The 224,403-nt window shown below is 67.7% G+C and carries 203 protein-coding genes, 4 tRNA genes, 1 pseudogene and 1 riboswitch (2 of these 209 running past the window's edge); of the genes and pseudogenes, 90 read left to right on the forward strand and 118 right to left on the reverse strand.

The window, feature by feature from the left end:
* Positions 1-753: the 5' portion of an SDR family NAD(P)-dependent oxidoreductase gene (locus ABFG95_RS19350; protein ID WP_348994844.1), read on the reverse strand. Its footprint begins 162 nt before the window's first position; only the first 753 of its 915 coding nucleotides appear in the window; the start codon lies at positions 751-753; its stop codon lies off the left edge, out of view.
* Between the two features lie 148 nt (positions 754-901).
* Between ABFG95_RS19350 and ABFG95_RS19355 the strand changes: the two genes are divergently transcribed.
* From ABFG95_RS19355 to ABFG95_RS19365, 3 genes are all read left to right on the forward strand, one after another.
* Positions 902-1,801 (forward strand): LysR family transcriptional regulator, encoded by a 900-nt coding sequence (locus ABFG95_RS19355; RefSeq protein ID WP_049071511.1) that lies wholly within the window; start codon positions 902-904, stop codon positions 1,799-1,801.
* 321 nt (positions 1,802-2,122) lie between these two features.
* Positions 2,123-3,106, forward strand: coding sequence for a tripartite tricarboxylate transporter substrate binding protein (locus ABFG95_RS19360; RefSeq protein WP_047992609.1), 984 nt, complete (start codon positions 2,123-2,125; stop codon positions 3,104-3,106).
* A 273-nt stretch (positions 3,107-3,379) separates the two neighbouring features.
* Positions 3,380-6,751 (forward strand): autotransporter domain-containing protein, encoded by a 3,372-nt coding sequence (locus ABFG95_RS19365; protein ID WP_348994845.1) that lies wholly within the window; start codon positions 3,380-3,382, stop codon positions 6,749-6,751.
* Positions 6,752-6,754: 3 nt separating this feature from the next.
* Here ABFG95_RS19365 and ABFG95_RS19370 read toward each other — a convergent pair whose 3' ends face one another.
* Genes ABFG95_RS19370 through ABFG95_RS19390 form a run of 5 tightly spaced genes read right to left on the reverse strand, consistent with a single transcriptional unit; the run spans position 6,755 to position 11,866 of the window.
* The gene (locus ABFG95_RS19370) at positions 6,755-7,708 is read right to left on the reverse strand and encodes a nitronate monooxygenase family protein (RefSeq protein WP_278992712.1); all 954 of its coding nucleotides are present in this window, start codon (positions 7,706-7,708) and stop codon (positions 6,755-6,757) included.
* A gap of 19 nt (positions 7,709-7,727) precedes the next feature.
* The gene (locus ABFG95_RS19375) at positions 7,728-8,705 is read right to left on the reverse strand and encodes a tripartite tricarboxylate transporter substrate binding protein (RefSeq protein ID WP_278992711.1); all 978 of its coding nucleotides are present in this window, start codon (positions 8,703-8,705) and stop codon (positions 7,728-7,730) included.
* Positions 8,706-8,760: 55 nt separating this feature from the next.
* Entirely contained in the window at positions 8,761-10,281 is a 1,521-nt protein-coding gene (locus tag ABFG95_RS19380; protein ID WP_278992710.1) for a class I adenylate-forming enzyme family protein, read from the reverse strand.
* Between the two features lie 17 nt (positions 10,282-10,298).
* Positions 10,299-11,471, reverse strand: a complete 1,173-nt coding sequence (locus tag ABFG95_RS19385; protein ID WP_278992709.1) for a thiolase — start codon at positions 11,469-11,471, stop codon at positions 10,299-10,301.
* Entirely contained in the window at positions 11,468-11,866 is a 399-nt protein-coding gene (locus ABFG95_RS19390) for an OB-fold domain-containing protein (protein WP_049071522.1), read from the reverse strand. The genes ABFG95_RS19385 and ABFG95_RS19390 overlap by 4 nt, the downstream gene beginning before the upstream one ends.
* Positions 11,867-12,069: 203 nt before the next feature.
* Between ABFG95_RS19390 and ABFG95_RS19395 the strand changes: the two genes are divergently transcribed.
* The 3 genes from ABFG95_RS19395 to paaG all read left to right on the forward strand — a co-directional run bounded on the left by ABFG95_RS19395 (position 12,070) and on the right by paaG (position 15,232).
* Positions 12,070-13,260, forward strand: a complete 1,191-nt coding sequence (locus ABFG95_RS19395) for an acyl-CoA dehydrogenase family protein (RefSeq protein WP_063587838.1) — start codon at positions 12,070-12,072, stop codon at positions 13,258-13,260.
* A gap of 62 nt (positions 13,261-13,322) precedes the next feature.
* Positions 13,323-14,435 carry an acyl-CoA dehydrogenase gene (locus tag ABFG95_RS19400; RefSeq protein WP_278992708.1) on the forward strand — a complete coding sequence of 371 codons (1,113 nt, stop codon included), beginning with the start codon at positions 13,323-13,325 and terminating at the stop codon, positions 14,433-14,435.
* Positions 14,432-15,232, forward strand: a complete 801-nt coding sequence (gene paaG, locus ABFG95_RS19405; RefSeq protein ID WP_348994846.1) for a 2-(1,2-epoxy-1,2-dihydrophenyl)acetyl-CoA isomerase PaaG — start codon at positions 14,432-14,434, stop codon at positions 15,230-15,232. The genes ABFG95_RS19400 and paaG overlap by 4 nt, the downstream gene beginning before the upstream one ends.
* 95 nt (positions 15,233-15,327) lie before the next feature.
* Here paaG and ABFG95_RS19410 read toward each other — a convergent pair whose 3' ends face one another.
* Positions 15,328-16,221, reverse strand: coding sequence for a LysR substrate-binding domain-containing protein (locus ABFG95_RS19410; protein ID WP_278992706.1), 894 nt, complete (start codon positions 16,219-16,221; stop codon positions 15,328-15,330).
* Positions 16,222-16,357: 136 nt separating this feature from the next.
* On the opposite strand from ABFG95_RS19410, the gene ABFG95_RS19415 reads away from it, so the two are divergent.
* The 4 genes from ABFG95_RS19415 to ABFG95_RS19430 are packed head-to-tail and all read left to right on the forward strand — an operon-like array spanning position 16,358 to position 20,160.
* A complete protein-coding gene (locus ABFG95_RS19415) occupies positions 16,358-17,188 on the forward strand; it encodes a MaoC family dehydratase N-terminal domain-containing protein (protein WP_054416460.1) in 831 nt (276 codons plus the stop codon).
* Entirely contained in the window at positions 17,185-18,378 is a 1,194-nt protein-coding gene (locus ABFG95_RS19420) for a CaiB/BaiF CoA-transferase family protein (protein WP_336731414.1), read from the forward strand. The genes ABFG95_RS19415 and ABFG95_RS19420 overlap by 4 nt, the downstream gene beginning before the upstream one ends.
* Positions 18,375-19,208 (forward strand): CoA ester lyase, encoded by an 834-nt coding sequence (locus ABFG95_RS19425; protein WP_049071535.1) that lies wholly within the window; start codon positions 18,375-18,377, stop codon positions 19,206-19,208. The genes ABFG95_RS19420 and ABFG95_RS19425 overlap by 4 nt, the downstream gene beginning before the upstream one ends.
* 55 nt (positions 19,209-19,263) lie before the next feature.
* Positions 19,264-20,160, forward strand: a complete 897-nt coding sequence (locus ABFG95_RS19430) for a sugar kinase (protein ID WP_059269364.1) — start codon at positions 19,264-19,266, stop codon at positions 20,158-20,160.
* A gap of 65 nt (positions 20,161-20,225) precedes the next feature.
* Here the strand turns inward: ABFG95_RS19430 and ABFG95_RS19435 are convergent, their stop codons facing one another.
* From ABFG95_RS19435 to hda, 4 genes are read right to left on the reverse strand one after another with little or no spacing between them, the layout of a single operon-like run.
* A complete protein-coding gene (locus ABFG95_RS19435; RefSeq protein WP_348994847.1) occupies positions 20,226-20,708 on the reverse strand; it encodes a 2-amino-4-hydroxy-6-hydroxymethyldihydropteridine diphosphokinase in 483 nt (160 codons plus the stop codon).
* A 4-nt stretch (positions 20,709-20,712) separates the two neighbouring features.
* Positions 20,713-22,098 carry a polynucleotide adenylyltransferase PcnB gene (gene pcnB / locus ABFG95_RS19440; protein ID WP_278992704.1) on the reverse strand — a complete coding sequence of 462 codons (1,386 nt, stop codon included), beginning with the start codon at positions 22,096-22,098 and terminating at the stop codon, positions 20,713-20,715.
* Complete coding sequence (locus tag ABFG95_RS19445) at positions 22,099-22,797, reverse strand: HAD family hydrolase (protein ID WP_049071542.1); 699 nt, start codon at positions 22,795-22,797, stop codon at positions 22,099-22,101. It abuts the gene before it with no gap.
* Positions 22,794-23,495, reverse strand: coding sequence for a DnaA regulatory inactivator Hda (hda, locus tag ABFG95_RS19450; protein WP_049071543.1), 702 nt, complete (start codon positions 23,493-23,495; stop codon positions 22,794-22,796). The genes ABFG95_RS19445 and hda overlap by 4 nt, the downstream gene beginning before the upstream one ends.
* Positions 23,496-23,811: 316 nt before the next feature.
* Here hda and purM point away from each other — a divergent pair, with 316 nt between their 5' ends.
* Positions 23,812-24,861 carry a phosphoribosylformylglycinamidine cyclo-ligase gene (gene purM / locus ABFG95_RS19455; protein ID WP_049071544.1) on the forward strand — a complete coding sequence of 350 codons (1,050 nt, stop codon included), beginning with the start codon at positions 23,812-23,814 and terminating at the stop codon, positions 24,859-24,861.
* Positions 24,862-24,922: 61 nt separating this feature from the next.
* Here purM and ABFG95_RS19460 read toward each other — a convergent pair whose 3' ends face one another.
* The 3 genes from ABFG95_RS19460 to mutL form a co-directional block, all read right to left on the reverse strand.
* Positions 24,923-25,420: a hypothetical protein gene (locus ABFG95_RS19460; protein WP_348994848.1), complete on the reverse strand. Its 498-nt coding sequence runs from the start codon at positions 25,418-25,420 to the stop codon at positions 24,923-24,925.
* Positions 25,421-25,497: 77 nt separating this feature from the next.
* A complete protein-coding gene (miaA, locus tag ABFG95_RS19465; protein WP_238909592.1) occupies positions 25,498-26,454 on the reverse strand; it encodes a tRNA (adenosine(37)-N6)-dimethylallyltransferase MiaA in 957 nt (318 codons plus the stop codon).
* A gap of 3 nt (positions 26,455-26,457) precedes the next feature.
* Positions 26,458-28,404, reverse strand: a complete 1,947-nt coding sequence (mutL, locus tag ABFG95_RS19470) for a DNA mismatch repair endonuclease MutL (RefSeq protein WP_238923007.1) — start codon at positions 28,402-28,404, stop codon at positions 26,458-26,460.
* 97 nt (positions 28,405-28,501) lie between these two features.
* Between mutL and ABFG95_RS19475 the strand changes: the two genes are divergently transcribed.
* Positions 28,502-29,140, forward strand: a complete 639-nt coding sequence (locus ABFG95_RS19475) for a VTT domain-containing protein (protein WP_080977319.1) — start codon at positions 28,502-28,504, stop codon at positions 29,138-29,140.
* A gap of 48 nt (positions 29,141-29,188) precedes the next feature.
* Here ABFG95_RS19475 and ABFG95_RS19480 read toward each other — a convergent pair whose 3' ends face one another.
* From ABFG95_RS19480 to tsaE, 3 genes are all read right to left on the reverse strand, one after another.
* Positions 29,189-31,627: a TonB-dependent receptor gene (locus ABFG95_RS19480; protein ID WP_348994849.1), complete on the reverse strand. Its 2,439-nt coding sequence runs from the start codon at positions 31,625-31,627 to the stop codon at positions 29,189-29,191.
* 314 nt (positions 31,628-31,941) lie between these two features.
* Complete coding sequence (locus tag ABFG95_RS19485) at positions 31,942-33,321, reverse strand: N-acetylmuramoyl-L-alanine amidase (protein WP_049071551.1); 1,380 nt, start codon at positions 33,319-33,321, stop codon at positions 31,942-31,944.
* On the reverse strand, positions 33,249-33,788 hold the full coding sequence (tsaE, locus tag ABFG95_RS19490) for a tRNA (adenosine(37)-N6)-threonylcarbamoyltransferase complex ATPase subunit type 1 TsaE (RefSeq protein ID WP_068980980.1): 540 nt from the start codon (positions 33,786-33,788) through the stop codon (positions 33,249-33,251). The genes ABFG95_RS19485 and tsaE overlap by 73 nt, the downstream gene beginning before the upstream one ends.
* A 170-nt stretch (positions 33,789-33,958) precedes the next feature.
* Between tsaE and fumC the strand changes: the two genes are divergently transcribed.
* Positions 33,959-35,350, forward strand: a complete 1,392-nt coding sequence (gene fumC, locus ABFG95_RS19495; RefSeq protein ID WP_348994850.1) for a class II fumarate hydratase — start codon at positions 33,959-33,961, stop codon at positions 35,348-35,350.
* 593 nt (positions 35,351-35,943) lie between these two features.
* Here fumC and ABFG95_RS19500 read toward each other — a convergent pair.
* Entirely contained in the window at positions 35,944-36,843 is a 900-nt protein-coding gene (locus ABFG95_RS19500; RefSeq protein WP_139122203.1) for an AEC family transporter, read from the reverse strand.
* A gap of 245 nt (positions 36,844-37,088) precedes the next feature.
* Between ABFG95_RS19500 and ABFG95_RS19505 the strand changes: the two genes are divergently transcribed.
* Positions 37,089-38,072, forward strand: a complete 984-nt coding sequence (locus ABFG95_RS19505; RefSeq protein ID WP_049071555.1) for a tripartite tricarboxylate transporter substrate binding protein BugE — start codon at positions 37,089-37,091, stop codon at positions 38,070-38,072.
* A 102-nt stretch (positions 38,073-38,174) separates the two neighbouring features.
* Here ABFG95_RS19505 and ABFG95_RS19510 read toward each other — a convergent pair whose 3' ends face one another.
* Complete coding sequence (locus ABFG95_RS19510; RefSeq protein WP_059269372.1) at positions 38,175-39,065, reverse strand: LysR substrate-binding domain-containing protein; 891 nt, start codon at positions 39,063-39,065, stop codon at positions 38,175-38,177.
* Between the two features lie 128 nt (positions 39,066-39,193).
* Between ABFG95_RS19510 and ggt the strand changes: the two genes are divergently transcribed.
* On the forward strand, positions 39,194-40,951 hold the full coding sequence (ggt, locus tag ABFG95_RS19515) for a gamma-glutamyltransferase (protein WP_348994851.1): 1,758 nt from the start codon (positions 39,194-39,196) through the stop codon (positions 40,949-40,951).
* Positions 40,952-41,033: 82 nt separating this feature from the next.
* Here ggt and ABFG95_RS19520 read toward each other — a convergent pair whose 3' ends face one another.
* The 4 genes from ABFG95_RS19520 to ABFG95_RS19535 form a co-directional block, all read right to left on the reverse strand.
* A complete protein-coding gene (locus ABFG95_RS19520) occupies positions 41,034-42,437 on the reverse strand; it encodes an APC family permease (protein WP_348994852.1) in 1,404 nt (467 codons plus the stop codon).
* A gap of 321 nt (positions 42,438-42,758) precedes the next feature.
* Positions 42,759-43,880, reverse strand: a complete 1,122-nt coding sequence (locus ABFG95_RS19525; RefSeq protein ID WP_054501825.1) for a CoA transferase — start codon at positions 43,878-43,880, stop codon at positions 42,759-42,761.
* A 13-nt stretch (positions 43,881-43,893) separates the two neighbouring features.
* On the reverse strand, positions 43,894-44,871 hold the full coding sequence (locus ABFG95_RS19530) for a tripartite tricarboxylate transporter substrate binding protein (protein ID WP_278992890.1): 978 nt from the start codon (positions 44,869-44,871) through the stop codon (positions 43,894-43,896).
* A 54-nt stretch (positions 44,872-44,925) separates the two neighbouring features.
* Positions 44,926-46,635: an acyl-CoA dehydrogenase family protein gene (locus ABFG95_RS19535; RefSeq protein ID WP_348994853.1), complete on the reverse strand. Its 1,710-nt coding sequence runs from the start codon at positions 46,633-46,635 to the stop codon at positions 44,926-44,928.
* A 141-nt stretch (positions 46,636-46,776) separates the two neighbouring features.
* Between ABFG95_RS19535 and ABFG95_RS19540 the strand changes: the two genes are divergently transcribed.
* The gene (locus ABFG95_RS19540) at positions 46,777-47,709 is read left to right on the forward strand and encodes a LysR family transcriptional regulator (protein ID WP_054501822.1); all 933 of its coding nucleotides are present in this window, start codon (positions 46,777-46,779) and stop codon (positions 47,707-47,709) included.
* A 43-nt stretch (positions 47,710-47,752) separates the two neighbouring features.
* Here the strand turns inward: ABFG95_RS19540 and purU are convergent, their stop codons facing one another.
* The 6 genes from purU to ABFG95_RS19570 form a co-directional block, all read right to left on the reverse strand.
* Positions 47,753-48,607: a formyltetrahydrofolate deformylase gene (gene purU / locus ABFG95_RS19545; RefSeq protein WP_049071568.1), complete on the reverse strand. Its 855-nt coding sequence runs from the start codon at positions 48,605-48,607 to the stop codon at positions 47,753-47,755.
* A 3-nt stretch (positions 48,608-48,610) separates the two neighbouring features.
* Complete coding sequence (locus ABFG95_RS19550; protein WP_059269379.1) at positions 48,611-49,744, reverse strand: NAD(P)/FAD-dependent oxidoreductase; 1,134 nt, start codon at positions 49,742-49,744, stop codon at positions 48,611-48,613.
* The gene (locus tag ABFG95_RS19555; RefSeq protein ID WP_054501819.1) at positions 49,741-50,265 is read right to left on the reverse strand and encodes a flavin reductase family protein; all 525 of its coding nucleotides are present in this window, start codon (positions 50,263-50,265) and stop codon (positions 49,741-49,743) included. Before ABFG95_RS19555 ends, ABFG95_RS19550 begins: the two co-directional genes overlap by 4 nt.
* A 45-nt stretch (positions 50,266-50,310) precedes the next feature.
* Positions 50,311-50,940, reverse strand: coding sequence for a pyridoxamine 5'-phosphate oxidase (gene pdxH / locus ABFG95_RS19560; protein WP_049071573.1), 630 nt, complete (start codon positions 50,938-50,940; stop codon positions 50,311-50,313).
* Positions 50,941-51,092: 152 nt separating this feature from the next.
* Positions 51,093-51,740 (reverse strand): gamma-glutamylcyclotransferase, encoded by a 648-nt coding sequence (locus ABFG95_RS19565; protein ID WP_100507365.1) that lies wholly within the window; start codon positions 51,738-51,740, stop codon positions 51,093-51,095.
* Between the two features lie 8 nt (positions 51,741-51,748).
* The gene (locus ABFG95_RS19570) at positions 51,749-52,957 is read right to left on the reverse strand and encodes an MFS transporter (protein ID WP_100502938.1); all 1,209 of its coding nucleotides are present in this window, start codon (positions 52,955-52,957) and stop codon (positions 51,749-51,751) included.
* A 415-nt stretch (positions 52,958-53,372) separates the two neighbouring features.
* Between ABFG95_RS19570 and ABFG95_RS19575 the strand changes: the two genes are divergently transcribed.
* From ABFG95_RS19575 to ABFG95_RS19590, 4 genes are all read left to right on the forward strand, one after another.
* Positions 53,373-54,557: an efflux RND transporter periplasmic adaptor subunit gene (locus ABFG95_RS19575; RefSeq protein WP_049071576.1), complete on the forward strand. Its 1,185-nt coding sequence runs from the start codon at positions 53,373-53,375 to the stop codon at positions 54,555-54,557.
* A gap of 1 nt (position 54,558) precedes the next feature.
* A complete protein-coding gene (locus tag ABFG95_RS19580) occupies positions 54,559-56,517 on the forward strand; it encodes a MacB family efflux pump subunit (protein WP_278992887.1) in 1,959 nt (652 codons plus the stop codon).
* A gap of 5 nt (positions 56,518-56,522) precedes the next feature.
* Complete coding sequence (locus ABFG95_RS19585) at positions 56,523-57,953, forward strand: efflux transporter outer membrane subunit (protein ID WP_278992886.1); 1,431 nt, start codon at positions 56,523-56,525, stop codon at positions 57,951-57,953.
* Between the two features lie 380 nt (positions 57,954-58,333).
* Positions 58,334-59,170: a tRNA threonylcarbamoyladenosine dehydratase gene (locus ABFG95_RS19590; RefSeq protein ID WP_336731539.1), complete on the forward strand. Its 837-nt coding sequence runs from the start codon at positions 58,334-58,336 to the stop codon at positions 59,168-59,170.
* A 42-nt stretch (positions 59,171-59,212) separates the two neighbouring features.
* Here the strand turns inward: ABFG95_RS19590 and ABFG95_RS19595 are convergent, their stop codons facing one another.
* From ABFG95_RS19595 to ABFG95_RS19605, 3 genes are read right to left on the reverse strand one after another with little or no spacing between them, the layout of a single operon-like run.
* Positions 59,213-59,524 carry a non-heme iron oxygenase ferredoxin subunit gene (locus tag ABFG95_RS19595; RefSeq protein WP_024067829.1) on the reverse strand — a complete coding sequence of 104 codons (312 nt, stop codon included), beginning with the start codon at positions 59,522-59,524 and terminating at the stop codon, positions 59,213-59,215.
* 15 nt (positions 59,525-59,539) lie between these two features.
* Positions 59,540-60,013, reverse strand: coding sequence for a nuclear transport factor 2 family protein (locus ABFG95_RS19600; RefSeq protein ID WP_054416481.1), 474 nt, complete (start codon positions 60,011-60,013; stop codon positions 59,540-59,542).
* A 2-nt stretch (positions 60,014-60,015) separates the two neighbouring features.
* Positions 60,016-61,251 (reverse strand): aromatic ring-hydroxylating dioxygenase subunit alpha, encoded by a 1,236-nt coding sequence (locus ABFG95_RS19605; RefSeq protein ID WP_348996054.1) that lies wholly within the window; start codon positions 61,249-61,251, stop codon positions 60,016-60,018.
* Positions 61,252-61,543: 292 nt separating this feature from the next.
* Here ABFG95_RS19605 and ABFG95_RS19610 point away from each other — a divergent pair, with 292 nt between their 5' ends.
* On the forward strand, positions 61,544-62,446 hold the full coding sequence (locus tag ABFG95_RS19610) for a LysR family transcriptional regulator (protein ID WP_263900790.1): 903 nt from the start codon (positions 61,544-61,546) through the stop codon (positions 62,444-62,446).
* A 120-nt stretch (positions 62,447-62,566) separates the two neighbouring features.
* Here ABFG95_RS19610 and ABFG95_RS19615 read toward each other — a convergent pair whose 3' ends face one another.
* The 3 genes from ABFG95_RS19615 to uvrA all read right to left on the reverse strand — a co-directional run bounded on the left by ABFG95_RS19615 (position 62,567) and on the right by uvrA (position 70,180).
* Positions 62,567-63,199: an aminotransferase class IV family protein gene (locus ABFG95_RS19615; protein WP_049071583.1), complete on the reverse strand. Its 633-nt coding sequence runs from the start codon at positions 63,197-63,199 to the stop codon at positions 62,567-62,569.
* A gap of 76 nt (positions 63,200-63,275) precedes the next feature.
* On the reverse strand, positions 63,276-64,412 hold the full coding sequence (locus tag ABFG95_RS19620) for an aminodeoxychorismate synthase component I (protein ID WP_278992784.1): 1,137 nt from the start codon (positions 64,410-64,412) through the stop codon (positions 63,276-63,278).
* An 8-nt stretch (positions 64,413-64,420) separates the two neighbouring features.
* On the reverse strand, positions 64,421-70,180 hold the full coding sequence (gene uvrA, locus ABFG95_RS19625) for an excinuclease ABC subunit UvrA (RefSeq protein WP_100502934.1): 5,760 nt from the start codon (positions 70,178-70,180) through the stop codon (positions 64,421-64,423).
* Positions 70,181-70,423: 243 nt separating this feature from the next.
* Here uvrA and ABFG95_RS19630 point away from each other — a divergent pair, with 243 nt between their 5' ends.
* From ABFG95_RS19630 to ABFG95_RS19640, 3 genes are read left to right on the forward strand one after another with little or no spacing between them, the layout of a single operon-like run.
* Positions 70,424-71,203, forward strand: coding sequence for an IclR family transcriptional regulator (locus ABFG95_RS19630; protein ID WP_238908080.1), 780 nt, complete (start codon positions 70,424-70,426; stop codon positions 71,201-71,203).
* Between the two features lie 24 nt (positions 71,204-71,227).
* Positions 71,228-71,872, forward strand: a complete 645-nt coding sequence (locus tag ABFG95_RS19635; protein WP_278992785.1) for a bifunctional 4-hydroxy-2-oxoglutarate aldolase/2-dehydro-3-deoxy-phosphogluconate aldolase — start codon at positions 71,228-71,230, stop codon at positions 71,870-71,872.
* Positions 71,865-72,788, forward strand: coding sequence for a sugar kinase (locus ABFG95_RS19640; RefSeq protein WP_054416486.1), 924 nt, complete (start codon positions 71,865-71,867; stop codon positions 72,786-72,788). Before ABFG95_RS19635 ends, ABFG95_RS19640 begins: the two co-directional genes overlap by 8 nt.
* Positions 72,789-73,027: 239 nt before the next feature.
* Here ABFG95_RS19640 and ABFG95_RS19645 read toward each other — a convergent pair whose 3' ends face one another.
* Both ABFG95_RS19645 and ABFG95_RS19650 read right to left on the reverse strand, forming a co-directional pair.
* A complete protein-coding gene (locus ABFG95_RS19645; protein ID WP_006226408.1) occupies positions 73,028-73,156 on the reverse strand; it encodes a hypothetical protein in 129 nt (42 codons plus the stop codon).
* 652 nt (positions 73,157-73,808) lie between these two features.
* Complete coding sequence (locus ABFG95_RS19650) at positions 73,809-74,774, reverse strand: LysR family transcriptional regulator (RefSeq protein WP_054416487.1); 966 nt, start codon at positions 74,772-74,774, stop codon at positions 73,809-73,811.
* A gap of 227 nt (positions 74,775-75,001) precedes the next feature.
* On the opposite strand from ABFG95_RS19650, the gene ABFG95_RS19655 reads away from it, so the two are divergent.
* The gene (locus ABFG95_RS19655; RefSeq protein ID WP_049071590.1) at positions 75,002-75,937 is read left to right on the forward strand and encodes a glycosyltransferase family A protein; all 936 of its coding nucleotides are present in this window, start codon (positions 75,002-75,004) and stop codon (positions 75,935-75,937) included.
* A gap of 23 nt (positions 75,938-75,960) precedes the next feature.
* Here the strand turns inward: ABFG95_RS19655 and ABFG95_RS19660 are convergent, their stop codons facing one another.
* The 14 genes from ABFG95_RS19660 to ABFG95_RS19725 all read right to left on the reverse strand — a co-directional run bounded on the left by ABFG95_RS19660 (position 75,961) and on the right by ABFG95_RS19725 (position 93,243).
* Positions 75,961-76,704 carry an ABC transporter ATP-binding protein gene (locus ABFG95_RS19660; RefSeq protein ID WP_049071591.1) on the reverse strand — a complete coding sequence of 248 codons (744 nt, stop codon included), beginning with the start codon at positions 76,702-76,704 and terminating at the stop codon, positions 75,961-75,963.
* Complete coding sequence (locus ABFG95_RS19665) at positions 76,704-78,497, reverse strand: branched-chain amino acid ABC transporter ATP-binding protein/permease (protein ID WP_175203425.1); 1,794 nt, start codon at positions 78,495-78,497, stop codon at positions 76,704-76,706. The genes ABFG95_RS19660 and ABFG95_RS19665 overlap by 1 nt, the downstream gene beginning before the upstream one ends.
* Positions 78,494-79,534 carry a branched-chain amino acid ABC transporter permease gene (locus tag ABFG95_RS19670; protein WP_054416489.1) on the reverse strand — a complete coding sequence of 347 codons (1,041 nt, stop codon included), beginning with the start codon at positions 79,532-79,534 and terminating at the stop codon, positions 78,494-78,496. Before ABFG95_RS19670 ends, ABFG95_RS19665 begins: the two co-directional genes overlap by 4 nt.
* A 151-nt stretch (positions 79,535-79,685) precedes the next feature.
* Complete coding sequence (locus ABFG95_RS19675) at positions 79,686-80,834, reverse strand: ABC transporter substrate-binding protein (protein WP_006388950.1); 1,149 nt, start codon at positions 80,832-80,834, stop codon at positions 79,686-79,688.
* Between the two features lie 163 nt (positions 80,835-80,997).
* Positions 80,998-81,726: an SDR family oxidoreductase gene (locus ABFG95_RS19680; RefSeq protein ID WP_238908075.1), complete on the reverse strand. Its 729-nt coding sequence runs from the start codon at positions 81,724-81,726 to the stop codon at positions 80,998-81,000.
* Positions 81,727-81,764: 38 nt separating this feature from the next.
* Entirely contained in the window at positions 81,765-82,550 is a 786-nt protein-coding gene (locus ABFG95_RS19685) for a cyclase family protein (RefSeq protein WP_068951001.1), read from the reverse strand.
* 31 nt (positions 82,551-82,581) lie between these two features.
* Entirely contained in the window at positions 82,582-83,823 is a 1,242-nt protein-coding gene (locus ABFG95_RS19690; RefSeq protein ID WP_278992787.1) for an SDR family NAD(P)-dependent oxidoreductase, read from the reverse strand.
* On the reverse strand, positions 83,820-84,995 hold the full coding sequence (locus ABFG95_RS19695; RefSeq protein WP_238908074.1) for a thiolase family protein: 1,176 nt from the start codon (positions 84,993-84,995) through the stop codon (positions 83,820-83,822). The genes ABFG95_RS19690 and ABFG95_RS19695 overlap by 4 nt, the downstream gene beginning before the upstream one ends.
* Positions 84,992-86,623 carry an AMP-binding protein gene (locus tag ABFG95_RS19700; protein WP_278992788.1) on the reverse strand — a complete coding sequence of 544 codons (1,632 nt, stop codon included), beginning with the start codon at positions 86,621-86,623 and terminating at the stop codon, positions 84,992-84,994. The genes ABFG95_RS19695 and ABFG95_RS19700 overlap by 4 nt, the downstream gene beginning before the upstream one ends.
* A 9-nt stretch (positions 86,624-86,632) precedes the next feature.
* Positions 86,633-87,124, reverse strand: coding sequence for an aromatic-ring-hydroxylating dioxygenase subunit beta (locus ABFG95_RS19705; protein ID WP_049071602.1), 492 nt, complete (start codon positions 87,122-87,124; stop codon positions 86,633-86,635).
* Positions 87,121-88,434 (reverse strand): aromatic ring-hydroxylating dioxygenase subunit alpha, encoded by a 1,314-nt coding sequence (locus ABFG95_RS19710; RefSeq protein ID WP_348994854.1) that lies wholly within the window; start codon positions 88,432-88,434, stop codon positions 87,121-87,123. Before ABFG95_RS19710 ends, ABFG95_RS19705 begins: the two co-directional genes overlap by 4 nt.
* Before the next feature lie 27 nt (positions 88,435-88,461).
* Positions 88,462-89,439 carry a PDR/VanB family oxidoreductase gene (locus tag ABFG95_RS19715; RefSeq protein WP_049071606.1) on the reverse strand — a complete coding sequence of 326 codons (978 nt, stop codon included), beginning with the start codon at positions 89,437-89,439 and terminating at the stop codon, positions 88,462-88,464.
* Positions 89,440-89,461: 22 nt separating this feature from the next.
* On the reverse strand, positions 89,462-91,006 hold the full coding sequence (locus ABFG95_RS19720; RefSeq protein WP_049071607.1) for an indolepyruvate oxidoreductase subunit beta family protein: 1,545 nt from the start codon (positions 91,004-91,006) through the stop codon (positions 89,462-89,464).
* 11 nt (positions 91,007-91,017) lie between these two features.
* Positions 91,018-93,243: an indolepyruvate ferredoxin oxidoreductase subunit alpha gene (locus tag ABFG95_RS19725; protein WP_175144763.1), complete on the reverse strand. Its 2,226-nt coding sequence runs from the start codon at positions 93,241-93,243 to the stop codon at positions 91,018-91,020.
* 371 nt (positions 93,244-93,614) lie between these two features.
* Here ABFG95_RS19725 and ABFG95_RS19730 point away from each other — a divergent pair, with 371 nt between their 5' ends.
* From ABFG95_RS19730 to ABFG95_RS19755, 6 genes are all read left to right on the forward strand, one after another.
* The gene (locus ABFG95_RS19730; protein WP_175188540.1) at positions 93,615-94,109 is read left to right on the forward strand and encodes a MarR family winged helix-turn-helix transcriptional regulator; all 495 of its coding nucleotides are present in this window, start codon (positions 93,615-93,617) and stop codon (positions 94,107-94,109) included.
* 239 nt (positions 94,110-94,348) lie between these two features.
* Complete coding sequence (locus ABFG95_RS19735; protein WP_169537474.1) at positions 94,349-95,920, forward strand: ABC transporter substrate-binding protein; 1,572 nt, start codon at positions 94,349-94,351, stop codon at positions 95,918-95,920.
* Positions 95,921-95,986: 66 nt separating this feature from the next.
* Positions 95,987-96,976, forward strand: coding sequence for an ABC transporter permease (locus ABFG95_RS19740; RefSeq protein ID WP_006388963.1), 990 nt, complete (start codon positions 95,987-95,989; stop codon positions 96,974-96,976).
* On the forward strand, positions 96,976-97,890 hold the full coding sequence (locus tag ABFG95_RS19745) for an ABC transporter permease (RefSeq protein WP_026382652.1): 915 nt from the start codon (positions 96,976-96,978) through the stop codon (positions 97,888-97,890). Before ABFG95_RS19740 ends, ABFG95_RS19745 begins: the two co-directional genes overlap by 1 nt.
* Before the next feature lie 149 nt (positions 97,891-98,039).
* Positions 98,040-99,020 (forward strand): ABC transporter ATP-binding protein, encoded by a 981-nt coding sequence (locus ABFG95_RS19750; RefSeq protein WP_175144761.1) that lies wholly within the window; start codon positions 98,040-98,042, stop codon positions 99,018-99,020.
* Complete coding sequence (locus ABFG95_RS19755) at positions 99,017-100,012, forward strand: dipeptide ABC transporter ATP-binding protein (RefSeq protein ID WP_059269402.1); 996 nt, start codon at positions 99,017-99,019, stop codon at positions 100,010-100,012. The genes ABFG95_RS19750 and ABFG95_RS19755 overlap by 4 nt, the downstream gene beginning before the upstream one ends.
* A gap of 479 nt (positions 100,013-100,491) precedes the next feature.
* On the opposite strand, the gene ABFG95_RS19760 is transcribed toward ABFG95_RS19755, so the two are convergent.
* Both ABFG95_RS19760 and ABFG95_RS19765 read right to left on the reverse strand, forming a co-directional pair.
* A complete protein-coding gene (locus ABFG95_RS19760; RefSeq protein ID WP_263901222.1) occupies positions 100,492-101,022 on the reverse strand; it encodes a hypothetical protein in 531 nt (176 codons plus the stop codon).
* A 110-nt stretch (positions 101,023-101,132) separates the two neighbouring features.
* Complete coding sequence (locus ABFG95_RS19765; RefSeq protein ID WP_278992929.1) at positions 101,133-101,921, reverse strand: helix-turn-helix transcriptional regulator; 789 nt, start codon at positions 101,919-101,921, stop codon at positions 101,133-101,135.
* 99 nt (positions 101,922-102,020) lie between these two features.
* Here ABFG95_RS19765 and ABFG95_RS19770 point away from each other — a divergent pair, with 99 nt between their 5' ends.
* Positions 102,021-102,947 carry a DMT family transporter gene (locus ABFG95_RS19770; RefSeq protein ID WP_100507124.1) on the forward strand — a complete coding sequence of 309 codons (927 nt, stop codon included), beginning with the start codon at positions 102,021-102,023 and terminating at the stop codon, positions 102,945-102,947.
* A 13-nt stretch (positions 102,948-102,960) separates the two neighbouring features.
* Here the strand turns inward: ABFG95_RS19770 and ABFG95_RS19775 are convergent, their stop codons facing one another.
* Positions 102,961-103,779 (reverse strand): AAC(3) family N-acetyltransferase, encoded by an 819-nt coding sequence (locus ABFG95_RS19775; protein ID WP_278992931.1) that lies wholly within the window; start codon positions 103,777-103,779, stop codon positions 102,961-102,963.
* Positions 103,780-103,930: 151 nt separating this feature from the next.
* Here ABFG95_RS19775 and ettA point away from each other — a divergent pair, with 151 nt between their 5' ends.
* The 5 genes from ettA (at position 103,931) to ABFG95_RS19800 (ending at position 107,317) form a co-directional block, all read left to right on the forward strand.
* Positions 103,931-105,604, forward strand: a complete 1,674-nt coding sequence (gene ettA / locus ABFG95_RS19780) for an energy-dependent translational throttle protein EttA (RefSeq protein WP_006388972.1) — start codon at positions 103,931-103,933, stop codon at positions 105,602-105,604.
* Between the two features lie 135 nt (positions 105,605-105,739).
* Positions 105,740-105,937 (forward strand): type II toxin-antitoxin system VapB family antitoxin, encoded by a 198-nt coding sequence (locus ABFG95_RS19785; RefSeq protein ID WP_341461525.1) that lies wholly within the window; start codon positions 105,740-105,742, stop codon positions 105,935-105,937.
* Positions 105,924-106,301, forward strand: a complete 378-nt coding sequence (locus tag ABFG95_RS19790; RefSeq protein ID WP_049071622.1) for a type II toxin-antitoxin system VapC family toxin — start codon at positions 105,924-105,926, stop codon at positions 106,299-106,301. The genes ABFG95_RS19785 and ABFG95_RS19790 overlap by 14 nt, the downstream gene beginning before the upstream one ends.
* Positions 106,302-106,368: 67 nt before the next feature.
* Entirely contained in the window at positions 106,369-106,902 is a 534-nt protein-coding gene (locus ABFG95_RS19795) for an isochorismatase family protein (RefSeq protein ID WP_049071623.1), read from the forward strand.
* A 190-nt stretch (positions 106,903-107,092) separates the two neighbouring features.
* Complete coding sequence (locus ABFG95_RS19800) at positions 107,093-107,317, forward strand: glycine zipper 2TM domain-containing protein (RefSeq protein WP_049071625.1); 225 nt, start codon at positions 107,093-107,095, stop codon at positions 107,315-107,317.
* A 130-nt stretch (positions 107,318-107,447) separates the two neighbouring features.
* Here the strand turns inward: ABFG95_RS19800 and minE are convergent, their stop codons facing one another.
* The 4 genes from minE to ABFG95_RS19820 all read right to left on the reverse strand — a co-directional run bounded on the left by minE (position 107,448) and on the right by ABFG95_RS19820 (position 110,465).
* Positions 107,448-107,705: a cell division topological specificity factor MinE gene (gene minE / locus ABFG95_RS19805; RefSeq protein WP_006388977.1), complete on the reverse strand. Its 258-nt coding sequence runs from the start codon at positions 107,703-107,705 to the stop codon at positions 107,448-107,450.
* A gap of 3 nt (positions 107,706-107,708) precedes the next feature.
* A complete protein-coding gene (minD, locus tag ABFG95_RS19810; protein WP_049077490.1) occupies positions 107,709-108,524 on the reverse strand; it encodes a septum site-determining protein MinD in 816 nt (271 codons plus the stop codon).
* 189 nt (positions 108,525-108,713) lie between these two features.
* A complete protein-coding gene (minC, locus tag ABFG95_RS19815; protein WP_049071626.1) occupies positions 108,714-109,643 on the reverse strand; it encodes a septum site-determining protein MinC in 930 nt (309 codons plus the stop codon).
* Between the two features lie 90 nt (positions 109,644-109,733).
* Entirely contained in the window at positions 109,734-110,465 is a 732-nt protein-coding gene (locus tag ABFG95_RS19820) for an IclR family transcriptional regulator (RefSeq protein WP_059269407.1), read from the reverse strand.
* Between the two features lie 103 nt (positions 110,466-110,568).
* On the opposite strand from ABFG95_RS19820, the gene ABFG95_RS19825 reads away from it, so the two are divergent.
* Genes ABFG95_RS19825 through ABFG95_RS19835 form a run of 3 tightly spaced genes read left to right on the forward strand, consistent with a single transcriptional unit; the run spans position 110,569 to position 113,776 of the window.
* Positions 110,569-111,495, forward strand: coding sequence for a hydroxymethylglutaryl-CoA lyase (locus tag ABFG95_RS19825; protein WP_278990596.1), 927 nt, complete (start codon positions 110,569-110,571; stop codon positions 111,493-111,495).
* Entirely contained in the window at positions 111,492-112,733 is a 1,242-nt protein-coding gene (locus ABFG95_RS19830) for a CaiB/BaiF CoA-transferase family protein (RefSeq protein WP_063583759.1), read from the forward strand. Before ABFG95_RS19825 ends, ABFG95_RS19830 begins: the two co-directional genes overlap by 4 nt.
* 50 nt (positions 112,734-112,783) lie before the next feature.
* Positions 112,784-113,776 (forward strand): tripartite tricarboxylate transporter substrate binding protein, encoded by a 993-nt coding sequence (locus ABFG95_RS19835; RefSeq protein WP_080977322.1) that lies wholly within the window; start codon positions 112,784-112,786, stop codon positions 113,774-113,776.
* 270 nt (positions 113,777-114,046) lie between these two features.
* On the opposite strand, the gene ABFG95_RS19840 is transcribed toward ABFG95_RS19835, so the two are convergent.
* On the reverse strand, positions 114,047-115,813 hold the full coding sequence (locus ABFG95_RS19840; RefSeq protein WP_049071630.1) for a glutamine--tRNA ligase/YqeY domain fusion protein: 1,767 nt from the start codon (positions 115,811-115,813) through the stop codon (positions 114,047-114,049).
* Between the two features lie 136 nt (positions 115,814-115,949).
* Between ABFG95_RS19840 and ABFG95_RS19845 the strand changes: the two genes are divergently transcribed.
* A complete protein-coding gene (locus ABFG95_RS19845) occupies positions 115,950-117,293 on the forward strand; it encodes a cytochrome ubiquinol oxidase subunit I (protein ID WP_059269408.1) in 1,344 nt (447 codons plus the stop codon).
* Positions 117,290-118,345, forward strand: coding sequence for a cytochrome d ubiquinol oxidase subunit II (locus ABFG95_RS19850; protein WP_278990595.1), 1,056 nt, complete (start codon positions 117,290-117,292; stop codon positions 118,343-118,345). The genes ABFG95_RS19845 and ABFG95_RS19850 overlap by 4 nt, the downstream gene beginning before the upstream one ends.
* A gap of 102 nt (positions 118,346-118,447) precedes the next feature.
* Here ABFG95_RS19850 and recQ read toward each other — a convergent pair whose 3' ends face one another.
* Together recQ and ABFG95_RS19860 are read right to left on the reverse strand one after the other, a co-directional pair.
* Positions 118,448-120,277, reverse strand: a complete 1,830-nt coding sequence (recQ, locus tag ABFG95_RS19855; RefSeq protein ID WP_175144753.1) for a DNA helicase RecQ — start codon at positions 120,275-120,277, stop codon at positions 118,448-118,450.
* A 94-nt stretch (positions 120,278-120,371) separates the two neighbouring features.
* Positions 120,372-121,679, reverse strand: coding sequence for a fimbrial protein (locus ABFG95_RS19860; RefSeq protein WP_278990594.1), 1,308 nt, complete (start codon positions 121,677-121,679; stop codon positions 120,372-120,374).
* Between the two features lie 222 nt (positions 121,680-121,901).
* Here ABFG95_RS19860 and ABFG95_RS19865 point away from each other — a divergent pair, with 222 nt between their 5' ends.
* From ABFG95_RS19865 to ABFG95_RS19885, 5 genes are all read left to right on the forward strand, one after another.
* Positions 121,902-122,603 (forward strand): response regulator, encoded by a 702-nt coding sequence (locus tag ABFG95_RS19865; RefSeq protein ID WP_006388986.1) that lies wholly within the window; start codon positions 121,902-121,904, stop codon positions 122,601-122,603.
* On the forward strand, positions 122,603-124,156 hold the full coding sequence (locus ABFG95_RS19870) for an ATP-binding protein (RefSeq protein WP_348994855.1): 1,554 nt from the start codon (positions 122,603-122,605) through the stop codon (positions 124,154-124,156). The genes ABFG95_RS19865 and ABFG95_RS19870 overlap by 1 nt, the downstream gene beginning before the upstream one ends.
* Before the next feature lie 96 nt (positions 124,157-124,252).
* Positions 124,253-125,326 (forward strand): Holliday junction branch migration DNA helicase RuvB, encoded by a 1,074-nt coding sequence (gene ruvB / locus ABFG95_RS19875; protein WP_049071640.1) that lies wholly within the window; start codon positions 124,253-124,255, stop codon positions 125,324-125,326.
* A gap of 91 nt (positions 125,327-125,417) precedes the next feature.
* Positions 125,418-126,383 carry a threo-3-hydroxy-L-aspartate ammonia-lyase gene (locus ABFG95_RS19880; protein ID WP_049071641.1) on the forward strand — a complete coding sequence of 322 codons (966 nt, stop codon included), beginning with the start codon at positions 125,418-125,420 and terminating at the stop codon, positions 126,381-126,383.
* A gap of 115 nt (positions 126,384-126,498) precedes the next feature.
* Positions 126,499-127,419, forward strand: a complete 921-nt coding sequence (locus ABFG95_RS19885; RefSeq protein WP_278990593.1) for a complex I NDUFA9 subunit family protein — start codon at positions 126,499-126,501, stop codon at positions 127,417-127,419.
* Between the two features lie 103 nt (positions 127,420-127,522).
* Here ABFG95_RS19885 and ruvA read toward each other — a convergent pair whose 3' ends face one another.
* The 6 genes from ruvA to ABFG95_RS19915 all read right to left on the reverse strand — a co-directional run bounded on the left by ruvA (position 127,523) and on the right by ABFG95_RS19915 (position 132,978).
* Complete coding sequence (ruvA, locus tag ABFG95_RS19890; RefSeq protein ID WP_006393160.1) at positions 127,523-128,095, reverse strand: Holliday junction branch migration protein RuvA; 573 nt, start codon at positions 128,093-128,095, stop codon at positions 127,523-127,525.
* 90 nt (positions 128,096-128,185) lie between these two features.
* On the reverse strand, positions 128,186-128,734 hold the full coding sequence (gene ruvC / locus ABFG95_RS19895; protein ID WP_049071645.1) for a crossover junction endodeoxyribonuclease RuvC: 549 nt from the start codon (positions 128,732-128,734) through the stop codon (positions 128,186-128,188).
* Positions 128,734-130,323, reverse strand: a complete 1,590-nt coding sequence (gene purH / locus ABFG95_RS19900; RefSeq protein WP_049071647.1) for a bifunctional phosphoribosylaminoimidazolecarboxamide formyltransferase/IMP cyclohydrolase — start codon at positions 130,321-130,323, stop codon at positions 128,734-128,736. The genes ruvC and purH overlap by 1 nt, the downstream gene beginning before the upstream one ends.
* Positions 130,324-130,425: 102 nt before the next feature.
* Positions 130,426-130,665 carry a helix-turn-helix domain-containing protein gene (locus ABFG95_RS19905; protein ID WP_006217670.1) on the reverse strand — a complete coding sequence of 80 codons (240 nt, stop codon included), beginning with the start codon at positions 130,663-130,665 and terminating at the stop codon, positions 130,426-130,428.
* A gap of 36 nt (positions 130,666-130,701) precedes the next feature.
* The gene (gene dusB / locus ABFG95_RS19910) at positions 130,702-131,727 is read right to left on the reverse strand and encodes a tRNA dihydrouridine synthase DusB (protein ID WP_054416514.1); all 1,026 of its coding nucleotides are present in this window, start codon (positions 131,725-131,727) and stop codon (positions 130,702-130,704) included.
* Positions 131,728-131,808: 81 nt separating this feature from the next.
* Entirely contained in the window at positions 131,809-132,978 is a 1,170-nt protein-coding gene (locus ABFG95_RS19915) for a UbiH/UbiF/VisC/COQ6 family ubiquinone biosynthesis hydroxylase (protein WP_175144750.1), read from the reverse strand.
* A 79-nt stretch (positions 132,979-133,057) separates the two neighbouring features.
* Between ABFG95_RS19915 and ABFG95_RS19920 the strand changes: the two genes are divergently transcribed.
* Positions 133,058-133,522 (forward strand): TM2 domain-containing protein, encoded by a 465-nt coding sequence (locus tag ABFG95_RS19920; protein ID WP_049071651.1) that lies wholly within the window; start codon positions 133,058-133,060, stop codon positions 133,520-133,522.
* Between the two features lie 62 nt (positions 133,523-133,584).
* On the opposite strand, the gene ABFG95_RS19925 is transcribed toward ABFG95_RS19920, so the two are convergent.
* A complete protein-coding gene (locus ABFG95_RS19925; protein WP_059269411.1) occupies positions 133,585-134,928 on the reverse strand; it encodes an aminopeptidase P N-terminal domain-containing protein in 1,344 nt (447 codons plus the stop codon).
* A 133-nt stretch (positions 134,929-135,061) separates the two neighbouring features.
* A riboswitch (yybP-ykoY riboswitch) is annotated at positions 135,062-135,223 on the forward strand.
* An 80-nt stretch (positions 135,224-135,303) separates the two neighbouring features.
* On the opposite strand from ABFG95_RS19925, the gene ABFG95_RS19930 reads away from it, so the two are divergent.
* The 5 genes from ABFG95_RS19930 to ABFG95_RS19950 all read left to right on the forward strand — a co-directional run bounded on the left by ABFG95_RS19930 (position 135,304) and on the right by ABFG95_RS19950 (position 142,485).
* Positions 135,304-136,308 (forward strand): sodium:calcium antiporter, encoded by a 1,005-nt coding sequence (locus ABFG95_RS19930; RefSeq protein ID WP_059269412.1) that lies wholly within the window; start codon positions 135,304-135,306, stop codon positions 136,306-136,308.
* 443 nt (positions 136,309-136,751) lie between these two features.
* Complete coding sequence (locus tag ABFG95_RS19935; protein WP_049071655.1) at positions 136,752-137,084, forward strand: hypothetical protein; 333 nt, start codon at positions 136,752-136,754, stop codon at positions 137,082-137,084.
* A 420-nt stretch (positions 137,085-137,504) separates the two neighbouring features.
* Positions 137,505-140,312, forward strand: coding sequence for a magnesium-translocating P-type ATPase (gene mgtA / locus ABFG95_RS19940; protein ID WP_348994856.1), 2,808 nt, complete (start codon positions 137,505-137,507; stop codon positions 140,310-140,312).
* Positions 140,313-140,404: 92 nt separating this feature from the next.
* A complete protein-coding gene (locus tag ABFG95_RS19945; RefSeq protein ID WP_175144747.1) occupies positions 140,405-141,511 on the forward strand; it encodes a porin in 1,107 nt (368 codons plus the stop codon).
* Positions 141,512-141,609: 98 nt separating this feature from the next.
* A complete protein-coding gene (locus ABFG95_RS19950) occupies positions 141,610-142,485 on the forward strand; it encodes a cytochrome c oxidase assembly protein (RefSeq protein ID WP_175144746.1) in 876 nt (291 codons plus the stop codon).
* 114 nt (positions 142,486-142,599) lie between these two features.
* Here the strand turns inward: ABFG95_RS19950 and galU are convergent, their stop codons facing one another.
* Positions 142,600-143,445, reverse strand: a complete 846-nt coding sequence (gene galU / locus ABFG95_RS19955; RefSeq protein ID WP_049071659.1) for a UTP--glucose-1-phosphate uridylyltransferase GalU — start codon at positions 143,443-143,445, stop codon at positions 142,600-142,602.
* Between the two features lie 57 nt (positions 143,446-143,502).
* Between galU and ABFG95_RS19960 the strand changes: the two genes are divergently transcribed.
* Positions 143,503-145,026: a M48 family metalloprotease gene (locus tag ABFG95_RS19960; protein ID WP_278990591.1), complete on the forward strand. Its 1,524-nt coding sequence runs from the start codon at positions 143,503-143,505 to the stop codon at positions 145,024-145,026.
* A gap of 36 nt (positions 145,027-145,062) precedes the next feature.
* Here ABFG95_RS19960 and ABFG95_RS19965 read toward each other — a convergent pair whose 3' ends face one another.
* From ABFG95_RS19965 to ABFG95_RS19980, 4 genes are all read right to left on the reverse strand, one after another.
* Complete coding sequence (locus ABFG95_RS19965) at positions 145,063-146,163, reverse strand: alpha/beta fold hydrolase (protein ID WP_006389005.1); 1,101 nt, start codon at positions 146,161-146,163, stop codon at positions 145,063-145,065.
* 13 nt (positions 146,164-146,176) lie between these two features.
* Positions 146,177-146,599, reverse strand: coding sequence for a nuclear transport factor 2 family protein (locus ABFG95_RS19970; protein ID WP_049071663.1), 423 nt, complete (start codon positions 146,597-146,599; stop codon positions 146,177-146,179).
* A gap of 34 nt (positions 146,600-146,633) precedes the next feature.
* Positions 146,634-146,846 carry a zinc-finger domain-containing protein gene (locus ABFG95_RS19975; protein ID WP_049071665.1) on the reverse strand — a complete coding sequence of 71 codons (213 nt, stop codon included), beginning with the start codon at positions 146,844-146,846 and terminating at the stop codon, positions 146,634-146,636.
* A gap of 79 nt (positions 146,847-146,925) precedes the next feature.
* The gene (locus tag ABFG95_RS19980) at positions 146,926-147,846 is read right to left on the reverse strand and encodes a branched-chain amino acid transaminase (protein WP_006389008.1); all 921 of its coding nucleotides are present in this window, start codon (positions 147,844-147,846) and stop codon (positions 146,926-146,928) included.
* 186 nt (positions 147,847-148,032) lie between these two features.
* On the opposite strand from ABFG95_RS19980, the gene ABFG95_RS19985 reads away from it, so the two are divergent.
* A complete protein-coding gene (locus ABFG95_RS19985) occupies positions 148,033-148,782 on the forward strand; it encodes an AzlC family ABC transporter permease (RefSeq protein ID WP_054416522.1) in 750 nt (249 codons plus the stop codon).
* Positions 148,779-149,114, forward strand: coding sequence for an AzlD domain-containing protein (locus ABFG95_RS19990; RefSeq protein ID WP_348994857.1), 336 nt, complete (start codon positions 148,779-148,781; stop codon positions 149,112-149,114). Before ABFG95_RS19985 ends, ABFG95_RS19990 begins: the two co-directional genes overlap by 4 nt.
* Positions 149,115-149,120: 6 nt before the next feature.
* Here ABFG95_RS19990 and ABFG95_RS19995 read toward each other — a convergent pair whose 3' ends face one another.
* Genes ABFG95_RS19995 through ABFG95_RS20005 form a run of 3 tightly spaced genes read right to left on the reverse strand, consistent with a single transcriptional unit; the run spans position 149,121 to position 153,625 of the window.
* Positions 149,121-150,290, reverse strand: a complete 1,170-nt coding sequence (locus ABFG95_RS19995; RefSeq protein ID WP_348994858.1) for an FAD-dependent monooxygenase — start codon at positions 150,288-150,290, stop codon at positions 149,121-149,123.
* Positions 150,283-151,539, reverse strand: a complete 1,257-nt coding sequence (locus tag ABFG95_RS20000; RefSeq protein WP_175144744.1) for an MFS transporter — start codon at positions 151,537-151,539, stop codon at positions 150,283-150,285. Before ABFG95_RS20000 ends, ABFG95_RS19995 begins: the two co-directional genes overlap by 8 nt.
* A gap of 10 nt (positions 151,540-151,549) precedes the next feature.
* The gene (locus ABFG95_RS20005) at positions 151,550-153,625 is read right to left on the reverse strand and encodes a TonB-dependent siderophore receptor (RefSeq protein WP_278990587.1); all 2,076 of its coding nucleotides are present in this window, start codon (positions 153,623-153,625) and stop codon (positions 151,550-151,552) included.
* A 128-nt stretch (positions 153,626-153,753) separates the two neighbouring features.
* Here ABFG95_RS20005 and ABFG95_RS20010 point away from each other — a divergent pair, with 128 nt between their 5' ends.
* Together ABFG95_RS20010 and ABFG95_RS20015 are read left to right on the forward strand one after the other, a co-directional pair.
* Positions 153,754-154,707, forward strand: coding sequence for an AraC family transcriptional regulator (locus tag ABFG95_RS20010; RefSeq protein ID WP_059269417.1), 954 nt, complete (start codon positions 153,754-153,756; stop codon positions 154,705-154,707).
* Between the two features lie 242 nt (positions 154,708-154,949).
* Entirely contained in the window at positions 154,950-156,410 is a 1,461-nt protein-coding gene (locus ABFG95_RS20015) for a DEAD/DEAH box helicase (protein ID WP_175144741.1), read from the forward strand.
* Between the two features lie 100 nt (positions 156,411-156,510).
* Here the strand turns inward: ABFG95_RS20015 and ABFG95_RS20020 are convergent, their stop codons facing one another.
* From ABFG95_RS20020 to ABFG95_RS20030, 3 genes are read right to left on the reverse strand one after another with little or no spacing between them, the layout of a single operon-like run.
* The gene (locus ABFG95_RS20020) at positions 156,511-157,731 is read right to left on the reverse strand and encodes an MFS transporter (RefSeq protein WP_348994859.1); all 1,221 of its coding nucleotides are present in this window, start codon (positions 157,729-157,731) and stop codon (positions 156,511-156,513) included.
* Positions 157,732-157,759: 28 nt separating this feature from the next.
* Positions 157,760-158,758, reverse strand: coding sequence for an asparaginase (locus ABFG95_RS20025; RefSeq protein WP_348994860.1), 999 nt, complete (start codon positions 158,756-158,758; stop codon positions 157,760-157,762).
* A 13-nt stretch (positions 158,759-158,771) separates the two neighbouring features.
* Positions 158,772-159,677, reverse strand: coding sequence for a polysaccharide deacetylase family protein (locus ABFG95_RS20030; protein ID WP_175144739.1), 906 nt, complete (start codon positions 159,675-159,677; stop codon positions 158,772-158,774).
* A gap of 174 nt (positions 159,678-159,851) precedes the next feature.
* On the opposite strand from ABFG95_RS20030, the gene ABFG95_RS20035 reads away from it, so the two are divergent.
* On the forward strand, positions 159,852-160,628 hold the full coding sequence (locus tag ABFG95_RS20035; RefSeq protein ID WP_175144738.1) for an IclR family transcriptional regulator: 777 nt from the start codon (positions 159,852-159,854) through the stop codon (positions 160,626-160,628).
* Between the two features lie 55 nt (positions 160,629-160,683).
* Here the strand turns inward: ABFG95_RS20035 and ABFG95_RS20040 are convergent, their stop codons facing one another.
* The gene (locus ABFG95_RS20040) at positions 160,684-161,067 is read right to left on the reverse strand and encodes a thioredoxin family protein (protein WP_348994861.1); all 384 of its coding nucleotides are present in this window, start codon (positions 161,065-161,067) and stop codon (positions 160,684-160,686) included.
* A gap of 63 nt (positions 161,068-161,130) precedes the next feature.
* On the opposite strand from ABFG95_RS20040, the gene ABFG95_RS20045 reads away from it, so the two are divergent.
* The 3 genes from ABFG95_RS20045 to ABFG95_RS20055 all read left to right on the forward strand — a co-directional run bounded on the left by ABFG95_RS20045 (position 161,131) and on the right by ABFG95_RS20055 (position 163,819).
* On the forward strand, positions 161,131-161,934 hold the full coding sequence (locus tag ABFG95_RS20045) for an EI24 domain-containing protein (protein ID WP_049071675.1): 804 nt from the start codon (positions 161,131-161,133) through the stop codon (positions 161,932-161,934).
* A 49-nt stretch (positions 161,935-161,983) separates the two neighbouring features.
* Positions 161,984-162,796 (forward strand): molybdopterin-binding protein, encoded by an 813-nt coding sequence (locus ABFG95_RS20050; RefSeq protein WP_049071676.1) that lies wholly within the window; start codon positions 161,984-161,986, stop codon positions 162,794-162,796.
* A 159-nt stretch (positions 162,797-162,955) separates the two neighbouring features.
* A complete protein-coding gene (locus ABFG95_RS20055; RefSeq protein ID WP_049071678.1) occupies positions 162,956-163,819 on the forward strand; it encodes an IclR family transcriptional regulator in 864 nt (287 codons plus the stop codon).
* A 132-nt stretch (positions 163,820-163,951) separates the two neighbouring features.
* Here the strand turns inward: ABFG95_RS20055 and ABFG95_RS20060 are convergent, their stop codons facing one another.
* Entirely contained in the window at positions 163,952-164,929 is a 978-nt protein-coding gene (locus ABFG95_RS20060; RefSeq protein ID WP_049071679.1) for a tripartite tricarboxylate transporter substrate binding protein BugD, read from the reverse strand.
* Between the two features lie 383 nt (positions 164,930-165,312).
* On the opposite strand from ABFG95_RS20060, the gene phaP reads away from it, so the two are divergent.
* Complete coding sequence (phaP, locus tag ABFG95_RS20065) at positions 165,313-165,894, forward strand: TIGR01841 family phasin (protein WP_049071680.1); 582 nt, start codon at positions 165,313-165,315, stop codon at positions 165,892-165,894.
* A 211-nt stretch (positions 165,895-166,105) separates the two neighbouring features.
* Here phaP and ABFG95_RS20070 read toward each other — a convergent pair whose 3' ends face one another.
* From ABFG95_RS20070 to ABFG95_RS20090, 5 genes are all read right to left on the reverse strand, one after another.
* Positions 166,106-167,146, reverse strand: a complete 1,041-nt coding sequence (locus ABFG95_RS20070; protein ID WP_278990584.1) for a quinone-dependent dihydroorotate dehydrogenase — start codon at positions 167,144-167,146, stop codon at positions 166,106-166,108.
* 56 nt (positions 167,147-167,202) lie between these two features.
* Entirely contained in the window at positions 167,203-167,952 is a 750-nt protein-coding gene (locus ABFG95_RS20075) for an arginyltransferase (RefSeq protein ID WP_059269419.1), read from the reverse strand.
* 115 nt (positions 167,953-168,067) lie between these two features.
* Positions 168,068-168,826, reverse strand: coding sequence for a leucyl/phenylalanyl-tRNA--protein transferase (gene aat / locus ABFG95_RS20080; protein ID WP_278990583.1), 759 nt, complete (start codon positions 168,824-168,826; stop codon positions 168,068-168,070).
* Positions 168,823-169,404, reverse strand: a complete 582-nt coding sequence (locus ABFG95_RS20085) for an NUDIX hydrolase (protein ID WP_006393199.1) — start codon at positions 169,402-169,404, stop codon at positions 168,823-168,825. The genes aat and ABFG95_RS20085 overlap by 4 nt, the downstream gene beginning before the upstream one ends.
* 10 nt (positions 169,405-169,414) lie before the next feature.
* Positions 169,415-170,347, reverse strand: a complete 933-nt coding sequence (locus ABFG95_RS20090) for a LysR family transcriptional regulator (protein WP_049071687.1) — start codon at positions 170,345-170,347, stop codon at positions 169,415-169,417.
* Between the two features lie 123 nt (positions 170,348-170,470).
* Here ABFG95_RS20090 and ABFG95_RS20095 point away from each other — a divergent pair, with 123 nt between their 5' ends.
* Entirely contained in the window at positions 170,471-170,875 is a 405-nt protein-coding gene (locus ABFG95_RS20095) for a DoxX family protein (protein ID WP_054416549.1), read from the forward strand.
* Positions 170,876-170,972: 97 nt separating this feature from the next.
* Positions 170,973-171,425, forward strand: a complete 453-nt coding sequence (locus ABFG95_RS20100; RefSeq protein ID WP_063585094.1) for a nuclear transport factor 2 family protein — start codon at positions 170,973-170,975, stop codon at positions 171,423-171,425.
* Between the two features lie 57 nt (positions 171,426-171,482).
* Here the strand turns inward: ABFG95_RS20100 and ABFG95_RS20105 are convergent, their stop codons facing one another.
* From ABFG95_RS20105 to ABFG95_RS20125, 5 genes are all read right to left on the reverse strand, one after another.
* Positions 171,483-172,073: a DUF2946 family protein gene (locus ABFG95_RS20105; RefSeq protein ID WP_054416530.1), complete on the reverse strand. Its 591-nt coding sequence runs from the start codon at positions 172,071-172,073 to the stop codon at positions 171,483-171,485.
* A 2-nt stretch (positions 172,074-172,075) separates the two neighbouring features.
* Entirely contained in the window at positions 172,076-172,411 is a 336-nt protein-coding gene (locus ABFG95_RS20110; RefSeq protein WP_049077498.1) for a hypothetical protein, read from the reverse strand.
* 93 nt (positions 172,412-172,504) lie between these two features.
* Positions 172,505-172,578: transfer RNA gene (locus ABFG95_RS20115), tRNA-Cys, on the reverse strand.
* A 54-nt stretch (positions 172,579-172,632) separates the two neighbouring features.
* Positions 172,633-172,708: transfer RNA gene (locus ABFG95_RS20120), tRNA-Gly, on the reverse strand.
* A 425-nt stretch (positions 172,709-173,133) separates the two neighbouring features.
* Positions 173,134-173,209: transfer RNA gene (locus tag ABFG95_RS20125), tRNA-Gly, on the reverse strand.
* Positions 173,210-173,456: 247 nt separating this feature from the next.
* Here ABFG95_RS20125 and ABFG95_RS20130 point away from each other — a divergent pair.
* On the forward strand, positions 173,457-173,936 hold the full coding sequence (locus ABFG95_RS20130) for a carboxymuconolactone decarboxylase family protein (RefSeq protein ID WP_059269421.1): 480 nt from the start codon (positions 173,457-173,459) through the stop codon (positions 173,934-173,936).
* Between the two features lie 50 nt (positions 173,937-173,986).
* On the opposite strand, the gene ABFG95_RS20135 is transcribed toward ABFG95_RS20130, so the two are convergent.
* Positions 173,987-175,402, reverse strand: a complete 1,416-nt coding sequence (locus ABFG95_RS20135; RefSeq protein WP_054416532.1) for a PLP-dependent aminotransferase family protein — start codon at positions 175,400-175,402, stop codon at positions 173,987-173,989.
* 110 nt (positions 175,403-175,512) lie between these two features.
* Between ABFG95_RS20135 and ABFG95_RS20140 the strand changes: the two genes are divergently transcribed.
* Positions 175,513-175,959, forward strand: coding sequence for a GNAT family N-acetyltransferase (locus tag ABFG95_RS20140; RefSeq protein ID WP_049071704.1), 447 nt, complete (start codon positions 175,513-175,515; stop codon positions 175,957-175,959).
* Entirely contained in the window at positions 175,956-176,597 is a 642-nt protein-coding gene (locus ABFG95_RS20145; protein WP_100502887.1) for an NAD(P)H-dependent oxidoreductase, read from the forward strand. Before ABFG95_RS20140 ends, ABFG95_RS20145 begins: the two co-directional genes overlap by 4 nt.
* A gap of 36 nt (positions 176,598-176,633) precedes the next feature.
* Here ABFG95_RS20145 and ABFG95_RS20150 read toward each other — a convergent pair whose 3' ends face one another.
* Both ABFG95_RS20150 and ABFG95_RS20155 read right to left on the reverse strand, forming a co-directional pair.
* Complete coding sequence (locus ABFG95_RS20150) at positions 176,634-176,903, reverse strand: hypothetical protein (protein WP_278990582.1); 270 nt, start codon at positions 176,901-176,903, stop codon at positions 176,634-176,636.
* A 344-nt stretch (positions 176,904-177,247) separates the two neighbouring features.
* Positions 177,248-177,323, reverse strand: a tRNA-Gly gene (locus ABFG95_RS20155).
* Positions 177,324-177,607: 284 nt separating this feature from the next.
* On the opposite strand from ABFG95_RS20155, the gene murB reads away from it, so the two are divergent.
* Positions 177,608-178,642 (forward strand): UDP-N-acetylmuramate dehydrogenase, encoded by a 1,035-nt coding sequence (gene murB, locus ABFG95_RS20160; protein ID WP_059269423.1) that lies wholly within the window; start codon positions 177,608-177,610, stop codon positions 178,640-178,642.
* Between the two features lie 60 nt (positions 178,643-178,702).
* Here the strand turns inward: murB and dapB are convergent, their stop codons facing one another.
* Both dapB and ABFG95_RS20170 read right to left on the reverse strand, forming a co-directional pair.
* The gene (gene dapB, locus ABFG95_RS20165; RefSeq protein WP_049071712.1) at positions 178,703-179,494 is read right to left on the reverse strand and encodes a 4-hydroxy-tetrahydrodipicolinate reductase; all 792 of its coding nucleotides are present in this window, start codon (positions 179,492-179,494) and stop codon (positions 178,703-178,705) included.
* Between the two features lie 17 nt (positions 179,495-179,511).
* Positions 179,512-180,048: an outer membrane protein assembly factor BamE gene (locus ABFG95_RS20170; RefSeq protein ID WP_059269424.1), complete on the reverse strand. Its 537-nt coding sequence runs from the start codon at positions 180,046-180,048 to the stop codon at positions 179,512-179,514.
* Positions 180,049-180,204: 156 nt separating this feature from the next.
* On the opposite strand from ABFG95_RS20170, the gene fur reads away from it, so the two are divergent.
* Positions 180,205-180,624 (forward strand): ferric iron uptake transcriptional regulator, encoded by a 420-nt coding sequence (fur, locus tag ABFG95_RS20175; protein WP_006223539.1) that lies wholly within the window; start codon positions 180,205-180,207, stop codon positions 180,622-180,624.
* 238 nt (positions 180,625-180,862) lie between these two features.
* Here fur and recN read toward each other — a convergent pair whose 3' ends face one another.
* Together recN and ABFG95_RS20185 are read right to left on the reverse strand one after the other, a co-directional pair.
* Positions 180,863-182,524, reverse strand: a complete 1,662-nt coding sequence (recN, locus tag ABFG95_RS20180) for a DNA repair protein RecN (protein WP_278990581.1) — start codon at positions 182,522-182,524, stop codon at positions 180,863-180,865.
* A gap of 13 nt (positions 182,525-182,537) precedes the next feature.
* Complete coding sequence (locus ABFG95_RS20185; protein ID WP_049071720.1) at positions 182,538-183,437, reverse strand: NAD kinase; 900 nt, start codon at positions 183,435-183,437, stop codon at positions 182,538-182,540.
* Between the two features lie 129 nt (positions 183,438-183,566).
* On the opposite strand from ABFG95_RS20185, the gene hrcA reads away from it, so the two are divergent.
* From hrcA to dnaJ, 7 genes are all read left to right on the forward strand, one after another.
* Positions 183,567-184,571: a heat-inducible transcriptional repressor HrcA gene (gene hrcA / locus ABFG95_RS20190; RefSeq protein WP_049071722.1), complete on the forward strand. Its 1,005-nt coding sequence runs from the start codon at positions 183,567-183,569 to the stop codon at positions 184,569-184,571.
* A 45-nt stretch (positions 184,572-184,616) separates the two neighbouring features.
* Entirely contained in the window at positions 184,617-185,708 is a 1,092-nt protein-coding gene (gene hemH, locus ABFG95_RS20195) for a ferrochelatase (RefSeq protein ID WP_348994862.1), read from the forward strand.
* 12 nt (positions 185,709-185,720) lie between these two features.
* Positions 185,721-185,954, forward strand: a complete 234-nt coding sequence (locus ABFG95_RS20200; RefSeq protein WP_049071726.1) for a hypothetical protein — start codon at positions 185,721-185,723, stop codon at positions 185,952-185,954.
* Positions 185,955-186,172: 218 nt separating this feature from the next.
* Entirely contained in the window at positions 186,173-186,730 is a 558-nt protein-coding gene (grpE, locus tag ABFG95_RS20205) for a nucleotide exchange factor GrpE (protein WP_049071727.1), read from the forward strand.
* 14 nt (positions 186,731-186,744) lie between these two features.
* Positions 186,745-187,149: a thioredoxin family protein gene (locus ABFG95_RS20210; RefSeq protein WP_049071728.1), complete on the forward strand. Its 405-nt coding sequence runs from the start codon at positions 186,745-186,747 to the stop codon at positions 187,147-187,149.
* 81 nt (positions 187,150-187,230) lie between these two features.
* The gene (dnaK, locus tag ABFG95_RS20215) at positions 187,231-189,156 is read left to right on the forward strand and encodes a molecular chaperone DnaK (RefSeq protein WP_049071730.1); all 1,926 of its coding nucleotides are present in this window, start codon (positions 187,231-187,233) and stop codon (positions 189,154-189,156) included.
* A 109-nt stretch (positions 189,157-189,265) separates the two neighbouring features.
* On the forward strand, positions 189,266-190,396 hold the full coding sequence (dnaJ, locus tag ABFG95_RS20220) for a molecular chaperone DnaJ (RefSeq protein WP_059269426.1): 1,131 nt from the start codon (positions 189,266-189,268) through the stop codon (positions 190,394-190,396).
* A gap of 358 nt (positions 190,397-190,754) precedes the next feature.
* Here the strand turns inward: dnaJ and ABFG95_RS20225 are convergent, their stop codons facing one another.
* On the reverse strand, positions 190,755-191,144 hold the full coding sequence (locus ABFG95_RS20225) for a DUF4148 domain-containing protein (protein WP_006389048.1): 390 nt from the start codon (positions 191,142-191,144) through the stop codon (positions 190,755-190,757).
* A gap of 285 nt (positions 191,145-191,429) precedes the next feature.
* The gene (locus tag ABFG95_RS20230; protein WP_059269427.1) at positions 191,430-194,183 is read right to left on the reverse strand and encodes a pitrilysin family protein; all 2,754 of its coding nucleotides are present in this window, start codon (positions 194,181-194,183) and stop codon (positions 191,430-191,432) included.
* Positions 194,184-194,294: 111 nt separating this feature from the next.
* On the opposite strand from ABFG95_RS20230, the gene ABFG95_RS20235 reads away from it, so the two are divergent.
* From ABFG95_RS20235 to ABFG95_RS20245, 3 genes are all read left to right on the forward strand, one after another.
* A complete protein-coding gene (locus ABFG95_RS20235; RefSeq protein WP_054501734.1) occupies positions 194,295-194,894 on the forward strand; it encodes a GNAT family N-acetyltransferase in 600 nt (199 codons plus the stop codon).
* A gap of 293 nt (positions 194,895-195,187) precedes the next feature.
* Positions 195,188-195,568, forward strand: a complete 381-nt coding sequence (locus tag ABFG95_RS20240; protein WP_054419942.1) for a hypothetical protein — start codon at positions 195,188-195,190, stop codon at positions 195,566-195,568.
* 92 nt (positions 195,569-195,660) lie between these two features.
* Positions 195,661-196,218 (forward strand): GNAT family N-acetyltransferase, encoded by a 558-nt coding sequence (locus tag ABFG95_RS20245; RefSeq protein WP_278990580.1) that lies wholly within the window; start codon positions 195,661-195,663, stop codon positions 196,216-196,218.
* Between the two features lie 66 nt (positions 196,219-196,284).
* Here ABFG95_RS20245 and ABFG95_RS20250 read toward each other — a convergent pair whose 3' ends face one another.
* Positions 196,285-197,457: a VWA domain-containing protein gene (locus ABFG95_RS20250; RefSeq protein WP_175144729.1), complete on the reverse strand. Its 1,173-nt coding sequence runs from the start codon at positions 197,455-197,457 to the stop codon at positions 196,285-196,287.
* A gap of 19 nt (positions 197,458-197,476) precedes the next feature.
* Positions 197,477-198,358 (reverse strand): MoxR family ATPase, encoded by an 882-nt coding sequence (locus ABFG95_RS20255; protein ID WP_049071749.1) that lies wholly within the window; start codon positions 198,356-198,358, stop codon positions 197,477-197,479.
* Between the two features lie 178 nt (positions 198,359-198,536).
* Here ABFG95_RS20255 and ABFG95_RS20260 point away from each other — a divergent pair, with 178 nt between their 5' ends.
* Positions 198,537-198,887 carry a cytochrome c gene (locus tag ABFG95_RS20260; RefSeq protein ID WP_049071752.1) on the forward strand — a complete coding sequence of 117 codons (351 nt, stop codon included), beginning with the start codon at positions 198,537-198,539 and terminating at the stop codon, positions 198,885-198,887.
* A 14-nt stretch (positions 198,888-198,901) separates the two neighbouring features.
* On the forward strand, positions 198,902-199,264 hold the full coding sequence (locus ABFG95_RS20265) for a cytochrome c (protein WP_049071754.1): 363 nt from the start codon (positions 198,902-198,904) through the stop codon (positions 199,262-199,264).
* 75 nt (positions 199,265-199,339) lie between these two features.
* Here ABFG95_RS20265 and ABFG95_RS20270 read toward each other — a convergent pair whose 3' ends face one another.
* Positions 199,340-199,765 (reverse strand): DUF1841 family protein, encoded by a 426-nt coding sequence (locus ABFG95_RS20270; protein WP_049071755.1) that lies wholly within the window; start codon positions 199,763-199,765, stop codon positions 199,340-199,342.
* A 205-nt stretch (positions 199,766-199,970) separates the two neighbouring features.
* Here ABFG95_RS20270 and icd point away from each other — a divergent pair, with 205 nt between their 5' ends.
* The 3 genes and pseudogenes from icd to ABFG95_RS20285 all read left to right on the forward strand — a co-directional run.
* Positions 199,971-201,227 carry an NADP-dependent isocitrate dehydrogenase gene (gene icd, locus ABFG95_RS20275; RefSeq protein ID WP_049071757.1) on the forward strand — a complete coding sequence of 419 codons (1,257 nt, stop codon included), beginning with the start codon at positions 199,971-199,973 and terminating at the stop codon, positions 201,225-201,227.
* A 287-nt stretch (positions 201,228-201,514) separates the two neighbouring features.
* Positions 201,515-201,757: a hypothetical protein gene (locus tag ABFG95_RS20280; protein ID WP_278990083.1), complete on the forward strand. Its 243-nt coding sequence runs from the start codon at positions 201,515-201,517 to the stop codon at positions 201,755-201,757.
* Between the two features lie 188 nt (positions 201,758-201,945).
* A pseudogene (locus ABFG95_RS20285) lies at positions 201,946-202,626 on the forward strand (O-antigen ligase family protein); the annotation flags it as partial.
* Here ABFG95_RS20285 and ABFG95_RS20290 read toward each other — a convergent pair.
* Complete coding sequence (locus ABFG95_RS20290) at positions 202,623-202,745, reverse strand: hypothetical protein (protein ID WP_302478776.1); 123 nt, start codon at positions 202,743-202,745, stop codon at positions 202,623-202,625. The pseudogene ABFG95_RS20285 and the gene ABFG95_RS20290 overlap by 4 nt on opposite strands.
* A 126-nt stretch (positions 202,746-202,871) precedes the next feature.
* On the opposite strand from ABFG95_RS20290, the gene ABFG95_RS20295 reads away from it, so the two are divergent.
* The gene (locus tag ABFG95_RS20295) at positions 202,872-204,416 is read left to right on the forward strand and encodes a methyl-accepting chemotaxis protein (RefSeq protein ID WP_348994863.1); all 1,545 of its coding nucleotides are present in this window, start codon (positions 202,872-202,874) and stop codon (positions 204,414-204,416) included.
* Here the strand turns inward: ABFG95_RS20295 and dapA are convergent.
* The 9 genes from dapA to kdpF form a co-directional block, all read right to left on the reverse strand.
* Positions 204,394-205,293, reverse strand: a complete 900-nt coding sequence (dapA, locus tag ABFG95_RS20300) for a 4-hydroxy-tetrahydrodipicolinate synthase (RefSeq protein WP_049071763.1) — start codon at positions 205,291-205,293, stop codon at positions 204,394-204,396. The two genes, ABFG95_RS20295 and dapA, sit on opposite strands and share 23 nt — an antisense overlap.
* Before the next feature lie 3 nt (positions 205,294-205,296).
* Complete coding sequence (locus ABFG95_RS20305; protein ID WP_278990089.1) at positions 205,297-205,542, reverse strand: hypothetical protein; 246 nt, start codon at positions 205,540-205,542, stop codon at positions 205,297-205,299.
* A gap of 219 nt (positions 205,543-205,761) precedes the next feature.
* Positions 205,762-206,523 (reverse strand): TorF family putative porin, encoded by a 762-nt coding sequence (locus ABFG95_RS20310; protein ID WP_100502873.1) that lies wholly within the window; start codon positions 206,521-206,523, stop codon positions 205,762-205,764.
* Positions 206,524-206,816: 293 nt separating this feature from the next.
* Positions 206,817-207,509, reverse strand: a complete 693-nt coding sequence (gene kdpE, locus ABFG95_RS20315) for a two-component system response regulator KdpE (RefSeq protein WP_348994864.1) — start codon at positions 207,507-207,509, stop codon at positions 206,817-206,819.
* Between the two features lie 9 nt (positions 207,510-207,518).
* Positions 207,519-210,305, reverse strand: a complete 2,787-nt coding sequence (locus ABFG95_RS20320; RefSeq protein WP_348994865.1) for a sensor histidine kinase KdpD — start codon at positions 210,303-210,305, stop codon at positions 207,519-207,521.
* A gap of 51 nt (positions 210,306-210,356) precedes the next feature.
* Positions 210,357-210,965, reverse strand: coding sequence for a potassium-transporting ATPase subunit KdpC (kdpC, locus tag ABFG95_RS20325; protein WP_049071772.1), 609 nt, complete (start codon positions 210,963-210,965; stop codon positions 210,357-210,359).
* Positions 210,966-210,995: 30 nt separating this feature from the next.
* Positions 210,996-213,068 carry a potassium-transporting ATPase subunit KdpB gene (kdpB, locus tag ABFG95_RS20330; protein WP_232734779.1) on the reverse strand — a complete coding sequence of 691 codons (2,073 nt, stop codon included), beginning with the start codon at positions 213,066-213,068 and terminating at the stop codon, positions 210,996-210,998.
* Between the two features lie 109 nt (positions 213,069-213,177).
* Complete coding sequence (gene kdpA / locus ABFG95_RS20335; RefSeq protein WP_348994866.1) at positions 213,178-214,974, reverse strand: potassium-transporting ATPase subunit KdpA; 1,797 nt, start codon at positions 214,972-214,974, stop codon at positions 213,178-213,180.
* Complete coding sequence (kdpF, locus tag ABFG95_RS20340) at positions 214,974-215,063, reverse strand: K(+)-transporting ATPase subunit F (protein WP_035360036.1); 90 nt, start codon at positions 215,061-215,063, stop codon at positions 214,974-214,976. The genes kdpA and kdpF overlap by 1 nt, the downstream gene beginning before the upstream one ends.
* A 735-nt stretch (positions 215,064-215,798) precedes the next feature.
* Here kdpF and ABFG95_RS20345 point away from each other — a divergent pair.
* Complete coding sequence (locus ABFG95_RS20345; protein ID WP_049071777.1) at positions 215,799-216,074, forward strand: DUF4212 domain-containing protein; 276 nt, start codon at positions 215,799-215,801, stop codon at positions 216,072-216,074.
* Entirely contained in the window at positions 216,074-218,167 is a 2,094-nt protein-coding gene (locus ABFG95_RS20350) for a sodium:solute symporter family protein (RefSeq protein WP_348994867.1), read from the forward strand. The genes ABFG95_RS20345 and ABFG95_RS20350 overlap by 1 nt, the downstream gene beginning before the upstream one ends.
* Positions 218,168-218,234: 67 nt before the next feature.
* Here the strand turns inward: ABFG95_RS20350 and ABFG95_RS20355 are convergent, their stop codons facing one another.
* The 3 genes from ABFG95_RS20355 to trxB are packed head-to-tail and all read right to left on the reverse strand — an operon-like array spanning position 218,235 to position 220,193.
* Complete coding sequence (locus ABFG95_RS20355; protein ID WP_049071779.1) at positions 218,235-218,564, reverse strand: SMR family transporter; 330 nt, start codon at positions 218,562-218,564, stop codon at positions 218,235-218,237.
* Positions 218,561-219,247, reverse strand: coding sequence for a Smr/MutS family protein (locus ABFG95_RS20360; RefSeq protein ID WP_049071782.1), 687 nt, complete (start codon positions 219,245-219,247; stop codon positions 218,561-218,563). Before ABFG95_RS20360 ends, ABFG95_RS20355 begins: the two co-directional genes overlap by 4 nt.
* Positions 219,234-220,193 carry a thioredoxin-disulfide reductase gene (trxB, locus tag ABFG95_RS20365; protein WP_049071784.1) on the reverse strand — a complete coding sequence of 320 codons (960 nt, stop codon included), beginning with the start codon at positions 220,191-220,193 and terminating at the stop codon, positions 219,234-219,236. The genes ABFG95_RS20360 and trxB overlap by 14 nt, the downstream gene beginning before the upstream one ends.
* Positions 220,194-220,235: 42 nt before the next feature.
* Here trxB and ABFG95_RS20370 point away from each other — a divergent pair, with 42 nt between their 5' ends.
* Both ABFG95_RS20370 and lolA read left to right on the forward strand, forming a co-directional pair.
* Entirely contained in the window at positions 220,236-222,614 is a 2,379-nt protein-coding gene (locus tag ABFG95_RS20370) for a DNA translocase FtsK (RefSeq protein WP_104010435.1), read from the forward strand.
* A complete protein-coding gene (gene lolA, locus ABFG95_RS20375) occupies positions 222,614-223,249 on the forward strand; it encodes an outer membrane lipoprotein chaperone LolA (protein ID WP_116793614.1) in 636 nt (211 codons plus the stop codon). Before ABFG95_RS20370 ends, lolA begins: the two co-directional genes overlap by 1 nt.
* A 518-nt stretch (positions 223,250-223,767) precedes the next feature.
* On the opposite strand, the gene ABFG95_RS20380 is transcribed toward lolA, so the two are convergent.
* Together ABFG95_RS20380 and ABFG95_RS20385 are read right to left on the reverse strand one after the other, a co-directional pair.
* Entirely contained in the window at positions 223,768-224,202 is a 435-nt protein-coding gene (locus ABFG95_RS20380; RefSeq protein WP_006389083.1) for a RidA family protein, read from the reverse strand.
* A gap of 1 nt (position 224,203) precedes the next feature.
* Positions 224,204-224,403 carry the 3' portion of a D-aminoacylase gene (locus ABFG95_RS20385; RefSeq protein WP_348994868.1) on the reverse strand. The gene runs 1,282 nt beyond the window's last position, so only the last 200 of its 1,482 coding nucleotides appear in the window; its start codon lies beyond the right edge, outside the window; its stop codon occupies positions 224,204-224,206.

Genomic DNA, 224,403 nt, shown 5'->3' on the forward strand with positions numbered 1-224,403 from the left:
GGCGCGCACCGCGAACACCTGCGCGGTGATGGCGCTGGCCGCGTCGCTGGCCAGGTACACCGCCATGGGCGCGACCTTGCCGGCTTCCATCTTCTTCAGCTTCTCGACGCGCGCCTTCTCCTCGTCGGTCTCGGCGGGAATGGAGCTGGTCATGCGGCTCCAGGCGAACGGCGCGATGCAGTTCGAGCGCACGTTGTAGCGCGCCATGTCGAGCGCGATCGACTTGGACAGCGCGACGATGCCGAGCTTGGCGGCGGCATAGTTGGCCTGGCCGAAATTGCCGATCAGGCCGGACGTGGACGTCATGTGCACGAAGGCGCCGGATTCCTGCTCGCGGAAATAGGGCGCGGCGGCGCGGCTCATGAAGAACGAGCCATTCAGGTGCACGTCGATGACCTGGCGCCACTCCTCTTCGCTCATCTTGTGGAATACGCGGTCGCGCAGGTTGCCGGCGTTGTTGACCACCGCATCGATGCGCCCGAAGGCGTCGACGGCGTTCTGGATGACGCGGCTGGCGCTGTCGTACGCGGCCACGCTGTCGGTGTTGGCGACGGCCTGCCCGCCCGCCGCGACGATCTCGCGCGCCACGGCCTGCGCGGGGCCTTCGCCGCCGCCCTCGCCGGTGAGCGAGACGCCGATGTCGTTGACCACGACCTTGGCGCCCGCCTGCGCCATGGCCAGCGCGATGCCGCGGCCGATGCCGCCGCCCGCGCCTGTAACGACCACTACCTTGCCGGAAACAATACCGCTCATTGGGGCTTACTCCAGATGCCGCGGCGCGCGCCGCGTGGGAAACAGTTCCGCGTCAAACCGTATGGTTTACGGGGTTGCCCCATGGTATGGTCGTCACGGCATTCGAAGAATTCAAAATTAGAAATGCCCCCCTTCTGTGTGGTGGAACATGAGACATGATCTGACTGACCTGCGGCTCTTCGTGAACGTGGGAGAAACGCTCAATCTGACCCGTGCGGCGGAACGCACCTTCTTGTCGCTGCCCGCCGCCAGCGCGCGCGTCAAGCACATGGAAGAGGCCTTCAAGGCGCGACTGCTGGTGCGCATGGCGACGGGCGTGGCGCTGACGCCGGCCGGTGAGGTGCTGCTCAAGCACGCCAACGCGGTGTTTCGCCAGCTCGAATGCCTGAACGCCGACCTGCAGCCCTACGCCAGCGGCCTGAAAGGGCGGCTGCGGCTGCTGGCCAATACCACCGCCACCAATTCCTTTCTGGCGGACGCGCTGTCGACCTTCCTGGCCGAGAACCCCGACGTGGACGTCGAGCTGGAAGAGAAGATCTCCGGCGACATCGTCATCGCGATCCGCGCGGGCGCCGGCGACCTGGGGCTGGTGGCCGGCAACATCGACGTCGAGGGCCTGGATGTGACGCCGCTGTTCCGCGATGAACTCACCGTGGTCACGGCGCTGGACCATCCGCTGGCGGCGTCGAAGTCAGCCCATTTCGCCGACCTGATCGATGCCTACCCGTTCGTCGGCATCCATCCCGACAGCGCCATCCAGACCTTCCTGGAGGACATCGCCAGCGGCCTGGGCAAGCGCATCTGCCAGCGCGTGCACGTGGGCAGTTTCGAGGCCGTGTGCCGCATGGTCGAGGCCGGCGCCGGCATCGCCGTGGTGCCGCGCGCCTGCGCGGCGCGCTACAGCCGGCCCGATGCCTTGCACGTGTTGAAACTGGAAGATCCCTGGGCCCTGCGCGACCGCCTGCTGTGCCGCCAGCGCGGCCGCGACCTGCCCAGCTTCGCCGAATGCTTCATCGAACACGTGCAGCGCGCGGCGCGGGGACAGTAGCCGTGGCGGGGGCGGTGTCGTGCCGCGGCGAGCGTGGCGTTGCGCCCGCGCCGACGGCTTGACGGGCCGCATGGCCGTCGCCGTGGCGCCACATCGGATGCGCGATAGTGTGCGTTCAGCGAACACGGCATCGCGGCGAAAGAGGGGCTTTTGAAAATGTGTAGCGGCAAAAGCGGCCGCGCGGCAAATAATAAAAAAAGCCCCGGCCGCGCCTGACGCGCAGGCAGTAGAAAAATGGGGCCGGCAGGCGGCAAGGCACCGCGTTGTTCCGGTGTGGCTTGCGGCCGCGCCACCGACAAGAACGAGACTCAGGAGACTGCCTTGCTAGATCCCCAACGCCGCCGCGTCATCGCGGGGCTGGGCGCTGCGTGCGCCACGACGTTGCTGCCCACTTTCGCCCGCGCCGCCGCCTGGCCCGGCCACGCCGTCACCTTCATCGTACCGTTTCCGGCCGGCGGTCCGGTGGACACCACCGCGCGCTTCACGGCGCAGCCGCTGGGCCACCTGTGGTCGGTGCCGACGGTGGTGGACAACCGCTCTGGCGCCGGCGGCATCGTTGGCGCGCAGTTCGCCGCCAAGGCCGAGCCGGACGGCTACAACTTCTTTTTCGCTTCCATCCATCATGCGGTGCTGCCGAGCCTGCGCGGCGACCTGACCTACGACATCACGCGCGATTTCGTGCCGGTGGGCATGGCGGCGGTGTTCCCCATCGTGCTGGTGGTGAATCCGTCGCTGCCGGTGAATACGGTGAGCGAACTCATTGCCTATGCCAAGGCGAATCCGGGCAAGCTGTCGTTCAGCTCCTCCGGAACGGGCGGCGGCACGCATCTGGCGGGCGAGCTGTTCAATGCGATGGCGGGCGTGAAGATCCAGCACATTCCTTACCGCGGCAGCGCGCCGGCGATGCAGGACCTGCTGGGCGGCCAGGTGCAGGTGATGTTCGCGGACGGGCCGTCGGCGGTGCCGCATCTGAAGACGGGCAAGGTGCGCGCGTTGGGGGTGGGGAATCCGACGCGGTCGAGCATGTTGCCGGACGTGCCTACGATCGCCGAGTCCGGCGTGCCGGGGTACGAAGCGTATTCGTGGAGCGGGGTGTTGGCGCCGAAAGGGACGCCCGCCGACATCGTGGCGCGGGTCAATGCGGACATGGTGAAGGTGTTGTCGGATCCCGCGACGGCCAAGGCGATGGTGGCGGCGGGGGCGGAACCCAAGCCCGGCAGCCCGGAGGCGTTTGGCGCGTTCGTGCGCGGCGAAGTCCTGAAATGGCGGGAAGTGATCAACAAGGCGGGCATCAAGCTGGAATAGGCGCCGTATCACGCTGCGCAGGGGTTCCCGTCCTCGCGCCGTCCGGTGGCGCGTCCCCCCGCCGGGAACGCCAGCATGGCGAACCACGAAACTTTGCATTACATTTGCTGCCGATGCGCGCTCAGACGGCGCAACGCTCCAGCGTTCGGCAGTTGAACACGCTTGGTCTTCCCCGGGCGCTGGCTTCCATATGATTGCCGTGCCGCGGGATTCTGGCGGTTGTCCCCTCCGGGTCATCCTGGTACTGGGCAGGGCGGAAGCAAGGGGAAATTCGTGCTCCAAGGCAAATCCGGGCTTGTGGCCCACTGTGACGCGCCGGCGTCTTCGACCGTTCCGACGTCACACCGCTACGATTTCGCGCCTGCGGCGGCCAGCTTGCGGTCGGCCGCAAGCGTCATGCTCGCGGCCGGCAGCGCCGCCCTGGCGCTGGCCCTTTTGACCGCGGCGGCGCCCGCCTTGGCCGCCTGTTCCGCCAGCGACACGACGGGTTGCGGCGCGCCCGGCGGAGCGGGTTATCCCGGTCGCGGCGGCGCTGGCGGCAATGGCAATGGCCAGGGGGGCGGCGCCAGCGAGCTCGGCCCGGGCAACGTGACCGTGCAGGTGCCGGGAAGCTGGGGCGGCTCGGGAACGGGGGGCGCGGGGGCTGCCGGCGACGCAGGCAACGCGGCCGCCAACACACCGGCACAAATGTTCACGGGGTCTGGATTGGCCATCAACGCGCCGATTGCGGGCGACGCCGGCAATGCCGGCCGCGACGGCACCAATTTCGGTGGCGGTGGCAATGGCGGCAATACAGCGCTTCAGTACCTGGGCAACGATATCACCATCAACAATTCGGCGGCGGCCGTGGGCGGCGCGGGCGGCAATGGCGGCAATGTCTTCAACACGGGCAGCGGCAACGGCGGTGGCGGCGGCGGGGGCGGCAGCGGCTTGACGTCGGCCGGGGCGGTGGCGTCGATCAACAATCATGGCACGATCACCGGTGGCGCTGGCGGCAACGGCGGCAGCGGCGGCTTTGGCGGCGGGGGAGGCGCCGGCGGCGACGGCTTGCTCGCGGTTGGCGGCAACGCCACCATCACCAATACCGGCAGCATCACTGGAGGCGCGGGCGGCAGCGGGGGGGCGGGCAATTCCGGCGCGGGGGCGGATGGGGCGGGCGGAGCCGGCATCAATCTTGCCGGCTCGCGCAATATGATCCTCAATGTCGGCACCATCGCCGGCGGCGCCGGCAATGGCGGCGGGGTCGGTATCGTGACGCGAGGCCTGGACACGATCGTCAATGCGGGCACCATCACCGGCGCGCCGAGTGGCCCGGGCGGGGCCCGCGCGGCGGCCATCCAGTTCGGCGGCACGGGCAACACGTTGACGCTGCTGACGGGCTCCAACATCGTAGGCGGCCTGTTGTTCGATGCGGGGGCGACCGCCACCATTTCCGCGAGCCACCCCGGGCTGACGCTGGGCAACGATGTGATCCTGACCGACGCCGCGTCCGGCGTCGCGTTCTCTTCGATGACGAACGGCCTGACGTTTGCGGGCGTCATCTCCGGCGCGGGCTCGGTAAGCGTCCAGGGCAGCAGGGTCCTGACGATGACGGGCGTCAACACCTACACGGGAACCACCACCATCGACAGCGGCGCGACGCTCGCGCTTACTGGCGGCGGCAGCGTGGCGGCATCCAGCGGGGTGACGAGCAACGGAACGCTGGACATTTCGGCGACGACGAGCGGCGCGTCCGTGGCCAGCCTTGCGGGCGGCGGGAGAGTCGCGCTCGGCGGCCGCACCCTGACCCTGACGAACGCGTCGGGCGTGTTTTCCGGCGTCATCGACGGCGCCGGCGGACTGGTGCTTAGCAGTGGCACGCAGACGCTTTCGGGGGTAAACACCTACACCGGCGCGACCACGATCAACGGCGGCACGCTGGTGCTCAACGGCGCGGGACGGCTGTCCGCGGCCTCGGCCATCTCGCTCATGGGCAGCGGCGCGACGCTCGACCTGTCGGCGGCATCGGGCCAGACGCTGGCCGGCTTGTACGGGGTGGCCGGTTCGCGCGTGCTGGCCGGCGCCAGCACGCTGACGCTCGGCGGGGCCACCGACAGCGTCTATGAAGGCGAGTTCACGGGCAGCGGCGCGTTGCTCAAGCAAGGGACCGGCATGCTCGTGCTCAATGGTTCGAATGCCGGATTCACGGGAGCGACGACTGTCGCTCAGGGCAGGCTCCAGGTGGGCGATGCCGGCCATGGCGCCGCGGTGTTGGGCGGCGACGTGGCGGTCGGGGCGCAAGGCACGCTCGGCGGGCACGGCACGATTCTCGGCGATGTGACGAACGGCGGCATGGTGTCGCCCGGTGGATCCATCGGCACGCTGAGCGTGGGCGGCAATTACACCCAGGCGTCGAATGCGACCTTGGCCATCGAAGTCAGTCCGACCCAGGCATCGTTGCTGAAGGTCGGTGGCAGTGCCACACTGAACGGGACGCTGGCGATCACATACGCGCCGGGCACCTATTCGGCCACGCGCTACAACGTGGTGAGCGCGGCCAATGGCATCAGCGGGCGCTTCTCGTCGGTAACGGGTTCGCTGGCCTCCGGCGCGGACCTGAACGGCCTGCGCTCATCGGTGGCCTACGGCGCCAACGACGTCGCGTTGCTGCTGAGCAATCCGGCCTCGGGCATGCCGGGCGACACGCCGGTGATCATCGCGCCGACCCGCACCAGCATCTATACGGCGCTTGGCAGCGCCGCGTTGATGAGCGCGCAGTCGGCCACGGCGGCGGTGCTCGAACGCGCGACCCGGCGCGCCGTCGCGTCCGGGCCAGCCGACACGACGGATGCCGTTTCGGTCTGGGCGAACGCCACGGGACGGCATGGCCGGCTGTCCGGCTCGGGGGGGCTGCCGGGCTTCCAGGAAAACCAGTACGGCTTTCTCGCCGGCGCCGACAAGCGGGTGGATCGCAACACCTTCGGCCTGGCGATGGGCTATTCCCATGCCGAGCTGTCGGAAGAGAGCACGGAAAGCGCCGGCACGCGCGACACGGTGCGCCTGGCCACCTATGCCAGCCGCGACCTGGGGTCGGTCGATGTGACGGGCATGCTCGGCTACGGCCTGCATTTTCTGTCGCAGAAGCGGCCCTTCGAGAATGTCGGCACGGCCAAGGGCGATCATGTCGGGCAGGAATTCACGGCGGCGGCGCAAGTCAGCAAGCCCCTGGCGCTTGGCGGACTGGTCATGACGCCCCGGCTGGGATTGCGCTATGCCTATTTCCACGCCAACAGCTTTGACGAAGGCGGCGCGAGGGGCCAAAACCTGCATGTCGGCTCGGACACCGCCCGCAGCCTGCAGCCCTACGTCGGCATGACCTTCGACACGGCGTTCGATAGCGCGCAGCGGCCGTTGAATCTCCAGTTCCGTGTGGCCTACGCCCACGAACTGCTCGATACCGGCCGCGCGATGACGGTCGTGTCGCAGGACGGCACGCGCTTCGCCGCGCCGGGCGCCGATCTGTCGCGCGGCTTCCTGACGTTCGGCGCAAGCGTCGGCTTGCCGCTGACGCGGCAACTGGACGTGTCTCTTGCCTATGATGCGCTCGTCAACACGTCCCGCGCGTCGTCGCAGGCGGGCAGTGTCAGGATGAGCTATCGCTTCTGACTGTCAGCGCAGCAGCGCTTGCCTGGCTGCCTGGTATTCCGCTTCGAGCAGATTCACCAGCTCGTGTACCGCCAGCACTTCCTGCGCGGCGCCCACGCCCTGGCCGGCGCTCCAGACGTCTTTCCAGGCTTTGGGGCGAGTGTGCTTGTCCAGGTTCGGGGGCGGGGCGTCGTAGTCGGGAAGCTGGGCGGGATCCAGGCCCACGGCGCGGATGCTCTCGCTCAGGTAGTTGGCGGGCACGCCCGAGAAGTAGGGAGTGTAGGTGACGTCGGCGGCCTGGGCGCGCAGGATCATTTCGCGGTAGGCGTCGTTGGCCAGGGATTCGCGGGTGGCGATGAAGCGGGTGCCCATGTAGGCGAAGTCGCAGCCCAGGGCCTGGGCTGCCAGGATGTCCTTGCCGTGGCTGATGCAGCCGGACAGGGCCAGGGGGCCGTCGTGGAAGGCGCGGATCTCGTTGACCAGGGCGATGGGGTTGAGCCGGCCGGCGTGGCCGCCGGCGCCGGCCGCGACCAGGATCAGGCCGTCGACGCCGGCGTCCAGGGCGCGGCGGGCGTGGCGCACCGTGGTGACGTCGTGGTAGACCTGGCCGCCGTAGGCGTGGACGGCGCGCACCACCGCTTCGGGTGGATGCAGCGAGGTGATGACGAGCGGCACGCGGCGCTCGGCGCAGATGGCCAGGTCGCCCTGCCAGCGGGCGTTGCTGGGGTGGACGATGAGGTTGACGCCATAGGGCGCGATGACGGCGTGCGGCGCCGCCCGGCGCGCGCGCGCCAGCTTGTCTTCGATGCGCGTGATCCACGCGTGCAGCTGTTCCTGCGGCCTGGCGTTGAGCGACGGGAAGGTGCCGATGATGCCGGCGCCGCATTGCGCCGCCACCAGGTCCGGGCCGGAGACCAGGAACATGGGGGCGCCGATGATGGGCAATCGGGTCTGCGTGCGCAATGCGGGCGGCGTCATGGGCGGTGTTCCCTCGGGGTCAGTTGGCCTGAATGTTGGCGCTCTGGATCACATCGGCCCACAGGGCATATTCGCGGTCGATGCGCTGTTGCAGCGCGGTGGCGTCGCCGGTGTTGATGGCGTAGCCGCCCTCGGTCATGGCGCGGCGGAAGGCGGGGTCCTTCGACACCTCGGATAGCGCGCGTTTCAGGCGTGCCTGTACCGCGTCAGGCAGCTTGCGCGGGCCGACCAGCGCGTACCAGCCGACCACCTCGTAGTCCTTCAGGCCGGCCTCGATCATGGTGGGCACGTCGGGCAGCTCGGGGTTGCGGGTGCGCGAGGTGACGGCCAGCGCGCGCGCCTTGCCGCTCTTGATGAACGGAATCGCGGTGCTGGTGATGTCGAACATGAAGGTGATCTTGCCGCTGACCACGTCCATCATCGCCGGCGAGTTGCCGCGATAGGGCACGTGCAGCATCGGCACGCCGGCCTGCTTCTTCAGCAGTTCGGCCGACAGGTGGTTCGACGCCCCGATGCCGGCCGAGCCGAAGGACACGGCGTCGGGGTGGGCGCGGGCGTAGTCGACCAGTTCGCCCACATTCTTCGCGGGGGCCTGCGGGCCGATCAGCAGCACGTTGGCGTAGTCGACGACCAGGCCGATCAGCGAGAAGTCCTTGCGCGGATCGAACAGGGTGCTGCGCTGGACCAATGGCGACATGGTCAGCGTGGGGCTGGCGGCGAAGCCCAGCAGGTAGCCGTCGGGCGGCGCCTTGGCGGTGGCGTCGGAGGCGATCATGCCGCTGGCGCCGGCGCGGTTCTCGACCACGACCGCCTGGCCCAGCTTGTCGCCCAGGTATTTGGCGAAGACGCGCGCGGTGGTGTCCACCGGGCCGCCGGGGGCGTAGCCCACCAGCAGGCGGATGGGGCGGTCGGGGTAGGCGCTGTCGGCGGCCGCGCTGGCGCCGGCCGTCATGGCCGCCACGGCGGCGGCCGCGGCGAGCAGGGTCTTGATGTTCACGCTCATGTCTCCTTGTGGAATGAGCCGGTCGTGGAGCGGAACAGCGGGGCCGCGCCTACGCCAGCCTTTCTTTCAGCGGCTGCTTGAGGATCTTGCCGCTGACGGTGGTGGGAATCGTGTCGATGCAGTGGATCCGCGCCGGCCGCTTGTACGGCGCCAGCTGGGCGCGCAGGTGCAGCATCAGCAGATGAGTGTCCAGGCGCGCGCCGGGCAGCGGCTCGACGAAGGCGATGACTTCCTCGTTGTGGTCCTCCGTGGGGCGGCCCACCACCGCAGACAGGCGCACGCCGGGAAAGGCGTTGATGACCGCCTCCACCTCGATCGGGTAGACGTTGAAGCCGGACCGGATGATGAGGTCCTTGGAGCGGCCGGCGATGTACAGCGCGCCGCGGTCGTCCAGGTAGCCGATGTCGCCGGTGTTGAGCCAGCCGCCGGGCAGCAGGGCCTGCGCGGTCTGTTCCGGGTCGCGGTAGTAGCCCAGCATCACGCCGGGGCCGCGGATCAGGATGTCGCCGCGTTCGCCGGGGCGCGGCGCGTCGGCGTCGGGACGGCCGATGCGCAATTGCACGCCGTCCACCGCGTAGCCGGCGCTGCAATCGGTCGGCGGGGCGTCGATGTCGGTGATGAACATGGAGCCGGCGTATTCGGTGATGCCATAGCCGTGATGCATGGCGACGCCGAAGTAGCGTTCGGCGTCGCGCTTGAGCGTCGGGTCGAGCGCCGCGCCGCCGGTGTAGACGTAGCGCAACGCCGGCGCGCGCAGTTCGCCGCGCGGCGGCGCGGCCGCCAGCATGCGGTTGAACATGGTCGGCACGCCCTGCAGGATGCTGATGCCGGGGTGGGCCAGCGCCTTGAAGGCGTCCTCGGGATCGAAGCGGCTGCGCAGCACCAGGCTGGCGCCGGCGTGCAGCGTCGCCATCAGCACGGTGGCGATGCCGAAGATGTGCGACAGCGGCAGGGCGGCGTAGCCGATGTCGCGCGGCGTCAGGCGGCGCGACGCGGCCGAGACGCCGGCGAAATGCAGCAGGCCGCGATGCGGCACCATGACGCCCTTGGGCGCGCCCGTGGTGCCGGACGTGTAGATCACGGTGGCGACCTCGGCGGCCTGGGCATCGGTTTCGGGTTGGGTCGGAGAATCCGCGCGCCGTGCCCGTACGCCTGGCCCCCAGGCGGCGGCATCGGCGGGTTGCGCGCCGGCCGCATCGGCATGGGCGGCGGCGGCGCCGGAAACCCCGCTGGTGTAGAGCGTGATCTCGGGTTGGGCGTGGGCGCTGATGGCGGCGATTTCCCGCGCCGACAAGCGCGCGTTCACGCCAACCGGCCAGGCCCCGATGATGCCGCAGCCGAACAACGCGGCGATCATGGCGGCGCAGTTCTCGCCGACCATCAGCACCCGGTGGCCCGGCTTCACGTCCGCCGCCGCAAGCCAGCGCGCCGCGTCCTCGGCGCGTTGCCACAGTTGCGCATAGGTCAGGATGCCGCCGCCTTCCTCGTACAGGCAGATGGCGTCGGGCTGGCTGCCGGCCTGGCGGGCCAGCAACTGGTGGATGCGGGTGAGCGGTTCGGCGTGCGACATGGTTGCTGCGATCGGGGTCAGAGGGTGGCGGCGGTGCCGAGGATGGCAGTGGCCTGGCTGGACAGCGTGCCGCCGTTGCCGTGCACCAGCGCCAGTTCGGCGCCGGTCACCTGGCGCGCGCCGGCCTCGCCGCGCAGTTGCCGCACGGCCTCGATCATGATGAAGACGCCGTACATGCCGGGATGCACGCAGCACAGGCCGCCGCCGTTGGTGTTGACGGGCAGCCGCCCGCCGGGCGCGATGGCGCCGTCGGCGATGAAGTCCTTGCTTTCGCCCTTGGCGCAGAAGCCAAGGTCTTCCAGGAACAGCAGGGTGTTGATGGTGAAGGCGTCGTACAGCTCGACCACGTCGATGTCCTGGACCGAGACGCCCGCCATGGCATAGGCGCGGCGGCCCGATTCGCTGGCGGCGGTGACGGTCAGGTCTTCCATCGACGAGATCTGCCGGTTCCACACGGCGGTGGCGTTGCCCAGCACGTAGACCGGCGGGCGCGGCAGGTCGCGGGCGCGGTCGGCCCGCACCAGCACGTAGGCGCCGGCGCCGTCGGTGACCAGGCAGCAATCGCGCACGCTCAAAGGGTCGGACACCATGCGCGCGGCCAGGATCTGTTCCAGCGTGGCCGGCTCGCGCAGCTGCGCCTCGGGATTGAGCTGGGCCCACTGGTTGGCGGCCAGCGCGACCTGCGCCAGGTGTTCGCGGCGGGTGCCGTACTGGTGCATGTGGCGCGCCGCGGCCAGCGCATACGACGACAGCGGGCTCAACGGGTCGTACGGCGTCTCGTAAGGTTGCGGATCGAACTGCTTGCGCACGCGGCCGATCTCGGCGCGGCTCAGCGTCGAGGTGCGCTGCGTGCTGCCATAGCAGACCAGCACCGCGTTGCATTGGCCCGAGGCCAGCGCGTGCAGCGCCGGCAGCAGGTGCGCCACGAAGCTGGAACCGCCCAGCATGGTGCTGTCGATGAAGCTGGGGCGGATGCCCAGGTGCTCGATGACCGGCATCGCCCACATCGGCGCCGCCACGCTGGCGGTGCAGAGGCCGTCGATGTCGCGCATCGACAGGCCGGCGTCGGCCACCGCGCGCTGCGCCGCCTGCACCAGGATTTCCATTTCGGTGTAGCCGTGGGCCTGGCCCAGGCCGGCATGGCCGACGCCCGCCACCGCGACGGCGCCGCGCAGATCGTTCAGCGTCATTGCGCCTCCTTGTTGGGAACAAAGACCAGCAGGCCGCGGCCTTCCGTCACGGCCACCTGGGCCCGCACCGCCATGCCGATGCGCACGGCGTCGGGCGCCACGCCCTCGACCCGGCTCATCAGGCGCACGCCTTCGAGCAGGTCGACCAGCGCCACGTTGTAGTCGCCGCCCGCCTCGGGCTTGCGCCGCACGGTGGTGGTGGAATAGACCGTGCCGCGCCCGTCCGGCGTGCGCCAGGACAACTGCTGCGCGCCGCAATGCGGGCAGATCATGCGGGGATAGAACACGGCGCGGTCGCAGGCGTCGCAATGCTGGATCTGGAAGCGTCCCTGATCGAGCGCCTGGCGGTATTGCGCCTCGACGCCTTCGGTGGCGCGTGGGTCGGTTGCGGTCATGGCATACGGTTTCGGATGGATGAGCCGCCAGTGTCGGGGCTGGCGCCGGCAGGTGCCATTCTTCATTGCTGAAGCAGGCCTTTTGCCGGCCCGTAGTGCCCGTTCGCGATGGCCCTACACCGAGGCAAAAGCCCGCCTTCGGCAACCGCAGATTGTCCGGCGCCGGGTCGGCATGGCTAGATAGCCGCCAAAGGAGGTAGGCCATGAATCTGACCTGGACGCCGGAAGAGATCCGGTTCCGCGAAATGGTGCGCGCGTTCGCCGCCGACCGGCTGCCGCGGGACATCCGCGACAAGGTGCGCCGGCACCAGCGGCTGGAGCGCGACGATTACGTGCGCTGGCACAACATCCTGGCCGACCAGGGCTGGGGCGCGCCGAACTGGCCCGTCGAGCACGGCGGCACCGGCTGGAACGCGCTGGAACGGCTGATCTTCGAAGTGGAATGCTTCAAGGCCGGCGCGCCGCGCCTGTTGCCGTTCGGCCTGTCCATGATCGGCCCGGTGCTGATGAAGTACGCCAGCGCCGAGCAGCAAGCGCGCTTCCTGCCGCGTATTCCCCGGGTGCAAGACTGGTGGTGCCAGGGTTATTCCGAACCGGGTTCGGGGTCGGACCTGGCCTCGCTCAAGACCCGCGCGGTGCGCGATGGGAATGAATACGTGGTCAACGGCCAGAAGACCTGGACCACGCTGGCGCAGTACGCCGACTGGATGTTCTGCCTGGCGCGCACCGATCCCGACGCGCGCGCCCAGCGCGGCATCTCGATGCTGCTGCTGGACATGCGCGCGCCGGGCGTGACCGTGCGTCCGATCCGCACGCTGGACGGCGGCCACGACGTCAACGAAGTGTGGCTGGAGAACGTGCGGGTGCCGGTCGCCAACCTGGTGGGCGAGGAGAACCAGGGCTGGACGTACGCCAAGTACCTGCTGGGACACGAACGCACCGGCATCGCCGGCCTGGGCCATTGCCATCGCGAACTCGGCATCCTCAAGGACATGGCGGCCCGCGCCACGTCGCGCGGCCGGCCGCTGCTGGCCGACAGCCGCATGCGCGACCGTATCTCGCGCATCGAGGTCGACATCATGGCGCTGGAAATGCTGCTGCTGCGCGTGGCGGCGAGCAATGGCGGCACGCCCGGCCCGGAGGCCTCGGTGCTGAAGATCCGCGGCTCCGAGATCCAGCAGGACCTGGCCATGCTGCAGATGGAAGTGGCCGGCCCCGATGCCTGGCCGTACGACCCCGAATGGATGCTGGCCGAGGCCGCGTATCACGGCCCCGGGCCGGAGATGGCGGCGGCGTCAGGCGCGGGCTATGCCGACATGCGCAAGACCTCGATCTACGGCGGCACCACCGAAGTGCAGAAGGGCATCATCGCCCGCCTGGTGCTGGGCCTGTAATCCGCCAATCCGGACGCCCGCCTGGATTGCAAGACAGGCGCGCGCCGCAAGGAGCACGACACATGGATTTCCTCTATACCGAAGAACAGCGCATGCTGGCCGACAGCCTGCGCCGCCTGGTGGACCAGGCATGGACCCGGCCTCGGCGCCGCGCCCGCGAGGCCGCCGGCCGGCTCGATCCGGCGGCCTGGAACGCGCTGGCCGAGCTGGGCGTGCTGGGGCTGAACATTCCGCAGGAAGCGGGCGGTTTCGGCGAAGTGCCGGCCAGCCTGCTGCCGGTGCACCTGGAACTGGGGCGCGGGCTGGTGGCCGAGCCTGTGATCCCGAGCGCCGTGATGGGCGCGGCCCTGATCGGCGCCTGCGACGCCGCCGCGCGTGAGCGCTGGTTGCCCGCCATCGCCTCGGGCGGGCAGGTGGTCAGCGTGGCGTACCAGGAACCCGGACGCCGCTACCAGGCCGATCCGAATGACTGCCGCGCAACGCGCGACGGCGACGGCTGGCGTTTGGACGGCGCCAAGCACCTGGTATGGCATGGCGCCGCGGCCCATGCCTGGCTGGTGAGCGCGCGGGCCGACGACGGCGCCACGCTGCTGCTGGCGGTGCCGGCGGATGCCACTGGGGTACGCGTCACCGACACGCCAACGCTGGACGGCGCGCGTTGCGCCCGCCTGGATTTCGACGCGGCACCGCTTGGCGCGGACGCGCTGCTGGCGCGGGGCGAGGCGGCCGACGGGGCCCTGGCGCACGCGCTGCAATGGGGGACGGCCGCGCTATGCGCCCACGCGGCGGGCGCGATGGAGCGGTTGCTCGAAATCACCGTCGACTATCTGAAGACGCGCAAGCAGTTCGGCCAGCCGCTGGCCGCGTTCCAGGCCTTGCAGCACCGCCTGGCGGAAATGCTGGTGGCCAAGGAACTGGCGCTATCCATGGCCTACGTGGCGGTGGCCGCGCTGACCGAACCCGAGCCGGCGCAGCGCCGCCGCATGCTGGCCTCGGCCAAGCTCGAAATCGCGCGCGCGGGCCGGCTGGTGGCGCAGATGGCGGTGCAATTGCATGGCGGCATGGGCATGACTGACGAGCTGGAGGTGGGCGACTACTTCAAGCGTCTGACGGTGGCGGACCTGCTGCTGGGCGACAGCGCCGAGCAACTGGCGGTGCTGGAGGAACTGGCATGAGCCATGACCGCTACACCGAGATCACGTTCACGCTGGAGCAGGGCGTTGGCGTCATCACCCTGAACCGCCCCGAGCGCCTGAACAGCTTTACCGCCGTCATGCACGCCGAGCTGGCGCGGGCGCTGGACGCGCTGGAGGCGCACGCCGGCTTGCGCGGCGTGATCCTGACTGGCGCCGGCCGCGGCTTCTGCGCCGGCCAGGACCTGGGCGAGCGCAAGCCGGCCGAGGACGGTTCGCGCCGCGACCTGAGCGAGAACCTGGAAAAACTGTACAAGCCGCTCATCCTGCGGCTGCGCGCGCTGCCGGCGCCGGTGGTGTGCGTCATGAACGGCGTGGCGGCCGGCGCCGGCGCCAGCCTGGTGCTGGCGTGCGACGTGGTGTTCGCGGTGGAGTCGGCGCGCTTTATCCAGGCCTTCAGCAAGATCGGCCTGTTGCCGGACGCGGGCGGCACCTGGTTCCTGCCGCGCCTGGTGGGCTCGGCGCGCGCCATGGGCGCCGCCTTGTTCGGCGAGGCCGTCAGCGCGCGCCAGGCCGAGGCCTGGGGGTTGATCTGGCGCGTGGTGCCGGACGCGGACCTGGAGGCCACCCTGGCTGACGTGCGCGCCACGCTGGCCGCCGGGCCGACTCGCGCCTATGCCGCGACCAAGACCGCCCTGCATGCGTCCAGCGGCAACACGCTGGCGCAGCAGTTCGACCTGGAATGCGCCTTGCAGCGCGAGCTGGGCTATACCGACGACTACCTGGAGGGCATGCGCGCCTTCGCGCAGAAGCGCGCGCCGGCGTTCACGGGGCGCTAGGGCTTGCGGCGCGAGGCGGCGTGTCGTGTGAACAGCCTGCTGGACGTGGCATCGCGGCGCGCGGGACGGTTGGGGCGCCTCCCGCCGCCAGCGCGTCAGGCGGCCGCCGGCTGCCGGATCTGCTCGATCAGTTCACGCGCGCAGCCGGGCAGGGCGTCAACGTCGCGCACCAGCAGCTTGCGCTCGCGTACCACCCAGGGCTCATCCAGCTCCACCACCCGCAGCTTCATCTCCGCGCCGTAGCGGCGCGCGGCGGAATCCGGGATCACGCCGACGCCGACGCCCGCCTGCACCATGCGGCAGATGGAATCGAAGCTGTACAGCTGGATGCGTTGCGGCAGGCGCTGGCCGATGCGCTCGAGCTGGTCGCGCAGGAACGCCACCAGGGTCGAGCCCTCATGCATGGTGATGAACGGATAGCGCACCGCGTCGGCCAGCTTGACCTTGTCCTGGTCCTGCAGCGGATGGCCGTTGGGCACCACCAGCACCAGCCGATCGGTGCTGAAGTGGATGGTCTGCAGTTTGGGCGCGTCGACCGGCCCGGCGACGATGCCCAGGTCGGTGGTGCCGTCCAGCACGCCGCGCACGATGTCGCGCGTCAGGCGTTCCTGCAGGTCGACGGTGACGCCGGGATGGCCCGCCAGGAACCGCGCCAGGATGTCCGGCATGAATTCGGTGACCGCCGTGGTGTTGGCGAAGATGCGGATGTGGCCGGCATCGCCATCGGCCTGCTCCTGGAAGTCGTGCTTCAGGTGATCGACCTGGCGCATGATGACCCGCGCGTGCTGCAACAGCCGCTGGCCGGCCGGGGTGATTTCCACGCCGCGGCTGTCGCGGTACAACAGGCGGGTGTTGAGCTGGTTCTCCAGCGCCTTGATGCGCACGCTGACCGCGGCCAGCGACAGGTGGGCGCGCTTGGCGGCCTGCGTCAGGCTGGGGGATTCGGCGATGTGGATGAACAGGCGGAGGTCGGCGAGATCGAAGTGCATGGCGCCTATATTACGGCGGCGGCCGCCGGGCGCACGATTCAGGCGCCCCAAAGCCGGCCTTGAGGAAAAATGAATTCACAGTGTCCCCGCCATGCGGGATGCTAGCCACCAGATCAATCATCAGAGGAATATCGGCATGACATCGACAGACCCGGCCGGCTGGATCGGCAGCGGCGAGCGCCAGGCGGACGCGCTGGATCCCGGCCATGCGGCGCGCGTCGCCGCCACGCTGGGCGGCCCGGCGCCCGCCGTGGGCGACCCCTTGCCCCCCTTGTGGCAATGGGCGTTCTTCATCAGCACGGTGGCGGCCGATGGCTTGGGGACGGATGGGCACCCGGCCCGCGGCGGCTTCCTGCCGCCGGCGCAGGACCGCAACCGCATGTGGGCCGGCGGCCGCGTCGAATTCCGCCAGCCGCTTAGGGTGGGCGTGCCGGCCGAACGGGTCTCGGTGGTGGCCGACGTCAAGGAAAAGGCCGGCCGCACCGGCGCGCTGCTGTTCGTGACGGTGCGCCACGAGTACCGCCAGGACGGCGAGGTGGCCATCCTGGAAGAGCAGGACATCGTCTACCGCCAGCCCACGCCGCCCAAGCTCGCCGGCACCGAGCCGGCGCCGCAGGCGCAGTGGCGCGACACCATCGAACCCTCGTCGGTGCTGCTGTTCCGCTATTCGGCCGTGACCTTCAATGGCCACCGCATCCATTACGACCATCCCTACGTGACCGGCACCGAAGGCTATCCGGGCCTGGTGGTGCACGGCCCGCTGATCGCCACCGAGATGGTCGCCGCCTTCCTGCGCGCCCACCCTGGCGCCCGTCCCACGCACCTGTCGTATCGCGGCCTGCGGCCGCTGGTTTCACCCACGCCCTTCCAGGTCGCCGGCCGCCTCGAGGAACCGGGCCTGGCCCGGCTCTGGGCCGAGCAGGACGGCACGCTGGCCCACCAGGCCGAACTGAGGTTCACCGCATGAGCACGCCTGCCCCCCGCCCGCTGGACGGCATTACCGTCGTCAGCCTCGAACACGCCATCGCCGCCCCGTTCTGCACCCGCCAGCTGGCGGACATGGGCGCGCGCGTCATCAAGATCGAACGCCCCGGCGCGGGCGACTTCGCCCGCGGCTACGACGAGCGCGTGCGCGGCCTGTCGTCGCACTTCGTCTGGACCAACCGTTCCAAGGAAAGCCTGACGCTGGACCTCAAGCGCGACGAAGCCGGCGACATCATGGAACGCCTGCTGCAACAGGCCGACGTGCTGGTGCAGAACCTGGCGCCCGGCGCCGCCGCGCGCCTGGGGCTGTCGTTCGAGGCGCTGCACGCCAGGCACCCGCGCCTGATCGTCTGCGACATCTCCGGCTATGGCGAAGGCGGTCCCTACCAGGACAAGAAGGCCTACGACCTGCTGATCCAGAGCGAAAGCGGCTTCCTGTCTGTCACCGGCACCGCCGACGACCCGGTCAAGGCCGGTTGCTCCATCGCCGACATTTCGGCCGGCATGTACGCCTATTCCGCCATTCTCAACGCGCTGCTGCTGCGCCAGAAGACCGGCCTGGGCAGCCGCCTGGACGTCTCCATGCTCGAGAGCATGGTCGAGTGGATGGGCTTCCCGATGTACTACGCGTTCGAGGGCGCGGCGCCGCCGGTGCGCGCCGGCGCGGCCCACGCCTCGATCTATCCCTACGGTCCGTTCCCCACCGGCGACGGCAATACCATCATGCTGGGCCTGCAGAACGAACGCGAATGGCGCGTGTTCTGCGCCCAGGTGCTGCGCCAGGCCGAGCTGGCCGAGGACCCGCGTTTCGCCACCAACTCGCTGCGCACCGCCAACCGCGAGGCCCTGCGCGCGCTGATCGTCGCGGCCTTCGCCGACCTCAGCGTGCAGCAGGTCACCGACCGGCTGGAAGACGCGCAGATCGCCAACGCCCGGGTCAACGACATGGCCGGGGTCTGGGCCCACCCGCAATTGCGGGCGCGCGACCGCTGGAGCCAGGTCGACAGCCCGGCCGGCGCGCTGCCGGCGCTGCTGCCGCCGGCCAGCAGCAACGCCTTCGCGCCGCGCATGGCGGCGGTGCCCGCCGTGGGCGAGAACACGGATGCGGTGCTAGCATCACTGGGATACGCGCCCGAACAGGTGGCGCGCTTCCATGCTTCGGAGGTGGTGTGATGCATTCCGTCGTTCGTACCGCGCTGTTCGTGCCGGCCTCCCGTGCCGAACGCATCCCCAAGGCCCTGGCCAGCGGCGCCGATGCCGTCATCGTCGACCTGGAAGACGCGGTCGAGCACCTGGCCAAGGCCTCGGCCCGCGAAGCGCTTTGCGACTTCCTCGGCACCCAGCCGCAGGCGCGGGTGTGGGTGCGGATCAACGACGCCTCCACCTCGTGGCACGACGACGACCTGAAGGCCTGCCGCGGCAAGCCCGCCGTGGCCGGCATCCTGCTGCCCAAGGCCGAAAGCCTGGCGCAGGTGCGCCACGTGGCGCAGGCGGGGCTGCCGGTCATTCCGATCCTGGAAACCGCGCGCGGCATCCTCAACGCCGCCGAGGTCGCCGGCACGCCCGGCGTGGCGCGGCTGGCGTTCGGCAGCCTCGACTACGGCCTGGACCTGGGCCTGGCGCCGGACACCGCCGGCGCCGAAGCCGTGCTGGACCACGCCCGCGTGCAGGTGCTGCTGCAGACCCGCGCCGCCGGGCTGGCGCCGGCGCTGGACGGCGTGTTCCCGGGGGTCGAGGACCACGCCGGGCTGTCCGCCGCCGCCGCGCGCGCCCAGCAGATGGGGTTCGGCGGCATGCTGTGCATCCATCCCGCGCAGGTGCCGGTGATCCACGCCGCCTTCGCGCCCGATCCGGCCGAGCTGGCCTGGGCCCGCCGCGTGGTTGACGCGCACCGCGACAAGGCCGCCGGCACCTTCATGCTGGACGGCAAGATGGTGGACGCGCCCGTCATCACCCGCGCCCGCCGCGTGCTGGCGCAGGCAGGCGAAGCCAGCGCCGCTTGATCCCGTCCGGCGGTGTCCGGCCTACAATCCGGCAAATCTTTCCGCGGACGGTCTCATGAGTGCAGCGCTTTTCATCGGGCATACCTACATCGACGTCACCGTGCTGGCCGACGAATGGCCTACCGGCGACGAGAAAAGCGTGGCGCGCGACTACGCCGTGTCGTTCGGCGGCAATGCCGTCACCGCGGCGTTCGCCTGCGGCAAGCTGGGCACCCGGCCCGACCTGATCTGCTCGCTGGCGCCGGACTGGCTCGGCCACATGTATACCGACATGGCGGCCGCGCACGGCGTCACGCTGCACGGGCGCCAGGTGCGGCGCTCGTCGCTGTCGTTCATCATGCCCAACCATGGCAAGCGCGCCATTGTGCGGGCGCGCGATGCCGACTACCTGAACGATTTCCCGCGCCTGGACGTCGATGGCTATCGCGCGCTGCACCTGGACGGCCACCAGCCCGACGCCGCGCTGCACTACGCGCGCGCCTGCCGCCAGGCCGGCATCCTGACCTCGCTGGACGGCGGCGGCGTGCGCGAGAACACCGACGAACTGCTGCGCCACATCGACGTGGCGGTCTGCGCCGAACGCATGTGCGAACAGCTCGACCTGTCGCCGCACGGCTTGCTGGACCTGCTCAAGCAGCGCGGCTGCCGCATCGGCGCGGTGACGCTGGGCGAGCGCGGCATGCTCTGGTACGACGAAAGCGGCAAGGTCGACACGTTGCCGTCGCTGGACGTGCCGGCGGACCGCATCATCGACACCTCCGGCGCGGGCGACGTGTTCCACGGCGCCTATGTCTGGTCGTACCTCAACCGGCCCGAGCTGGCCTGGAAGGAACACTTCACCTTCGCCCGCGCCGCCTCGGCGCACAAGATCCAGCACCTGGGCAACGAGGCGGGGCTCCCCGGCGTGGACGACGTCGAACGCGCCATGCTGGCGTTCGCGCCCAAGGCGTGACGCGGCCGCAGGGCCGATCTTCAAGGTAATCAGGAAGGCGGGGCAACCGCGCCGCCCGGCGCGGTTCAGTCCAGCCGTTCGATCGGCTGGTCGGTGATGTCGCCGAGCCAGGCGTCGAGGCCGCGGCCGGTCAGCGTCAGCGTCGGCGCCAGGTCGCGCAGCGGGCGCAGCACGAAGGCGCGCAACTGCATGCGGGGGTGCGGCAGGATCAGGCGCTCATGCGCCATGGCGGCGTCGCCATGCAGCAGCAGGTCCAGGTCAAGGGTGCGCGGCGCGTTGCGGTAGGGCCGCTCACGGCCATGGCGCAATTCCAGCGCCTGCAGCAGATCCAGCAGGTCGAGAGGCGCCAGCGTGGTGTCCAGCGCCGCGACCGCGTTGACGAAATCCGGGCCGGTGGCCTCCACCGGCGCCGTGCGATAGAACGGCGAGGCCGTCACCGCGACGATGCCGTCGGTGGCGGCCAGCTCGGCCAGCACGCTGCGCAGCGTTGCCGCGCTGTCGCCCAGGTTGGCGCCCAGCCCGATGTAGGCGCGCACGGGGGCGGCCATGGCTTTACTCGGCGCCGCCGGCACCGCCCGCGGCGCTGCCCGCGCCACGCGAGGACGAGCGGCGGCGCGGCCGGCGCTTGCGCGCGGCCGGCGCCGGGCCGTCGCTGGCTTCGCGCGGCAGGCGCGAGACTTCCTCGATCATGTCGGCGCGGGTGGCATCGTCGGCGTTGGCCAGGTCCATCCACCACTGCGCCAGCACGCTGTCGAACTCGCCGGCGGCGGCGCGCAGCTGCAGGAAGTCGCAGGCGGCGCGAAAGCGCGGTTGTTCGATCATGCGGAAGATGGTCTTGCCCATGCGGCGCTCGAAGCGCGGCTGCATGAACCAGATTTCGCGCATGTCCGACGAGAAGCGGCGCTGGATCGCGAGCTTCTCGGTCTGCTCGTCGAGCACCGAGTCGGCGGCCTGCGACAGCGCCGGGATGGTGTGTTCGCCCTGGGCGCGCAGCTGCTTCCAGCGCACCTCCACCTGCTGCCACAGCAGCGCGGCGAACAGGAAGCTGGGGCTGATGGTCTTGCCGGCGCGCACGCGGGCGTCGGTGCGTTCCAGCGCCAGTTCCACGAAGTGCTCGCCGCCCGGTTGTTCCAGCACCACGTCCAGCAGCGGCAGCAGGCCGTTGTGCAGGCCGTCGGCGCGCAATTGGCGCAGGCAGTCCATGGCGTGGCCGCAGGTCAGCAGCTTGAGCATCTCGTCGAACAGGCGCGAGGCCGGCACGTTCTCGATCAGGTCGGCCATGGTGCGGATCGGCTGGCGCGTGGCGGGGTCGATCGTGCCGTTCAGCTTGGCGGCGAAACGCACCGCGCGCAGCATGCGCACCGGATCTTCGCGGTAGCGCTTGGCCGGGTCGCCGATCATGCGGATCTGGCGCTTCTTCAGGTCGGCCACGCCGTTGTGGAAGTCGATCACTTCCTCGTTGTGCGGGTCGTAGTACAGCGCGTTCATGGTGAAGTCGCGGCGCGCCGCGTCTTCCTCGTGCGTGCCGAACACGTTGTCGCGCAGGATGCGGCCGTGCGCGTCGGTTTCCTGGTCTTCCGAGGCGGGGGCGCGGAAGGTGGAGGTCTCGATGATTTCCTGGCCGAACACCACGTGCACCAGCTGGAAGCGGCGGCCGATGATGCGGGCGCGGCGGAACAGCGGGCGGATCTGTTCGGGCGTGGCGTTGGTGGCGACGTCGAAGTCCTTGGGTTCCAGGCCGACGATCAGGTCGCGCACCGCGCCGCCGACGATATAGGCTTCATAGCCATGCTGGCGCAACACCTCGCATACCTTGATGGCGTGGCGCGAGACATTGCGGCGGTCGATGCCGTGCTTGTCGCGTCCGATGCGCAAAGGCCCCCGGGCTGCCGGCGCGAACAGTCGGCCGACGAATTTTTTTATGGTTTCGGTGATCATTTAGGACTTGGCATCTATGACGTGGTCGAACAGATCGATCACTTGCCAGCCGCGTTCCTGGGCGATGGCGCGCAGGGTGGGGCTGGGGTTGGCGGCGATCGGGCGGGTCACCTTTTCGAGCAGCGGGACATCATTGACCGAATCGCTATAGAAAAACGATTCGGGGAAATCCGCAAGCCCCAGGCCCATGGCGGCCAGCCAGTCGTTCACGCGCACCACCTTGCCTTCCTTGAAGCTGGGGGTGCCGAGGATGCGGCCGGTGTAACGGCCGCGCTGGACTTCGGCGTCGGTGGCCACCAGGTGGGGGATGCCGAAGGCGCGGGCGATGGGGGCGGTGACGAAACTGTTGGTGGCGGTGACCACGGCGCACAGGTCGCCGGCTTCCAGGTGCGATTCGACCAGCGCGCGCGCGGCGGGGGTGATCGACGGGCGGATGACCTCGGCCATGAAGGCCTCGTGCCAGGCGGCCAGGTCGAACGGCGCGTGCGCCGCCAGCAGGCCCAGCATGAACTCGGCGGCCTGTTCGGCGGTGAGTTCGCCGCGGTTGTAGCGGTCCATCAGGTCGTCGTTCTGGCGACGGGCCTCGTCCGGATCGCCGGCGCGGCCGGTGCGCGCCAGGTAGTCGGCCCATTGGTAGTCGCTGTCCAGCGGCAGCAGGGTGTGATCCAGGTCGAACAGGGCGAGACGTCGGGAGGTCATGTGCGTTGTGAATCCGGGTCTGCGAGCATGGCGCGCAGCAGGGGCAGGGTGATGGGACGGCCGGTGGCCAGGGAGTATCGGTCCAGCGCGTCCAGCAAGGCCGCCAGCTTGCGGATGTCGCGCTCGTGGTGCGTCAACATCCAGTTGATGATTTCGGGCGCCAGGTGCAGGCCGCGTTGGGCCGCCTGGGCCGCCAGCGCCGCCAGCTTGTCGGCGTCGGAAAGGGGATCGAGGCGGAACACCAGGTCCCAGCCCAGCCGGGTGCGCAGGTCTTCGCGCAGCGGCATCGACAGCGTCGAGCGGTCGCCCGCCACGGCCAGCGCGAAGGCGCGGCCGGTGGCGGCCGATTCGCGCCAGCGGTTGTACAGGGCGAACAGGCCCGCCTGGCGGTGCTCGTCCATGAGGTGCACGTCGTCCACCGCCACGAACTTGGGCATGGGCGACTTGGAATCGGCCTCGGCCAGCACGCGCAGGATGTTGGCGCTGTTGGCCGCTTCGATGTAGACAGCGTCGGGGCGCGCGGTCAGCGCGCGCAGCAGGTGGCTGCGGCCGCAGCCGGCCGCGCCCCAGATGTACAGCGCGCGGCCGGGAGCAAGCGTGCGCACGGCCGCCAGCGCCTCTCCGTTGGGACCGGCGATGAAGTTGTTCAGCGAGGGCGCTGGCGCGGGAAGAACGTCGAGCAGCAGCTGGCGGTTCATGAGAGGTTATCGATCAGGCGGGTAGAGCCAGGCTCCAGGGTGAGCCCACGGCCGGCGGCGGCGTTGCCCGCCAGAAACTGGCAAAATCGCTATCGGCCAACCCTACACTTTAAACCACCCGGGGCGCCGGTGTCGCGTCCAAGCCCTTTGCCTGGCTTGGGTTTGCGCCAAAATGGCGCCGCGCCGGGCCGGGGCCGTCCCGCCCGCCGCCGGCGGCTTTCGCCGGGCGCTGGCCAGGACCGGGCCGCAACATCGTAAAATGCAGGGCGTTCCACCCCAATTCCCAGCAATTGTTACATATCCCACGGCATTTCTCATGACGAATCAACCCAAAGCTCCCCTGACCTACCGTGACGCCGGTGTCGACATCGACGCGGGCGACGCCCTGGTCGACCGTATCAAACCGCTTGCGGCGCGCACCATGCGCCCCGGGGTGCTGGCCGGTATCGGCGGCTTTGGCGGCCTGTTCGAAGTGCCCAAGCACTACAAGGAGCCGGTGCTGGTCTCCGGCACCGACGGCGTCGGCACCAAGCTGCGCCTGGCGTTCGACTGGAACCGCCACGACACCGTCGGCATCGACCTGGTGGCGATGAGCGTCAACGACATCCTGGTGCAGGGCGCCGAGCCGCTGTTCTTCCTGGATTATTTCGGTTGCGGCAAGCTTTCGGTGGACACGGCGGCGTCGGTGGTGGGCGGCATCGCCAAGGGCTGCGAACTGTCGGGCTGCGCCCTGATCGGCGGCGAAACCGCCGAAATGCCGGGCATGTACCCCGATGGCGAATACGACCTGGCCGGGTTCGCGGTGGGCGCGGTCGAAAAGTCGGCCATCATCGACGGCAAGTCGATCAAGGTCGGCGACGTGGTGCTTGGCCTGGCGTCCAGCGGCGCGCACTCGAACGGCTATTCGCTGCTGCGCAAGATCCTGGAACGCGCCGGCGCCAAGCCCGACGACGACTTCCACGGCCAGCCGCTGGTCGACGTGGTCATGGCCCCGACCCGCATCTACGTCAAGCAGGTGCTGGCCGCGCTGGCCAAGCACGGCAGCGCCATCAAGGGCCTGGCCCATATCACCGGCGGCGGCCTGCTCGACAACGTGCCGCGCATCCTGCAGGACGGCCTGTCGGCCCGCCTGCGGCGCGACAGCTGGGAAATGCCCAAGCTGTTCCAGTGGCTGCAGGAGCAGGGCGGCGTCGAGGACACCGAGATGTACCGCGTCTTCAACTGCGGCATCGGCATGGTGCTGGTGGTGGATCCGGCCCAGGCCGACGCCATCGCCGCCACGCTGCGCGAGCAGGGCGAAACCGTCAGCAAGCTGGGCGAGATCGTCGCCCAGACCGAAGGCATGCCGCAGACCGTGGTGGTCTGAGCCGGCTGGCCTCGCAATGAAGAACCCGCCCTGGTGGCGGGTTTTTTATTTCGCTGTCCGGCTAGAAGAACTTGACCCGGCCCGCGTCCTCGCGGAATGCTTCTCCCGTATCCAGGTCCGTGCGCCAGATGGTGTCGTGAACGGACAGAAAGCCGCGCACCTGCCGATTGGCGTCCCGCGCGTCGCGCCAGGCCGCCTGGAACCAGGCGAGGTAGGTCTCCGTCATTATTTCGCGCAGTTCATCGCCGAAATCGTCGTCCTCGTTGTCCATGGCTTCGGTCAACGCGGCGTCGACATCGGGCGGAATCAACGGGTACTGCAATGCCAGCCGCAGGCCCCGGCCACAGTAGCCGGAACGCGTGTTCAAGGGAATCGCGACGGGAGCGAACGACTCCCAGTCGTACTCGAAGTGGATGGCGTCCACGGTCTCCCTGGAAACGCCCTGGTCCAGCGTGAACGGGCGTTCGCGGAGCAACCGCTGGATTTCGCCGATCAAGGCCTCGTGCTGCTTGCGCAGCATGGCGGCGAAAGACGTGCTTGCTTCGTTGATGTCCATCATCTCGATATCCAGTGATTGGTCGCCGTCGCGGGCGGCCGGTTGCGGCGAAAGGGCCCGAAGGCCCGCAGCCGCTTGCGTCAGGATGCGTCGGCCAGCGCCGCGGCCACCGCGTCGATGGTCTGCGCCACCGCGTCGGCCGCCAGGCAGTCGACGATCACGCGCTCGGGCTGGGCCCGCAGCCAGGTGATCTGGCGCTTGGCCAGCTGGCGGGTGGCGGCGATGCCCTGCTCGCGGGCTTCCTCCAGGCTGATCTCGCCGTCGAGATGGGCCCACATCTGGCGGTAGCCGACGCAGCGCACCGACGGCAGGCCCGGGTGCAGGTCGGCGCGTGCATGCAGGCCGCGCACTTCTTCCAACAGGCCGCTGGCCAGCATCGCGTCGAAGCGCTGTTCGATGCGCGCGTGCAGCGCGGCGCGCGCCGAGGGTTCCAGGCTGATGGTCAGGTAGCGGTTGTCGTCGTCGCCGGCGGCGGCGCGCTGGCGGCCGAGCAGCGCCGACATGGGCTGGCCCGATAACTGGCAGATCTCCAGCGCGCGCTGGATCCGCTGGCTGTCGTTGGGCGCCAGGCGCGCGGCGGTGACGGGGTCGAGCCGCGCCAGCTCGGCGTGCAGCGCCGGCCAGCCGTCACGGGCGGCGCGGGCTTCCAGTTCGGCGCGCAAGGCCGGGTCGGCCTGCGGCAGGTCGTCCAGGCCGTCGCGCAGCGCCTTGTAGTACATCATGGTGCCGCCGGCCAGAAGCGGAATGCGGCCGCGCGCGCGGATCGCGTCGATCAGGCGCAGCGCGTCGGCGCGGAATTCGGCCGCCGAATACGACTGTGCCGGGTCCCGGATATCCAGCAGGTGCTGGGGCACCTGCGCTTGTTCGGCCGGTGACGGCTTGGCGGTGCCGATGTCCATGCCGCGGTAGATGGTGGCGGAATCGACGTTGATGATTTCCAGCGGCCAGCGTTCGGCCAGCGCCAGGGTGGAGGCGCTCTTGCCGGCCGCGGTGGGGCCGGCCAGGCAGATGACGAGGGGAGGGGCGGACACGGACAAGATCTATTGCCCGCGCAGGAACAGCTTGTCCAGGTCGGACACCGACCATTGCACCCAGGTGGGCCGGCCGTGGTTGCACTGGTCGGCGCGCTCGGTGGCTTCCATCTGCCGCAGCAGGCCGTTCATCTCTTCGATCGTGAGCTTGCGGTTGGCGCGCACCGAGCCATGGCAGGCCATGGTCGAGAGCAGTTCGTTGCGCTGTTCGGTCAGCAGGCGCGACACGCCCACGCCGGCCAGGTCGCGCAGCACGGCGCGCGCCAGCGTCTCGATGTCGCCGCGCGCCAGGATGGCGGGCACCGAGCGCACCGCGATCGACGTGGGGCCCGAGGGGCGCATCTGGAAGCCGAGGTCTTCCAGCTGTTCCTCGAATTCCTCGACCACCGCCACATCCTTTTCCTGGGCGTGGAACACCACCGGCACCAGCAGGTCCTGGCGCGGCAGGCTGCGCGCGTCCAGCGCCTGCTTGAGTTGTTCGTAGACCACGCGCTCATGGGCCGCGTGCATGTCCACCAGCACCATGCCGCGGCGGTTCTGCGCCAGGATGTAGATGCCGTGCAACTGGCCCAGCGCCATGCCGAGCGGGTGTTCCTCGTCGGCCGGCAGCGTCGGCGCGGGCGCGGCCTGCGGCGCCAGCGCCGCCACGTCGCGCAGCGGCTCGACGCGCGCGGCGGTGTCTTCGGTCAGGGGGCGATACAGCGATTGCCAGTCGGCGGCGGGAATCCCGGCCGGCTCGGCGTGCAGGCGGAACGGCACCTGCGTGTGCGGGCGCTGCGGCGCCGGCGAGGGCCGCAGGCCGTAGGCGGGCGCGGCGCCCGGGCTGGCGCCGGTATAGCCGGGGCGAGGCGTGTCGGCCGGCGCGGAGGCGGGCAAGCCGCCGGTTGTCGTGGGCGCTGATGGCGCCACGGTCTCGAATCCGTCATCGTCATCGCGCGTCGCCGCGGCCGGCGCCACCGCCGACGATCCGCCCGTCTGCGCCAGCGTCTGGCTGACCGCGTGGTTGACGAAGCGGTGCACGGCGCCGCTGTCGCGAAAGCGCACCTCGTGCTTGGCCGGATGCACGTTGACGTCGACCGCGGCCGGGTCGATGTCCAGGAACAGTACGTAGGCCGGCTGGCGGTCGCCATGCAGCACGTCGGCATAGGCGGCGCGCAGCGCGTGGCTGACGGTGCGGTCGCGCACGTAGCGGCCGTTGACGTACAGATACTGCCGGTCGGCGCGGGCGCGGGCCGCGGTGGGGCGGGTGATCATGCCGGCCAGGCTGACCGTGCCGACGCTGTGCGACAGCAGCAGGCCATGTTCGGCGAATTCCGCGCCGAGCACGTCGCGGATGCGCTGCGGCGGTTCGGCCGGCAGCCACTGGCGCTGCGCGCGGTCGTGGTGGAACAGGCGGAAGGCGATCTGCGGATGGGCCAGCGCGATGCGCTCCATGGCGTCGACGCAGTGGCCGAATTCGGTGGCTTCCGAGCGCAGGAACTTGCGGCGCGCCGGCACCGCGTCGAACAGCTGGCGCACGTCCACGGTGGTGCCAGGCGGGCCCGACGCGGGCGTGACCTGCATGCTGCCGGCCTGGATCTGCCAGGCATGCTCGCCATCGCGGGTGCGCGAGATGATGGATACCTGCGCCACCGAGGCGATCGAGGCCAGCGCCTCGCCGCGGAACCCCATGGACGCGACCGATTCCAGCTCGTGCAGGTTACGGATCTTGCTGGTGGCGTGGCGCGCCAGCGCCAGCGGCAGCTCTTCCGGTGGAATGCCGCCGCCGTCGTCGGTCACCGCAATGCGGCGGATGCCGCCGCCCTCCAGGCGCACCTCGATCGCGCGGGCGCCGGCGTCGATGGCGTTCTCGAGGATTTCCTTGAGCACCGAGGCGGGTCTCTCGATCACTTCGCCCGCGGCGATCTGGCTGATCAGCAGGTCGGGCAGCGCAAGAATGGAGCGGCGTTCTGTCATGGGGTGTTCCGGTGTAGCCATAGGGAGGATTTTAGCCTCTGGACACGGTGGGCTATAGTCGTGGCCTGATTCCCCTTCCGCTTCCAGGGACGTATTGATGCTCGATTTTTTCCAAATGGTGCTCCACATCGACCAGACCCTTGGCGTCTGGGTCCAGCAGTACGGCGTGTGGGTCTATCTGGTGCTGTTCCTGATCGTTTTCGCGGAAACCGGGCTGGTGGTGCTGCCCTTCCTGCCGGGAGACTCCCTGCTGTTCATCGCTGGCGCCTTCGGCGCCACGGGCAGCCTGGATCCGGTATTGCTGGGCGCGCTGCTGATCGTGGCCGCGATTACCGGCAACAGCGTGAACTACGCCATCGGCCGCTACCTCGGGCCGCGCGTGTTCTCGATGAACCTGCGCTTCCTGGATCGTGGGGCGCTGATGCGCACGCATGCGTTCTACGAGAAGCATGGCGGCAAGACCATCGTCATGTCGCGCTTCATTCCGGTGGTGCGCACGTTCGCGCCGTTCGTGGCCGGCGTGGCCGACATGCCGTTGTCGCGCTTCCAGATGTTCAACATCCTGGGCGCGCTGTTGTGGGTGGTGAGCCTGGTGGCGGCGGGCTATTTCTTCGGCAACATCCCGTTGGTGAGGGAACACCTGAACACCATCGTCCTGATCGGCCTGGCCGCGGCCATCGTTCCGGTGGTCGGCGCGGCCCTGTTCAAGCTGCTGCGCGCGCGCCGGGGCGGCTAGCTGCGCCGACGGACGCGCAGCCGCCACCGGAAACGGAAAAGGATGGGGTCAGAAGATCGCGGTGACGCTTAACTGGTAGGTCCTGCCAGGCGCGACACCCAGGGCGATATCACGCTGGTCCTGGTCCGAGCCCATCGTCATGCGCTTGTTGCTGGCGTACTCCCAATACTTGCGGTTGGTGAGGTTGTAGACGCCCATCGCCACCGTCAGGTGCTTCTTCACGTTGTAATAAGCCGCCAGATCGAGAATGCTGTATCCCGGAATGCGCATGTAATTCTTTTCGTATTTGCCGGAATACTCCTCGAACGTCAGGCTGCCATTGTTCGGGAAGTTCTGCCGGACGGGATCGACGGCTTGCTTGCCCTTGACGAAGGTGGCGGTAATGCTTGCGCCGTAGCGGTTTTCAGGGTCATCCCAGGCCAACGATGCAATGGCCTTGACGGGCAGCACGCTGTCCAGTTCCACCCAGCCATCACCCGAATACGATGATTTCGATTTGCCCTGGTTGTACCCCAGGGCGAAAGTGCTGCTCAGCCCATGGGCTGCGCCGAACAGCGCGCCATAATCGATCCGGGTGACCACCTCGGCGCCATAAATGTAGGCCTTGTCGCGGTTTTCGGCGATGGTGAGGCTGGAAATCGAGGCCGGCAATCTGGCGAGCAGGCTTTCCACGCCAGGTTTCGGCGCGCCTGTCTGGTAATCCCTCAAGGCGTACTTGCGGTTATAGATGAAGTTGTCGTAACGGTTGTAGAAGACACTGCCGCGCACCATGAGGCCACGGGCTGCCTTGCCAGCCACCCCGAGTTCAAACTGATTGCTGGTTTCGGACTTCAGATCGGAATTGCCGACCATGGCCGGCGAGGCGCGTCCAATCCTGGGATGCAGCCAGATTCCCGCTATCTGGCTGCTGGTGGGATACGAAACGCCGCGTTTGTATTGCAGGTAGGTGTGGAACTCCGGGTTGAAGGCATACATGACGGTCAGTGAAGGCAATAGCTTGCCGTCCGTAAACGTCTTGCCATGTATTTCGTTGATTTCCGCCAGCGTCAAAGCGCCCAGCGCGTTGTCGTCGGATGGCGCCTCGAAGCCCTGCGGATTGATCCTGTGCCACGAATATTTCAGTCCCGGCATCACCGAAAACGCGCCGATGGTGATGGTGTCGCTCAGCCACACATTCGTGTCATAGGTTCTGTTGTTGCCCTGTGGCTGCAAGGTGGGATAGTCCGCGCCGACTTGTTCAAACGGCCGGGAAAAATCCGTTATCGAGAAATTCACGCCGTAATTCAATGCCTGGGCGCCATAGTCCTTGGTGATTTCGCTTTGCAGGCCATACGTCTTGGTGTTCATGTTGGAGAAGGTCGAAACATTCTCCAAGGGGTTCTCCGTCTCCATTCCGGTCGACCACGACCTGGATGAAGTGACGATATCCTGCGCTGAAACGGTGTCATCGCCAACGCGCGTTTGCTGATAGAAGACCTTGCTTTCCATCGTATCGATCAGCGCGTTGTTTCGCGGCGTGAAAACGTGCGCCAGGCTGATCGAATCGCGTTGCGTGGAATTCCGCTGCCTGCTTGCGCCGACGACGCTTTCGTGGGGGGCGCGGCTGTTCAGCTTTTTATACATGGGCGCGCTTTCGCGGCTGGACTTGCGATAGAAATCCAGGGTGCCTATGATGCGGCCGCTGCCGCCGGTGTCGATCACGCCGTTGATCAGCGCGGCGTCGGAATGCCAGCGCATCGGATAAGTATCCAGATAGCCGCTGTTGTTCTGCGTTTGCCTGCCATCACGGCGGCTGTAGGCGAACAATGCCCGGGCGCTGTCATTGCCGAACGCGGTGGTTGCGCCGTTGTGCCAGGCATGATCGGAGGTGTCGAACTCGCCGGTGTATTCCAGGTAGCTGCGTTTACCGTCCGTGAGGTAGGCGTCCGGGGATTTGCTGATGAATGACACGGAGCCGCCGACCACGTTCTTGACCGTGTTCTGGCGCGCCGATCCGGAAGTGATGTTCACCTGGCCGTAAAGATAGGGGTCGATGTAGTCGCGGCCAATGCCAAAAGTATCTTCGCCGCTGGAGACCGCGTAACTGCGCCCGGTGGCGTCCGGCAAGGGAATGCCGTTGACATCCAGCGCCACCCGGTTGCCATCCAGGCCGCGAATGTTGTAGCTGCTGTAACCGCCGCGGTCAAAACCCGATTTGCCGTTGCGGGAACCATTATTCACGCCTGATGCGCTGATCAGCGGTTGGTAGCGCATGATGGTGCCAAAGTTGTTTCCGCCAGTCCTTTTCAGCTCATCGGCGGAAATGGATTGCGTGGCGACATCTTCCGGCCTGATGGTTGCGCTAACAGTGATCGGCGAAAAAACCTTCAGCCCGTCACGAGCGTCGTGCCTGGCCTCGCCGGGCGTGGCCTCGTTCGGGATGGTCTGGCCATAAGAGGTTGTGGACAACAGGAGGGCTGCTGCCAGCGATATGTTGGTGCGTTTCATGTTCCAGAATCCCTGCATGATGAATACAGGATTGCGCTGGAACGCAACGCGGAGCGGATAACAGGCGGACGGCCATGGATCTTTCCAAAAGATGGCCGCTAATCTACCGGGGTCGCCTTTCGGCCTCTGTATGGATCCGTCTGAAAATCCAGAGACAAGTCTCGCACTCGCCGGCATATAGGATGGGATAACCCGGCGCTTGCGATAGCCGCATCGCATTCAAATCGAAGCCGGATCGTCCGAATGCATTGACGGCGCGCCGCAAAAGAAAATGGCCATGCGCAGGCATGGCCATTCTCGTATCCGGCGACGCCTCAGCTGACGTCGCCCAACCGCGCCAGCGGCGGGTTGGCGGTGAAGTAGCGCTGGATGCCCGTCAGCATGGCCTGCGCCAGTTTTTCCTGGTGCGCGGTGGTCTTGAGCAGCGCCTCTTCCTGCGGGTTGCTGATGAAGGCGGTCTCGACCAGCACCGACGGGATGTCGGGCGCCTTCAGCACGGCGAAGCCGGCCTGCTCGACGCTGTTCTTGTGCAACCGGTTGATCTTCTTGATCTCGTCCAGGAAGGCGTTGCCGACCTTGAGCGAGTCGTTGATCTGCGCGGTGGTGGACAGGTCCAGCAGCACCTTGGCCACCTGGCGGTCGTGGCTGCCGAGGTTGACGCCGCCGATCAGGTCGGCCGCGTTTTCCTTGTCGGCCATCCAGCGCGCCTGGGCGCTGCTGGCGCCGCGCTGCGACAGCGCGAATACCGAGGAACCGTTGGCCGAGGGCTTGATCCAGGCGTCGGCGTGGATCGACACGAACAGGTCGGCGTGCACCCGGCGCGCCTTCTGCACACGCACATGCAGCGGCACGAAGAAGTCATCGTCGCGCGTCAGGTAGGCGCGCATGTAGGGCTGGGCGTCGATCAGCGCCTTCAGGCGCCGCGCGATGCGCAGCACCACGTCTTTTTCACGCAGGCCGCTGCCGCCGATGGCGCCGGGGTCTTCGCCGCCGTGGCCGGGATCCAGCGCGATGGTCAGCATGCGTTGCTTGCCACGGCCGGCGGAGGCGGGCGGCGACTTCGGCACCGGCAGCGGCGCGGCCGGCTGCTGGCCGCGCACGCGCGGCGGCTCAGGCGGGTCGGCGCGGGTGGCCGGGTTGCGCTGGATGTCTTCGAGGATGCGCGCCAGCGGATCGTCGGCGTCGGGGCCGGTCTTGTTGAGGATGGCGACCAGCGGATCCTGCGCGACCTTGGGATACAGGTCCAGCACCAAACGGTACTGGTAGTCGGCCACCGGCTTGAGCGTGAACACCTGCGGCGCCACGGCCTGCTTCAGGTCGAACACCAGCCGCACCACGTTGGGCCGGTTCTGCGCCACGCGCAGGCTCTGGATGTAGGGATCGTCGGGGCGGACCTTGGACACCAGGTCGTTGAGTGCGGCGCTGAGGGTCAGTCCCTCGATATCGACCACCAGGCGGTGGGGATTTTCCAGGGTGAACTGTTCAGCCTTGAGCTCGCTGTCCAGCTCCAGCGTGACGCGGGTGTATTCGTCCGCCGGCCAGGTGCGCACGGCCAGGATGGTGGCGGCCTGCGCCAGCCGCGGCACCACCGGCAGGACGAGCAGGGTGGCAGCGACGCTGATCAGGCGACGTCGGGTGGCGCCTGCCGCGGGGAGGGCGCCGTGTCGGGCGGGGGGACAATCGCGTTCAACCATGTTTGTCCTCGAGCGGTGTGCGCGGTCAGCGTGACATCGCGTCCTTGGCCGGCGTACGACAGGGAAATCTGCAGGTCGGGAGGGGGCAAAAGGCCCTCGGCCCGTTCCGGCCATTCAATCAAAACGACCGCATCCTCACGCAGCAAATCCCGGAATCCGGCGTCCAGCCATTCGCGCGAATCACTAAATCTATAAAAATCAAGGTGATAGAAGTATAAGTTAGAAACTTTATAGGATTCAAGCAGCGCGTAGCTGGGACTCTTGATTCGGCCTGTGATGCCGCATTCCCGCAACAATGCCCTGGAGAAGGCCGTTTTTCCTGCCCCCAGGTCTCCCTGAAGATGGATACATGCGCCTGCCAGGCCGGTTTCGCGGCCGGAGACAAGCGGGGCGAGCTGTCGCGCCAGCGCCTCGGTGGCGGCTTCGTCGGGCAGGTGCAGGGTCAGGCTGCGAAGGGGAGCGGACATGGCGCGGGTCGCGGGGCGAGTGGTAAAAGGTCAGGATGGGAACACGGTTCGAACGCAATTATAGGAATTCGGGTTTCTGCTAATCTTATAAGTGATTGCTATTCTCAAATACGTCCGGCCAGGCGGGTTCCGCCGGCCGAGACGGACGCCGCCACGGAGCAGTAAGCGCCATGAAGACCCGCATCGAAAAAGACACTTTTGGCCCCATCGAAGTCCCCGAGGATCACCTCTGGGGCGCGCAGACGCAGCGTTCGCTGCATTTTTTCGCGATCTCCACCGAAAAGATGCCCGAGCCGCTGGTGATCGCGATGGCGCGCCTGAAGCGCGCGGCCGCCAAGGTCAACGCCGACCTGGGCGAACTCGATCCCAAGATCGCCGACGGCATCATCCGCGCCGCCGATGAAGTCATCGCGGGCAAGTGGCCCAACGAATTCCCGCTGTCCGTGTGGCAGACCGGCTCGGGCACGCAAAGCAACATGAATATGAACGAGGTGCTGGCCAACCGCGCCTCGGAACTGCTGGGTGGCGTGCGCGGCGAAGAACGCAAGGTGCACCCCAACGACCACGTCAACCGCGGCCAGTCGTCCAACGATACCTTCCCCACCGCCATGCACGTGGCCGCCGCCGTCCAGGTCGAGCACCATCTGCTGCCGGCGCTGAAGACCCTGCGCGCCACCTTCGCCACCAAGAGCGCCGAGTTCTACGACATCGTCAAGATCGGCCGCACCCACCTGCAGGACGCCACCCCGCTGACGCTGGGCCAGGAATTGTCCGGCTACGTCGCCCAGCTCGACCTGGCCGAACAGCAGATCCGCGCCACGCTGCCGGGCCTGCATCAGTTGGCCATCGGCGGCACCGCCGTCGGCACCGGCCTGAACGCACACCCGCAGTTTTCCGCCAAGGTCTCGGCCGAACTGGCCCACGCCACCGAAACCGCCTTCGTCTCCGCGCCCAACAAGTTCCAGGCCCTGGCCTCGCACGAAGCCCTGCTGTTCGCCCACGGCGCCCTCAAGTCGCTCGCCGCCGGCCTCATGAAGATCGCCAACGACGTGCGCTGGCTGTCCAGCGGTCCGCGTTCCGGCCTGGGCGAAATCAGCATCCCCGAAAATGAACCGGGCAGCTCCATCATGCCGGGCAAGGTCAACCCGACCCAGTGCGAAGCCATCACCATGCTGGCCGCCCAGGTCCTGGGCAACGACGTCGCCATCAACATCGGCGGCGCCAGCGGCAACTTCGAGCTGAACGTCTACAAGCCCCTGGTGATCCACAACTTCCTGCAGTCCGTGCGCCTCCTGACCGACGGCATGGCCAGCTTCGACAAGCACTGCGCCGCCGGCATCCAACCCAACCGCGAACGCATCGCCGAACTGGTCGACCGCTCGCTGATGCTGGTCACCGCCCTGAACCCCCACATCGGCTACGACAAGGCCGCCCAGATCGCCAAGAAGGCGCACAAGGAAGGCCTGTCGCTGAAGGAATCGGCCCTGGCCCTGGGCTACGTCACCGAAGCCCAATTCGCAGAATGGGTCGTGCCCGGCAGCATGACCAACGCTGGCAAGTAGTCCCGCCGCAAAAAAACGCCGCCCCGAGTGAACTGCCCCCCGAGAGTTGGACATGGATTCAACCTTCGGGGGCAGTTCAGAGGGGCGGCTTTTATTTTCGCGCCGCGCTTGATGGCGCGGCCGCACCACGCGGCTGACCGCCCCCCTCTTCGCCCAGAGGATGTGGTCCCCCCCGTCGTTCCAATCTCTCATCACGCCGTACTGCGCGCGCCGCCATAGCGCGCCGTCCGCGCAAACGCGCAGCGCACACCGCCCCGACGCCCACAACCATGTATGCCAGGTCCAGCCGCACGCGCGGCCGGACCTGGCGGGCAACGCAAATCCCCTCCCTGTCCCTCGGCCCAGCAGCGCGACATTTCTCACCCCCCGTAGCCCCTCGCGGCGGCGTTGGGCCGAGTGAGCAACCTCGATGCGCCCGAGGGAATCCGAAGGAGTCGCCGAAGGCGAAGACGAGGATGACAACGGGGCAGTCCGGAGCGAACGCTCCGGACCGCAATCGTGGGCGCTCACTCGGCCCAACGCCGCCACGAGGGGCGACCTACGAAGAAAGCAACCGCCGCAAAAACCCCCAAGCCACGCAACCAAGGAAGCCCCTAAGCGCTCCCCGCCAACAACACCCAAGCAGGAATCGTCAAAGCAGAAAATAACGTCCCCAGGGAAATGAGCACAGCCACCATCCTCCCATCTCCCCCCATCCGCATCGCCAGCACATAAGCCGCCGAAGCCGTCGGCAACGCCGCAAACAGCAACAGCATGCGCGCCTCCAGCGGCGCCAGCCCCAGCAACCTGGCCACGCCCAGCGCCACCAGCGGCAACGCCACCAGCTTCACTGCCAGCATCCACGCGATCAGTCCGCCATAGCCCTTGCCGCCTTCCCACGCCAGGCTGGCGCCCACGCACAGGATCCCCAGCGCGATCGCCGCCGCGCCCAGGCGCGCCAGCACCGTGTCCACCGGCCCCGGCAGATGCAGCCCCGCGAGATTGCACGCCAGGCCCGCCAGGGTCGACACCACCAGCGGATTGCGCGCCAGCTCGCGCAGCAGGTTGCCGCCGTTGTGGCGCGCCAGCCCGTACACCGCCGCGATGTTCGCCATCGGCACCGCGAAGCCGATGATCAGCGCCATCACTGTCTGCCCCTGCGTGCCGCCCAGGCTGGCGGATAGGGCCAGTCCGATATACGTGTTGAATCGATAGCCACACTGCGCCGACGAGGCCAGCCCCAGCGACGTCGGCTTGAGCACCAGCCCCGCCAGCCACGACAGCGCCACGCCCGAGACGATCACCGCCGCCGTGGCCTGCAACAGTATTGCGGCGTTGCCGGCGCTGATCGGCGTGCGCAGGATGGATTGGAACAGCAGGGCGGGGAACAGTACGAAGTACACCAGGCGCTCGGTGCCCGCGAAGAATTCACGTGAGAAATTGAGTTTGTGGCGCAGCGCCCAACCCAGCGCGACCAGCATGAAATCAGGGAAAACCAGCAGTGCGACCGACATGGGGATTGTGTTTTTTCGAGAGCGCCCGCCGGGGATCGGCACGCTATGCGACTGTAAGCATTTGCTGCTATTCTCCGTCATTCTGGCGGGCGCGTGTGCCACAAGCAACTCAATAAACAGCACGGCTTCCGGCCCTGCATACAAGCGATGCCCCGCCAACGCTAACTGCTGTCCCGTCCACAGACGGGGGCGCCACAAGACGGTCCGTTCACACTCGGGCTCGCACATTTGGAGGAAACACACCAATGATGAAAATTCGCTCCCTGGCTGTCGCCATCGCACTGGCCACCGGCACGATCGGCGCTTCGGCTGCGCATGCCGCCGACAAGTACCCCGACAAGCCGATCCGCGTCATCGTTCCGTTCGCGCCCGGCGGCTCCACCGACATCATCGCGCGCCTCGTGACGCAGCGCATGAGCCAGGAACTCGGCCAGCCCATGGTGGTCGAGAACAAGGGCGGCGCCGGTGGCGCCATCGGCGCGGCCGAAGCCGCGCGCGCGGCGCCGGATGGCTATACGCTGTCGATCGCCACCGTCTCCACCATGGCCGTCAATCCGGCGTGCCGTCCCAACGACCTGCCGTACGATCCGATCAAGGACTTCCAGCCGGTCACCAACTTCGCCAACACCGCCAACGTGGTCGCGGTGAATCCGAAGTTCCCGGCCAAGGACTTCAAGGGCTTCGTCGAAGAACTGAAGAAGAACCCGGGCAAGTATTCGTACGGCAGTTCGGGCACTTGCGGCGTGCTGCACCTGATGGGCGAATCGTTCAAGATGGCCACCGGCACCGACATCGTGCACGTGCCCTACAAGGGTTCGGGCCCGGCCGTGGCCGACGCCGTTGGCGGCCAGATCGAAATCATCTTCGACAACCTGCCGTCCTCCATGCCGCAGATCCAGGCGGGCAAGCTGAACGCCATGGCGATCGCCTGGCCGGAAGACATCGCCTCGCTCAAGGGCGTGCCGAACTTCAAGCAGGCCGGCTTCCCGGTGCTGAACCAGCCGGTCTGGTACGGCCTGCTGGCGCCCAAGGGCACGCCGATGGAAGTCGTGAACAAGCTGCGCGACGCCGCCGTGGTGGCCCTGAAGGACCCCAAGGTCATCAAGGCGCTGGACGATCAGGGCTCGGCCCCGTCGGGCAACACGCCGGAAGAGTTCGCCAAGGAAATCAAGGAACAGTACGACTGGGCGAAGGACGTCGTGAAGAAGCAGAACATCAAGCTGGATTGATGGCCTGAGGGCGCAGGCGCTTCGGCCCGCCGCCCGCCACCAGCCTGAAAAGGAGGCGCCCCGCGGGGCGCCTCTTGCTTTGTGGCGCGCGGGACCCCGCGGTCAGCGTTCCAGCGCTGCCTGGCTTGCTTCGCAGGCCGCGCGCAATCGATCGATCAGGTCGCGATGCACCGCCGTCAGCGGATCCTGGCTGCGCGTCAGCACGCTGATTGGCACGCCCAGCGTGGGCGACAGGCGCCGCAGGCGCATGTCGGGTCGCAGCATGGCCTGGGCGGTGATGGCGTCGACGATGGCGTCACCCGCGCCGGCCTGCGCCAGCGCGCAGGCGACGTAGTGGGTCTGCACCCGGATCGCGGCGTGCGGGTCCACGCCCTGCGCGTCCAGCGCCATTTGGAGCAGGGCGCCGGCGGCGTCGCTGGCGTCCAGCAGGATCAGGCTGTCGCCGGCGATGTCGGCCAGCGCCAGCGGGCCGCCGTCGGGGCCGCGACCCAGGTGGACCAGTTCGGTCTGGCCCAGTTCGGTGCGCGTCAGGCCCGGCGTCTCGCCGGTGTCGAAGGTCACCGCCAGGTCCAGCTCGCGTGTCAGCATGCCGCGCACCAGCTCGCTGCTGTGATAGGTGTGGATGTCGAAGGTCAGGCCGGGTTGCGCATCGCGGCTGTCGCGCACCACGCCGGGCAGCAGGCCCAGGCCCAGCGCCGGGGCGCAGCCCAGCCGCAGGTGCGCATGGGGCCGGTCGCGCAGGCTGGCGGCCAGCCGGCGCACGCTGTCCAGGTCCTGGTTCAGGCGCGCCACTTCGGGCGTCAGGATGTCGGCCTCGCGCGTGGCCACCAGGCGGCCCTTGACCCGCTCGAACAGCTTGAAGCCCAGTTGCGACTCGGCGCTGGCCAGCAGTTTGCTGGCCGCGGGCTGAGTGATGTGCAGCGCCGCCGCGGCCTGGGTCAGGGAACCGGTGCGGCGGATCGCTTCGAAGATCTCGATGTGGCGCAGGCGCATGGAGCAAAGGAGGGTATCGGCGCAATCCCGCATTCTACGGCGCGGCGGCGCGCGTGCGACAGCGGCGCGGGTCTTGTCTATCATGGACATCCGAGCCGGGCGTCCGGCGTCATCCTGGAGCTTGTCCCATGCGCGTGCGCCGTTCCTCCGCCGCCCTCCTGCTCGCCGTCATGCTGGCCGCGACGCCGTCCGCCTGGGCGCGTTCGCCGGCGGCCACGGAGGACCGGAATCCCGAGGCCGCCACGGGCAGCCAGGCCCGCGAATTGGCGCGCGCCGCGCATTTCATGGTGGTCGCCGCCAACCCCCTGGCGACCGCCGCCGGCAACGAAATGCTCAAGCGCGGCGGCAGCGTGGTGGATGCCGCCATCGCCACGCAGTTGGTGCTGAACCTGGTCGAGCCGCAATCCTCCGGCATCGGCGGCGGCGCCTTCATGGTGGTGTATTCGGCCAAGGACCGCGCCATCGTCACCTACGACAGCCGCGAGACCGCGCCGGCTGCGGCGCGGCCCGATCGCTTCCTGGATTCCGAGGGCAAGCCGCTGCCGTTCGCGCAGGCGGTCAACAACGGCATGGCCGTGGGCGTGCCGGGCCTGCTGCGCGGCCTGGAGATGGCGCACAAGCGCCAGGGCAAGCTGCCGTGGGCCGACCTGTTCCAGCCCGCCATCCGGCTGGCCGAGCAGGGCTTCGCGGTGTCGCCGCGCCTGCACAAGCTGCTGGCGGGCAACAAGGAATTGCCGCGCCAGCCGGCCGCCGCGGCCTATTTCTATGCGCCGGACGGCAGCGCCTGGCCGGTCGGCCACGTGCTGAAGAATCCCGCCTTCGCGGCCACGCTGCGGGCCGTGGCGCAGGGCGGCGCGGACGCCTTCTACCAGGGCGATATCGCCCGCGACATCGTGGCCGCGGTGCATGCGCATCCCAAGCCGGGCGATCTGACGCTGGCCGACCTGGCGGGCTATCAGGCGCGGCAGCGCGAGCCGGTCTGCGGCGCCTATCGCGGCTACGAGCTGTGCGGCATGGGGCCGCCCAGCAGCGGCCCGATCGCGGTGCTGCAGATGCTGGGCGAACTGGAGCAATATCCGATCGGCGATTTCGCGCCCGGCAGCGTCGAGGCGGTGCACTACTTCGCCGAGGCCGGCCGGCTGGCCTTCGCCGACCGCGATTTCTACGTGGCCGACCCGGATTTCGTCCGCGTGCCGGTGCGTGCGATGCTGGATCCGACGTACCTGCGCGCCCGCGGGGCGCTGATCCGGCCCGACCGCAGCATGAAGGTGGCGCTGCCCGGCGACCCCGAAGGCAAGCTGCTGTCGCTGGGCCGGGACAACGCCCTGGAGCAACCCTCCACCAGTCATCTGGTGGCGGTGGACGCGGACGGCAATGCGTTGTCGATGACCACCACCATCGAGAACGAATTCGGCAGCAAGATCTTCGTGCGCGGCTTCCTGCTGAACAACGAGATGACGGATTTTTCGTCGTCGTTCAAGGATCCCGAAGGGCGGCTGGTGGCCAACCGCGTCGAACCCGGCAAGCGCCCGCGCAGCGCCATGGCGCCGATGATCGTGCTGCGCGACGGCAAGCCCTACCTGCTGGTGGGATCGCCGGGCGGCAGCGCCATCATCAACTACGTCGCCAAGACCATCGTGGCGGTGCTGGACTGGAAACTCGACATCCAGGCGGCGGCGGCCCTGCCGAACCTGGGCAGCCGCAACAAGGAGACCGAGCTGGAGAAGGGCACCGCGCTGGAAGCGCTGGCGCCGGCCCTCGAACGCATGGGGCATCCGGTGAAGATCACCGAGTTCCCCAGCGGTATCCACGGCATCGTGATCGATGCCGATGGCCTGCAGGGCGGGGTCGACCCGCGCCGCGAGGGCCTGGCCCAAGGCGGTTGAAGCTTTTCATTGCGGGCCTGCCGCCCGGCTTCCGAAACGCTGGCCGCCCGGCCCCGCGAGCGGCGGGGCCGGGCGCAACGGTTCATTCCAGCGCCGACGGATCCAGCCGCATCTTTTCCTCGCGGCTGCGCGCCAGGTAGGTCACGCCCCACATCGCCACGCCCAGCAACAGCAGCCAGCCCGCTACCTGGTACTGGATCAGGTCGCGCCCGGTCAGCGGCGTGACCAGGAACAGGCAGGCGGCCGCGCCCAGCCACGGCACGATGCGGTTGATGCGGAAATGCTCGTGCTTGACCTGGTCACGGCGCAGCACCAGCACCGCCACGTTGACGAAGGCGAACACGCCCAATAGCAGCAGCGCCGTGGTGCCGCCCAGGGCGCGGATGGCCTCGGAATCGGCCAGCGCCACCAGGATGATCAGGCCGAAGGCCAGCGCGGTGGTGAACAGGATGGCCGTCCATGGGGTCTGGTTGCGGCGATGCACGTGCGCCAGGAAGGCCGGCAGCACGCCCTGGCGCGACATGCCGTACAGCAGGCGGCTGGCCATCATCATGTTGATCAGGGCCGAGTTGGCCACGGCGAACATCGAGATCACCGGCATGATGTATTCCACCGGCAGGCCAGGCGCGGCGCGCTTGACCACCAGCACCAGCGGCGTGCTGCTGCTGGCCAGTTCGCCCACCGGCACCAGCGCCACCGCGCAGATCGACACCAGCACGTAGATCACCGCCGTCAGGCCCAATCCGGTCAGCATGACCTTGGGGAAGATGCGGCTGGGGTTGTGCGTTTCCTCGGCCATGTTGACGGAGTCCTCGAAGCCGACCATGGCGAAGAACGCCAGCGCCGTGGCCGAGGTGACGGCCAGGAACACGCTCTTGTCTTCCGGTGTGTCGAAAGCGATGACGCGCGAGAAATCGGCCTGGCCTTCCGACATGGCGTAGAAGCCCAGCAGAATGACCATCAGCAGGCCCGACAGTTCGATCAGCGTCAGGACCACATTGGCGCGCACGCTTTCGGACGCGCCGCGCAGGTTCACCAGCATCACCAGCGCCATGAAGCCCAGCGCGCCCATGGTGATCCAGGTCTTGCTGGCCTCGATGCCGAAGGCCGCGAACAGGTTGGCCGCGAAAGCCTGCGACGCCGTCGCGGCCGAGGTCAGGCCCGAGCACATCACGGTGAAGCAGACGATGAAGGTCAGGAAATGCACGCCGAACGCCTTGTGCACGTAAAGCGCGGCGCCCGCGGCTTTCGGGTACTTGGTGACCAGTTCCAGGTACGACAGCGCGGTCAGCAGCGCCACGCCGAAGGCCACCAGGAACGGCAGCCAGGCCGCGCCGCCGACTTCCTTGGCGACCTGTCCGGTCAGGGCGTAGACGCCCGTGCCCAGGATGTCGCCGACGATGAAAAGCAGCAGCAGCTTGGGGCCCATCACCCGCTTGAGCGGGGCGTTCTGTTGCGGCTCGCCGCTGGAGGCGTTCGTGGCCATAGTCTTTCTCCTTGTTCTCGTTCGATGGGGGAGTCGCGCCAGGGCAACGTCGAGGGAGCGGGCATGCTGCGCGGATGTCGCCGCGCGTCGCTCCCCCGGAGCCCGCCGGGAGGGGCGGGCCGGTGTAATGGGGAAAAGTCTAAATCGGCCGCGCGCGCGGCAGTGCAACAGTCATGCAACGAATTGTCTGTGCATGCAAGACATGCAAGCGCGTGTAGGGAAAGGCGGCAATCCCGGGTGCGATGGCCGCTTGGGCGGGCATGAAAATGCCCGCGCGAGGCGGGCGGGAAGGCGCTCGGAGCGGGGGCGCTGTCCTGGCCGCTATGGCTGGGACGGCGCCAGGTCGGGCGGCAGGCGGCGCAGCGTGGCGGGCGTGCGCGACAGCTTGATCGGCGAACCGACGCCGCGGTAGTCGCCCTGTTCCAGCACCATGCCGCGATGCTTCGTGTGCGGATGGGCCAGCGCCTGGTCCACGGTCTGCACCGCCGCGGCTGGCACGCCGGCGCGCAGCAGGCGGTCCGCCAGCGCCGCGGCATCGTGCTGCGCGAGCAGCGCGGACAGGTCGTCGCGCAGGGCCTGGCGGTGCGCCAGCCGGTCGGCGTTGGCGGCATAGCGCGGGTCCGTCGCCAGCGCCGGCGCCTCCAGCACCTGCGCCAGCTGCGCGAACTGACGGTTGTTGCCGACCGCCAGGAAGATCGGGCCGCTGGCCGTGGGCAGGGTTTCGTAGGGCGCGATGTTCGGATGCGCGTTGCCGCTGCGGCCCGGCGTCTTGCCGCTGTAGAAGTAATTGGGCGCGTGCGGATGCAGCAGCGACAGCGCGCAGTCGTACAGCGTGATGTCGAGGAACTGGCCCAGGCCGCTGCGCACGCGTTCGTTCAGCGCCAGCAGGATCGCCACTGCCGCGTTCAGGCCCGTCACCATGTCCACCACCGGCAGGCCGACGCGGGTGGCGTCGCCATCGGCCTCGCCGTTCACGCTCATCAGTCCGCACATGGCCTGCGCGCAGGCGTCGTAGCCCGGCAGGCCGCCCAGCGGGCCGTCGGCGCCGAAGCCGCTGACGCGGCAGTGGATCAGTTTCGGGAAGCGTTCTTTCAAGGTGTCGTAGCCCAGCCCCCACTTCTCCAGCGTGCCCGGCTTGAAGTTCTCGACCAGCACGTCGGCGTCGGCCAGCAGGTGGCGCAGCAGTTCCTGCCCGGCCGCCTGCGACAGGTCCAGCGTCATGCCGCGCTTGTTGCGGTTGACGCCGACGAAGTACGACGCCGTATCCCCCAGGAACGGCGGGCCCCAGCCGCGCGTCTCGTCGCCGCCGGGCGGCTCGATCTTGAGCACATCGGCGCCGTGGTCGGCCAGGATCTGGGTGCAATAAGGACCGCCCAGCACGCGCGACAGGTCGATCACTTTGCAGCCGGCGAGGGCGCCGGCATCGGGAAGCTTGGGAGCCATGGAGCCTCTGCGGTCAGTCGATGGAAACGTTGGCGCTCTTGATGAGCGTGCGCCACTTGGGTACTTCGGTCGTGATGAAGCGGGACAGTCCCTGCGGCGTCTGGTCCTGGGCGCGCACGATGCCCTGGCTGCGCAGGGTCTGTTCGATCGCGGGGTCCGACAGCGCGGCCTGGAATGCCTGGTTCAGTTTGGCCACGGTCTCGGGCGGGGTGGCCTTGGGCGCGACGATGCCGAAGAACACGCTGACGTCATAGCCCGACAGGCCCTGTTCGGACAGCGTCGGCAGGTCGGGAAGCGCGTCCGAGCGTTGCGCGCTGGCCAGGCCGATGGCGCGCAGCTTGCCGGCCTTGATGTATGGCAGCGCGGTCAGGATGTCGGTGAACGACATCGACACCTGGCCGCCCAGCAGGTCGTTGAGCGCCGGCCCCGTGCCCTTGTAGGGAATGTGCATGATGCGGGTGCCGGCCATCTGGTTGAACAGGATGCCGGCCAGGTGCGAGGACGCGCCGTTGCCGGACGAGGCATAGCTGAGCTTGTCCGGGTTCTTTTTGGCGTAGGCGATCAGTTCCTGCGCGTTGTTGGCGGGCACCGACGGGTTCACCACCAGGATGTTGGGCAGGTGGCCGATGCGGATGATGGGCGCGAAGCTGGTCTCGGGGTTGTATCCCTGGTTCTTGTACAGGCTGACGTTGATGGCCAGCGGTCCCGAGGTGCCGAACAGGATGGTGTAGCCGTCCGGCTTGGCGGCGGCCACGTATTCGGAACCGATGTTGCCGCCGGCGCCGGCGCGGTTCTCGACGATGACGGTCTGGCCCAGCGGCTGCTTGAGCTTTTCGGCCAGGCGGCGCGCCAGCGCGTCGGTCGGGCCGCCGGGCGGGAACGGCACCACCAGCGTGACGGGGCGCGACGGATAGGCGTCGGCCGCCAGCGCGGGAGGGACGGCGGCGATGGCGGCGGCCGCCAGCAGCAGGGGGGTGAACAGGCGTTTCATGGTTGTCTCCAGTGGGGGCGCGCCGGCTGTGCCGCCGGCGTCGGGGGCGCCAGGCTACAGCGCGTGTTGCAGGATGCCGCGGCAGGCGGCGCTTTCGTCGGCGGGAATGGCGTAGGGATCGCGCGGCGCCAGGCGGTGCTGCAGCACCTGGTCGGCCAGCAGCGCGCGGCTGGCCAGGCCGTCGCCGGCGGCCTCCCAGCGCAGCGCCGCCATCGACACCGCGTGGTACAGCAGCGAGGCGGCCTGGCGCGCCAGTTCGGCGTGGTCGCCCTGCGCGGCATGTTCGGCCAGCGCATAGGTCCGCTCCAGCGCATCGGCCTGGGTGGCGGCGAGCGGGGGCGGGCAGGGCAGGCCGTCGGCCAGCAACTGGTCGATATGGCGGCGCAGCGCGGGCAGCGAGCTTTCCTTCTTGATGGCTCGCAGCACGTCCAGCGCCACGATGTTGCTGGTGCCTTCCCAGATCGAGCCCAGGTGCGCGTCGCGCACCAGGCGCGGCTCGGTCCATTCCTCGATGTAGCCGCAGCCGCCGCGCACTTCCATGGCGTCGCCGGTGACCTTGCGCGCATCGCGGCAGGCGCGGAACTTGATCAGCGGCGTCAGGATGCGCGCCAGCGCCGGGTCGCCCTGGCCCTGGTCGGCGTCCGCCAGGGCGCGGGCGGTCTGGAACATGACGCTGCGGGCCTGTTCGGCCCATACCGTCATCTTCACCAGCTGGCGCTGCATCAGCGGCATGTCGATCAGGCGTTTGCCGAACGCGCGGCGGTGCTGCGAGACGTACGTGGCCTCGGTGACGGCGCGGCGCATCAGGCCGGCCGCGCGCATGCCGTTGGACAGGCGCGAGTTGTTGATCATGTCGGCCATGTGCTTGAAGCCCTTGCCGCGCTCGCCCACCAGCCACGCCACCGCGCCTTCCAGCCGGATTTCGCCGCTGGCCATGGAGCGGGTGCCGAGCTTGTCCTTCAGGCGCAGGATGCGGTAGTGGTTGTGCGTGCCGTCGGCCAGGTCGCGCGGCAGCAGGAACAGCGACACGCCCTTCAGGCCGGGCTCGCTTTCGCTGCGCGCCAGCACCATGGCGAAGCCGGCATCGGGATTGGAGCAGAACCACTTGTCGCCGTGGATGCGCCAGCTGCCGTCGTCCTGGCGCGTGGCCGTGACCTCGGTGGCGCTGACGTCCGAGCCGGCGCCCTGTTCGGTCATGAACATGGCGCCCTGGCGCAGGGCGTCGAAGTCCTGGCTGGTGACCTGCGGCAGCACCCGCTCGACCAGCGCCGGGTCGCCGAACTTGCGCAGCGTGCGCGCCAGCGAGTCGGTCATGCTGACCGGGCAGCACAGGCCGAACTCGGCCTGCACGAACAGATGGCTGAGCGCGTACTTGGCGGCGGCCGGCATCGGCTCGGGCCAACCCAGCACGCCGCCGCGATGCGACAGCGCCGCCAGGCCGAATTCGCTGTAGGCCAGGCGCTCCAGCTCGATATAGGCCGGATGCTTGTCGATGCGCGACTCGTCGGCGCCGGCGCGGCTGCGCACCGACAGGGTGGGGGGATGCTTGTCGGCGGTGGCCGCCAGCTCGTCCATCAGGCCGCCGGCCAGTCCGCCCAGGCGGTCCAGGTGCGGCAGCAGGTGCGCGTGCAGCGCGGCCGGCAGGTAGCGTCGGGCCAGCGGCGCGGCGTACGGATCGGCGCGGAACAGGTTCAGGCCGCGCGCGTCCGGGACGGGCGTGGCGGCGTGGGCGGGGGCGACGGGGGGCTGGGCGGGGGTATCCATGGCGGCATCCTGCGCAAAAGGGGAGTTTCCGGCATGGTGCGATGATGGATTAATCTATACAAATACCGTTTTGGTGTAGACCTATCCAATAAAAATATGGATCTCGGGCGCCGCCGGCAGGCGCGCCCCGGGAGGAGACCGATGGACCTGGATCCGCGCTTGCTGCGCTATTTCATCGCCGTGGCCGAAGAGCGCCATTTCAGCCGCGCCGCCGCGCGCCTGCACATTTCCCAGCCGCCCTTGAGCTACGCCATCCGCCAGCTCGAGGACAACGTCGGCGCGCGCCTGCTGGCGCGCACCAGCCGCCACGTCGAACTGACCGCCGCCGGCCAGGTGCTGTACCGCGAGGCCCTGACGCTGCTGCGCCAGGCCGAGGACGTGCGCATGCTGGTGCAGCGGGTCGACGCCGGCCTGCGCGGCCGGCTGCGCATCGGCTTCGTGGGCTCGATGCTGTACCGCGGCCTGCCGGCGCTGCTGGCGTCGATGCGGGCCGAACTGCCGGACGTGGAACACGTGCTGACCGAATTGAATTCGCACGACCAGATCGAGGCGGTGCGGCGCGGCGAGCAGGACCTGGGCTTCATCCACGCCAACCCGGTGCCGGCCGGCGTGGCGGCGCGCGACCTGCTGGCCGAACCCTTCGTGGTGTGCCTGCCGCAAAGCCATGCGCTGGCCGGGCGGCGTTCGCTGGCGTTGGCGGACCTGGCCGGCGACGATTTCGTGTTCTTCGCCCGCGCCGCTTCGCCCAGCTATTACGAGACCGTGCTGTCGCTGTGCGTGGCGGCGGGCTTCATGCCCGTGGTCCGGCACGAGGTGCGCCACTGGCTCAGCGTGGCCTCGCTGGTGTCGCAGGGGCTGGGCGTGTCGATCGTGCCGTCGTGCCTGTCGCGCAGCGGCCTGGCGGGCACCCGGTTCATCGCGTTCGAGCACGAGGCGCGCTCGGTCAGCCAGGTGATCTGGCCGGACGAGGATCGTTCGCCGCTGCAGGAAAAGGCGCTGGCGCTGGTCGAGCGCCAGTTTCCCGCGGCCGAGGCGGGTCAAGCAAAACGCCGGCACGGGGGCCGGCGTTCATGAGGCGGGCGGGGCCCCGCCAAGGAATGCGGGCGCCGGTGCCGTGCTAGCGGAACACCACGGTCTTGTTGCGGTTCAGCAGGATGCGGTGCTCGACGTGGCTGCGCACGGCGCGCGACAGCACCAGCGACTCGATGTCGCTGCCGACCTGGGTCAGGTCCTGCGCCGTCATGGTGTGGTCGACGCGCTCGATGTCCTGGTCGATGATCGGGCCTTCGTCCAGGTCCGAGGTGACGAAGTGGGCGGTGGCGCCGATGATCTTGACGCCGCGCGCATGCGCCTGGTGGTATGGGCGGGCGCCCTTGAAGCTGGGCAGGAAGCTGTGGTGGATGTTGATGGCGCGGCCATTGAGCGCGCGGCACATGTCGGCCGACAGAATCTGCATGTAGCGCGCCAGCACCACCAGGTCGATCTCGTAGCGGTCCACCAGCGCCAGCACCTGTTGCTCCTGTTCCGCCTTGGTGTCGGGCGTGACCGGCAGGTGGTGGAACGGGATGCCGTAGGACGCCGCCAGGCTGGCGTAGTCGTTGTGGTTCGAGACGATGGCCGCCACTTCGGCATGCAACTGGCCGCTGTGCACGCGGAACAGCAGGTCGTTCAGGCAGTGGCCCTGCTTGCTGACCATGATCAGCAGGCGTTCCTTGCGGCGCGCGTCATGCAGCTGCAAATCCATGTCGTACTCGGCCGCCATCTCGTCCAGCCGGGCGCGCAGCGCGTCCGGGGCCGCGCCGGCCGGCAGGTCGAAGTGCACCCGCAGGAAAAAGCGGCCGGTTTCCTCGTCACCGAACTGCTGCGAATCGAGGATGTTGCAACCCGATTCGAACAACAGGCCGCTGACGCGGAAGACGATGCCGGTGCGGTCGGGGCAGGACAGGGTCAGGATGTAGTCGTTGTGCTGCATGATTCAGTGGGAAGAATGAGAAGAAGCGTCGTCCGCCAGCCGCGCCAGGGTTTCCTCGGCCAGCGCCAGGCTGGAGGTCAGCCCGGGCGATTCTATGCCAAACAGGTTCACCAGGCCGGGCACGCCATGGGCGGCCGGGCCGGCGATGACGAAATCGGCGGCCGGCTCGTGCGGTCCGGAGATCTTGGGGCGGATGCCGGTATAGCCCGGCGCCAGGGCGTCGTCCGGCAGGGCCGGCCAGTAGCTGCGCACGGCGGCGTAGAAGACCTCGGCGCGGGCCGGGTCGATGGTGTAGTCCTCGGTGCCGACCCATTCGGTGTCGGGGCCGAACTTGGCCTGGCCGCCCATGTCGAGCGTCAGGTGCACGCCCAGGCCGGCGTGTTGCGGCACGGGGTAGATCAGGCGCGAGAACGGCGCGCGGCCGGACAGCGTGAAATAGCTGCCCTTGCACAGGTAATCGGTGGGGATGCTGGCGGCCGGCACGCCCTCGATGCGGCGCGCCAGCGCCGGCGCCTGCAGGCCGGCCGAATTGATCAGCACGTTGCAGCTCAGGCTCATGGCGTCATCGCCGCCGAACTGCAGATCGAAGCCGCCTTCGGGACGCACCCGGCCGGACACCAGCGGGGTGTGGAACACGCACTGGGCGCCGGCGTTCTCGGCATCGCCCTGGTAGGCCAGCATCAGCGCGTGGCTGTCGACGATGCCGGTGGACGGCGACACCAGCGCCGCCGTGCAGCGCAGCGCCGGTTCCAGCCGCATGGCGTCTTCGCCGGAAATGAACTGCAGATCGTCCACGCCGTTGGCGCGGGCGCGCTGCGCGATGCCTTCGAGCTGGGCGGCCTGCTCGGCGCTGGTGGCCACGATCAGCTTGCCCAGCCGCTTGTGCGGAATGCCGCGCTCGGCGCAATAGGCATACAGCAGATGCTTGCCGCGCACGCACAGGCGGGCCTTGAGGCTGCCCGCCGGGTAATAGATGCCGGCGTGGATGACTTCGGAATTGCGCGAGCTGGTGCCGGTGCCGATCGCCTCGGTGGCCTCGGCCACCAGCACCTCGCGGCCCGACTGGGCCAGGGCGCGGGCGATGGCCAGGCCGACCACGCCCGCGCCGATGACGACGCAATCGATGTCGGCGCTCATGGCTTTCCGCCTTCCGCGCGGGCGCCGGCGGGCGTCAGGTCGAAACCGCCCGCGTGGAAGACCAGCGGCGGTTCGCCGCTATGGCCGCAACGTTCGACTTCTCCCACCATGATGACGTGATCTCCCTCGACATAGCGGCTGCGGTTGTGGCATTCGAACCAGGCGGCGCAATGGCCGTCCAGCATCGGCGTGCCGCCCGGCGCGTGGTGCACGGTCAAGCCGGCATAACGGTCCGGCGTCTTGCCGGTGGCGAAGCGCCGCGCCAGCGCGATCTGGTCGGCGCTCAATACATTGACCACGTAGCGCTGGCACTGCTCGAAGGCGGCCAGCGACGAGGAGTTGCGCGACAGGCTCCACAGCACCAGCGGCGGGTTCAGGGACACCGAATTGAACGAGCTGACCGTCAGGCCGATGGGGGCGCCATCGAGGTCGGCGGTGGTCACGACCGTGACGCCGGTGGCGTAGCGGCCGAGCGCGGTGCGGAAGAAGGCAGCGTCGAAATCAGGGGAGGAGGCAGGCATGCAATTGAGAAATGGGGCGGGCGCCGGGGACGGCGCCCGGCGGCGTCAGGGCGACAGGCGCTCGATCTTCCAGCCCTGGCCGTCGGCGACGTAGCGCAGGCGGTCGTGCAGGCGCGAGGGCCGGCCTTGCCAGAATTCCATCGAGGTGGGCTTGAGGCGGTAGCCGCCCCAGTGCGGCGGGCGCGGCGGCTGGTCGCCGTAGCGGGCGCGGAATTCCTGCTCGCGGGCTTCGAGTTCGGCGCGGGTGATGGGCTGGCTCTGGCGCGAGGCCCAGGCGCCGATGCGCGAACCGGCCGGGCGGCTGTGGTAGTAGGCGTCCGATTCCTCGGCCGGCACTTTTTCCACCACGCCCTCGATGCGCACCTGGCGCTCGAGCGGCTGCCAGAAGAACAGCAGGCAGGCGCGCGGCTCGGCCAGCAGGTCGGCGCCCTTGCGCGACTCGTAGTTGGTGAAGAACGTGAAGCCGTGTTCGTCGAAACCCTTGATCAGGACGATGCGGGCGCTGGGCTGGCCGGCGGCGTCGACGGTGGCCAGGGTCATGGCGTTGGGCTCGGGCACCTTGGCGGCCAGGGCCTCGTCGAACCAGCGGGTGAACTGCTCGAACGGGGACGCGGCGGCCTCGCTTTCCAGCAGCACGTTCTTTTCGTAGCTTTGACGCAGATCGGAGACAGACATGGGACGTTTGATTCAGCGTTGATAACAAGCAGTTTATACCGCCGAAGAAACGCTCCCCTCATTGACCCCGCGCAGGGCCCGGGCAAGTTTTTGCGCCGCGAGGGCCTCCGGCGCCTTTCGGCCGGCCCTGGCGGCCCCGCGCCCGGCTCGCTTCAGGCGCCCTCGGGCAGGGTGTGGCTGTCCTGTTCCAGGCGCCGGGCGATGGCGTCCAGGCGGGCATCGTGGATGCCGGCGGCGCGCAGGGCCTGGGCGGTCTGCACCACGTAGTCGGTGCAGGGACCGTAGCGGCCGGCGGCCCGCCGCACGATGGCCAGCAGTTCGGCTTCGGGCAGCGCGCGGATGTAGGCCGGGTTGTCGCGGTTCATGATGAAGACCAGGGCGCGGACCGGGCCGGCCTCGGTGCTGCAATTGATCCAGCGGGGCAGGTAGGCGCCGGTGGACATTTCCCGGTCCCACAGGGCGGGGAAATAGGTCGGCACCTGCCGGCCGGCCAGGCGGTAGACCACGCCGCGGCAGGAGCCGCCGCGATCCAGGCCGAACACCAGCCCGGGGCATTCCGGCGTGCCGCGGTTGACCCGCGACCACAGGCACAGCGCGCGGTGGTGGCCGCGCAGGGTGGCCAGGCGGCGCTCTTCGAAATCGAAGTCGGGGCGCCAGATCAGTGATCCGTACCCATATACCCAGACGTCCTCGCCGTCGCGCCAATGGCGCAAGGCATCCTGCAACGATGCCTGCCGTTCTTCAGGGGTCCAGAGGCGGAAAGGCAGGCTGGCGCCGGCCACGGGAGGAGGGGACTGCATGTTCACGACTACGGTTTCCGGTCAGGCTCGAGCGGGGGGTTGCGATTGGCCCAGCCCCCAGCCATCAGGGCCACGGAATAGGCCCAGAACAGGGGAGCGACGCCAATGACCGCACCCAGCGCGCCGAAGGTCAGCGGCAGGGATACCTGGGAACCGTTGATCAGCGCCATCCGCAGCCCCACGGCCTCAGCGGCGCGGCCCGGCGGCGAATGCTGGTGCAGTAGTGAAAGCATACTCGGTTGGCAGCATCCCAGCGCAAGCCCCAGGATGAAGGACAGCACGATCAGGACGCCAACGTCGGTGAACAGCGGGTAAAGCATGAAGTCGATGGCGGCGGTGGCCATCGCCACCCGCACCAGCGTCCAGGAACGCACCCGGCGCTGGATCAGGGGCAGAACCAGGCGGATGATGAACGTTGCCGCCGCGAAGGACGCAAGAATGACGCCGATGGTGGTGGCGGACAGGCCGATGGCGACGCCGAAGATGGGCACCACGAACAGATGGGTGTCCCAGGCCCCGGACAGGATGGTGTTGACCATCAGGATGCGGCGCAGCGCGGGCACCGCCAGCAGCTCGGTCACGCGGCGGCGCTGCGCTTCCTTGGCGCCGGCCAGTTGCGAATCCACCGCCTTCAATTGGTGCCGCAGCGCGTACAGGCCGGCGGCCGACAGCAGCGGGCCCAGCGTCAGCAGGCCGAAGGCCAGCCGGGTGCCGAGATGGTCGATCGCCAGTCCGGCGATCAGCGGACCCGAGAAACCCGAACCGGCCAGCGCCAGCGACATCAGCGAGAAATTGCGCAGGCGCTGGGTTGGCTCGGCATGGCCCAGCAGGTCCTGCGTGGCCACTTGGTGCAGCATGAAGCCGATGCCGATGCAACAGGACGCCACCAGCAGCGCGAACTGGGTCTGCGACAGGAACGGCAACGCCGTGCCGACCGCCACCAGCGTGGTGCCGATGACCAGCGGCCGGACGATGCCGACCCGGTCCACCCAGCGGCCGGCGCGCACCGAGAACAGCATGGGCAGCACCGCGAACACGGCCACCAGTGTGCCGACCTTGAAGGTCGACAGGCCCATCTGCAGCGCCGTCAGGGACACGGTGATGCGTCCTCCGGTCAGCGCCACGTGGTTCAGCATGGCCAGCACGCACAACAGCGCCGCCCCGGAAAATTCCGGGGCGGCGCTGTTTGAAGAGGGGGAGGGGGGCGGATTGGACACGGATACGGCTTAACTGCATTCATTCTGTCCCTATCGTCGCCCTATGTCGAGGCGTGGTTTTTTTGCGCCGCCGCATTCCGCGATCGCCAGTGGCGACAAGATAGGCGCCATCTATGGCCCATCTGGGATAGGGATGCGGCAAGATGGCACCATGTTGGCGGCACGGTTCCGTAGAATGGAAACGCTAATGCGCCGCAACAGATGTATCGTTCGTGCAACGGAACAATTTTGCCCGCCCAGGACCCAATGCCGGGGCCTTTACCGTTTTTCACCCTTTCGCCACAGATTGGCCATGCTTTGACGCGGCCCCCCGTTTAGGATGAGCGGGCAGTATGGGTACGCACAGCCGGCCCGATCCGTATCGAGTTATTCGAGTGGTGGACGATGCCTCCGCCGCCTCCTCCGAACTGGTTCAATGAAAAAGCCTCGTAGCAAAGTCCAGCGTTACGTTCTGATCGCCGTCGTTCTCCTGATCATCGCCTTTGGCGTCCGCGCCGCCTTTTTCTCGTCGCCGCCGCCGCCCACTTTCGCCGTGGCCGAGGTCGTCCGCGGTAATCTCGAAGACAGTGTGCTGGCCAGCGGCACGATGGATGCCATCGAGCGTGTCAGCGTCGGCGCGCAAGCCACCGGCCAGTTGAAGTCGCTCAAGGTGGCGCTGGGCGATCGGGTGACCCGAGGCCAGTTGGTCGCCGAGATCGACGACCTGACCCAGCAGAATGAACTGCGCAATACACAGGCCGCGCTGCAGACGCGCCGCGCCGAGCGCGCCGCCAAGGTCGCCACCCTGAAGCAGGCCGAGCTGGCTTTCCGCCGCCAGCGCCAGATGCTGGCGGCCGACGCCAGTTCGCGCGAGGCGTATGAATCGGCCGAGGCCACGCTGAGCGTGACGCGGGCGGAGATCGCCGCGCTCGACGCCCAGATCGTCCAGGCCGAGATCGAGGTCGACAAGGCCAAGGTCAACCTGGGCTACACCCGCATCGTGTCGCCCATCGACGGCGTGGTGGTGGCGGTGGTCACCAAGGAAGGCCAGACCGTCAACGCGATCCAGAGCGCGCCCACCATCATCAAGGTGGCCCAGGTGGCCACCATGACCATCAAGGCGCAGATCTCGGAAGCCGACGTGACCCGCGTCAAGCCGGGCCTGCCGGTCTATTTCACCATCCTGGGCGAGCCGGACCAGCGTTACCACGCCACGCTGCGCGCGGTGGAGCCGGCGCCGGATTCGATCCAGAAGGACGATGCCACCGCATCGCTGACCTCTTCCAGCTCCACCTCCACCAGTGCGGCGGTCTACTACAACGGGCTGTTCGACGTGCCCAACCCCGACGAGAAGCTGCGCATTTCCATGACCGCGCAGGTTTCCATCGTGCTGGGCGAGGCCCGCGACGCCGTGGTGGTGCCGGCCTCGGCCCTGGGCAAGCGCGGCCAGGACGGCCGCTATGAGGTCCGCGTGGTCGGCAAGAACAACCAGACCGAGACCCGCCAGGTCAGGATCGGCATGAATAACAACGTGCAGGCGCAGGTGCTGGAAGGCCTGGAGGTGGGCGAGCGCGTGGTGTCGGCCGACGCCGCGCCGGTGGCCGCCGCGGCGGGACGCTGACATGGCCGAACCGTTGATTTCGCTGTCCGGCGTCCGGCGCGAATTCCCCGCGGGCGAGCAGACCATCGCCGTCCTCAAGGACATCAACCTGACCATCGAGGCCGGGGAGATGGTGGCCATCGTCGGCGCGTCGGGCTCGGGCAAGTCGACCCTGATGAATATCCTGGGCTGCCTGGACCGCGCCACCAGCGGCGACTACCGTGTCAGCGGCCGCAGCACGGGCGAACTGGATCCGGACGAACTGGCCGAATTGCGCCGCGAGCATTTCGGCTTCATCTTCCAGCGCTATCACCTGCTGTCCGACCTGACGGCGCAGGGCAACGTCGAGGTGCCGGCCGTCTACGCCGGCAAGCGCCGCGAGGCCCGGCTGGAACGCGCCGCCGACCTGCTGGAGCGCCTGGGGCTGGGCGAACGCACCGGCCACCGCCCGGGCCAGTTGTCCGGCGGTCAGCAGCAGCGCGTGAGCATCGCCCGCGCGCTGATGAATGGCGGCGACATCATCCTGGCCGACGAGCCCACCGGCGCGCTGGACACGCACACCGGCCAGGAAGTGCTGCGCATCCTGGAGGAACTGAACGCCGCCGGCCACACCATCATCCTGGTCACCCACGACATGAACGTGGCGCGGCACGCGCAGCGCATCATCGAGATCAGCGACGGCGAGATCGTCTCGGACCGGCGCAACCCCGACGCGCCGCGCATCGAGGTCAAGCGCGAGGAGGCGGCGCCGCTGCCACCGCGGCCGGCCTGGCAGGCCTACCTGGACCGCTGCGGCGAAGCGCTGCGCATGGCGCTGCTGGCCATGAACGCGCACCGCCTGCGCACCTCGCTGACCATGCTGGGCATCATCATCGGCATCGCCGCGGTGGTGTCGGTGGTGGCGCTGGGCGAGGGTTCGCGCCAGAAGATCCTGGACGACATCAGCGAGATCGGCACCAATACCGTCGAAGTGTTTCCCGGCAAGGACTTCGGCGACGAAAAGGCCCTGACCATCCGCACCCTGGTGCCGGCCGATGCCGAGGCCCTGTCACGCGAGTCCTACGTGGACAGCGTCACGCCCGAGGTCTCCACCAGCAACACGCTGCGCTATCGCAACGTGGCGGTGAATGGCTCGATCCAGGGCGTGGGCGAGCAGTATTTCCGGGTGCGCGCCGTCAAGCTGGCGCAGGGCAAGTTCTTCGACGCCACCAGCGTGGCCCGGCGCGCCCAGGAAGTGGTGATCGACGAGAGCACCCGCAAGACCCTGTTCGGCTCGCACACCGACCCGATCGGCCAGATCGTGTTCCTGGGGGCGATGCCGGCGCGGGTGATCGGCGTCACCAAGAAGAACGACACCGTGTTCGGCAACAACGAGACCCTGAACGTGTGGATTCCCTACACCACGGCGCTGTCGCGCGTGCTGGGGCAGCAGCATCTCAAAAGCATCACCGTGCGCGTCAACGACGCCGCGCCGCCGGCGGCGGCCGAGCAGGCCATCACCAAGGTGCTGCTGCGGCGCCACGTGGTGAAGGATTTCTTCGTGTTCAACACCGACGCGATCCGCAAGACTATCGAGCGCACCACGGCCACCATGACGCTGCTGGTGTCGCTGATCGCGCTGATCTCGCTGATGGTCGGCGGCATCGGCGTCATGAACATCATGCTGGTGTCGGTCACCGAGCGCACCCGCGAGATCGGCGTGCGCATGGCGGTGGGCGCGCGTCGCAGCGACATCATGCAGCAGTTCCTGATCGAAGCCGTGCTCGTCTGCCTGATTGGCGGCGCCGTGGGCATCGCGCTGTCGCTGGGCCTGGGCGTGCTGGTCTCGAAAGCGACCGGCGGGTCCTTCCGCATGATCTATTCCACCGCGTCGATGGTGGCGGCATTCACCTGCTCGACGCTGATTGGTGTGCTGTTTGGTTATCTCCCGGCGCGCAACGCGGCGCGCCTGGATCCCGTCGAGGCCCTGGCCCGGGAATGAGAACGATGAAAGCTGTTTCCCTGATCCGCAAACCCGCCGCCCTGGCTCTGGTGCTGGCCCTGGCCGGCTGCGGCGGCCTGCTCAAGAGCGAATACGAAACGCCGCGGACGCAGTCGCCGGCCGCCTGGCGCCACGGCGACGGCGCCGACGCGCCCGCCAACGCGCTGGCCGCTGGCGGCGCCTGGTGGCGCAATTTCAACGACCCGGTGCTGGACGGCCTGGTCGATGGCGCGCTGGCGCGCAACAACGACCTGGCCGCCGCCGCCATCCGCGTGCGCCGCGCGCAACTGCAGGCCGGGCTGGCGCAGGACCAACTGATCCCGCAACTGTCCGGCACCGGCAACGTGACGCGCGCGCGCAACCTGCGCGGCGAACGCGAAATCACGCGCACCAACAGCGCCGAATTGTCGATCGGCTACGAGGTCGACCTGTGGGGCAAGCTGTCGCGCCAGCTCGACGCCGCCGAGTGGGAGGCGCTGGCCAGCGAGCAGGACCGCCAGAGCTCGGCGTTGACCCTGGTGGGCACCACGGCCACGCTGTATTGGCAGACCGCCTTCATCAACCAGCGCATCGCCAGCAGCCTGGAGAGCATCGCTTACGCCCGCAAGACGCAGGAACTGGTGCGCGCGCAATATGCCGCCGGCGGCGCCTCGGCGCTGGAAGTGGCCGAGGCCGAACAGACCGTGGCCAGCCAGCAGGCGGCGCACGCGCTGCTGGTGCAGCAGCGCGTGGAATATGTGAACGCGCTGGCGATCCTGTTCGACGGCCCGCCCGACCGCACCATGGCCGACCCGCAACGCCTGCCGCAGTACCCGCTGCCGCAGGCGCGCGAAGGCGTGCCGGCCGAACTGCTGGGCCGCCGTCCGGACCTGCGCGCCGCCGAACTGCGCCTGCGGGAGTCGTTGTCGAACATCGACGCGGCCCGCGCCAGTTTCTATCCGACCCTGAACCTGACCGGCGCGCTGGGCAGCTCCAGCCCGACGCTGTCGAATGTGCTGCAGAACCCCGTGGGCACGCTGACAGGAGCGCTGACGCTGCCGTTCCTGCAATTCAACCGCCTGAACCTGAACCTGAAGGTCTCGCGCGCGGATTTCGACGAACGGGTGGTGAGCTTCCGCCAGGCGCTGTACCAGGCGATGGCGGATGTGGAAAACGCGTTGTCGAACCGGACGCAGTTGCGCCTGCAGGCGGAGCAGTTGGACGCGTCGCTGAAGGCGGCGCGCGAGGCGGAGCGCCTGTACGAGGTGCGCTACCGAGCGGGATCGGTGTCGCTGAGGTTCTGGTTGGACGCCCAGGAGAAGCGGCGGACGGCGGAGATTGCGCGGGATGAGAACGCGTTGAACCGCCTGATCAACCAGGTAAAGGTCTACCAGGCGCTAGGCGGTGACGATGCTGTCCTGGCAATGAACGGCTCCGTCGATACCAATGGGCGCTGATTATCCTGGAACGTCGGAGCCATTGAATGCGCCCGACGCAAGACACCACGTAAGCCTCCAAAGGCCGCCGGCGCGGCCGGCTTGAGGCGGGCCCCGCAAGATCCTCCATTTCCCCCCAATGTGCGCAACCACGCCAAGCACTCCGCCCTCCACGGCAACCGTGGTTCAACCTCATCATGAGCGCGCTGCGGGGCAGGGGGGGATGGCGGGGCGTGTAGATGCGCCCGCCGGAAACCGAAGGGAGCCGAAGGCGTACGAGGTTGAGGCCGGGGCAGTCCGGAGCGAACGCTCCGGACCGCAATCGTAGCCCCGCCATCCCCCCCTGCCCGGCAGCGCGCGGCTCAAGAACCCAACCCCGCGCCCATATAAAATACCCCCCCATGACCGCCCCAGAAGAAAAAGCCGACATCGCCCGCCGCTTCGGCAGCCTGTCCCGCCTCTACGGCCCCGAGGCTCCCGCCCGCCTCCAGAACGCCCACATCGCCGTCGCCGGCCTGGGTGGCGTAGGCTCGTGGACGGTCGAAGCGCTGGCCCGCTGCGGCGTCGGCGCGCTGACGCTGATCGACCTGGACCACATCGCCGAATCCAACGTCAACCGGCAGATCCACGCCCTGACGCAGACCCTGGGGCAATCCAAGGTGGATGCCATGGCCGAACGCATCCTGGCCATCAATCCCGAATGTCGCCTGACCCGTGTGGACGATTTCGTTTCTCCGGAAAACGTCGCGCAAGTGCTGCCCGGCCCCTATAGCGCCATCATCGACTGCACCGACCAGGCCGCCGCCAAGATCGCCATGATCCTGCGCGCGCGGGCGCTGGGGATTCCTATGCTGTTGTGCGGCGGCGCCGGCGGCAAGACCGATCCGCTGGCGTTGCGCGCCGGCGACCTGTCGGCCGCGGTCAATGACGCCTTGCTGTCCAAGCTGCGCAACAAGCTACGGCGCGAGCATGGGTTTCCGCGCGCATCGGACAAGAACGGCAAGGCGCTCAAGCGCGTGCCGAAGATGGGGATTCATGCCCTGTGGTTCGATCAGCCCGCCATCCTGCCCGATGAATGGACGCGGCAGGCCGAGGCCGAGGACGATATGGGCGCCTCGGCGCAGGCCGTGGCTCCGCAAGGATTGTCCTGCGCCGGCTATGGCTCGGTGGTCACCGTGACCGCCGCCATGGGCATGGCGGCCGCCAACGAGGCCTTGCGGCTGGCGTTGCAAGGCTAGCTGGGCGGCGACGGCCCGTCACGGAACGCCGCCGCGCCCGGGTCACAGCGCCACGAACACCACGCCGTCCTCGATCCTGACCGGGTAGGTCGCCAGGTTGTCGCGCAGCGGCGAACAGAGCGCGCGGCCGTCGCGCACGTCGAAGCGGCCCTGGTGCAGCGGGCACTCGATCTCGTGGCCCGTCAGGAAGCCGTCGCACAGGCGCGCATTGCCGTGCGTACAGAGGTTGTCGGTGGCGTAGACGTTGCCTTCCACGCCGTACAGCGCGATTTCACGGTCGCCCGCCTGCACGGCGATCACGTCTTCGTCCGGCACGTCGGCCAGCGCGATGGCCTTGATCCAGTTCGTACTCATGTCTTGGTGTCCTGGTCAGATGGGATAGATCAGCGAATTCGGGATCAGCTCGCTGTCGAAGATGCACAGCCGCGACTCGAACTTCAGCCCGTCGGGCGTCTGCCGGATCACGTCCAGGTAGCGGCCGACGTTGTAGACCGTGGTCAGCTGGTTCGGCTTGGTGCGGAACACCGCGTAGTTGGCTTCCGATTCGATGCGGTCGCCCCGCACCGACAGCACGCGCGGCGCGCCGACCACGTGGCGCTGGTAGTAGGGGTCGTGGAAGATGGTGTCGGTGGCGCCGTAGATGCGGTCCTTGAGCATGGCACGGCTCTCGAACGACATGGTCGCCAGCGGATAGCCGCGCTCGTGGTTCTCGCGCGGCAGCACCTTGTAGACGCAGTCCTCCAGGAAGAACTCCGGCCATTGCTCCCATTGCTCGGCGTCGAGCGCGGCGGCGTAGTCGGCGTACAGCCGGGTCAACTGGTAGTAGAGGGGAAAGTCCAGCATGTTCACGCCTCCGCTTCCATCACGCGGCGCCAGTAGGCGTACATGCCGCGGATCAGGGTTTCGGTCACCATGTGGTCGGTGTTCTCGGCGGTCTTGCCACCCAGTTCGGCCACGCTGCGGTGCCAGGGCTTCTGCGCGAAGCCGGATTGCGAGAACTCGATGACTTCGCCGTCATCCGCCGAGACGAAGCCGGCCGGGCCGAACAGGTTGGCCTGGCGCAGGCGGCGCTGTGTCATCTCGGGGGTGTCGTCGGCGAAGCCGAAGTGGGTCCAGACGAAGTCGAAGGCGTCGTGGCCGACCGGCTGGATGTGGCGCGTGGACAACGAGTTGACCTGCTGCTGGATGATGACGCTGGGGAACAGCGTCATCAGCACGGCGGTGGGGCCGTTCCACCAGGGTTCCGGCACGATGTCGAGAAAGCGGTCGTCGTTCAGCGTCATCTGTTCCTTGAAGCTGGACACGCCGCTGGTGACGCTGCCCTTGCCGCCCTGGCCGCGGGTCGAGATCATGGCCGCGTGGCGGAAGTGGCGGTCCATCTTCAGTTCCGAGCGGTTGTCGGCGCGCCACAGGCCGAAGGTGACGAACCAGGTGTGCAGCAGGCCGGGGTGGTACGGGTCCTTGATGTTCTCCTGCATCAGCTTCCAGTTGCCGGGGATGCGCTGGCGGCTGTAGCCGTGGATAACCAGTTGGCGGCCGTCGAAGACGCGGTCGAAGTAGTGCAGGATGTCCGGGCCCAGGTAGTCCTCCAGCGGCTCGATGTCGTGATCGAACGAGGCGAACACCACGCCGTTGCGGCAGGCCACGGCCAGCTTGGTCAGGCCGTGCTCTTCCGGCTTGAAATCGGGCGGCATGCCGCCGTTGACGCGGCCGTCCTGCTTGACGCCGCGGCGGAACGGCACGCCGATCAGGTTGCCCTGCAGGTCGTAGTTCCACTGGTGGTAGGGGCAGACGAACTCGCTGCGGTTGCCGGAGCGTTCGCGGCAGAACTGCACGCCGCGGTGGGCGCAGACGTTCTCCACCACGCGCACCTGGCCGTCGTTGTCGCGCAGCAGGATGACGGAGCGCTCGCCCACGGCGGTGCGCTTGAAGTCGCCGGGATTGGGGATTTCCGCTTCCAGGCCGACGTAGCTCCAGTGGCCGCGATAGAAGAAACGCTCCAGCTCGCGCTGGTGCAGGGCGGCGTCGGTGTAGACGCCGAAGGGAATGCGGTGGCTGCCGTCGCCCTGCCAGGGGGGCATGAACGACAGCGGCTGTTCGGGGGCGGCGCTGGCGGGGCAGGCGGAGTTGGCGCGGGTGCCGGGGATCGTGTCCGGCGCGGTATCCAGGGGAGTGTTCATCGGCGGCCTCCGGCGAGGCGGCCGCGCCTACAGGGCGTGACGGGGGGATGGCGCATGGTTGTCTCCTTCATCCATCGGAGCCGGCGCGACATGGGCGCAGGCGTTTGTTGCATCATCGGCCAGGGTGTGAAATAAATAAATAGAATCTGGATGATGACAACAATCACCAAAATAAATATTGGTGGAGACAAGCATGAACCTGCAAGACATGGACCTGAACCTGCTGGTCGTGTTCAACGAGCTGTGCAAGCACGGCCGGGTGTCGGCGGTGGCGCAGAACCTGGGCATTTCGCAGCCGGGGGTCAGCAACGCGCTGGGGCGGCTGCGCAAGCTGCTGGGCGACGAGCTGTTTCTGCGTACCTCGCGCGGCATGGTGCCCACGCCCTATGCCGAGGCGCTGGCGCAGCCGATCGCCGAGGCGCTGGCGGCGCTGCACGGCACGCTCAACGCGCGCGCCAGCTTCGATCCGGCGCGCAGCGAGCGCGCCTTCGTCATCGGCGTCAACGACGTCGGCGAGACCTACTTCCTGCCGCGCCTGATGCGGGCGCTGGACGACGCCGCGCCCGGCGTCACCATCCGCACCGTGCGCACCACCTCGATCGATGTGAAGGACGAGATGGAGCGCGGCCGCATCGACCTGGCGATGGGCTTTTTGCCGGGCCTGAAACACGGCTTCTTCCAGCGCCGGCTGTTCCGCCAGCCCTATGTGTGCATCTTTCGCGAGGATCATCCGCTGGCGCGCACCGGCGTGTCGGCGCGGCAGTTCCGCGCCGCCGAGCATGTCGCCATCGTGTCCGAGGGCACCGGCCACGGCGTGGTGGACCAGGTGATCGAGCAGGCCGGCATCCGCCGGCGCCTGCGCCTGACGGTGCCGCATTTCATGGCGGTGGGGCCGGTGTTGCAGGCCACCGACATGATCGCGGTGGTGCCGCGGCGCTTCGCCGATTGCGCCTGCAAGCCCTTCGGCCTGGCCACCGCGCCCTGTCCGGTGAAGATCCCCGAGTCCGTCATCAACGTGTTCTGGCACGCCCGCAATCACCGCGAGCCGGCCAACCAGTGGCTGCGGCAGGTGGTGGCGGAGCAGTTCGCGGATTAGGGCGGCGCGCGGCGACGGTCCGGCCGGCCAGGCTCCCGGGCACAGGTCTGGCGGCGTGGCGCGTCATCGCGTGGCATGGCCGCCGGTCCGGCCATCGGCGTCGTCCCGGGGCGGGCGGGTTCAGGTTTCGCGCAGGGTGACCGTGAACCAGCCGCGCAGGGCGTTGGACAGCCGGATTTCGTCGGCCGCGTGCAGGTCGGCCAGGGTCAGCACGCGTTCGCTGACGTTGCCGGTGTCCAGCAGTTCGGCGCGCTGCACGCCGGGCAGGCAGCCGCTGTCGACCGGCGGCGTGTACCAGTCGCCATCCAGGCGCAGGTAGACGTTGCTGCGGCTGCCTTCGCACAGCTCGCCGCGTTCGTTCAGGTAGACCAGGTCGAAGATGTGCGGATGGGCCGGCAGCCACTCGATGGTCTTGGTGTACCAGGGCCGATAGGTGGTCTTGTAGCGCAGCAGCGGCTCGGACGAGCGCAGCGCCTCGGGCGCCAGCATGATTTCCTGCACCGCCGGCAACGGTGGCAGCATGGCGGTCTGGATGTGGCGGCTGCCGTCGCGCGCCACCAACAGGCGCAAGCGGTGCGCGCCGGGGGTGTTCAGGCTGAGCGAAGCGATCATGATGTCGCTTTGCACCGCGTTGCCGCCCCAGGTGTAGCCCAGCGCCTTGCAGGAATGCTCCAGGCGATGCAGGTGGCGCGCCAGCAGGGGCACGCGGCGCTCGGCATCGACCAGGATGGTCTCGATCAGTTCGGGTTGCATGCGGGCTCCTGGTAAACGGCGGGCGAAGGAGGGCGGGGCCGGGATCTATCCTACCCCGCGGACGCGGATTGCGCACTCAGGCGCGCAGGATGCGGGCCTTCCAGTGGCATTCCTGCCATTCCTCGGCCGGATCGGAGTCGTGCACGATGCCGCCGCCGACGCTGTAGACGCCATGGCCGGCCGCGTCCAGCACCAGCGTGCGGATCGCCACGTTGAGCGAGAAGTCGCCGTCCGGCGCCAGCCAGCCGATGCTGCCGCAATACAGGCCGCGCGGCGCGGCCTCCATTTGCCGGATGCGGCGCATGGCGGCGACCTTGGGCGCGCCGGTGATGGAGCCGCACGGGAACAGCGCGCGCAGCACGTCCTCGAGCGTGGCGTGCGGCGCCTGCGCCGACACGGTCGAGGTCATGGTCCAGACCGTGGGATAGCGTTCCAGCGAGAACAGCGCCTCGACCTCGACCGAGCCGGGCTCGGCCAGCCGGCCCAGGTCGTTGCGCAGCAGGTCGACGATCATCAGGTTCTCGGCGCGGTTCTTGTCGCTGGCCAGCAGCGCCTGGCCCAGGCGCTGGTCCTCGGCCGGATCGGGGTGGCGCGGCGCGGTGCCCTTCATCGGCCGGGTGGTCAGTCGCGCGCCGCGGCGGGTCACGAACAGCTCTGGCGAGAACGACAGCACCGTGCGCGCGCCGTCCTCGATATAGGCGCCGTGCGCCACCGGATTGCGCGCGGCGATGCGGCGATACAGCGTGGCTGCGTCGCCCTGGTATTGCACGTCGAGCGGCTGGGTGTAGTTGACCTGGTACAGCTCGCCGGCGCCGATCAGCGCGCGGATGGCCTCGATCTGGCGCGTGTAGCCGGCCTCGGTCATGCGCGGCGCGGGAATGCTGAGGGCGGCCGGGGGGCTGTCGGCCGCTGGCACGTCCCACGGGGCTTCGTCGATCTTGCGTTCGAATACCAGGGCCGTCAGGCGCGCCCGGCCGTCGTCGCGCGGCGGCGTCCAGGGACCGGCGGGCGCGGGCCGGGTGGCTTCGGGCAGCAGCCATTCGCCCAGCTCGTAGTCCAGCAGCAGCGCGACCCAATGTCCGCGCCGGCGTGCCGCGTCGATGGCGGCCAGCGCGGGGCCGACCTCGGCCGCCGCGCGCGCCTCGATGCGGGCCAGGAAGCCGTCCAGCCGCAGCGCGCGGCCGGCCAGCCGGTCTTCAAAACGACAATGCATGACTCTCTTTACTGTTGCGCCAGGAACTCCGTCAGCACCCGGCCCGTGTGGGAGTGGTCGCGCAAGGTCATGACGTGTTCCGGCGACCCCTGCGCCACCAGCTTGCCGCCGCCGGTGCCGCCCTCGGGGCCCAGGTCCAGCAGCCAGTCGGCCTCGGCGATGACGTCGAGATTATGCTCGATCACCACCACCGTGTTGCCGGCTTCCACCAGGCGGTGCAGCACGTGGATCAGCTTTTCCACGTCGGCCATCGACAGGCCCACGGTCGGCTCGTCCAGCACGTACAGCGTGTGCGGGATGCGCGAGGCGCGGCCGGTCTTGATCAGGCCGTCGGTCAGGCGGGCCTTGGACAGCTCGGTCACCAGCTTGATGCGCTGCGCCTCGCCGCCAGATAGCGTCGGCGACGGCTGGCCCAGCGTCAGGTAGCCCAGGCCGACGTCCTGCATCAGCTGCAGCGGGCGATGGATCTTGGGATGCGCGGCGAAGTATTCGATCGCGTCATCGACTTCCATGGCCAGCAGTTCGCCGGCGTTCTTGCCGCGCATCTGCACGCTCAGCGTGTCGCTGTTGAAGCGCGCGCCGTTGCAGGCGTCGCACGGCACCTTGACGTCGGGCAGGAAGTTCATTTCGATGGTGCGCATGCCCTGGCCTTCGCAGATCGGGCAGCGGCCGTCGCCGGTATTGAACGAGAAGCGCGCCGAGGTCCAGCCGCGCATGCGCGCTTCGCGCGTGTCGGCGAACTGCTTGCGCACGTCGTCCCAGAAACCGACGTAGGTGGCCGGGCACGAGCGCGGCGTCTTGCCGATCGGGGTCTGGTCCACTTCCAGCACGCGGTCGATCGCTTCCCAGCCCTTGATGCTCTCGCAGCCGGCCCAGCCGGGCGCCTTGCCCTGCGAGACGGCCTGCATCAGGTTGTCCAGCAGCACTTCGCGCGCCAGGGTCGATTTGCCGGAACCGGACACGCCGGTGACCACGCTCAGGCGGCCGACCGGGATCTTGGCGTCGACGCTGCGCAGGTTGTGCAGGCGCGCGCCCTTGATCTCGATCATGGGCGTGTCGGCCTCGACCGGGCGGCGGCCCTGCAGCGGGTGCTGTAAGGGCTTGGCCAGGTAGCGGCCGGTGACGGATTCGGGCGCGTCGATCAGGTCCTGCGCGCTGCCCTGCGCCACCACGCGGCCGCCGCGGATGCCGGCGCCGGGGCCGATGTCGATGATGTGCGAGGCGCGGCGGATGGTGTCGTCGTCATGCTCGACCACCACCAGCGTGTTGCCGTTGCCTTCCAGGCGCGCCAGCGCGTCCAGCAGGATGCGGTTGTCGCGCGGGTGCAGGCCGATGGTGGGCTCGTCCAGCACGTAGCAGACGCCCTGCAGGTTCGAACCCAACTGCGCCGCCAGCCGGATGCGCTGCGCCTCGCCGCCCGACAGGGTGGGGGCGGCACGATCCAGCGCCAGGTAGTTCAGGCCGACTTCCTGCATGAAGTTCAGGCGCCCGCGGATCTCGGTGAGGATGTCGCGGGCGATCTCGCCTTCACGGCCGCGCGCCACCAGTCCGGTGAAGAAGGTGTGCGCGTCCGACACCGGCAGCGAGGCCAGCTCGGCGATCGACTTGTCACGCCAGCGCACGGCGCGCGCGACCCGGTTCAGGCGCTGGCCGTCGCACTGCGTGCAGACCTTGGCCTCGCCTTCGTACCAGGCGTTCCAGGCGGTCTCCTCGCCGGTCTGCTCTTCGTCGAAGCCCTGCAGTTGCAGGCCGGTGCCGAAGCAGCCGGTGCACCAGCCATGCTTGGAGTTGTACGAGAACAGGCGCGGGTCGGGTTCGGGGAAGCTGGTGCCGCACGAGGGGCAGGCGCGCTTGACCGAGAAGTGCTGCTGCTGCAGTTCGCTGTTCAGCGCCTCGTGCAGCTTGTCCACCGGCCACACCACCGACATCACGCCCTGGCCGTTTTCCAGCGCGCTCTTGACCGCGGCGCGCAGGTCAGCCTCGTTGGCCGGGTCGACCACCACGTCGGCCACCGGCAGTTCGATGGTGTGTTCCTTGTAGCGGTCCAGGCGCGGCCACGGCGCCACCGGGATGAATTCGCCGTCGACCCGCAGGTGCGTGTGGCCCTTGGAGCCGGCCCACTTGGCCAGGTCGGTGTAGTAGCCCTTGCGCGCGGTGACCAGCGGCGCCAGCAGGCCGATGTGCTCGCCCTTGCGCTCGCGCAGCAGGCGCGCCACGATCTGGTCGGTGTTCTGCGGCTCCACCGCGACGTTGCAGTCCGGGCAGTATTGCGTGCCCAGCTTCACGTACAGCAGCCGCAGGAAGTGGTGGATCTCGGTCATCGTGGCCACGGTCGACTTGCGGCCGCCGCGGCTGGTGCGCTGTTCGATGGCCACGGTCGGCGGGATGCCGAAGATGGCGTCCACATCCGGCTTGCCGGCCGGCTGCACGATGGCGCGGGCGTAGGCGTTGAGCGATTCGAGATAGCGGCGCTGGCCTTCGTTGAACAGGATGTCGAAGGCCAGGGTCGACTTGCCCGAGCCGGACACGCCGGTGATCACGGTGAACTTGTCGCGCGGGATCTCGACGCTGACGTTCTTCAGATTGTGCTCGCGCGCATTGCGGATCTCGATCGCCATGTTGTCCTGGCGGCGCTTGCGCATGACCGATTGCAGCGGCGTGCCTTCGCCGGCGCCATAGGCGGCGGTCGGCTCGGCGATGCGGGCCGTCAAGCCGGCCTGCTCGGCTTCCTGCGCGTCGATGTCGCTGCTGACCACCACGTCGGCCGGCAGGATGCTGACCTCGTAGTCGCGCAGCGCCGCGCCGGTGTGCGAGGCGGGGTTGGCCATCAGGTCCTGCGGCGTGCCGACGCCGATCACCAGGCCGCCGGCGTCGCCGCCTTCGGGGCCCAGGTCGATCAGCCAGTCGGCCGCGCGGATCACGTCCAGGTTGTGCTCGATGACCAGCAGCGTGTGGCCGGCGGCCAGCAGCTTGCGGAAGGCGCGCATCAGGCGCGCGACGTCATCGAAGTGCAGGCCGGTGGTGGGTTCGTCGAACAGGAACAGGCTGCCCTTCTTGGCGACCTTGGCGGTGGAGATGCCGCTGCGCGCGGCTTCGGCCAGGTGGCCGGCCAGCTTCAGGCGCTGCGCCTCGCCGCCCGACAGCGTCGGCACCGGCTGGCCCAGCCGCACGTATTCCAGGCCGACGTCGGCCAGCGGCGCCAGACCCGTCTGCACGTCGCGCAGGCCCTTGAAGAACTCCAGCGCCTCGCTCACGGTCATTTCCAGCACCTCGTCGATCGAGGCGCTCTTGCCCAGGTGCTCGACGCGCACTTCCAGCACTTCCGGGCGGAAGCGCTTGCCGTCGCAATCGGGGCAGCGCAGGTAGACGTCGGACAGGAACTGCATCTCGACGTGCTCGAAGCCGGTGCCGCCGCAGGTCGGGCAACGGCCGTCGCCGCCGTTGAAGCTGAAGGTGCCGGCGGTGTAGGCGCGTTCCCGCGCCAGCGGCGCCTGCGCGAACAGCTTGCGGATCGCGTCGAACGCACCCACATAGCTGGCCGGGTTGGAACGCGCGGTCTTGCCGATGGGGGTCTGGTCGACCATGACGACGTCGGCGATCTGCTCGGCGCCCAGCAGGCGCTCGAAGGCGCCCGGCGCTTCCGACGGCTTGCCCTTCTGCTTGAGCAGGGCGGGGAACAGCACATCCTGCACCAGCGTCGACTTGCCCGAGCCGGACACGCCGGTCACGCACACCAGGCGGCCCAGCGGCAGTTCGACCGAGACATTCTTGAGGTTGTGGGCGCTGACGCCTTCGAGCAGCAGGCGCGGCGTGTTGGCCGCCACCGGCATGGGGCGCGGCGCTTCGACGCGCTGGCGTCCGCCGAGATAGTCGCCGGTCAGCGTGCGGGCCGCGCGCAGCTGCGCCGGCGTGCCGTCGAACACGATCTGGCCGCCGCGTTCGCCGGGGCCGGGGCCGATGTCGATGATGCGGTCGGCGGCCACCATGACCTGCGGGTCGTGCTCCACCACCACCAGCGTGTTGCCGGCGTTGCGCAGCCGGTGCATGACTTCGACCACGCGGTGCATGTCGCGCGGGTGCAGGCCGATGGACGGCTCGTCCAGCACGAACAGCGTGTTCACCAGCGAGGTGCCGAGCGCCGTGGTCAGATTGATGCGCTGCACTTCGCCGCCGGACAGCGTGCGGCTCTGGCGGTCCAGCGTCAGGTAGCCCAGGCCGACGTCGCACAGGAACTTCAGGCGCGCGCGCACCTCGGTCATGAGCAGGTCGGTGGCGGCGTCCAGCGCGCCTTCGAACGACAGCTTGTCGAAGAACGTGCGAACCCGTTCGATGGGCAGCAGCATGACGTCATGGATCGACAGGCCGTCCAGGTTGTCGAGCTGCGCGCGGCTCCAGTTGGCGCCGACCGGCATGAAGCGCTTGTAGCGGCCGTCTTCCGGCGGCAGCACGCTGTCGGCCTCGGCCTTGGTGCCCAGGCGCCACAGCAGCGCATCGGGCTTGAGGCGCGCGCCGTTGCAGGTGGGGCAGGGCGTGTAGCTGCGGTACTTGGACAGCAGCACGCGCACGTGCATCTTGTACGACTTGGTCTCGAGCCAATCGAAGAAACGCTGCACGCCGTACCACTGGTGCTTCCAGGCGTCATTGCCGCCCTTCCAGTCGGGCGTGCCGTACAGCACCCAGCGCTTGTGCTCTTCGCTCATGCTCTTCCACGGCACGCCCAGCGGGATGCCGGCGCGCGGCGCGTACTTCTGCAGATCGTCCTGGCATTCCTTGTACGAGGGCGTGGTCCAGGGCTTGATGGCGCCTTCCAGCAGGGTCTTGTTCTCGTCCGGGATGACCAGGCCGAAGTCGATGCCGATCACGCGGCCGAAGCCGCGGCAGGCCTCGCAGGCGCCCAGCGGCGAGTTGAACGAGAAGCTGCTGGGCAGCGGGTCGGTGTATTCGATGTTGCAGTCGGCGCAGTGCAGGCGGTCGCTGTACTTCCAGGTGTGCGCGTCGGCGCCCTCGGCGTCCATGACGTACACGGCCAGGTGGCCGGCGCCCATGCGCAATGCCGTATCCAGTGCTTCCATTACGCGTTCGCGTTCGGTGCCGGCGAAGCGGAAGCGATCCTGGATCACGTGCAGGATGCGGCGTTCCTCGGTGGCGGCCTTGGCCTTGCCCTTTTCCTTCTTGGCGCCCTTGGCCGGCGCGGTGGCGTTCGGCACGGCGGTTTCCTCGGCGTGCACGCGGGTGTAGCCCTGCTGCTCGAGGAAGCCGCGCACTTCGTCTTCGGTGAAGTTGGCCGGCACGGCGATGGGGAAGGTCACCACCAGGCGCGGATCGCCGGCCGCGGCCGAGCGTTCGGCCAGCGAGCGGTAGATCGATTCGGGGGTGTCACGCTGCACCACCTTGCCACAGCCACGGCAGTGCAGGCGCGCGCCGCGCGCGAACAGCAGCTTGATGTGGTCATTGAGTTCGGTCATCGTGCCGACCGTGCTGCGCGAACTGCGCACCGGATTGGTCTGGTCGATGGCGATGGCCGGCAGGATGCCCTCGATGCGGTCCACCTGCGGCTTGTCCATGCGGTCCAGGAACTGGCGCGCGTAGGGCGAGAAGGTTTCCACGTAGCGGCGCTGGCCCTCGGCGTAGAGGGTGTCGAAGGCCAGCGAACTCTTGCCGGACCCCGACACGCCGGTCACGACCACCAGTTCGCCGGTGGCGATGGTCAGGTCCAGGTTCTTGAGATTGTTCTGGCGGGCGCCAACGATGCGGATTTGGGAGCTCATGGACGGTATCGTAGCCTGAGGAGGGGGGCGGCCCCGGACGACGGCCAATGGCTGGTTCCGGGCGCGGCGATATGGAATAATTGCCTATATCGTGAGGCATGTGTCCACAATGTGGTCAAGCATGCGCGACGAAGCTGTACAAATAAACAGTATCGCAGATTCGTCTGAAATTAGCGCGGTTTGCCGAGTGCTTTCCGCCGGCGCGTTGTTAACGCAGCGCATCTACCCGAGGTGGGGGCGGTTGTGTCGGAATCCAAGGTGGCGGGCGCGGCCGCGTTCGCCAAGTTCATGACGGTGTTGCAGGCGGTGGCCGACGCGCCCCGGCCGCCCACGGCGGCGGCGCTGGCGCGCAGCAGCGGCTATCCGCGGCCGACCGTCTACCGCATCGTGGCGGCGCTGGCCGAGCAGGGCATGGTGGCCGAAGCCGACGGCGCCTATCGCCTCGGACCGCGCCTCCTGGCCCTGGCCAGCCGCGCCTGGTCGCAGTTCGACCTGCGCGCCGCGCTGGCGGCCGACCTGCAGGCGCTGCGCGACGCCACCGGCGAGACCGTGCACCTGGCGGTGCCGGCCGGCGCCGAAATGATCTATATCGACAAGCTTGAAAGCCCCGGCCCGGTGCGCATGGCCTCGCGCGTGGGCGCGGCGGTGTCGCTGCATTCGAGCGCGGTCGGCAAGGCCTACCTGGCCGCGCTGGACGAGCCGGCGCGCGAACACCTGCTGCGCGACCTGCCGCTGGAATCGCGCATGCCCGGCACCGTGGCGAGCCTGCCCGCGCTGCGCGCGGCGCTGGCCGAGACGGCGGCGCGCGGCTACGCGCTGGACAACGAGGAAAACGAGCCCGGCATCGTCTGCTACGGCGTGGCGCTGCGCGATGCCGGCGGCCAGCCGGTCGCATGCGTCAGCGTCAGCACGCTGATGTTCCGGCGCAGCGACGATCCGCAATCGGCCTATATCGAACCCCTGCTGCGGCTGCGCGATGCGGCCGCCGCCAAACTCGCCGTGCTGCCATCCGGCGGCGCCTGAACGATCCATCCCGAAAGGAATGCCATGACCGCTGCTCCCCGTGCCTCGAAACTCGACGCCTTGCTCGCCGCCCGGGTCGTGCCCGTGCTGCGCTACCAGGATGCCGCCACCGCGGCCTACGCCGCCGAGGTGGCCGTGGCCGCCGGCTGCGCCACGCTGGAACTGACCTGGACCATTCCGGGCGTGACCGACCTGGTGCGCGCGCTGCGCGACAAGCACGGCCCCGCGCTGCTGCTGGGCGTGGGCACGGTGCTGGATGAAACCCAGGCGCGCGAGGCCCTGGTGGCCGGCGCCGACTTCCTGGTGTCGCCGGCACTGGCCACCGAGATTGTCGACCTGGCGCATGCCGCCGACGCCCTCTGCCTGCTGGGCGCCTTCACGCCCACCGAGGTGCTGGCCGCGCGCCGCGCTGGCGTCGATGTAGTCAAGGTGTTCCCGGCCGACACCGGCGGCCCCAAGCATCTGGCGGCGCTCAAATCGGTGTATCCGGACACGGTGTTCTGCCCCACCGGCGGCGTCACCGCCGAGAACATGGCCGCGTATTTCGCCGCCGGCGCGGGCTTGGTCGGCATCGGCAGCAACCTCTATGACAAGGCCGCCTTCGCCGCGCGCGACACGGCCGCCCTGGTGGCGCAGATCACCCGCACCCGCGAGGCCGCCCATGGCTGATTTCGATATCGTCGCGCTAGGCGAACCGCTGGTCGAACTGAACCAGACCAGCCAGGACCAGCGCCAATACCTGCAAGGCTTTGGCGGCGACACCTCCAACGCCGTCATCGCCGCCGCCCGCCAGGGCGCGCGCTGCGCCTACCTGACGCGCGTCGGCGATGACGCCTTTGGCGCGCAGTTCCTGGCCTTGTGGCGCGACGAGGGCGTGGACACCTCGGGCGTCGAGGTCGATGCCGCTGCGCACACCGGCCTGTACTTCGTGCAGCACGGCCCCGACGGCCACGCCTTCAGTTACCTGCGCCGCGGCTCGGCCGCCAGCCTGATGACGCCCGCCAGCCTCGACGGCGGCCTGATCGAACGCGCCCGCTTCCTGCACGTTTCCGGCATCAGCCTGGCGATCAGCACCAGCGCCTGCGACACGGTCTTCGCCGCCATCGCCCGCGCCCGCGCGGCCGGCGTGCAGGTCAGCCTGGACTCGAACCTGCGGCTGCGCCTGTGGCCGCTGGACCGCGCCCGCGCCGTGCTGCGCGAAGCGCTGTGCCACGCCGACCTGTTCCTGCCGAGCATGGACGACATGCAGCACCTGACCGGCAACGACGACCCCGAACGCACGCTCGACTGGATCCGCGACGCCGGCGCCACCGGCGTGGTGGTGCTGAAGCTGGGCAAGGATGGCTCCATCATCGACGACGGCAAGACCCGCACGCCGGTCGCGGCCCTGCGCGTGGACGCGGTCGACGCCACCGGCGCCGGCGACTGCTTCGCCGGCAGCCTGCTGGCGCGCCGCTGCCAGGGCGACGACTGGGCCGACGCGGTGCGCTATGCCAACGTGGCGGCGGCGCTGTCGACGCTGGGCTATGGCGCGGTCGACCCGTTGCCTCGCGCCGAGCAGGTGCTGGCGAAGCTGCGGGGTTGACGCCTGACGCTGAAGGGGGCGCCAGCGAGTGGGGCCGGCACCCACCGCCGGCGCCATGGGCGGCCCGTCGACAATGGCCTGCCGGCAACGCGCGGGTCGCCCTCCCGCCAGTCTCCCCGGGCCGTTTGTCTAGCGCTGGCGTGCCCGGCCGCCCAAACAAAAATCCCCGCCGGTTCGCACCAGCGGGGATTTTTTCGATCGGGCCGCATGCCAGGAACCTGGCGCGGCGGGCGGGTCATTTAGACGCGCTTGATCTTTTCCAGCATCTTGAACACACCCTTGGGCGACTTGACGAACAAGCGCTTGAAGGCCTTGCCCAGGCAACGGCGTTCCAGGGTGTTGCGACGCACGCGTTTGCGTTCAGCCATGTTGATTCTCCTGTTGAATTTGCGGAAATCGAATTAGCGGGGCGAAGCCGCCTTCAAGCTTGGCTTGCGGGTGTCTTCGACCCGGCCGCACAACCGGAAACTGGGCTGGCGGGGAAATTGGGTAACTCGGCATTCTAGCCTGAAAGTGGCGAGGGCGCCAATTTGGGGGGCTTGCCTGGAGACCCGGTAACGTCAAAAAATAGGGACGCATTTAACTTGGTAAGCCCCCTTTCGGTCCGCTCCGTGTGCAGGACATGCATCGACAGGCCAACTAATTGGCCCCTTCGCACACGCGAGAGCGCCATCATCCCGACGCCAGACACCGCGTAAGCCTCAAAAGACCGCCCGCGCGGCCGGTTTGAGGCGGACCCCGCAAGATCCTCCGCTCCACTCCTGATAGTCACCTGCATGCCAAGCAAACCGACCGTCCCGACGCCCGACGCCAAGTCTCATCATGAGCGCGTGGCGGGATCGGCGGGGGATGGCGGGGCGTGTAGATGCGCCCGACGGAAACCGAAGGGAGCCGAAGGCGTACGAGGTTGAGGCAGGGGTAGTCCGGAGCGAAGGCTCCGGACCGCAATCGTAGCCCCGCCATCCCCCGCCGATCCCGCCACGCGCGGCTCAAGAACCCCGCATCGCCCAAAAACAAAGACTACTCAGCCGGCCCCAACTTAGGCCGAATGAAATCCATGAACGCCCGCGTCTTGGCCGGCTGAATACTCGACGGATATACCACGTAGATCGAAATCGGATCCACCGACCAGCCCGGCAACACCCTTCGCAACGAATTGCGCTTGATGATCGGATCCAGCGCCTGGCAATGCGGCATCCGCGTGATCGCCAGGTCCAGCCCCGCCAGCGTCCCCGCGATACTCATGTTGTTCGCCGCCAGATGCCCGCTCACCGGCACCTGCTCGCTCACCCGCCCATTGTGCAGCGTCCAATGCGAATGCGCGTCATCGATCGTCGTGCGCAGGCATTGGTGCCGCGTCAGGTCTGACGGCGTCTTCGGTTCGCCGAAGCGTTCCAGATAGCGGTCCGAGGCATAAAGATAGTTGTCCAGCGACACCAGCTCCTGCACCACCGCGCCATCGCTGCGCGGCACCGGCGCGCCGCCATTGCCGTTGCCATTGTCGATGCTGGCAACCGGATAGTCGCTGTTGCGGCCGAATCGCAGCACGATGTCGAACGGCGTGCCCTGCGCGTCCGACGCCGTCATCATGCTCAGGTCGAACTCGCATTCCACCTCCGGATAGCGATCCGTGAAATCGTTGATCGTCTCCGGCAGCAGCCAGATCGCCAGGCTGTAGGGCATCGACACCCGCAGATTGCCCGACGGGCCGCCCGACAGCGCCTGCAGCTGTTCGTGCGCCAGGCGCGCCTCGTCGATCAGGCCCTGGCAGCGGCTCATGTAGGCCGCGCCGGCCTCGGTCAGGTCCAGGCGGCGGGTGTTGCGGTTGATCAGGCGCAGCCCGATCGCCCGTTCCAGCTCGTTGATACGGCGTGACAGCGTCGAGGTGGGCATGTTCAGGGCCCGGGCGGCCAGGCTGAAGCTCTTGCGCTTGGCAACCTCTACGAACAAGGCGATGTCATTGAGCTGGACGGTCGAAGCTTCCATAGGCATTCCGGTTTGGGCCGCCCGAGTTTACGCCACTCCGGCCAGTCACCCAATGACCAGGACCGCCGCCTAGGATAAGTCTGGAAATCCATGGATTGTCAGATTTGATTGCAAATTTGCATGCCATGGCATCAGTTGGCGCGGGCATATCCCCTACACTTCAGGCGAAAACAACACAGACCAAGACCGCAGCGGTTATCCGGAAATCGCAAAGGGGCCCAGTTCGCATGACCGACACGCCGACGTTCTTCACCGTTCTGACGCCCACCTACAACCGGGCGGGCACGCTGCATCGGGTGTATGAATCGCTTTCCCGCCAGACGTTCCGGGACTTCGAGTGGGTAATCGTGGACGATGGCTCCACCGACAACACGCACGAGGCCGTGCTCGACTGGCAGCAGCGCGCCGATTTTCCCATCCGCTATTTCTGGCAGAACAACCAGCACAAGAAAACCGCCTTCAACCGCGGCGTGCGCGAGGCGCGCGGCGAGCTGATCGTCGCCCTGGACAGCGATGACGAAATGCCGCCCGAATCGCTGGCCACCTTCAAGGCCGCCTGGGAGGCGATTCCGCCGGCCCGCCGCGATTCGTACGTGGCCGTGACCGGTCTTTGCGCGCGTCCCGACGGCAGCATCGTGGGCGACCGCTATCCCCAGGACGTGTTCGACAGCACCGCGGTCGACGTGTATTTCCGCTATCGCATCAAGGGCGAGAAGTTCGGCTGTATGCGCACCGACATCCTGCGCAAGTTTCCCTTTCCCGAGGACGTGGCCGGCTTCGTCCCCGAGAGCCTGGTGTGGTGGGCGATCGCCCGGGCCGGCTACCTCAGCCGCTTCATCAATCAGGTGGTGCGCACCTATCACGACACCCCGGGCGGCCTGAGCCAGGGCGCGGTATCGGTGGGCAACAACGCCCAGGGCCTGTACCTGCTGGCCTGGGACATGCTGCAGCATCACCTGGAATTCTTCCGCTTCCGGCCGCGTGAATTCGTCATGGCCGCCGCGCGCTACACCCGCTTTCGCCTGCACCTGAAGCACTCCGGCGTGCCGACGGCGGTGCAGGCCTACCGCCTGACCAACCCGTGGGCGCGCCTGATGGTCGGCGTGATGTGGCCGCTCGGGTACGCGCTGTACCGCCGCGACCGGCGCCGCGGCGTGGCCTGAGCCGCGGCGGTTCGCGGCGATCGCTACGCCGAGGCCGGCGCGGCGTGGCCCAATCCCAGATAGACCTCGACCACGCGCGGATCCTCCGCCACCTGCGCGGCCGGACCCTCCAGGGTGACGGCGCCGGTTTCCAGCACATAGGCGTAATCGGCCACCTGCAGCGCGGCGCGCGCGTTCTGTTCGATCAGCAGGATCGACACGCCCATGCCGCGCAACTGCTCGACGATGCGGAACACTTCGCGCACGATGCGCGGCGCCAGGCCCAAACTGGGTTCGTCCAGCATCAGCAGGCGCGGCTTGGCCATCAGCGCGCGGCCCACCGCCAGCATCTGGCGTTCGCCGCCGGACAGCGTGCCCGACAACTGCGCGCGGCGTTCGCGCAGGCGCGGGAACAGGTCGTAGACCTCGGCCAGCGTCTGGTCCTGGTCGCGCAGGCCGCGGCGGAAGCGGTCGAAGGCGCCCAGCATCAGGTTGTCCTCCACCGACATCTCGGCGAACAGCTCGCGTTTCTCCGGCACCAGGTTCATGCCGGCCGCCACCATTTCCTCGATCTCGGCGTGCTCCTGGCGCTTGCCGCCGAACACGATCTCGCCGCGCGAGGGCAGCACGCCCATGATGGCCGACAGCAGGGTGGTCTTGCCGGCGCCGTTGGGGCCGATGACGGTGACGATCTTGCCCTCGTCCACCGACAGGCTGACGCCCGAGACGGCCTCGACCTTGTCGTAGGCCACGCGCAGGTCGCGCACTTCCAGCAGTTTCGCGCTCATCATTCCACTCCGCCCAGATAGGCTTCCAGCACCGCGGGGTTGTGCTGGATCTCCGCCGGCAGGCCCTCGGCGATCTTCTCGCCGAAGTCCATCACCACCACGCGATCGACCAGGCCCATCACGAAATCCATGTCGTGCTCGACCAGCAGGATCGCCATGCCTTCGGCGCGCAGCTTCTTCAGCAGCTCGGCCAGTTCGCATTTTTCCTGGTAGCGCAGGCCGGCGGCTGGTTCGTCCAGCAGCAGGATGCAGGGATCCGACGCCAGCGCCCGCGCGATCTCCAGGATGCGCTGTTGCCCCAGCGCCAGCGAGCCGGCCTCGTCGTGCAGGTGTTTGCCCAGGCCGACGCGCTCGACCTGGCGCGCCGCCTCGGCCAGCAGGCGGGCCTCCTCGGCGCGGTCCAGGCGCCAGGCGGCCGGCAGCACGCCGCGATGGCCGCGCAGGTGGGCGCCGATGGCGACGTTCTCCAGCACGCTCATGCGGCCCAGCAGGCGCACGTGCTGGAAGGTGCGCGACAGGCCCAGGCGGGCGATGCGGCGCGCGCCGGCGCCGGCCACCTGCTGGCCCAGCAGCGTGACCTGGCCGGAGGTGGGCGTGTCCACGCCCGAGATCTGGTTGAACATGGTGCTCTTGCCGGCGCCGTTGGGGCCGATCAGCGCCAGGATCTCGCCGGCGCGGATCTCCAGGTTCATGGCGTTGTTGGCGACCAGGCCGCCGAACTTGCGGGTCACGTCGACCGCCTTCAGCACCACCTCGCCGCGCGGCGGCATCGGCTTGCGCGGCAGCGGCTCGGCCTGGGCGTCGATCTGCCGCTGGCGCCTGCGCACCGGCACGCAGCGCGCCAGCACCGGCCACAGGCCGCCGCGGAAGCGGTGCAGCAGCAGCACCATGCCGAAGCCGAACACGATCACCTCGAAGTTGCCGGTCTGGCCCAGCAGCTTGGGCAGCCAGTCCTGCAGCCATTGCTTGAGCACCGTGAACACGCCCGCCCCGACCAGCGCGCCCCACACCTGGCCGGCGCCGCCGATGACGGTCATGAACAGGTACTCGATGCCCATCTGCAGGCCGAACGGGTTCGGATTGACGAAGCGCTGCATGTGCGCGTACAGCCAGCCCGAGGCGCAGGCCTGCAGCGCGGCGATGATGAAGATCACCATGCGCGAGCGGGCCGTGTCCACGCCCATCGATTCGGCCATGACACGGCCGCCCTTGAGGGCGCGGATGGCGCGGCCCTCGCGCGAATCGAGCAGGTTGCTGGTCGACCACATGGCCACCAGCAGGAAGGCCCAGATCAGGTAGTAGATCTCATCGCCCTGCGTCAGTGCCCAGCCGAACAGGTGGATGGCCGGCACGTCGGGGATGCCGGTGTGGCCGCCCAGGCCCTCGACCGAGCCGAAGGCGAAGTACAGCGACAGGCCCCAGGCGATGGTGCCCAGCGGCAGGAAGTGGCCGGACAGCTTGAGCGTGATGGCGCCCAGCAGGTAGGCCACCACCAGCGTCAGCAACAGGCCGGCCAGCAGCGTCAGCCAGGGCGAGGCGCCGAGCCACGCCAGCCAGGCGGGCAGGGCGTCGGCGCGGGTGGTGAGCAGCGCGGTGGTGTAGGCGCCGACGCCGACGAAGGCGGCCTGGCCGAAGCTGGTCAGGCCGCCGACGCCGGTCAGCAGCACCAGCCCCAGCGCCACCATGGCGTACAGGCCGATGTAGTTCAGCAGCGTGACGTAGAACGGCGGCAACGCCAGCGGCGCGGCCGCCAGCAGCGCCAGGAACACGAGGACGAGGTGGCGCGGGGTCATTCTTCTTCTTCCTCGACGTGGTGGCTTTTCAGGGAACGCCAGAGCAGCACGGGGATGATCAGCGTGAAGACGATGATCTCCTTGTAGGCGCTGGCCCAGAACGAGGAGAAGGCCTCGATCAGGCCGACCAGCACGGCGCCGGCGGCGGCCAGCGGGTAGCTCACCAGGCCGCCGATGATGGCGCCGACGAAGCCCTTCAGGCTGACCATGAAGCCGGAATCGAAATACATGGTGGTGATGGGCGCGATCAGGATGCCCGAGACGGTGCCGATCAGCGCCGCCAGGAAGAACGTGGCCTTGCCGGCGAACACCGGCGAAATGCCCATCAGGCGCGCGCCCAGCCGGTTGAAGGCGGCGGCGCGCAAGGCCTTGCCGTACATCGAGCGCTCGAAGAACTGGTACAGCACCACGATCAGCAGCGCCGACACCGCCACCACCCACAGCGCCTGGCTGTTGACGTTGACCGGACCCAGCGCCAGGCTGGCGTCGCTGAACGGCGCGGTGCGCGCGCCTTCGGCGCCGAAGGCCAGCAGGCCCAGGCCGACCAGCGCCAGGTGCACCGCGATCGACACGATCAGCAGCACCAGCGTCGAGGCCGAGGCGATCGGCTGGTAGAACAGGCGGTACAGCTGCGGGCCCATCGGCACCACCAGCAGCAGCGTCAGCAGCGCCTGCACGGCCATCGGCAGCTGCGCCAGCGGCAGGCGGTAGAACAGCGCGGCCAGCAGCAGCGGATACACCACCTTGGCGATGATGCGCCACAGCGGCGCGCGGCGTCCTGGCCGCCTGGCGCGCGCCATCAGGTCGGCCACGGCTTCGGCCAGCGCGAACGCCAGCAGCAGCCACACCAGCAGCACCGGCTTGCCGGCCTGCAGCGCGGCCATGGTGAGCGCGCCGAAGGCGACGAACTCGCCCTGGGGGATGAACAGCACGCGGGTAACGGTAAAGACCAGCAGGATGGACAAGGCCAGCAGCGCGTAGATGGCGCCATTGGTGATGCCATCCTGCCCGAGTATCAGGGCGATCTGAGCATTCATCGGTACTTCCGGATAAAACGGAAAAACACTGCAGCGGTTTTATCTCCGCTTGAACCCTGCCCATCGGGATGCCGCGGAGCCGGCTCTGCCGGTCCGCAGGCATGCCCCCTGGGGGGGAGGCGCGCAGCGCTTCGGGGGGGGCTATTTCGGCTTACTTCACCAGCGTCCAGTTGCCGTCCTTCACCGTGATGAGTTCGCGGCCGCGGTCGTCGAAGCCGCTGTGGTCGGCGGCGCTCATGTTGTAGACGCCCTGGGTGCCGACCAGTTCGCGGGTCTGCTCCAGCGCGTCGCGCAGCGCGCTGCGGAACTCCTTGGTGCCCGGCTTGCCGGCTTTCTCGGCCAGCGGGATGGCCTTTTCCAGCAGCAGGCCGGCGTCGTAGACGTTGGCGCCGAAGGTGGCGGGCTTGGAGCCGTTGAGTTTTTCGTAGGCGGCGATGTAGTCGCTGGCGACCTTCTTGGACGGGTTGCTGTCGGGCATTTCCGGCAGCACCAGCATCAGGCTGGCGGCCAGCACGGTGCCTTCGACCTTCTTGCCGCCGAGCTTGAGAAAGTCGGGCAGCGCGGCGCCGTGGGTCTGGTAGAACTTGCCCTTGTAGCCCTGGTCGAACAGCGTCGTCTGCGGCAGCACGCTGGCGGCGCCGGGAGCGGCCACCAGCACGGCGTCGGGCTTGGCCGCCAGGATCTTCAGGGCCTGGCCGGTGACCGAGCTGTCAAAGCGCAGGTAGCGTTCGTTGGCGGTGATCTTGATGCCCTTCTCGGCCGCCAGGCCGGAGAACACCTTGTACCAGTTCTCGCCATAGGGATCGTTCAGGCCGATGAAGCCGACCGTCTTGATGCCGGTCTTGGCCATGTGGTCGACCAGCGCGCGGGCGATGATGTCGTCGTTCTGGGTGGTCTTGAAGACCCACTTCTTCTGCTCGTTCATCGGCAGCACCACGGCGGCGGTGCCCACCGGCGCCAGCATCGGCACGCCGGCCTCGGCGGCGAACTGGATCACGCCCATGGCGTTGGGCGAGCCCGACGGCCCGATCAGGGCGTCCACGTTCTGTTCGGTGATGAGCTTCTTGAAGGCCGTGACCGAGTTGGTGGAATCGCTGGCGTCGTCCAGCGAGATGTATTCCACGGTCAGGTCGCCGATCTTCTTGGGCAGCAGCGGCACGGTGTTCTTTTGCGGAATGCCGACCAGCGCGGTGGGGCCGGTGGACGAGGTGACCACGCCGACCTTGACCTGGGCCAGGACGGGCAGGGAGACCAGCGTGGCCAGCACGGCGGCGGCCAGGGGGAGTTTCTTCGACAGCATGGCAAAACCTCCGGATAGGGGGCAGAGTGGGTGCGGCTGGAAAACGGAGAAAACGGATACCGCGAAAATTGCTTTTGGCTTCAACTTTCTGGCACTGCACTGTAGACGCGGTCTGCGTGCTTACCTATCCGTCAAAACCCGAAGCGGATGCGTGGGACGCCGGTCAGATGGTGATGGAACTGACGCTGGCGCCGCCGCAGACGAACAGCGTCTGGCCGGTGACGAAGCTGTTGGCCGGGTCGGCGAAGAACATCACCGCCCGCGCCACGTCGTCCGAGCGTCCCAGGCGCTTGACCGGGATGCCGTTGGCCAGCTGCGTTTCGCGTTCGCTGCCGGGTTCGATCACTTCGTAGAACATGTCGGTCTGGATCGGGCCGGGCGCCACCACGTTGACGGTGATGCCAAAGGGGGCCAGTTCCAGCGACCAGGTGCGCGCCATGCCGACCATGCCGGCCTTGGTGGCGGAATAAGCGGTGCGGGTGGGCAGGCCCAGCGCGCCGCGCGAGGACATCATGACGATGCGGCCGAAATGGCGTTCCTGCATGCCGGGCAAGGCCGCCTGCACCAGGCTGATGGCCGCGCCCAGGTGGATCTGGGTCAGGCCGTGCAGTTCCTCCTGGGTCACCTGCGGCAGCAGGTTGGGCCAGATGACGCCGGCGTTGTGGATGACATGGCTGACCGGAAAGCGCGCCGCGATCTCGGCGCCCGCCTGGGCCGTGGCGTCGGCGTCCAGCAGGTCCACCTGCACGTTGTGCAGGCGCGGATGGCTGAAGTCGGCGGCGCGGCGCGCCATCGAGATCACCTCGTAGCCCGCGTCGAGCATGCTGCGGCAGACTTCGGCGCCGATGCCGGCGCTGCCGCCGGTGACGATGGCGACGTTGGTTTGCGTCATGATGAATCCCCCTGTGTTCTGTTGTTCTTGACGGCCGCTCAGGCGCGCGGCGCCAGCGCCAGCACCCGCAGCGGGCTGCCCGAGCCGCTGCGGATCTTGAGCGGCGCCGAGAAGATCACCGCGCCGGTGGGCGGCAGCTGGTCCAGGTTGGTCAGGCACTGCAGGCCGTAGCGGTTGTTGCCGTGCATGAAGTAGTGGCAGGGGTAGGGCGGATTCAGGTGATGGGCCTGACCGGCGTCGGTGCCCACCGATTCGGTGCCGAAGCCGTGCACGTCGCGTTCCTTGATCAGCCACGGCACCACCTCGGCGTCGGGGCCGGGCGAATGCGCGCCGTCTTCCTGCATGTTCAGGTATTCGGCCGGCTTGGCGCGCTTGGACCAGTCGGTGCGCATCAGCACCCAGGAACGGGCCGGGATGCGGCCATGCTGTTCCTCCCACTTCTTGACGAAGTCGATGGTCAGCAGGAAGTCGGGGTTGTCGCGCGCCTCGGCCGAACAGTCGATGACGCAGGCGCTGGCGATGAAGGCCTCCACCGGGATGGTGTCGACGGTGTTGTCGGGCTGGTCCTTGCCGGTGACCCAGTGCACCGGCGCATCGAAGTGGGTGCCGGTGTGCTCGGAGCACGAGAAATTGTTCCAGTACCAGGCCGGGCCGCGCTCGTCGTAGCGCGAGATTTCCTCGATGCGGAACGGCCAGGCCTGGCCGAACTCCGGCGGCAGCACGATGGTGGGGAATTCGGGCGTCAGCGTCTCGGTCAGGTCCACCAGGCGGATGCGGCCCGACACCAGTTCGGTCATGAATTGGGCAAGTATGGGTTGGCTCATCTGTTGCTCCTTTGGTTTTCGTGTCGGGGCGTCAGGCGCCCAGTTCCCGTTCCAGTCCCTTGGGGTTTTCCGCCAGCCGCGCGCGGAATTCCTGCGCCACGTCGCCGACGTACACGTCCTCGACGCCGTCCTTCAGCGCGCGCACGATGGCGCTCGCGATGGCCGTGGGCGCCACGCGCGGGGGCGGCGTGCGCTGCTCCCATTCGTGGTCGACCGGGCCGGGGAACACGTTCACCACGCGCACGCCGGCCGGCCGCATTTCGGCGCGCAGGCATTGCGCCAGCGACAGCGCGGCGGCCTTGGAGGCCGACCACATGCCGCGCGCCGGCAGGTTGACGTGGGCGTAGATCGACAGCACGTTGACCCAGGCCGTGGCGTTGTTGACGCCGTCGGCGGCGCGGCCGCATAGCGCTGGCCCGAAACCCTGCGCCAGCCGCATCAGGCCCAGCACATTGACGTCCAGGGCGTCGCGCGCGGTGTTGACGTCCTTGCGGCCGAGCAGGCCGCCTTCGCGTTCCAGGTCGGCGGTGTTGACCAGGATCTCGACCTTGCCGCCGATCGATGCGGCGGCGCGTTCGACCGAGTCGCTGTCGGTCACGTCCAGCGCCAGCGCCTGCACCCGTGGATCGGCCGCCAGCGCGTCGAAGCCGGCGTCGCGGCGCCAGGCCTGCGGATCGCCCAGGAGCACAGTCGGGCAGCCGGCGTCGAGCAGGGCGCGCGCCACCGCCTGGCCCACCGCCGACTTGCCGTCGGTGACCAGCGCCCGGCGGAATTTCGGATCGCACGAGGTCTCGCGCAGGGTCTTGTCGTCTTCCATATGGGGCGTATTCCTTTCGGGCAGGGCGATCATCACGGCCTGGCCGCTGCGGTCGAGCTTGAGCGCCAGCCGCACGCGCGCGCCGTCGGCGCAATCCTGGTGCACGTGCGCGACAACTGACGGGCCGGCGTCCATGCGCACGGTGCCCACGCGCCACGGCAGGCGTTCACGGAAATAGAGATCGTTGCTGTGGTGCAGGGTGGTGCTGACCAGCAGCACGCCGTTGGGATCCACCGGCCGCCACGGCAGGCGCTCCGACAGGCAATGGCCGCAGACTTCGCGCGGCGGGTACTGCACCGCGCCGCAATCGGCGCACGTCTGCAGCTCGAAGCGGCCTTCGGCGGCCGCGGCCGTCAGGCCCAGGGCGGCGCGGCTGCGGGCGCCCGGCGGCAGGGTCGGCTGGCGCGTGCGCGCCACGGGATTCTTGCGCGGCGGCTTGGCTAGCGGCTCGGTCATGCGTCGCTCCTGGCCAGGATGGCCGCGGCGGTGCACAGCCCGCGGTCGTAGTTGATCATGCCGAAGCCGCTGACCAGGCCCAGGCGCGCGTTGGCCACCTGCGTGCCGCCGGCCGTGCCGGTCAGCTGGCGCAGCGCCTCGACCATGCCGAGATAGCCGCCGGCGGCGCCGGCCTGGCCCACCGACAACTGCCCGCCGTTGGTGTTGAAGGGGAAGCTGCCGTCGACGGTGAAGGTGTTGGCGCGCACGAATTGCGGCGCCTCGCCCTTGGCGCAGAAGCCCAGGTCCTCCATCTGCATCAGGTTGATGACGGGGTAGTCGTCGTAGGCCTGCAGGAAGTCCATGTCGGCCGGGGCCGCGTCCGCCATGCCATAGAGTTCGTCGATGTCCATGGTCCAGCCGCCGCGGGTCTGGATCGGGTCCTCGATCCAGGCGTTGTGGCGCTCGATGGTGGACAGGATGCGGGCGTAGGGCAGGTTCAGCGCCCGCGCCCGGTCTTCGCTCATCACCAGGAAGCCGTCGGCGCCAGCGCAGGGCATGACGCAGTCGAACAGGTGGATCGGGTCGGTGATGACGCGCGCGTCCAGGTATTGCTTGAGCGTCAGCGGCTTCTTCATCAGCGCGTGCGGATAGCGCAGCGCGTTGTCGCGCTGCGCCACGCAAACCTTGCCGAAGTCCTCGCGGGTGGCGCCGGTGCTGCGCATGTAGTGCGCGGTCAGCAGCGCGAAGCTGGCGTTGGGGCCGCCCGCGCCATAGGGGTAGACCGCGTCCTGGGCGAAGCGCGAGAACTGGCTGACGGTGTTGCGGAACGAGTCGACCTGGTTGGTGTCGCCCGCGATGCAGGCGACGATGCCGGCGTCGCCCGCCTGCACCGCGCGCGCGGCGCGGCGCAGCGCGGCCACGCCGCTGGCGCCGCCCATGGGGATGTGATCGAGCCAGCGCGGGCTCATGCCCAGGTGCTGCGTCAGGCCCACGGCGGTGTCCGGCGCCAGCGTGAAGCTGGACACGCACAGGCCGTCGACGTCGGTCTTGGCGATGCCGGCCTGGCGGATCAGCGCGCCCAGCGCGCGGCCGAGCCACCAATGCGCGGCATGGGTGGAATAGCGCTCATACGGAATGCTGACGGGCAGGGCCGCCACCACGCCGTCGTAGCGGGCGCGCGGCGGGCTCATCGGGCGGGCTCCTGGCGCTTCTTCATGGCGGTGGTGTCGACGCAGCTGGCCGTGCCCGGCAGGGTCGGCGCCAGCGCCTTCATTTCGCCGCGCTGGATCTTGTTGGTGGTGGTGAGCGGCAGGCTGTCGACGAAGGCGACGTAGCCGGGCGCCTTGTAATAGGCCAGTTGTTGCAGGCTCCACTGCACGATGTCGCGGGCCGCGTCGGCGCGGGCGGCGGCGTCGGCGGGCGCGGTTTCCGCCACCACGCAGGCCAGCACCTCGTCGCCGCGCACCGGGTCGGGCACGGCGGCCACCGCCACGGCCTTGACCAGCGGATGCTGCAGCAGCACGCTTTCGACTTCCACGGCGGAGATGTTCTCGCCGCTGCGGCGGATCACGTTCTTCTTGCGGTCGACGAAGCGCAGCGCGCCGTCGGCCTCGCGGCGCACGATGTCGCCGGTGTGGAACCAGCCGTCCTCCCAGGCCTGCGAAGTGGCCTCGGCGTCCTTCAGGTAGCCGGCGAAGAAGCCGTAGCGCGGGTCATCGCCGGCATGGCGCACCAGCAGCTCGCCCGGCTCGCCGGCGGCGGCCTCGCCGCCGTGATCGGCGACGATGCGCACCAGCACGTCATCCTCTTCGCGGCCGAAGCAGCTGCTGCCGATGTGGCGCGGCTCCTGGTTGGCGATGATGACGGCCCCGGCGCCCGTTTCGGTCATGGCCCAGGCTTCCAGCAGCGGAAAACCGAAGCGTTCCTCGAAGGGCTGGTGCAGCTTGCGGTCGACGCCCGCGCCGAAACCGAATCGGATGGCTGGCTGCCTGTCCCGCGCCGACGGCTCGGCCTTCATCAGGATCGCCGGCATCACGCCCAGGTAGTGCAGCACGGTGGCGCCGGATTCGCGCACGCTCTCCCACCAGGTCTTGGGATGGAAGCGGTCCAGCGGAATCAGGCAGCCGCCGGTCAGCACCATGGCCATGGCGGAATAGGCCATGGCGTTCATGTGCACCAGCGGCAGCGGCGTCAGCATGCGCTCCTCGCCGGGGCGCAGCTCGGCCAGGCCGCCGATGCGGGCGTACCAGCCGCCCGCGTGCAGGAAATAGCGGTTCGGCAGGATGCAGCCCTTGGGACGGCCGGTCGTGCCGGACGTGTACAGCAGCGCGCATTCGGTCAGTTCGTCGGGCGCGCCCGCCAGCGGCGCGGGGAAGGGCGCGGCGGGCGGGGCGGCGTCCGGCCCCATCACGCGCAGCGGCCGGCCGGCGCGCTCGGCGGCGGCCAGCAGGTCGGCGTGGCGCTCGGGCAGTGCCACCGCCAGCGCGATCTCGGAATGGCCCGTCAGGTACTCCAGTTCGGCCGCGCGCAGGTCGGGGTTGATCGGCACCACCGACACGCCCAGCGCGTTCAGCGCGAACCAGTGCAGGAAGAAGGCAGGCCGGTTTTCCAGCAGCAGGCCGGCGCGGTGGCCGTGGCCGTAGCCGGCGCGGGCGTAGGCCGCGCGCAGCGTCTCGATGGCGGCGGCCGCCTGGGCGTAGGTCAGCTCGCCGGCGCCGATGCCGTAGATGTCGGCGGTTTCCGGCAGGATGCACAGGAAGGGCCGGGCGCCATGCCGGGCCGCGGTGTCCAGGAAAGCCTGGTGGACGGTGGGGCTCACAAGCCGCTCCTACATGAACAATTGGATGTTGCCGAACGCGGCGTCGCAGTTCACCAGGTCGACGCGCTTGAGGCGGATACGCAGCGCGCCGTCCTGCTCGACCAGGTGATGCGTGGCCCAGCCGGCGTACAGCGTCTGCGCGTCCTGCCGCGTCTCGACGTAATGGAAGGCGGTGCGCACCACGTGGCGGCCCTGGTCCGGCGCCGAGTCGGGATGGTCGTGTTCGACCGTGGGCGCCTGTAGCAGATGATGGCAGCGGCTCTTGGGCTGCTGCGAGAAGGTGCGCTGGCCGGCCAGGCGCTCCACGCGCACGCGCAGCAGCAGCTTGTCCTCGTACATGAGCGAGGCATGCAGGCGGGCGTCGGTCTGGCCGTGGGCCAGCGGCATCCAGTAGTGGCCGTCCTCGGTGTACAGATCCAGCCAGTCCTCGAAGCGCAACTCGTCGAGCAGGCGCGCCTCGGCGTAGACGAAATCGATCAGGTCGCGGTCGCTCAAGCTCATGCCTGCTCCGTCATGTAGCGGCCCCATGCGCGGTACTGGTTGCGCATCTGCCATTCGTTGGTGCCGTTGGTGGTGACGTTCTTCTGGCCGAGCTCGGCGGGGTCGTACAGGCGGCCGACGTTGACCCAGTCGCGGGCGCGCGATTGCAGGCCATCCTGCGCGCGCTCGTACATCTCCAGGTCGTCGTGGCCGACCACCGAGGTGGGCGCGTTGATCAGGCGGTTGTACATGAGGGTGCGTTCCAGCAGCAGGTCGGGCGCGCCGACCAGGCGGAAGGTCCACGACTCCACCAGGGTGCGGTCGGCGGCGATCGGCTTGAACACGCGCAGGGTCTGGATCGGGCCCTTGACCATGATGTTGGGGAAGTACACGGTGTTGTGGCGCACGTCGCCCAGGATCTGGCGGGCGCGCTCCTCGCCATAGGCGGCGACCATGGACTCCCAGTAACCCGGAATGCCCGAATAGGCGGCGTGGATCGAATCGGACACGCCGGTGTGGCCGTGGCCGTTTTCCCAGACGCGGATGCCCATGTTCTCGAAAAACTCGTAGGGCGAGATGAATGGCGCGAACAGTTCCACCGCCATCGGCTTGGGCGTGCCGGCCGGGGCCTGTTCCCAGACCTTGACCGCGGTGCCGGCCGACGACTCGTGCGCCACCATCGGGTGGCAGGTGTCGGTCTGGTTGTCGACCAGCATCTTCCAGTTGCAGCGGTGCATGTAGCGCAGCACGCCGCCGGCCACTTCCAGCCGGCCTTCGGGCGAGCGGTCGACCATGTTGTCCAGCGTCGACAGCGCGTCACCGAAGAAGTCCTCGAACGACTGGCCGGTCGGGTTCAGGCGGCAGAACACGAAGCCGCGATGGTTGCGCACGTCTTTCACCGCCGCCATGCCCTGGCTGGCCTCGCACTGCTCCAGGCCGGTGTTTTCATAGCCTTTTTTCAGCGGGATCGACAGCAGGCTGCCGTCGGTCTTGAAAGTCCAGGCGTGGTACGGGCAGCGGAAGAACTTGCCGGTGTTGCCACAGGCGTCGCCCGCCACCATGGTGCCCTTGTGCGGGCAGCGGTTGTGCAGCACGCGCACCGAACGGTCGCTGTGGCGCACCATCACCACCGGCTGGTTGCCGACGGTGGTGGTGATGTAGTCGCCGGGGTTGGGCACCTGGCTGTCGTGGCCGACGTAGACCCAGGTGTTGGCGTACAGCCGTTCCATCTCCAGGTCGAACAGTTCGTCGTCGATGAACAGGTCCTTGTGCACCTCGGTCTCGCGCAGCAGGGCGCGGATGGCGTCGGGGTTGTCGCGGTATTTGGCCATGGGAGTCTCCTCTTGTCGCGCCCGGCCCTACAGGTCCAGCACCAGGCGCGCCGACTTGGCGCGCGAGATGCAGATCTGGATGATCTTGCCGCTGGCTTTCTCGGTATCCGACAGGTAATAGTCGCGGTGGTCCGGCTCGCCCTCCAGCACGGTGGCCTGGCACACGCCGCATTCGCCGCGCTTGCAGTCGTACATCGGGTCGCAGCCTTCTTCTTCCATGACGTCGACGATGGTCTTGTCGGCGGGAATCGTCAGCACCCGGCCGGACTGGCGCAGCTCGACCTCGAAGGGCTGGTCGCCCGCCTGCGGCGCGGCGGTCGCGAACAGCTCGAAATGGATGTGGGCGTCGGGCCAGTGGCGGGCGCGCGCTTCCTGGATGACGGCGTCGATCAGGCCCTTGGGGCCGCAGACGTACAGGTGCTGGCGCGGGTTGGCGGCGTCCAGCAGCGCCTTCAGGTCGAAGCGGCAGGAAGCGTCGTCGTCGGCATGGGGCACCAGCGCGTCGCCAGCCAGCGCCTGGAGTTCCGGCAAAAACGCCAGCTGGTCGCGGCTGCGGCCGCTGTAGTGCAGTTCGAAGGCGCGGCCGGCGGACTTGAGCGCCGCCGCCATCGACGCCACCGGCGTGATGCCGATGCCGCCGGCGATCAGCACCACCGGTTCGTCGCCAGCCGGACCCTCGTGCAGCGGGAAATCGTTCTTCGGTCCTTCGACGCTGAGCGTGTCGCCCACCGCCAGACCGTGCATGTGGCGCGAGCCGCCCGCGCTGGCTTCTTCCAGCCGCACGCCCAGGCGGTATTCGACGGGTTCGGCGAAGCGGCCGGCTTCCGGCGTCAGTTGCACCAGCGAGTAGCAGCGCGGTTCGCGCAGGCCGGGCACGCTGACCTTCAGGTGGGCGCCGGGGCCGAAGGCGGGCAGGGCGCCGCCGTCTTCGCGCGCCAGGCGCAGCGAGCGGATCAGCGGCGATTCCTGGCGGACTTCACGGACGATGAGTTTCAGGGTTTGCACGGCGTTCGTCTCTATCTCGATGTCAGGCGGCCAGTTTCTCGGCCAGTTGGCGTTCCATGGGGCCGCATTTCTCGTCGGCCAGCGCGGCCTGGCGCAAGGCGCGCAGCGAAGCCGCGGCATCGGGCCGGCCCGCCAGTTGGGCGGCGGCCGCGATCAGTTGGCGGTACTTGCCGCCGCCGCGCGCGTGGGTGTCGCTGTAGCCCTTGACCAGGCGGCGGCAGTTGACGGTCTCGACCGCCAGGTCGTAGTCGCGCGGCGCCAGGCTGGCGATCAGGTCGAGCCATTGGGTCAGACCCTCGGATTCGATCTGGTGGCGCAGCGTGCGGCGGCGGAAGCGCCGCATGCCGGCCAGCGTGTACAGCATCAGGAAGCCGCCCAGCGTGCCGCTCTGCATGCGGCGGCCCTTGCCCAGGCGGCGTTCAACGAAACCGCCGAAGGCCTTCGACCGTTCGAGCCAGCGGCCCAGCCCGGCCGGCAGCGTGCCGCAGATTTCCTCCAGCCGCGGATGCATGAATTCGGTGGTGTAGACCAACTGGTCCGGCTTGGCGCCGACCTCGGCGCGCACCCGCTCGAAGCGGCTGCCGCGCGTCTTCAGGTCGGCCACGCGGATCACGTCGTCATAGGCCATGGCGGTGGCCAGGTAGCGCGCGGCGGCACAGGTCAGCGCCCATTGCTTCGATTCGCCGCCGTGGCGCGCGTCGAGTTCGCGGATCGCGGCCATGCGGGCCAGGTAGTCCTCGGCATAGGCCAGGTCCTGGAACTCGATCTGGCGGCGCGCGCCGGCCGTCAACATCGGCTGCGCACAGGCGGGGAAATCGCGCGTGATGCGGTCCAGCAGCGCTTGCGCCGCCGGGCTGGCGGCGCGTTCGGGCACGACCGGCTGTGGCCGGGTCAGGTCGATCGCGGCCGGCTGCGCGGGCGCCTGGTCGGCGGCCTCGAAGCCGAGCGCGAAGGCGCGCAGGCTGGCGTCCACGCCGACGCCAGCGCGGCGCACGGTGGCCTCGAAGTCGTCGCGCGAGAACGGCAGCGCGCCGCTGCCGGCGACGGCGCCGAACAGGCTGGCGCTGATGACGCTGCCGGCGCGGTCGGCCAGGTCCTGCAGGTCGAAGCAGAGGAAGCGGCGGGCCGCGGCGCGGCCGGCCTCCAGCACCTTGTTGGGATCGGCGATGCCGTTGCCCGGCGCCGATTTCTCGCTGACCGCGTAGCTGCGGTGCGACGAGGCAATCAGCACGCTGCGGTCGGGCGTCACCAGCCCGCGCTGGATGGCGCGGCCGCCTTCCATCAGTTCGGCCGCCACCACCAGATCGACGTCGCCCGGCGTGGGCATCAGCGCCAGCGCGGGCGGGCGGCCGGCGCGCGTCACGTCGGATTCGGGCAGCAGCTCCAGGTAATAGATGGTGGCGCCGGTGCGCTGCGCCACGCCCGGCACCGAAGTGGTCTGGGCCCACCAGCCGGCGTGCTCGGCCATGTCGACGATCCAGTCGGCCAGCACGCCGCCGCCCTGGCCGCCCATGGCCAGGATGGCGATCTTGATGGGAGTGCCTTGCTGCAATGCCACCGGGTTCATGGGGCGGGTCCTCACAGGGCGAATTTGGCCAGGCGCGCTTCGCGGCGGCGCTGCAGGTAGCCGATCACGCCCTGGCGCAGGCGCGCCAGGAAACGGTCGCGGCCGCTGGGGTTGTGGACGATGTCGGCGCGGTAGAAGGACGGGCATAGCACGGCGGCGTGCGCCACTTCGCCGCAGTTGCCGCAGCCGACGCAGCTGCTCTCGACGTGGGCGACCGGATCTTCCTTGAGGGGATCGCCGCTGTCCTTGACCGTCAGCGACGGGCAGCCGGACAGCCGGATACAGGCATGGTCGCCGGTACAGACGTCGGGGTCGACGCCGAAGCGTTCCTTGACCACGCGCTTGCCGGCCTTGACCGCCTGGTTGAACAGCGGCTTGATGCGGCGCTGCTTGTTCAGCATGCATTCCGACTGGGCGATGATGACCTTGGGGCCCTTGATGTCGGTGGTCAGCGCTTCCTCGATGGTGGCGCGCACCTTGGCCACGTCATAGGTGCGGTCCAGCGTGCGCACCCACTTCACGCCCACGCCGCGCACGGCCTGGTCGATGGGATTGTTGGTGGAGCGGTCCGGATTCTCGGCGCGCGAGGACAGGATGTCCTGCCCGCCGGTGGCCGAGGCATAGAAGTTGTCGACGATGACGATGACGCCGTCGTACTTGTTGAACACCGCGTTGCCGATGCCCGAGGCCAGGCCGTTGTGCCAGAAGCCGCCGTCGCCCATGATCGAGATGGGCCGCTTGGCCGCCGGCACGTTGAAGGCCGCGGCGCTGGACGCGCCCAGGCCGTAGCCCATGGTGGTCGCGCCCAGGTTGAACGGCGGCAGAATCGAGAACAGGTGGCAGCCGATGTCGCAGGAGATATGGTGCTGGCCCAGCTTTTCCTGCGCCAGCGTCAGGGCCGAGAAGATCGGCCGCTCCGGACAGCCGGTACAGAAGCCGGCCGGGCGCGGCGGCACCACCGCGGCCAGTTCCGCGACGTGCTTGTGGAAGGTGATGGGCTGTTCGGCCGGACGCGGCGCGGGCTTGGGCCGGGTGATTTCGGTGACCTGCAGCGCGGGCTCGGCGGCGCCGGCGTCGGCGGCCACGGCCGGATGGGTCTGCAGCGATTCGGGGCGTTCGCGCTTGAGGAATTCGCGCAGGCCGTCGCGCATCACCTGGGTGGTGTATTCGCCCGCCATCGGCAGCACGTCCTTGCCGGACAGCTTCGTATCGACGCCGGCCTTGCGCAGCACCGCGTGCAGGGCCTGTTCCAGGTAGTCGGGCTGGCCTTCCTCCAGCAGCAGCACGGCGCGCTTGCCGCGGCAGAAGTCGATGACCTCGTCCTCGATCACGGGGTAGGCCACGTTCATCACATACAGCGGGATGCGGCTGTTGCCGAAGTTGTCGGCCAGGCCCAGCAGTTGCAGGGCGCGGATCACGCCGTTGTACAGGCCGCCCTGCAAGATCAGGCCGATGTCGTCCTGGTCGCCATCGAAGTGCTCGTTGAGCCTGTGCTCCTTGATATAGCGGATGGCGGCGGGCCAGCGTTCCTTGATCTTTTCCTGCTCGTGCAGGAACGACGCGGGAGGCAACACGATGCGGCTGGTGTCGCGCGCCGGGCTTTCCAGCGCCTGGGCCAGCGAGAACGCCGGCCGCTGGTTGTCCTTGGCAATGAAGCGGCCGTGCACGTGGCAGCCGCGGATGCGCAGTTGCAGCATCACTGGCGTCTTGCTGGCCTCCGACAGCGCGAAGCCGTCTTCCACCGCCTTGACCATGCTTTCCAGGTTAGGGCGCGGATCGAGCAGCCAGATCTGCGATTTCATGGCGAACGCGTGCGAGCGTTCCTGCATGATGGACGAGCCTTCGCCGTAGTCTTCGCCGACGATGATGAGCGAGCCGCCGGTGACGCCGCCCGAGGCCAGGTTGGCCAGCGCGTCGGAGGCGACGTTGGTGCCGACGGTGGATTTCCAGGTGACCGCGCCGCGGATCGGGTACATGACCGAGGCGGCCAGCGTGGCGGCGGCGGTGGCTTCCGAGGCGCTGGCCTCGAAGTGCACGCCGAGTTCCTGCAGGATGTCGTTGGCGTCGGCCAGCACGTCCATCAGGTGCGAGATGGGCGAGCCCTGGTAGCCCGCGACATAGCCCACGCCGGACTGCAGCAGCGCCTTGGTGACCGCGAGAATCCCCTCGCCGCGGAACTCCTCGCCCGCGCCGATGCGCAACTGCTGGACTTCTTTCTTGAAAGACCTTTCAGCCATCTCGAACTCCTCCACGCGGACCGGCATCCGGGTCCCGAAGCCATGCTGCTGCGCAGCACGCCCATGTCACGAAATTTCGCTCTGAAAAATACTTTAGGAGTCAACGTTTTAGCTGTCAACAAAAAAGATGAAATTTCATGGAATCAAAAAAATATCACGCGAAAACAAGGGTGTATATACTGGTTGTTCTCTATCCGAGTGCTCGTGAAAACGCGCTTTGATGGTGCAAAAACGGGTTGCGATTCGGGGTATACCCTGTGCTGCGCAACAGCATTGCGCCGCGTCATGGCGCCAGCGCGCGCCATCGTGGTGCAATGCGCCTGCCGGCCTCGGGTCGCCTATTCAATATTGATGCGTGGGAGCGGAACAACATGCGGTCGGACAAGCACGGCGGCGGTACCCGGGACGGCGGTGCGCGGTTCGTCGATGACTACCTGGCCTATCTGCTGGCGCAGGCCAGCCAGCGCATCTCGGCGGAGTTTCATCAGCAGGTGAAAGCGGCTGGCCTGTCGGTCACCGAATGGCGGGTGCTGGCCAGCCTGGAAGGCAGCGCTGGCGAAACCATCGGCGACCTGGCGGTGCTGGCGATCACCAAGCAACCGACCTTGAGCAAGGTGGTGCAGCGCATGGAAACCGAAGGGCTGGTGACGCGCACCGAAGTGCGCGCCGACCGCCGCCAGACGCGCGTGGTCATCACCACCAAGGGCCGCCATCTGATCGCCGCGCTATGCGAGCAGGCCATGCAGCACCAGAAGGCGGTGCTGGCGCCGTTCGGCGATGATCAGGCGGCCCTGCTGATTGACATGCTGCGCCGCCTGATGGCCGAGCACGTGCCGCTCGACCTGCCGCTGGACGCCGACGAATAGGGCGGTGCGCGCGGGCGGGGCGGCAAACAAGCCCCCGATCCGGGGGGCCGGGATGGGATGGGGCGACCGAACGCTGTTTACATACCGGGCCAGCGATTTTTTTGTCATATTTTTATACGTCCCTAAATATGTTCTCCCTCTGAAAACCCCCTCCGGTACGCATAAACCCTTAATTGACGCGGGTCTTGGGCCTAGGCAATATCGCGCCGGTATTCAGACTACAGTCAGGAGTTGAACCTATGCGCCGCACTTTGATTGCCATCGCGATCGCCGCCGCCGTGGCCGTGCCCTCGATCGGGCAGGCCAAGACCTTCCGTTGGGCCGCCCAGGGCGACATCCTCACCTTTGATCCGCACTCGCAGAACGAAGGCATGACGATTGCCGCCAACAGCTACGTCTATGAACCGCTGGTGGACTACGACAAGGACTTCAAGGTGGTGCCGCGCCTGGCGACCGAGTGGCAGCAGGTTTCGCCCACGCTGTACCGCTTCAAGCTGCGCCCCGGCGTCAAGTTCCACGACGGCGCCGCCTTCACGGCCGACGACGTGGTGTTCTCGGTGCATCGCGCCATGGCGCCCACCTCGAACTACAAGGCGTACACCACCGGCATCAAGGAAGCGCGCAAGATCGACGACCTGACGGTCGAGATCGAGACCACCGCGCCCAACCCGGTGCTGCTGCGCCAGTTGCCCAACGTGTTCATCATGAACAAGGCCTGGTCGGAGAAGAACAACATCGCCAAGCCGCAGGACTTCGTCAACAAGGAAGAGACCTTCGGCGCGCGCAACACCAACGGCACCGGCCCGTACAAGCTGAAGTCGCGCGAAGTCGACGTGCGCACCGTGTTCGAAGAGAACAAGGACTGGTGGAACAAGGCCGGCAAGGTCGGCAACGTGACCGAAGTGGTGTTCACGCCGATCAAGCAGAACGCCACCCGCACCGCCGCGCTGCTGTCCGGCGAGATCGACTTCGTGCTCGATCCGGCCGCTCAGGATCTGGACCGCCTGCGCCAGTCGGCCAAGGTGGTCGAGGGCAACGAGTACCGCACCATCTACCTGGGCCTGGACCAGAAGCGTCCCGAGCTGCAGTATTCCAACATCAAGGGCAAGAACCCGTTCCAGGACATCCGCGTGCGCGAGGCGCTGTACCGCGCCATCGACGTCGACGCCATCAAGCGCGCGGTGATGCGCGGCCTGTCGGCGCCCACCGGCACCATGATCGCGCCGCAGGTCCATGGCTGGGCCGAGTCGCTGCACAAGCGCGTGCCCTACGATCCCGAGAAGGCCCGCGCGCTGCTCAAGGACGCCGGCTATGACGGCACGCTGAACTTCACGCTCGACTGTCCCAACAACCGCTACATCAACGACGAGGCCATCTGCCAGGCGGTGGTCGGCATGTGGGCCAAGGTGGGCGTGAAGGCGACCATGAACGCCATGCCGCGTTCGACCTACTTCCCCAAGGTGCAGAATTCCGACACCAGCGCCTACCTGTTCGGCTGGGGCGTGCCGACGTTCGACGCCATGTACACGCTGCAGAACCTGATCCGCACCAAGGGCGAGGGCGCGGACGGCATGTACAACCTGGGCAACTACAGCAACAAGGACCTGGATGCGATCATCGACCGCATCAAGACCGAAACCGACGCGGCCAAGCGCGACGCCGACATCCGCAAGGTGCTGGAAGTGCACGCGCAGGAATTCGGCCACATCCCGCTGCATGACCAGGTCATTCCCTGGGCCATGCGCAAGAACGTGTCGGTGATCCACCGCGCGGACAACCGCCTCGTTGCCGACTGGGTCAAGGTCGACTGACCCCGCCCTTCCGGCTAACCAGACAGCGAAGCCCCGCGGGGCTTCGCCGTTTTGCCTTTCCCGCCTATGTTTGCTTTCATACTGCGTCGCCTGTTGCAGGCCGTAGCGGTGATGCTCACCGTCGCGCTACTGGCCTTCGTGCTTTTTCAATACGTCGGCGACCCTGTCACCATCATGCTGGGGCAGGACGCCACCGATGCCGAGCGCATCGAGCTGCGTGAGCGCCTGGGGCTGAACGAGCCCGCCATCGTCCAGTTCGGCCACTTCGTGGCCAACGCCGCGCAAGGCAATTTCGGCATTTCCCTGCGCCAGAGCGAACCGGTCTCGAGCCTGCTCAAGTCGCGCCTGCCGGCCACGCTGGAGCTGTCCCTGGTGGCGGCCCTGCTGGCGCTGGTGGTGGGCGTGCCGCTGGGCGTGTACACCGCGCTCAAGCGCAACAGCCTGCTGTCGCAGCTGCTGCTGGCCGGCTCGCTGCTGGGCGTGTCGTTGCCGACCTTCCTGATCGGCATCCTGCTGATCCTGGTGTTCTCGGTGCAACTGGGCTGGCTGCCCAGCTACGGCCGCGGCGATACCGTGGCGCTGGGCTGGTGGACCTCCGGCCTGTTCACCGCCAATGGCTGGAAGCACCTGATCCTGCCGTCGATCACGCTGTCGCTATTCCAGATGACGCTGGTGCTGCGGCTGGTGCGTTCGGAAATGCTGGAGGTGCTGCGTTCGGACTACATCAAGTTCGCGCGCGCCCGCGGCCTGAAGCGGCGCGCCATCCATTTCGGCCACGCGCTCAAGAACACCATGGTGCCCGTCATCACCATCACCGGCCTGCAGCTGGGCGGCATCATTGCTTTTGCCATCGTGACCGAGACGGTGTTCCAGTGGCCCGGCATGGGGTTGCTGTTCATCCAGGCGGTGCAATTCGCCGACGTGCCGGTGATGGCCGCGTACCTGTGCCTGATCGCGCTGGTGTTCGTGGTGATCAACCTGATCGTCGATCTTCTGTATTTTGTCGTGGACCCGCGCCTGCGCTCCGGGCTGACCCGCGGCGGAGGTGGCCACTGATGCGTGCCGTTCTGAAACGCTGGTGGGACAGCGATATTGCCTGGGCCTGGCGCCGGGCGCCCGTGGCCATTGTCGCCACCGTCATGCTGGCGCTGTTGCTGATCGGCTCCTTCGGGGCCGGCTGGGTGGCGCCGCACAATCCGTTCGACCTGACCAAGGTCGAGCTGCTGGACGCGCTGCTGCCGCCGGCCTGGTCGCCCAATGGCCAGTCGACCTATCTGCTGGGCACCGACAGCCAGGGCCGCGACCTGTATTCGGCGATCCTGTACGGCACTCGCGTGTCGCTGCTGATCGGCCTGGCCTCGGTGCTGCTGTCGATGCTGATCGGCATCGTGCTGGGGCTGATCTCGGGCTACGCGGGCGGGCGCATCGATGCTTTCATCATGCGCATCGCCGACGTGCAGTTGTCGTTCCCGGCGATCCTGATCGCGCTGCTGATCGACGGCGTGGCGCGCGCCGCGGTGCCGCGCGAGCTGCACGAGATCATCGCGTTCCCGGTGCTGATCGGCGCCATCGCGCTGGCCGGCTGGCCGCAGTACGCGCGCACGGTGCGCGGCTCGACCCTGGTGGAGAAGAACCGCGAATACGTGCAGGCGGCGCGCGTGATCGGCGTGGCCTCGCCCGTGATCATGTTCCGCCACGTGCTGCCCAACGTGCTGGGGCCGGTGCTGGTGCTGGCCACCGTGCACCTGGCGACGGCCATCATCACCGAGGCGACGCTGTCGTTCCTGGGCGTGGGGGTGCCGCCGACGGCGCCGTCGCTGGGCACGCTGATCCGCATCGGCAACGATTTCCTGTTTTCCGGCGAATGGTGGATCACCATCTTCCCGGGCGCGGCGCTGGTGCTGCTGGTGCTGTCGGTCAACCTGCTGGGTGACTGGCTGCGCGACGCACTCAACCCGCGCTTAGGGTGATGGCCCACCCCCGAAGCGCTGCGCGCTTCCCCCTCAAGGGGGCATGCTGGCGGACCGGCGAAGCCGGCTCCGCGGCATCCCGATGGCCCCGTCGGCATTTCATCGGCCTCGGGGGCGCTGTACGTGGAACACGAATTTGAGAAATACCTATGAGCGCATTACTTGAAGTCCGCAACCTGCGCGTGGAGTTCCCCACGCGTCGCGGCACGCTGCTGGCCCTGGACGACGTGTCCTTTTCGATCCAGGCGGGCGAAGTCCTGGGCGTGGTGGGGGAATCGGGCGCCGGCAAGTCGCTGACCGGCGCGTCGATCATCGGCCTGCTGGAACCGCCCGGCCGCATCGCCGGCGGCGAGATCCTGCTGGCGGGCCGGCGCATCGACAACCTGCCCGACGAGCAGATGCGCCGCGTGCGCGGCCGCGAGATCGGCGCGGTGTTCCAGGACCCGCTGACCTCCCTGAACCCGCTGTACACGGTGGGCCGGCAACTGGCCGAGACCATCGTGACGCACCTGGACATGAGCTGGTCGCAGGCGCGCAACCGCGCGGTCGAGCTGCTGGCGGCCACCGGCATCCCGGCGGCGCGCGAGCGCATCGATCACTATCCGCACCAGTTCTCGGGCGGCATGCGCCAGCGCGTGGTGATCGCGCTGGCGCTGGCGGCCGAGCCCAAGCTGGTGGTGGCGGACGAGCCGACCACGGCGCTGGACGTGTCGATCCAGGCGCAGATCATCGAGCTGCTCAAGCGCCTGTGCCGCGAACAGGGCACGGCGGTGATGCTGATCACGCACGACATGGGCGTGATCGCGGAAACGGCGGACCGGGTGGCGGTGATGTACGCGGGACGCGTGGCCGAGATCGGCCCCGTGCGCGACGTCATCCATCAGCCGCGCCATCCGTACACGATGGGGCTGATGGGATCGATCCCGTCGCTGCAAGGGCATGCCGAGCGGCTGGTGCAGATCGACGGCAGCATGCCGCGGCTGAACGCGATTCCGCCGGGCTGTGCCTTCAATCCGCGTTGCGGGCGGCGCCTGCCGCGCTGCGGCCAGGACCGGCCTGAATTGATGCCGGCGGGAACCTCCCGCGCGGCCTGTTGGTTGCATGAGAACGAAGTCGAGGTGACGCCATGAGCACGCCGTTGGTGCAAGTGAAGGATGCGGCGCGCTGGTTCGATGTGTCGCCGCCCTGGCTGGAGCGCAAGCTGGCCGGCAAGCCGCGGGTGATGCTGCGCGCGGTGGACGGCGTGTCGTTCGAGATCAATCGCGGCGAGACCCTGGCGCTGGTGGGCGAGTCGGGCTGCGGCAAGTCGACGGTGGCGCGCATGCTGGTGGGGCTGTATGGGCTGACGCGCGGCGATATCCGTTTCGACGGCCAGCCGCTGTCGCGCATGGCGGAGCCGGGCGGACGCGAGCTGCGCAAGCGGCTGCAGATGATTTTCCAGGATCCGTACGCGAGCCTGAATCCGCGCTGGCGCGTCGGCCGCATCATCGCCGAGCCGATGCTGACGCACACGAAGATGACGCCGGCCGAGCGCACGGCGCGAGTCGGCGAGCTGCTCCGTCAGGTGGGGCTGGATCCGGCCGACCAGGGCCGCTATCCGCACCAGTTCTCGGGCGGGCAGCGCCAGCGGATTTCGATCGCGCGGGCGCTGGCGGTGAATCCGGAGTTCCTGGTGTGCGACGAGCCGACCTCGGCGCTGGATGTGTCGGTGCAGGCGCAGGTGCTGAACCTGATGAAGGACCTGCAGCGCGAGCTGGGGCTGACCTATCTGTTCATCTCGCACAACCTGGCGGTGGTGCATCACGTGGCCGATCGGGTCGGGGTGATGTACCTGGGGCGGATGGTGGAGGTGGCGCCGCGCGATGAGCTGTTCGCGCGGCCGCGGCATCCGTATACGCGGATGCTGCTGGCGGCGATTCCGGATATCGACGGGGCCGGCAAGCCGCGCACGGCGGTGGCGGGGGAGGTGCCGAATCCGTTGAATCCGCCGTCGGGGTGCACGTTTCATCCTCGGTGTCCGCATGCGAATGAGCGGTGCAGGGGGGAGGCGCCGGTGGCTCGGATGGCGGGAGTGGCGGTGGTGGCTTGCCATGCGGTGGAGGAGGGGCGGATTGCGGGGTGATTCCAGTGTGGGCAGTTTGTTGAGTTCTTGAGGCGTCTGTCGCGGCGGGCGGCGGCGGGCGCGGGGCTACGATTGCGGTCCGGAGCGTTCGCTCCGGACTGCCCCTTCCTCATCCTCGTTGCCGCCTGCGGCGGCTGCCTTCGGATTCCGTCGGGCGCATCTACACGCCCCGCGCCCGCCGCCGCCCGCCGCGACAGACTTGCGTCAGCGGCTCATGACGGGTGCTGGGGCGACTGGTGTGCTTGGCGTGTTTGCCGGCACTGTCGTGGGGGGAGAGGGTCTTGCGGGGCTGCTGCAACGGGGCCGCGCGGGCGGCCCGTTGCAGCGTCTGGGTGGTGGGGCGTCGAGGCGGTGCCGGGTGGCCGGTTTCGGCGCGGGGTGTCTCGGGGAGTGAGTTTGGCAAAGGGCTTCTTCTTGGAAGCCCTTTTTTTATCGGCGGGCGGATGTGGGGGTATCGTGCCCTGCGTCTGTCATAGTGTTCAGTGACGATGACCCGGATCGTTGTGGTCGTGGGGGTGGTCGTGGGCGTCGTCTTCGTCCTCGTCGTCCTCGTCGTCGCCTTCTTCGTCTTCCTCATCCGGATCGGGCAGGGGTTCCTCGGTCAGGGCGAAGGGAAGGACGTCTTCCAGGTTGTCGGACCAGGCGGACTCTTCGCCGTCGTGGTCGAGCTTGATGAAGCGTTCGCCTTCGTTCAGCGAGATCTGGATGGCCCAGAGATAGAGGCAGTCGTAGGTGTCGTCGCCGGTCGGGGGCAGGCCGCCACGGTTGCCCAGGAGGCGGGCGCCGGGGCCGCCGAGCTGGACGTGTGTCTGGGCTTCGTCGGGTTCGGCGTTTTCGTCGATGGGCACGCCATAGGTGACCCATTCGGTGCCTTCTTCGCCCAGCACGACTTCGGCCAGGACCGGCTTGCCCAGGTAGGCGCTGAGGGCGTCGGCGGTCTTGGCGAGCATGTCCAGCTCGGTCGCGCTGAAGTGGGTCAGGGAAGGCGGGGGCGTGGCGGAGGCGGACATGAGGGTTCCTGGCGCGATGATGCCGCGGGGACGGCGTTACGAAAAAAATGCAGACGCTATTGTCTCGCGATCGCGCGCGGCTTGCATCGGACGCTTGGATTACGCGGCTTTCAGGCGGCCGTCGGCGTGCGCTTGCGGGCGCTGTCGGGTGACTGGCCGGTCAGGCGCTGGAACATGGCGATGAAGGCGGACGGCGTGCTGTAGCCGAGTTCGCGCGATACCACCTGTACTGACTGGCCGGCGTCGAGCATTTCCAGCGCGCTGACCACGCGCAAGCGTTGGCGCCACTCGTTGAACGACATGCCCAGGTGTTGCTGGCAGTGGCGAAGGAGGGTGCGTTCGGTGATGCCGGCGGTGGCGGCCCAGTAGGCGGCGCCGCGTTTGTCGCCGGGCTGGCGCTGCAGGGCGGCGAGGATGGGAGCCAGAACGGGTTCGGTGGCGGACGGCAGGTAGCTGGCGTAGGCCGGCGCGATGCGGATCTGGTCGATGACCACTTGCGCCAGGCGCCGGTCTTCCGGCGTATCTGGATAGGCGATGCCGCGCCGTTCGAAGTCGCCCAGAATGGCGCGCATGACGGGACTGATCTCCAGCGTGCAGGGCCTGGCGGGCAGGGCGGCGCAGGCGGCGGCAGGGATGTCGATGCAGGCGTAGTGCACTTCCCCCTGGTTTTGGCAGCAGTGCGAGACGTGCGGCGGTATCCAGATGGCGTAGTGGGGCGGCGACAGGTAGGTGCTGTCCTCGATGCCGATTTCCATGATGCCGGACAGGGCGAAATTCAGTTCGCCCCAGGGCGAGCTGTGGCGCTGGATGCGCGAGTGCGGCAGGAAGTGCAGGATGCGGCAGGCCAGCGGATAGGGGCGGCCCGGGCCAAGGTTGGGCGGGGAGTCGGCGAGGTCCATGTCCGAAGTTCGCTGGGGATTGTCGGTTTTTCATTATATACAGCGAGTCAGACAGGTCCTACACTGGCCAGCCGTTATCCTGTTTTTGGCTGTATCCCCATGACGCGCGCCGATGTTTCGCCCACTCCCGCCCGCTATCTGCTGTTCCCGCTGCTGGCGGCGCTGATCTGGTCGGTCAACATGATCGTCACCAAGATGGCGGCCGGCGTGATCGCGCCCGCCGCCATCGGCTTTTACCGCTGGGCGCTGGCCGGGCTGCTGCTGACGCCGTTCGCGCTGCCGGCCGCCTGGCGCCAGCGGCGCGCGCTGTGGCCGTACCTGCCCAAGTTCGCGGTGCTGGGCGGCCTGGGCATGGCGCTGTACCAGGGCCTGGCCTATGTGGCGGCCAGCAGCACCACCGCCACCAACATGGGCATCATCACCGCGATGATTCCGTTGCTGACGATCGCGGTCGGCGCCGTGGTGCTGCGCGAGCGTCCCTCCCTGATGGCGCTGCTGGGCGGCCTGCTGTCGCTGGCCGGGCTGGCGTTGCTGATCGGCGAAGGCGATCCGGCGCGCCTGTTGTCGGTGGGCGCGAACCATGGCGATGTGCTGATGGGCGTGGCGGCGTTGGCCTACGCGCTGTACGGCGTGCTGCTGCGGCGCTGGGGTTTGCCGGCCGGGCCATGGGTGTCGCTGTACGTGCAGGTGGCGTTCGGCGTGCTGTTCCAGTTGCCCGCCTTCCTGATGGCGCCGGCCTCGCCGCTCAATGGCGATAATCTGCCGCTGGTGCTGTATGCGGGGCTGTTCCCGTCGCTGTTCGCGCCGTTCCTGTGGATGCAGGGCGTGCGCCACCTGGGACCGGCCCGCGCCAGCGTGTTCCTGAACCTGATGCCGGTGGCCACCGTGGCGATCGCGGCGCTGTTCCTGGACGAGAAACCGCACCTCTTCCACATTGTCGGTGGCGCGATGGCGCTGGCCGGCGTGATGCTGGCGCAGATGCGGGCGCCCTTCGCCGCGGGCCGCCGCGCGCGGGCAGCCTCGTAGGGCGCCACGCGCCTCAGTCGGGCACGGGCTTGCCCTGCCAGTACCGCAGGGCGTGTTCCACCGCGACCCTGGCCGGCACGCGCAGGCCGTGGCCCGCGCCCAGCGCGAAGCGCCGCGCCAGCCCGGCATCGATCAACGACTGGCCGACCGGCAGGAAATGGTCGGAGTCGAGCAGTGCGGGCTGGTCATAACGCTTCCAGACACGCCGGCCGTGCTCGATGATGGGCGAGGCTTCGGGCTGGCGCGGTCGCGTCGGCCACGCGCGTTGTTCGGCCAGGTGCAGCATGGTGCAGACGTCAAAGCCGACGCCTAGCAGCAGGATCTCGGCGTCGGCGCGCAGCAGCTTGGCCAGCGGCGAGGTTTCGCCCAGCGGGTCGTCCAGCCGGTGGTTGGCGGTCAGCGCGTCGGCGCCGGCGCCGACGGCCGCGAACGAACAGGTGGGATGCAGGCTGCGGCGGGCGTCGGGCCAGGTACGGAATAGCTCGGCCACCGCGCCCATGCCACGCGTGGGCGTGATGGCGGGATCGTAAGCTGGCATGTGTTCGCGCAGGGTATCCAGCCACGCGTCCGGCACGGGTGGCGCCTGCCATTGCGCGGGATCGGTCAGGTCGGAGGAATGGGCCGGCATCGCCACCAGGCCGTCGGAACCGACGCAATCTAGCAAGGCCTGGATCAGCGCCACGGGACCGCCCGCGATCCAGCCCAGGGCGCGCAGCGAGGTGTGCACGAGCACCGTGGCGCCGGGGCGCAGGCCGCCCTCGCGCAATTGCGCCGCGAGGCTGTCGCGGGTGGCGGGAAACGGGGTGCGGGCCAGCAGGTCGGCTTCGGTCATCGGGGTGGGCAGGGCGCCGCGAAGGGCGTCATGGAACGGACACAAGCCGTAAATATAGCCTTGCCACCCGCGCGCGGACCCCGCCCGCGCGCCTGTCCGGGTTCCGGCCTACAATCAGCGATTCATCAGCTTTCTTTCCCTATACGAGCCCATGGCCCAATACGTCTACACCATGAACCGCGTCGGCAAGATCGTGCCGCCCAAGCGGCAGATCCTGCGTGACATCTCGCTTTCGTTTTTTCCTGGCGCCAAGATCGGCGTGCTGGGCCTGAACGGCTCGGGCAAGTCGACGCTGCTGAAGATCATGGCGGGCGTGGATCGCGAGATCGAAGGCGAAGCCATCCCCATGCCGGGCCTGAACATCGGCTACCTGCCGCAGGAGCCGCAGCTCAACCCCGAGCACACGGTGCGCCAGGCGGTTGAGGAAGGCCTGGGCGCGGTGGTCACCGCCAAGAAGCGCCTGGACGAGGTCTACGCGGCCTACGCCGAGCCCGATGCCGACTTCGACGCGCTGGCCGCCGAGCAGGCCGAGCTGGAAGCCATCATCGCGGCCGCCGCCTCCAGCGGCGCCGACGACATCGAACACCAGATGGAAATCGCCGCCGACGCGCTGCGCCTGCCGCCCTGGGATGCCATCGTCGGCAACCTGTCGGGCGGTGAAAAGCGCCGCGTGGCGCTGTGCCGCCTGCTGCTGTCCAAGCCCGACATGCTGCTGCTGGACGAACCCACCAACCACCTGGATGCCGAAAGCGTCGAGTGGCTGGAACAGTTCCTGCACAAGTTCCCGGGCACCGTCGTGGGCGTGACCCACGATCGCTACTTCCTGGACAACGCCGCCGAATGGATCCTCGAACTGGACCGCGGCTACGGCATCCCCTGGAAGGGCAACTACAGCTCGTGGCTGGAGCAGAAGGAAGACCGCCTCAAGCAGGAAGAGGCTTCCGAATCGGCCCGCCAGAAGACCATCAAGAAGGAACTGGAGTGGGTGCGCCAGAACCCGAAGGGCCGCCAGGCCAAGGCCAAGGCGCGCCTGGCCCGCTTCGAGGAACTGTCGTCCTACGAATACCAGAAGCGCAACGAGACCCAGGAAATCTTCATTCCGGTGGGTGAGCGCCTGGGCAACGAGGTCATCGAGTTCAACAACGTCAGCAAGGCCTACGGCGACCGCCTGCTGATCGACAACCTCAGCTTCAAGATTCCGGCTGGCGCCATCGTCGGCATCATCGGCGCCAACGGCGCCGGTAAATCGACGCTGTTCCGCATGATCGCGGGCCGCGAGCAACCGGATTCGGGCGAAGTGAAGATCGGCCAGACCGTCAAGCTGGCCTACGTCGACCAGTCGCGCGACGCGCTCGAAGACAAGAAGACCGTGTTCGACGCGGTCGCCGACGGCGCCGACCTGATCACCGTGGGCAAGTTCGAGATGTCCTCGCGCGCCTACCTGGGCCGCTTCAACTTCAAGGGCGGCGACCAGAACAAGGTGGTCGGCCAGCTGTCGGGCGGTGAACGCGGCCGCCTGCACATGGCCAAGACGCTGATCGCCGGCGGCAACGTGCTGCTGCTGGACGAACCGTCCAACGACCTCGACGTCGAAACGCTGCGCGCGCTGGAAGACGCGCTGCTGGAGTTCCCCGGCAGCGTCATGGTCATCAGCCACGACCGCTGGTTCCTGGACCGTATCGCCACGCACATCCTGGCTTTCGAGGGCGATTCGCAAGTGGTGTTCTTCGACGGCAACTACCAGGAGTACGAAGCCGACAAGAAGCGCCGCCTGGGCGAAGAGGGCGCCAAGCCCAAGCGCCTGCGCTACAAGGCGCTGAAGTAAGCCGGCCTGTCAGGCGGTCCGAAAATCCCGGCCATTGCGCGCCGGGATTTTTTTCGGGTGATAGAATCAAAAAGTTCATCATTTGATGCGAATTTTTGCTCCAATCATTGCAAGGAGGCCAGTGTGCGTACGACTGTGACGCTCGATGACGACCTGCTCGAATTGGCCCGTACCTATACCGGCGTCCAGGAGACATCGGCGCTCGTAACGCGAGCGTTGACCCAGCTCGTGCAGAAAGAGGCCGCGAAGCGGTTGGCCAAGCTTGGTGGTAGTTCGCCCAAGTTGAAGCCTATCCCGCGGCGGCAGACGGAAACCTGCAATGATCCTGGTTGACACTTCCATCTGGATAGACCATTTATCCGACGGCGAGCCATATCTGGTGCGCTTGCTGGAGGAAGAAAGTGTATTGATGCACCCGTTCATCGCGGGTGAATTGGCGCTGGGTTCGTTGGGCCGACGTGATGTCGTATTGGGCGCGATGTCGCTATTGCCTCAAGTCGTGCGTGCGAGTCATGACGAAGTCATGCACTTTCTTCAAAGCGAGAAATTGTTTGGAAAGGGCATCGGCTATGTGGATTTACACTTGTTGGCGTCCACGCGACTGACACCTGGCGCTGCGCTATGGACCCGGGACAAACGGCTGCGGGCACTCGCCAACACCTTGAGCCTGGCGGTTGATCCGCCGAGATATCATTGAATGAAGCGGTTTGGCGTGATGGTCATACCGTATCGTCGATACCGCCTTCAACCCCAGGAGACCTCCCATGCTGCTGCAAGCCTCCGATTCCACGCTGCTCATCGTCGACATGCAGGGCCGCCTGATGCCCGTGATCCACGACGGCGACGCGGTGGTGGCGGCCAACGCCAAGTTGGCGCAGGCGGCGCGGCTGCTCGACGTACCCGTGGTCGCCACCGAGCACCACAGCAAGATGCTGGGCGTCACCGTGGCGCCGCTCGCCGAATGGGTGCAATCCACTTTCCAGAAGATGCACTTTTCGGCCGCGCGCGAACGCGGCTTCGACGCCTGGCTGCCGGCGGCGCGCAAGACTGTGCTGGTGACTGGCTGCGAGGCCCACATCTGCGTGTTGCAGACCGTTATCGGTTTGATTGAGCTGGGTTACAAGGCGGTGCTGGTGGCCGATGCGGCCGGTTCGCGCAAATCGTCCGACCACCATGCCGCGCTGCGCCGCGCGCGCGCCCACGGGGCCGAGATCGTCACCACGGAAATGGCCATTTTCGAGTGGATGGAAACTTGCGAGCACGCCCGTTTCCGCGACGTGTTACGTCTGGTCAAATAGCCGGACCTGGCTGCAACATTGTCCCGGGGAGTCGCAAAGATTCCCTCGCCGTTTGACACAATTCCTGGGCAAACCTCACACCACCGCGCGGGATATTTTGCGATCCTGAAGGTTCTAAACCCATAAGGGGTGTCGTGCGCTCGCGTCTGGACCCAGGAGCGGCCCCGGGTACAAGAATAGGAGCCTCATCATGAAAATCGCATCTCTTTCCAAAATCTGTGTCGCTGTCGCCATGGCCGCCACCATGGCGGGTTGCTCGTCGTGGGACAGCATGAGCCATCGTCAGAAAAGCACGGTGGGCGGTGCGGCGCTCGGCGGTGTGGCGGGCGCGGTCATCACCAACGGCGGCATTCTTGGCACGGTGGGGGGCGCGGCCATCGGCGGTGTCATCGGCGATCAGGTGGGCAAGCACTGAGCCCTGGACCGGGCGGGCGCCAGCGCACGCTGGCGTACCGCGCCGAACGCAAAAACGCCCGGCATTGCCGGGCGTTTTTTTGCGCGCATCGCATGCGGATCCGGCGCCGGCCAGCGGCGCGCGGAACGCATCAGGTCTCGCTTTGCGGCATCTCGATCTTGACCTCGAGCACTTCGAGGGTGTCCTGGCGTTCCAGGTGCACCTTGATGTCCTCGGGGTTGATCTTGACGTACTTGGAGATCACCGCGATCAATTCCTGCTGCAACTGCGGCAGGTAGTCGGGCGAATCGCCACGGCCCCGCTCGTGGGCCAGGATGATCTGCAACCGTTCCTTGGCGACGGATGCGGAGGTTTTCTTTTGACCAAGCAGAAACGACAGGAAGGACATTGCTTACTTGCCTCCGAACAGGCGTTTCAGGAAACCCGGCTTTTCGTAGTCGGTAAAGCGCAGGGCCTTGTCTTCGCCCAGGTAGCGGGCCACGACGTCCTTGTAGGCCTCGGAGACGTCGGTATCTTTCAGGTGGATGGCGGGCAGGCCCTGGTTCGAGGCCTGCAGCACGGCTTCGGACTCGGGGATGACCCCGATCAGCTTGATGCGCAGGATGTCCTCGATGTCGCCCAGCGACAGCATTTCGCCGTCGACCACGCGCTTGGGGTTGTAGCGCGTCAGCAGCAGGAATTCCTTGACCGGCTCGTCGCCCTCGACGGCGCGCTTGGACTTGGCCGCCAGGATGCCCAGGATGCGGTCGGAGTCGCGCACCGACGAGACTTCGGGGTTGGTCACGACCAGCGCGTCGTCGGCGAAGTAGGCCGCCATGAGCGCGCCCGTCTCGATGCCGGCGGGCGAGTCGCAGACGATGTAGTCGAAGCCCATTTCCTTCAGGTCGTTGATGACCTTTTCCACGCCTTCCTGCGTCAGCGCATCCTTGTCGCGCGTCTGCGAGGCGGGCAGGATGAACAGGTTTTCAAGCTGCTTGTCCTTGATCAGCGCCTGGTTGAGCGTGGCTTCGCCCTGGATCACATTGACGAAGTCATACACCACGCGGCGCTCGCAACCCATGATGAGGTCGAGGTTGCGCAGGCCGACGTCGAAGTCGATGACAGCGGTCTTGTGGCCCCGCATCGCGAGGCCCGCGGAAAAACTGGCGCTCGTCGTGGTTTTGCCCACGCCGCCTTTGCCGGAAGTCACCACAACAATGCGTGTCATGACGATCAAACCCTTATGTTCGAATAAATCGCGTTATCGTAAAGCAAAAAGCCCGTGTAAGGCTTCTTACAGAATGTGTTGAACGGGGCACGGCCCGTTCGGGACTGACAGAGTATTGCGTTGCAGGACCCTTCCGCGTTGGCGCGGTCTCGCGCCCGTCCGGCCGGCCTGGATCCGGGGCAGGGCATCTCAGGCTTTCAGGGCCTCGATGCGCAGGGTGTCGCCATCCAGCCGCACCAGCGCGGGCTGGTTGTGCAGCGAGCGGTCGAGCTTGTCTTCGACTACGCGGTACACGCCGGCCACGGCCAGCAGCTCCGCGTCCAGGTGGGTGGTGAAGATGCGCGCCGACGTGTCGCCGCGCGCGCCGGCCATGGCCTTGCCGCGCAACGGACCGTACACGTGCACGTTGCCGTCGGCGATGACCTCGGCGCCCTGGCTGACCATGCCGATCACGACCAGGTCGGTGTGGCGCGCGTAGACCCGCTGGCCGGATCGCAGCGGCTTGGTGATGACCAATGCCGAGGACGATTGCGGCGCGGCCGGCGTCGGGCTCGGCGCCGACGTGGTGCTGGCGGCGGCGCGCTCGGGCAGCGGCTCGGCGGCGGGTTTGCCGGCAGTCTTGTCCGCGGATTTATCGGCCGTCTTTTCGGTTGCCTTTTCCGATGCCCCTTCCGTTGCCTTGCCGGCCGGCGCTTCGGCGGCGGCTGTGGGGGCGGGCGCGATCTCGACGGCGGCGGCCGGCACCGACGGCACCGGCGTGGCAACGTCGTTGGGCGGCGCCGTGTCGATCACCTGCGCGGGACGGGCCGCGGGCGTCGACAGCTCCACCGGCGTCAGGCCGGCGGCGCGGGCCGCGGCCAGGTTGGCGCCTTCGGCGACCACGCCGATGGGGGGCAGGTTGTGCCCGCGCAGGGCAGCGACCAGCGCGGGCCAGTCAATGGCGTCCTCGACGCGGCTGGCGTCGATCACCACGGGTTCGTTCTCGAAGAAGCTGCCGGCGTCGGCCATGCGCTTGGCCAGCGCGGCGTTCAGGCGTGCGGGGTCGGCACTGTGCAGGACCACCCGGATCGCATACAGGGTGGCGCTCTTGAAGTCCAGGGCTAGGGATTCAGTGTTCATCTTGATTGGGGCTGGCGGTTCGGGGCGCCTGGAAGGGGCGCGCGCAACCGGCTGCGGATTGTCGGGCATGATAACCCGCCCAGGCCCCGTTCAATCGTTCGGCCAAGGGTAAAAACCCCCCAGGTTGCGGGTGGCTTCGGCGGCGGCGGCCACCACCAGCGCCGCATGCTCGCGTTGCAGCCGAGGCGTCGGCATGGTCAGCGTGACGGCGCCGGCCAGGGCGCCCGTTTCATTGAAGACCGGCGCCGAGATGCCGGACAGCTCGGGCATGCGATCGCCCTCCAGCACCACCACGCCGCTATGGCGGATGGTCTCGTACGGCTCGCCGGCCGCGCCGGCGAAGGCCATCAGCACGCGTCCGCCCGCGCCCCGTTCCAGCGGCAGCAGGTCGCCGGCCTTGATGTGGTCGCGCACCGGCTGCGGCGAATCCACCCGGTACAGGCACAGGCGATGGTCGCCCTGGCGCACGTGGAACGCGGCGCTTTCGCGGGTCACGCGGGTCAGTTCCCGCAGCACCGGCATCACCACCCCTTCCAGCGAGAACGACGCCGCATACACGGCGTGCAGCCGCGCGATCTCCGCGCCCAGTGCGTATTGGCCATCCGCCGTGCGCTGCACCAGGCGGCCATGTTCCAGCGAGGCCAGCAGGCGCAGCACGGTGCTCTTGTAGAGCTGGGTGCGCTCGGCCAGTTCCGCCAGCGACAGCGAGGCGTCGCCCGCGCGAAAGGCGGACAGCACCGACAGCGCGCGATCGACCGCGGCGGCGCCGCCGGGCGCGGCGTGCTGGTCGGCGAGGGAGGGCTGGCTGGCTTTTCTGGGCATGGCGAAGCGGCCTTTCGGGCAGGCAGGGTTGACACCCGGAATCCGGATGGGGAATAATTTATAGAACGACGTTCTATCTTATAGAACTACAAGGAGAAAGTCAATGCCCCAGATTCTAGTCAGCGAGGTCGGCCCCCGGGATGGGTTGCAGAGCATCGCCACCGTCATGCCCACGCCCGCCAAGCTGCGCTGGATCGGCGCGCTGGCGGCGGCCGGCCTGCGCGAAATCGAGGTCTGCTCGTTCGTGCCGCCCAAGCTGCTGCCGCAGATGGCCGATGCCGCCGACGTGGTGGCGGCCGCGCGCGAACTGCCCGGCCTGCACGTCGCGGCGCTGGCCCCCAACCTGCGCGGCGCGCAGGCCGCCTTCGAGGCCGGCGCGGCCAAGGTCACGCTGCCGGTGTCGGTGAGCGAGGCCCACTCCCTGGCCAACGTGCGCAAGACCCACGCGCAGATGCGTGACGAAGTCGCGGCGGTGGTGGCGCTGCGCAATGCCCGCTTTCCTGGCGTGACGCTGGAGGCGGGGCTGTCCACCGCCTTCGGCTGCACCCTGGCCGGCCAGGTGCCGGAAGCCGACACGCTGCGCATGGCGGTGGCCATGGCGCAGTTGGGCGTTGACGAGGTCGGGCTATCGGACACCACCGGCTACGCCAATCCGGCGCAGGTGCGCCGCTTGTTCAAGGCGCTGCGCGCCGAGCTGGGCGGGCGCGCCGGCGGCGCCCATTTCCACAACACCCGCGGCCAGGGGCTGGCCAACGTGGTGGCGGCGCTGGAGGTCGGCGTCGACACCTTCGATGCCAGCCAGGGCGGCCTGGGCGGCTGCCCCTACGCGCCCGGCGCCACCGGCAACATCGTCACCGAGGACCTGGTGTTCCTGCTGGAGTCGATGGGCCTGGATACCGGCATCGACGTCGACGCGCTGATGGCGGCCCGCGCCGCGCTGCGCGACGGGCTGCCGGACGAACCGTTGTACGGTCACGTGCCCGACGCGGGCCTGCCGAAAGGATTCACCTACGCCCGGGAGGCCGCATGAGCACGCATGACGCACATCCAGCCAGCGACGAACCGGCGCTGCCGCTGACAGGCGTGCGGGTGGTCGAATTCACCCACATGGTGATGGGTCCCACCTGCGGCATGATGCTGGCCGACCTGGGGGCCGAGGTCATCAAGATCGAGCCGGTGCAGGGCGACAACACGCGCCGCCTGAAAGGCTCGGGCGCGGGTTTCTTCACCATGTTCAACCGCAACAAGAAGAGCCTGCCGGTCAATCTGCAGGATCCGCGTGGCATCGAACTGGTGCTCAAGCTGATCGCCACCGCCGACATCGTCAGCGAGAACTTCAAGGCCGGCACCATGGCCCGGCTGGGGCTGGACTACGCCACGCTGTCCAGGCTGAACGAGCGCCTGATCTATGTCTCGCACAAGGGCTTCCTGCCCGGCCCCTACCAGCACCGCACCGCGCTCGACGAAGTGGTGCAGATGATGGGCGGCCTGGCCTACATGACCGGCCCGGAAGGGCGGCCCCTGCGGGCGGGCGCGGCCGTCAACGACATCATGGGCGGCATGTTCGGCGCCATGGGCGCCATGGCCGCGCTGCTCGAACGCCAGCGCACCGGCCGCGGCCAGGAAGTGCAGAGCGCGCTGTTCGAGAACAACGTGTTCCTGGTCGGCCACCACATGATGCAGTACGCCGTCACCGGCAAACCGGCCGCGCCCATGCCCAGCCGCATCTCGGCGTGGGCGGTGTACGACGTCTTCACCGTCAAGGACAGCGAACAGATCTTCCTGGCCGTGGTGTCCGACACCCAGTGGAAGCTGTTCTGCGACGCCTTCGGCTTCGCCGACCTGGCCGCCGACGCTCGCCTGGCGGGCAACAACGACCGTGTCGAGGCCCGCGCCTGGCTGATGCCGATCCTGCGCGAACGCCTGGCGTCCGAGCCGGCCGCCGCCATCGCCGCCCGCTTCGAGGCGCACGGCCTGCCTTACGCGCCCATCGCCAAGCCGCAGGACCTGTTCGACGATCCGCACCTGGCCGCCACCGGCGGCCTGGCCGACATCGCCCTGCCGCAAGACGGTGCGGGCAGCGGCGCGGCCAACGCGCATGCCAAGGTGCCGCTGCTGCCCATCACGCTGGGCGGCCGCCGCCCCGGCGTGCGTATCGATCCCCCGGCATTGGGCGCGCATGGCGCCCAATTGCTGGAAACCCTGGGGCTGAGCGCGACGCAGATCGCGGCCCTGACCGAAGCGGGCGTCGTCGGGCCCGTGAACTGACTCGGCCGGCCCCGGCCGTTCCGCTACGCATTCCATCTGGAGACAACCTCATGCAAGTTCTTTCGCGCCTCATGCCGCGCCGCCTGGCCGCGGCCGCGATCGCCGTCGCCACCCTGGCCGGCGCCGCGCCCGCCATCGCCGCCTATCCCGAACGTCCCATCAACCTGGTCGTGCCGATGCCGCCGGGCGGCGGCACCGACGTCGTCAGCCGCCTGCTGGCCGAGCGCCTGGGCGTGGCCACCGGCTGGAACCTGGTGGTGCAGAACAAGCCCGGCGCCACCGGCAACATCGGCATGGACTACGTGGCCCGCGCCCAGCCCGACGGCTACACCGTCGGCATGGGCCAGGCCGCCAACCTCGCGATCAACCCCGCGCTGTATCCGAAGATGCCCTTCGACCCGAAGAAGGACTTCACCCTGGTCGGCCTCGTCGCCGCCCAGCCGGTGGTCCTGGTGGTGCGCGCCGATTCGCCCTACAAGACCCTGGCCGACCTCGTCGACGACGCCAGGAAAAAACCCGCCGCCTCGCTGCGCCTGGCCTCCGCCGGCAACGGCACCATCGGCCACATGTCCGGCGTCATGCTCGCGCGCCGCGCCGGCGTCGAGTTCCTGCACGTCCCCTACAAGGGCGCCGGGCCCGCCGTCACCGACCTGGTCGGCGGCCAGACCGACCTCTACTTCATCACCCCGCAGACCGCCTTCCCCCTGCTCGCCGCCAACAAGCTGCGCGCCCTGGCCGTCACCTCCAACGCCCGCCTGGCCGCCTTGCCCGACGTCCCCACCGTGGCCGAATCCGGCTACCCCGGCTTCGAGGCCTCCGCCTGGACCGGCCTGGTCGGCCCCGCCGGCATGTCCGCCGACATGGTCAACCAACTCAACGCCCGCATGCAGGCCGTCCTCAAGGAACCCGCCGTCATCAAGCGCCTGGAAGACGAAGGCAGCCAACCCCTGGGTGGCACCCCCGCCGACTTCGAGGCCTACATGAAAAGCGAAACCGCCAAGTGGGCCGACGTAGTAAAGGCCGCCAACATCAAACTGGACTGAAAGAGGGCGGGGGGGCGTCCCCGCCCCCAAGCAACCACCACGCCTCCCTCCGCGCAGCGCCCATCACCCCGACGCCAGATCCCACGTATGCCAAAACCGGCCGCCCGCGCGGCCGATTTTGGCGGGCCCCGCAACCCTCTCCGGAACCCCTGTATCCAGCCCGGCCCACCGCGCGAGGCGCGGCCTACGAAGCCCACAACCTCGCGGGCCATAAAAAAAAGCGCCCGAAGGCGCTTTTTTCAATGCACAACGCAAAAAGGCAAATCCCGCTCACCCCTGCGCCCAAGAATCCCGCAACGTCACCACCCGATTCAGCACAGGCTTCTCCGCCGTCGACTCCTTCAAGTCAGCCGTGAAATACCCCAGCCGCTCGAACTGCCACGTCGCCCCCGGCGTCGCCACCGTGCCCGGCTCCAGCCACGCCGTCACCGTCTCCTTCGAATTCGGATTCAGGCAGGCCAGGAAATCCTTGTCGCCGCCATCCGGCCGCGGATCCGCGAACAGGCGGTCGTACAGGTGGATCTGCGCTGGCACCGCATGCGCCGCGCTCACCCAGGTGATATTGCCCTTGACCTTGACGCTGTCCGCGCCCGGCGTGCCGCTGCGCGTCTCCGGCAGGTACTCGGCCTGCACCTCGACCACTTCGCCGGCCTCGTTCTTGGTGAAGCCCGTGCAGCGCACCACATAGCCATACTTCAAACGCACCAGGTTGCCCGGGAACAGGCGGAAGTATTTCTTGGGCGCTTCCTCGCGGAAATCGTCACGCTCGATCCACAGCTCGCGCGACAGCGGGAATTCGCGCACGCCGGCTTCCGGATCGTGCGGATTGCGCGGCGCCGTGCAGATCTCGGTCTGGCCTTCCGGATAGTTGGTGATGACCAGCTTGAGCGGGTCCAGCACCGCCACCGAGCGCGGCGCGATCGGGTCCAGGTCGTCGCGCACGGCCTGCTCCAGCAGGCTGTAGTCGATGCGCGAATCCGACTTCGACACCGCCGTGCGGTCGCAGAACAGGCGGATCGAAGCCGGCGTGTAGCCGCGGCGGCGCAGGCCGAAAATGGTCGGCATGCGCGGATCGTCCCAGCCGTCCACGTGGCCTTCGCGCACCAGCTGCAGCAGCTTGCGCTTGCTGGTGACCACGTAGCTCAGGTTCAGGCGGGAGAACTCATATTGGTGCGGCAGCGGCCGGGCCAGCTTGCCCAGTTCGGCCAGGCGTTCCAGGATCCAGTCATAGAACGGGCGCTGGTCCTCGAACTCCAGCGTGCAGACGCTGTGGGTGATGCCTTCCAGCGCATCCTCCACCGGATGCGCCCAGCTGTACATCGGGTAGATGCACCACTGGTTGCCCGTGCGGTGGTGAGTGGCGTGACGCACGCGGTACATGACCGGGTCGCGCAGGTTGATGTTGGGCGACGCCATGTTGATCTTGGCGCGCAGCACCAGGCTGCCGTCCGGATGCTTGCCGTCGCGCATCTCGCGCAGCAGCGCGATCGACTCGGCGGCCGGGCGGTTGCGCCAGGGCGAGTCGACGCCGGGTTCTGTCAGGGTGCCGCGGTTGGCCCGGATCTCGTCGGGGCTCTGCTCGTCCACATAGGCGTGGCCGGCCTCGACCAGCGCCTCGGCGAACTCGTACATATAGCCAAAGTAGTCGCTGGCGAAATACAGGTTGTCGCGGCCGTCGGCCTTCCAGTCAAAGCCCAGCCAGTGCACCGCCTCGATGATGGCGTCGACGTATTCCTGGTCTTCCTTTTCGGGGTTGGTGTCGTCAAAGCGCAGGTGACAGACGCCGCCGAAGTCGCGGGCCAGGCCGAAGTTCACGCAGATGCTCTTGGCGTGGCCGATGTGCAGATAGCCGTTCGGCTCCGGCGGAAAACGGGTGCGGATCTTCGCCGGATCGGGTTCGCCCTGCTGCTGCACGGAGGCCGGCCCAGGCTTGCCCGCCCAACGCTTGCCCTGGAAGCGGTTGGCTTGCAGGTCGTCTTCGACGATGTTGAGCAGGAAATTGGATGCGGCGGGGGTCGGCGTCGTGGCGGAGGTCATTCTTGAAAGAATAGGAAAAAGCAGCGACAAAGCGTCAATTTTGCCACGTTCCCGGGACAAGCCATTTTTGGCCCGCTGCAAGCGGTTTCAAACTGGCCCCCATTGTCGTGTAACTGGCTCTACACTACGGGCCATCATGGATATCTCGACCCTTTCCCTGGCCCGCGCGCAATTCGTGGCCAGCCTGAGCTTCCTGGCGCTGTTCCTCGCCGTGGCCCTGGCGCTCGCCTGGGTCCTGCTGTTCTTCAAGATCCGCGCCCGCCTGTCGGGGCGGAGCGGCTGGACCGCCGCCTACCGTTTCTGGGTGCGCATCTTCGCCCTGTCTTTCGTGCTCACCCTGGCCGCCTGCGTGCCGGTGCTGATCCAGCTGGGCAGCCTGTGGGCCGGCCTGATGGACAAGATCGGCAACGTCGCCGGCCCGTTGCTGGGCTACGGCATCCTGTCGGTCTTCATCCTCAAGTCGTGTTTCCTGGGCGTCATGCTGTTCGGCCAGCGCCGCGTGTCCGACGGCGCCCACACCCTGGCGGTGCTGATGGTGGCCGTGGGGCAGCTGGTGGCGCTGTTCTGGGTGCTGGCGCTGCAATCGTGGATGCAGACGCCGGACGGCGCCGTGCTGGTCGATGGCCGCTACCAGGTCTACGACTGGACCGCGGTGGTGTTCAACCCGTCCGTCGGCTGGCGCATGGCCGTGGTGGTGGTAGGGGCGGCCCTGGCCGCGGCCTTCCTGATGATGGGCGTGACCGCGCTGCAATCCCTGCGCCGCCCGCTCGGCGACGGCGAACGCGCCACCTTCAAGACCGGCCTGGTGATCGCGGCGCTGGCCGCCGTGCTGCAGTTGCCGGTGGCCACCGGCGCCGGCCAGGTGGTCGCCAAGTACCAGCCCGCCAAGGCCGCCGCCGCAGCAGGCTACTGGGAAAGCGGCAGCGAGCCGCGCCTGGTGCTGTTCGGCTGGCCGGACGCTCGCAACCACGCCAATGTGGCCGACTGGACCTGGAACAACGCCGGCGGCAGGTGGCTGCACCGCAATGACGACGGCACCTACCAGGGCCTGGACAAGTATTCCGGCATGTTGCCGCCGGTGGCGCTGACCTTCTGGTCGCTGCGGGTCGCGGCCGGGCTGGGCCTGTTGATGCTGGCCGTGTCCTGGGTCACCTTTCTCTGGACCTGGCGCCGTGGCATGGATGTCTCGGTGCTGCCGCAATGGTGGCAGCGCGTGCTCTGCGGCATGATGTTCTCGGGCGGCATCGCCGTGGTGGCCGGCTGGTGGTTCTCGGTGATCGGCCTGCAGCCCTTCGTCGTCAATGGCACCGTCACCCAGACCGAGGTATTGGGCACCATGTCGGCCAGCACCGTGCTGTATGGCCTGATCGGCTATGGCCTGCTCTACGCGCTGCTGCTGGCGGCGTTTGCCGGCATGCTGTTCCACGCGGCCCGGTATGGCGTGGTGCCGGTGCGCAAACTTGGCGGAGGCGCATCATGATCGCCATGCTCGCCGCCTCGCAGGGCCTGAGCCCCGATGATCCATCCTTCTGGATGCCGCTGGCGTTCATGGGCCTGCTGTTCGTCGTCATCGCGGCGGGCGTGGTGCTGGACGGCTTCGACCTGGGCGTGGGCATCCTGTTGCAGCTGGCGCCCGAGCAGGAGCGTGGGCGCATGATGAGCCTGTTGAGCCCCTGGCGCGACGCCAATGAGTTCTGGCTGCTGCTGGGCATGGGCCTGTTTGCCTCGGCCTTCCCGTTCGCCTGGGGCGCGGTGCTGGGCAAATTGTATGGACCGCTCACCTTCATGGTGCTGGGCGTGGTGCTGCGCAGCGTGTCCTTCGAGTTCCGCATCCGCGCCCGCAACGAGTCCAAGCCGCGCTGGATCTTCGCCTTCTGGGCCGGCTCGCTGATGACCGCGTTCGGCCAGGGCATGCTGCTAGGCCGCATCGCCACCGGCTACCAATCCGACGCGGGCTATGGCTGGTTCGCGTTGTTCGTCGGCTTGTGCGCGGTGGCGGCCTATGTGCTGCTGGGCGCGTCCTGGCTGGTGATGCGGGTCGACGGCGACCTGCAGCGCCGCGCCGCCAACTGGGCGCGCCACGCCATTCGCTGGACCGCGGTGGGGATGGTCGCCATCGCCGTCACGCTGGGCCTGGCCAACGCCGGCATCTTCTACAAATGGAGCAACATCGCCCACTTGAGCCTGGCGGCCACGGTGTGGGTGATGATGCTGGCGGGCTTCGTCGCCGCCGAAATGCTGCTGGCGCGCCTGCCGGGCCGCGCCGACCGCTTCAGCTGGCTGCCGTTCGTGCTGTGCGTGGCGCTGTTCCTGCTGATGCTGAGCGGCCTGGCCTACAGCCTGTTCCCCTACCTGATCCTGGACGACATGACGCTGTGGGACGGCGCCGGCGCGCTGGGCTCGATGCGCCTGGTGATGGCCGGCGCGGTGGTGGGAATCCCGGTGGTGCTGGTTTTCAACATCCTGGCCTATCGCTCGGTGTTCGGCAAGGAGCGCGCGCCCGTGCCGCTGTTGCCGCCGCCGTCGCCTTGATGCCGCGGGGGTGAGGCGCCGGCGGATGGCCATGCCATCCGCCGTGCCGCGCCGCCGTCTTCGGCCGCCCCGGCTCCCGGGGATGCCGCGCCAAGCCCGGCCTTACAGCACCGGCCGCGCCACCCGCTGCAGGATTTCCTCGCCGTAGGCTTCCAGCTTGCGCGCGCCGACGCCGCTGATGTGGCTGAGCGCGTCCATCGAGTCGGGCTGGGCCAGCGCAATCTCGCGCAGCGTGGCGTCGTGGAAGATGACGTAGGCCGGCACGCCGTGGCTCTTGGCCACTTCGCCGCGCCAGGCGCGCAGCGCCTCGAACACCGGTTGCAGTTCGGCGGGCAGGTCGATCGCGGCGGCCTTGGCGCGGCTGCCGCTGGTCTTGCCGGAGCGGGCTTTCTTCTCGGATTCGCGCCGCAGCATCAGTTGGCGCTCGCCCTTGAGCACCGCGCGGCTGCCTTCGGTCAGGGCCAGCGTGCCGTAGCCTTCGTTGTCGACGGTCAGCAGGCCCTGCGCCAGCAACTGGCGCAGCACGCCGCGCCAGGCGGTATCACTGAGGTCTTCGCCCACGCCGAACACGCTGAGCGTTTCGTGGCCGTGCTGCTTGGTGCGGTCGGTGACCTTGCCGCGCAGGATGTCAATGATGTGGCCGGCGCCGTAGCGCTGGCCGCGTTCCTTCCACAGCCGGTACACGGCGGACAGCACCTTCTGCGCCGCCACCGTGCCGTCCCAGGCCTGCGGCGGGTCGAGGCAGACGTCGCAGTTGCCGCAGGCCGTGATGTGCTGGCCGAAGTACGCCAGCAGCCGCACGCGGCGGCATTCCACGGTTTCGCACAGGCCCAGCATGGCGTCCAGTTGCTGGCCAAGGCGGCGGCGGTAGGCGTCGTCGCCGGGGGACTCGTCGATCATGCGGCGCTGCTGCACCACGTCCTGCAGGCCGTAGGCCAGCCAGGCGGTGGCGGGCAGGCCGTCGCGGCCGGCGCGGCCGGTTTCCTGGTAGTAGCCCTCGACCGACTTGGGCAGGTCGATGTGCGCCACGAAGCGCACGTCGGGCTTGTCGATGCCCATGCCGAAGGCGATGGTGGCGACCATGACCACGCCGTCCTCGCGCAGGAAGCGCGCCTGGTTGGCGGCGCGCACCTGGGGGCTGAGCCCGGCGTGATAGGGCATGGCGTCGATGCCCTGGTTGCAGAGGAATTCGGCGGTCTCCTCGACCCGCGCCCGCGACAGGGCGTAGACCACGCCGGACTCGCCCTCGTGCTCGGTGCGGATCATGTCCAGCAACTGCTTGCGCACCTCGTTCTTCTCGACGATGCGGTAGCGGATGTTGGGACGGTCGAAGCTGGAGACGAAGTGGTGCGCGTCGGTCAGCGACAGGCGCTGGGCGATCTCGGTGCGGGTCTCGGCGGTGGCGGTGGCGGTGAGCGCGATGCGCGGCACGTCCGGCCAGCGCTCGTGCAGCATCGACAGGCCCAGGTACTCCGGCCGGAAATCGTGGCCCCATTGCGACACGCAGTGGGCCTCGTCGATGGCGAACAGGGCGATGTTGCCGCGTTCCAGCAGTTGCAGGCAGCGGTCGGTCAGCAGGCGTTCGGGCGCCACGTACAGCAGGTCCAGCTCGCCGGCCAGGAAAGCCTGTTCGACGTCGCGGGCCACGCGCCATTCCTGGGTCGAATTCAGGAACGCGGCGCGCACGCCCAGTTCGGTCAGCGCGTCGACCTGGTCCTGCATCAGCGCGATCAGGGGCGAGACGACGATGCCGGTGCCTTCGCGCACCAGGGACGGGATCTGGTAGCAGAGCGACTTGCCGCCGCCCGTGGGCATCAGGACCAGCGCGTCGCCGCCGTCGATGACTTGCTGGACGATGGCTTGCTGGTCGCCGCGGAAGGATTCGTAACCGAAAACGCGCTGCAGGACTCCGAGGGCGCGCGTGTCAGACATGGGGGTAGGCCGTGAGCATCATGGCGGGGATTTTAAGCCGCAAATTTGGCGGCCCGGGCGCGGGGGGGCATTTTCGTCCACCGGCCCGGCCGCGTCACCAGCTCAGCCAGGTGCCGCGCATGAAGGTGTCCACCGGCATGCTGAGGTTGGCGCGCCACTCGTAATTGCCCGAAATGATGTCGCGGTCGGCGCCCACCGCCAGCTTGACCTTGGGCGCCACGAACATGCTGTGGCTCAGGCCGACCCGCTGCTCGGCCAGCGCCGAGCCTTCGTGCAGGCCCGAATAGGTGCCGCTGAGCGTGCCCCAGCCGGTGATCGGCACCCCGGCGGTCAGGGTGTTGCGGGTCTGCGGCGCCGCGGCCACGCCGCCGGAATAGGTCGACAGGTCGCCAAAGCCGGCGCCGATCTGTTCGTTGGTGTAGCCCAGGTTGACCGCGTCGGCCACGTCCACGCTGTAGCCGAAGCGGTAGCGCCAGGCGCTGGCGGCATCGAACGAGCTCTGGGTGGCGCCGGCCTGGAAGGTGCCGTAGTCGCCGGCGGCATAGGTGGTGCCCATGCCGCGCGTGGTCAGCGACGGTGCGCTCTGCATCTGGCCTTCCAGCGTCAGCACCGGCGTCAGCCCGTAGCGCACGGTGCTGTTGCCGACCGAAGCGCCATAGTCGACCGCCCCGGAGGTGGCCGATGGATCCATGCGGTTGAGTCGCCCCAGCGACGAGGAATAGCCGAAGCTGCCCTCTGCCAGCGGCGCCGTGGTGCTCGGCAGATTGGAGATCTGCAGCCCGCCGACCGGCGCGCTGCTGCCCCAGGTGGGCGCATTGGCGTTGATGTTGCCCACCGAAAACGAGGGGCCGGTGGTGTTGCGGTAGACCCAGTTGCGGTCGCCGCCGTAGCGCAGGCCGTCCTGGCCGCTGACCGAGGCGAACCAGGGGCGGCTCGGCCGCGATACGCCGGAGATCACGACCACGGGCACCCGTGGTACGTCCCCGCTTTCCAGGTCGAACGAGTAGTCGGGGGTATCGGCCGGCGCCGCGGCCGTCTGTGGGGGCTCACAGCCCAGGGGGCTGGCGGCGGCGTCGCCGGACAGGGTTGAGCCCGTCCCCGGTATGACGTCGGCATCGGCGTTGCCCCCGGCCACGCTGGTGTCCATGGCCGGCTCGCTGGTCTGCAGGTCGCAGGGCGACGGGTCCAGCGGCACGGCCCGCGACGCCATCGACGGCGCTGGCCGCACCGGCACCGGCTGCACCGGCGACAGCACGCCGATGCCGCGCGCCACATAGGCCGGGGCCGGCGGGGGAGACGAGGGGGCGGCGGGCGCGCCGGACACGGGGATCAACGGGCTGGCCAGGCCAGCCGTCAACGCCGTGTGCAGCAGCCGCCTGCGCCAGGATGCAGGGGCGACCATAACCAACAGTGTAGAAAGGGGACGTTGCCCCAGCTGTAAACGATTTTTAGTAAACCGGACCAGCGTATGCGGGGCAATGTCCGGTATTTTAGGGCCAGTCCCGGCTGGCGGCGATGTCGGCGGCAACGGGCCAGCATCGCCGGCAAACATCGTGCAACAGGTATATTTCAGATGATTTCCCGGCTCTTGCCGCCAGCGGCGGACGGCTCCACTATGGCAACCATGGACAATCACCACACCAAGCTGCTGGTCGTCGACGACGACCCGGCCTTGCGCCAGTTGCTGGCCGACTACCTGAACCGCCACGGCTACGACACGCTGCTGGCGCCGGATGCCAGCGACCTGCCGTCACGCATCACCCGCTACGCCCCCGACCTGCTGGTGCTGGATCGCATGCTGCCCGGCGGCGACGGCGCCGATGCCTGTCGCCGCCTGCGCGAACAGGGCGAAGACATTCCCGTCATCCTGCTGACCGCCCGCGACGAGGCCGTCGACCGCATCATCGGCCTGGAGGCCGGCGCCGACGATTACGTCGGCAAGCCTTTCGATCCGCGCGAGCTGCTGGCCCGCATCGAGGCCGTGCTGCGGCGCAAGCGTGGCCCGTCGGCCTTGACCAAGGACGCCCCGGTCGCGTTCGGGCCGTTCCTGTTCGATCCCTCCACGCGTCAGCTGTCGCGCGACGGCACGGTGGTCAAGCTCACCGGCGGCGAAATCAACCTGCTCGAAGCCCTGGTGCGCAACGCCGGCAAGCCGCTGTCGCGCGAACGCCTGCTGGCGCTGGCGCGCGACGACGACGCCGGCGAACGCAACGACCGCGCCATCGACATCGCCATCCTGCGCCTGCGCCGCGTCATCGAGGACGATCCCAAGCAACCCCGCTGGATCCAGACCGTCTGGGGCATCGGCTACCGGTTCTCGCCCTGATGCGCCTTTCCGCCGGTTTCCTGGTTCCGCGTTCGCTGCGGGCGCGGCTCATCCTGCTGATTCTCGGGTCGGTGCTGCTGACGCAGGCGGCCACGCTCGTGACGGTCTCGTACTTCCGCCACAAGTTCATGGAAGACGTGGCCATCGGCTACATCACCACCACCATCCGCACCCTGCGCGCCGCTGTGTCGCAGGTGCCGGCCGAGGATCGCGCCGATTTCGTGCGGGCGGCTTCGCAGAACCAATGGCGCCTGTGGTCGCGGGTGCTGCCGGCCGAAGCCAAGCTGCAACGCTTCAATGGCCGCCGGCCGCCGCCGCGCAACATGCAGCATCCGCCGCCTCCGCCTCCACCGCCGCCCAGTTCGCAGATCCAGGGGCCGCCCCTGCCGCCCGAGATGCGCAGCGGCGAACGCGACATGGACGACGCGCAGGCCGAACGAGAGCGCCAGCGCGAGCACGAGGAGCGCGTGCGCCGCTACAAGCCCGAGCCCGACGACATCCGCCGCGACCTGCGTGGCCTGGTGCAGCAACTCAACGAACGCCTGAACGACGGTACCCGGGTGGCGCTGTCGCGCGGCCCCACGCCCGAGATATTCATCTCGCTGGCGCCCAATCCGGCCAGCGAGGATGCGCCGCGCCTGCGCGAATGGCTGGTGATCCCGCTGGACCGCCTCGATCCCCCGGTGGCCACGCCGCTGATCGCCGCCTGGCTAGGCGGACTGGGCCTGTTGCTGTTGCTGGCGGTGGGCTTCTCCTGGCACATCACCCGGCCCATCACGCGGCTCGCCGACGCCGCCGACCGCCTGGCCGCCGGCCAGCCGCAGCGGGTCGAGCCCTCCGGTCCGCACGAAACCCGCGTGCTGGGCGAACGCTTCAACGCCATGCTGGACGCGTTGGCCGAATCCGATTCGGTCCGGCGCACGCTGCTGTCGGGCCTGCCGCACGACCTGAAGGGGCCGCTGTCGCGCATGTGGCTGCGCATTGAACTGGCCGACGATTCGGCCCTGAAGGAAGGGCTGCGCACCGACCTGCAGGACATGCAGCACATGGTCGACCAGTTCATCGGTTTCGTGCGCGGCACCGATCCAGCGGCCTACCGATACGCGTCGATGGTGCTGCCCGACTGGCTGACCGAGCGCGTCAATGCCTGGCGCGGCGCGGGCACCGACATTCACCTCAAGACCGCGGACGGCGACGACACGCTGGTGGTGCAGGGCGACGCGGTCGCCCTGGGCCGCCTGCTCGACAACCTGATCGGCAATGCCCTGAACCACGGCGCGCCGCCCGTCGACGTCAGCCTGCGGCGCGAAGGCCGCCACGCGGTGCTGGATGTGGCCGACCACGGCCCCGGTATCGTGCCGGAACGCCGCCTGGAGGCGCTGCGGCCGTTCAGCCGCCTGGATGACGCCCGCACCCGCACCGGCAGCGTCGGCCTGGGCCTGGCGCTGGCCGAGGCCATCGCCCGCGCCCACGGCGGCTCGCTGGAATTGCTGCAGGCCGAATCGGGCGGGCTGTGCGTGCGGGTCAAGCTGCCGGTCGCGGACGGCGCCTGATCCGGCCCGGGCCCGTTTTGCGCCCGGCGCCGGCCCCGCGCCCGGCGGTTACGGTACGATGCAGCATCCCGCTCAGTATCCTGTCGTTCCCGCACCATGGCCATCCAGTCCGATTCGCTTTCCTCCCGTCCCGACGCGCCCCGTATCGTGGCGCCCCAGCCGGCGTCGCCCAACGAGGAGTCGATCGAACGCGCCCTGCGGCCCAAGGCGCTGGAAGAATACGTCGGCCAGCAGCGCGCGCGTGAACAGCTCGAAATCTTCATCGCCGCCGCCCGCAAGCGCGGCGAGGCGCTGGACCACGTGCTGCTGTTCGGCCCGCCCGGGTTGGGCAAGACCACGCTGGCCCACATCATCGCGCACGAAATGGGCGTGCAGCTGCGCCAGACCTCCGGCCCCGTGCTCGAGCGCCCGGGCGACCTGGCCGCGCTGCTGACCAACCTGGAAAAGAACGACGTCCTGTTCATCGACGAGATCCACCGCCTGTCGCCCGTGGTCGAGGAAATTCTCTACCCCGCGCTGGAGGATTTCCAGATCGACATCCTGATTGGCGAAGGGCCGGCGGCCCGCAGCGTCAAACTCGACCTGCAGCCGTTCACGCTGGTTGGCGCCACCACCCGCGCCGGCATGCTGACGAACCCGCTGCGCGACCGCTTCGGCATCGTTTCGCGGCTGGAGTTCTACAACGCCGACGATCTCGGCCGCATCGTCACCCGCAGCGCGGGCCTGCTCAACGCCACCATTACTTCCGATGGCGCCGCCGAGGTGGCGCGCCGCGCCCGCGGCACGCCGCGTATCGCCAACCGCCTGCTACGGCGCGTGCGCGATTACGCCGAGGTCAAGGCCGGCGGCACCATCGACGCCGACGTCGCCGGCCGCGCGCTGGCCATGCTCGAGGTCGACCCGCAGGGCCTGGACCTGATGGACCGCAAGCTGCTCGAAGCCATCATCCACAAGTTCGATGGCGGCCCGGTGGGCGTGGACAGCCTGGCCGCGGCCATCGGCGAAGAACGCGACACCATCGAGGACGTGATCGAACCCTACCTGATCCAGCATGGCTACCTGCAGCGCACGCCGCGCGGACGCACGGCCACGCTGACCACCTGGCGCCATCTGGGCCTGACGCCGCCCGCCGGCGCCGCCAGCGGCAGCGGCGAGCTGTTCGGCAAGTAAATCGGTCGGGCATCCCGGGGAGGGGGCGTCCCGGGGTTTATGATCCGTAGGTTCTGCTTTCGATTCTCTTCGCAATCAAAGGACCGTTTACATGCTGCCCGAACTGCCCACCTTCGACGACGTCGCGCGCGCCAGCGAGCGCCTGGCTGGCCAGGCGCACCGCACGCCGGTGCTGACCTCGACCACGGCCGACGCCATCGCCGGCGCCTCGTTGTTCTTCAAGTGCGAGAACTACCAGCGCATGGGCGCGTTCAAGTTCCGGGGCGGCTTCAACGCCATCGCCCGGCTGACGCCCGAGCAGCGCGCCGCCGGCGTGGTCACGTTCTCGTCGGGCAACCATGCGCAGGCGATCGCGCTGGCCTCCAGGCTGCAGGGCGTCAAGGCCACCATCATCATGCCGCTGGACGCGCCCGCGGCCAAGCGCGCCGCCACCGAAGGCTACGGCGGCCATATCGTCACCTACGACCGTTACACCGAGGATCGCGAAGAGATCGCCCGTCGCATCCAGGCCGAGACCGGCGCCACGCTGATTCCGCCGTACGACCACGAGGACGTGATCGCCGGCCAGGGCACCGCGGCCAAGGAATTGTTCGAGGACGTCGGCGAGCTGGACTACCTGTTCGTGTGCCTGGGGGGCGGCGGCCTGCTGTCGGGGTCGGCGCTGTCGGCGTTCGCGCTCAGTCCGCGCTGCCTGGTCTACGGGGTCGAGCCGGAAGCCGGCAACGACGGCCAACAGTCGCTGCGCAAGGGCGAGATCGTCCGCATCCAGGCGCCCAAGACGCTGGCCGACGGCGCCGCCACCACGCATCTGGGCCATCTGACCTTCCCGCTCATCCAGAAGCACGTGCGCGACATCGTCACGGTGACGGATGAGCAACTGGTCTCGACCATGAAGTTCTTCGCCGAGCGCATGAAGATGGTGGTCGAACCCACCGGCTGTCTCGCGGCCGCGGCCGTGCTGCAGGGCGTGGTGCCGGTGCGGGGCGCGCGGGTCGGCGTCATCATCAGCGGCGGCAACGTCGATCTTCCGGCCTACGGCAAGTTGCTGGCCGGCTGACCCGTTCAGGCTGAGGCGCCGGCGGGATATCGTCCGGTGCTTTGGTGGCACGCTTGCGGAGGCGGCCCGTGCAGGGCAGAATCGGGCCTGAATCCTGAAGAACAGGGGCTGCTTCATGCGTATCCTTGTCATTGGCGGCACCGGCTTCATCGGCCGTCATCTCATCGCCCGGCTGGCGGGCGGACAGCACCAGATCCTGGTGCCCACCCGCCGTTACGGCCAGGGGCGTGAACTCCAGCTTCTGCCCACCGTCACGCTGCTTGCCAGCGACGTGCACGACGATGACGCGCTCGATCGCCTGGTGCGCGACTGCGATGTGGTGGTCAACCTGGTCGGCATCCTGCATGGCAAGGCCGGCCGTCCCTACGGTTCCGACTTCGCGCAGGCGCACGTGCACCTGCCGCAGCGTATCGCGCGGGCCTGCCGCCGCCAGGGCGTGCGCCGGTTGCTGCACATCAGCGCGCTGGGGGCGGATTCCAATGGCGCCAGCATGTACCAGCGTTCCAAGGGCGACGGCGAGGCGGCCATCAAGCAGGAACTGGCCGATTGGCGCGAAGGGGGCTGGACCATATTCCGTCCTTCGGTGGTGTTCGGACCGGACGACAATTTCACCAACCTGTTCGCGCGTCTGGCGTGCTGGCTGCCGGTGCTGCCGCTGGCCGGCGCGAACGCGCGCATGCAGCCCGTGTACGTGGGCGACGTGGTGTCGGCGATGCTGGCGGCGCTGGGCGATACGCACACCTGCGGCAAGACCTACGAGCTGGGCGGCCCGCAGGTCTACACCCTGGGCGAGATCGCGCGCCTGTGCGCCGGCTGGGCCGGCCATCCGCGTCCGGTGGTGAGCGTGCCGATGGGCGTGGGACGCATGCAGGCGTTGCTGTTCGAATGCCTGCCGGGCCCGCCGCTGATGTCGCGCGACAACCTCGATTCCCTGCGCAGCGACAACATCTGCGGCGCGCCCATCGCGCCCGAGCTGAACGTGGTGCCGACCGGGCTGGAGGCGGTGGCGCCCGGTTACCTGGGGGCGGCGCGCTAGGGCGGGCCGCCTGCGTCGGCGGGGGGGCCGCAGGCGCATGACGTTTGCCCCGCGCCTGCCACGACCGCAATGATCCGCCAGCGGCGGCCCGGAGGGCGCGTCTTCAGCGCACCAGCGCTTTCAAGGCCTGCTTGATGCCGTCGGACACGCCCACGCCTTCGGGCAGCGTCTTGAGGGCCGACAACGATTCCTTCTCGGAGTACCCCAGCGCCAGCAAGGCGTTCAGGATGTCGGACTGGTTATCCTGCACCGGATGCGCGGTGGCGCCGATGTCCGCGCCCAGCTTGCCGCGCATTTCCAGCAGCAGGCGTTCGGCGGTCTTCTTGCCGATGCCGGGCACGCGCGTCAGGCGGCCCGATTCCTGCAGCGTGATGGCCTGGGCCAGGTCGGCCACCGATAGCCCGGACAGCACCGACAGCGCGGTGCGCGCGCCGATGCCGCTGACCTTGATCAGTTCACGGAAGGCGCTGCGTTCGCCCGCGGTGGCGAAGCCGTAGAGGATGTGGGCGTCTTCGCGCACGGTCAGGTGCGTGTACAGCGTGACGCGCGCGCCGGTTTCCGGCAGCGAGTACAGCGTGCTCATGGGCACGTCGATGTCATAGCCCAGACCGTTGACGTCCACGCAGACGGTGGGCGGCAGTTTCTCGATCAGGGTTCCGGTGATGCGTCCGATCATGGTGGCAATGGCCTGGCAAAAGAGGGGGCCGCGTCAGTCGCGGCGGATGCGGGGATTCTATACGGGTCCGCGCGAAGCGGGGGGCGGGGCTCAGCCGAGCAGGCGGCCGTTGCGCAGGCGGGTCTTGCCGCTCAGGCTCAGGCGCGTGCCCAATTCCGTCAGCCGGTCCTGCAAGGGGCCGACGTGGGCGTGGCAGATGGCGCAGGCCAGCGCGTCGGCCGAGTCGGGGGCCGGGGTGCCGTCCAGCGCCAGCAGGTGCTGCACCATCATCTGCACCTGTTCCTTGGCCGCGCGGCCGGTGCCGACCACGGCCTTCTTGATCTGCAGCGCGGTGTACTCATGCACCGCCAGCGAACTGTCGGCCAGCGCGCACAGCGCCGCGCCGCGGGCCTGGCCCAGCAGCAGGGTCGAGGCCGGATTGGTGTTCAGGAAGACGATTTCCAGCGCGGCCACGTCGGGCTGCGTGTCGCGCGCCACCTGGCGCAGGTTGTCCAGGATGACCTTGAGGCGTTCGGACAGCGTCAGCGCCGGCGGCACCACGATGGTGCCGCTGGCGACATAACGCAGGCGCGGGCCGTCGGCATCGATCACACCGAAGCCGGTGCGGCGCAGGCCGGGATCGATGCCGAGGACGCGCATCAGTGGCGGAAGTGGCGGGTGCCGGTCAGCACCATGGCGATGCCATGCTCGTCGGCCGCGGCGATGACTTCGTCATCGCGCACGCTGCCGCCGGGCTGGATCACGCAGGTCGCGCCCGCGGCCACCACCACGTCCAGGCCGTCGCGGAACGGGAAGAAGGCATCCGACGCCACCGCCGAGCCCTTCAGCGTCAGGCCGGCGTTCTCGGCCTTGATCGAGGCGATGCGGGCCGAGTCGATGCGGCTCATCTGGCCGGCGCCGACGCCCAGGGTCATGCCGCCGCCGACGAACACGATGGCGTTGGACTTGACGTACTTGGCGACCTTCCAGGCGAACGCCAGATCGTTCATTTCCTGTTCGGTGGGCTGGCGCTTGGTCACCACCTTCAGGGCGTCGCGCGGCACGTTGTAGGCGTCCGGGCTCTGCACCAGCCAGCCGCCGCCGACGCGCTTGACGTCGAAGGCGTTCTGGCCCGTGCCCATGGGCACTTCCAGCACGCGCACGTTCTTCTTGGCGGCCAGGATGGCCAGCGCGGCGCCGTCATAGGCCGGGGCCAGCAGCACTTCCAGGAACTGGGCGCTGACGGCCTCGGCGGTGGCGGCGTCGACCGGGCGGTTGAAGGCGATGATGCCGCCGAAGGCCGAGGTCGGGTCGGTCTTGAAGGCCTGCTGGTACGCGCCCAGCGTGTCGGCCGCGACCGCCACGCCGCAGGGGTTGGCGTGCTTGACGATGACGCAGGCGGGCGCCTCGAAGCTGCGCGCGCATTCCCAGGCGGCATCGGCGTCGGCGATGTTGTTGTACGACAGTTCCTTGCCCTGCAGTTGGCGGTAGTTGCCCAGCAGGCCGGCCGGACGCTGCGCGTCGACGTAGAACGCGGCGGTCTGGTGCGGGTTCTCGCCGTAGCGCAGGGCCTGTTCCTGCTTGACCTGCAGGGTCAGGGTGCCGGGCCATTCCTGGCGCGCCGGCACGGCGTCCTGCGCCGGTTCGGCGTCGGTCAGGCTGGTCAGGTAGGCGGCGATGGCGCCGTCGTAGGCCGCGGTGTGGGCGTAGACCTTGGCGGCCAGCGCCAGGCGCAGGCCGTACGAGGTGCCGCCGCCCTGGTCCATTTCGGACAGCACGCGCGAGTAGTCGACCGGGTCGATCACCACCGTCACGCCACCGGCCTCGGTGCCATGGTTCTTGGCGGCGGCGCGCAGCATGGCCGGGCCGCCGATGTCGATGTTCTCGACCGCGTCGGCGAAGGTGCAGTCGGGCTTGGCCACCGTTTCGCGGAACGGATACAGGTTGACCACCAGCATGTCGATGCGATCGATGCCGGCCGCCTTGATGGTGTCCATGTGCTCGGCGCTGTCGCGGCGGGCCAGCAGGCCGCCGTGGATCTTCGGATGCAGCGTCTTGACGCGGCCGTCCAGGATCTCGGGCGAGCCGGTGTGGGCAGCCACTTCGGTGACGGTCAGGCCGGACTCGGCCAGCAGCTTGGCGGTGCCGCCGGTCGACAGCAGGCGCACGCCGCGCGCGGCCAGGGCGCGGGCAAATTCAACGATGCCGGTCTTGTCGGACACCGAAAGCAGGGCGGTTTCGATTTTCATGGTGAGGGACGGGAGTGGGGCGCGGGGCGCCTGTCTCGCTTCAGGTCGGGATGGGAAATCTGTCATGCGGGGCGCGCCAGCGGCCGCCCACGCGGCGATGCGCTATACCTGGATGTTATGGGCCAGCAGTTTCTTGCGCAGGGTGTTGCGCGTGATGCCCAGCATTTCGGATGCCCGCGACTGGTTGCCGCCGGACCGTTCCAACGCCACTTCGAGGACCGGGCGCTCCACGCAGCGCATCACCATGTCCCACATGTCGTGGGGCTCGGATTCGCCCAAGTCTTCGAAATAGCGCTCCAGGCTGGCGCGCACGCATTCTTCCAGGACATCTTTCTTGCTCATCGGAGTACAGATATTTTTATGTTGGTGTTGAGGCGGTTATGCCGCCAGCAGGGCTTTCGCGACAGGCGCCGGGTTGGGGTTGCCGTCACGGGAAAGATTGAGGAACCATTCCGACACCGCCCGCCACTGGTCGCGGGTGTTGTCGATGAGGTTCATGCGGTCGCGGAACGAGTCCGCGCCCGGCAGGCCGTCCAGATACCATCCTATGTGCTTGCGCGCCGTGCGTACGCCGGTGTGTTCGCCATAGAAGCGGTAGTGGTCGTCGAGATGTTCGAGCAGCAGTTCGCGCATTTCCCCATAGCTGGGAGGGGCCAGTGTTTCGCCCGTGCGCAGGTAATGGTCGACCTCGCGGAAGATCCAGGGACGCCCTTGGGCCGCCCGGCCGATCATGACCGCGTCGGCGCCAGTGTAATCCAGGACGCGCCTGGCCTTTTCGGGCGAGTCGATGTCGCCATTGGCGATCAGCGGAATTTTCAGCTCGGCGCGGACGGCGCGGATAGTGTCATATTCCGCCTCGCCCGTATAGAGGTCGGCGCGGGTGCGTCCATGCAGCGTCAGGGCGGCGATGCCGGCATCCTGGGCCAGTCTGGCCACGCGCAGGGCGTTGCGGCTGTCGCGGTCCCAGCCGGTGCGGGTCTTGAGGGTGACCGGCACCCCCAGCGGCGCGCAGGCCTCGACCACGGCGTCCAGGATGCGGGCGATCAGGTCTTCGTGGCGCAGCAGGGCAGAGCCCGAGGCCACGTTGCAGACCTTTTTCACCGGGCAGCCCATGTTGATGTCGATGATGCGCGCGCCCTTGTGGGCGTTGAACACGGCGGCCTCGGCCATCATGGCCGGGTCGGCGCCGGCGATCTGCACCGAAATGGGGGCGATCTCGCCGTCGTGGTTCAGGCGCCGCGAGGTCTTGACGCTGTCCCACAGCTTCGGGTTGCTGGCGGCCATCTCCGAGACGGCGTAACCGGCCCCCAATTTCTTGCAGAGCTGTCGGAAAGGACGATCCGTCACGCCCGCCATGGGCGCGACCAGAACGTTGTTGGGGAGAGTCCACGGGCCGATGCGCATGGTCACATTTTAACCGGCTCGATCGAACCCTCTTTTTTCGTCCGCAACAGCTTGGTAACAGGCCGACAAAAAAAGGGAGGATCAGGCCCGGAAACCCTGCAGCAGATGGCGCGCCAGCGGCGCCCGCAGCGGCGCGGCCAGGTCCAGGCCCAGCAAGGCCAGGCCACAGGCGTGTTCGACCGGCGCCAGGCCGGTGGCGAAGATGCGCGGCATCAGGTCGGTGACGCTGGCGGTGATGAGCCGGTCGACCTGGCGCGCGCGGGCGAAGTCTTGCAGCGCGTGGGAGGGACTGGCATTCGGCTGGGTCAGCCAGCCGCCCAGGGACTGGGCCAGCCGGGCGGCGTCGCGCAGTCCCAGGTTGAGCCCCTGGCCGGCCACCGGGTGCAGCGTCTGCGCCGCATTGCCGATCACGGCCACGCGGCCTTGCACCAACCCGCGGCGCGCGCTCAGCGCCAGCGGGAAGACATGGCGCGGCGCCTGGCACGTCAGGCGGCCCAGGCGGTCGCCAAAGGCCGTCGTCAGCGCCTGCGAGAAGGCGGTGTTGTCCAGCGCCGCCAGTTCGGCCGCGCGCTCGGGCGCGCTGCACCAGACCACCGAATAGGCGTCCGCCATCTGCGGATGCGGCAGCAGCGCCAGCGGCCCTTCGGCGGTGAAGCGCTCCCAGGCCCAGCCACGGCGCGGCAGGCTGGCTTGGGTGGTGGTCAGCAGGGCGTGCTGACCGTAGTCGCGGCGCACATCGCTGCCTCCGGCCCCGTCGGACTGCACGGCGATGCGGCAGGCAAGGGCGGTGTCGCCCTGGCTGATGCGCACGCCGTCGGCGTCCTGGCCGTCGACCACGGCGGGCGGGCCGGACAGCAGCGTGACGCCACTGGCGGCCACGCATTCCTCCAGCCTGGCGTGCAGCGCCGAGTAGGCGACCACGCAGCCGAGCTGCGGCACGTCGAAGTCGGTGTTGCGGATCACGCTGCGGCCAAGCCGGCCGCGCTGGGAGACGTGGATATTGAGGATGTCCGCCGCCTTGGCGGGCCAGGCGTGCAGCGATTCGAGCAGCACGCGGCTGCCATGGTTCATGGCCAGCACGCGCGGATCGGCCGCGGGAATGGCGGCGGCTGGCGTCACGGGGGCCGGGCTGGCGCCTTGCAGCAGGGCGATGCGGGAGGGGTCCGGCGCCACGCGCGCCAGCATCAACGCCAGGACACGCCCCACGGGGCCGGCGCCGAGAATCGCAATGTCGAAGGCGGAGATAGTCATGCCGGGATTTTACCCGTCCACTACAATCCAGGTCTGCCGGCGCGGCTTGGCGCCCGGGACCCTTCACCGGTTGATTGATATGACGCAGCTCGAGGCTTCTTCTTCGCTGTCCGCCGCAATCCCGCGCCGCCCCCGCGGCAAGGTCGCCGTCGGTCTGCTGGCCTGTCTGTTCGGGTGGCTCGGCGCACATTGGTGGTACCTGGGCCGGCGTTACGCCTGGCTGGTGACGGCGCTGTCCCTGCTCAGCCTGTTCTGCGCGTTCCGCTACTACCCGGTCTGGTACGACAACCCGGCCTTTTTCCTGGTGTTCATTCCCATGATCGACGGCTTCATCGAGAGCGCGGTGTTCTCGCTGATGCCCGACGAGAAGTTCGACCGCCGCTACAACCCCGGATTGCCGCCGTCCCCCAGGACCGGCTGGGGGCCGGTGCTGGTGGCCATCCTGGCCTGCCTGGTGGGCGCCACCGTGTCGATGTTCGCGATCGCGATGGTGGTGGTCTACGTGTGGGTGGCGATGGGCTGGCTGGACGGCCTGACACTGTAGCCCCTCGGGACGCCCTCACGAGCGTGGCCGAGGCCACGCCGGCCGGCCTGCGCGCTGCCCGCTCATTCGCGCATCAGCGCCTCGATCTCGCCGGCCTGCACCGGCACGCCGCGGGTGATCAGCTCGCAGCCCTCGTCCGTCACCAGCGCGTCGTCCTCGGTACGGATGCCGATGTTCCAGTAGGCCTCGGGCACGTCGTCGGCGGGGCGCACATAGATGCCCGGCTCGATCGTCAGCATCATGCCTGTTTCCAGCTTGCGCCACGGGCGTTCCGCACCGGCAGCGCCGCCCGGCTGGCGATAGTCGCCCACATCGTGCACGTCCAGGCCCAGCCAGTGGCCGGTGCGGTGCATGTAGAAACGGCTGTAGTCGCCCGACTCGATCACGCCATCCAGCGATCCCTTCAGCAGTTTCAGGTCCAGCATGCCCTGGGCCAGCACCCGCACCGCGGCGTCATGGCCATCGTTCCAGCCGCGGCCCGGCGCGGTGGCCTGGGCCGCGGCCTCCTGCGCCGCCACCGTCAGGTCGTACAGCGCGCGCTGCGGGCCGCTGTAGCGGCCGTTGACCGGAAAGGTGCGGGTGATGTCGCTGGCGTAGCTGTCGACCTCGCAGCCGGCGTCGATCAGCACCAGGTCGCCATCGCGCAGCACCGCCTCGCCGGCAGGGTAGTGCAGCACGCAGGCATTGGCCCCGGCCGCGACGATGCTGTTGTAGGCCACCGCCTGCGCGCCATGGCGGCGGAACTCATACAACAGCTCCGCTTCCAGTTCGTATTCGCGCATGCCAGCGCGGGCGGCCCGCATGGCGCGGGCGTGGGCGCCGGCGGAGATCTTGGCGGCGCGCCGCATCGCGGCGATTTCGCTGGCGTCCTTCACCAGCCGCATCTCGGCCAGGATCGGCCGGATGTCCTGCTGCCGCATGGGAGGCTGATGGCCGCCGCGGCTGGCCTCGCGCGCCGCCGCCAGCCAGCGGTGCAGCCGGCCGTCGGTGCGCTTGTCACCGGCCAGTGGCGCATACAGGGTCGGTTGGTCCAGCAGCAGCTTGGGCACCAGTTCGTCGAGCGCGTCCAGCGCATGCGCGTCGTCGAAGCCGAAATGCTCGGCCGCGGCCTCCGGGCCGAAGCGCCGTCCCTCCCAGATCTCGTGCTCGATATGGCGCGGGCGGCAGAACAGCAGGGCGCGGTCGGTGGCGCCGGCGATCAGCACCAGCCACGCGCCGGGCTCGGTGAAGCCGGTCAGGTAGAAGAAGTCGCTGTCGTGCCGGTAGGGGTATTCGGCGTCGCGGTTGCGGATGGCTTCGGGCGCGGTGGCCAGGATGGCGATGCCGCCGCCATCGGCGCGCATCCGCGCCATCAGGCGCTGGCGGCGGGCGGCGAAGGGGGCGATATCGGTGGGAGGCAGGCTCATGGGCAGGGGGCGCGGGGCCCGGCGGGAAACGGTGGTGCCACTTACTTTACTCGCCGTGCCGCCAATACGACAGTCCGGCGGCATTCACGCGCGCGCCGCGGAGATTCTCTGGACGGTCATGGCCGGGCTGCTACAATCGCGGCTCTGTCATTGGGGAGTAGCCATCCTTTGTCCCCAAAGGAGTTAGCGTCAACAGACTTGGTGGTCCGGTATCGCGTAGCGGTTTCCAGGACTCCATGGCGCTAACGGTCTCCGTGCCGCGGTACGCCCGCGCATGGATCAGCCAGGCGAGACCTTTGGCCGCGCAGCGTTCACCCTTGGCCGGGCGAGCCGTTGCGTCGCGCCAATTGGTTTCTGCTCGTCCGGCTCGCCTATATGTTGCTCACCCTGTTCCTGTTTTTCCTGTCCGCGGCAGTGATCTATCTTGCCTGCGAATTCTTCGTCAATGGCGTCGAATGGGTCGGACACCGCTTCCAGCTCGGCGCCACCGCCACCGGCACCGTGCTGGCGGCATTCGGCACCGCGCTGCCTGAAAGCGCGGTCACGTTCATGGCCGTGGTGTTCGGCGACACGCCTGAGCAAAAGGACATCGGCGTCGGCGCGGCCATGGGCGGCCCGCTGGTGCTGGCGACGCTGGCCTACGCGGTGGTCGGCCTTGCCTTGTGGCGCGCCCGTCGCGGGCAGCCCACGCAAGCCAACTGTATCAACGCGGACCAGCGCCGGCTGGCCCGCGACCAGGCGTGGTTCATGGGCATCTTCGTCTTCAAGGTCGGGCTGGGCCTGCTGGCGTTCGCCTGGAAGCCCTGGCTGGGCATCCTGTTCCTGGCCACCTACGGTCTGTATGTCAAGCGCGAGCTGAGCAACGACGAGGATTGCATCGACTGCGAAGATCTCGAGCCGCTCAAGCTGCGGCCGCGCGACGACAACCCTTCGATGTTCTGGGCGGCGACGCAGACGCTGCTGGCGCTGGTCGTGATCGCCGGCGCCTCGCACGTATTCGTCAACCAGATCGAACTGCTGGGCATCGCCATGGGCGCGTCGCCGCACGTGGCCGCGCTGCTGCTGGCGCCCGTCGCCACCGAACTGCCGGAAATCATGAACGCGCTGATCTGGGTGCGCCAGGGCAAGGAACGCCTGGCGCTGGCCAACATTTCCGGCGCCATGATGATCCAGGCCACCATTCCCAGCGCGCTCGGCATCTTCCTCACGCCGTGGCTGCTCGACGGCCCGCTGCTGGCCGCCGGCCTGTTCACCATGCTGTCCATCGGGCTGCTGTGGCTGCGCTTCCGCCGCGCTGGCATGAGCGTGCCGGCGCTGTCGGCGGCGGGCGGCTTCTATGCCCTGTTCGCGGCCTATCTGGGCTGGCATTTCTACGCCTGAGGGCGCAACGGCGCGCGGCCCCGCCGGGCCCGCGCCGGGTTGCACAAAAAGCAATTTTTGTGCCGGAAAACCTTGTCCATCAGTGGAAACCCGCGTAAAATTCTGCCCGTTATCCATCCCAGGAGCAGTCTTCGTGAATACCGATTCCGGCGAAAGTAGTCGATCTTGCATCGACGCCGCTGTTTGACAGGTCCACGCAGAACTCCGTCTGCCGCAACCTGTTGAGCAGGTTGCGGTTGTATCCCAAGCCCCGGGCTTCTTTCCGGGCAGCAGTGCAGGCCCACGGCTTGCCGGGATTCTCCCCAACGTAAACCGCCAGAACCGCCGCTAGTCGCAGCGCCCGCGTTCGTGCACGCCTTTTTCGTGCCCGCCCGCCATGCGCCGTGTGCCTGCGTGCGCGCGTATGCGCGAAAGCCGCTCCCCATTACGCAATGGAGGTCGCTATGCGTTTCTTCGACTTGTTCCTGCGCCGCGCCGGCGTCGACCGCGCCACCGCCCTGGGCCGCCGCCGCGGCACATCGCGCCTGACGGTCATCTGCCCGCGCGATGAACTGGGCGCGCTGCGCAAGCAGATCTGCCTGGACTTCAGCGCCGCCGGGCTCGATGTATCGCAAGTACAGATCGACCAGGGGCGCGACCCCGGCATGGCCTCGGCCTGCATCACCGTGAATTGCCCGCCCGAGCTGCGTGGCGAACTGATGTCGCAAGCGCGTCGGCTGAGCGCCAACCCCGCCGTGCGCCACGTCCATTTCGGCGCGCAACCGCTGGCGGCCTGAATCCGCCCGTCATTTCCCAGGAGAGACCATGCCCAGTGCCTTAGACCCCGAGCCTCGATTGCGCCACGTGCGCGGCGCCGGCCTGCCTGTCTGACCTGTCTTCTCCCTTGCGAGCCGACTGGCCGGAGAGTCACCCGGTCTAGTACGGAATCCGCAGCCCTGAACCCCCGGCCAGGCCCGCTCGACGCGCGCCGGTTCCGCCGGCCCCGGTTCTTCCGCTAGTTTCCCGTTCCGCTTCCCGCACCCGGCGCGCCTCGACGCGATCCGGACACCGGCAACATCGCCCCGGTGCCTGCGCACGCCCGTACGCGGCGGCAACGGCCTGCTCTGCGCAGGCCGCGGCCCCGTGCTGCCCGCGCAAAGGCATGGCGGCGGACTGCCTGTGTCTTCCAGAACAACATCAATAACGGGAACACTCCGATGTTCAAATTCCTGAAGACCTTCTTTTCCTCCGCGGCCGGCCTGCGGCGATCGGGGCGCCACTTCCGGCGTTCCCCCATGCTGGAGCAGGGCGGCGGACCGGCCGTCGCTTCGGCGGACTCCTCGGACGCCGCGCGCCGCGCCAACCGCCGCATGCTCGATGTCTCGCGCATGGATTTCGATGCCTTGTTCTCGATGTTCCGCAGCGGCCGTGGCGGCCTGTCCGAAGCCCAGGCCGATGAGGCCCGCGCCCGCTACGGCGCCAATGAAGTCGATCACGAAAAACCGCTAACCTGGCATGCCCACCTGTGGCAATCGTTCCGCAACCCCTTCAACCTGCTGCTGACCGGCCTGGCCTCGCTGTCGTGGGTCACGGATGTGTACATGGCCGAGCCCGACGACCAGTCGTGGAAGGGCGTCATCATCATCGGTTCGATGGTGGTGATCTCGACGCTGCTGCGCTTCGTGCAGGAGCGCCGTTCCAACCGCGCCGCCGAGGCCCTGAAGGCGATGGTGCAGAACACCGCCACGGTGCTGCGCAGCGACGCCGCCGGCGTGGCCGAGGGCGACGCGCGGCGCTTTTTCGGCGCCACGCTGCACGCCTCGGGCTCGCGCCAGATCGAGGTGCCGCTGGCCGACCTGGTGCCGGGCGACGTGGTGCTGCTGTCCGCGGGCGACATGATCCCGGCCGACTGCCGCATCCTCGGCGCCAAGGATCTGTTCGTGGCCCAGGCGGCCCTGACCGGCGAATCGCTGCCGGTCGAGAAATACGCTGTGCAGCGCGACGGAACCGCCAATGCGCTGGAACTGGAGAACATGGCCTTCATGGGCACCAACGTGGTCAGCGGCTCCGGCAGCGCCCTGGTGGTGGCCACCGGCGCCGGCACCTACTTCGGTCAGTTGGCCGGGCGGGTGACCCAGACTTCGCGCGTGCCGACCCAGTTCCAGCAGGGCATCAATCGCGTCAGCTGGGTGCTGATCCGCTTCATGCTGGTGATGGCGCCCATCGTGCTGCTGATCAACGGCTTCACCAAGGGCGACTGGCTCGAGGCGCTGCTCTTCGCGCTGGCCATCGCCGTCGGCCTGACACCGGAAATGCTGCCCATGATCGTCACCGCCACGCTGGCCAAGGGCGCGGTGCGGATGTCGCGGCGCAAGGTGGTGGTCAAGCGGCTCGACGCGATCCAGAACCTGGGCGCCATGAACGTGCTGTGCACCGATAAGACCGGCACCCTGACCCAGGACCGCATCGTGCTCGAACGCCACACCGACGTGTATGGCGCCACCAGCGACGATGTGCTGGCCTACGCCTACCTCAACAGCTATTACCAGACAGGCCTGAAGAACCTGCTCGACGTGGCCGTGCTGCGCCACGCCGAAGTGGAACGCAAGCTGGACCTGGCCGCCCGCTACCGCAAGATCGACGAGATCCCCTTCGACTTCTCGCGGCGGCGCATGTCGGTGGTGGTGAGCGAAACCGAAAATGGCCGCGAACACCATGAGCTGATCTGCAAGGGCGCGCTGGAGGAAATGCTGTCGGTATGCACCCGCCTTCGGGTGGGCAGCGATGTGCACCTGCTGACCGACGCACGGCGCGCCGATATCCGCCGCGTGACAGCCGATCTGAACCGCGACGGATTGCGCGTGATCGCGGTAGGCGTGCGTGAACTGCCGCCCACGCAGCAGGCCTACGGCGTGGCCGACGAGGCCGACCTGGTGCTGGTTGGCTATATCGCCTTCCTCGATCCTCCCAAGGAATCGACCGGCCCGGCCCTGGCCGCTTTGCGCGACTCCGGCATCGAGGTCAAGGTCCTGACCGGCGACGTCGAGCTGGTGACCCAGAAGGTGTGCCGCGAAGTCGGCTTCGAGGTCCGCAAGGTCTACCTGGGGGCCGATATCGAGGCCATGGACGACAGCCGGCTGGCCGTGGCGGTGCGCGAGGCCAACGTATTTGCCCGGCTTACGCCGGCGCACAAGGAGCGCATCGTGCGCGTGCTGCGCGCCCAGGGCAATACCGTTGGCTTCATGGGGGACGGCATCAATGATGCGCCGGCCCTGCGCGCCGCCGACGTCGGCATTTCGGTGGACTCGGCGGTGGATATCTCGAAGGAAGCCGCCGACATCATCCTGCTGGAAAAGAGCCTGATGGTGCTGGAGGACGGCGTGATCGAAGGCCGCAAGACCTTCTGCAACATGCTCAAGTACCTGAAGATGACCGCCAGCTCCAATTTCGGTAACGTCTTCTCGGTGCTGGTGGCCAGCGCATTCCTGCCGTTCCTGCCGATGCTGCCGATCCACCTGCTGCTGCAGAACTTGATGTACGACATCTCGCAGACCGCCATTCCCTTCGACAATGTCGACGAGGAACTGCTTAAAAGGCCGCAACAATGGGACCCGGCAGGACTAGGCCGATTCATGGTGTTCTTCGGTCCGATTAGCTCGATATTCGACATCACGACCTATGCCCTCATGTGGTACGTTTTCCAGGCCAATGCGCCAGAACACCAGACGCTGTTCCAGTCGGGCTGGTTCGTCGAAGGCCTGTTGTCGCAGACGCTGATCGTGCATATGATCCGCACACGCAAGATTCCCTTCCTGCAAAGCCGCGCCGCGTGGCCGTTGATGTGGATGACGGTCATGGTGGTCGGACTGGGGGTGTTCCTGCCGTTCTCGCCGCTGGCCGAGTACTTCCAGCTGCAAGCGCTGCCGTGGAGCTATTTCCCGTGGCTGGTCGGCATCCTTCTGAGCTACTGCGTGCTGACACAAATGCTCAAGGGCATCTGGGTGCGTCGCTATGGCTGGCAATAGTCACTATTGATACACCTGGCGGCGGGCAGGCGCCCGCCGCGGATTCAATACCTCCCGCGGTGGCGGCGCCACCCCGGATTCTGGAGAGAAGCATGAAAATCTCGACTGTCGCCACGACGCTCATGGCGGGCGCCGCCTGGCTTCCGCTGGCGGCCAATGCGGCCGGTGATGGCCCGGGCATCCAACTCTACGGCGTGGTCGATGCGGGCATCGCCACCACCCATACCTCCGGGCAGGGCACCCACAATGGTGTTCTCGATGGCGGCCTGACCGACTCCCTGTGGGGCCTGCGTGGTTCCGAGGACCTGGGCGACGGCTGGAGCACCCGCTTCCAGCTCGAAAGCGGCTTCGACCCGTCCACCGGCAAGCGCGCCGACGACGACCGCATGTTCAACTACGGCGCCTGGGTCGGACTGGCCCATGACAGCTACGGCGACCTGCGCCTGGGGCGCCAATACACCGTCGGCAAGACCTACGGCAACGCGCTGGAGCTGGCGTCCTGGAAGGAAATGGGCATGGGCGCCACCTTCAAGGCCTCGGACAACTATCAATTCAGCAACCTGGTGAACTACTACACCCCCACCTGGCAGGGTTTCCAGGCCGGCATCGGCTATTCCTTCGACGCTGACGGCCGCGACCGTTTCAAGACGGCGGCCAATAACCGCGCACTGAGCCTGGGCCTGAAGTACGAGGACGGCCCCCTGCTGGCGGTGGCCACCTGGGACCAGCTGCGCCTGGCCGAGCCGCCGGCGGGCCAGGCGGGACGGCCCCAGGCGGTGCAACTGGGGGCGTCCTACGACTTCGAGGTCGTCAAGGTATCGGTGGCCTGGTCCCGCCAGCGCAACGGTTATGTCGGGCTGGACGGCGGCGATCCCGACAGCCTGGGCCAGAACCTGGGGCCGGCGGCCTTCGCGCGCGGCGGCGCCGTCAACGCCTGGCTGCTGGGCGCCAGCGTGCCGCTGGGCCATGGCGCCGTGGTGGCGCAGTGGTCGCTGGCGCGCCCCGACTGGAAATGGGAGGATGGGTCGACGGCGCGCAATGCGCAATTGGTGACATTGGGGTATACGTATAACGTGTCGCCGCGCACCACGCTCTATGCGTTCGCCGGCTATGCGTCCAATTACACCCTGGACAACCAGTTCGACCCTGGCCATTCCCACACCTCGCGCTTCGGTACGGGCATTTCGCACCGGTTCTGAGCCGCATGGGGGGCTGCCGGGTCCACTACAATCGACCCGGCAGCGAGTTCCGGCCCGTCCAGGCGGGGGCCCGCCACGCCCCCGTCGGCATTTTCCGGATGACCCGCATGGACAGTCTCGAATGGCTCATACCCTGGGAGTTCTCTCCCACGCTGGTGGCCTCCTTCCTGGTGGCCATCGTGCTGTTCGTGCGCGGCCAGCGCGTGCACCACGTCACGGGCGCGCGCCGCATGCTGTTCTGGGCGGGCATGGTGCTGCTGTACCTGTCCATGCACACGCGCCTGGATTATTACGCCGAACGCATGTTCTTCATCCACCGCATCCAGCACCTGGTGTTGCACCATCTGGGGCCGCTGCTGGTGATGGCGGCGTTTCCCGGGCAGGTCATGCGGGCCGGGCTGCCGATGCGCTGGCGCGTGCGCCTGCGTGACTTCCTGCGCACCGGCGCCGGCCGCGCCACGGTGGCAGTCCTGACCCACAGGATCTTCGTTCCCGCGCTGTTCGTGTTCCTGGTGCTGGTCTGGCTGATCCCGTCGGTGCAGTTCTATTCCATGCTCGACTGGCGCCTGTATCGCCTGATGAACTGGTCGGTGGTGATCAGCGGCTTCATGTACTGGAATCTGATCCTGGACCGCCGTCCCGCGCCGCCGGCCGCGATGACGCCGGGCGGCCGCGTGATCTCGCCGATCCTGACAATGCTGCCGCAGATGGTGGCGGGGGCCGTCATCGCCTTCACCGAAAGCGACATCTATCCCTTGTTCGAACTGTGCGGCCGCGCCATCGCCATGTCGGCGCAGACCGACCAGACCATCGGCGGGCTGACCATGTGGATTCCCGCCGCCCTGGTCGAGGTGATCGGGCTGATGGTGGCGCTGGGCACGCTGATGCGCCTGTCGGCCAAGGGCCGCTTGCGCAAGGCCGATCGCGATGCCCTGGCGCGGGCCAGGGCGCGCCGCCGCGCGGCGTCTGCGTAGAACACGCGATATCGGAGGCGCCCCGCGCGAGGTGGCGACCGCTCCGGGGGAGGGTTGCCGCCGCCGGTCGATGCGCGGCGGCGGGTAGTCAAGCCGGCGCGCGTGGCCGCCGTGTCATTCCGGCAGCAGGCCGTGGTATTTCCTGCCGAGCGCCACCGTGGCCTGGAACATGCCAGCCTTGTTGCCGCAGTCATAGCGCGTGCCGTCGTAGCGGTGCGCATACACCGCGCGTTCGCGCATCATCGAGGCGATGCCGTCGGTCAGCTGGATCTCGTTGCCGGCGCCCATCTTGGTCGAACGCAGGTGGTCGAAGATGGCGGCTTCCAGCACGTAGCGTCCCACCACCGCCAGGGTCGAGGGAGCGGCTTCGGGGTCGGGCTTTTCAACGATGTGGGTGACGCGCTCGGTGCGGCCATCGCCCTGGCCCTCACGGGTGGCGACGATGCCGTATTTGCGCGTGTCCGCGCGCGGCACGTCCTGCACCCCCAGCACGCTGGCGTTTTGCGCAATGGCGATATCCACCAGCTGCTTCATGGCCGGCGTGTCGGCGTCGATCAGGTCATCGGCCAGCAGCACGGCGAACGGTTCGTCGCCCACCGCCGGCGCGGCCGACAGCACGGCGTGGCCCAGGCCCAGCGGCGCCGATTGGCGGATATAGAGGCAATTGACGTGGGCGGGTAGAATGCCCCGCACCATGGCAAGAAGCTCGTGCTTGCCCTTGCTTTCGAGGTCGGATTCCAGTTCGGGCGCGGAGTCGAAATGGTCTTCGATGGCCCGCTTGTTGCGACCGGTAACGAAAATCAGGTCGGTGATGCCGGCGGCCACGGCTTCTTCGACAGCGTACTGGATCAACGGCTTGTCGACGACGGGCAGCATTTCCTTGGGCATCGCCTTGGTGGCGGGCAGGAAGCGCGTGCCCATGCCGGCGACGGGAAAAACGGCTTTACGGACGGGACGCATTGAAACCTCGTTGGGGGTATCGATGAAACATTTTAAGCGCATCGCTATCATAGGCTCATGAACCGCAGGAAAATGCCATCCATTTGCTCGATTGCGCAGCGGGGCGCGATCATCGGAATCTGTGTCGCGCTGGCGTTGCCGGCCTTGCCGGCAACCGCCTGGGCCCAGCCGGTGGGGCTGCCCTCGATGGGCGCGGCTTCCGCCGCGGACCTGTCGCCCGCGCTGGAGCGCAGCCTTGGCGAGGCCATCATGTCTCAGGGGCGGCGCGACCCGACCTACGTCGACGATCCCGAACTCAGCCAGTACCTCACCACCATGGGGCGCAAGCTGGCGGCGTTCTCGCCCGGCGCGGTGCCGGACGTCGAGATGTTCGGCGTGCGCGATCCCGAAATCAACGCCTTCGCCATGCCGGGCGGCTTCATTGGCGTCAACACCGGCCTGATCGTCTCCTCCGGCAGCGAATCCGAACTGGCGGCGGTGCTGGCGCACGAAATCGGCCACGTGGTGCAGCGCCATATCGCGCGCGGCATGACGCAGCAGAACCAGAACAGCATGGTCATGCTGGCGAGCCTGGCGGGCGCGCTGCTGGCGGCGCTGGCCGGTGGCGGCGGCAACCTGGCGATGGGCGTGGCCGCGTTCGGCCAGGCCGCCGCCATCAACCGCCAATTGGGCTTCTCGCGCGACGCCGAACGCGAGGCCGACCGCGCCGGCTTCACCATGCTGACCAAGGCCGGCTACGACGCCCAGGGCATGGCGCAGATGTTCTCGCGCCTGATGAACGCCTCGCGCCTGAACGAAGGGGCGGGCGGGGGTTCCTGGGCCAGTACCCACCCGCTGTCCATCGAACGCATGTCCGACGTGCAGAACCGGGTGCGCTCGCTGCCGGTCTCGCGCCATGTCGACAGCGACGACTTCTGGTACATCCGCGCCAAGATGCGCGTGGTGCAGGGGCGCGACGCGGTCAGCCTGCGCACCGCCGGCCAGCAGCTGCAGGACGAGGCCCAGGCGTTGTCCGGCGTGCGCCGCTCGGCCGCCTATTACGGGCTGGCCCTGCAGGCTTTCCAGCGCAACAGCCTGGACGAGGCCGACCGCCAGCTCGCCCAGGCCCAGGCCGACGGCCGCGATTCGCCGCAGATGGCCAAGCTCGCCGTCGATATCGCGCTGGCGCGCAAGGACAACCGGCGCGCGCAGGACCTGGCGCAAGCCGCCACCCGTCGCTGGCCTGAGCAGCGGGCCTTGGGCATCGCCTACGCCACGGCGCTGCAGGCCAACGGCCGTCACGCCGAAGCGCAAGACTACCTGCGCGCCAAGATCAAGCAGTGGGGGGCGGACGAACCCAGTCTCTACCAGATGCTGGCGCAGAGCGAGGAACGCACCGGCAAGCCGGTGCAGGCGCGCCGCGACCTGGCGCGCTACTACGTCATGACTGGCGCTTTCGCCGCGGCGGAATCGCAACTGCAGCAGGCGCGCGGCATGTCCACCGACTTCTACGAGCAATCGCAGATCGACGTGCAGATCAAGGAAGTCAAGGACAAGCTGGCCGAAGAGCGCCAGCTGCTGGAACGCTTCAAGTCGGGCTGACGCCTGGCCGACCCGAGCCAGGAGGCGCCGCGGCGCCTACAGCCCGGTCTCGAAGAAGCGGCCCAGCCGCTGCGGCAGCCAGCCCAGGTGGGCCGGAAAGGCGCCCGTCGGGAAGCCCGCATGGCCGCCGTCGGTGGGCTGGTGCAGCAGGATGCTGGACGAACACTCGTCCGGCTTGGGCAAGGCGCTGGCCGGAATGAACGGATCGTTCAGCGCATTCAGCACCAGCGTCGGCACCGAGATGCGCGGCAGCCAGGGCTTGCTGGAGGCGCGCGTCCAGTAGTCGAGCGCATTACGAAAGCCATGCATGGGCGCGGTGTAGGCGTCATCGAAGTCGCGCAGGTCGCGCGCGTGGGCGATGCGCATCACGTCGATGGCGCCGGGGTAGCGGTGGGCCTTCTCCAGCACCTTGTGCTTGAGGGTCTTGAGAAAGTGGTTGGTGTAGACCTTGCGGTTGAAGAATCCGGTCGACAGGGTCTTGCCGCAGGCCACCAGGTCCAGCGGCACCGAGACGCCCGCGCAGGCGGTCAGCCAGCCGGTGTCTTCCTGGTGTTCGCCCAGGTATTTCAGCAGCGCATTGCCACCCAGCGACACGCCCACGGCGTGCCAGCGCGCATGCGGGATGCGGTTGCGCACGGTGTTCAGCAGGAAGCCGACCTCGGCCGAATCGCCCGAGTAATAGGCCCGCGCCAGGCGGTTGGGCACGCCGGAGCAACCGCGGAAATGCGCGATGACGACGATCCAGCCGCGCGCCCGGAAGTGGTGCGCAATGGATTGGGCATAGCGGCTGTTGCTGCCGCCCTCCAGGCCGTGGAACAGCAACAGCGCGGGCGTGTCGGCCGTTTGGGGCAAGGACTTCCAGTCGGCCTCGGTCATCCAGCGCGCGGCCGCGGTCTTGCCGTTGGCCACGGGCTGCTGGCCGCTCACGGGCGCGCCGTCGGCGGCCTTGTGCGGAAACAGCCCCGGCCCGGTCCAGTCGAAATCGACGAAATCCGTGTCGGGCGTCTCGACCCGGTCGCGCACGAAGGCGATGCGGTGGTACTGCGCGAACAGCGCGGCGTACACCGTCTGGGCATCGCCTCCGGGCAGCCAGGAGGGAACAGGACAGGGGGTGGTATCGAAACGTGCAGCAGCCAAAGTCGACCCGAGATCAGTGCAGCATATCGGGCACGTCGTGCAAGTCGAGCACCCCGGCTTCGGTGGGCGCCGACGAGGCGTGGTGCATGACCATGCGCCAGCCCGTGGGGCCCTTGTGATAGATGTTGGTGGCGTAGCAGTTGGCGAACTGCGTGCCTTCCCGCGTGCGCACCGCCACCTGCTCGACCAGCACGTGCACCGCGCACATCATGCTCAGCATGACCAGCGGGCGCAGCGGCCGGATGTGCAGCGGGCCATTCGCCAGCACGTGCTGCCAGGACTCGTGCACGGCCGAGTGGCCGACGAGGCGCAGGCCTCCCGGGTGGATGCAGACGACTTCCTCGTCGTCCGCCCACACTTGCATCAGGCGGACGGTGTCCCCCTGCTCAAGGGCTTCATAGAACGCGTGTTCTGCTTCTTCGGGCGTGGCGAACATGATGGCGGGACGGATGGCTGTTGAGCGGCGATTCTCAGTGGTGGCCGTGCAGCACGGTGCCGGGCTTGAGCTTGTATTCGGCGCCGCAGTAGGCGCAGCGCGCCGAACCGGTGCGGGCGACGTCCAGGAAGACGCGCGGGTGCATGCTCCACAGCGGGGCCTTCGGACCCGGACAGAACACAGGCAGGTCTTCGGCGCCGACTTCGATGACTTCGTGGGGGGCGGCGGCCGGGGCAGCGGCGGTCATGGAATTTCCTGAATAAAAAATACCGGTGATACGGTGGGTTGGGGCAGTAGTGCCGCCCTGCCGGGCAGGGCGGCGCGAATCAGACTTTGCTCAGCCAGTGATGGTACTTCGGGTTGCGGCCATTCACCATGTCAAAAAACGCCTTCTGCAGCTTCTCGGTGATGGGGCCGCGCCGGCCCGAGCCGATCTGGCGGTTGTCGACCTCGCGGATCGGCGTGACTTCGGCGGCGGTGCCGGTGAAGAAGGCCTCGTCGGCGATGTAGACGTCGTCGCGGGTCAGCCGCTTGGTCACCACGCGCAGGCCGAAATCGGCCGCCAGGGCGTGGATGGTGGAACGGGTGATGCCGGTCAGGGCGGAGGCGATCTCGGGTTCGCACAGCACGCCGTCCTTGACCAGGAAGAGGTTTTCGCCAGAGCCTTCGGCCACGAAGCCTTCGGTGTCCAGCAGCAGGGCCTCGTCGTAGCCGTCCTGCAGGGCCTCGGTGTTGGCCAGGATCGAGTTGGCGTAGGTGGTGGCAACCTTGGCGCGCGGCATGGTTACGTTGACGTGCTGGCGGGCGAACGACGACACCTTGACCCGGATGCCCTGCGACAGGGCTTCCTCGCCCAGGTAGGCACCCCAGGGCCAGGCGGCGATCGCCACGTGCACCTTGGCGCCCTTGGGCGATACGCCCATCTTTTCGGGGCCGTAGAACACCAGCGGGCGCAGGTAGCAGGATTCGAGCTGGTTCTCGCGCACCACCGTCCGCTGGGCCTCGTTGATCGTGTCGCGATCGAACGGCATGGGAATCTGGTAGATGTGCGCCGAATTGAACAGGCGATTGGTGTGGTCTTCGAGGCGGAAGATGGCGGTGCCGATCTCGGAGCGGTAGGCGCGCACGCCTTCGAATACCGACAGGCCATAGTGCAGGGAGTGCGTCAGGACGTGCGTGGTCGCGTCGCGCCAGGGCACGAGCTTGCCGTCATACCAGATGAAGCCATCGCGGTCAGCCATCGACATGGTCTGCTCCCTCAATAAACCCGAGGGCCGTATTGTATCAAGCGACGAGGTTACAATAATGGTCCATTCGTGCACCGGCACGGTGCCTGCGGGAGTTCGCAGGCCCGGCGGGCGAGCAGCTTGTCGTGCGGTTCCTTCCCCACAGAGTGTCCATGTCGTTCCGTTCGAATCCCCAGGGGCTCGCCGTTGTCCTCTGAGTCCGCGTTCCCCGAAACCGAAGACCCCCGGGAGGTCCGTCAGGAGCGCGTGGCCGCCTTCCGCGCCGGCGTGCATGCCATCGTGCCCGCCCTCATCGCCACGGCGACGTGGGGCCTGGTGACCGGCGTGGCCATGGTCAAATCGGGCCTGACCGAATCCATGGCGCTGGCGATGACCCTGTTGCTGTACGCCGGCTCGGCCCAGCTCACGTCCCTGCCGCTGATCGCCACCGGTGCGCCGCTGTGGCTGATCTTCGCCGCCGGCTGCGTGGTCAACCTGCGCTTCCTGATCTTCGGCGCGGCGTTGCAACCCTATTTCCGCCACCTGTCCTGGCCCAAGCGCCTGGGGCTGGGCTACTTCACCACCGACATGGGCTTTGTGCTGTTCATGCCGCGCTTTGGCGACGCGGCCGAGCGCGGCACCCGCGAACAGCTCTGGTACTTCATCGGCACCATTGCCCCGGGTTGGTTCGTCTGGCAGACCTCGTCGATCGTCGGCATCTACCTGGGCACCATGGTGCCCACGGGCTGGTCGCTGGACTTCGCGGCGGTGCTGGCGCTGCTGGCCATCACGGTGCCGCTGGCCAATTCCAAGCCCATGCTGATCTCGATGCTGGCCGCGGGCGTGGTCGCCTGGACCGGCCAGGTGCTGCCGCTGCGGCTGGGCCTGGCGGCGGCGGTCATCGCCGGCGTGGTGGCCGGCATGTGGGCCGAACGCTTCTTCAAGGCGCGCGCATGACCCTCTGGCCCTCCGAAATCTACGTCTATTCGGCGATCCTGCTGCTGGCGTTGTGCAGCGTGCTGACGCGCGCCGGCTTCATGCTGTTTGGCGACTATATTCCGCTGCCCGATGGCGTGCGGCGCGCCCTGCGCTATGCGCCCGCCGCCGCGCTCACCGCCATCGTGGTGCCCGATCTGCTGCCCTGGAAGGCGGGGCTGGGGCCGATCTTCGACTACAAGCTGGTCGCCGGCATTGCCGCCATCCTGGTGTTCCTGCGCACCCGCAGCGCCGTGCTGGTCATCGTGGTCGGCATGCTGGTGCTGTGGGGGTTGCGCTGGCTGGCGGGGTGACGGCGGTCATCCGCCCAGCGCGGCGGCGGCTTCCATTTCGGATTTCAGGCCGCTGAGGAAATAGCGCTTGAGGATCAGCCTGGGCAGCAGCCGCAAGGCCGTATTGCGCAGGCCGAAAGCGAGTGCCGAGTCCGGGACATAGACCGGGGCCAGCTTGCGGCTGCGCTGCTGCAGGCTTTCGATCACTGGCCGCAGCCGCCGCTCGTGGGCCGCCAGGGCCTGTTCAATCGGCAGCCTGCCCAATTCCTGCGCGAGCACGTAGGCGCCAGCCAATGCCATCCCCGCGCCCTGTCCAGAAATAAGGGACAGGCTATGCGCGGCGTCACCCGCCAGCAGGATGCGGCCCCGGTGCCAACAGGGCAGTTCGACCAGCGCCAGGTCGTCCATGACGATGGGCGTGTCGTGCGCCAGCATGGCCAGCTGACGCCCGACTTCCGCGTGTGTGCCGCGGGACAGTTCGCGCAGCAGGCCAAGCCGTTGCGGCGCCGCGACCCAACCGTGTTCATGGCTGCGCCATACGTGCAAGGCCGCTTTGCGGCCGCCGCCGAGCCCGTGGTATTCCACCTGGTGGCCGGGGGCTGCGTAGGACACGAAGTCCCGCGCCATGCCAGTGTCGTCCACGGAGTCGTAGGCGGCGTAGCGATAACCCAGCGTGGACAGCGGGGGATCGTCGGCGCCGAACACCTGGGCGCGCAATGCCGAGCGCACGCCGTCCGCCCCGATCAGGAGGTCGGCGCGCAATTGGCTGCCGTCCGACAGCGTGATGTCGACGCCGCCGGGGTCCTGGGTACAGTGGGCGACAGTGGTCGCCAACCGGATCTCGGCGTGGTCGCGCACCGCGCCATGCAGGACCTGCACCAGGTCCGTGCGGCGCAAGGTGATCCAGTCCAGTTCCTTCAGCAATTCGCGATAGCGGATCCGCATGACTTCGCGGCCCCGGCGGTCTCGGTAGATGTTTTCGCCGATCTCGCGTTCCACCGCGCGCAGCGCCGGTACCAGCTCCATGCGGCGCGCGGTCAGCAGGCCCGGGCCGGACAGGCCCATCATGTAGCCGCCATCGCGCAGGTGCGCGGCGCGTTCCGCGATGACGGCGCGCCAGCCGTGCCGCGTCAGCCACCAGGCGCAGGCCAGCCCGGCAACGCCGGCGCCGGCGATGACCACGGTGCGTTCAGACATGTTCGTTCTCCGGGGAAAAGGGCGGCGCCAGGCGCCGCATCAGGGTAGGGAGGGCCAGCAACCCGGCAGCGCCGAAGGCCGCCGCGGCGCCGAAGCTGATGCCATAGCCCCAGTGCTGCGCCAGCCAGCCGGCGGCCACGCCGCCGATCGTGGCGATCATGGCGTCGGCGCACTGGAACAGGGTGAAGTCGACGCCGGCCTGCGCTGGCGAGGCCCGGCCCATGAGGAAGGCGTACAAGGCCACGAAGCCGGTGGCCGCCGTCGCCGCTTTCAGCAACGCCAGCGCCACCAGCCAATGCGGGCCGGCGTGCGGCAGCCAGGATGACGCCAACACGGCGGCCAGGAAAAGGACCAACGCCACGGTCTGCAGGGCCAAGGCCACGACCACCGCCCGCGCCGCCGCGAGGCGCTGCAGGATCAAGGCGCCGAGCAGGGTGCCGGCCAGGCCCGCCACGACCGCGCCGGCTCCATTGATCCAGCCCACCGACGCCAGCGGCACACCGCGATCGAGCAGCAGCAGGGGCGTCATGCCATAGGCCAGCCGGGAGCCGGCCTGGAACACGATCGTGATGACCAGGCCCAGGCGCACGTCGGGGCGGCCCAGCGCATGCGCCAGGCTGGGGCGGTGCGCGGACGGTTGGGCCGTGCGCGCCGGCTCGCGCACCAGGGCGAATGGCAGCGTCAACAGCAGGACCAGTCCTCCCATGGTGGCCGCCGCCACGCGCCAGCCGTAGCTGCCTGCCAGGATGACGAACAGCCCGGCGCCCAGGAACATGCCCAGATAGCTGGAGCCGACCTGAGTGGCGTTGCCCCAGCCGCGTCGGTTCTCCGCCAACTGTTCGACGGCGAACGCGTCGCCGGCGATGTCCACCGTGGCCGCGGTCAACGAAATCAGGCCCAGAATGGCCAGCAGCACGGGCATGGAGGGCTGGCCCAGGCCCGCCAGCAGGAACAGCAGCGCGGCCAGCAACCATTGCCCGGGCAGCACGATGCGGCGGGTGCGCCGCTCGGCATGGCCCGCCGGCAGCCGGTAGCGTTCGATCCAGGGCGCCCACAGGAACTTGAGCGCCCAGGGCAGGAACGCCAGGTAGGCCAGGCCGATCTGGTCCAGCGGCGCGCCGCTGTCGCGCAGCAAGGCGGGCACGCCCTGGAAGGCGATGCCGCTCACCAGGCTCTGGGCCATGCAGATGCCGCCGATGGCGGCGATCACCTGCGCCGTGGGCAGGCGCGCGGGCACATCTGGGCGCATGAAGCCGATCCTAGTATTCGAAGGCGACGTTCAGGCCGACCGTCCGGCCCGGATCGACCTGGGCGAAGTTGCCCATCGGTCCGCCAGCGAAGGCGAAGGTGCGGTAGCGCTTGTCGGTGAGGTTGTTGGCATACAGCGTGGCCTCGACCTGCGGCCGGATGCGCCAGGCCAGGCTGAGGTCTACCAGCGTGTAGGCGTCCTGGCGCAGGGTGTTGGCGATGTCGAAGAACTGCGCGCCGATGCGCCGCACGGCCAAGGTCGGCGACAGCCGCCCGATGCCGGTGTCGAAGTGGCCGCGGGCGCTGGCGGTCAGGCCGTAGCCCGGCGAGAACGGCACCCGGTTGCCGTCGCAGCCCTGGCAGGCGGAGGCGTCGCCGAAGCTGCGGAACGTGGTGTGGTTGACGAAGCCGTCCAGGCCCAGCGTCCACTGCGCCGAGACGTCCCAGCCCAGGTCGAACTCGACGCCCGTGGCGCGGGTGTTGCCGACGTTCTGCAGGTGTTGCTGCCCCATTCCGCCGACATAGAGCTGCGCGTCGCGGATGTCGGTGCGGTAGACGGCGGCGCCCAGGCGCAGCGTGTCGCCGTCATAGCGCGTGCCGACCTCGTAGCTCAGGCCTTTTTCCTTGCCGTAGGGGCGGGCGTCGCTGGGATTGGAGGGCGCCAGGTTGTAGCCGCCCGGTTTGTAGCCCTGCGCGGCGTTGGCGTATGCGCGCCATTCGTGCGACAGCCGGTAGCCGGCCGACAGTTTGCCCAGCACACTGTTGCCCGCGCTGGCGCCTGAACCGCCGAATGGCGTCTGGCCGAAGGTGGAGAAATCCAGCGTCTGGCCGTCATAGCGCGCGGCGGCCTTGTCGTGGGAATAGCGCAGGCCGGCCGACAGGTCGAGCGCATCGGTGGCGTGCCAGGTGGCGTCGGCATAGGCGGCGAGCGATTCGCTGGTGTTGCGCGAGTCGGACTGGTGCGTGTCCAGCGGCATCGGCCCCTGCATCTGGTTGAACACCGCCCGCGATTGGGTGACGCGCTGGCGATACAGGCCCAACACGCCGTCGACGGCGCGCTTGCCGGTGGTGGACACGCGCAGCTCCTGCACCTGCTGGCGCCAGCGCTCGGGCTGGCTGGTGTAGCTGGGGCCGATGGGGTAGTGGCGGTCGTAGTGCAGGGCCTGCCAGGCCGCCACCGCGTTCAAGCGCCAGCCGTCGAAGTCGTAGCGGCCGGTCAGCGACTGGCTATTGCCGCAGCGCTTCTGGTAGAAATCGGCCAGCGACGCCGGCATGCCCGGCGCGGTGTACGCGTGGCTGGCATGGAGATCGTCGAACGGGACGTAGGCGTCCTGGCTGGCGCGGGTGCATTCGCCGCTGACGGCCAGGCCCAGTTCCCACGGACTGCCGGCGGGCGCCAGCCGCAGCCGCGCGGCGCCCGCATTGGCCGAGGCGCCGCCGACATGGCTGGCGCCGGTTGCGGCGTTGTCCAGCCGGCCGGGCGCGTCGTTCGCCACGGCGGTGACCGACCCGTACAGCAGGTTGTCGACCAGCGGCCCGCCGCCGCTGGCCTTGAACAGGTACCCGTCCCGGCTGGCAACGCCGGCGCTGGCGCGGAAATAGGGTTCGTCGCCCGGTTGCCGCGACACGATGTCGAGGACGCCGCCCATGGCGCTCTTGCCGTAGAGCGTGCCCTGGGGGCCCTTCAGCAGCTCGACGCGGTCGACGTCGGTCAGCAGTTGCGAGGTGAACGTCGGCAGTTGCGGCACGCCGTCCACATAGACCGTCAGGGCGGGGTTGTAGAAGTCCTGCGCGGACGTGATGCCGCGAACCGAGATCACTGGGTACAGGAACGAGCCGCTGCTGGACATCTGCACGCCGGGCAGCACGCGCGACAACTGCATGGTGTTGTCGACCTGCGCGGCCTGCAGGGCCTCGGCCGGCACGACGACCACGGCGCCGTTGACGTCGCGCAGCGACTGTTCCTGCTTGCTGGCGGTAACGGTGATGGGGGCCAGCTCGCTGACGGATTGCGCCGCGGCGGGGAGCGCGAGGGCGCATAGCGCGGCCGCCAATGCGGTGTGTCGGAAAGGGAACGCAGTCGTCATGTTGTCGGTCCGGGCTTTCGGTAGAATCATTAATGAGAATTATTGTTGTTTGATAGGCGCCGCGCTGACGTTTTCGGTGCCGCCGTTGTTCAAATCGGGGTCTAAATTTGGATTTCGCCATCGGCGCTATGACGCCCCCCGCCGCCGCGTCTATCGCGCGCGCCGACCATCCGTTGCTGTCGGCGGTGGCCATGCCGCCCGAGTGGATGACGATGCTGCGTTCGGAGTCGCGTGACGACGACCTGGCCCTGACCGTCTGGAGCGGTACGCCTGCGATCGGGCTCAACGTCAACGCCGAAGGCCCGCCGATGTTCTGCATCGCGGTCTTCCTGGATGGCCGTGCGCGCATGTCGATCCAGGGGGGAGAGCCCTTGGCCGTGGGGCCCGGCATGGCCGTGGTGCAAACCGGTGAGCGCGGGACTCGCGGCTGGTTTCACATGCCGGGCAGGCAGAATGTCCGTCTGGTGGACATCCGTTATTCACCTGCCGGGCTGCTGCGCGCCGGCGGCAGGCCGCTGGCCGCGCTGCGCGGCGCTTTCGTGCTCGATCACAGCGTGCCGGCCACGGGATCGCTGATGGCGGGCTTTCCCGCGCCGCCAGGCTTGTTGCGGCTGGCGGCGGATGTGCTTGACTGCCGCCACGAAGACGCCACCGCGCGCCGCCTGTACATGCGCGCCAAGGCGCTTGAAGCCCTGGCCATCGTGCTCGAAACCATGAGCGATGCGGCGGGCGAGCCGCCGGCGGCGCCGCGCGAACGGCGCCAGCTGGCGCAGGCGCGGCGCCTGATAGAAGCCCGCTACGGCGAGGAATGGACAGTATCGCGGCTGGCGCGCGAGGTCGGCCTGAGCGAAAAGAAGCTCAAGGCCGGCTTTCGCCAGGTCGCCGGCCGTTCGGTCCATGCCTATCTGAAATCGGTCCGGCTGGACGCCGCGGCGTCCATGCTGGAGGCCGGTTACAGCGTCACCGACGCCGCGCTGGCCACCGGATTCGGCAACCTGAGCCATTTCAGCAAGAGCTTCCGCCAGGCCAAAGGAGTCGCCCCCAGGCACTGGCTTGACCGCCCCGGCGTCCGGCTGCGCTAAAATTAAGTTATCCACAGCAATCCGGGCCTGGTACTGCCCTCATAAGTATCGAAACCAGAATGCGCCACCTGGCCTGCAAGGCAGGGTGCCGATTGCCCGCGACGCGCTTGCGCTTAGGGTGGTTCGCACGTGGCCGCGCGAGCGTGGCGCGCGTTCCGGTTGTCCCGATGCATATGCATTGCAGTGCTCGCAGCACTCTCGTTTTGTTCTTTTTCACTGGTCCCGGTACTTGCCTAACCCTGATGACTGAATCCACTCAATCCGCAGCACCCACCGCCGAAGCGCCCGCGCCGACGCCCACGTTCTCCGACTTCGGGCTGCATCCCCTGCTGTTGCAGTCGATCGCCGAAACCGGCTACACCACGCCCACCCCGATCCAGGCGCAAGCCATTCCCGTCGTGGTCGAAGGGCGCGATGTCATGGGCGCGGCCCAGACCGGCACCGGCAAGACGGCGGCCTTCACGCTGCCGATCCTGCATCGCCTGATGCCGCTGGCCAACACCAGCGCCTCCCCCGCCCGCCATCCGGTGCGCGCGCTGATCCTCACGCCCACGCGCGAGCTGGCCGACCAGGTCTACGAAAGCGTCAAGCGCTACAGCAAGCAGACGCCGCTGCGTTCCGCGGTGGTGTTCGGCGGCGTCGATATCGGTCCGCAGAAGGAAGCGCTGCGCCGTGGCTGCGAAGTGCTGGTGGCCACGCCCGGCCGCCTGCTCGACCACGTCGAGCAGAAGAACGTGAACCTGAGCCAGGTCGGCATCCTGGTGCTGGACGAAGCCGACCGCATGCTCGACATGGGCTTCCTGCCCGACCTGGAACGCATCATCCGGCTGCTGCCCGCGCAGCGCCAGGGCCTGTTGTTCTCGGCCACCTTCAGCAACGAAATCCGCAAGCTCGGCCGTTCGTACCTGAACCACCCGGTCGAAATCGAAGTCGCGGCCCGCAACGCCACGGCCAACACCATCACGCAGATCGCCTACAAGATGAGCGGCGACCAGAAGCGCGCGGCGGTGGTGCACCTGGTGAAGTCGCGCGGCCTGAAGCAGGTCATCGTGTTCTCGAACACCAAGATCGGCACGGCGCGCCTGGCGCGCGAGCTCGAGCGCGACGGCGTCAAGGCCGAATCGATCCACGGCGACAAGACCCAGGCCGATCGCATGAAGGCGCTCGAAGCCTTCAAGGCCGGTGATCTCGAAGTACTGGTGGCTACCGACGTGGCCGCGCGCGGGCTGGACGTGGCCGGCGTGCCTTGCGTGATCAACTATGACCTGCCGTACAACGCCGAGGATTACGTGCACCGCATCGGCCGTACCGGCCGCGCCGGCGCCTCGGGCGAAGCCATCGCCCTGTTCACCGCCGACGAAGAACGTTTCCTGCTCGACATCGAAAAGCTGATCAAGCGCGAAGTGCCGCGCGGCACGCTGGAGTTGCCCGCCGACCTGGTCGCGCGCAGCCATCATGGCCATGGCCGCCGCGAAGAGCGCGCCGCGTCGCCGCGCGAAGGCGGCCGCGAGCGTGGCCGTTCGTCGGAACGCCGTTCGGGTGGCGGCTCGTCGCGCCAACCGGTGGACGACTTCTTCCTCAAGCCCTACGAACCGTCGGCGCCATCGGCCCCGGCCGAAGAGCCCGACGCCCCGCGCCAGGGTGGCAATTCGTCCGCGCCCAAGCGCCAGATCGCCGTCCTGCTGGGCGGCAGCCGCAAGTAGCGGCAGCGCCGCGCGCCCGCATCGCCGATGCGGCCCGCGCCAATGGAAAAGCGTCCTCGATGGACGCTTTTTTTATTTCAAGACAACGGTGGTGCGGCGTTCATGGGGCGCTTGTCGTCGCTGTATTGATCGGATCCGGGCGTCGCACGCCGGCCGCGATCGAGAACAATGCCGCAAGGATCGCGCAGCCCGTTACCTGGAGAATGCCGGCCTGAGTCCAACCCAGCGTCAATTTCAATTGACCCAGCAAATACCCGGCGAAGGCCGCGGGCACATACAGGCTGGCCACGAACAGGCCGGATGCCTGCGCCGCCTTGGCCCGGCTGACGGATTTGATGATGCCGGCCGACAGGTTGGCATACACCATGCCGCTGATGGCGGCGCCGAAGATGAACGACATGGCGGCGTGCGCGCTCAGCGATTTCTCCAGGTCGGTGAACAGCAGTCCTCCGGTCAACGCGGACAGCAGCAGCGACCCGAACAACAGTTTGCGATAGTCGTAGCGGTCTCCGAGCCAGCCTCCCAGCAGCGATAGCAGGGCGCCCAGGCCGTAGAAGCTGACTGCGCCCGCCGCCTGTTTGGGGCTGAAACCGAGGGCTTCGCGCAGGTAGGTGGGATACAAGCCCAGATAGCCATAGATCGACAGACCGGCGAACGCGGTCGCGATGGCCAGCATGGCCGGCGTGCGCGCCCACAGGCTTGTCCCGGCCGCCGGGCTGGCGGTGTCTTCGGCCTGCGTCGGCAGCGCCTGCGCTTCGCTGAACCAGGGTTTGACCAGCGGCACGATCAGGATGATGGCGATGATGCCCGACAGCCCGAAAACGATGAAGGGCATCTGCCAGTGGCTTGCGGCCAGGATCGCCGCGCCGAGATTGGGACCGATGATGGCGCCGATGCCGAATGTGAAATTCAGCGAGCTCGCGGCGACCGCCCGGTGCTGCAGAAAGTAGCTCGTGCCAATGGCGAGCAGCGCCGTCAGCTGCATGGCTTCGCCCAGGCCGGAAATGAACCGATAGGCCAGCAGGTCCGGCAGTCCTTTCGCATAGGCGGTGAGGAAGGTGGCCACGGAAAAGATGACCAGCCCGATCAGCGTGACGGACTTGCGCGACACCTTGCCCAGCAGATAGCCGGTGGGTATGCCGGCCAGGCCCATGCCCAGCGTGAAGACCGTCGACGCCAGGCCGACCTGCGGCAAGGTCAGGCCCAGGGCGTTGCGGACATCCGTGGCAAGGACTGAAAACAGCTGCCGGTCGATGGCGTTGATGACATATGAGAAAAGCAGTGCGGCGAACATCCCGAGCGCGTAGCGGCGCGTTTGCATGGCAGTCTCCTTTGAATGTCGATGGGCCCTAGGCGAGCGCGCCGCAGCGTCGGGCGAATTCGGCGGGCAGCGCCTCCGGGGAAGTGCCTGTGGCGAGCAGCAGGCGCAGCAGCAGGCGTGCCTTCAGGCCCCCCAGCGCGCCGCCATGGATCAGCCCGCGGGACAGCAGATCCTTCTCCGATCCGGGGAAGGCATAGGCGGCGCGCAGCACCGGACCGGCGGCCACCCGGGTGCTGAGCACGACGGGCATCCGCGCCGCCAGGTCGCCCAGCAGCGGAGCCAGGTGGCCTGGCACATGGCCGGCCCCCATCGCCTCGATGACCGCGCCGCGAAAGCCCAGGTCAGGTAGCGCGGGTAGCAACCTGCCGTCGTCGTCCAGGCCGATACGCAGCAACGCGATGGGCGCTTCCTGCAATGGGCGCGGAAACCGCAGCGCGGGTAGCGGCGTCAGTCGGCCGTGCAGATGCAGGCGCCCCTCGCACAGCGTGCCCAGCGGTCCCCGGCCGGGCGAATGGAAGGCCGACGGCAGCGTGGTATGCGCTTTCTGCGCATGGCGGGCGGCGTGCACCTGGTCGCCAAGCACCACCAGCGCGCCCATGCCGGCCGCCGCGGGGGCGGCGGCCACGGTGACTGCCGCCAGCAGATTGGCGGGCCCGTCGGCGCCCGGCGCCGCCGCGCCGCGCATCGCTCCGGTGACGACGATGGGCAGCGGGCGGCGCGCCAGCAATTCCAGGGCGAAGGCGGTTTCGTCGATGGTGTCGGTGCCCTGGACCACCACCGCGCCCTGGCAGCCGCGGGCGAATCCTTCCTCGATCAAGGCCGCCAGCCGTGCGAGATCTTGCTGCGTCAGGGACGCCCCGGGTTTGTTGGAGAAAGCGATGACCTCCAGGCTGGCCACCGCGGCCAGGTCCGGAACGGCGGCGACCAGGGCATGGGCGTCCAATGCGGGCGCGATGCCGCCATCGGCGCCGGGCGTCATGGCGATGGTGCCGCCAGTGGCCAGCAGGAGAACGCGGGGAAGGTCCATGTTCGGCTCCGGGCTAGGCCTGCTCGGGTTGGTCGGCTTGATTCCGATAGATATCGAGAATGTCGCCGCCGGTGCACAGACATACATCCGGGTGCGACAGGATGTGGTCGTACAGCTCGGCCAGGTAGCGGATGCGATGCGGCGCGCCCGTCAGATAGGGGTGGATCGAGATCGCCATGACCCGCGGGATGCTCGCCCCTTCCCGGTAGAGCTGGTCGAACTGGTCGCGGCCGCGGATCAGCAATTCCTCGGACCGGTGCTGCTGCACGGCGGAGATGACGACATCGTTGAGTTCGACGGTGTAGGGCACCGACAGCATGCTTCCCGTGCGTGTCCTGATGGGCACCGGCTGGTCGTCCAGCACCCAGTCGGCCACGTATTCGATGCCGGCGGCGGCCAGCAGGTCGATCGTGTCATCCGTCTCGGTCAGGCCGGGGCTTTCCCAGCCTCGCGGCGCCTGGCCGGTGACATCACGGATGGCCGCGATCGTGTCGCGGATCGCCGTGGCCTGGTCCGCCACCCGGTGCATCGGTTGCTGCACATGGCCGTGGCCCATGAATTCCCAGCCGGCCGCCAGCGCCGCCTGGCAAGCCTGGGCGTATTCGCGGCAGGCGGTGCCATTGACCGCCAGCGTGGCCTTCAGACCGCGCGCGCCCAAGGTCTCGAGGAAGCGCCAGAAGCCGACACGCATGCCGTACTCGTGCCAGCACCAATTGGGAATGTCCGGCAGCAACGGCTGTCCCATCGGCGGAGGCAGGACGGCGCGCGGCATCGCATGTTGCGGCAGCCAGTTTTCCACGTTGACGATGGTCCAGACGGCAACGCGCGCGCCGTCGGGCAGGACGAATGGGCGACGTTGGGTAATCGGCTCGTAGGCGACGCGATCGCGAGCGGACCAGACGGGCGAGGGGGGATTCATCGGCAGGCTCCATGTGAGGAAACACGCGGGAGCAGTTCACATCTGATTCCATTATTTGGAATTAAATGGAAATCAATGATTCGGTGAAATACTCCAGCAACTGGCGATAAATGCTAGCGTTGCGATAAATTCGCTCGCAACACAACCGAAAATAATTCCACTAATTGGAATAGCATGAACGATTCTCTCGCGCGGGTCGATGGCGCCCAAGGCATTACCCGGGCGGTGCTGGTGCTCAAACTGTTGGCGCGCCAAGCCGATGCCGGCCTGCGGCTGGTCGATCTGGCGCAGGCCGCACAATTGACGCGGCCCACCATGCATCGGCTGCTGAAGGCGCTCGTCGCGCAAGGCATGGCGGTGCAGGATGCCGCGACCCGTCGTTACCGGCTGGGTCCCCTGGTGTTCGAGCTGGGCCTGGCGGCGGCGCATCGTTTCAATCTGCGCGACCTGAGCACGGCCACCCTGGCGGACCTTGCGCGCGTGACGGGCGATACGACGTTCCTGTTTGTGCGCAGCGGCGACGACGCCGTCTGCATCAATCGCATCCAGGGGACCTATCCCGTGCAGACGCCGGCGCTGCCGCTGGGCAGCCGCCAACCGCTGGGGGTCAGCGCGGGCGGCCTGGCGCTGCTGGCGGCGTTACCGGCCGCGGAACAGAAACGCATCATCGAGGCCGTTGCGCCGCGGCTTGGGGCATATGGGGAATTGGACGCCGACGATGTCCGCGCGCATTGCGCGCTGGTGGCAAAGGCTGGCTACGCGCACATCGCCAATCGCGCGGTGCCCGGCATCAGCGCGCTAGGTGTCCCCGTGTATGGCGAGAGCGGTCTGTTGCTGGCCGCTGTCACGGTCGCCGCGACCCACAACCGCATGACGGACGCCCGGGTGCGTGAGATCGTGCCGCTGCTGCGCGGGGCGGCGCAAGCCATCGGCGCCTTGTTGCAGCAATAACGGCGAATTGGGCCGAGCCTCCCCGGGGGCGTGGATCTCCGGTCCGGCGTGGCCGTCAGGCGGCGAGCAGGCGGGGCAAATCGGGTAGCGCCGAGGTGACCGCCGCGCTGCGTTCGTCCAGGCTTTCCAGCAGACGTTCCAGATGGCCGATGTGCGGCAGCATCGGGCCGTAGAACACCACGCGGCCGCCGATCTGGATCAGCAGCGTGGGGAAGTTCTCGACGTCGACCTCGCCCAGCAATTCGGCGTGATCCTCGATGTCGATCCAGGCGAAAACATGCTGCGGCAAGGAGCTGGACAGCGCCCGCAGCTTGGGTTTGTATTCTTCGCAGGTGTCGCACCAGGCGGCGCAGAAACACGCCACCAGCCAGGCCTTGGGCGAGGCCGCCAGTTGGGCGCGCAGGGCAGTGAGATCGGAGCCGGGAACCAGTAATGTCATACGAGCGCGGGAAAGCGTGTTTGACTATCATACCCGGGATGATCACCTTCCATTTCTCCCGCCATGCCTGTCCTGCGCCCTGATACCGAGATGCCCGGCACCGGCCGCTTTGCCCGCAGCATGGGCGGCGTGGCACAGGCCTTCAAGCGCGCGCTGGTGTCGCAGTGCCATCCGACGATGCTGTTCGCGCTGCTGTTGCCCTTCCTGATCGCGCTGGTCGGCGCGCTGCTCCTGTTCTGGCTGTTCTGGACGCCCCTGACCGACTGGCTCGCCGCGCAGGCCTCGCACTGGGACTTCATCAACCGCACCGACGAATGGCTGCTGGCGATGGGGCTGTTCTCGCTCAAGCTCTACCTGGTGCCGCTGGTCGCGGTGTCTATCCTGCTGCCGCTGTCGGGCGTGCTGGGCCTGGCGATCGCGGCGGTTTTCGTCATGCCGCTGGTGCTGCGCCACGTGAGCCAGCGCGAATATGCCGGCCTCAGCCGGCAGGGCAAGCTGGCCACCACCGTCAGCGTCTGGAACGCCGTCTGGGTGTCGGGGGCGTTCGTGCTCGGTTGGCTATTCACCCTGCCGTTATGGCTGGTGCCGCCGATGGCCCTGGTGCTGCCGATCTTCTGGTGGACCTTCGCCTTCTCGCGCATGATGCGGGTCGACGCCATCGTCGAGCACGCCAGCCCGGCCGAGCGCAAACTCATCCTGGAACGCAACAACGGCGGCTTCTGGATCATCGGGCTGATCTGTGCGCTGCTGAACCTGTTGCCGCCAGCCTGGATCATCCTGCCAGTGTTCTCCGCCCTGGTCTATGCGCACTACGGACTGGACGCGGTACAGCGCCTGCGCCAGGAACGCACCATCGACGTCGCCTGACGCGGCGCCGTCGCCCGATCCCTCAACCGCCACTTTCTGGAACCGGACCATGGCAGCAGAATCCGCCTCCCGCCGCATCGGCCTCATCATCGTCGGTGACGAAATCCTGTCGGGCCGCCGGCAGGACAAGCATTTCTCCAAGGTCGTCGAACTGCTCGGCGCGCGCGGCATGCAGTTGGGCTGGGCGGAGTTCCTGCCGGACGACCGCGACACCCTGGTGGCCGCCTACCGGCGCAGCTTTGCCACGGGCGACGTGGTGTTTTCCTGCGGGGGCATCGGCGGCACGCCCGATGACCACACCCGCCAGGCCGCCGCCGCCGCGCTGGATCTGCCGCTGGCCCTGCATCCCGAGGCAGCCGAGGCGATTGCGTTGCGTACCGCCGAAATGGCGGCCAAGGGCCAGGGCACGGCCGACATGAGCGCCCCCGAAAACCAGCAGCGCCTGCAGATGGGCGTGTTTCCGCAGGGCTGCGAGATCGTGCCGAATCCGTACAACCGCATTCCGGGCTTTTTCATCCGCGATCACACCTTTGTGCCCGGCTTTCCGGTGATGGCGTGGCCGATGCTCGAATGGACGCTCGACACGCGCTATCGTGCATTGCAGCATACGCGGCGCCACGCGGAGCACTCGTTCCTCGTATTCAGCATGCCGGAATCGCGCATTACGCCGGCCATGCAGACCGTGGAAACCCGGTGGCCGGGCGTGCGGGCCTTCAGCCTGCCCAGCGTCGGCGAAGCCGGCGGCACGCCCCACATCGACCTGGGGGTGAAGGGGGAACCCGAGGCGGCGGCCGAGGCATTGGCCTTCCTGCGGGCCGAGGTGCTGCGCCTGGGCGGCAAGCTGGCGCCGCCCGGGGCCTGACGCGACGTCGCGGACGAATCGGGGAGCGTCCCCGATTCCGGGACCAAAAAACGGTTGCCAAATGTCCCGGTAAATTTCACAATACGGGAAAGAACTGTTTGCTGCGTTGCCGCAAGTAAGGTTTCTTTCGGTGGCGCCGCGCTAGCCCCTTTCCGTCCCATGTCCCGTCCTTCCTCCACACGCAATGCCCTGGATGCCGAAACCGACGGCGCCTCGGCTCATCCCATCGCCATCCAGGTCATCGAGCGCGCCATGCGCCTGCTTGACGCGCTGGCCGCGCAGCCCGATCCGGTCACGCTCAAGGAGTTGTCCGCGACCACCGGTCTGCATGCCTCCACCGCGCATCGCATCCTGAACGACCTGGTGGTGGGTCGCTATGTCGAGCGGGTGGACAATGGCCTGTACCAGCTGGGCATGCGGCTGCTGGAGCTGGGGTCGCTGGTCAAGGGACGGCTCAACGTGCGCGAGGCGGCCATCGCCGCCATGCGCTCGCTGCACAAGCTCACCGGGCAGACCATCAACCTGTCGGTGCAGCAGGGCGACGAAATCGTCTACATCGACCGCGCCTGGAGCGAGCGTTCTGGCATGCAGGTGGTGCGCGCCATTGGCGGCCGCGCGCCGCTGCACCTGACCTCCACCGGCAAGCTGTTCCTGTCCACGGGAGACGCCCGCCAGGTGCGCGCCTATGCCTTGCGCACCGGCCTGGCCGGCCACACCCGCAACAGCCTGACCGATCTCGACCGCCTCGAGCGCGAGCTGGCGCTGGTGCGCCGCCACGGCTACGCGCGCGACAACGAGGAACTGGAACTGGGCGTGCGCTGCATCGCCGCGGGCATTTTCGATGACACCGGCAAGCTGGTGGCTGGTCTGTCGATCTCGGCGCCCGCCGAACGCCTGCAGGACGAGTGGATCAAGGCCCTGGTGGACACGGCCGCCAGCATTTCCGAGGCGCTGGGCTACGAGCCCTCGGTGTCCAGCGGCTTCAACGGCCTGGGCATGGCGGCGGAAGCGATGCGCACCTGATCGCCTGCGTTGTCGCGGCCATGAAAAAGCCCCCCGGTTTCAGCAACCGAGGGGCTTTTTCATGGCCGTGGCGAAACTATCCGCCAGGCGCGATGCACAGCGCAGGCCCCGCCCGGCGGGGCCCGCCCTGAATTACTGCTGTTCGACGCCTGCCTTCTTGAACAGCTCGGCCCACTGCGGGACCTGTTGCTTGACCTTGGCGTCCAGGGCCTGCGGGTTGGCGTCGGCGGTCAACACCGTGGCGCCCAGCTGCTTCATGCGTTCCTGGAACTTCGGATCCGCCAGGCCGGCCTGCAGGCTCTTGACCAGCTTGTCGACCACCGGCTTGGGCGTGCCCTTCGGCACCCACATGCCATGCCAGATACCCACTTCGAAGCCCTTGAAGCCGGACTCGTCCATGGTCGGCAGCTTGGGCAGGGTGGGCACGCGCTGCAGGCTGGTGACGGCGTAGGCCTTGACCTTGCCGCTGTCGATCTGCTGCGTGGTGTTGGTGGTCTGGTCGCACAGCAGGTCGACCTGCTTGCCCAGCAGGTCGTTCATGGCCGGCGCCGTGCCCTTGTAGGGGATGGTCAGCAGTTGCACGCCCAGGGCCTCGACCAGCATGGTGCCGCACAGGTGGCTGGCGGCGCCGATGCCGGCGTTGGCCAGCGAGACCTTGTCCTTGTTCTTTTTGACGTAGTCGGCCAGTTCCTGGATGTTGTTGGGCGGGAAGTCCGAGCGCGCGATGATGGTCATGGGCACATCGACGACCAGGCCGATGGGCTCGAAACTCTTGTAGGGGTCATACCCCGGATTCTTATACAGCGAGGGCGCCGTCGAGAAGCCGGCGTGCATCAGCAGTACGGAATAGCCGTCCGGCTGCGAGCGGGCCACTTGCGTGGTGCCGATCGTGCCGCCCGCGCCACCCTTGTTTTCGACCACGACGGTCTGGCCCAGCGAGTGCCGCATGGCTTCAGCCAGCGAACGCGCGACGTTGTCCGTCGGACCGCCTGCGGCGAAAGGCACCACCATGTTGATGGGGCGTTCCGGGAATTCCGCGTGGGCGGCGCCGGCCGCGAGCATGGCGCTGGCCGCGAGCAGGGCCGAAAGCGTGCGGGGGATGAGGGTCATGAAGTCTCCAATTGCAGGGTTTTGCTTGCTGCGATGTGTTTTTGACCGCTGACTTATCGTTTGTGTTTATCTGTCATCAGCGTGCAAGCAGTGTAGAAAAGAATTGATACGCCGTCATGTCGGGTATTTCCCGAATCATGGGAAATGCTTGCGTTGGATCAACCCGGCACCGGCGCCTGCACTGTTAATGTGCAAATAGTTGTTGCGTTGCACCAATATTGCTTGACAAGGTTTTTTAGGCCCGTAGAATGTCAATTGTGCAGTGCATCAAACGGGCCGGCGGTAGCTTGTAGTACCAGTTTCCGCGCACGTTCCTTATTTCGTCGCAGACACCATCCTTACTCGCCGGACAGCCTCCGGCTACCCCTAAAAGGAGCAATTCTATGAGCGCTATCCCGCAACAAGTCCTGGACCGTCAAAAAGCCAGCATCAACACTTTCGTGGCCGCCCAGTCGGCCGTGTTCGCCGGCTTCGAAAAGCTGGTCGAACTGAACCTGAAGGTCGTGCGCGCCACGCTGGACGAAGTCGCCCAGAAGTCGCAACAAGCCGCCGAAGTGAAGGACCCGCAGGAAGCCGCGGCGTTCGCCTCCGGCCTGCTGCAGCCGGGCGCCGAAAAGGCCCTGGCCTACACCAAGCACGTGTATGACATCGTCGCCGGCGTGCAGGGCAACCTGGTCAAGCTGACCGAAGAACAGATCGCCGAAGGCCAGCAGCAGCTGACCGAGGCCGTCGAACAGTTCTCCAAGAACGCCCCCACGGGTTCGGAAAGCGCCGTCGCCCTGATCAAGTCCTCGCTGGCCACCGCCAACAGCGCCTACGATTCGCTGACCAAGGCCGCCAAGCAGGCCGCCGAAGTCGCCGAGTCGAACCTGAACGCCGCCGCCAACGCGACCTTCAAGGCCGCGACGGATGCCGCCGACGCCGCCACCAAGGTTGCCAGCCGCAGCCGCCGCAGCGCCGCCTGAGTATTTGGCGCGGCCTTGCTGCGCAAATTGCAGTTATGTAGTACTGTTGAGTGACAGAGCAGAGCTGGAATTAGGGCCACCCTTCGGGTGGCCTCTTTTTTTGCCCTTTTCCCGTGTCGGGGCGGCGGGGCGTGTCTCCACCACGTTGCGGCGCGTCGCGGGGCGGGCGCCTCGGCGGGCTTCCGATGGGGCAGAGGGGCGTCCCCGGCGTTCAGCGGGCGACAGCCCGCACGCACTCGCCCACCAAGGCCGGGCCACGGTAGATCAGGCCGGTATAGAGCTGCACCGCGTCGGCGCCAGCCTGCATCTTTTCCTTGGCCTGCCGGCCCGACAGCACGCCGCCCACCCCGATGATCGCCAGGCTGTCGCCCAGGCGCTCCTTGAGCCGGCGGATTACCGCCAGCGACAGCTCATGCACCGGCGCGCCGGAAAGGCCGCCCGCTTCCTCGGCGTGCGCCATGCCGGCGACGGCATCGCGCGACAGGGTCGTGTTGGTGGCGATGACGCCGTCGATGCCATGGCGCGGCAGCGCGTCGGCAATGGCGTCGATCTGTTCCGTGGTCAGGTCGGGGGCGATCTTCACCGCCATCGGCACGCGGCGCTGGTGCTGGTCTTCCAGCGCGCGGCGCTTGTCCGCCAGTTGCGCCAGCAGGGCCGACAGTTCGTCGCCGCCTTGCAGCGCGCGCAGGTTCTTGGTGTTGGGCGACGAGATGTTCACCGTGACGTAGTCGGCATGCGGGTACACGCCGGCCAGGCCGATCAGGTAATCGTCGGCGGCCCGTTCGATCGGGGTGTCGGCGTTCTTGCCGATGTTCAGGCCCAGGATGCCGCCCTGCTTGCGCCACTGGCTGCGCTGCACGTTGGCCAGGAATGCGTCCAGCCCCTGGTTGTTGAAACCCAGGCGGTTGATCAGCGCGTTGGCGCGCGGCAGCCGGAACATGCGTGGCTTGGGATTGCCCGGCTGCGCCCGCGGCGTCACCGTGCCGACCTCGACGAAACCGAATCCCAGGTTGCCGAGCGCATCGATATAGGCGCCGTTCTTGTCCAGTCCCGCCGCCAGCCCGATGGGGTTGGCCAACTGCATGCCCATCAGGGTGCAGGGCGCCTTGGGCTGCGCCTGCAGCAGCTTGCGCGTGGCGCCGCATTCGTAGGCCCGCTGCAGTCCCGACAGGGTGACTTCGTGGGCGGTTTCCGCGTCCATGGCGAACAGCGCCGGGCGGGCCAGGGGATAGGCGTGGAAGAGGATCGACATGGAGCGGGATTGTAAAGCGTCTTTGGCCGGCCCTGCGGGCCAGGCGCGGCGGCGGATCAGGCCTTGGGGCCGGACGCGGCGGGCGCGGGCCGGTCGCCCCAGGCGCCGTCGACCAGGTACTGGGCGGGATGGAAGCTGGCCTTGTACGACATTTTCTGGCTGTCGGCGATCCAGTAGCCCAGGTAGAGCCAGGGCAGGTTGAGCGTGCGGCATTGCTCGATCTGCCAGAGGATGCTGTAGGTGCCCAGGCTGCCCGCGACGTCCGGGTCGTAGAAGGTGTAGACGGACGACAGGCCGTCGTCGAGCACGTCGATGATCGAGACCATCATCAGTACGCCGGCGGGGTCGCGGAACTCCACCAGGCGGGTGTTGACGCGGCTGGTCAGCAGGAACTGCGCGTACTGGGTGCGGCTGTCCTCATCCATGCCGCCGCCTGGATGGCGGCCCTGCTGGTAGCGGGTATAGAGCCGGTAGTGCTCCGGCGACCAGGCCAATTCGGCCACGAACGATTGCAGGTCGCGATGGTCGCGCCAGGCGCGGCGCTGGCTGCGGTTGGGCGCGAAGCTGGCGGTGTCGACCCGCACCGGCACACAGGCGTGGCAGTTGTCACAATGCGGGCGGTAAGTGAACAGGCCGCTGCGGCGAAAGCCCTGCTCGACCAGTTGCGAATAGGTGCCCGCGTTGATCAGGTGGCCGGGCGCGGCAACCTGCGACCGCGCCTGGCGTCCCGGCAGATAGCTGCAAGGGTAGGGAGCGGTCGCGTAGAACTGCAGCGTGGAGAAAGGTAATTCTTTGAGCTGGCTCATGTGGAATCCCGGCGTCCGGCGCCAAGTCCGTGACGGGGACCACTACATATTAACGCCTAACCCGGCTGGTGATGTGGAGGAGGGCGGCGCGCGGCGCCGCCCGGCGGGAAGGCCGTCAGGCCTGGGCGCCCGGCGCCAGGGGCAGCAGCCGCCCCCCGCTGTCCAGCCGTCCCGGACCCCAGGTGAGCGGCGGTTGCGCGGTGGCGGCGCGTATGTGCTCCAGGAAGCGCGAGCGCGGCACCGGCCGCGCGCCCAGGCTGGCAAGGTGACGGGTCTGCTGCTGGCAATCGATCCACTGCACGCCCTGCGCGCTGACGTAGCGCACCAGGTAGGCCAGCGCGATCTTGGAGGCATTGGGCACGCGCGTGAACATCGATTCGCCGAAGAACATGCGGCCCAGGTTGATGCCATACAGGCCGCCGGCCAGTTCGCCGTCGATCCAGGTCTCGATGCTGTGGACGTAGCCAGCCTCGTGCCACGCTTGATAGGCCTGCCGCATCGCGGCGGTGATCCAGGTGCCCGGCTGGCCGTCGCGCGGCGCGGCGCATTGCGCCATCACCGCCGTGAAGGCTGTGTCGACTCGCACCTCGATGCGCGGCGCGGCCTCATGTTCGTGGTTGGCGATCTGCCGCAGCAGTTTGCGCAGCGAGTGCGACGGCGCGAAGTCCTGGCAGGCCAGCACCATGCGCGGGTCCGGGCTCCACCACAGGATCGGCTCGCCCTCGGAATACCAGGGGAAGATGCCGTTGGAATAGGCCTGGATCAGGCGCGGCGTGGACAGGTCGGCGCCGGCCGCCAGCAGGCCGTCCGGATCCGTCAGGGCGAACTCCGCCGGCGGGAATGGCGTATCGGCGGCAAGCCAGGGCAGCTTCAACGGTGCGATTCTAGGGTGTAGTGGTGAGGGCCGAACGTGCCGCGCTTGCGGTCCTCGAAATAGCGTTGCAACGTGGTCGCCACGGTGCGGAACGCCAGGTCGTCCCAGGGAATGTCGGCCTCGTCGTAGAAGCGGGCTTCCAGGCTTTCCGGGCCGGGATCCAGCTCGGGGCCCAGCACCTCGGCCAGATAGAAGACGTGCACCTGCTCGATCTGCGGCACGTCGATGATGGTGTAGATCTCGCCCAGGCGGATGCGCGCGCCGGATTCCTCCAGCGTTTCACGACCCGCGCCTTGCGCGGTGCTCTCGCCCAGTTCCATGAAGCCGGCCGGCAGCGTCCAGGTGTTGTAGCGCGGCTCGATCGCGCGCCGGCACAGCAGCACGCGATTGTCCAGCACCGGCACCGTGCCCACCACCAGGCGCGGGTTCTGGTAGTGGATCGCGCCGCAGTGGTCGCAGATGTCGCGTTCGCGGTTGTCGCCCTCCGGCACCCGGCGGTTCACGGGCGAGCCACACTGGCTGCAGAAGTTCGCGCGGCGCGGCGCGGGGAAGTATTCGAGGGGCGATTTGGCGGTCATGGCTACGATTCTAACGGCTGCGGCGCCGGCTGGCGCGCCGGGCGGGCGCCATGGGGGCGGGGCTGCCGAAGCGCTCTTCCAGGTGCTCGACGAACGAGCGCACCTTGGGCGACAGGAAGCGCCGGTGCGGATAGGCGGCGTACATGGAAATCGGGGTGTGGGCATAGTCCTGCAACAGGGCCGTCAGGCGGCCGCTGCGCACGTCCTCGCCCACCAGGAACTCCGGCTGCAGGATTACGCCGTGCCCGGCCAGCGCGGCGGTGCGCAGCACATCGCCGTTGTTGGCGCGCAGGGCGGCATTGACCCGCACCAGATGGATGATGCCGTCCTTCTCGAAATGCCATTCGTTGCCGGTGCTGGCATAGGCGTAGTGCAGGCAGCGGTGCTGCTTCAGGTCTTCGGGCGTGCGCGGCACGCCGTGGCGTTCCAGATAGGCCGGCGCCGCGCACACGAGCAGTTGCTGCGGCGCCAGCGGCCGGGCCACCAGCGAGGAATCCTGCAGCGGTCCGATACGCACCGCCACGTCATAGCCGTCTTCCACCAGGTCGACCACGCGGTCGTTCAGGTCCAGGTCAATGGTTACGTCCGGATAACGCAGCAGGTATTCGGCGATGGCCGGGCCCAGGTGCAGGATGCCGAACGACACCGGCGCGCTGACGCGCAGGCGGCCGCTGGGCGCCTGGCCCTCGGCCTGCAGCGACAGTTCCAGGTCGGCCACTTCGGCCAGGATCGGCCGCACCCGCTCGTAGAAGGCGCGGCCGGCGTCGGTCATGCTGAGCTTGCGGGTGGTGCGGTTGAGCAGCCGCACGCCGTACTTTTCTTCCAGAAAGGCGATCTGCCGCGTGACCACGGAGCGGGCCTGGCCCATCTTGTCCGCGGCGGCGGCGAACGAGCCCAATTCCACGACCCGGGCGTAGGTCTGCATGGCGGTGTGGGTATCCATGATTATTTCCCAAAGGGGAACAATAAGTTGCGATTTTGCATGTTTATCTTTGTTTTTGGAATCGCAAGAATAGCGGCCATGAAGAATCTTCCCGTCCTGGGCGATTCGCTCACGGAGAATGCAATGATCGATACCCGTACCGCGCCGTATGCCGCGCTCCTGCTCCGCATCGCGCTTGGCGTGATGTTCCTGGCCCATGGCCTGACCAAACTGCTGGTGTTCACGCTGCCCGGCACCGCACAGTTCTTCGCCAAGATTGGCTTTGCCGGCTGGCTGGCGTATCCGGTGACCTTCTTTGAGATCGGTGCCGGCGTGTTGCTGATCCTGGGCGTGTGGCCGCGCTGGATCGCCGTGATCGCCGCCGTGCAGTTGTTCGTGGCATCCACGGTCCACTTCGGCAATGGCTGGGGGTTCAGCAATCCGGGCGGCGGCTGGGAATACCCGATTTTCCTGGCGGTGGCGGCCGCGGCGCTGGCGTTGCTGGGCGATGGCAAGTACGCGCTGCTCAAGAGCGGCCGCGGCGGCTGACCGTCCCGCGCATCAAACTGTCTACTGGATTGGACGTCGTCCTCGAGGCGGCCGGCACCTAGAATGGGCCGGCCGCCTCGGCTTTTCTGGAGCTTCCATGTCATTCATCACGCGTATTCTTGGTGCCGCGCTGTTCGCCGCCGCCCTGTCGCCGGCCGTGCAGGCCTCGCCCGAGCAGGAGGCCGCCAACAAGGCGGCCGTGCTCGCCTTCTATGAAAAGGGCCTGAACCAGAAAGACGCGGATGCGGCCTTGAAATACCTGGGCGACCGCTACATCCAGCACAATCCCAACGCCGCTGACGGACCCGAGGGGTTCCGCAAATTCGTCGCGTTCCTGCGCGACAAATATCCGCAGTCGAAAAGCGAGATCAAGCGCGTCTTCACCGATGGCGACTATGTGATCCTGCATGTGCACGCCGTGCGCGAGCCGGGCTCGCGCGGCAATGCCATCATCGACATCTTCCGGTTGGAGCGGGGCAAGATCGTCGAGCATTGGGACGCGGTGCAACCGATTCCCGAGCAATCGGCCAACGGCAACGGCATGTTCTGACCTGGGGTGGCCTGCGTGGCCTGTCGCCGGGGCGTGACGCGCCGGGGTGGAGTGGAATCAGGCGGTGGGGTTGGCCTGGAAGCCCAAGGCGCCGGGCACCTGGGCGCGAACGATCAGGCGCAGCGGCGCCGCATCGTAGACGTGCGGCAGCGCGATGCGTAGCGACTGCGCAGGCGCCAGGCGATCGACGACGTCCAGCAGGGCGGCGCCTTCGTCCGTGACAAGCCGTTCCATCAGCGCCGCGAGATCGCGGTCCAGCACGATGCCCGGGCCCCGGTCCGTCATGGCGTACAACTGTCCGGCGTCGTCCAGCCACCAGCCGGTGACGGTGGCCACCGGCATGTCGGTGTGGGTGCGCAGCGAGCGGCCGTCGTCGTCCAGCCGCAGCACATAGGGCGCCGCGTCCAGCCGCAGGAAAACGCGTTGCGGGCCGTTCTGGAAAAACCAGCGACCCGTGTCGTCATGTTCGTAGTTGCGGTTGATGAAGCCCAGGATCTGGGGATTGGTGATGGATTCGCCGGCACCGCCTCGCGCGGCCTGTCCTTGCGGATGCAGGCGCCAGCGGCCGCGCGGATCCAGCGACAGCCAGCCAAACACCGCCGGCACGTCGGGCCAGCGGGCGATGGCATCTTTCACCGAGGGATCCATGGTCAGGGGCGGATGATGATGGGCGGCGGGTTGATGACAATGGCGGGAGCGGGCATCGCCGGCACCAGCACGGGCTGCGGGGCATAGCCGTAGCGGTAGTCATCGCGGCATTTGCGCTTTTCGCGATAGTCGCCGTTGCGCTTCCATTTGCGCTCGACTTCACAGGCGCCGTCCCAGTACTTTTCCTTGTACTCGCCGCGGCCATGACCGTGGCCATGGCGATGATGATGGCGGTCGGAGTCGGCCTCTGCGGCCAGCGGCGCCAACGTCATCAACGTGGCGGCGGACAGGGCGAGCAGGGTGGGGCGGACGCGGCGCGGTGCGTGATGGTTGTGCATGGGATCGTCGTCAAATGAAAACGGCGTCACCTTAACAATCAATCGATTGACCGGGCGTAGGGATGGGTAACGAGATGCAGGGGGAAGAAATACTGGAGGCGCAAGCCGGAATCGAACCGACGTACACGGATTTGCAATCCGCTGCATAACCACTCTGCCATTGCGCCAGTACTGCAAGAAAAAAGGAAGCTCGGTATAGGCCGGTGCTTCCTTTTTGTATTTGGAGCGGGAGACGAGTCTCGAACTCGCGACCTCAACCTTGGCAAGGTTGCGCTCTACCAACTGAGCTACTCCCGCGGGGCACTGCGTTTGGTGAGCCGAATGTTGATTGCCTTGGGTTTTTAATCCGAAGCTTTCAACCTGCCGGCGCTTTTAGCCGGCTAAGCCACTTTTTGAAAGAGGCCGTGTCCACCAAAGACAGCGATTATACACAGTTTTTAGGACTTGTGCGGGTCTGTCCGTGCGGCCCGCAAAAAAAGTCGCCGCAACGATGCGCGGCGGAGTTCGTCGCGAAGGTGCGCGACAGGTCCGCGTGCAGGGCGCATGGCATGAGGCGATGACGACATCGAGGCTCGGGACCGCAACGTAACACTGAAGGGGAAATCGACAAGAACCTGTCGCGAGGCAAACGGCGCCGATGATGCCTGGCGGTCCGTCTGGATAAGCACATCCGGCTGGTGATTCCAACGATGCGGCGACGTTCATGAAAACGGCGCATCAACTGGAGCGGGAGACGAGTCTCGAACTCGCGACCTCAACCTTGGCAAGGTTGCGCTCTACCAACTGAGCTACTCCCGCGCGGATACTGCTGTACTGCGAAGAGGCGAGAGTATACCGTAATTTGACGCCGGGGCAAGCGGGCGCCGCGTCAGGCCTGGCCTGGCGCCGCGTGGACGGACGTGGCGGGCAGGCATGGCCCGCGCGGCCCGTCACATGGCCCAGTCCAAATGGCGGTTCTTGGCGCTTTGCCGCCGCGGCTGCTGGCGGCACCATGTGGACATGCGGCGATGTCGTCCGCAATCCATTCCACATAGGTGTTCGCAACATGACCCAGCGCTTGAATTACTTCCAGGTTTCCGCCGAGCTGTCCAAGCATTATCTCGATTTCAGCGCGGCATTGAAAAAGAAGGCCGTCATCCGGGAGTTCAATGACCTCGTGACGATCCGCGCCTCGCAGATCAATGGCTGCGGCTTCTGCCTGGACATGCACGTCAAGCAGGCCAAGATCGGCGGTGAGCGTGAGTTGCGCCTGCATCATATCGCCATCTGGCGTGAATCCACGCTGTTCAGCCCGCGCGAGCGCGCCGCGCTCGAATGGACCGAGGCGCTGACCGTACTGCACCCGCACGGCGTGTCCGATGCGGTGTATCAACATGTCCGCGGCCAACTGTCCGAAGAGGAAATCTCGGATCTCACCTTTCTGGTGGTGGGCATCAATGGCTGGAACCGCCTGAATGTCGCCTTCCGCACCGAGCCTGGCTCCTCCGACGAGGAGTTCGGTCTGGGCAAGGCCGGGTTGAAGTAGGCGGGGTTGCGGCAAGCGGCGGCGGGTCGCCGATGGCGGATACGCCGCCGCTACATCAATTCCAGGATGCGTCGGCCTAGCTGCTCGGCGCGTTCCTGCGACTCGATGTTGGTGAAGCTCATCAACAGACCGGCGCCGCACGGCGCGTGGGTCGTCCAGCGCGACAGGGCGTGCGCGTAGATGCCGTGCTCGACCATGCGCTGCGCCAGCGGGCGGTCGGTCTGGTGGCCCTGCATCCGCACCAGCAAATGCATGCCGCCCGGTTGTGGATGAATCGGCATGGTGGGGCCGAACACTTTGGCCAGCCCCGCGGCGGTGGCGTTGCGGCGTTCCGAGTAGAGCCGCCGCATGCGCTGGATATGGCGCGCGAAATGGCCCTCCAGCATGAAGGCGCCGACCATGGCCTGGGTCAGGCCCGGGATGCCGTTGCCGAGCACGCGGTTCACGTCCTCGAAGCGCCGCACCTGGGCCTCGGGCACCACCAGGTACGCCAGGCGGATGCCGGGGAACATGACCTTGCTGAAGGTGCCCGCGTAGAGCACGCGGCCATGGCGGTCCAGGCTCTTGAGCGCCGGCAGCGGCCGGCTGACGTAGCGGTATTCGCCATCGTAGTCGTCTTCCACGATCCAGCGCTGATTGCGCTCGGCCCATTCCAGCAGCGCCTGGCGGCGCGTCAGCGACAGCGTCACGCTCAGTGGGCTTTGGTGGGCGGGCGTCACGACCGCCGCGCTCGCCCCCGGCGCCTGCGCGATACCCCGCGACACCATGATGCCCTCGGCGTCGACTTCCACCGGCGCGAACGTCAGGCCGGAATGCTTGAGCAGCTCGCGCGTCGGCGGGTAGCCGGGATCTTCCACCCAGACCTGGTCGCCGGGGTGCAGCAGGGCCTGGATCACCAGGTTCAGGCTCTCGCGATAGCCGGACGTGATGAACACTTGCGCCGGCGAGCAGTGGATGCCGCGCGCCACCTGCAGGTGCGCGGCGATCGCGTTGCGCAGCGCGGGCAGCCCATCGGCGGGCGGGTAGGACAGGTCAGCCGCCTGCGTGGCGCGCAGGTGGCGGGCGCCCAGCCGCGCCCAGATCTTGCGTGGAAAGGCGTCCAGCGCTGGCAGGCCCATCTGGAATGGCAGCAGCGTAGGCGGCTGGCGCCAGGTATCGGGGTCCGCCTTGGCGGGCGCTGGAAGCGGCCGCGGCGTGGCCTGCGCCTGCAAGCCCGGCGTGACTACGGTGCCGGCCTGGCCGCGCGGCTGTACATAGCCTTCGGCATGCAGCAGCGAGTAGGCCATCTCGATCGTGCCGCGCGCCACGCCCAGGTCCTTGGCCAATGCGCGCGCGGACGGGATGCGGTCGCCCGGCTTGAGCGTGCCCTGGGCGATGGCGCCGCGGAAGCGCTCGTAGACCTGCCGGTACAGCGGTTCGTCGCCGGAAACGGCGGGCGGCAGGTTGGCAAGGGAGGTCGGCATCATGGCCTAGTCGAAAGGTCAATTTATGGTTCTTCAAATTATGTCATGGCTTCCTTAGCATGATGTTCATGCCCGCTATGGCGGCGGGTGATTTCTTTCCAGACAGGATCTTCATGAGTCAACCTGACATTCGCCCTATCGAAACCGACGAGGCGCTGCGCGCCTGCTTTCCGGTCATGCGGGAATTGCGCCCGCACCTGGCCGGCGAGCGCGATTTCGCCGAGCGCGTCGCGCGCATGCGCGCCGAGCGTTACGCCCTGTTGGCGGTGTGGGAGGGCGACGCGCCGGTCGCGCTGGCTGGCTATCGCTTCCAGGAAAACCTGATCTATGGCCGTTTCCTCTACGTCGATGACCTTGTCGTCACCGAATGCAGTCGCGGCTCGCGCCATGGCGCCAGTCTGCTGCAGGCGCTCGAGCGCATGGCGCGCGAGGCTGGTTGCGCCAAGCTGGTGCTGGACACCGGCCTGGCCAACGCGCTGGCGCAGCGCTTCTACTTCCGGCAAGGCTTGCTGACGGGCGCGATGCGCTTCAGCAAGGTGTTGGAGGGGGCGGTCGCATGAGCGTCCTGCGTTTGACCTGCAGTCCGCGCGGCGCGGCATCGGAGAGCCTTCGGCTGTCGCGGTTCATCCTCGATGGACTGGCGCGGGCCGATGCCAGGCGGGGCCGCGACCTTGTCGAGATCGACGCCAATCCGCTGCCGCATGTGGATGCCGAATACGCCTGGGCGCTGGGCTCGCCGGCCGACCCCGACGGCGACTCCGCCGGATCGTTGCGCCAGTCCGACCACCTGATCCAATCCCTGGTCGATGCCGACTACGTCGTCATCGCCACACCGATGCACAACTACACCGTGCCGTCGGCGTTGAAGGCGTGGATCGATCATGTGGTGCGGGTGCGCAGCACGTTCACCGTGACGCGCGCAGGCAAGGTCGGGGTGCTGGCCGACAAGCCGGTTTTCGTGGCGGTGTCGTCGGGCGGCCTGTTCTCCGGGGCCGAGGCGCGCCAGCCGGATTTCCTGACGCCCTACCTGAAGGCGGCGCTGGCCACCATCGGCCTGAAGCGCCTGACGTTCTTTTCGGTGGAGGGCACCGCGATGGGCGGGCAGGCGCTGGAGGCGGCCCGGCTGCGGGCCCGCGCGGAGATCGAGGCGTACTTCACGAAAGCGGCGGATACCTTGGTCGATGCGTTCGTCGCCTAGCGGCCGCGCGGCGTTGCCCGCCGGACTGAGGGGCGTCTAGGCTTCCATCCACACGTCTTCGTAACCCTGGTCGTCGATGATGAACTTCGCGCCCGGGGGCAGGCGCAGGTAGTCGACGACTCGCGGCAACAGCGTCGCCAGGTGCGCGGTGTGGATGGGTTGGTAGAAGTCGTCGGCGTCCGAGTGTTCGCCACAGTGGATGAACCAGCCGATGGTGCCGTCCCGGGGCAATGTGATGCGCGTGCCATGGATCGGCATCGCGCCCAGCGTGCGCAGGGCGACCGCGACCATTTCTTCAGGCGCCATGCCTTGCATGCCGTATCTGTCGCAGATCGCGTCCTGCGCAGCCGTTTGCGGAGATGTCGCCATGCTTGCCGTTTCGGTTGTGGGTTCCGGGTGCGTCGCCATTGCTGTCAGTGTCGCCGCTTTCGGCGGATCTGCCACGAGCATTCTTGGCGGCCCTGTCACGAACATTCCTGGTTTACTGCCCGTGCTCACTTACCTGCGGCGCAGGTGTTGCTCGCACGCAGGTGTTGCTCGCATTGACAGGGCTTCGGGACAAAACTGTGGTGATCGGCGCGGAAATGAAAAAAGGGCCCGCAGGCCCTTTCTTGCAACATGCGCAGTGTGAAGACACTGCCCATAAAATCTGGAGCGGGAGACGAGTCTCGAACTCGCGACCTCAACCTTGGCAAGGTTGCGCTCTACCAACTGAGCTACTCCCGCATGGGTCCGCAATTTCTGGCCTGGTGAAAATTCCACGCACTGCCAGTGCAAACCATTTCTTATTGCCAACCACTTTCGTGGTTGCCTGATCAACTTGGTTATCGATCAGAAGGCGCGCATTCTACATGATTTTTTTCGATCGTGCTTGCCGCTGGCAGATTGCTGGGGCAGGCGGATCGCGCTTAACTTTGCGTGGCCAAGGCTGCACTGAGTGCCGTCTGGCTGCCAAGCTCAATCAAGTAATATGAGCGAAGACAGAAAATATAGCACACCCGGTAGTATCCATGTCAAATTCCTCTGCCACCGCACCTGTCCTCATCCCCGAGGCGCGGGACCTTTCCGCCTTGAACACCCTGGGCCTGGCGTCGACGGCCCAGGCCTGCGTCACGCTCGACGATGTGGCGCAACTGCCGGCCCTGTCGGCCTTGGCCGCGCGGCACGACCGGCTGCTGGTGCTGGGCGGTGGCAGCAATGTGGTGTTGCCCGAGACCGTGCCGGGCCTGGTGGCGCGCGTGGCGCTGCGGGGCGTGCGCCTGCTGCGGGCCGAGCCCGATGCATGGCTGGTGGAGGCGGCAGGCGGCGAGACCTGGCACGACTTCGTCGCCGAGTGCGTGAGGCAGGGCTGGGACGGCCTGGAAAACCTGGCATTGATCCCGGGCACGGTCGGCGCGGCGCCGGTGCAGAACATCGGCGCCTACGGGGTCGAGCTGGCCGATCGCTTTGACAGCCTGACGGCCTGGGACGTGCAGGCGGGCCGGTATGTCGACCTGAGCGCGGCCGAGTGCCGCTTTGCCTATCGCGACAGCATTTTCAAGCACCAGCGGCCCGGACGTTGGGTGATCGTGGCGGTGCGCTTGCGTCTGCCGCGGCCCTGGCGGCCGGTGTTGTCGTACCCGGACCTGCAGCGTCATCCCGGCCTTATGGGCGAGCCGTCGGCGCGCGCCGTCTTCGAGGCGGTCTGCGAGATCCGGCGCGCCAAGCTGCCGGACCCGGCGGTCACCGGTAACGCCGGCAGTTTTTTCAAGAATCCCATCGTGTCCGCGGCGCAGCGCGAAGCGCTCGTCTCCCGTTATCCCGGCCTGGTGTCGTATGCGCAGCCGGACGGCAGCTACAAGCTGGCGGCCGGCTGGCTGATCGACCAGTGCGGCTGGAAGGGGCGCAGCCTGGGCGCGGCCGGGGTGCATGACCGGCAGGCGTTGGTGCTGGTGAATCGCGGGGGCGCCACCGCCGCCGACATCCTGGCGCTGGCGCGCGCGATCCAGGATGCGGTCGCCGAGCGCTACGGCGTGGCGCTGGAGCCGGAGCCCGTGGTGGCGTGACCGGGTGCTGCATGAAAAAAAGGACCCTCGCGGGTCCTTTTTTTCATGGGCGCGAAGGGATCAGAGTCCCAGCACCGCCTGCATGTCGTACAGGCCGTTGTGCTTGCCTTCCAGGAAGCGGGCGGCGCGCAACGCGCCTTCGGCGTAGGTGGCGCGGCTGGCCGAGCGGTGGGTGATCTCGATGCGTTCGCCGATGCCGCAGAACGACACGGTGTGGTCGCCGACGATGTCGCCGCCGCGCAGCACCGAGAAGCCGATGGTGCCCGGCTTGCGCACGCCGGTGTCGCCGTGGCGGCTCCAGGTGGCCACGTCGGGCAGGGCCACGTCCCAGGCCGAGGCGATGGTCTCGCCCATCTTGAGCGCGGTGCCCGAGGGGGCGTCGACCTTGTTGCGGTGGTGGGCCTCGAAGACCTCCACGTCGTAGCCCGAATTCAGGATGCGGGCGGCCATGTCCAGCAGCTTGAGCGTGGCGTTCACGCCCACGCTCATGTTGGGCGCGAACACGATGGCGGTTTTCTGCGCGGCCACTTCGATGGCGGCGCGGCCGTTGTCGTCGAAGCCGGTGGTGCCGATGACGGCCTTCACGCCCAGCTTGGCGCAGGCCTGCAGGTGCTCCAGCGTGCCTTCGGGGCGGGTGAAGTCGATCAGGCAGTCGGCGTTGGCCAGCGCGCCCAGGTCGTCGGTGATGGCGACGCCGGTCTGCTGGCCCAGCGGGGCGCCCGCGTCCTGGCCCAGCGAGGGCGAACCCTTGCGGTCGAGCGCGACCGCCAGTTGCAGGCCGTCGGCCTTCAGGACGGCGTCGATCAGCATCTGGCCCATACGGCCGCTGGCGCCGGCGATAGCAATACGCATGAAGAAAATCCTTGGGTTTAGCGCAGCGGCTCGGGCGCGTTGCCGGGCTGGCCGGGGTATTGGTTCATCGGGCTGGTCGGGGCGGCGGCGTCGCGTTTCTTCTGCTCTTCTTCCTGCTTGAGCCGGGCCTCGTCTTCGCTCAGGCGCTTGTCGGCCTTTTCATCGGCGGTGGCGCTGGGCGTGTTGATCTGGTAGGGCTGCAGGTCGGGCTGCTTGTCGCCTTCCCAGCGGGTCAGCCGGTCGTTCTCGAACCAGACCGTGAACTTGCGTTCCTGGGCGTCACCGTAGCCGGGCTTGTAGTAGTAAGGGTAGTCCCAGCGGTTGGCGTGCAGCACGCTGGTCAGGGTGGGGCTGCCCAGCGCGAAGCGGACCTGTTCGCGCGTCATGCCCGGCTGCAGCAGCGCCACCTGCTCCTGGGTGATCCAGTTGCCTTGCTGGACACCGGCCTTGTAGGGGAAGCCCCACTTGTCCCCCGTGCAGCCGGCGAGGGCGACGGCCAGGGCGGCGATGGCCAAACCGGTCTTGAGCGAGCGGGAAGGAATTCGTGCAATCATGGACACTACGCGCCCCTATTATTTGGAAGCAGACAAAACCGTTATCATAAAGGTTTCATAAGGATAGTTCTGCGGGGCGGCAGGAATTCTGGGGAGCCGGCTCGCGGTTACCGAGTATCCTTGCCCATGCCAACGCGGACGGAGAGCGATTACACCATGAGCGACCAAAGCGAACTGAAAAACATGGGTTTGAAGGCGACTTTCCCGCGCCTGAAAATTCTTGATATCTTCCGTAAGTCGGACCAGCGCCACCTCAGCGCCGAAGACGTCTACCGTGCCCTGATCGGCGAAAACGTCGAAATCGGCCTGGCCACCGTCTATCGCGTCCTGACCCAGTTCGAACAGGCCGGCATCCTTGCCCGCAGCCAGTTCGACAGCGGCAAGGCCGTGTTCGAACTGAACGACGGCGATCACCACGACCACCTGATCTGCACCAACTGCGGCAAGGTGGTTGAGTTCTCCGATCCGGACATCGAGAAACGCCAGCAAAAGATCGCCAAGGACAACGGTTTCGCGCTGGAAAGCCACGCCATGGTGCTGTACGGCATCTGCGGCAGCTGCCTGAAAGGCCGCTGAGCTTTCTTCGCCTCGGACCTGCCCACGGCCGCGCTCGCCGTGGGTAGTTGAAAGCAAAAGCCCCTTCTATATGAAGGGGCTTTTTTTATTCTCGGACTGAATCAGGCTGCGGACCATTGCGATACGGGCTGTCGGCACAAAGGCAGCCGGCGCCCGGCTTTTCTGGGGGGGGGGGCGCACGCGCCCCGGATGCGTCGCATCAGGCCCGCGAGGAGCGGGTTGCCTGGCCCCTGCAGATTCAGGCCGGCGCGCGGCCGAAGCCTGCCAGCATTTCGCGGGCGTGCTCGCGGGTGGTGGCGGTGAGCTTGATGCCGCCCAGCATGCGGGCGATCTCCTCGACCCGGGCGCCTTCATCCAGTTCTTCGATGCGCGAGCGCGTGGTGCCGCGAGATTCGGTCTTGCTGACCAGGAACTGGTTGTTGCCGCAGGCGGCGACCTGCGGCAGGTGGGTGACGCACAGCACCTGGTGGCGCTCGCCCAGTTCGCGCAGCAGCTTGCCGACGGCTTCGGCCACCGCGCCGCCGACGCCGCTGTCGACCTCGTCGAAGATCAGGGTGGGCACGCGCGCCGCGCGGCTGGCAATGACGGACAGCGCCAACGAGATGCGCGACAGTTCGCCGCCGGATGCGACCTTCGCTAGCGGCCGTGGCGTGGTGCCGGCATGGCCGGCCACCAGGAACTCGACGTGTTCATTGCCATGGGCCGACGGCGCGGCGGCGGCCAGCGTGGGCTCGAACTTGCCGCCTTGCATGGCCAGCGTCTGCATCGCTTGCGTGACCTGCTTGCCGAGATCCTTGGCGATCTTGCGGCGCGCCGCCGTGAGCTTGGCCGCGGCGGCGTCGTACTGCGCCTGCGCCGCCTGCGCCTGGGCGCGCAGCGCGTCGATATCGGCGGCAGCCTGCAGGGCCGAGAGTTCGGCGTGCAAGCTGTCGCGCAAGGTGCAGAGTTCGTCGGGTTCGGTGCGGAATTTGCGCGCCGTCTCGAACACCGCGCTCAGGCGCGCCTCGACGTCGGCCAGCCGGCGCGGATCGAGATCGACACGGCTGACGTAGTTGTTCAGGTCGGACACCGCTTCGCTGATGGCGATGCGGGCCGATTCGAGTTCGTCGTAGATGCCCTGCAGGCCGCTGTCGTGCCGCAGCATCTGCTGGATGCGGTGGTTGGCCGCGGTCAGCCGGTGGTGGGCCGAATCGCCTTCGCCATCAAGGGCGTCGAGGATCTGTGTGGCGCCGTCCAGCAGCGACTGCGAATGCGACAGGCGGGTGTGCTCGGATTGCAGCGATTCCCATTCGTCCGGCGCGAGCCCGAGGCGATCGAGTTCGTCGACCTGCCATTGCAGCCGCTCGCGTTCGGCGGCCAGGCCCTCGGCGTCTTTTTCGGCCAGTTCCAGCTGGCGCGCCAGCGCGCGCCATTGCTTCCAGGCCAGGCCCACCGCCTGGCGCAGGTCGCCGTGGCCGCCGTGCGCGTCCAGCAGGTCGCGCTGGGCCTCCGGACGCATCAGGCTCTGGTGCGCATGCTGGCCATGGATGTCGACCAGGCTGTCGCCCAGTTCGCGCAATTGCGCGACCGTGGCCGGGGTGCCGTTGATGTAGGCGCGGCTGCGGCCCTGGGCGTCGATCACGCGGCGCAGGGCCAGTTCGTCGTCGGCGTCAATCTCGCGTTCGGCCAGCCAGGCGCGCAGCGCCGGCGGCGTGTCGAAGACGGCGGTGATATCGGCGCGAGCGGCGCCTTCGCGCAGCACGCTGACGTCGCCGCGCTCGCCCAGCGCCAGCGCCAGCGCGTCGATGAGGATGGATTTGCCCGCCCCGGTCTCGCCGGAGAAGACGGTGAAGCCGGGACCGAAATGGATCTCGGTCTGCTCGACGATGACGAAGTCGCGGATGTGCAGGGTGCGCAGCATGTTGGGGCGCTTACTACTCTACGTTGTCGGTGGCCTGCGGCATCAGGTTCCAGTGCAGCTTGCGGCGCAGGGTGGAAAAGAAGCTGTAGCCTTCCGGATGCACGAAGCGGATGGTGTAGGGCGCGCGCTGCACGACGATGCGGTCGCCGGGCTGCAGGTCGGACCAGGTCTGCATGTCGAAATGCACGCTGGCGCCGACCTCGACGCGGCCCATGGCGGTGAGCGTCATGTTCAGCACGCCGGTGTCCGGAATGACGATGGGACGGTTGGACAGGGTCTGGGGCGCCACCGGCACCAGCACCATGGCGTTCATGCCGGGGTGCAGGATCGGGCCATTGGCAGACAGCGCGTAGGCGGTCGAGCCGGTGGGGGTGGCGATGATCAGGCCGTCGGCGCGCTGGGTGTACATGAAGGCGCCGTCCAGTTCGACGCGCACTTCGATCATGCCGCCGCGTCCGGCGCGGTTCAGCACCACGTCGTTCAGCGCCGAGGCCGCGTACATCTGCTGGTCGCCGCGCCAGGCGCTGCCTTCGAGCAGCATGCGTTCCTCGATCTGGAAGTTGCCTTCCAGCACGCGCGTCAGGGCGCCATGCGCGTCCTGCACCGGGATGTCGGTGATGAAGCCCAGATGGCCATGGTTGATGCCGACCACCGGTACGCCGTACGGGGCGAGATGGCGCGCGGCGCCCAGCACCGTGCCGTCGCCGCCCATGACCACCGCCAGCGAGGCGTCCTGGCCGATCTGTTCGTAGGTGGCGACGGGGTATTCCGTCAGGCCGGTGTTGCGGGCCGTGTCGGCATCGACGAGCACCTGCCGCCCGGCCTGCGTGAGCGCGTGCGCGAGCGCCCTTAGCGGAGTGGCCAGGCCGGTGTCCTGGTATCTGCCGATCAGCGCGACGGTAGGAAAGTGCATGGTGGCAAGGCGAGTCAGAAAAACGAAATTGGTCCGGAATCGGGCCAGTTAGCCGATTATATGGGGCCGCATATCGGCTTGCGGGACAAAAATCGCCTCAACTGGAAAAGATTCCCTAAAATACCCGCTATGGATGACCGCGCACGCGCACTACTGAAAGCGTTGATCGAACGCTACATCGCCGATGGGCAACCAGTCGGCTCGCGGACGCTATCGAAGGTTTTCGATCTGTCGCCCGCCACCATCCGCAACGTCATGGCGGATCTGGAGGAATTGGGGCTGATCCATAGTCCGCACACCTCGGCGGGGCGCATTCCGACGCCGCGCGGCTACCGCATGTTCGTCGATTCGCTGCTGGCGGTGCAGTCCTACCAGCTCGAGCCGCACAACATGGGCGAGATGCTGGCCGCGGCCGAGCCCACCCGCGCGGTCAATGCCGCCGCGGCGCTGCTTTCCAACCTGACCCAGTTCGCCGGGGTGGTGCTGACTCCCAAGCGCGCCCAGGTGTTCCGCCAGATCGAATTCATCCGCCTGTCGGACAAGCGGGTGCTGCTGATCATTGTCACCCCCGACGGCGACGTGCAGAACCGCATCCTGTTCGTGCAGCGCGACTACGCCGAGGCCGAATTGCTGGAGGCCGGCAACTTCTTCAACGTCCACTTCGCCGGCAAGTCCTTCGACGCGGTGCGGCGCACCCTGTCCACCGAACTGGCGCAGTTGCGCGAAGACATCTCGCGGCTGATGCAGGCGGCGGTCGAGGCCAGTGCCGAGGCCGCCGAGGACGGCGATGCCGTGGTCATTTCTGGCGAGCGCAAGCTGCTGGACGTCACCGACATCGCTTCCGACATGGACCGTCTGCGCAAGATGTTCTCGCTGTTCGAGAAGAAGACCGACCTGCTGCAACTGCTCGACGTGTCCAGCCGCGCGCAGGGCGTGCAGATCTACATCGGCGGCGATTCCCAGTTGGTGCCGATGGAAGAAGTCTCGGTCATCACGGCGCCCTACGGCGTGGACGGCAAGGTGGTCGGAACGCTCGGCGTCATTGGCCCGACCCGCATGGCCTACGAACGCGTGATTCCCATCGTGGACATCACGGCGCGTCTGCTGTCCAACGCCCTCAGCCACAACCAGTAGTTCCATTCGAACCGACATCCTCCTCGCGGAGGAAGGGGAGTTTTTGTGTTTCTTCGCCTGTTCAAGTATCTCTGGCCTGAACGCTACCTGCCCGAAGCCGAGCAGGACGACCCATTCAATGAAGACCCGCCGCCGCGCGCGCCGGGCAAGGTCGGCGTGCTGCTGGTGAACCTGGGCACGCCCGACACCCCGGGCAGGAAGGATATCCGCAAGTACCTGGGCGAATTCCTGTCGGACCCGCGCGTGATCGAGATTCCGCGCTATCTGTGGAAGCCGATCCTGCACGGCCTGGTGCTGACGCTGCGTCCCAAGAAACTGGAGCCGCGTTACGCCGGCATCTGGCTCAAGGACGGCTCGCCGCTGATGGTCTACAGCCGCCGCCAGGCCGAAGGCGTGCAGGCCGCGTTGACCGCGGCCGGGGTCGAGGCGATGGTGGAGCTGGGCATGCGCTACGGCAACCCGTCGATTCCCGACGCCATCTCGCGCCTGCGCGCGCAGGGCTGCGAACGCATCCTGACCGTGCCGCTTTATCCCCAATACGCCGCCAGCACCACCGCCACGGTGGTCGATGCCGTCACGCGACATGCCGGCCGGCTGCGCGACCAGCCGGAAATGCGCTTCATCAAGCGGTTCCACGAGGACCCCATCTATCTCGATCCGCTGGCCGCCAGCATCGAAGCGTACTGGCGCGAGCATGGCAAACCGCAGAAGCTGGTCATGAGCTTCCATGGCCTGCCGCGCTATTCCATCGAGCTGGGCGACCCGTACTACCGCGACTGCATGGAAACCGCACGGCTGCTGGCGCAGCGCCTGTCGCTGCCGCGCGAGCAGATCGAGGTGACCTTCCAGAGCCGTTTCGGCACCGCCCGCTGGCTCGAGCCCTACACCGAACCGACCCTCAAGGCGCTGGCCGCCTCGGGCGTCACCGAGGTGGATGTGGTGTGTCCGGGATTTGTGGCAGACTGTCTGGAAACCCTGGAAGAGATCAGCCTGGAGTGCCGCGACGCCTTTCTCGGCGCGGGCGGCAAGCAGTTCCGTTACATCCCGGCGCTGAATGATGATCCGGCCTGGATCGCGGGGTTGGCCACCCTGGCGGAACGCCACTTGCGGGGATGGCCCACACATTCACGGACTTGAAGGAGAGGGCGCATGCACCATGATCCCAAGACGGGCAAAGTTGTGAAAAAGGGGAACGTCAGCACCCCGGTGGACGAGGATCAGGTCGAGCACGAGCTGGACGAGGCGCTGGCCGAGACCTTTCCCGCGAGCGATCCCATCGCGATCAACCCGGAACCCGATGACGATCCGCGCGTCGACCGCGCCCTGAAAGAGAGCTTTCCCGCCAGTGACGCCGTCGCCCCGGCGCAGCCGCACAAGAAATGATCGGTGCCTGATGGCGCCGGCTATGCCGAAAATCCGGATCTTGGCTGGTTTTTACGGCTAATGCTGCATTTTTAGAGATTTTTGTCGGATTTTTCAGCGTCGTCGCCCATTGCCGCGGCAGCGGTGCGCGGCGGGGAATATTTGCTTTCCCGGGCTTGAAATAGGGGTATTGGCCCCCATTCATGTCTGCGAAAGCCATTCTTTTTGGAGGATTCCCCATGACGGCACCCAACGAGCCTGTAGATCAGACGCCCGGATTCGGCGACGACGCCGATGCGGCCCCCGCCGCCCAGGACGCCGCGCAGGCCGAGCTGAACGAGTTGCGCGCCCAGCTGGACGCGGCCCAGGCTACCGTCAATGAGCAGCAGGACCAGCTTCTGCGCATCCGCGCCGAGGCCGAGAACGTGCGCCGCCGTGCCCAGGAAGAAGTGTCCAAGGCACGCAAGTTCGGCATCGAGTCGTTCGCGGAAAGCCTTGTGCCGGTCAAGGACAGCCTGGAGGCCGCGCTGGCCCAGGCCGACCAGACCGTGGACACGCTGCGCGAAGGCGTCGAGGTCACGCTCAAGCAGCTCGCGGCCGCCTTCGAGCGCAACATGCTCAAGGAAATCGCGCCGGTCCAGGGCGACAAGTTCGATCCGCACCTGCACCAGGCCATTTCTTCGATTCCGGCCGAGCAGCCCGCCAACACCGTGGTGCAGCTGCTGCAGAAGGGCTACGCCATCGCCGACCGCACCCTGCGTCCGGCCCTGGTGGTGGTGTCCGCCGGCCAAGGCTGACCGGACCGCGCACCATGACCGATCCCAGGTTCGACCCGGCCCAGGTTTTCGCGGTGTTCGGCATGCGTCATGTCGATACCGCGGGATTCGACGCCGCCGTGGTCCAGGCCCCGGGATCGGACCTGCGCTGCGTGTTCCTGTGGGGCCAGGATTGCTATAACTGCAATCTTTTCAAGCAGGCGGCATTGCTGCACCAGGACACCCTGCTGGGCCTGGACCTGAGCTGGTTCGAGGCCGATGTCTACGCCGATGAACCCCTGGGCCGCCGCTTTTCCCTGCATGGCGTCCCCACTTTTGTGCTTTACCGGGCCGGAAAGCGGCTCGGCCGCATCACCGGTTGGCCCGGATTGCCCCAGTTCACGGCGGCCATCCGGCGCCTGCAGGAAACGCCGGCGGAAAATTCCAGCCAGGCGTCTTGAAAAACCCTGCGGGCAGCCCCAGTTATGTGGGGACAGGAAATTTCTCTCCAATTTCATAGATCTATCCAAGGTAACCCCACCATGAGCAAAATTATTGGCATCGACCTGGGCACGACCAACAGCTGCGTGGCTGTCATGGACGGCGGTCAGGTCAAGATCATCGAAAACGCCGAAGGCGCCCGCACCACCCCCTCGATCGTCGCCTACATGGACGACGGCGAGACCCTGGTGGGCGCGCCCGCCAAGCGCCAGGCAGTGACCAACCCCAAGAACACCCTGTACGCGGTGAAGCGCCTGATCGGCCGCAAGTTCGAGGAAAAGGCGGTGCAGAAGGACATCAACCTGATGCCCTACGCCATCGTCAAGGCCGACAACGGCGACGCCTGGGTGGAAGTGCGCGGCAAGAAGATGGCGCCTCCCCAAGTGTCGGCCGACGTGCTGCGCAAGATGAAAAAGACCGCCGAGGACTACCTGGGCGAAGAAGTCACCGAAGCCGTCATCACGGTGCCGGCGTACTTCAACGACAGCCAGCGCCAGGCCACCAAGGACGCCGGCCGCATCGCCGGCCTGGAAGTCAAGCGCATCATCAACGAGCCGACCGCGGCCGCGCTGGCCTTCGGCCTGGACAAGACCGAAAAGGGCGACCGCAAGATCGCCGTCTATGACCTGGGCGGCGGCACGTTCGACGTGTCCATCATCGAAATCGCCGACGTCGATGGCGAAAAGCAGTTCGAAGTGCTGTCGACCAACGGCGACACCTTCCTGGGCGGCGAGGACTTCGACCAGCGCATCATCGACTACATCATCGGCGAGTTCAAGAAGGAACAGGGCGTCGATCTGTCCAAGGACGTGCTGGCCCTGCAGCGCCTGAAGGAAGCCGCCGAAAAGGCCAAGATCGAACTGTCGTCGGCTCAGCAGACCGAGATCAACCTGCCGTACATCACGGCCGACGCCTCGGGTCCGAAGCACCTGAACCTGAAGATCACGCGCGCCAAGCTGGAAGCGCTGGTCGAGGAACTGATCGAACGCACCATCGAACCCTGCCGCGTGGCCATCAAGGACGCCGGCGTGAAGGTTTCCGACATCGACGACGTGATCCTGGTCGGCGGCATGACCCGCATGCCCAAGGTCCAGGAAAAGGTGAAGGAATTCTTCGGCAAGGATCCGCGCAAGGACGTGAACCCCGACGAAGCCGTCGCCGCTGGCGCCGCCATCCAGGGTTCCGTGCTGTCGGGCGACCGCAAGGATGTGCTGCTGCTGGACGTCACCCCCCTGTCCCTGGGTATTGAAACCCTGGGCGGCGTGATGACCAAGATGATCCAGAAGAACACGACCATCCCGACCCGGTTCTCGCAGACCTTCTCGACCGCTGATGACAACCAGCCGGCCGTGACGATCAAGGTGTTCCAGGGCGAGCGCGAAATCGCCGCGGGCAACAAGGCCCTGGGCGAGTTCAACCTCGAAGGGATCCCGCCGTCGCCGCGCGGCATGCCGCAGATCGAAGTCACGTTCGACATCGATGCCAACGGCATCCTGCACGTGTCGGCCAAGGACAAGGGCACTGGCAAGGAAAACAAGATCACCATCAAGGCCAACTCGGGTCTGTCGGAAGACGAGATCCAGCGCATGGTCAAGGATGCCGAGGCCAACGCCGAGGAAGATCACCGCGTCGCCGAGCTGGCCCAGGCCCGCAACCAGGCCGATGCGCTGGTGCACGCCACCCGCAAGTCGCTGACCGAATACGGCGACAAGCTCGAGGCGTCCGAGAAGGAAAGCATCGAGGCGGCCATCAAGGCGCTGGAAGACACGCTGAAGGACGGCGACAAGGCCGCCATCGACGCCAAGGTCGAAGCCCTGTCGACCGCCTCGCAGAAGCTCGGCGAAAAGATGTACGCCGACATGCAGGCGCAGCAAGCGGCCGGCCAGCAGCAGGCCGCCGACAACGCGAAGCCGGTGGACGACAACGTCGTCGACGCCGACTTCAAGGAAGTCAAGCGCGACCAATAATGGCCGGGCGCTGACCTGCCTCTGCCGCCCGGTAGCCGGAGAAATCCGCCTACCGGGCGAACTCATTCTGTAGCACTGAAAAGAAGGCTCTCCCCCGAGCCCACCGATCATGGCAAAACGCGACTATTACGACGTCCTGGGCGTGGCGAAAAACGCTTCGGACGACGAACTCAAGAAGGCCTATCGAAAGCTGGCCATGAAATACCATCCGGACCGCAATCCGGACAGCAAGGAAGCCGAAGAGAAGTTCAAGGAAGCCAAGGAAGCCTACGAGGTCCTGGGCGATGAACAGAAGCGCGCCGCGTACGACCGCTATGGTCACGCGGGCGTCGATCCCAACGCCGCGGGCATGGGCGGTGGCGGCATGGGCGGCGGGTTCGCCGACGCCTTTGGCGATATCTTCGGCGAGATCTTTGGCGGTGGCGGCGGTGGCCGTCGCGGCGGCGGTCCGCAGGTGTATCGCGGCGCCGACTTGAAGTACGCGCTGGAGATCACGCTGGAGCAGGCCGCGGCCGGCTTCGACACCGAGATCCGCGTGCCCAGTTGGGAAAACTGCGACACCTGCCACGGTTCCGGCGCCAAGCCCGGCACCTCGCCCAAGACCTGCCGCACTTGCGGCGGCTCCGGCGCGGTGCGCATGCAGCAGGGTTTCTTCAGCGTGCAGCAGACCTGCCCGACCTGCCATGGCAACGGCAAGGAAATCACCGATCCGTGCACAGCCTGCGATGGCGTCGGCCGCATCCGCCGCAACAAGACCCTGCAGGTCAAGATTCCGGCCGGCATCGACGACGGCATGCGCATCCGCTCCAGCGGCAATGGCGAGCCGGGCATCAACGGCGGCCCTCCGGGCGATCTGTATGTGGAAATCCACATCAAGCAGCACAAGATCTTCCAGCGCGACGGCGACGACCTGCACTGCGAGCTGACCATCCCGTTCACCACGGCGGCGCTGGGCGGCGAACTGCAGGTGCCGACCCTGGGCGGCAAGGCCGAGATCTCGATTCCCGAAGGCACGCAGTCCGGCAAGACCTTCCGCCTGCGCGGCAAGGGCATCCGCGGCGTGCGCGGCAGCTATCCGGGCGACCTGTACTGCCACGTGGTGGTCGAGACGCCGGTGCGCCTGAGCGATGACCAGAAGAACATCCTGCGCCAGTTCGAGGCCTCGCTGAACGACGGGGGCGACCGCCACTCGCCGCAAAGCAAGTCCTGGACCGACCGCGTCAAGGAATTCTTCAGCTGAATCGGCTGAACTGACTCCCGCCATTGCGGCGGACCACGGCCCAGGGTCTGGAGGTATCCGGACCCTGGGCCGCTTTCATTGTGGCAGGCGGCACGACGTCGGGGCGAAAAAAACCGCGGCTTGCGCCGCGGTTTCACTACGGGTACTGCTACTTCTTGCTTCAGACTTCGTACTGCTGACTACGGGTGCTGCTAACTACGGGTCTTGCTAACTACAGTTGCTGCCTCTTCCAAAACAGACTTCGTACTGCTACTACAGGTCCTGCTACTTCCACTGCTACAGTTCTGCCGCCGTTGCCGGAAAATACCGACCCCGAACCATGATGCCGTCCGAGGCCGGTCGGGCTACAGCAAGCAGCTCACCGGGTGATCGGCGGGTATTCGAGCTCGCCGAACGTGTATTGGCCGCTGGCCTTGGCCTGGGCAAGTTCCTGCTGGACTTCGGCGCGGCTCTTGCCGGCGGCGGGTGCTGCCACGACCGGCGGGTACTGCAGTTCGCCGAAGGTGTATTCGCCGCTGGTCTTGGCTTGTTGCAGCTGGGCCTGCACTTCCTGCGAGCTCAGGCTGGTGGCCTGGGGCAGGGCGGGCGGGTAATCCAGTTCGCCAAAGGTGTATTGGCCGCTGACCTTGGCCTGTTGCAGTTCGGTCGCCACCTGGGCGCTCGACTTGGCTTGCTCGACACCGGCGGCTTGTGCGCCGGCGCCAGCCAGGGCTAGGGAAATCAGTAGGGTAGTCGTCAGGGTTTTCATAATGACCTCCAATGTTGTAGACGGGGCCGAATCCGGCGGCCCTCCGTCGTGGTTCGTTGTTTGTTCCCGATGACTGAATTGTGCGCGTCATCCCACCTGGGATAAACCCGTATATCCTGAAAACATCTTTCCATATGGATGGGTAATAAATATTTGGATAAGAAATTTCCCCGTCTATGGCATGGTTATGCGGTTGCTCCGTCCCCATGATGGGTGCGAGATGCGCTTGGCGGCAAAAAAAAGCCCCTGCCTGGGCAGGGGCTGGGGTGCCAGGAAGACGTAGCGTCAGGGCGTCTTTTTCTTGAAGTCGCCGGCGACCGCGGTGCTGAAGCCGTCGGGGCGCAGGTACTTGCGCAAGGCGGCGTTGACCGTGTCGGGCGTGAGCGCGCTGATCTTCTTGTCCATCTCGGCTGACCATTCGAAGGTGCGGCCGCGCTGCAGGTAGTCGAGCCAGGTGCCGGCCAGCACGTCATCCTGGGCGCGGGCCAGGTTGCGGTAGTTCAGCAGCGCGGTGATACCGTCGGAAATTTCCTTGTCGCTGAAGCCGTCCTTGAGCACGCGGGCCAGTTCCTCGCCGATGGCCTTTTCCAGGCGCTCGCGGTTCTGCGGCGCGTAGATGGCGTACATGGTCCAGCTGGCGCTGGGCTCGAACGACGAGACCGACAGCGAGCTGCGCACGTTGTAGGACAGGCCTTCAGTCTCACGCACGCGGTTCCACAGGCGCGAGGTTTCCGAGGCGCCGAACAGGTAGTTGGCCAGGTACAGCGCCGGATAGTCGGCGTCGCTGTCCTGCAACTTCAGGGGCATGCGCGAGATGTAGAACGCGTTGGCCTTGTCCGGGGTCTCGATATCGAACTGCTTGGCGGGGATGTCGCGGTACGGATTGCCGACACGGGTGTAGGCGGGGGCGCGCTTCCAGCCGGCCAAGCCGTCCTTGACGGCCTTTTCGACGGCTTCGGGCTCGAAATCGCCCACGGCCGAATATTCGATCTTGCCGGCGCCATAGAACTTGGCGTGGAACTTGACCAGCGCATCGCGGTTCAGCGCGCGGATGCCGGCCAGCGATTCCTCGAACGTCGGCACGTAACGCAGGTCATCGGCGGGCCACGGATTGTCCTGGCGGGCCAGGGCGCGTCCGGCCAGGGCCTGCGGTTCGGTCATGGCGTTCTGGATAGAGGTTTCGAGCTGGCGCTGGTATTCCTCGAGCTGTTCCTTGGGGAAGTTGGCGTTGCGCACGATGTCCAGCGCCAGGCGGGTCAGTTCGGGCAGGTTCTCGCGCTTGGTCGACATGGCGATCTTGAGCGTGGTGCCGCCACCGCTGAAGCCGAGTTCGGCCTGCAGCTTGTCGAGGCGGTCCTGGATGTCCTGGCGCGACAGCTTGGCGGTGCCGCGCGTCAGCAGGTCGGCCACGGCGCTGGAATTCACGCGCTGGCCGAGCAGGTCTTTCTCGTTGCCGAACTGGATCAGCATCTGCGCCTGCACGCGGTTGCCGCGCGTGGCCTTGGGCAGCAGCGCCAGTTGCACCGGTCCGTTGGGCAGGTCGAGCGTCTTGCGCTGGGTCAGGCGGTCGATGTTCTGCGGGGTGGGATCGAAGGCGGACGCGGCCTTGAAGTCGGGATCGCCCTTGTAGTCCTTGAACACCGCCGTCAGATCGACGCGCTGGGTCTGCGGCGCGCGCACCGGTTTGTCGGTCGGGATGTAGCGGCCTTCGATGCGGTTGCTTTGCACCAGGTAGGTGGTGGCGGCCTGCTGCACCTCGGCCAGCGTGGCCTTGCGGGCGCGGTCGCGCTGCAGGAAGAACAGGCGCCAGTCGCCGGCGGCGATGGCCTCGGAGAGCGCCACGCCGACCTGTTCGGGATCGCTGTAGGTTTGCTCCCAGGAGGTCAGCCATTTGCTGCGCGCGCGGTCCAGTTCCTGCTGGGTGAAGGGCTTCTTGCCGAGATCTTCCAGCGTGCCGGTCAGCGCCTTCATGGCGGCATCCTGGTTCTTGCCCGGGGTCAGTTGGGCGGCGAACATGGCCAGGCCCGGATCCAGGTTTTCCATGGTGAAGCCGAACACGCCCGAGGCCAGCTTGGTCGGCACCAGCGCGTGGTAGAGGCGGCCCGACGGCGTATCGGCCAGGATGGTGGTGGCCAGGTCGAACGGCACGAAGTCGGGGCTGCCGGCGGCCGGGATGTGGTACATCGCGGCGACCAGCGGCGTGCCGCCGGTGCGGCGCAACGTGACGGCGCGTTCGCCGTCCTGGGCCGGCTCGACGGTGTATTCCGGCGGCAGCTTGCGCTCGGGCTTGGGCAGCTTGCCCAGCGTGGCCTCGATGTCGGCCAGCGTGGCCTGCGGATCGAACTTGCCGGCCACGATCAGCACCGCGTTATCGGGCTGGTAGTACTCATGATAGAAGGCGCGCAACTGGCCGATGTCGACGTTTTCGACGTCGGAGCGGGCGCCGATGGTGTTCTTGCCGTAGCTGTGCCACTGGAACGCGGCCGCCTGCATCTTCTGCATGAGGATGCGGAAAGGGCTGTTCTCGCCGCTTTCCATCTCGTTGCGCACCACCGTCATTTCGGAATCGAGGTCTTCCTTGGCGATCAGGGAATTGACCATGGCGTCGGCTTGCCAGCCCAGATACCACTTGAGGGTGTCGGGATTGGCGGCGAAGCTGGCGAAATAGTTGGTGCGGTCGCTGGAGGTCGAGCCGTTGGCCTGCAGGCCGCGGCGCGAGAATTCGCCCATGGCGTTGCGGGTGGTGGAGGTGCCCTTGAACAGCATGTGTTCGAGCAGGTGGGCCATGCCGGTCTGGCCGTAGTTCTCGTTGCGCGAGCCGACCAGATAGGTCATGTTGACCGTGGTCGAGGGCTTGGATTCGTCGGGAACCAGCAGGACGCGCAGGCCGTTGCTGAGTCGGTATTCGGTGATGCCTTCAATCGAGGCGGCCTCCGTGACGCCGGCCGGCAGGCTGGCGGCTCCGGCCTGGAAGGCCAGGAAGGATGAGAACAGCAGCGCGCCCAGCGGGCGCGGCAGCTTCGATATGGACAGGCGCATGGCGGACTATTCCTTTGGCATGGCAGAATCCGTTGGAGTGTATACGGTGTGAATGGTTCAGGGGCCCGCCCCTGGCGCGCCGGCCTGTCGTTCCGTCTGGAAAAAACGCGCATGTCGCTATCCCTTGAAATTGAGACTCCCCGCCTGGTGCTGCGGCAGTGGCTGGCGGCCGACCGCAAGCCGTTCGCGGCCATGAATACCGATGCGCGCGTGACGCGTTACCTGTTGCCGCTGACCGCGCCGGAAAGCGACGCGCTGGCCGACCGGCTGGCCGCCGGCATCGATGAATACGGCTGGGGCTTCTGGGCCGTCGAGGCGCCGGGCGTCGCGCCGTTCATCGGGTTCGTCGGCATCAAGGCGCTGGCGCCGACGCTGCCGTTCGCGCCCGGCGTGGAAATCGGCTGGCGCCTGGCGGCGCCCTACTGGGGCAGGGGCTATGCCAGCGAAGCCGCACAGGCGGCGTTGCGGGTGGGGTTCGAGCAGGTTGGGGTGCCCGAGATCGTGGCGTTCACGGTGCCGGAAAACGAGCCATCGCGCGCGGTGATGCGGCGCCTGGGCATGCGCGAAGATGCACAGCGCTTCGAGCATCCGGCGGTGCCGGACGGCCATCCCTTGAAGACGCATGTGCTGTACCGGCTGGCGCGAGAAGCCTGGAATGCGCAAAAAAATGGTGACGCAGGCGCAGGCAGGGAGCCGTTTGCCGCTGCATAAGCGTCGGCAGGCCTCGTCATGCCAGGATGTTGCGATGCAATATCCTGGCGTGGCGCGGCCGATTTGAGATCGAAGCGGGCGCGGGTGTAAGCTTTGCAGCACGTAGTTGCTGTTGTCGACGGGATGCGCGACAGCCGTCTACAGGTTTCCCGTCCAACGCCAGCCGCCGCCCCGCCGGGCCGCATCGGCAGCATGCCGGAACGCGCGCCCCCGCCCCGCGGGCGACGACGGTGCTTGTTGTTCGCGCCTTCGCCGCCGGCATCCTGCCGGCGCATCTTTCGGAGGAACGACCCATGCTGACCGAGATCGTCACGCGTGCCTTGTCCCAATTGACCGGCAGCCCCATGAGCGGCGACCGCATCAAAGGGCAGTTTCAGTACGCTTATGCCAGTGATGACGGCCAATTCGTGGCCATACTGACCCATGACATGACCACCTACGTGGTGGACCTGAGCACGCAGCGCTATTTCGCCGAGTGCGGAGGGTCGCCGCGAGGCTTCGCCGGGCACGTGCTCGAGATGGAGGGCGCCGAGGCGCGCCAGCATCCGTGGCCCGCGGCCAATGACCTGTTCGACCTGGACATGGATGCGGACGAATTGTCCTGGCGCCAGTGTCCCGGGATGCGCAGCATGGCCGACACTGCCAACCGATCTGTGGAGAGCCGCGCCGCCTGAGAGTGGCCAGAAGCGGCAGTCCCCTCACTGAACCGGCGAGATCGCCGGTTTTTTTTATCTTGTGATCGGGGCGGCTCGCTACAATCCGACGCATGACTTCCCACGCTGATAACCGCGCCCCGGACGGCGCCATCCTGGTCGACTGCACGCACGAACGCCATGCCGACCAGATCCTGGCCATCTTCAACGAGGCCATTGCCACCTCGACCGCGCTGTATGACTACAAGCCGCGTCCGCGCGAGGCGATGCTGGGCTGGTTCCAGGCCAAGGCCGGCGGAGGCTTTCCCGTGGTGGGGTTCGAGAACGCGGCGGGCGAGCTGATGGCGTTCGCCAGCTACGGCACGTTCCGCGCCTGGCCGGCCTACAAGTATTCGGTCGAGCATTCCGTGTATGTCGACGGCCGCTTCCGCGGGCGGGGCTTGGGCGAGGCGCTGATGCGCGTGTTGATCGAACGCGCCCGCGCCAACCAGGTGCACCTGATGATCGGCGGCATCGACGCGGCCAACCAGGGCAGCATCAAGCTGCATGAGAAGCTGGGATTCGTGCATGCCGGCACCATCCGCGAGGCTGGCTTCAAGTTCGGCCGCTGGCTCGACCTGGCGTTCTACCAGTTGACCCTGGATACCCCGGCGCAGCCGGTGGACGGCTGAGGCCGGCGCAGCCGGTGAACGGCTGAGCGCGTCGCCGGGACCGCGTCTTGCTGCGTAGCCGTCGCACTACTTCGACAGCACCCGCATCGCCTGTTCCAGTCCGGCGACCGTCACGGGGTACATGCGGTCCTGCATGATGTCGCGCATCAGCGCGATCGACTGGCGGTACTGCCACGACGCGGTGGGCTCGGGATTAAGCCACACGGACTTGGGCCAGGCATCCAGCAGCCGGCGCATCCACTGTGCGCCGGGTTCCTTGTTGTAGTGCTCGACCGAGCCGCCCGGTTGCAGGATCTCGTAGGGGCTCATGGTGGCGTCGCCGACGATGATCAGGCGCCAGTCGGGGTTGTACTTGCGCAGCACGTCCCAGGTGTCGAAACGTTCGTTCTGGCGCCGGCGGTTGCTTTGCCACAGGCTTTCGTACGGGCAGTTGTGGAAGTAGTAGACCTCGAGATTGCGGAACTCGCTGCGGGCCGCGGAGAACAGCTCCTCGACGCGGCCGATGTGGTCGTCCATGCTGCCGCCGACGTCCAGCAGCATCAGCACCTTGACAGTGTTGTGGCGCTCAGGGACCATGCGCAGGTCCAGGTGGCCGGCATTGCGCGCGGTGCTGGCGATGGTGTCGTCCAGGTCCAGTTCGAGTTCGGCGCCTTCGCGCGCGAAACGCCGCAGGCGGCGCAGCGCGACCTTGAAATTGCGCGTGCCCAGCTCGACCTGATCGTCGTAGTCCTTGAACTGGCGCATGTCCCAGACCTTGACCGCGCTGCGGTTGCCGGCCGACTGGCCGCCGACGCGGATGCCTTCTGGGTGGTAGCCGCCGTTGCCGAAGGGCGAGGTGCCGCCGGTGCCGATCCACTTGCTGCCGCCGGCGTGGCGTTCCTTCTGCTCTTCCAGGCGTTCCTTGAAGAGCGCCATCAGCTTGTCCCAGCCGTGCTTCTCGATGGCGGCCTTTTCTTCCGGCGACAGGCTCTTCTCGAACTGCTTGATGAGCCAGTCCAGCGGGATGTCCTTGCCGGCCGGCAGCGCGGCCTCGATGCCCTTGTAGTAGGCGCCAAAGGCCTTGTCGTAGCGGTCGTAGAGCGATTCGTCCTTGACCAGCGCGGTGCGCGCCAGGAAGTAGAAGTCGTCCAGCGTTGGCGTCATGACGTCCTGGCGCAGCGCGTCCACCAGCGTCAGGTATTCCTGCACCGAGACTGGCAGCTTGTGTGCCCGCAGGTGGTAGAAGAAGTCGATCAGCATGATGGCCGCGAGGAGGGCGTCAGCGGCGCTGGGCGCCGCGGGTCATGGCGGCGAGCCGTTCCAGCAGGTGCACGTCCTGCTCGTTCTTGAGCAGGGCGCCAGCCATCAGCGGCACCGCCGTGGCGGTGTGCGCGTCGATCTGCGCCGCGCTGACGTCCTCGGCCAGCAGCAGGCGCAGCCAGTCCAGCAGTTCGGAGGTCGACGGCTTTTTCTTCAGGCCGGGCGCGTCGCGCAGGCTGAAGAAGGTGTCGAGCGCCGCGCGCAGCACGTCCTGCTTGAGTTCGGGGAAATGCACCGCGACGATGTCGCGCATGGTCTCGCGGTCGGGGAAACGGATGTAGTGGAAGAAGCAGCGGCGCAGGAAGGCGTCGGGCAGGTCCTTCTCGTTGTTGGAGGTGATGATGACCAGCGGCCGGTGGCGCGCGGCGATGGTCTGGCGCGTTTCGTACACATGGAATTCCATGCGGTCGAGTTCGCGCAGCAGGTCGTTGGGGAATTCGATGTCGGCCTTGTCGATTTCGTCGATCAGCAGCACCACCGGCTGCTCGGCGTCGAAGGCCTGCCACAGCGTGCCCTGCACGATGTAGTTGCGGATGTCGCGGACCTTTTCGTCGCCGAGCTGCGAGTCGCGCAGGCGCGACACCGCGTCGTATTCGTAAAGACCCTGATGCGCCTTGGTGGTGGACTTGATGTGCCATTGCAGCAAGGGACGGCCCAGCGCGCGCGCCACTTCCTCGGCCAGCATAGTCTTGCCGGTGCCGGGTTCGCCCTTGATCAGCAGCGGGCGCTGCAGTGTCAGCGCGGCGTTGACGGCGAGCTTGAGGTCATCGGTGGCGACGTATCGGTCGGTGCCATCGAAGCGTGTTTGCGGTGCGGAAGGAGCGGTCTGGGCAGCGGACATGGATCGGCGGACTTCTCGGGGTTGATGGGGATCAAGGCCATTTTCGGGTATTAATCCTAGACAATTATCGTACAATCAGGCGGTTTTGCAGCTGGGTTCGACCCGCAACGTGTTTGCCGGGGGCCTTTCCGTGTGAGCAGGCCCTAGTCCTCAAGCCATACCAAGAAGAGCCATCCCAATGAAGTTGCGATTCTCTCTGAAGTACACGGTTTCCCTGCTGACCCTGGCCTCCTGTGCGATCGCCGGCCAGGCGGCCGCCGCGGACGCGGCGCCGGTCGGCAACGTCCAGAATGCCCGCGACAAGGTCTCCATGTGCATCGGTTGCCACGGCATCGAAGGCTACAAGGCGACCTTTCCCGAGCTTTACCACGTCCCGATGATTGCCGGCCAGAACGCCAAATACATCGAAACCGCCCTCAACGAGTACAAGAAAGGCGCGCGCAGCCATCCCACGATGGACGCCATCGCCGGCAGCCTGTCCGATCAGGACATTGCCGATCTGGCCGCGTACTACTCGAATCTGAAATGACAGGGGGCAATCACATGAACCGCATCATGCTTGCCCTCGCGGGCGCGACGTTGGCCATTTCGGGCGCGGCTGCCCAGGCCCAGGACCTGATGGCCGGCAAGGCTGTCTTCGAGAAATTCAACTGCGCGTCGTGCCATGGCGCCGACGCCAAGACGGCGGTCGATCCGGCCTACCCGACGCTGGCCGGCCAGCACGCCGACTATCTGGTACATGCGCTCAAGGCTTACCGCCGCGGCGCCTCGGGCAGCGCGGCCACGGCCAACGTGCGCAAGAACCCCATCATGGGCGCTTTCGCCACCCAATTGTCGGACCAGGACATCAGCAACGTCGCGGCCTGGCTGGCATCGTTGCCCAGCGACCTGGGCGTGCGCAAATAGCGCTGTTTGCCCCGCATGCAAAAAACCCTCGGTTCGCCGAGGGTTTTTCCTTGGGCGCTCGCGTCGCGCGGCCGGCTATCGTTCGGCGCGCTGGCGGATCAGGTCGATGTAGGTGTCGCTGTCCAGCGGCGTGCCCAGGCGCTGGGCTTCCCATACCACCCGTCCCAGGCATTCCATGATCTCGTGCGCGGCCTGGTGCGCGTCGCTGCGCGCCACCAGGCGCTGGTACGCGTTGCGGATGCCCGGCGGGTGATCGATGGACAACTGCTCGGCGATGGCCAGGTGCATCGACAGGTGCAGGAACGGATTGGTGCGACCCTTTTCCACCGCGTATTCGGTGGTCATGGCCTCGGGGTTTTCGAGGTCGCCATGGTATTCCGGATGCTCGATGACCCAGTCCAGGGCCATGGCCTCCAGTGGGGTCAGGACCTCGTTGGCGCGGTGCTTGCGCCAGGTTTCGATGAAGAATTCGCGAACCTGGTCGCGGGATGGGTTGAACATTGTCAGACGGGGGCCATGCGGGCTGGAGAGGGCTTTATTTTACCGCCCGCCGGCGCCGCGCCCGCCCGGCGGCCCCAATGCGATATAGAATTGGTTGCTATCCGCTATCCAGTGCGCGTTTCGCCGGGGCCACGCGGCCCGCGGCGCTCACGCCGGCCGATGCGGCGCGCGTGCAGAAAAACCACCCGGAGCAAATGGAGCATTCATGTCCTATCAACATATCAAGGTGCCCGCTGGGGGCCAGAAGATCACGGTCAACGCTGATTTCTCGCTGAACGTGCCCGATCAGCCCATCGTGCCCTATATCGAGGGCGACGGCACGGGCGCGGACATCACCCCCGTGATGATCAAGGTCGTCGATGCCGCGGTGCAAAAGGCCTACGGCGGCAAGCGCAAGATCCACTGGATGGAAGTCTATGCCGGCGAGAAGGCCACCAAGGTCTACGGTCCGGACGTGTGGCTGCCCGACGAGACCCTGGAGGTCGTCAAGGATTACGTGGTGTCGATCAAGGGCCCGCTGACCACCCCGGTCGGCGGCGGCATCCGGTCGCTGAACGTGGCGCTGCGTCAACAGCTGGATCTGTACGTCTGCCTGCGCCCGGTGGCCTATTTCAAGGGCGTGCCCTCGCCGGTGCGCGAGCCCGAAAAGACCAACATGGTGATCTTCCGCGAGAACTCGGAAGACATCTACGCGGGTATCGAATACATGGCCGAGAGCGAGCAGGCCAAGGAACTGATCCAGTTCCTGCAGACCAAGCTCGGGGTCAAGAAGATCCGTTTCCCCAACACCTCGTCCATCGGCATCAAGCCGGTGTCGCGCGAAGGCACCGAGCGCCTGGTGCGCAAGGCGGCGCAATACGTCATCGACAACGACCGTACCTCGCTGACGCTGGTGCACAAGGGCAACATCATGAAGTTCACGGAAGGCGGCTTCCGCGATTGGGGCTATGCGCTGTTGCAGAAGGAGTTCGGCGCGCAACTGATCGACGGCGGGCCGTGGTGCAAATTCAAGAATCCCAAGACCGGCCGCGAGATCATCGTCAAGGACGTCATCGCCGACGCCTTCCTGCAGCAGATCCTGCTGCGTCCGGCGGAATACGACGTGATCGCCACATTGAACCTGAATGGCGACTACATCTCCGATGCGCTGGCCGCGCAAGTTGGCGGCATTGGCATCGCCCCGGGCGCCAACCTGTCGGACTCGGTGGCCATGTTCGAGGCCACCCATGGCACGGCGCCGAAGTACGCGGGCAAGGACTACGTGAATCCGGGTTCGGAAATCCTGTCGGCCGAGATGATGCTGCGCCACATGGGCTGGACCGAGGCCGCCGACCTGATCATCTCCAGCATGGAGAAGTCGATCCTGTCCAAGAAGGTGACGTATGACTTTGCCCGCCTGCTCGAAGGCGCGACGCAGGTGTCATGCTCGGGCTTCGGCCAGGTCATGATTGAAAATATGTAATCGGAATCAGATTGGTCCGTTTTTTTCAAAGAACCGCATTCCGTAAGGTTTGCGGTTTTTTTTGGTGAAATTCTCTGCCGATCTCGGTAATCTGGAACGCCAAGCGGATCGCAATGTTGATGGCGCCCCCGCTGGTGACGCATTGCTGATGATGGCAACGGTGCACAACCTAGTGGCGCATGGGCGCTAGGTAACCGTTTTCGGCGATTTTGCCTACAACCTGCGTGCGCTCCTGGTTGCCTGGTCTTGACATTCGACCATCGCTGCCGCGGGGGCAGGTTTCGGCCGTGCTGGCGGATTACGATTGCTCCGCGCAGATGCACGTGGGGTGGCCCTATGCTTTGCATGACCATGCGCGATCCTATTTTTATTACGACGCGCACGTGGTCATTACCGGGCAAGGTTTCGTCAAGCTGAACCAGATCAGTGATTATTGCTGCGATGCTTTGGGTTTGGCGCTTCCGGGCACCGACATCGGCTTGCGTCCCCCCGTCGCTGGGCGCCGCGGCATTTCGTCGAGCTGGGTCTGAGGCTGCAACGCCAGGGATACGAGCCGGTCTTCATCCTGGCGCCACACGAACGTCCCGATTGGACCTGCCTGACCGACGCGGGCCTGGCCATCCAGCAGTCACCCTCGCTGGCGGATGTTGCCGCGTTCATTCATGAATGTGGTTGGTTCATAGGGAATGAGTCTGGTATTGGGCATCTTGCGTTGTGGGTATCGCAGACACGCAGCAGTTGGGCGTTGCTGGTCGTCTTCGGGTTGGTGTATTTGCTAACCAAGCGTCAGTGGACGCGGCGTACCAAGCTGGTTTTCCTGGGCGGGTTGATGGTGGCGATGGCGATCGTGGCCGCCGTGTCCTGGTACGCGAAGGACAGCCGCTGGCAGAAGGTGGTGTCGGACCTGAACCGTTATGAGCAGCACGACCGGGATACCTCCGTGGGAATTCGCATTCAGCTGTGGAAAGCATCCTGGCTGATGTTCAAGGAAAGTCCCCTGGTTGGCGTGGGGGTGCCCAATTTCCGCGCTGAATTGGTGAAATTGCAGCAGCAAGGCGTGGTTACCGAGGAAGTCGCGGTCGGCTATGGCGAGCCCCATAACGACATGTTGGGCGCGCTGTCGGGTTATGGCCTGCTGGGTCTGCTCAGCATCCTCGCGCTGTACCTGATCCCCGCCGCCATCTTCTGGCGCCGTTCCGCCAGCGACGATCCGGTGGTGCATGTCGGATCGCAGATCGGCCTGCTGTTCTGCCTGGGCTATTTCGTCTTCAGCATGTCGGAAATGATGTTTCGCAACATGCGCAGCGTGCCGATATACGCGTTGACGGTGGTGGTGCTGTATGCGTTGACGTCGGCTCGCACCGGGCTGGCGCAACAGCGCCTGGCAGCGCGAAGCTAGTGGCCCGCGGCCGCTTTTGCAAGCGGCATGGCGTTATGAAAAGCAAGGCCTGCATGGCCTTGCTTTTTTTTTGCGCGCACGTTGCGCGGCAAAAGCTTGAAGGGTTTGACGTAGATCAAGTCGGCTTGGCCTCGTCGGTGAAAACCCTGCCGCTCCCTCGTATTCTGATCGGACGCAAAGATAAATCGTCACATTTCGCCGTCTTTGGTTGCGGGCGCGGAAGGATATCGGGAAAGAGGGGGCCTATGAAGAATTCAAGTTTGCGCAGGGAGCTGCTGTGGTTTGTGCTGGCTATCGGGGTCGCGGTGCTGGCGCTGGGAGGCTGGGATGCCTGGGAGCGGCGGACCGAGATGCTGGATGGGCGCAAGACGGAACTGCGCCACGTGCTGGACCTGGCCGCCGGCATTGTGCGCAACGGCAAGCAGCGCGCCATCGACGAGGGGCTGTCGGCCGAGCAGGCCAAGCGCAATGTGGCGCAGCGGCTGGCGCAACTGCGCTACGGCGCGGACGGCTACGTCGGCGTGTTCGACGATGGCTATGCGCTGCTGGTGCATCCCGATGCCAAGCTTTTGGGGACCAACGTGCGCGCGGTCAAGGATAGCGGCGGATTGCCCATCTTCGAGAATCTGCACGAGCGCGGCAGAGAGGGCGGCGGCTTCGTCGAGTACCGGTTTCCGCGGCCGGGCGCGGAGGAGTCCCTGCCCAAGATCAGCTATGCCGTCTACGACGCGGAATGGGGCTGGCTGATGTTCACCGGGCTGTACGTGGACGACGTCGATGCGGCCTTCAGCGCCACGCTGTGGCGCCAGGGCGGCGTGACGGTGCTGCTGCTCGCGGCGCTGCTGGCGGTGGCGTTGCGATTCTTCCGTTCGCACATCATCGGTCCCTTGGACGAGGCCGTGGCGGTCTGTGAACGGGTGGCGCAAGGGGACCTGTCCAGCGTCATCGCGCGCCACCATCGGGGCGAGATCGGCCGGCTGTTCGGCGCCATGGCAACGATGCAGGAGCGTCTGGACGTGGCGGTGCGCAGCATCGTGCACGCCACCGGTTCGATCGCGGCGGCTTCGCGCCAAATCGCAGCGGGCAGCATGGACCTGCACGATCGTACCGAGAAGCAGGCAGCCGCGCTGGAGCAGACCGCGGCCAGTGTCGAGCAGATCACCGCCACCGCCAAGCAGAGCGCCGATCACGTGCGTGAAGTGAGTGCGCTGGCGGGCGAGTCGGCGCAACTGGCGCGCCAGGGCAGCGAAGAGACCCAGCATGCGATCGACGCGATGCGCGAGATATCGCGCAGTTCGCAACGGATCGACGAGATCATTCGCCTGATCGATGAGATCGCCTTCCAGACCAATATCCTGGCACTCAATGCCGCCGTGGAAGCGGCGCGCGCCGGCGAGCAGGGGCGCGGGTTTGCGGTGGTGGCGGGCGAGGTACGGGCGCTGGCGCAGCGTTCGGCCACCGCGGCCAAGGAGATCAAGACGCTGATCGAGGCCTCGTCGGGTTCGGTCCAACGCGGCAGCCAGCGTGTGGAGCAGGCCAGCGCCACTATGGGCAGCGTGCTGCAATCGGCGGCGACCAGCGCGCCGCTGATGGGCGAGATCGCCACCGCGTCGGCCGAGCAGAGTGTCGGCATCGAGCAGATCAATCAGGCGGTGACACACCTGGACGGCGTGACACAGCAGAACGCCGCGCTGGTCGAGGAGTTCGCGGCGTCGGCGTCCACACTGCACGATCAGGCCGACGACCTGGCGCGCGCGGTGGCCGTGTTCAAGCTGTCTGCAGCCTATTAGGTGATCCCTGCACCACGCTCATGGCCCGTTGCAGGCGCGGGGTCAGCTCGCGGCTGGCGCTGGTCATGGGCAGGCGCAGCTCGTCGGCGATCAGGCCTTGCAGCGCCAGCGCGCGCTTGATTGGCGCCGGGTTGGGTTCGGCGAACAGCAGGCGGATCAGGCCGCGCAGGGGCTCGAACAGTTCGCGCGCGGCTTCGGCGTGGCCATCGCGCGCCAGCTGCATGACTTCGACGAAGCGTTCCGGAAACAGGTGCGCGGCCGCGGGAATGGCGCCGAGGCCGCCGGCCAGGAAATGGTCGAGCAGCGCCATGTCCTCGCCGCAGAGCGCCGCCAGGTGGCCGCGCGCGTTAAGCGCCATCAACACCGGGGGATTGCATTCCTTGACGGCGCGGAAGTTGGGCAGCAGCGCCAACGATTCCATGGTTTCGACCGTCATGGTGACGCCGGTCCGCTTGGGGATGTTGTAGAGGATGATGGGGCGCTCGGTGGCCCAGGCGATCTGCCGGTAGTGCCACAGGATGCCCTGTTGCGACGGGCCCAGGTAGTACGGCGGCGGTACCAGATAGCCCGCGGGCGCGTACTTGTCCAGGCGGCGGATGGCGGCTGCCACGCCGCGCGTGTCGACGCCGCCCGCGCCGAACACCAGCGGCAGGGCGTGCGGATCACGGCGGATGGCCTCGATCATCTCGATCTTCTCGGGGATGGAGAGCAGGTTGCCTTCGCCAGTGGAACCGAACAGCACCAGGCCGGCGATGCCCGCGTTGCGGTAGTAGCGCGCCAGCGCCTGGGCGGCTTCGCAATCGACGTAGCCGCCGCGCATCGGCGTGACCATCGGCAGCCAGAGGCCTTCGAAAGCGGGAGTGAGCGGGGTATCCATGGCTTATTGCACCGTGATGGCGGCCGCGGGGCGCAGCGGGCCGAATTCGGCCTGGGGCAGGCCGGACATCACCGCGTGCATCAGGGCGTCGACCTGGTTGCGGTCGCAATGCAGCTGCAGGATGCTCTGGCCATGGGCGTGATCCACCGACAGCACGTATACGCCGATCCGTTCGCCCAGTTCGCGGTGCAGGGCCAGCCGGACCTTCAAGGCGTCCAGCGTGTCGATCCTGACGGTCAGGGAAACCATCTGCGCGGGTTGCGGCGCATGGGCCGGAGCGGGACGTTCAAACGAGGCGTGCGTGCTACGTTCTTGGCGGGGAATCATGGCGGTCGGGGGGCGCAGCCGTGAGGGCGGGCTCGCGCGTATCCGGTTGGTTGATGACGATTCCACTATAGAAAGCGGGCCGTAAAACCTGCCGATAAATGCGGGCGCGACGCGTAAAAAGCGCGTCAACGCCCGGGCGTTTCAGAAGGTCTTGGTCAGCGACAACAGGCCGGTGGCGCGGCCCATGTAGCGGCCGCGGCTGTTGGTGTAGACGGCGCGGTCGGCGTTGGTGTCGATATAGGCGATCGAGACTGCCAGGCCTTGGCCGAAGTCCTTGGTCAAACCCAGTTTCCAGTCGGTATAGGCGCCGTCGGCGAGATTGCGGACCGTCTGGCGGCCGACATGGGCGTTGAGCGTCAGGCCCCAGACCCCGGTGTCGAAATTGCCGCTCAGGTCGAAGTACTGGCTGTACTTGCTGTCGGCGAAGCCGAACAGGTTGGTCATCGCGATCGAGTACTTGAACAGGACCGGGCCGTAGCCCAGGCCGGCATACAGCTCGGTGGTGTCGGGGCTGGTGTAGCCCGACGGGTAGTCGCCGGGGTAGTAGTACTGCAGCACGCCCAGGTCGAACGGCACGTTCGGCGCCAGGTTGCCCTTGTAGCCGCCGTAGAAGTCCATTTCCACCGGCGCCGAGACCTTGCTGTTGCTGTCGTTGAGCCAGCTGATGCTGGAGTTCCAGTTGCCCAGGTACAGGCCGCTGGCGTGCGTGAAATCGAAGCCGCCCTGGATCGCGGGCTGGTTGTTGGTCTGCATCAGGCCGCGGTAGCGGTACTGGCTGGCCAGGGTGACGTTGGCGGTCAGCGAGTACTCGGGGGCCGGCTCACCGGCGGTGGGCGCATCGGCGGCGTGCACGGGGGCGGCAAGGGCGAACAGCGCGAGCGCGGCCAGGGTGTTGCGGGACATGGAATTCTCCTGTGTTGGACGGGATCGCCACAATAGGAGAAGCGGCATAAACGGCGAGACAAGAGTGGCGCGATCCGCGTAAAGGGCGCGTCAATAGCGCGGTTTGTCGTGCCTGCCCGGAGGCCGCACGGCAGTACCACGCAAGGCAGTACCACGCAAGGCAGTACAACGCACGGCAATGCAGCGCAGCGCTGGGCGATACAACGCAAGGCAATACAACGCTGGCCAATACGACGCCGGTCAATACAACCCATCGCTCCGCCTGGCTCAGCGCCTGCGCGCGGCGCGAGACGTCAGCCCGCGAAGCGGTAGCCCACGCCGATCTCGGTCAGCAGGTAGACCGGTTGCGCCGGATCGGCCTCGAGCTTTTGCCGCAGGTGGCCCATGTAGATCCGCAGGTAGTGGTTGCTTTCCACGTGCGACGGGCCCCAGACCTCGCGCAGCAGTTCGCGGTGGGTCATGACCTTGCCACGATGGGCCAGCAGCGCGGCCAGCAGGCGGTATTCCATGGCGGTCAGGTGCACGTGCTGGCCGCCGCGCTCGACCACGCGCTTGGCGAAGTCCACGCGCACCTCGCCGAAGCTGATCTCGGCGGCGCTGCCGGCGCCACCGCGGGCATGGCGCCGCAGCAGCACGCGCAGCCGCGCCAGCAGTTCGCTGACGCCGAATGGCTTGGTCAGGTAGTCGTCGGCGCCGGCGTCCAGCGCCGCCACCTTGTCGGCCTCGGCGGTGCGCGCCGACAGCACCAGCACCGGTACTTCGGTCCAGCCGCGCAGTTCGCGGATCAGGGTCATGCCGTCCTCGTCCGGCAGGCCCAGGTCCAGCACCACGACGTCGGGCTGGCGGGTGCCGGCCTCGATCAGGCCACGCTTGACGGTGTCGGCTTCGAACACGGCGCAGCCTTCGCTCTCCAGGGCCTGGCGCACGAAGCGGCGGATATTGGCGTCGTCCTCGATGATCAGGACAGTAGGTTGAAAGTCGAACATGCGGTGGGCTCAGGCGGGCTCGGGTTGGATCGGGGGCGGCGTGCCCAGTGGCAGCGTGAAGACGAATTGCGCGCCGCTGGGCTGGCCCGGTGCGTGTTCGACCCAGATGCGGCCGTGGTGCGCGCTGACGATGGCTTCGCACACGGCCAGGCCGAGGCCGACGCCGGGGGTGGCGGATTCGCGTTCGCCGCGGGTGAATTTCTCGAAGATGCGGCGTTCGGCGCCGGGGGCCACGCCAGGGCCGTTGTCGCATACCGCGACGCGCAGCTCGCCGTCCTGCGCCACGGCATGCAGGCGGATGACGCTGCCGGCCGGGGTGTACTTGGCGGCATTCTCCAGCAGGTTGCACAGCACCCGCTCGATCAGCACGCCATCGCATTCGACCAGCGGCAACCCGGACAGGCTGTCGACCGTGACCTGATGCGCCGCCAGCGCTTCGCGCATGGCGGCCAGCGAGGCGCCGACCAGTTCCTCGATCGACTGCCACTCCAGCCGCAGCGGCGTGTCGCGGCTCTGCAGCCGCGCCATGTCGAGCAGGTTGGCGACCAGCGCGTGCATGCGCTGTGCCTGGTCGCGCATGGCGCGGATGGTGTCCTGGATGTCGGCCGGCAATGCGTCCTGGCGCCGCATCAGCGTGTCTGTCATGCCGACCAGGCTGGTGAGCGGCGTGCGCAGGTCGTGCGAAACCGCGGCCAGCAGCGAGTTGCGCAGTTTTTCGGATTCCATGCTGACTAGCGCCTGCTGCGCCACTTCGACATAATGCAGGCGCTCCAGGGCGATGGCGATGAGCGTGGCGTAGGCCTCGATCTGGCGGCGCGAGTCGGGCTGCGAGAACAGGCTGCGGCGCGGCGCCGCCAGCGCCAGTACGCCGCGGGTGCGCATCGGCGCCTTCAGCGGCAGGTACAGCAGGTCGCTGTTGGACAGCGTGGCGGTGCCGGCGCCGGCCGGCTGGCCGTGGTCGTAGACCCATTGGGCCAGCGCCGACTCCAGCGGCGGCATGTCGTCGGCGGCGGGCGAGGCCAGCTTGAGGCGGTCGTCCAGGCCCAGGATGTAGAGCGCGCAGCGCGAGCCGAAAGTGGCGTGCACGAAGGCGCCGGCGGACGCGACGATCTGCTCGGGCAGGAGCGCCGACGACAGCTCGCGCGCGAACTCGTACAGGCTGCGCGCATCGGCCTCGCGCTTGACCGAGGCCTGGGCCTGCAAGCGCAGCCCGGCGGTGAGCTGGCCGATCAACAGGCCCACGGCCAGCAGCACGCCGAAGGTCAGCAGGTACTGCACGTCCGACACGGCGAACGAGGCCAGCGGCTGCACGAAGAAGAAGTCGAACAGCCCCACGCTGACGACCGAGGCCAGCGCGGCCGGGCCGCGGCCATGGCGCAGCGCCACCGCCACCACCGCCAGCAGGAACAGCATGACGATGTTGGTCTGGTGCAGCGCCGGGAACGCCAGCGCCGACAGCGCGGTGGCCACTGCGCAATAGCAGAGGGCCCAGGCATAGCCGGCGAGCGCCAGCGGGCCGCGTTCGTCGGCCGCCTGGCGACCGCGGCGGCCGAGCGTCAGCGGATCGCGGCCCGGCACGTTGGCGGCGGGCAGGGGCGGGGCGCCCAGGCGGATGATGTCGATCTCGGGGCAGCCGGCGGCCAGCATGTCGGCGAAGCTGTGACGGCGCCACAGCCAGCCGGGGCTGATGGCCGCCGTCAGCAGGGCCGACAGCGACAGCCGCAGGCGCTGCAGGCCGCTGGCGCGGGTGCGGCCGACGATGGCCTTGGTGATGTTGTGGCGGCGCACGTAGCGCACCACCGCGTCGACCATGTCGCCGCCAGCCAGGGTTTCGCAACGCGCGCCGAGCGAGTCGGCCAGCGCCAGGCTGCGTTGCAGCCGTTCCTGCTCGGCCTGCGGCGGCGGCGCGGCGCGCGGCACGTCGATGGTGACCACGTGCAGGTCGCATTCCAGCTGCTGGCTGAGGCGGTGGGCGCTGCGGATGACGTATTCGGCGTCGGCGTCGGGGCCGATGCAGGCCACCACCGCTTCGCGCGTGCGCCACACCGGCTCGATGGCGCGGTCGCGGCGATAGGCCTGGACGTCGTCGTCGACGTGGTCGGCGGTGCGGCGCAGCGCCAGTTCGCGCAGCGCGATCAGGTTGCCCTTGCGGAAGAAGTTGCGGGTGGCGTGGCGAGCCTGCTCGGGCAGGTAGACCTTGCCTTCCTTCAGGCGGCGTAGCAGTTCGTCGGCCGACAGGTCGACCAGGATGACTTCGTCGGCGGCGTCGAAGACCTCGTCGGGCACGGTTTCCCAGACCCGCACGCCGGTGATGCTGCCGACGGCCTCGTTGAGGCTGTCCAGGTGCTGCACGTTGAGCGTGGTCCAGACGTCGATGCCGGCCGCCAGCAGTTCGTGAATGTCCTGCCAGCGCTTGGCGTGGCGCGAACCGGGCGCGTTGGAGTGGGCCAGTTCGTCGACCAGCACCAGATCGGGATGCGCCCGCAGCGCCCCATCCAGGTCGAATTCCTTGAGCGCGTGGCCGCGGTAGGCGACCTCTTTGAGCGGCAGGACCGCCAGGCCTTCGAGCAGGGCGGCGGTTTCGCGGCGGCCGTGTGTTTCGACGATGCCGGCCAGCACGCGGGCGCCCTGCGCGGCATGGGCTCGGGCGGCCACCAGCATGGCGTAAGTCTTGCCGACGCCGGCGGACGAGCCGAAGTAGACCCGCAACTTGCCGCGCACCGCCTGGCGCGCGGCAGCGTCGAGGTCTTTCAAGAGCGCGTCCGGATCGGGACGCTCGCCAGCATTGTCAGCCATGAACGCGCAGGTGAAGTGGGGGAACGGCTGGCAATACTATACGCCGGCGTGTCATTTCACCGGCGCCAGCTGGTCCAGCGCCAGATTGAGCTTGAGCACGTTGACCACGGGGTCGCCCAGCACGCCCAGCCAGGGCTTGCTGGTGTTGGCCGCGATCAGCGCGTCGACCTTGTCGCGCGGCAGCTGGCGGGCGCGGGCCACGCGCGCGGCCTGGTAGGCCGCGGCGGCGGGACTGATGTGCGGATCCAGGCCGCTGCCCGAGGCAGTGATGAGGTCCACCGGCACCGGGGTGGGGTTGTCGGGGTCGGCCGCCTTGAGGGCGGCGATGCGCGCCTGCACGGCCTCGGCCAGCGCTGGATTGCGCGGGCCCAGGTTCGAGCCGCCGGAGTTGGCGGCGTTGTACGGCATCGGCGAGGTGGCCGACGGCCGGCCCCAGAAGTACTGCGGCGCGCTGAACGACTGGCCGATCCATTCCGAGCCGACCACCTTGTCGCCCTGGCGGATCAGCGAACCCGACGCTTCATGCGGGAACACGGCGGCGGCGATGCCGGTGGTCAGGAAGGGGTAGGCCAGGCCGGTCACCAGCGACAGGGCGGCGAAGACGACCAGCGCGGGGCGCAGGATGCCGCCTTGGCGCGGCAGGGGAAGAGCTTGTTTCATGATGAGTTCCTTTCCAGTGACGGGCGCGGGTCAGACCCAGCCCAGGGCGGCCAGCACCATGTCGACCAGCTTGATGCCGGCGAACGGCACCAGCAGGCCGCCCAGTCCATAGATCAGCAGATTGCGGCGCAGCAGGACCGAGGCGCCCAGCGGGCGATAGCGCACGCCCTTGAGCGCCAGCGGGATCAGCACGATGATGATGAGCGCGTTGAAGATCACGGCCGACAGGATGGCCGAGGCCGGCGTGGCCAGGCCCATGATGTTCAGCACGTTCAGCTGCGGGTACACCGTGGCGAACGCCGCCGGGATGATGGCGAAGTACTTGGCCACGTCGTTGGCGATGCTGAAGGTGGTGAGCGCGCCGCGCGTCATCAGCATCTGCTTGCCGATCTCGACGATCTCGATGAGCTTGGTGGGATTGGAATCCAGGTCCACCATGTTGCCCGCTTCCTTGGCGGCCTGGGTGCCCGAATTCATCGCCACCGCAACGTCGGCCTGCGCCAGCGCCGGCGCGTCGTTGGTGCCGTCGCCGGTCATCGCCACCAGGCGGCCTTCGCCCTGGTAGGCGCGGATCAGCTTGAGCTTGGCTTCCGGCGTGGCTTCCGCGAGGAAGTCGTCGACGCCCGCTTCGGCGGCGATGGAGGCGGCGGTGAGCTTGTTGTCGCCGGTGATCATCACCGTCTTGATGCCCATGCGGCGCAGCTCGGCGAAGCGCGACTGGATGTCGGGCTTGACGATGTCCTTAAGCTCGACCACGCCCAGCGCGCGGTTGCCGTCACTGACCATCAGCGGCGTGCTGCCGCGGCGCGCCACGTCCTCGGCCAGGCGCAGCACCTGTTCGGGCACGATGGCGTCCTGCTCGGCCAGCCAGGCGCGCACCGCGTCGACCGCGCCCTTGCGGATCATGCGGTCTTTCAGGTTGACGCCGCTCATGCGGGTCTGCGCGGTGAAGGGCACGTACTCGGCATCGGCGGCGCGCACGGCCGGCGCGTGGATGGCCTTGTCGGCCAGCGCCACGATGCTGCGGCCTTCGGGCGTTTCGTCGGCCAGCGAGGCCAGGCGCGCCGCGTCCGCCAGTTCGCGCGGCGATACGCCGGGCGCGGGCAGGAAGGTCGAGGCCTGGCGGTTGCCGAAGGTGATGGTGCCAGTCTTGTCCAGCAGCAGCACGTCGACATCGCCGGCGGCTTCCACCGCGCGGCCCGAGGTGGCGATGACATTGGCGCCCATCATGCGGCTCATGCCCGCCACGCCGATGGCCGACAGCAGCCCGCCGATGGTGGTGGGGATCAGGCACACCAGCAGCGCCACCAGCACCGTGACGGTGACGGCGCTGCCGCCGCCAGCGGCCGTGACCGAATAGATCGAGAACGGCATCAGCGTTGCGACCACCAGCAGGAACACCACCGTCAGGCCGACCAGCAGGATCGTCAGCGCCAGTTCGTTGGGGGTCTTCTGGCGCTTGGCGCCTTCTACCATGGCGATCATGCGGTCCAGGAAGCTCTCGCCCGGGTCGGCGGCGATGCGCACGAAGATCCAGTCGGACAGCACCCGCGTGCCGCCGGTGACGGACGAGAAGTCGCCGCCCGATTCGCGGATGACCGGCGCCGATTCGCCGGTGATGGCGCTTTCATCGACCGACGCGACGCCGGCGATGACCTGGCCGTCGCCCGGGATGGTTTCGCCGGCTTCCACCAGGACCACGTCATTGCGGCGCAGCAGCCCGGAGGCCTGCTTGACGGCCTGGTTGCGCCACTGTGCGGGTTCGGCGCGGGCGGCATCCTCATCGCGGAAACCCTTGAGCAGGCGCGCATCGATGGTGGTGCGCAGGCCGCGCAGGGTAGCGGCCTGCTGCTTGCCGCGGCCCTCGGCCAGCGCTTCGGCGAAGTTGGCGAACAGCACCGTGAACCAGAGCCACACCGAGATCGCGAGGATGAAGCCCGCGGGCGCCTCGGCCTGGCCGCGCAGCGCCATGATCCACAGGATGGTGGTCAGGATGCTGCCCACGTAGACCACGAACATCACGGGGTTCTTCAGTTGCGCGGCGGGCGAGAGCTTGCGCAGGCTGTCCAGCAGCGCGGGGCCGACCAGCGCGCCCGACCACATGCCGAACTTGCGTTCAAGCGGCGCGGCCGACGGCGCGCGGGCGGCGCCGCCGCCGGCGCCTTGGGTTGGCATATCAATCTTGGCCATTTTCTTTCCTAGCCTGTTGCATTCAGGGTTGCAGGTGTTCCGCGACCGGGCCCAGGGCCAGCGCGGGCACATAAGTCAGGGCGCCCACCAGCAGCACCGCGCCGATCAGCAGCACCACGAAGAGGGGACCGGTGGTCGGCATGCTGCCGGGCCCGGCGGGCAGGCGGCGCTTGGCCGCCAGCGAGCCGGCCATCGCCAGCACCGCGACGATGATGGCGAAGCGGCCGAACCACATGGCGATGCCCAGCAGCACGTTGTAGAAGGGCGTGTTGGCGGACAGGCCGGCGAAGGCGCTGCCGTTGTTGTTGGCGGCCGAGGACAGTCCGTACAGGATCTCGGAGAAGCCGTGGATGCCTGGGTTCAGCACGCCGGCCTGGCCGGCCGTCACCGACACCGCCAGCGCGGTGCCGCCGAGCACCAGCAGCGGCGTCGCCAGGATGACGATAGAGACCATCTTCATGTCGTAGGCCTCGATCTTCTTGCCCAGGTACTCGGGGGTGCGGCCGATCATCAGCCCGGCGATGAAGACGCCGAGGATGGCGAACGCCAGCATGCCGTAGAGGCCGGAGCCGACCCCGCCGTAGACCACTTCGCCCAGCTGCATCAGCAGCATTGGCGACAGTCCGCCCATGGCGCTGAGCGAATCGTGCATGCCGTTGACCGCGCCGCAGGAGGCCGCCGTGGTGATGGTGGCGAACAGCGAGGTGGCGGCGATGCCGAAGCGGGTCTCCTTGCCTTCCATGTTGCCGCCCGGCGAGAGCGCGCTCATTGCGCTGTCGACGCCGGTCTGGGCCGTCATCGGATTGGGCTGCTGCTCGAAATAGGCGGTGCTCAAGGCGAACACGGCGAACAGGAGCGTCATGGCCGCCAGAATGGCGATGCCCTGGCGCCGGTTGCCGACCATTTCGCCGAAGCTGAAGCACAGCGCCGCCGGGATCGCCAGGATCGCCAGCATCTCCAGGAAGTTCGACAGGGCCGTCGGGTTTTCAAAGGGATGCGCGGAGTTGGCGTTGAAGAAGCCGCCGCCGTTGGTGCCCAGCATCTTGATCGCTTCCTGCGAGGCGACCGGGCCCATGGCCAGCGTCTGCGTCTGGGTGACCGCGGGGTCGGTCACGGGCTGGCCCTTGGCATCGAGCACCGGCTGACCCTGGGCGTCCACGCGCGGTTGGTCATAGTGCAGGGCTTCGACCGTCTGCACGTCCTGGTAGGGGCTGACGTTCTGGATCACGCCCTGGCTCACCAGCGCCAGCGCCAGCACCAGGGACAGGGGCAGCAGCACGTACAGCGTGCTGCGCACCATGTCGGCCCAGAAGTTGCCCACCGTCGCCGAGCAATGGCGCGCCAGCCCGCGGATCAGCGCGAACAGCACCGCGATGCCGGTGGCGGCCGAGACGAAGTTCTGCACCGTCAGCGCCAGCATCTGCGTCAGGTAGCTCATCGTCGATTCGCCGCCGTAGCCTTGCCAGTTGGTGTTGGCCACGAAGCTGATGGCGGTGTTGAGCGAGGAATCGGGCGAGACGGCGCCCATGCCGGCCGGGTTCAGCGGCAGCAGGCCCTGCAGGCGTTGCAGCGCGTAGACCGCCACGACGCCCAGGATGTTGAAGGCAAGCACGGCCAGCGCATAGCGCTTCCAGCCCATTTCGGCCTGCGGGTCGATGCCCGCCAGCCGATAGATGCCACGTTCCAGCGGGCGGCCCCAGGCGGTCAGCCGGGATTGCCCGTTTTCCATGGCGATGCGGATGTAGCGTCCCAGGAAGGGCGCGATCGCGAGCAGGACCGCCAGGTACACGACCAGCAGTCCGATGAATTCGGCAGTCATCAGAACTTCTCCGGTTTGAACAGCGCGACCAGCAGGTACACGAACAGCAGCGCGGACGTGATGCCGCTCAGCCAGTAGAGCCAGCTCATGGTTGCTCTCCCGAGGACAAGGCTTCGCAGAACGAGACCAGGGCGTAGGTCAGCCCGGCCATGACGGCGAAGATCGCGATATAGATGGCATCCACGTTTTTCCTCCCGGGAGCGGCGCTCCCTTCGAACGACGGGCCCGGGCGGCAAAAGGGGATGCGGACCGCGCGGGCGAAGTGACCAATCAGGACATCGGCAGGTTACGGAGCGGGGGGTAAAAACGGGGTATAGCTTTGGCGGGGGGGTGTAAACGGAACGTAAAGACGCGCTGTCATCATCCGGTCTACGCATGCGCCGCGATGGCGCGGCGCGGGTGCCCGGAAGCGGGCGGCGCGGCGGGGAGTTGAGGCAGGCTCAAAATCGGGGCCGCCGGCAGCTTCCGGAAGGCGGGCTGGGGTGGAAAAAATCCCAATATTTAGAACGGAGACGCCAAAATGCACTACTGTGGTGCATGGAATATGTAAATGAATGCGCCGAATTAGGGCATTCCCCTAGTGTGACATTCCCGCATCTGGTGCAGAATCTCTTCCCATGCAGGTGAGGAGACAAAGCCCTGCATGGGCAATTACCGGCGGCACCGGTACATAAAAAAGTAGCAGTACTCAAGAAAAGCAAAACGCACAACGGCTGGCACCAGGCAGTGCCGGCCGTTGTCGCATAAAAAGCCCGCATTTCATCCAGCCAGGGTTTTCAAGCGCCGCGTTTCGCGATATTCCTCAGGTTTCGCTCACGCCAGCTATGCCGGAATCCCGCGTTTCCCCCGAGCCCATCCCGTCCCGCTATTGGCGCCGCAATGTGCGCCTGATCGTCGTGCTGGCGGTCGTTTGGGCGGCGCTGACATTCATTCCATCCTATTTCGCCCGCGACCTGTCGTTCGACTTCATCGGCTGGCCCTTCTCGTTCTGGATGGCGGCCTATGGCGCGCCTTTGGCCTACCTCGTCATCATCTGCATCTACGCCCGGATCATGAACCGCGCCGACCAACGCGGGGACGAGGCCAAGGAGAGCCGCTGATGCCGTTCGGCGGAGACACCCCGCAGGAATTCCGCATCCGGCTGCGCCGTATCTACGTGCTGTATACGGCCGGCTTCGCACTGATGATTCTGCTGATGGCGCTGGCCGAGATCCTGGGCCTGCCGCGCAACTGGATCGGCTATGTGTTCCTGCTGGTGACCGTGAGCCTGTACGCGGGCATCGGTATTGTCTGCCGCACCTCCGATCAGGTTGAATACTACGTCGCCGGCCGGCGGGTGCCGGCCATCTACAACGGCATGGCGACCGCGGCCGACTGGATGTCGGTGGCCTCGTTCATCGGCGTCGCCGGCACGCTCTACCTGACCGGCTATGGCGGGTTGGCCTACATCATGGGCTGGACGGGCGGCTATGTGCTGGTGGCGATGCTGCTGGCGCCTTATCTGCGCCGTTTCGGCCAATACACCATTCCCGATTTCATGGGCGCGCGCTATGGCGGCAACCTGCCGCGGCTGGCGGGCGTGGCCTGCGCCATCCTCTGTTCGTTCACCTATCTCGTGGCGCAGATCTACGGCGTCGGCATCATCACCACGCGCATGACCGGCATTTCGTTCGAGCTGGGCATCTTCGTGGCGCTGGGCGGCATGCTGGTCTGTTCGTTCCTGGGCGGCATGCGCGCCGTCACCTGGACCCAGGTGGGGCAGTACATCATCCTGGTCATCGCCTACCTGGTGCCGGTGGTCTGGCTGTCGATCAAGCACACCGACATGCCGGTGCCGCAACTGTCGGCCGGCGTGGTGCTGCAGGAGGTGACGGAAAAAGAGGTCTACCTGAAGAACGATCCGGCCGAGATCGAGGTGCGCCGCCTGTGGCAGGAACGGGCCGACGAGATGGCGCAGCGGGTGCGCGACCTGCCGGAATCCTGGGCGCTGGAAAAGGACAAGCTGCGCAGCCGCCTGGCGCAGCTCAACGCCAGTGACGCGCCGATGGTCGAGATCCGCTCGGTCGAGCGCGAACTGGCGGCGTTTCCGCCCACGGTGGAAGAGGCCCGCGTTGCCTGGTCGCAGGCCAAGGCCACCTTCGAGGCGCGCGCCGCGCCGCTGACCCCGCATGCCGAACCGTTCCCGTCCTCCGATCCGGAGGAACGGCGCAACATGCGCATCAATTTCCTGGCGCTGGTGCTGTGCCTGATGCTGGGCACGGCGGGCATGCCGCACATCCTGATGCGGTCGTACACCACCTCGTCGGTGATCGAGGCGCGCCGGTCGGTGTGCTGGTCGCTATTGTTCATCCTGCTGCTGTATTTCATGGCGCCAGCGCTGGCGTTGCTGGTGAAGTACGAGGTCTATACGCAGGTGGTGGGGTCGAATTTCCTCAGCCTGCCGAACTGGGTCCATGCCTGGAGCGCGGTCGACAGCAACCTGCTGGACGTCACCGACATCAACCGCGATGGCGTGGTGCAGCTCAGCGAGATCAGCATTGGCGCGGATGTGGTGGTGCTGGCCATGCCCGAAATCGGCGGGCTGCCCTATGTGATTTCCGGGCTGGTGGCGGCGGGCGGCCTGGCGGCAGCGCTGTCGACCGCCGATGGCCTGCTGCTGACCCTGTCCAATTCGCTGTCGCACGACATGTGGTACCGGATGGTGTCGCCGCGCATGTCGGCGGCGCGGCGGGTGATGGTGTCCAAGATCCTCCTGCTGGTGGTGGCGTTTGGCGCGGCCTGGGTGGCGGCGCGCAAGCCGGCGGATATTCTCTTCATGGTGTCGGCGGCGTTCTCGTTCGCGGCCTCGTCGTTCTTCCCGGCGCTGGTGATGGGCGTGTTCTGGCGCCGCGCCAACAAATGGGGCGCCACGCTCGGCATGGCGGCGGGCCTGCTGGCGACCTTCGCCTACATGACGCACACGCATCCGTGGCTGCGCGAGTGGGTGCTGGGGATCTCGCGGACCCAGCCGGTGGACCTGTGGTGGGGTATCCAGCCGATCGCGGCCGGCGTGTTCGGCGCGCCGGTGGCGTTCCTGACGATCATCGTGGTGTCGCTGCTGACGCCGCCGCCCGACCGCGCCACGCTGGCGCTGGTGGACTACCTGCGCCATCCGGGCGCGCCGAAGCCGCCGGCGGAGAACGGCACGGCCTGAGGCGGATGGGGGAGAGGGCGGCCCTGACCAGCAGGAGGGGCGGCCCCGGGCTTGCGCCCGGGACGGCTCAGTGCGACACGGACTTCGAGAAGACGTTCATGACCACCACGCCGGCGATGATCAGGCCGATGCCGATCAGCGCCGGGGTGTCCAGGTGCTGCTTGAAGAACAGCGCGCCCACGATGGAGATCAGCACAATGCCTACGCCCGACCAGATGGCGTAGGCGATGCCGACCGGCACCTCGCGCAGCGTCAGCGACAGGAAGTAGAACGAGATCATGTAGCCGAACACCGTCACCACCGAGGGCGCCAGCCGCGAAAAGCCGTCGGAGCTTTTCAGGGCGCTGGTGGCGAAGATCTCGGCGACGATGGCGATGCCCAGGTAGAGCCACTTCATTTGCGCGGCCCCTCGGATTGGCGCAGCAGCACCAGCAGGGCGCCGGCGCCGCCTTCGCGCTCGGGCGCCTCGGAGAATGCCAGCACCTCGTTCTTCTGCACCAGCCAGGTGCGGGCCTTGTCTTTCAGCACCGGTTCCAGGCCCTGCGAGCCATAGCCCTTGCCATGCACGATGCGCACGCAGCGGATGCCGTGTTCCTGGCACTCGTCCAGGAACGACAGCATGGCGTGGCGCGCCTGCTCCACGCGCAGGCCGTGCAGGTCGAGCTCGGCGCCCGCCCGCCACTGGCCGCGGCGCAGGTTGCGCGCCGTATCGGGCGCGGCGTCGCCGCGCACGAAGGCGGTGCCGCCTTCGGATAGCAGGTGCGTGATTTCGCCACCGTCCGAGACGCCGGCATCGGCGCGCGTGGCGGTCTCGCCCAAGGCGTTGGCGCGGCGCAGGGCCGGGGCCGGCTGCGGCACAGGCTTGTGCTCGGCGCGCGCGACCTGCCTGATCGGCTTGACCGTCTGCATGCTGCGCCTGAACGCGGCCATGTCGTCGGCCGGATCGGTGTCCGCGCCGGGCGCCGGCGCGGTTTTCTTCAGCGCCGCCACGCGCTGGGCGAGGGCGGCGCGTTCCTGCTCGGCCTGCAGGTCTTTCTTGAGGCGTTTCAGGTCGGCCGCGCCGACCTTATTGCCCCGCATTCTCCAGCCACCGTTGTGCGTCCAGGGCGGCCATGCAGCCCGTGCCGGCGCTGGTGATGGCCTGGCGATAGACGTGGTCCTGCACGTCGCCGGCGGCGAACACGCCCGGGACCGAGGTCATGGTGGCCATGCCGGACAGGCCGCTCTTGGTGACGATGTAGCCGTCCTTCATGTCGAGCTGACCCTGGAAGATCTCGGTGTTGGGCTGGTGGCCGATGGCGATGAAGGCGCCGGTGGCCTTCAGGTCTTCGGTGGCGCCGGTGTCGACGTGACGCACGCGCACGCCGGTGACGCCGCTGTCGTCGCCCAGCACTTCTTCCAGCGTATGGAACAGCTTCAGTTCCATGTTGCCGTTTTCGACCTTGCTCATCAGCTTGTCGACCAGGATCGGCTCGGCGCGGAACTTGTCGCGGCGGTGGATCAGGGTGACCTTGCGGCAGATGTTGGACAGGTAGAGGGCTTCCTCGACGGCGGTGTTGCCGCCGCCGACCACGACCACGTCCTGGTTGCGGTAGAAGAAGCCGTCGCAGGTGGCGCAGCCGGACACGCCGCGGCCCATGAAGGCCTCTTCGGACGGCAGGCCCAGGTACTTGGCCGAGGCGCCGGTGGCGATGATCAGGGCGTCGCAGGTGTAGACCTTGCCGGTGTCGCCGGTCAGGGTGAACGGCCGCTTGGACAGGTCGACCTTGGCGATGTGGTCGAACAGCATTTCGGTGTTGAAGCGCTCGGCGTGCTTCTGGAAGCGCTGCATCAGGTCCGGACCCTGCACGCCGTCGGCGTCGGCCGGCCAGTTGTCGACGTCCGTGGTGGTCATCAGCTGGCCGCCTTGGGCCAAACCTGTAACAAGGACGGGGCTCAGATTGGCGCGTGCCGCATAGACGGCCGCCGTGTAACCGGCGGGGCCGGATCCGAGTATCAAAACTTTAGCGTGCGTAGGCGTGGACATGGGCGGGTATCTTTAGGTTAACGCCCAATTATAATGAGCCGCATGCCGCGTATCTCGACTGCTTCTCCGCGCGCTTCGCGCAACACCCGCAACGGGCCCTCGCCACTGCAGACGCGTATCTCCGCGTTGCTGCGCGAAGCCCGCTGGATCCTCTTCGCCGCCCTGGCGGCCTGGCTCACCCTGGTGCTGGCCACCTGGAGCGCCGCCGACCCGGGCTGGTCGCATTCCGTCCCCGCCGGCGTCATCCACAACAAGGGCGGGACCCTGGGCGCTTACCTGGCGGACATCCTGCTGTACCTGTTCGGTTTCTCCGCCTGGTGGTGGGTGATCCTGCTGCTGCACCGCGTGCGGGCGGGTTACCGCCGCCTTGCCAGCCATCTTCGTGTTACCAATGGTAAGCAGCCTGAGGTGTTGCCTCGGGTCCACTGGGAAGAGGGCATCGGTTTCTTCCTGCTGCTGGTCGGCTCGCTGGGCATGGAAGCCCTGCGCCTGGCCAGCCGCGGTACCCACCTGCCGGGCGCCTCGGAAAGCGCCAGCGGCGCTGGCGGCGTCATCGGCCACACCCTGGCCGACCTGATGGGCCGCAGCATCGGCTTCACCGGCAGCACGCTGGCCTTTTTGGTGATGCTGGCGATCGGCCTGAGCCTGTTCTTCTCGTTCTCGTGGCTGACCGTGGCAGAGCGCGTCGGCAGCTGGATCGAAGGCCTGGTGCGCCGGGTGCGCAATTCCTACGCCGCGCGCGAAGACCGCAAGGTCGGCGAGGTGGCCAAGGCCGTGCGCACCGAGCAGGTGGTGGCCAAGCAGGAAAAACTGGTGCATGAACAGCCGGTGCGCATCGAGCCGGCGATCACCGTGGTGCCCAAGTCCGAGCGCGTCGAGAAGGAAAAGCAGCAGTCGCTGTTCTTCGCGCCGCCGCCGGGCGGCGAGGGCGACCTGCCGGCCATCAGCCTGCTGGATCCGCCGCTGGCCAACCAGGAAACCGTGTCGGCCGAGACCATCGAGTTCACTTCGCGACTGATCGAAAAGAAGCTGGCCGACTTCGGCGTGTCCGTCACCGTGGTGGCGGCGCAGGCCGGTCCGGTCATCACGCGTTACGAAATCGAGCCGGCCACCGGCGTCAAGGGCAGCCAGATCGTCAATCTGGCCAAGGACCTGGCGCGCGCGCTCAGCCTCGTCAGCATCCGGGTGGTGGAAACCATTCCCGGCAAGAACCTGATGGGCCTGGAATTGCCCAACCCGCGGCGCCAGGTGGTCAAGCTGTCCGAGATCCTGGGCTCGCAGACCTACCACGCCAGCCATTCTGTGGTGACCATGGCGCTGGGCAAGGACATTGCCGGCAATCCGGTGGTGGCCGACCTGGCCAAGATGCCGCACCTGCTGGTGGCGGGCACCACCGGGTCGGGCAAGTCGGTCGGGATCAACGCCATGATCCTGTCGCTACTGTACAAGGCCGACGCCTCGCACACGCGCCTGATCCTGATCGATCCGAAGATGCTCGAAATGAGCGTCTACGAAGGCATTCCGCACCTGCTGGCGCCGGTGGTCACGGACATGCGCCATGCCGCCAACGCGCTGAACTGGTGCGTGGGCGAGATGGAAAAGCGCTACCGCCTGATGAGCAAGATGGGCGTGCGCAACCTGGCCGGCTACAACACCAAGATCCGCGACGCCATCAAGCGCGAGGAGCCGATCCCGAACCCGTTCTCGCTGACGCCCGACCAGCCCGAGCCGCTGTCGCCGCTGCCCACCATCGTGGTGGTCATCGACGAGCTGGCCGACCTGATGATGGTGGTGGGCAAGAAGATCGAAGAACTGATCGCCCGCCTGGCGCAGAAGGCGCGCGCGGCCGGCATCCACCTGATCCTGGCGACGCAGCGTCCCAGCGTGGATGTCATCACCGGGCTGATCAAGGCCAACATTCCGACCCGCATCGCGTTCCAGGTGTCGTCCAAGATCGACTCGCGCACCATTCTCGACCAGATGGGCGCGGAGACCCTGCTGGGCCAGGGCGACATGCTCTACATGCCCCCGGGCACCGGTCTGCCGGTGCGTGTGCACGGCGCCTTCGTCAGCGACGACGAAGTGCACCGCGTGGTCGAAAGCCTGAAGGCGCAGGGCGAGCCGAATTATGTCGAGGGCCTGCTGGAAGGCGGGCTGGACGGCGACGGCGGCGAAGGCGCCAGCAGCGTCACCGGCATCGGCGGCGACGCCGAGTCGGACCCGATGTACGACCAGGCCTGCGAGGTGGTGCTCAAGCATCGCCGCGCCTCGATCTCGCTGGTGCAGCGCCATCTGCGCATTGGTTACAACCGTGCGGCGCGGTTACTGGAACAGATGGAGCAATCGGGTATCGTGTCGGCGATGCAGTCCAATGGCAACCGGGAGATCCTTGTGCCCGCCGCCGCTCGAGAGGAAGCATGATGAAGACGTTTCGTGGCCTGGCCGCCGGCCTGGCCTTCTGCCTGGTCCCGGCGTTGACGCCGGCCGCGGCGATGGCCGCCAGCGCGCAGGAACAGTTGCGCGCGTTCGTGGGGTCGGTGACGGCGGCGACGGGCGCGTTTTCCCAATACACCGTCAATACGCAGGGGCGCACGCAGCCGGCGCAGACGGGCGTGTTCTCGTTCCAGCGGCCGGGCAAGTTCAAGTGGTCGGTGCAGAAGCCCTATGAACAGTTGGTGATTTCCGACGGCAAGCAGGTGTTCCAGTTCGATCCGGATCTGGCGCAGGTGACCGAGCGCAAGGTGGATGCGGCCATCGGGACGTCGCCGGCGGCGATTCTGTTCGGGTCGGGGTCGTTGGAGCAGTCGTTCGATGTGTCGGCGTTGCCGTCCAAGGATGGCATCGATTGGCTGCGGGCGAAGCCGCGCACGGCGGATGCGGGGTTTTCGCGCGTCGATATCGGGATGAAGGACAATCTGCCGGTGCGGGTTGAGTTGCTGGATTCGTTCGGGCAGACGACGCGGGTGGATCTTTCCGGGATCGTTCCTAATCCCAAGCTTGGGGAGGGGGAGTTTCGGTTTGTGGCGCCCAAGGGCGTGGATGTGGTCAAGATGTAGGGAGTCCTGCGGCGTCTGTGCTGACTTGCCTTTGAGTTCTTGAGTATTTCTTTCTTGGTTGGTGCAGTGGTTGCTTCGTAGGCCGCCCGTCACGGGGCGCGCAGGCGGTGAGCGCGCCAACGATTGCGGTCCGGAGCGTTCGCTCCGGACTTCCCCGTCCTCATCTTCGTCCAGGCCTTCGGCCTTCCCTTCAGATTCCGTCGGGCGCATCGACGGCGCGCTCACCGCCTGCGCGCCCCGCGCCGGGCTACCAGTTTCGAGAAATGACGCGCTGCTGGACCTTTGGGGGCATGGGAGATATTTGCGTTGCCCGCAAAAAAAGGCCGCGCGGGCGGCCGTTTTTTGCATACGTGGTGGCTTGCGTCGTGATGTTGATCGCTGCGCGCTTGCGGCGCGGTGTGGGCGGTGTACTTGAAGCGCGCAGCGGATGGTTTGGGCCAGGAGGGGCGCCCGGTCGCCCAGCCGCCCGGCCGTCCGGCCGTCCGAAGGCCGGGCAGCCCCCTTGGGAGGCAGCTAGCTCATGCAGTGAGCGCGGCGTGGGGGCGTTTGTACGCTACACAATCAATTTCTACTTTCGCATCCACCATCAGCGGCGACTGCACGCAGGCGCGGGCGGGGGGATTGTTGCCGAAGTATTCCTTGAAGACCTTGTTGAACGAGGGGAAGTCGCGGGCGTCGTCGAGCCAGACGCCGCAGCGCACGACGTGTTCGGGGCCGTAGCCGGCTTCCTTGAGGATGGCGAGGACCTGCTGGATGGCCTTGTGGGACTGGGCGACGGTGCCGCCTTCGATGACTTCGCCGTTTTCCATCGGGACCTGGCCCGAGACGTAGAGCCAGCCGTCGGCGGCGACGGCGCGGGCGAAGGGCATGTGGGAGCCGCCTTGGCCGGTGCCGCCGGCGACGCCGTAGCGGGTGATGCCGTTGTTGTCGGGAGTGGGGGTGGTGCTGCTCATGTCAGGACTCCTGGAGGGCGGGGGTGGAGGCGGCGAAGCTGGCGCGCAGGTCGCCGTTGCGGGGCAGCCAGCGGCCGGCGCGGTCGCCGGTGGGTTGGCCGTTGCGGTAGGACAGGACGCCGTTGACCCAGACGGCCTCGATGCCGGCGGCGGTCTGGACGGGGGCGGCGAAGGTGGCGCGGTCGATGACGGTGGCGGGGT

This window comes from Achromobacter sp. HNDS-1, from assembly GCF_040084795.1.
GTDB lineage: Bacteria > Pseudomonadota > Gammaproteobacteria > Burkholderiales > Burkholderiaceae_B > Achromobacter > Achromobacter ruhlandii.

Bases quoted from the DNA above. Each gene is read 5' to 3' on its own strand.
- ABFG95_RS19355 (WP_049071511.1), top strand. From the start codon at position 902: ATGAGACATGATCTGACTGACCTGCGGCTCTTCGTGAACGTGGGAGAA.
- ABFG95_RS19370 (WP_278992712.1), bottom strand. From the start codon at position 7,708: ATGACGCCGCCCGCATTGCGCACGCAGACCCGATTGCCCATCATCGGC.
- ABFG95_RS19380 (WP_278992710.1), bottom strand. From the start codon at position 10,281: ATGTCGCACGCCGAACCGCTCACCCGCATCCACCAGTTGCTGGCCCGC.
- ABFG95_RS19385 (WP_278992709.1), bottom strand. From the start codon at position 11,471: ATGACGCTGAACGATCTGCGCGGCGCCGTCGCGGTGGCGGGCGTCGGC.
- ABFG95_RS19390 (WP_049071522.1), bottom strand. From the start codon at position 11,866: ATGACCGCAACCGACCCACGCGCCACCGAAGGCGTCGAGGCGCAATAC.
- ABFG95_RS19395 (WP_063587838.1), top strand. From the start codon at position 12,070: ATGAATCTGACCTGGACGCCGGAAGAGATCCGGTTCCGCGAAATGGTG.
- ABFG95_RS19400 (WP_278992708.1), top strand. From the start codon at position 13,323: ATGGATTTCCTCTATACCGAAGAACAGCGCATGCTGGCCGACAGCCTG.
- paaG (WP_348994846.1), top strand. From the start codon at position 14,432: ATGAGCCATGACCGCTACACCGAGATCACGTTCACGCTGGAGCAGGGC.
- ABFG95_RS19410 (WP_278992706.1), bottom strand. From the start codon at position 16,221: ATGCACTTCGATCTCGCCGACCTCCGCCTGTTCATCCACATCGCCGAA.
- ABFG95_RS19415 (WP_054416460.1), top strand. From the start codon at position 16,358: ATGACATCGACAGACCCGGCCGGCTGGATCGGCAGCGGCGAGCGCCAG.
- ABFG95_RS19420 (WP_336731414.1), top strand. From the start codon at position 17,185: ATGAGCACGCCTGCCCCCCGCCCGCTGGACGGCATTACCGTCGTCAGC.
- ABFG95_RS19430 (WP_059269364.1), top strand. From the start codon at position 19,264: ATGAGTGCAGCGCTTTTCATCGGGCATACCTACATCGACGTCACCGTG.
- ABFG95_RS19435 (WP_348994847.1), bottom strand. From the start codon at position 20,708: ATGGCCGCCCCCGTGCGCGCCTACATCGGGCTGGGCGCCAACCTGGGC.
- pcnB (WP_278992704.1), bottom strand. From the start codon at position 22,098: ATGATCACCGAAACCATAAAAAAATTCGTCGGCCGACTGTTCGCGCCG.
- ABFG95_RS19445 (WP_049071542.1), bottom strand. From the start codon at position 22,797: ATGACCTCCCGACGTCTCGCCCTGTTCGACCTGGATCACACCCTGCTG.
- hda (WP_049071543.1), bottom strand. From the start codon at position 23,495: ATGAACCGCCAGCTGCTGCTCGACGTTCTTCCCGCGCCAGCGCCCTCG.
- purM (WP_049071544.1), top strand. From the start codon at position 23,812: ATGACGAATCAACCCAAAGCTCCCCTGACCTACCGTGACGCCGGTGTC.
- ABFG95_RS19460 (WP_348994848.1), bottom strand. From the start codon at position 25,420: ATGATGGACATCAACGAAGCAAGCACGTCTTTCGCCGCCATGCTGCGC.
- mutL (WP_238923007.1), bottom strand. From the start codon at position 28,404: ATGACAGAACGCCGCTCCATTCTTGCGCTGCCCGACCTGCTGATCAGC.
- ABFG95_RS19475 (WP_080977319.1), top strand. From the start codon at position 28,502: ATGCTCGATTTTTTCCAAATGGTGCTCCACATCGACCAGACCCTTGGC.
- ABFG95_RS19480 (WP_348994849.1), bottom strand. From the start codon at position 31,627: ATGAAACGCACCAACATATCGCTGGCAGCAGCCCTCCTGTTGTCCACA.
- ABFG95_RS19485 (WP_049071551.1), bottom strand. From the start codon at position 33,321: ATGGTTGAACGCGATTGTCCCCCCGCCCGACACGGCGCCCTCCCCGCG.
- tsaE (WP_068980980.1), bottom strand. From the start codon at position 33,788: ATGTCCGCTCCCCTTCGCAGCCTGACCCTGCACCTGCCCGACGAAGCC.
- fumC (WP_348994850.1), top strand. From the start codon at position 33,959: ATGAAGACCCGCATCGAAAAAGACACTTTTGGCCCCATCGAAGTCCCC.
- ABFG95_RS19500 (WP_139122203.1), bottom strand. From the start codon at position 36,843: ATGTCGGTCGCACTGCTGGTTTTCCCTGATTTCATGCTGGTCGCGCTG.
- ABFG95_RS19505 (WP_049071555.1), top strand. From the start codon at position 37,089: ATGATGAAAATTCGCTCCCTGGCTGTCGCCATCGCACTGGCCACCGGC.
- ABFG95_RS19510 (WP_059269372.1), bottom strand. From the start codon at position 39,065: ATGCGCCTGCGCCACATCGAGATCTTCGAAGCGATCCGCCGCACCGGT.
- ggt (WP_348994851.1), top strand. From the start codon at position 39,194: ATGCGCGTGCGCCGTTCCTCCGCCGCCCTCCTGCTCGCCGTCATGCTG.
- ABFG95_RS19520 (WP_348994852.1), bottom strand. From the start codon at position 42,437: ATGGCCACGAACGCCTCCAGCGGCGAGCCGCAACAGAACGCCCCGCTC.
- ABFG95_RS19525 (WP_054501825.1), bottom strand. From the start codon at position 43,880: ATGGCTCCCAAGCTTCCCGATGCCGGCGCCCTCGCCGGCTGCAAAGTG.
- ABFG95_RS19530 (WP_278992890.1), bottom strand. From the start codon at position 44,871: ATGAAACGCCTGTTCACCCCCCTGCTGCTGGCGGCCGCCGCCATCGCC.
- ABFG95_RS19535 (WP_348994853.1), bottom strand. From the start codon at position 46,635: ATGGATACCCCCGCCCAGCCCCCCGTCGCCCCCGCCCACGCCGCCACG.
- ABFG95_RS19540 (WP_054501822.1), top strand. From the start codon at position 46,777: ATGGACCTGGATCCGCGCTTGCTGCGCTATTTCATCGCCGTGGCCGAA.
- purU (WP_049071568.1), bottom strand. From the start codon at position 48,607: ATGCAGCACAACGACTACATCCTGACCCTGTCCTGCCCCGACCGCACC.
- ABFG95_RS19550 (WP_059269379.1), bottom strand. From the start codon at position 49,744: ATGAGCGCCGACATCGATTGCGTCGTCATCGGCGCGGGCGTGGTCGGC.
- ABFG95_RS19555 (WP_054501819.1), bottom strand. From the start codon at position 50,265: ATGCCTGCCTCCTCCCCTGATTTCGACGCTGCCTTCTTCCGCACCGCG.
- pdxH (WP_049071573.1), bottom strand. From the start codon at position 50,940: ATGTCTGTCTCCGATCTGCGTCAAAGCTACGAAAAGAACGTGCTGCTG.
- ABFG95_RS19565 (WP_100507365.1), bottom strand. From the start codon at position 51,740: ATGCAGTCCCCTCCTCCCGTGGCCGGCGCCAGCCTGCCTTTCCGCCTC.
- ABFG95_RS19575 (WP_049071576.1), top strand. From the start codon at position 53,373: ATGAAAAAGCCTCGTAGCAAAGTCCAGCGTTACGTTCTGATCGCCGTC.
- ABFG95_RS19580 (WP_278992887.1), top strand. From the start codon at position 54,559: ATGGCCGAACCGTTGATTTCGCTGTCCGGCGTCCGGCGCGAATTCCCC.
- ABFG95_RS19585 (WP_278992886.1), top strand. From the start codon at position 56,523: ATGAAAGCTGTTTCCCTGATCCGCAAACCCGCCGCCCTGGCTCTGGTG.
- ABFG95_RS19590 (WP_336731539.1), top strand. From the start codon at position 58,334: ATGACCGCCCCAGAAGAAAAAGCCGACATCGCCCGCCGCTTCGGCAGC.
- ABFG95_RS19595 (WP_024067829.1), bottom strand. From the start codon at position 59,524: ATGAGTACGAACTGGATCAAGGCCATCGCGCTGGCCGACGTGCCGGAC.
- ABFG95_RS19600 (WP_054416481.1), bottom strand. From the start codon at position 60,013: ATGCTGGACTTTCCCCTCTACTACCAGTTGACCCGGCTGTACGCCGAC.
- ABFG95_RS19605 (WP_348996054.1), bottom strand. From the start codon at position 61,251: ATGCCCCCCTGGCAGGGCGACGGCAGCCACCGCATTCCCTTCGGCGTC.
- ABFG95_RS19610 (WP_263900790.1), top strand. From the start codon at position 61,544: ATGAACCTGCAAGACATGGACCTGAACCTGCTGGTCGTGTTCAACGAG.
- ABFG95_RS19615 (WP_049071583.1), bottom strand. From the start codon at position 63,199: ATGCAACCCGAACTGATCGAGACCATCCTGGTCGATGCCGAGCGCCGC.
- ABFG95_RS19620 (WP_278992784.1), bottom strand. From the start codon at position 64,412: ATGCATTGTCGTTTTGAAGACCGGCTGGCCGGCCGCGCGCTGCGGCTG.
- uvrA (WP_100502934.1), bottom strand. From the start codon at position 70,180: ATGAGCTCCCAAATCCGCATCGTTGGCGCCCGCCAGAACAATCTCAAG.
- ABFG95_RS19635 (WP_278992785.1), top strand. From the start codon at position 71,228: ATGACCGCTGCTCCCCGTGCCTCGAAACTCGACGCCTTGCTCGCCGCC.
- ABFG95_RS19640 (WP_054416486.1), top strand. From the start codon at position 71,865: ATGGCTGATTTCGATATCGTCGCGCTAGGCGAACCGCTGGTCGAACTG.
- ABFG95_RS19645 (WP_006226408.1), bottom strand. From the start codon at position 73,156: ATGGCTGAACGCAAACGCGTGCGTCGCAACACCCTGGAACGCCGTTGC.
- ABFG95_RS19650 (WP_054416487.1), bottom strand. From the start codon at position 74,774: ATGGAAGCTTCGACCGTCCAGCTCAATGACATCGCCTTGTTCGTAGAG.
- ABFG95_RS19655 (WP_049071590.1), top strand. From the start codon at position 75,002: ATGACCGACACGCCGACGTTCTTCACCGTTCTGACGCCCACCTACAAC.
- ABFG95_RS19660 (WP_049071591.1), bottom strand. From the start codon at position 76,704: ATGAGCGCGAAACTGCTGGAAGTGCGCGACCTGCGCGTGGCCTACGAC.
- ABFG95_RS19665 (WP_175203425.1), bottom strand. From the start codon at position 78,497: ATGACCCCGCGCCACCTCGTCCTCGTGTTCCTGGCGCTGCTGGCGGCC.
- ABFG95_RS19670 (WP_054416489.1), bottom strand. From the start codon at position 79,534: ATGAATGCTCAGATCGCCCTGATACTCGGGCAGGATGGCATCACCAAT.
- ABFG95_RS19675 (WP_006388950.1), bottom strand. From the start codon at position 80,834: ATGCTGTCGAAGAAACTCCCCCTGGCCGCCGCCGTGCTGGCCACGCTG.
- ABFG95_RS19680 (WP_238908075.1), bottom strand. From the start codon at position 81,726: ATGACGCAAACCAACGTCGCCATCGTCACCGGCGGCAGCGCCGGCATC.
- ABFG95_RS19685 (WP_068951001.1), bottom strand. From the start codon at position 82,550: ATGAGCCAACCCATACTTGCCCAATTCATGACCGAACTGGTGTCGGGC.
- ABFG95_RS19690 (WP_278992787.1), bottom strand. From the start codon at position 83,823: ATGACCGAGCCGCTAGCCAAGCCGCCGCGCAAGAATCCCGTGGCGCGC.
- ABFG95_RS19695 (WP_238908074.1), bottom strand. From the start codon at position 84,995: ATGAGCCCGCCGCGCGCCCGCTACGACGGCGTGGTGGCGGCCCTGCCC.
- ABFG95_RS19705 (WP_049071602.1), bottom strand. From the start codon at position 87,124: ATGAGCTTGAGCGACCGCGACCTGATCGATTTCGTCTACGCCGAGGCG.
- ABFG95_RS19710 (WP_348994854.1), bottom strand. From the start codon at position 88,434: ATGGCCAAATACCGCGACAACCCCGACGCCATCCGCGCCCTGCTGCGC.
- ABFG95_RS19720 (WP_049071607.1), bottom strand. From the start codon at position 91,006: ATGAACCCGGTGGCATTGCAGCAAGGCACTCCCATCAAGATCGCCATC.
- ABFG95_RS19725 (WP_175144763.1), bottom strand. From the start codon at position 93,243: ATGGCTGAAAGGTCTTTCAAGAAAGAAGTCCAGCAGTTGCGCATCGGC.
- ABFG95_RS19730 (WP_175188540.1), top strand. From the start codon at position 93,615: ATGCGGTCGGACAAGCACGGCGGCGGTACCCGGGACGGCGGTGCGCGG.
- ABFG95_RS19735 (WP_169537474.1), top strand. From the start codon at position 94,349: ATGCGCCGCACTTTGATTGCCATCGCGATCGCCGCCGCCGTGGCCGTG.
- ABFG95_RS19740 (WP_006388963.1), top strand. From the start codon at position 95,987: ATGTTTGCTTTCATACTGCGTCGCCTGTTGCAGGCCGTAGCGGTGATG.
- ABFG95_RS19745 (WP_026382652.1), top strand. From the start codon at position 96,976: ATGCGTGCCGTTCTGAAACGCTGGTGGGACAGCGATATTGCCTGGGCC.
- ABFG95_RS19750 (WP_175144761.1), top strand. From the start codon at position 98,040: ATGAGCGCATTACTTGAAGTCCGCAACCTGCGCGTGGAGTTCCCCACG.
- ABFG95_RS19755 (WP_059269402.1), top strand. From the start codon at position 99,017: ATGAGCACGCCGTTGGTGCAAGTGAAGGATGCGGCGCGCTGGTTCGAT.
- ABFG95_RS19760 (WP_263901222.1), bottom strand. From the start codon at position 101,022: ATGTCCGCCTCCGCCACGCCCCCGCCTTCCCTGACCCACTTCAGCGCG.
- ABFG95_RS19765 (WP_278992929.1), bottom strand. From the start codon at position 101,921: ATGGACCTCGCCGACTCCCCGCCCAACCTTGGCCCGGGCCGCCCCTAT.
- ABFG95_RS19770 (WP_100507124.1), top strand. From the start codon at position 102,021: ATGACGCGCGCCGATGTTTCGCCCACTCCCGCCCGCTATCTGCTGTTC.
- ABFG95_RS19775 (WP_278992931.1), bottom strand. From the start codon at position 103,779: ATGACCGAAGCCGACCTGCTGGCCCGCACCCCGTTTCCCGCCACCCGC.
- ettA (WP_006388972.1), top strand. From the start codon at position 103,931: ATGGCCCAATACGTCTACACCATGAACCGCGTCGGCAAGATCGTGCCG.
- ABFG95_RS19790 (WP_049071622.1), top strand. From the start codon at position 105,924: ATGATCCTGGTTGACACTTCCATCTGGATAGACCATTTATCCGACGGC.
- ABFG95_RS19795 (WP_049071623.1), top strand. From the start codon at position 106,369: ATGCTGCTGCAAGCCTCCGATTCCACGCTGCTCATCGTCGACATGCAG.
- ABFG95_RS19800 (WP_049071625.1), top strand. From the start codon at position 107,093: ATGAAAATCGCATCTCTTTCCAAAATCTGTGTCGCTGTCGCCATGGCC.
- minE (WP_006388977.1), bottom strand. From the start codon at position 107,705: ATGTCCTTCCTGTCGTTTCTGCTTGGTCAAAAGAAAACCTCCGCATCC.
- minD (WP_049077490.1), bottom strand. From the start codon at position 108,524: ATGACACGCATTGTTGTGGTGACTTCCGGCAAAGGCGGCGTGGGCAAA.
- minC (WP_049071626.1), bottom strand. From the start codon at position 109,643: ATGAACACTGAATCCCTAGCCCTGGACTTCAAGAGCGCCACCCTGTAT.
- ABFG95_RS19820 (WP_059269407.1), bottom strand. From the start codon at position 110,465: ATGCCCAGAAAAGCCAGCCAGCCCTCCCTCGCCGACCAGCACGCCGCG.
- ABFG95_RS19825 (WP_278990596.1), top strand. From the start codon at position 110,569: ATGCCCCAGATTCTAGTCAGCGAGGTCGGCCCCCGGGATGGGTTGCAG.
- ABFG95_RS19830 (WP_063583759.1), top strand. From the start codon at position 111,492: ATGAGCACGCATGACGCACATCCAGCCAGCGACGAACCGGCGCTGCCG.
- ABFG95_RS19835 (WP_080977322.1), top strand. From the start codon at position 112,784: ATGCAAGTTCTTTCGCGCCTCATGCCGCGCCGCCTGGCCGCGGCCGCG.
- ABFG95_RS19840 (WP_049071630.1), bottom strand. From the start codon at position 115,813: ATGACCTCCGCCACGACGCCGACCCCCGCCGCATCCAATTTCCTGCTC.
- ABFG95_RS19845 (WP_059269408.1), top strand. From the start codon at position 115,950: ATGGATATCTCGACCCTTTCCCTGGCCCGCGCGCAATTCGTGGCCAGC.
- ABFG95_RS19850 (WP_278990595.1), top strand. From the start codon at position 117,290: ATGATCGCCATGCTCGCCGCCTCGCAGGGCCTGAGCCCCGATGATCCA.
- recQ (WP_175144753.1), bottom strand. From the start codon at position 120,277: ATGTCTGACACGCGCGCCCTCGGAGTCCTGCAGCGCGTTTTCGGTTAC.
- ABFG95_RS19860 (WP_278990594.1), bottom strand. From the start codon at position 121,679: ATGGTCGCCCCTGCATCCTGGCGCAGGCGGCTGCTGCACACGGCGTTG.
- ABFG95_RS19865 (WP_006388986.1), top strand. From the start codon at position 121,902: ATGGACAATCACCACACCAAGCTGCTGGTCGTCGACGACGACCCGGCC.
- ABFG95_RS19870 (WP_348994855.1), top strand. From the start codon at position 122,603: ATGCGCCTTTCCGCCGGTTTCCTGGTTCCGCGTTCGCTGCGGGCGCGG.
- ruvB (WP_049071640.1), top strand. From the start codon at position 124,253: ATGGCCATCCAGTCCGATTCGCTTTCCTCCCGTCCCGACGCGCCCCGT.
- ABFG95_RS19880 (WP_049071641.1), top strand. From the start codon at position 125,418: ATGCTGCCCGAACTGCCCACCTTCGACGACGTCGCGCGCGCCAGCGAG.
- ABFG95_RS19885 (WP_278990593.1), top strand. From the start codon at position 126,499: ATGCGTATCCTTGTCATTGGCGGCACCGGCTTCATCGGCCGTCATCTC.
- ruvA (WP_006393160.1), bottom strand. From the start codon at position 128,095: ATGATCGGACGCATCACCGGAACCCTGATCGAGAAACTGCCGCCCACC.
- ruvC (WP_049071645.1), bottom strand. From the start codon at position 128,734: ATGCGCGTCCTCGGCATCGATCCCGGCCTGCGCCGCACCGGCTTCGGT.
- purH (WP_049071647.1), bottom strand. From the start codon at position 130,323: ATGAAAATCGAAACCGCCCTGCTTTCGGTGTCCGACAAGACCGGCATC.
- ABFG95_RS19905 (WP_006217670.1), bottom strand. From the start codon at position 130,665: ATGAGCAAGAAAGATGTCCTGGAAGAATGCGTGCGCGCCAGCCTGGAG.
- dusB (WP_054416514.1), bottom strand. From the start codon at position 131,727: ATGCGCATCGGCCCGTGGACTCTCCCCAACAACGTTCTGGTCGCGCCC.
- ABFG95_RS19915 (WP_175144750.1), bottom strand. From the start codon at position 132,978: ATGACTATCTCCGCCTTCGACATTGCGATTCTCGGCGCCGGCCCCGTG.
- ABFG95_RS19920 (WP_049071651.1), top strand. From the start codon at position 133,058: ATGACGCAGCTCGAGGCTTCTTCTTCGCTGTCCGCCGCAATCCCGCGC.
- ABFG95_RS19925 (WP_059269411.1), bottom strand. From the start codon at position 134,928: ATGAGCCTGCCTCCCACCGATATCGCCCCCTTCGCCGCCCGCCGCCAG.
- ABFG95_RS19930 (WP_059269412.1), top strand. From the start codon at position 135,304: ATGTTGCTCACCCTGTTCCTGTTTTTCCTGTCCGCGGCAGTGATCTAT.
- ABFG95_RS19935 (WP_049071655.1), top strand. From the start codon at position 136,752: ATGCGTTTCTTCGACTTGTTCCTGCGCCGCGCCGGCGTCGACCGCGCC.
- mgtA (WP_348994856.1), top strand. From the start codon at position 137,505: ATGTTCAAATTCCTGAAGACCTTCTTTTCCTCCGCGGCCGGCCTGCGG.
- ABFG95_RS19945 (WP_175144747.1), top strand. From the start codon at position 140,405: ATGAAAATCTCGACTGTCGCCACGACGCTCATGGCGGGCGCCGCCTGG.
- ABFG95_RS19950 (WP_175144746.1), top strand. From the start codon at position 141,610: ATGACCCGCATGGACAGTCTCGAATGGCTCATACCCTGGGAGTTCTCT.
- galU (WP_049071659.1), bottom strand. From the start codon at position 143,445: ATGCGTCCCGTCCGTAAAGCCGTTTTTCCCGTCGCCGGCATGGGCACG.
- ABFG95_RS19960 (WP_278990591.1), top strand. From the start codon at position 143,503: ATGAACCGCAGGAAAATGCCATCCATTTGCTCGATTGCGCAGCGGGGC.
- ABFG95_RS19970 (WP_049071663.1), bottom strand. From the start codon at position 146,599: ATGTTCGCCACGCCCGAAGAAGCAGAACACGCGTTCTATGAAGCCCTT.
- ABFG95_RS19975 (WP_049071665.1), bottom strand. From the start codon at position 146,846: ATGACCGCCGCTGCCCCGGCCGCCGCCCCCCACGAAGTCATCGAAGTC.
- ABFG95_RS19980 (WP_006389008.1), bottom strand. From the start codon at position 147,846: ATGTCGATGGCTGACCGCGATGGCTTCATCTGGTATGACGGCAAGCTC.
- ABFG95_RS19990 (WP_348994857.1), top strand. From the start codon at position 148,779: ATGACCCTCTGGCCCTCCGAAATCTACGTCTATTCGGCGATCCTGCTG.
- ABFG95_RS19995 (WP_348994858.1), bottom strand. From the start codon at position 150,290: ATGTCTGAACGCACCGTGGTCATCGCCGGCGCCGGCGTTGCCGGGCTG.
- ABFG95_RS20000 (WP_175144744.1), bottom strand. From the start codon at position 151,539: ATGCGCCCAGATGTGCCCGCGCGCCTGCCCACGGCGCAGGTGATCGCC.
- ABFG95_RS20005 (WP_278990587.1), bottom strand. From the start codon at position 153,625: ATGACGACTGCGTTCCCTTTCCGACACACCGCATTGGCGGCCGCGCTA.
- ABFG95_RS20010 (WP_059269417.1), top strand. From the start codon at position 153,754: ATGACGCCCCCCGCCGCCGCGTCTATCGCGCGCGCCGACCATCCGTTG.
- ABFG95_RS20015 (WP_175144741.1), top strand. From the start codon at position 154,950: ATGACTGAATCCACTCAATCCGCAGCACCCACCGCCGAAGCGCCCGCG.
- ABFG95_RS20020 (WP_348994859.1), bottom strand. From the start codon at position 157,731: ATGCAAACGCGCCGCTACGCGCTCGGGATGTTCGCCGCACTGCTTTTC.
- ABFG95_RS20025 (WP_348994860.1), bottom strand. From the start codon at position 158,758: ATGGACCTTCCCCGCGTTCTCCTGCTGGCCACTGGCGGCACCATCGCC.
- ABFG95_RS20030 (WP_175144739.1), bottom strand. From the start codon at position 159,677: ATGAATCCCCCCTCGCCCGTCTGGTCCGCTCGCGATCGCGTCGCCTAC.
- ABFG95_RS20035 (WP_175144738.1), top strand. From the start codon at position 159,852: ATGAACGATTCTCTCGCGCGGGTCGATGGCGCCCAAGGCATTACCCGG.
- ABFG95_RS20040 (WP_348994861.1), bottom strand. From the start codon at position 161,067: ATGACATTACTGGTTCCCGGCTCCGATCTCACTGCCCTGCGCGCCCAA.
- ABFG95_RS20045 (WP_049071675.1), top strand. From the start codon at position 161,131: ATGCCTGTCCTGCGCCCTGATACCGAGATGCCCGGCACCGGCCGCTTT.
- ABFG95_RS20050 (WP_049071676.1), top strand. From the start codon at position 161,984: ATGGCAGCAGAATCCGCCTCCCGCCGCATCGGCCTCATCATCGTCGGT.
- ABFG95_RS20055 (WP_049071678.1), top strand. From the start codon at position 162,956: ATGTCCCGTCCTTCCTCCACACGCAATGCCCTGGATGCCGAAACCGAC.
- ABFG95_RS20060 (WP_049071679.1), bottom strand. From the start codon at position 164,929: ATGACCCTCATCCCCCGCACGCTTTCGGCCCTGCTCGCGGCCAGCGCC.
- phaP (WP_049071680.1), top strand. From the start codon at position 165,313: ATGAGCGCTATCCCGCAACAAGTCCTGGACCGTCAAAAAGCCAGCATC.
- ABFG95_RS20070 (WP_278990584.1), bottom strand. From the start codon at position 167,146: ATGTCGATCCTCTTCCACGCCTATCCCCTGGCCCGCCCGGCGCTGTTC.
- ABFG95_RS20075 (WP_059269419.1), bottom strand. From the start codon at position 167,952: ATGAGCCAGCTCAAAGAATTACCTTTCTCCACGCTGCAGTTCTACGCG.
- ABFG95_RS20085 (WP_006393199.1), bottom strand. From the start codon at position 169,404: ATGACCGCCAAATCGCCCCTCGAATACTTCCCCGCGCCGCGCCGCGCG.
- ABFG95_RS20090 (WP_049071687.1), bottom strand. From the start codon at position 170,347: ATGGATACCCACACCGCCATGCAGACCTACGCCCGGGTCGTGGAATTG.
- ABFG95_RS20095 (WP_054416549.1), top strand. From the start codon at position 170,471: ATGATCGATACCCGTACCGCGCCGTATGCCGCGCTCCTGCTCCGCATC.
- ABFG95_RS20100 (WP_063585094.1), top strand. From the start codon at position 170,973: ATGTCATTCATCACGCGTATTCTTGGTGCCGCGCTGTTCGCCGCCGCC.
- ABFG95_RS20105 (WP_054416530.1), bottom strand. From the start codon at position 172,073: ATGGATCCCTCGGTGAAAGATGCCATCGCCCGCTGGCCCGACGTGCCG.
- ABFG95_RS20110 (WP_049077498.1), bottom strand. From the start codon at position 172,411: ATGCACAACCATCACGCACCGCGCCGCGTCCGCCCCACCCTGCTCGCC.
- ABFG95_RS20130 (WP_059269421.1), top strand. From the start codon at position 173,457: ATGACCCAGCGCTTGAATTACTTCCAGGTTTCCGCCGAGCTGTCCAAG.
- ABFG95_RS20135 (WP_054416532.1), bottom strand. From the start codon at position 175,402: ATGATGCCGACCTCCCTTGCCAACCTGCCGCCCGCCGTTTCCGGCGAC.
- ABFG95_RS20140 (WP_049071704.1), top strand. From the start codon at position 175,513: ATGAGTCAACCTGACATTCGCCCTATCGAAACCGACGAGGCGCTGCGC.
- ABFG95_RS20145 (WP_100502887.1), top strand. From the start codon at position 175,956: ATGAGCGTCCTGCGTTTGACCTGCAGTCCGCGCGGCGCGGCATCGGAG.
- ABFG95_RS20150 (WP_278990582.1), bottom strand. From the start codon at position 176,903: ATGGCGCCTGAAGAAATGGTCGCGGTCGCCCTGCGCACGCTGGGCGCG.
- murB (WP_059269423.1), top strand. From the start codon at position 177,608: ATGTCAAATTCCTCTGCCACCGCACCTGTCCTCATCCCCGAGGCGCGG.
- dapB (WP_049071712.1), bottom strand. From the start codon at position 179,494: ATGCGTATTGCTATCGCCGGCGCCAGCGGCCGTATGGGCCAGATGCTG.
- ABFG95_RS20170 (WP_059269424.1), bottom strand. From the start codon at position 180,048: ATGATTGCACGAATTCCTTCCCGCTCGCTCAAGACCGGTTTGGCCATC.
- fur (WP_006223539.1), top strand. From the start codon at position 180,205: ATGAGCGACCAAAGCGAACTGAAAAACATGGGTTTGAAGGCGACTTTC.
- recN (WP_278990581.1), bottom strand. From the start codon at position 182,524: ATGCTGCGCACCCTGCACATCCGCGACTTCGTCATCGTCGAGCAGACC.
- ABFG95_RS20185 (WP_049071720.1), bottom strand. From the start codon at position 183,437: ATGCACTTTCCTACCGTCGCGCTGATCGGCAGATACCAGGACACCGGC.
- hrcA (WP_049071722.1), top strand. From the start codon at position 183,567: ATGGATGACCGCGCACGCGCACTACTGAAAGCGTTGATCGAACGCTAC.
- ABFG95_RS20200 (WP_049071726.1), top strand. From the start codon at position 185,721: ATGCACCATGATCCCAAGACGGGCAAAGTTGTGAAAAAGGGGAACGTC.
- grpE (WP_049071727.1), top strand. From the start codon at position 186,173: ATGACGGCACCCAACGAGCCTGTAGATCAGACGCCCGGATTCGGCGAC.
- ABFG95_RS20210 (WP_049071728.1), top strand. From the start codon at position 186,745: ATGACCGATCCCAGGTTCGACCCGGCCCAGGTTTTCGCGGTGTTCGGC.
- dnaK (WP_049071730.1), top strand. From the start codon at position 187,231: ATGAGCAAAATTATTGGCATCGACCTGGGCACGACCAACAGCTGCGTG.
- dnaJ (WP_059269426.1), top strand. From the start codon at position 189,266: ATGGCAAAACGCGACTATTACGACGTCCTGGGCGTGGCGAAAAACGCT.
- ABFG95_RS20225 (WP_006389048.1), bottom strand. From the start codon at position 191,144: ATGAAAACCCTGACGACTACCCTACTGATTTCCCTAGCCCTGGCTGGC.
- ABFG95_RS20230 (WP_059269427.1), bottom strand. From the start codon at position 194,183: ATGCGCCTGTCCATATCGAAGCTGCCGCGCCCGCTGGGCGCGCTGCTG.
- ABFG95_RS20235 (WP_054501734.1), top strand. From the start codon at position 194,295: ATGTCGCTATCCCTTGAAATTGAGACTCCCCGCCTGGTGCTGCGGCAG.
- ABFG95_RS20240 (WP_054419942.1), top strand. From the start codon at position 195,188: ATGCTGACCGAGATCGTCACGCGTGCCTTGTCCCAATTGACCGGCAGC.
- ABFG95_RS20245 (WP_278990580.1), top strand. From the start codon at position 195,661: ATGACTTCCCACGCTGATAACCGCGCCCCGGACGGCGCCATCCTGGTC.
- ABFG95_RS20250 (WP_175144729.1), bottom strand. From the start codon at position 197,457: ATGCTGATCGACTTCTTCTACCACCTGCGGGCACACAAGCTGCCAGTC.
- ABFG95_RS20255 (WP_049071749.1), bottom strand. From the start codon at position 198,358: ATGTCCGCTGCCCAGACCGCTCCTTCCGCACCGCAAACACGCTTCGAT.
- ABFG95_RS20260 (WP_049071752.1), top strand. From the start codon at position 198,537: ATGAAGTTGCGATTCTCTCTGAAGTACACGGTTTCCCTGCTGACCCTG.
- ABFG95_RS20265 (WP_049071754.1), top strand. From the start codon at position 198,902: ATGAACCGCATCATGCTTGCCCTCGCGGGCGCGACGTTGGCCATTTCG.
- ABFG95_RS20270 (WP_049071755.1), bottom strand. From the start codon at position 199,765: ATGTTCAACCCATCCCGCGACCAGGTTCGCGAATTCTTCATCGAAACC.
- icd (WP_049071757.1), top strand. From the start codon at position 199,971: ATGTCCTATCAACATATCAAGGTGCCCGCTGGGGGCCAGAAGATCACG.
- ABFG95_RS20295 (WP_348994863.1), top strand. From the start codon at position 202,872: ATGAAGAATTCAAGTTTGCGCAGGGAGCTGCTGTGGTTTGTGCTGGCT.
- dapA (WP_049071763.1), bottom strand. From the start codon at position 205,293: ATGGATACCCCGCTCACTCCCGCTTTCGAAGGCCTCTGGCTGCCGATG.
- ABFG95_RS20305 (WP_278990089.1), bottom strand. From the start codon at position 205,542: ATGGTTTCCCTGACCGTCAGGATCGACACGCTGGACGCCTTGAAGGTC.
- ABFG95_RS20310 (WP_100502873.1), bottom strand. From the start codon at position 206,523: ATGTCCCGCAACACCCTGGCCGCGCTCGCGCTGTTCGCCCTTGCCGCC.
- kdpE (WP_348994864.1), bottom strand. From the start codon at position 207,509: ATGTTCGACTTTCAACCTACTGTCCTGATCATCGAGGACGACGCCAAT.
- ABFG95_RS20320 (WP_348994865.1), bottom strand. From the start codon at position 210,305: ATGGCTGACAATGCTGGCGAGCGTCCCGATCCGGACGCGCTCTTGAAA.
- kdpC (WP_049071772.1), bottom strand. From the start codon at position 210,965: ATGAAACAAGCTCTTCCCCTGCCGCGCCAAGGCGGCATCCTGCGCCCC.
- kdpB (WP_232734779.1), bottom strand. From the start codon at position 213,068: ATGTGGTCGGGCGCGCTGGTCGGCCCCGCGCTGCTGGACAGCCTGCGC.
- kdpA (WP_348994866.1), bottom strand. From the start codon at position 214,974: ATGACTGCCGAATTCATCGGACTGCTGGTCGTGTACCTGGCGGTCCTG.
- kdpF (WP_035360036.1), bottom strand. From the start codon at position 215,063: ATGAGCTGGCTCTACTGGCTGAGCGGCATCACGTCCGCGCTGCTGTTC.
- ABFG95_RS20345 (WP_049071777.1), top strand. From the start codon at position 215,799: ATGCCGGAATCCCGCGTTTCCCCCGAGCCCATCCCGTCCCGCTATTGG.
- ABFG95_RS20350 (WP_348994867.1), top strand. From the start codon at position 216,074: ATGCCGTTCGGCGGAGACACCCCGCAGGAATTCCGCATCCGGCTGCGC.
- ABFG95_RS20355 (WP_049071779.1), bottom strand. From the start codon at position 218,564: ATGAAGTGGCTCTACCTGGGCATCGCCATCGTCGCCGAGATCTTCGCC.
- ABFG95_RS20360 (WP_049071782.1), bottom strand. From the start codon at position 219,247: ATGCGGGGCAATAAGGTCGGCGCGGCCGACCTGAAACGCCTCAAGAAA.
- trxB (WP_049071784.1), bottom strand. From the start codon at position 220,193: ATGTCCACGCCTACGCACGCTAAAGTTTTGATACTCGGATCCGGCCCC.
- ABFG95_RS20370 (WP_104010435.1), top strand. From the start codon at position 220,236: ATGCCGCGTATCTCGACTGCTTCTCCGCGCGCTTCGCGCAACACCCGC.
- lolA (WP_116793614.1), top strand. From the start codon at position 222,614: ATGAAGACGTTTCGTGGCCTGGCCGCCGGCCTGGCCTTCTGCCTGGTC.
- ABFG95_RS20380 (WP_006389083.1), bottom strand. From the start codon at position 224,202: ATGAGCAGCACCACCCCCACTCCCGACAACAACGGCATCACCCGCTAC.